Here is a 222,247-nt window from a genome sequence, read left to right on the forward strand (position 1 = left end):
GCGCGGCTGCGACGCTAGGGCGCTGACGGCGCGGCCGCGGCGCTAGTCCGTCGCGGCGCGCTGCTGCATCCCGTGGACGGTGAACAGCCGCAGCGCGGTCGCCAACCCCACCTCGGGCGGGCGGGCGTGGTCGATCTGGCCGATGAGGACGGCGCGGGTGACGCCGCGCGCGGCCGCCTCGACGGCCAGCGCCTTCCAGAACGGGTCCTCGAGCGAGACCGAGGTGCGGTGCCCGTCGATCGTCACCGACCGCTTGATCGGCGGCGTCATCGGCGGCAGCTCAATCATCGCCGTCCGTCCGGTGCCCCTCCAGCGCCCGCATGGCGCGGGCGGCCTCGGCCTCGCGCGCCGCGCGCAAGGCGGGGGCCTCGCCGTGACGAGCGGCACTGGCATCGCCGTCAGACCGCTTGCGGTCGCGGTCCTTCTGCTTGCGAATGGTGCGCAGGTTGATGATCTTGCTCATGGTGTCCTCTGGCGGCGCCCCATTCTGGCGCGGAGGCAGCAGGGCCGCAAGCATGGGCATCCCCACCATCAGGACCGAGCGCCTGCTCCTGCGCCCGATGCGGGCCGGGCACTGGCCGGACTGCGCCGCGCTGATGGCCTTGGCGGGGGTCGTGCGCGACGCCGGGGCACGCCGACCCGACCCCGAGGATCCGGTGTTCCGCCACCCCCTGTAGAGTCGGCCGGGACATGGTGCCCCGGCCAAGCTCCAGTCAGCCTTTCGGGCTGATCATGTCCTCGGGGCGCACGACGCGGTCGAAGGTCTCGCCGTCGACGAAGCCCAGGTTGATCGCCTCCTCGCGCAGGGTGGTGCCGTTCTTGTGCGCGGTCTTGGCGACCTTCGTGGCGTTGTCATAGCCGATGGTCGGCGCCAGCGCCGTCACCAGCATCAGCGATTCCTTCATCAGCTTCTCGATCCGCTCCACGTTCGCCTTGGTGCCGACGACCATGTTGTCGGTGAAGCTCGAGGCCGCATCCCCAAGAAGCTGCATCGATTGCAGCACGTTGTAGGACATCATCGGGTTATAGACGTTCAGCTCGAAATGGCCCTGGCTGCCGGCGAAGCCCACGGCGGCGTCGTTGCCCATGACATGGGCGCAGACCATCGTCAGCGCCTCGGCCTGGGTCGGGTTCACCTTGCCCGGCATGATCGAGGAGCCCGGCTCGTTTTCCGGCAGGATAAGCTCGCCCAGACCCGAGCGCGGGCCCGAGCCCAGCAGCCGCATGTCGTTGGCGATCTTGAAGAGCGAACCGGCCACCGTCTTCAGCGCGCCCGAGAACATGACCATCGCGTCATGGGCCGCCAGCGCCTCGAACTTGTTCGGCGCGGTGACGAAGGGCAGGCCCGTGATCTTTGCGATCTCGGCCGCGATGGCCGTGTCCCAGCCCTTCTTGGTGTTCAGCCCGGTGCCGACGGCGGTGCCGCCCTGAGCCAATTCGTAGATGTCGGGCAGGCAGGACTTCACCCGCTCGATCCCCTTGCGGACCTGGTGGGCATAGCCGCCGAACTCCTGCCCCAAGGTCAGGGGCGTGGCGTCCTGCGTATGGGTGCGGCCGATCTTGATGATGTCCTTGAACTCGTCCGACTTCGCCTCCAGCGCGGCGGCCAGCTTTTCCAGCCCCGGCAGCAGCGTGTCGCGCGCCAGCATGCCGATGGCGACATGCATGGCGGTCGGGAAGGTGTCGTTCGAGGACTGCCCCATGTTGCAGTGGTCATTGGGGTGGACGGGCTTCTTGGACCCCATCTCGCCGCCCATGATCTCGATCGCGCGGTTCGAAATCACCTCGTTCGCGTTCATGTTCGACTGCGTGCCCGAGCCGGTCTGCCAGACGACCAGCGGGAAGTTGTCGTCGAAGCGTCCCTCGAAGACCTCGGTCGCGGCCTGTTCCATCGCATCGGCCAGATCGCCCGGCAGATCGCCCGAGGCGCGGTTGATCCGCGCTGCGGCCAGCTTGATCGCGCCGAGGGCGCGGATGATCGGGACCGGCTGACGCTCCCACCCGATCGGGAAGTTCATGATCGAGCGCTGCGTCTGCGCGCCCCAGTATTTCGAGGCGTCAACCTCGAGCGGGCCGAAGCTGTCGGTTTCGGTGCGGGTCTTGGTCATCGGATCGCTCCCTCACGGTTTCGCGCGTGGTGTAGCCGCTGCGCGCCGTGGGTGCAATTGGTATGCGGTGGTATGCCGTCAGGCGTCCATCGCCGCGATGGCGGCGCGCAGGGCCGGCGCCTCGCTGTCCGGCAGGGGCAGGATGGGCCGCTGCGGCTGCGCCTCGGTCAGGCCCATGAGGTTCGCGCAGGCATGGGCGACGCGCAGGCTGCCATGCCGCTGGAAGAGCTGCCACAGCGGGCGGAACCGTTCCTCGGTGCTGGCGGTGCCGGCGGCGTCGCCTGCCTGCGCCGCGCAGGAGAGGGTCAGCGTGCTGTCGGGCCAAAGCCCCGCCGCGACGCTGAACCAGGCATCGGCATGGTCCAGAAGCGCGCGCGAGCAGCCCCAATCGCCGCTGTAGCCGATCACGAAACCCTCGGGCAGGGTCGGGCGCAGGGCCGCGATTTCCTCGGCGATGGTGCCCGAGGCGGGCAGGGGCATCTTCACCGCCTCGACCTGCGGCAGCGCCGCGATCCGGGCCAGCAGCTGGCGCGAGAAGGTGAAGCGCGTGGTCGAGGGGTTGTTGTAGATGCAGAGGGGCAGGGCGGTCGCCTCGGCCACGGCCGCGTAATGGGCGAAGGCCTCGTCCTCGGTCAGCGGGGTGTAGGAGACGGGCGCCAGCAGCAGGCCGGCAGCGCCGGCCCCGGCCGCATGCCGGGCGAGGGCGATGGCGTCGCCGGTCCTGAGCGCGCCGATGCCGACGACGACGGGAACGCGACCGCCCACGATCTCGAGCGCGGTCTCCAGCACCTGCTGGCGCTGCGGGATCGAGAGCTAGGCATAGCTGCCGGTGCTGCCCAGCAGCCCGATCGAATCCACCTCGGCGCGGGTCAGGCGGCGCAGGATGCGCGCGAGGTCGGCGGCGAAGACGTCGCCGTCCGGCGTGCAGGGGGTGATCGGGAAGGCGGACAGCCCGCGCATCACCGACATCGGCTATTTCCGCCAACGGTCCAGGCGTACGACCTCGCCGCCGCCCGAGGGGGGCGAATCGTCGCCGTCATCCTTGGCGTCCAGCTCGAACTCGGCGTCCTCGTCCTCGTCCTCGTCGTCCTGGTCGTGCTCCTGCGTCTCGAAGCGCAGGCCGAACTCGACCGACGGGTCCACGAAGGTGCGCAGCGAATCGAAGGGGATGCGCAGCGGTTCGGGCGAGTTGCCGAAGTTCAGCGTGATGCCGAAGCCCTCGGCATCGATGGTCAGGTTGTCGAACCAGTTCTGGATGACGATGGTCATCTCTTCGGGGTAGCGCTCGCGCAGCCAGTCCGCCATCTCGACGCCCTCGTCGCGGGTGTCGAAGGTGATGAAGAAGTGGTGCTCGCCCGGCAGACCCTCATCGGCGATCTTGGTCAGCACCTCGGCGATCAGCCCCTGCATCGCGCGATGCATCATGCCGCCGTAATCGATCCCGCCTCGCGCCATCTTCAGATCCTTCCTGACTTGGGCGCCAAGCATAGGGATATGGCACCGGATGAAAAGGGGGTCTGGCGGCCGGAAGCGTCGGAAAGGGAAGGGGGAAGGTGCAGGATTCTGTTGCCAGGCTCCTGCGGGCCCCGCCTTACGCTGCTAGGCGCAAGGGCTTAGGTTTCGATCTTGCGGACTGCTTACGCAGCCAGCGCGACCGGAGCACGGTTGTCGTTGGCAACTGTACAATTTGCACCGATATCGGTGGTAGCTCACCGAGACAAAGCATAACCCCTTTAGACGTTCGTCGATCCTGTTTCGGCCCCATTGTCCCCCAACGAGGGTGATCTGGTGGAGCCGCCGGGTACCGCCCCCGGGTCCGATCCGCTTATTACGAGCGCGTTTATGTCCATAGTCCGAGTTGCCCCGAACAGGTCCAACATAGGGCCGGGCGGGCTTGCCTGCAAGACCGGAACCCCGCGCGACGGGATGGGGTTGAGGCCGCGCCACAACCACACACAGGAGACGCAGATGCGCCTGACCCTTCCCCTCGCCGCCGCCTTGATGATGCCCCTGCCGCTGATGGCGCAGGACCGCCCGCCGGCGGACGGCACGCCCCTGTCGCAGATGCTGGCGGTGCTGGAACAGGAAGCGAATTTCGGCCATTTCGAGGACATCGATTGGGACGATGACGGCTACTACGAGGTCGAATACTACACGTCCGACGGCGACGAGGTGAAGGTCCGCCTCGACCCCGTCACCGGCGCGGCGCGCTGACGCCGACGCAGCATGGGCAGTGGCGCCGCGCGCGCCACTGCGCTACCTCCGGCGGCAAGGGAGGACGACCATGCAATCACTGTTCCATCTTGCCATCCACGTGACCGATCTCGACGAGGCCCGCGCCTTCTACGGCGGCGTCCTCGGCTGCACCGAGGGCCGCTCGGCCCCGACTTGGGTCGATTTCGACTTCTTCGGTAACCAGCTCTCGCTGCATCTGGGCCAGCCCTTCGCGACCGACCGGACGGGCACGGTGGGCGCGCACAAGGTGATGATGCCCCATTTCGGCGCCGTCCTGCCGCTGGACGACTGGAAGACGCTGGCCGAGCGGTTGCAGCACCACGGCATCGCCTTCGACATCCCGCCCGTCATCCGCTTCGAGGGCGAGCCGGGCGAGCAGCGCACCATGTTCTTCGCCGATCCCTCGGGCAACCCGATCGAGATCAAGGGCTTTGCCGATTGGAACGGGGTCTTCGCCGCATGAGCCGCTACGTGATCGACCCGCCCGCATGCCCCGTAGCGCCCGTCGCCGGCGGCGGCCTCTTTCCGGTGCGCCGCATCTTCTGCGTCGGCCGCAACTATGCCGACCACGCCCGCGAGATGGGGCACGAGCCGGAACTGCCCTTCTTCTTCGCCAAGCCCGCCGACGCGCTGCTGACCGGCGGGGCCGATCTTCCCTATCCGCCGGCCACCGACGACCTGCATTTCGAGGGCGAGCTGGTCGTGGCGCTGAAGGGCGGCGGCTGTGACATCCCGGCAGAGGAGGCGGCCAACGTGGTCTGGGGCCACGCCGCGGGCATCGACTTCACCCGCCGCGACATGCAGGCCGAGGCCAAGAGGCTGGGCCGGCCGTGGGACATGGCCAAGGGCTTCGATCACTCGGCCGCCATCGGGCCGCTGTCGCCCGCCGACGCGCCGCTGACCGAAGGCGCGATCCGTCTGCTTCTGGATGGCGAGGTCCGGCAGGACGGCGACCTCAGCCAGATGATCCTGCCGGTGCCGCAGATCATCGCCTATCTCTCGACGCTGGTCGCCCTGGCGCCGGGCGACCTGATCTACACCGGCACGCCGGCCGGCGTCGCGGCCTGCGCGCGCGGGCAGGAGCTGCGGGTCGAGATCGCCGGCCTCGAGCCGCTGGTGACGCGCGTCACCTGAGGCCGGTCACGCCGGCCGGCGCTCGTCGATGCGGATCAGGGTCTGCAGGCCGGTGGCGACATGGCTGCGGCCGGCCGGGGTCACGCCCCACACGTCCAGCTGGCAGACCGTCAGCGTGCGGCCGGGCTTGAGCACCCGCCCCTCGGCCTCCAGCCAGTCGCCGCGGGCGGGGTTCAGGAGGTTCAGCTTGAACTCGGTCGTCAGCACGCCCGCGCCCTCGGGGAAAAGCGTGAAGGCCGCGTAACCGCCCGCCGAATCGGCGATGGCCGTGCTGGCGCCCGCGTGGAAGTAGCCGTGCTGCTGCGTCAGTTCGGGCCGGAACGGAAGGCGCAGGACGACGCGGCCCGGCCCTGCCTCGGCGATCTCGGCACCGAGGTGGCGCATGAGGCCCTGCGCCGCGAAACTGGCCTTCAGGCGCGCCAGCGCGTCCGGCGACAATTCGGTCGATGTCATGCGTCCCTCCGTCCCTGCAGGCAGCATCGCGCGCATGGGGCGGCGGCGAAAGCGAAAAGGGCGGGACCTTCCGGCCCCGCCCCAACTCGCCCGGATGTCGCGGCGCTTAGGCCCGGCGCGTCAGCCGGCGTGCGCCCTCGATCAGCATCAGGGCGACGACAAGCTTGACCAGGTCGCCCAGGATGAAGGGCGTGAAGCCTGCCGCCAGCACCTTCTCGGAGGGCACGAAGTTGCTCAGCCACAGAAGGCCGGGCACGTAGATCGCGGCAAGGCCGGCCAGCATCGCGGCGCCGCGCCCGATGGTGCCGCGGCCCTGCGCCAGCGCGCCGGTCAGGCCCATCGCCAGCAGCATCCCCAGCAGGAAGCCGGCGGTCGGCCCGGCCAGATAGGCCGGCCCGGCGGCGGCGCCGGCGAAGACCGGCAGGCCCGCGGCGCCCGCCGCAAGGTAGGTGCCCATCGCAGCCAGCCCGAGGCGCGGGCCCAGCACGACGGCAAGGCCCATCACCGCCATCGTCTGCAGCGTCATCGGCACCGGCCAGAACGGCACCTGGATCTTGGCGCTGATGGCGATCAGCGCCGTGGCGGCCAACGTGAGGCCGACCTTGCCGGCAAGGCTGTTCTGGACGGCATGTCCCTTGGCAAGCTGCATGGTGGTTCCTTCCCTCGATTGTCGCGAATCGCAGCGGCCCGGAAGCCGCAAATCCGCGTCATGATGCGCGAGGGACCGGGCGCGAGGCAAGGGCGCAGCGACGGCGGCGCGACATCCCCAAGTTGCACCCTGCCGGCACGAAGAAAAGGCGCGCGCGGATGCGACGCTAGGTCGCAACGCAGGCCTTCCGCAGGGTGGGAAGGGCGCCGCGCCGGCAAGCCGCACTTCTTTATTGGGCCGAGCGCGCGGGCATGCCGAAGCGGGCCGCCAGACGGCTGCGGATCGTGCAAATTACGGGCGGGGCTTCCGAATTCACCGGTCGGCATCTGTTTTCCCCCGGGGAAGGATGCTAATAGCCCCCGCCAACGACATGCGGCATGGGGGTACGGGACATGGCAGAGGATTATCCCAAGGTCGATCGGGTGATGGGGGGCGTGGCCGGCTTGATCTCGATCGCGGTCCCTGCCGTCCTGTTCCTCTACTTCATCATGCTGGCGCCGCAGATCGCGATGGACGCGCAGGTCTGGGCGGCCGAATGGGTGCCCTCGCTCGGCATCTCGCTTTCGGTGCTGATGGACGGGCTGTCGCTGACCTTCGCGCTGCTGATCACCGGGATCGGCACGGCCGTCACGCTGTATTCGGCGCAGTATCTGGGCGATCACCCGGATTATCCGCGCTTCGTCAGCTACCTGCTGATGTTCATGGTGGGGATGCTGGGCCTGGTGCTGGCGGGCAACCTCATCACGCTCTTCGTCTTCTGGGAGGTGACGACGATCGCCTCGTACCTGCTGATCGGCTTCAACGCCGACAGCGCCAAGTCGCGCCGCTCGGCCCTGCAGGCGCTGCTGGTCACCGGCACGGGCGGGCTGGTCATGCTGGCCGGGATGATCATCCTCGGCAGCGTCGTCGGCAGCTTCGAGATCGCGGAGATTCTGGGCAGCGGCGACATGATCCGCGCCCATCCCTGGTACATGGCCATCCTGCTGCTGTTCCTGGCCGGCGCCTTCACCAAGTCGGCGCAGTTCCCGCTGCATTTCTGGCTGCCGAACGCGATGGCCGCGCCGACGCCGGTCTCGGCCTACCTGCACAGCGCGACGATGGTGAAGGGCGGCATCTACCTGATGGCGCGGATGAACCCGGCGCTTGGCGGGACCTCGGCCTGGTTCTGGATCCTGGTGCTGTTCGGCGGCTTCACCGCGGTCTTCGCCTCGGTGCTGGCGCTGCGGCAGACCGACATCAAGCAGGTGCTGGCCTACACGACGCTGATGGCGCTCGGCACGCTGACGATGTTCATCGGCGCGGGCACCGATTACGCGATCATCGCGGCGATGCTGTTCCTGGTGGTGCACTCGCTTTATAAGGCGGCGCTGTTCCTGGTCATCGGGATCGTCGATCACGGCACCGGCACGCGCGAGGCGCCGGTCCTGCGCGGCCTGCGCCACGCGATGCCGCTGACGGCGCTGGCCGCTGCGCTGGCCGCGATCAGCATGGCGGGCATCCCGCCGATGATCGGCTTCATCGGGAAAGAGTTCATGTACAAGGCGGGCCTCGGCCTGCCGGGGCTGGGTGCGGCCTGGGTTACGGTGATGATCTTTGCAGCCTCGGTCCTGATGTTCGTCGTCGCCGGCATTGTCGCGCTGCGTCCCTTCATGGGCGAGCTGGCGAAGACCCCCAAGCCCGCGCATGAGGGGCCGTGGCCGATGCTGGCCGGGCCGCTGGTCCTGGGCGCGCTGTCGCTGCTGTTCGGGATCCTGCCCTCGACCGTCGGCTTCTACTTCGTCGCCCCGGCCACGCGCGCCGTGCTGGGCATGGATGCCGAGGTGCATCTCTATCTCTGGGGCGGCTTCAACGCGGCGCTCCTGCTGTCCGTGCTGACCTTCCTGGCCGGCTGGCTGATCTATCGCCGTCACGAGGCGATCCGCGCCCGCCTGGCCGTCGCCGAGGCGAAGGCGCCGAACTTCGACCGGGGCTGGGACAACGTCCTCGACGGGCTGAAGGCGCTGGCGGCCTGGCAGACGCGCCTGATCCAGACCGGCAGCCTGCAACGCTACATGGCGGTGATGTTTGCGACCTTCGCGCTGCTGGTCGGCGCGACCCTCATCCTGCGCGGCGGCATGGGCAGCGGCATCAACTACGACGCCGAGGGCGTGCATCCGATCCAGTGGACCGTTCTGGCGCTGATCGCGATGGGGGCGGGTCTCTCGACCTGGACCTCCAGCCGGATGACGGCGATCACCGCGCTCGGCGTGGTGGGCATCGGGGTGGCGCTGCTCTTCATCATCTTCAGCGCGCCCGACGTCGCCATCACCCAGCTTCTGGTCGAGGTGCTGGTGGTCGTCCTGGTCGCGCTGGTCATGCTGCGCCTGCCGCATCTGCCCTCGCGCGCGAAGTCTGGCTTCCGCGCCGGTCATGCCGCCATCGCGGCGGCGGTGGGCCTTGTCACCACGGCGGTGATGATCGCGGTTCTGCAGACACCCTTCGACCGGCGCCTGACGGACTTCTTCGAGATCGCCTCGTATCCCGACGCGCATGGCCGCAACATCGTCAACGTCATCCTGGTGGACTTCCGGGCGACCGACACCTTCGGCGAGATCGTCGTCGTCGTCATCGCCGCCATCGCGGCCTATGCGCTGCTGCGCGGCGCGCCCGGCGCCAGCCCGACACCGGCCGGCGAGCCCGGCGCACGAGGCGAGGAGGAAAAGGCATGAACTCGCTGATCCTGACCACCGCGACCCGGCTGCTGGTCGCCCTGCTGCTGGTCTTCTCGATCTACGCCCTGCTGCGCGGCCACAACCTGCCGGGCGGCGGCTTCATCGGCGGGCTGATCGGCGCGACCGGGTTCATCCTCTACATCGTTGCGACCTCGGCCGCCGAGGCGCGGGCCGCACTGCGCGTCGATCCCGCGAGCGTGGCGATGGTCGGCGTCGGCGTCGCCGCGCTGGCGGGCCTGATGTCCGCCTTCGTCGGCCAGCCCTTCATGACCGGCCAGTGGCTGTTCCTGTTCGCCGAGCCCGGCGAGAAGGGGCTGCCCCTGTCCTCGGTGCTGGTCTTCGACATCGGCGTCTACCTGGCCGTCTTCGGCGGCATCCTGACGCTGGTCTTTGCTCTGGAAGAGGAGATCTGAGCGTGGAACTGCTGCTCGCTCTGACCATCGGCATCCTGGTGGCCTGCGCGGTCTACCTGATGCTGGACCGCAACGTGATCCGGTTCCTCTTCGGGCTGATCCTGCTGTCGAACGCCGCCAACCTGCTGATCTTCCTGTCCGGCCGCCTGACCGCGGGCGCCCCGCCGCTGATCGACGAGGGGCTCTACGCCCCGACCGGCGTCGTCGCCAACGCCCTGCCGCAGGCGCTGGTGCTGACGGCGATCGTGATCGGCTTCGGCCTTCTGGCCTTCACGCTGGCGCTGGTCTACCGCACCTATCGCAGCCTCGGCACCGTCAACAGCGACGAGATGCGCGTGGCCGAGCCCGTCGCGCAGGAGGCGCGCCGATGAGCTGGCTGCTGGTCAATCCGATCCTGATACCGCTGCTGACCGCAGTCCTGGCCTACATGTTCCGCTTCAACCCGGCCGGGCGCTGGATCTCGGTCGCCGGGACCGTCGCGCTGCTGCTGGCCAGCGTCCTGATGATGGCCGAGGTGCTGGAGCACGGCGTCATCGCCGCGCAGATGTCGAACTGGCAGGCGCCCTTCGGCATCACGCTGGTCGCCGACTATCTCGGCGCGGTCATGGTCGTGATCACCGCGATCACCGGCCTCGCCACCGTCATCTACAGCCTGGCCGAGATCCCCGAGCGGCTGGAGCGGCTTGGCTTCCACGCCCTGCTCCAGGTGCTGATGGCCGCCGTCTGCGGCGCCTTCCTGACCGGGGACCTCTTCAACCTCTACGTCTGGTTCGAGGTCATGCTGATCTCCAGCTTCGGCCTTCTGGTGCTGGGCGGCAGCAAGGAGCAGCTGGACGGCGGCATCAAGTACGTGACGCTGAACCTCGTCTCGACCATCATGTTCCTCTCGGGGATCGGCCTTCTCTACGGGGTCACCGGCACGCTCAACATGGCCGACCTGCACCTGGCCGTGCGCGAGGTCGAGAACCAGGGCCTGCTGACCACGATTGCGGTGATGTTCCTCGTCGCCTTCGGGGTGAAGGCCGCGCTCTTCCCGCTGTTCTTCTGGCTGCCGGCCTCGTACCACACGCCGCCGGTCGCGGTGTCGGCCATCTTCGCGGGCCTGCTGACCAAGGTCGGGGTCTATGCGATGATCCGCACCTTCACGCTGATCTTCGATCACGACGTCGGCTACACGCACCAGATCATGCTCTGGCTCGCGGTGCTGACGATGGTGACGGGCGTTCTGGGAGCGGCGGCAATGAACGACTTCCGGCGCATCCTGTCCTTCCACATCATCAGCCAGATCGGCTACATGATCCTGGGCCTAGCGCTGTTCACGCCGCTCGGCCTCGTGGGCGCGGTCTTCTACCTCGTGCACCACATCATCGTGAAGGCGAACCTGTTCTTCGTGGCGGGCGTCGCCAAGCGAATCGCGGGCTCGACCGACCTCGCGCGGATCGGCGGGCTCTACGCCCACGCGCCGCTGCTGGCCTTCCTGTTCCTGATCCCGGCCTTCTCGCTGGCGGGCTTCCCGCCGCTGTCGGGCTTCTGGGCGAAATACGTGCTGGTGAAGGCGGCGCTGGACTTGCAGATGTGGTTCGTCGCGGGCGTCTCGTTGGCGGTCGGCCTGCTGACCATCTACTCGATGACCAAGATCTGGGGCGCGGCCTTCTGGCCCGCGCATCCCGAGGGCAAAAGACCCCGCCTCGGCGACGTGCCCGTGGGCGAGCGGCTGGCCCTGATGCTGCCGATCATCGGGCTGGCGCTCTTGACGTGCATCATCGGCCTCTTCCCCGAGCCCTTCGTGCAGTTCGCCGAGACCTCGGCCGCGCAGCTCCTGGATTCCACCGACTACGTGACCACCGTTCTGGGGGTGCAGCCATGAACCTCTTTGGCATCAACATGCTGCTGGCCTTCGCCTGGGTGGCGCTGACCGGCGATCTGTCCATTCTCGGCCTGCTGACCGGGGCGCTGATCGGACTTGCCGCCATGTGGCTGGTCCGGCCGCTGTTTCCCACCACCGGCACCTATTTCCTGCGGCTGTGGTACGCGATCCGGCTCGTGGTGATGTTCGTCTACGAGCTGGTTGTCAGCTCGTTCGCGGTCGTCCGGGACGTCATCACGCCCGGCCAAAGCTCGAAACCGGCGCTGATCGAGGTGCCGCTGAACGTGACGACGGACGCGCAGATAACGCTTCTGGCGAACTTCATCTCGCTGACGCCGGGCACGCTGACGCTGGACGTGTCCGAGGACCGCAGCAAGCTTTATATCCATGCCATGTTCGGCGACGATCCCGACGCGATCCGGGCGCAGATCCGCGACCGGTTCGAGGTCTGGGTGCGCGAGGCGACGGAGTAGGGCGATGACATTTCTCGGATACGCAATCCTCTTCGGCTTCGCGATGGTCATCCTGGGCGTGGCGCTGGCCTCGATCCGGCTGATCAAGGGGCCGACGCTGGCCGACCGGATCGTCGCGCTGGACATGATGACGGTGCAGCTGGTGGCCTTCGGCGGGCTCTCGGCCCTTCAGGCCGGCAGCGCGGCCTTCCTTGACGTCGCCGTGGTGCTGGCCCTCGTGGGCTTCCTGGCGACCGTCTGCCTGGCGCGCTACCTCGAGCGCCGCAACAGCATCAACCGTGAGGAGCAGGAGTGATGGTCGAGATCATCGTCGCCATTCTCGTCATCGCGGGCGGGTTCTTCTGCTTCGCCGCAGGCCTCGGGGTCCTGCGCCTGCCGGACCTGCTGATCCGCATGCACGCCTCGACCAAGGCCGGCACGCTCGGCTCGGGGCTGATCCTGACCGCCGTCGCCATCGCCTTTGCCGAGGGCACGGTCATCGCGCGCGCCGTCGCCGCGATCATCTTCCTGCTGCTGACCGCCCCCGTCGCGGCGCATCTGATCGGCCGCGCCGCCTTCCGCACCGGCGTGCCGATGAGCCCGCGCACCGACTGCGAGCCGGGCGTGGCCGAGGCCCTGCGCGGCCGCCCGGCCGAGCAAGCGCCCAAGTGACAGGGCGCCTGACAGGCCATCGGGCCGGCGCCGAGCCGGCCCTTTTCAATTTCGTGATCGGGGCGTAAATGTTCCCGAATGGCGGACGAACCGCCACATGCGAAAGAGCCGAATGAGCCAGGACCTGCCCACCATCACCCGCACCGAGGAGCTGGCGCTCTTCTGCGAGGCCGCAAAATCCGCCCCCTACGTCACCGTCGACACCGAGTTCCTGCGCGAGCGGACCTACTGGTCGAAGCTGTGCCTGATCCAGCTGGCCATTCCCGCCGCGGCCGATCCCGAAGGCGACGACGAGGCACCGCCCGTCGCCGATGCCGTGCTGGTCGATCCGCTGGCCGAGGGGCTGTCGCTGGAGCCGCTCTACGATCTCTTCCGCAACGAGAATGTGGTCAAGGTCTTCCACGCGGCGCGGCAGGATCTCGAGATCTTCTTCCACGACGCGCAGATCTTTCCCACGCCGCTCTTCGACACGCAGGTCGCGGCGATGGTCTGCGGCTTCGGCGAGCAGGTCGGCTACGAGACGCTGGTCCGCAAGATCGCCCGCGCCAACCTGGACAAGTCCTCGCGCTTCACCGACTGGTCGCGCCGCCCGCTGTCGGATGCGCAAAAGGCCTATGCGCTGGCCGACGTCACCCATCTGCGCGTCATCTACGAGTTTCTCGCCGCCGAGCTGACAAAGACCGGGCGCGACGCCTGGCTGGCCGAGGAGCTGGCCGTCCTGACCGATCCCGAGACCTACATCACGCGCCCCGACGAGGCCTGGCTGAAGGTCCGCACCCGCACCAACTCGCCGCGCTTCCTCGCCATCCTGCGCGAGCTGGCGCGCTTCCGCGAGGCTTATGCGCAGGAGCGGGACATCCCCCGCAGCCGCGTCTTCAAGGACGACGCGATGGTCGAACTGGCCTCGACCAAGCCGCTGACAGAGGCCGATCTCGGCCGCTCGCGCCTTCTGCTGCGCGAGGCGCGCAAGGGCGAGATCGCGAACGGCATCCTGGCGGCGGTCAAGGCGGGCATCGAGGCGAAGGACCTGCCCCAACCCAAGGGCGAAGAGCCCGGGCGGCCCGGCAACCCGGCCCTGTCTGACCTGCTGCGTGTGCTCTTGAAGGCCAAGGCGGATGCGGCGGGAGTGGCGCCGAAGCTGATCGCCTCGGCCGCCGATCTCGACGCCATCGCCACGGGCGAGCGGAACCTGCCGGCGTTGCAGGGCTGGCGCGCCGAGGTCTTCGGCCGCGACGCCTTGCGCCTGACTGCGGGCGAGATCGCGCTGTCCGCGCAGGGCGGCTCGGTCCGGGTCGTGCCGGCGCGCTGAGGCGCCGGCGCCTCAGTTCTTGCGGGGATCGGCGGGACCGGGCGTGACGACGCGGAACATGGCGCGCCGCTCCTCGGGCGTCGTCGCAGGGCTGGCCGCGGGCCGGGCCGGGGCCGGGCTGCGCTCGAAACTGGGCGCGTGTTCGGCGAAGCCGATGGTCGAGGGCGAGGGCGGCAGGATGGTGCCGCCGTCGATGATCGGGAAGACGGCATCGCGCACCAGGTCGAAGCGGCGCGGGGCCGCGCCGATCTCGCCATCGGCGATCAGGCAGCCGAGGGCGCGGGTCACGTCGCCGAAATCCGAACGCAGGGGCAGAAGCAGCATCCGCGCGCCCATCTCGGGCCGCGCATAGCCGGACTTGCCGTGCAGCATCACCTCGGCGATCTGCGGCGCCTTGAAGACCGTCTCGAGCACGTCGGAAAAGCGCCCGCGCGAGCCGGCGTTCAGGAAGGCGCAGATCGGCATGCCCCGCACCTCCATCCCCATCAGGTCGATAAGGTGGCGCCCGGCGAGCCGCATCCGCGCCGCCCCCGGTGCGATGCGCTCCAGGATGAAGGCGAAGTCCAGCATCCGCGCGATGGCCCGCGGATCGACATCCGAGCGCGCGGGCACGGCGCGACCCTTGCGAATCCCGTTCCAGTAGCCGCGCATGTCGCGGATGATCGTGTCGGCCGACGCGGTGCCATGATCCAGAAGCCGCACGACTTCGCCCCGGGACACGCCTGCGGCGCCGGGCGATTGCGTGGAATCGTCCTCTACATCGGACATACCAGTCTCCGTCACTCGTTCCTCTTGCAGGCTTCTGCCCCACCTCAACACAACGCAAGATTACCCGCATCCGCGGCGCCAGCCGAGTCATTTGATGAACGAATGGTTAATCGTGATCAGGGACGCCCGGCCTTGACCGGATGCCGGGCAGCGGGCATCCCCGCAGCAGAAATCCTGCCGAAGGGAGCGCCGCATGATGAACCGCACCGGCCTGATGGTCATCCTCTCCTCGCCCTCGGGCGCGGGAAAGTCCACGCTGGCCCGGCGGCTGATGGAGTGGGACGACAGCCTGCGCTTCTCGGTCTCGGCCACCACGCGCGCCCCGCGCCCCGGTGAGGTGGACGGGGTCGACTACCACTTCACCTCGCCCGAGGAATTCGCGGCCATGGTCGAGGCGGGCCAGATGCTGGAACATGCCGAGGTCTTCGGCAACTTCTACGGCAGCCCGCGCGCGCCCGTCGAGGCCGCGATGGGCGAGGGGCGCGACACGCTCTTCGACGTGGACTGGCAGGGCGGCCAGCAGATTCGCGCCTCGGCGCTAGGCGGGCATGTCGTGTCCATCTTCGTGCTGCCCCCCTCGCTGCCCGAGCTGGAGCGGCGGCTGCGCGGGCGCGGGCAGGACAGCGACGTGGTCATCGCCGGCCGGATGCTGAAGAGCCGGTCCGAGATCAGCCACTGGGCGGAATACGATTACGTGCTGGTCAACGACGATCTGGACGAGACCGAGGCGAAGCTGCGGGCGATCCTGACGGCCGAGCGGCTGCGGCGCGACCGCCAGGCGGGGCTTGGTGCCTTCGTCAAGCGCCTGATGGCCGAGGAGACGGCGCCGTGATCTGGACCCTCGACGGGCGGGCGCCCCGCATCGCGCCGGATGCCTGGATCGCGCCAGACGCGCAGGTCATCGGCGATGTCGCGCTGGAGGCCGAGGCCTCGGTCTGGTTCGGCGCGGTGCTGCGCGGCGACACCGAGGAGATCCGCATCGGCCGGGGCAGCAACGTGCAGGACCTCTGTTGCCTGCACACCGACCCGGGCCACCCGCTGCTGATCGGGGCGGACTGCACCATCGGCCACCGCGCGATCCTCCACGGCTGCCGCATCGGCGACGGGGCGCTGGTCGGGATGGGCGCGACGATCCTCAACGGCGCGGTGATCGGCGCCGGCGCCCTGATCGGCGCGGGCGCGCTGATCCCCGAGGGCAAGGAGATCCCTGCCGGCGCGCTGGTGATGGGCGCGCCCGGCCGCGTGGTGCGGATGCTGGGCGAGGACGGGCTGGCAGGCCTGCGGGCCTCGGCCGCACGCTACCGCGCCAATGCCGCGCGCTTCCGAGCCGGGCTGGCCCCTGGCGCGCCCCTGGGCGCCACCCCATGAGCCGCGAGGCGCAGCGCCGGGTCGGCGGGTTCCTCGAGGCCGTGCCGATCCCGATGCTGGCGGTGGACGCGCAGGCCCGCACCATCGGCGCGAACGCGGCGGCCGTTGCGGTCTTCGGCGCGAACCTTCTCGACCGGCCCTTCGTCACGGTGCTGCGCCATCCGGGCGTGGTGCAGGCGGTGGACTGGGTGATCGCGCCGGAGCTTCATGCCGCGCCCGCCTCGGACCCCGACCTTCCGCCGCCGGCCGAAGGCGGCGTCGCCCTGCGCGCCCAGTTCTCGGCCGACGGGCGGCGCATCCTGGCCGAGGTCGCCGTCTCGCCCCTGCCGGCGCTGATCGGGCGCGGCGCCTTGGTCGCGATCCTCGACCGCTCGGTGACCGAAGAGGCCGAGCAGATGCGCCGGGACTTCGTGGCGAATGTCAGCCACGAGCTGAAGACGCCCCTGACCGCGCTTCTGGGCTTCATCGAGACCCTGCGCGGCCCCGCGCGCGAGGATGCCAACGCCCGCGGTCGCTTTCTAGACATCATGGAGCGCGAGGCGATGCGGATGAACCGGCTCATCAGCGAGCTGCTGTCGCTGAGCCGCGTGCAGGCCGAGGAGCGGCGGCGCCCTTCCGAGCCGGTGGACCTGGCGGCGCTGCTGCGCAGCGTCCTGGCGACGATGGCCCCGGCCGCCGCCGCTGCGGGTGTCGCGGTGACCGCCGAGGGGCTGGAGCGGCCCGTGGTCCTGCCCGGCGACGCCGACCAGCTGACGCAGGTGTTCCAGAACCTCGTGGAGAACGCGCTGAAATACGGCCGCTCTGGCGGGGTGCTGCGCGTCGCCATGACCGAGATCGCGCATGAGCCGCAGCTGCGCGGACCGGCCTGGGCCGTCGCGGTCGAGGATCGCGGCGACGGCATTGACGAGATCCACCTGCCGCGCCTGACCGAGCGCTTCTACCGCGTCGACGCCCACCGCTCGCGCGAGGAGGGGGGCACGGGTCTCGGCCTCGCCATCGTCAAGCACATCATCAGCCGCCACCGCGGCCGCCTGCGGATCGAGAGCCGCCGCGGCGAGGGCACGCGCTTCACCGTGGTGCTGCCGCAGGGGCTGGACCGGGGCTGACAGCGCGGGCCCCGAAAGCGGGCGCTGCCTCTCGCCCTTGCGGGCCGGCTGTCCTATAACCGCGGCAGATCCGATGGAGAAAGATCCGATGTCGCAGGAAACGCAGGTCGATCCCGCCAAGCTTGCCGCCGCGCGGGCGGCGGTGGCGCTGGTCGAGACGGGGATGAAGCTGGGCCTGGGCACCGGCTCGACCGCCAGCATCATGGTGCGCGAGCTGGCCGCCCGCGTCCGCGCCGAGGGGCTGGCGCTGCGCTGCGCGGCGACCTCGCAGGCGACGGCCGACCTGGCCGCCTCGCTCGGGCTGCGGGTCGAGAGCCTGGACGAGATCGGCTGGCTGGACCTGACCATCGACGGGGCCGACGAGGTGGATGCCGACCTGCACCTGATCAAGGGCGGCGGCGGTGCCCATCTGCGCGAGAAGATCGTGGCGGCGGCCTCGAACCGGATGGTGGTGATCGCCGATCCCGGCAAGATGGTCGAGCAGCTGGGCGCCTTTCCCCTTCCGGTCGAGGTCCTGGCCTTCGGCTTCGAGACGACGCGGGTGCTGATCCGCCGCGCGCTGGAGGCGCTGGAGCTGGGCGAATGCGACGTCCTACAGCGGCTGCGCGGCAGCGAGCCCTGGATCACGGACGAGGGGAACCTGATCCTCGACCTGCATCTGGGCTGCATCCCCGATCCGGTCCTGCTGGCGCGCGCGCTGGCGGCGATCCCGGGCGTGGTCGAGCACGGGCTGTTCCTCGGCATGTGCAGCCTGGCCATCATCGGGCGCGAGGACGGCACCGTGGTCGAGCTGTCGCGCGACGCGGACATCGACGCCGACCTCCTGGCGGGCGAGGGAGAATAAGCGGTGAGCTTCGACTACGACCTCTTCGTCATCGGCGGCGGCTCGGGCGGGGTGCGCGCGGCGCGCATCGCAGCCAGCGAGCACGGCGCCCGCGTCGGGCTGGCCGAGGAGAGCCGCATGGGCGGCACCTGCGTCATCCGGGGCTGCGTGCCCAAGAAGCTGATGGTCTTCGCCGCGCAGGCCGGGCTGATGGAGGCCGAGATGCGCGGCTACGGCTGGTGCGACGCCACCGCCGGCCGCTTCGACTGGCAGGTCTTCCGCGAGAAGCTGGACGCCGAGCTGCGCCGGTTGGAGCTGATCTACCGTGCCGCGCTGCAGAAGGCCGGCGTCACCATCCACGACCAGCGCGCCCGCCTGGTCGGCCATCACGAGGTCGAGCTGGCCGACGGCACCCGCCTCTCGGCCCGCCACATCCTGATCGCGGCCGGCGGCCGCCCGGCCAAGATCGGCGTTCCGGGCGAAGAGCTGGCGATGGTCTCGGACGATCTGTTCCTGATGGACGCGCTGCCCAAGAAGATGCTGCTGGTCGGCGGCGGCTTCATCGCCTGCGAGTTCTCGACCATCATGGCCGGCCTCGGGGTCGAGACGGTGCAGGTCTATCGCGGCGACGCCGTGCTGCGGGGCTTCGACCGCGAGGCGCGGGACATGGCGACGCTGCAGCTGAGCCAGGTCGGCGTGGACCTGCGCCTCGGCCCGACGCCGACCCTGCTGGAGCGGGCGGGCGAGGGCGTCCGCGTCAGCTTCGACGACGGCAGCGCCGAGGCCTTCGACAGCGTCCTCTTCGCGACGGGCCGCACGCCCTACACGGCGGGCCTCGGCCTCGAGACGACCGAGGTGCGGCTGAAGCCGAACGGCGCGATCGAGGTGGACGAATGGTCGCAAACCTCGGTCCCCTCGATCTTCGCCGTGGGCGACGTGACCGACCGGGTGAACCTGACGCCGGTGGCGATCCGCGAAGGCCACGCCTTCGCGGACACCGTCTTCGGCGCCCGGCCGCGGACCGTCGATCATTCGCTCGTCGCGGCGGCGGTCTACCTGCGCCCGCACGAGCTGGGCACTGTCGGCCTGACCGAAGAGCAGGCGAAGGCGCGCGGGCCGGTCGATGTCTATTCGACCGTCTTCCGCCCCATGCGCTCGATGTTCGCGGGCAGCGACGCGCGGGTGATGATGAAGCTGCTGGTCGATCCGGCCACCGACAAGGTGCTGGGCTGCCACATCTTCGGGCCCGAGGCCGGCGAGATGATCCAGCTGGCCGCCATTCCCATCGGCATGGGGGCGACCAAGGCGCAGTTCGACGCCACCATCGCCGTGCATCCCACGGCGGCGGAGGAGCTGGTGACGATGCGCCATCCCTCGCGCCGGCATGAGGGGCTTGGGGGCTGACGTTCGCGTGTGCGCGGCCCTCTGACGCATGTTGAGGGCGGACCCAAGGTCGCGCATGGGTTGACATTTTGGCCCTGCGCCCCAGTTTCGAAAGCAATGAACCGACAACGAAAGTAGGACGACGGATGGCAAATCAGGGCCCCTGGGGTGGTGGCGGCGGAGGCAATGGCGGCGGCCGGGATGACGACGATCAGGGCAAGCGGCCCGGCCCGCGCCCCTGGGGGAACCAGCAGCCGCCGAACGGCCCGCGCCGGCCGGGGCAGGGCGGCGAGCAGATGCCCGAGATCGAGGAGCTGATGAAGAAGGGCCAGGAGCGGCTGCGCGTCCTCATGGGCGGGCGCGGCGGCGGCGGCGGCACCGGCGGCGGGCGTCCGACCGGCGGCCCCGGCTTCGGCCTGAACCGCTCGACCCTCGCGGTCGCGGGCCTCGCGGCCGTCGCCCTCTGGGCCTTTGCCAGCTTCTACCGCGTCCAGACCAACGAGCAGTCGGTCGAGTTCCTCTTCGGCCGCGCCGTCGCCGTCGGCACCGAGGGCCTGAACTTCGCGCCCTGGCCCATCGTCCGCGCCGAGGTCGTGCCGGTCACCAACGAGCGCGTCACCGAGATCGGCACCGGCCGGGCCGGCCCGATGGACAGCGGCCTCATGCTGACGCGGGACCAGAACATCGTGGACATGGAGTACCAGGTCGTCTGGAACATCCGCGACCCGCAGATGTATCTCTTCAACCTGGCCGATCCGGCCGACACCATCCGCGCCGTCTCCGAATCCGCGATGCGCGACATCATCGCGCGCAGCGAGCTGGCGCCGATCCTCAACCGCGACCGGGGCGCCGTCGCCACCGACCTGCGCGAGGCGGTGCAGCGGACGCTGGACGAATACCAGTCGGGCATCAACGTCGTCCGGGTCAACCTCGACCGTGCCGACCCGCCGAGCGAGGTCATCGACGCCTTCCGCGAGGTCCAGGCCGCGCAGCAGGAGCGCGACCGGCTTGAGAACGAGGCCGACGCCTATGCGAACCGCGTCCTGGCGCAGGGTCGCGGTAACGCCGCGCAGATCCTGGAACAGGCCGAGGGTTATCGGGCTGAGGCGGTCAACAACGCCCAGGGTGAGGCCGCGCGCTTCAACTCGATCTACGAGGAATACGTGAAGGCCCCCGACGTGACCCGCCGCCGGATGTATCTTGAAACGATGGAGCAGGTGCTCGGCGACGTGCAGAAGATCATTCTTGGCGAGGGGCTGAACGAGGGCTCGGGCGTCGTGCCCTACCTGCCGCTCGACCAGCTGCGCGGCGGCGCCGGGCAGAACCGGGCACCGGGAACGCAGCCGGGCGCCACGGGCACCGGCATCGGCACGGGGGCCGGCCTTCCGGGCGGCACCACGCAGGGCGGTGCGCCGACGCAGACGACCAACCCGCTGACCGGCGCTCAGCTTGGCAACACGACCGCGGGAGGGACGAACTGATGGCCGCACGCAGAAGATTTCCGCTGACCACCCTGGCCGTCCCGGCCCTCGTCGTGGCCGCCGTCGTGGCTGCCTCCTCGCTCTACATCGTCGACGAGCGCGAGAAGGCGCTGGTCCTGCGGATCGGCCGCGTGGTCGATGTGCAGGAGACGCCGGGCCTCAACTTCAAGGTGCCGTTCCTTGACGCGGTGGTGAAGTACGACGCGCGCATCCTCGGCCTGCCGACCAGCCCGCTGGAGGTCACGCCGCTCGATGACCGCCGGCTTGTGGTCGACGCCTTCGCCCGCTGGCGCATCACCGATCCGGTCCGCTTCCGGCAGGCCGTCGGCACCGGCGGCATCCAGGCCGCGATGTCGCGGCTGGAGCCGATCGTCAGCGCCTCGATTCGGGAAGTGCTGGGCTCGGTCCCCTCGACGGCGGTGCTGTCGGACGACCGGACCGCGCTGATGAACCAGATCCGCAACGAGGCGCGCAACAACTCGGCCGGTCTCGGCGTCGAGATCATCGACGTGCGCCTGACCCGCACCGACCTGCCCGAGCAGAACCTCAACGCGACCTATGCCCGGATGCGGGCCGAGCGTGAGCGGGAAGCGGCGGACGAGATCGCCCGCGGCGGCGAGGCGGCGCAGCGCGTGCGCGCGGCCGCAGACCGGACCGTGGTCGAGCTGACCTCGGAAGCGCGCCGGCGCTCGGAGATCATCCGAGGCGAGGCCGACGCGCAGCGGAACGCGATCTACGCCGACGCCTTCGGCCGCGACCCCGAGTTCTTCGCCTTCACCCGTTCGATGACGGCCTACGAGCGGTCGATGATCGGCACGGGCGCCTCGATGGTGCTCTCGCCCGAGGGCGAGTTCTTCACCTACATGCTCAGCGACGGGGCGGCGAATGCCAACCCGCCCTCCGAGCCGGTGCCGCCCGGCACCTCGGCGCAGGACATGGGCGCCTATGACAGCGACGCCGACAATGGCGAGCAGCTGGTCGAGCCGGTCGTGACCGACCGCGACGGCAACCCCCTGGGAGAAACGGCGGGCGTGCGCCTGACGCCGGTCCCCGAGAGCCTCGCGACGCCGCCGCAGGAGCCTGCCGAGATCATGGTGCCGGATGCCGGTGCCGCAGGGCAGGCAGGCGGAACCACCGCGGCCCCGGCCGAGCCGGCGCCCGCAGACGGAGCCGCGGCGCCCGCAGACGGAGCCGCGGCGCCCGCAGACGGGACGGCGGCGCCAGCGGTCGATCCGCAGGCGCAACCTGCGCCCGCCGCGCCTGCTGCGGACGCGCCCGCGCCGGCCGCTCCTGCTCCGGACGCCGTGCAAGGGACTGCGCCGGCCGCGCCGGCACCGGTCAACTGACGAAGCTGGGGCGGGCGGGGCAGGTCCCCGCCCGTCCTGCAACAAAAGTCACGATCAGTTCACAAGGCGCGAGCGTGGTTTTGTTGCAACGGTTTCCTACATGGTCTTGAACGTCAATGTCAGCGTAAGCCGAGCGCTTGCTGTCGCGAACCAGAGGACATGCCGCATGAACCCGCTTTCCCCTCGTCACCTTATCACCGCTTCCGCCCTTGCCATCGCGATCGGCCTTGGGTCCGCCGGTGCCCAGGAGGTCGTCGAGCCGGCGCCCGAGGACGTCTCGCCGCAGATCGCGCAACAGGCGCAAGATGCCGCCAAGGCCAATGAGCCGCTCGGCGCCGACGCGGCCGCCGCGGCCGAGTCGCAGGTCATGCCCGGCAGCTTCGCCGATCTGGCCGAGCAGGTCTCGCCCGCCGTCGTGAACATCACCACCACCTCAGTCGTCTCGCAGCCGACCGGCGGGCCGGGGGCAGGGCCGCGCTTCCCCGAAGGCAGCCCCTTCTCGGACCTGTTCCGCGATTTCGGCTTCCCCGGCATGCCCGGCGGCCCGGAAGGCGCCCCGCCGCAGCAGCGCCGCGCACCGCAGCGCTCGAACGCGCTCGGCTCGGGCTTCGTGATCTCGGCGGACGGCTTCATCGTGACGAACAACCACGTCATCGAGGGCGCGGACCAGATCGAGATCGAGTTCTACTCGGGCCAGCGCCTGCCGGCCGAGGTCGTGGGCACCGATCCGTCGACCGACATCGCGGTCCTCAAGGTCGAGAGCGACGAGCCGATCCCCTTCGTGCAGTTCGGCGACAGCGACGAGGCGCGGGTGGGCGATTGGGTCCTAGCGCTCGGCAACCCGCTCGGCCAGGGCTTCTCGGCCTCCAGCGGCATCGTCTCGGCGCGCAACCGCGAGCTGTCCGGCTCGTATGACGACTATCTCCAAACCGACGCGGCGATCAACCGCGGCAACTCGGGCGGCCCGCTCTTTAACCTGCGCGGCGAGGTCATCGGCGTGAACACCGCGATCCTGTCGCCCAATGGCGGCTCGATCGGGATCGGCTTCTCGATGGCCTCGAACGTCGTTAGCCAGGTGGTGCAGCAGCTTCAGGAATTCGGCGAGACGCGCCGCGGCTGGCTGGGCGTGCGCATTCAGGACGTGACCCCCGAGATGGCCGAGGCGCTTGGCCTTGCCGCGGCCGAGGGTGCGATGGTCACGGACGTGCCGGAAGGCCCGGCCCGTGACGGCGGCCTGCGCGCCGGCGACATCATCACCCGCTTCGACGACACCGCGGTCACCGACACGCGCGGCCTCGTGCGCCGCGTGGCCGAGGCTCCGGCCGGCGAGACGGTCGAGGTGCTGGTGGTGCGCGAAGGCCAGGAGGAGGTGCTGCAGGTGACGCTCGGCCGTCGCGAGCAGGCCGAAGGCATGGCCGGGGCACCAACCGCGCCGACCGACCAGACCGAAACCGAGCTTCTGGGCATGTCGGTGACGCAGCTGACGCCGGAGACCGCGGCCGAGCTGGACCTGCCCGCCGATGCGCGCGGCCTCGTGGTCACCAATGTCGATCCCGAGGGGCCGGCGGCCGAGAAGGGCATCGCCGCGGGCGATGTCATCACCGAGGCCAGCCAGCAGCCGGTGACCAGCGTCGCCGACCTTCAGGCCCGCATCGACGAGGCCCGCGAGGCCGGACGCCGCTCGGTCCTGATGCTGATCCGCCGCGCCGGCGAGCCGCGCTTCGTCGCCCTGTCGCTGGCCGAGGACTGAGCCACGCCCTCAGGGGACGCGGCATGCGGGGCAGCCTTCGGGCTGCCCCTTTTCATTCGGCCGCCAAGCGCATACCTCCGGCCCGAACAAGTCAGCGAGCGAGCATCATGGCGAAGATCACCTATATCGAGCACAACGGCACCCGGCACGAGGTCGAGGTCCGCCCCGGCATGACCGTGATGGAGGGCGCGCGCGACAACGGCATTCCCGGCATCGACGCGGATTGCGGCGGCGCCTGCGCCTGCTCGACCTGCCATGTCTATGTGGACCCGGCCTGGGCGGACAAGCTGCCCGCACGCGATCCGATGGAAGAGGACATGCTGGACTTCGCCTACCAGCCCGACCCCGAACGCTCGCGCCTGACCTGCCAGATCAAGGTGACCGACGCGCTGGACGGGCTGGTCGTCCAGATGCCCGAAAAGCAGATCTGAGGCTCAGACGAACATCAGGGCGATGGCGATCGTCGCCACCGCCATTCCCGCGCCGAGATAGCGCGGGTTCTGCCAGGCCTTGAGGCTGGACAGCTCGCTCGTCTCGTCCGTCCAGGTCTGGCGGGTGAAGGTGGTGTCCTCGTCCAGCTCGGGCGCCTCGCCGCGCAAGGTGATGCCGACATAGATCGCCAGCGACAGAAGCAGCATGAGGCCGGTGCCGTAGAGGAACTGCAGGTCGATCAGCTCGGCGAACTCGAAGGCGGCGAAGCTGGCAAGTCCCACCGGAATGCCGATCGCCAGCGTCCAGAAGGCCGCGTGCCGCGGCGGTCGCGCCCAGAAGAGCCCGCCGAGGAAGACGACCACCACGGGCATGGTGACGTAGCCGAGGAAGGACTGGAAATACTCCACGATCCCGCCGAAGCTGCCGATGACCGGCGCCCAGATCGCCGCGATCACCATGAACACCCCGACGAGGATGCGGCTGACCAGCAGCATCCGCTTGTCGTCCCAGTCCTTCTTCCTCGGCTTGATGAAGTCGTTGACCGCGATCGAGGCCGAACCGTTCAGCACCGAGTCGATCGTGGACATCAGCGCCGCCACCAGCGCCGCCAGCGCGAGGCCCCGCAGGCCGATGGGCAGCAGCTCGAAGACGAGGGCGGGCCAGATGTGATCCTGCTCTTCCAGGTCGGGGAACAGCTCGCGTCCCATCAGGCCGGGCAGGATCAGGATGAAGAGGAACGGCACCTGAAGCGAGGCCGCCAGCAACGCGCCCCACCGGCCGTGATCGACGCTTTTCGCAGCCAGCACCTTCTGCACGACGACATGGTTGGTGGTCCAGTAGTAGAAGCTGAGCCAGATGACCCCGGTGAAGATGCCGGGCCAGGGCAGGAAGTCGTCATCGGCGGGCTTGGCGATGGTGAAGCCGCCCTCGGGCGCGGCGGCGCGCACGGCCTCCCACGAGCTGCCGAGCTGCATGAAGACCATGACGAAGACGATGGTTCCGACGACCAGCAGCAGGACGCCTTGGATCGTGTCGGTGATCATCACGGCCTTCAGCCCGCCGAAGATCACGTAGCCCCCGCCGAGCGCCGCGATGATGGCGATCAGCGTCCAGAGGGGCATGTCGGGGAACAGCAGCTGCATCGTCAGCGCGCCGGCAAACAGGGCGCCGGCGCTGTCGATGAAGATCGCCGTGAAGATCGAGAAGGCGGCGAAGACCTTCCGCGCACGGCGGTCGTAGCGCTGCTCGAGGAACTCGGGCATCGTGTTGACCTTGCTGCGCAGGTAGAAGGGCAGGATGAACAACGCGAAGAAGATCAGGACGAGCGTGCCCATCCATTCGTAGTTCCAGACCGCGATCCCGTCGCCGTAGCCCGCGCCCGCAAGGCCGACGAAGGACGTGCCCGACAGGTTCGCCGACATCAGCGAGATCCCGATCACCGGCCAGATCGCGCCGCGCCCGCCGAGGAAGTAGCCCTCACTGTCCTCCTGCTTGCGGGAAAGCCACAGGCCGATGGCGAGGACCGTGACGACGTAGATCGCCGCGATGGACAGATCTATGGCAGAGACCTCGAAATCGGGCATGGCGCGTCCTTTCCTTTCGGGGTGCCGCGGCGCACGGGGTTGTGAGCGGAACATCACCTTCGCCAAGTGGTTCCCTTGGCTCGGGAAACTGACGCTGAAGGGGGCATCGATGCCACAATGGACCGGAACGACGCTGCTGTTCCTGGCGGCGATGGGGCTGGCATGGGCGCTGTGCTACCTGCTGTTCCTGCTGGCCCTGCGGGCGCTGCGCCGCGCGGACGAGTTCTGGCGCAGCCTCGTGGCGCGCACGCGCGGGCCGATCCAGCTGGGGCTGATGGTCGTGGCGGGTGGGATCGCCACTAACATCGCGCCGCTGCCGCCCTCGGGCGCGGCGACGATCCGGCACCTGCTGCTGATCGCCTTCATCGCCTGCGTCACATGGGTCGCGCGGACGGCGCTGGACATCTGGATGACGCTGCACCTGCGCCGCTTCCGCATCGACGTCGAGGACAACCTGCTGGCGCGCAAGCATGTCACCCAGACCCGCATCCTGCAGCGGGTCTTCGGCATCCTGATCCTCGCCATCGGGATCAGCGCGGCGCTGATGACGATCGAGGGCGTGCGTCAATACGGCGTCAGCCTGCTCGCCTCGGCCGGCGCGGCGGGGATCGTGGTCGGCCTGGCGCTTCAGCCGGTGCTGCGCAACCTCTTGGCGGGCGTCCAGCTGGCGCTGACCCAGCCCATCCGCATCGACGACGCGGTGATCGTCGAGGGCGAATGGGGCAATGTGGAGGAGATCACCGCCACCTATGTCGTCGTCCGCATCTGGGACAAGCGCCGGCTGGTCGTGCCGCTGAACTACTTCATGGAGCAGACCTTCCAAAACTGGACGCGCAACGATGCGGCCCTGATCGGGGTCGTCATGCTCTACGTGGATTTCGAAGCCTCGATCCCGGACCTGCGTGCCGAGGCCGAGCGGATTGTCCGCGCCTCGAAGCTGTGGAACGGCGACGTCTTCGCGCTGCAGGTCACCGACTTCTCGGAGCGCACGGCCGAGGTCCGCATCCTTGCCAGCGCCTCGAATGCCGGCCGGGCGTTCGATCTGCGCTGCGAGATCCGCGAGAAGATGCTGGCCTATTTGCAGCGCAGCCAGCCCGAGGCGATGCCGCGCACCCGCGCCAGCATCGCTGGGGCCGGCGAGGCGCAAGGCGCGCGGGCCGAGGAGCAGGCTGTGCTGATGACGCGCAACTGAGGCGGTCGGTCGACGGGCGGCGCTGGACCTTGCGTCCCGCGATGGCCGGGGGGCCAGCCCCCCGGCCCCCCCCCGGGATATTTCTGCACAGAAGATGAGGCGGGGCGGGCGCCGTGCGCGGTCTCGGCGGGGTTCTCGCCGGTGCCGCTGGCGGGCCCGACGCCGGGCCGCGGGCGTTCAGACCGAGAGAGGCTCGGCCTTGGCCAGCTGGTCGAACCGCATGAGCGAGGCGACCAGCGCGTCCATCTGCGCCAGCGGGATCATGTTTGGCCCGTCCGAAGGCGCGCTGTCGGGCGCCTCGTGCGTCTCGATGAAGAGGCCCGCGACGCCCAAGGCCGCCGCCGCGCGTGCCATGACGGGCGCGAATTCCCGCTGACCGCCCGAGCTGCCGCCCTGGCCGCCGGGCTGCTGGACCGAATGGGTCGCGTCCATGATCACCGGATAGCCCGTCCGCGCCATGATCGGCAGCGAACGCATGTCGGCGACCAGCGTGTTGTAGCCGAAGCTCGCCCCCCGCTCGGTCAGCAGGATGTTGCGGTTGCCGGTCGAGGCGACCTTCTCGGCCACGTTGCCCATGTCCCAGGGCGCCAGGAACTGGCCCTTCTTGATGTTCACCACCGCGCCCGTGCGGCCCGCGGCCAGCAGGAGGTCGGTCTGGCGGCAGAGGAAGGCGGGGATCTGGATCACGTCCACGACCTCGGCCGCGCGCGCGGCCTGCTCGGCGTCGTGGATGTCGGTCAGGACCGGGCAGCCGATGCGGTCCCTGACGGCGGCGAGGATCTCGAGCCCCTCGTCGATGCCGATGCCGCGCTTGCCCGAGAGCGAGGTGCGGTTCGCCTTGTCGTAGCTGGCCTTGAAGACATAGCCGGCCCCGGCGCGGGCGCAGACATCGGCCATGTGGGCCGCGATCATCAGCGCGTGGTCCAGCGATTCCAGCTGGCAGGGCCCCGCGATCAGCACCAGCGGCAGGTCGTTGCCGCAGGTCAGCGGGCCGATCGGGACGTGGTGGGCTTGCGTCATGTGGAAACCTGCTCTCGGAGAATGGACGCCGTCAGCGACAGCATCAGATAGATACCCGAAAAGAGGAGGAGTGCCACCAGGGTGTTCTGGAAGGCCTTGGGATAGGTCGCCTCGTCCGGGGGGACGGGCGCGACGGATTGGGACAGGTAGCGGACCTGCTTGTTGGCCTCGATCCGCGCGATCTCCATCTGCTCCGCCGCCGCAGCCAGCAGCTGCTGGCGGACCATCAGCTCGGCCTCGGCAACGCGCAGCTCGCCGGTGATGGCGGTCAGCGAGGTGCGGCCCTCGATGTTCTCGGTCAGGAGCAGCCGCGTCTCGGCGATCATCTGGCGCAGGCGGGCGATGTCGCCGCGCACGGCATTCACGCGGCTCTCGACCGGGGCGGGGTTGGCCAGAAGCTGCCCCAGCTCGAGCTGCTTCTGGGTCAGCTGGCCCTCGAGATTCGAGACCTGGCCCATCACGACGCCGCTTTCCGCCGCCGGATCCAGGACGCCCAGCTGCTCTTGCAGGCGCTGCACGCGCTGCTGGGCGGCGAGCATCTTGGCCTCGGCATCCTCGTAGTTCTCGTTCGCGCCGGCCATCTGGTCGGTCCGCAGGCGCGCGGTCAGTTGATCGACCTGCTCCTCGGCATAGGAAATCAGCGCCATCGAGAACTGCTGGCTGAGAAGGGGATCGGGGGCGATCACCTCCATGTTCAGCACGCCCTCGGTCGGATCGTAGCCGATCTTCACCGAGTTGGCGTAGATGCGATAGGCGGCCTCGTTGGTGGCGTCCGGCGGCAGGCGGCGGATCGGGTCGATAGAGGGGTCCTGGAAGGCCCGCTTGAAGCCGAGATCGTCGTCCAGCCGCAGCATCGCGTCGCGCGAGGTCAGGTAGCTCTGCACGGCGACAGCGTCCGGGTTCAGCGCCAGCGCCGAGGAGGCCATCATCCCGCCCGGATGCCCGGCCAGCCCGTCCGCGCTTTGGATCTTGAACTGCGAGACGGTGGCATAAAGGGGGCTGGCGACGTTGGTGTAGTACCAGGAGACCGCGGCGGTCGGGATCAGCACGAAGACGATCAGCCGCAGCATCAGCATCAGCATCCGCCGCCGACGGCGCCGGGCCAGGTCGCGCTGGATCTGGTAGATCTGGGTCGCGCGCCGCTCCTCGGTCAGGTCCTCGCGCGAGGGCAGGGGCATGGCGGTCGATGCGGGCAGGGGCGCGGGCACCTTCGCGGGCAGGGGCTTCGGCACCGGGACCAGCGTCTTGCGCGTGTCGTTGGCGGGCTTCGGCGGCGGAGGTGCGGGCGGCGTCGTCCGCTCTGCCAGGATCTTGCCGAGGCTGCTGCGGTGCGAGGGGTCGATCCCCCGCTCGCGCAGGCGCAGCACGGCCTCCTCGTCGGACTGCACCTCGATCTGGTGCAGCATGGCGACGCGGCGGGCGATCCGAAGCTGGCGCTGCGACAGGTTCTCGGCCCGGATGCCGTCGAGCCTGGCCTCGAGCCCCGGCTCGGCCGCCGCCGGCTTCTGCGGCATGATCGCCGCGAAACCGTCATCCTCCTCCTCGGGCGTCGCCGTCAGCCGGCGCAGCGCCTCGTCGGCTTCTGCGCGCGGGGCGGGGGCGTCGTCGGGGGCGGCCTTGCGCGCGACCTCGACTCTGATCGCGCCGCCGAGGCCGGGGCTGTGGAAGGGCCGTGCCGTGCCCTCGGGATTGACGGACTCGGCGGGCGAGGCGTGGAAGCGGCGCGCCCTAGGCGGTGTAGTCATAATATTGCCTCGCCTCGTCCAGGGACTCGAACATGTAGAGCCGGCCGTCCCGCAGGATCGCGGCCGTGTTGCAGAACTTCTCGATGGTCGAGGCCTGGTGGGACACGATCACGACCGTCGACGTCTTGAGCCGTTCATACAGCACCTGGCCCGCCTTGCGGTTGAAATCCGCATCGGTGGTATGCGGCATTCCCTCGTCGATCAGGTAGATGTCGAAATCCAGCGCCAAAAGCAACGCAAAGTTGAATCGCTGCCGCATCCCGGCCGAGTAGGTGCCCACGGGCATGTCGAAATATTCGTCGATGTCGGTCAGCCAGCGCGCATAGGCCGAGACATAGTCCGGGTCGAGCCCGTAGATGCGGGCGATGTAGCGCGCGTTCTCGTTCGCGTTCAGCTTGCCGATCACGCCGCCCATGAAGCCGAGCGGGAACGAGATGCGGCACTCTCGCCGGATGCGGCCCTCGTCCGGCTTCTCGAGGCCGCACATCATGTTGATCAGCGTCGTCTTTCCGGTGCCGTTCGGCGCGAGGATGCCGAGCGACTGGCCCAGTTCCACCCGGAACGAGGCGCGGTCGAGGATGATCTTGTGTTGCTTGCCGGTCCAGAAGGACTTCGACACGTTCTCGAATTCTAACATGGCGACGACACCGCAGGGCCAGATTCACGACGCATGGCACGCCGCAGCCTCGGTCGCACAACCGGAACATACGGTGCCATGACCATCGCTGTCCAGCATGCCAGCCCGATCCTTCGAGGTTGTGAAGGCGCTGCCCTTCTTTTTCGTGGCATTCGACCTAAATCCAGCGCGATGACCGCCCTTTCCCTCGCACAACCTTGCCCGCCCGGCCCGGACCTGGTCGAGGACATCCGCACGTGCAGGTTGTGCACGGACCGCTTCGCCGCAACGGCGACGCGGCATGCGCCGCGGCCGGTGGCCTGGTTCCGGCCCGGCGCGCGCATCCTGATCGTCGGACAGGCGCCGGGCGCGCGGGTCCATGCCAGCGGCCGGCCCTTCACCGACCGCTCGGGCGACCGGCTGCGCGACTGGATGGGCCTGTCCGAGGCAGACTTCTACGATCTGGACCGCATTGCCATCGTGCCGATGGCCTTCTGCTTTCCCGGCTATGACGCGAAGGGCGCGGACCTGCCGCCGCCCCCGCTCTGCGCCGCAACCTGGCGGGCGCGGGTGATGGGGCAGCTGCGGCCGCGCCTGACGCTGCTGGTGGGCGGCCACGCGATGCGGTGGCACCTGACGGCGCGCAACGTTACCGAGACAGTCGCCGACTGGCGCGCGCATGCGCCAGCGGTCTTCCCGCTGCCCCATCCCAGCTGGCGCAACACCGGCTGGCTGCGCCGTCATCCGTGGTTCGAGGCCGAGCTTCTGCCGGCCCTGCGCGCCGCCGTCGCGGCCGAGATGTCGCCGCCCAATTCGCCCTAGTGCGGCAGGGCGGGTTGCATTTCGCGCAAGCTGCTGAAAAATGTGCTACAGTTCACGACAAGCGCGGAACCCTCGCCCAAGGCCGAAGGTTCCGCCGCCGTGGATGTTCAACCATCGCAGCGCGCACCTGCTGCGTGCCGGTGGATGCGACGCGCGTCCGTTCGCGCCGAAAACCAGGGAGAAGCCGCATGAGCCATCTGAAACCCATTCTTCTGGGCACCGCCCTTTCCGCCCTCGCCCTTCCGGCGCTGGCGCAGGAAGAACAGTTCATCACCATCGGCACCGGCGGCCAGACGGGCGTCTACTACGTCGTCGGCCAGTCGATCTGCCGGCTCGTGAACCGCGAGACCTCGACGACCGGCCTGCGCTGCACCGCGCCCTCGACGGGCGGCTCGATCGACAACATCAACCAGATCCGCTCGGGCGGGATGACCATGGGCATCGCCCAGTCCGACTGGCAGTTCCACGCCTATAACGGCAGCTCGGACTACGAGGGCGACGCCTTCGAGGACCTGCGCGCCGTCTTCGCCGTCCACCCCGAGCCCTTCACCGTCGTCGCCCGCGCCGACAGCGGCGTGACGAACTTCGAAGACCTGACCGGCAAGCGCGTGAACGTCGGCAACCCCGGCTCGGGCTCGCGCGGGACCTTCGAGATCGTGCTGGACGCGATGGGCATGTCGATGTCCGACTTCGCGCTGGCCTCGGAACTGCGCCCGGCCGAGCAATCGGCCGCGCTCGGCGACAACCAGGTGGACGCGATCAGCTACACCGTCGGCCATCCCAACGGCTCGATCCAAGAGGCGACATCGACCGTGGACGCGCGTCTGGTGACGGTGGCGGGCGAGGCCATCGACCGGCTGGTCGAGGAGAACCCCTATTACGCGAAGGTCACGATCCCCGGCGGCATGTATGCCGGCAATGACGAGGACACCGAGACCTTCGGCGTGAAGGCGACCTTCGTGACTTCGGCCGGCGTTCCCGAAGAGACGGTCTACCAGGTCGTCAAGACGGTCTTCGACAATTTCGACCGCTTCAAGACGCTGCACCCGGCCTTCGAGAACCTCCAGCCCGAGGAGATGATCGCCGAGGGCAACAGCGCCCCGCTGCATCCGGGCGCCGAGCGCTACTATCGCGAACAGGGCTGGATCCAGTGATCCGGCACCGGGGGCGGCCATTGGCCGCCCCCATTGCGTGAGAACACGGGCATGAAGACCTAACAGCGCAGGGACGGCGTGATGAGCGACAAGAACAGGGACGAGGAGCGGCGCCAGCAGCAGGCGAGCGCCGTCGAGATGGGCGCAGCCGGCCGCGGCGCCCTGAGCCAGGAAGAGCTGGACGAGCTGGTCTCATCCTCGGACACCGGCGCGCGCACGCCGCCGGGGCTTGTCGGCAAGCTGATCCTGACCGTCGCCCTTTGCTGGTCGCTGTTCCAGCTGTGGATCGCCTCGCCGCTGCCCTTCATGCTGAACTTCGGCATCATCAGCGCCACCGACGCCCGTTCGGTCCACCTGGCCTTCGCGATGTTCCTCGCCTTCATGGCCTACCCGGCCGAGCGCTCGCCCATCCAGCTTGGCCTCGGGCTTTTGGTCCCCGTGGTGCTGTCCGGCCTCTTCATCTACGGCGCGCCGGCCAACTTCCCCATCTGGTGGATCGTCGTCACGGGCGCCGCCGTCATCGCCGCCATCCTACTGGGCAGCCCCAAGTCATGGGTGCCGCCCTGGGAATGGGCGCTGGCCCTCGTCGGTGCGGGCGCGGCGCTTTACGTCTTCATCTACAGCGACCAGCTGGGCCGCCGCGTCGGCGCGCCGATCCAGACCGACGTGCTGGCCGCCGTCATCGGGATCATGCTGCTGCTGGAAGCCGCGCGCCGCAGCCTTGGGCCTGCGCTGATGATCGTGGCGACGGTGTTCCTGCTCTATACCTTCCTTGGGCCGCACATGCCCTCGATCATCTCGCACCGGGGCAACTCGCTGGCCGAGGTGGCAAACCACCAATGGGTCACGACCGAGGGCGTCTTCGGCATCGCGCTGGGCGTCTCGACCAGCTTCGTCTTCCTGTTCGTGCTGTTCGGCGCGCTCCTCGACAAGGCGGGGGCGGGCAACTACTTCATCCAGGTCGCCTTTTCGCTGATGGGCCACCTGCGGGGCGGGCCGGCCAAGGCGGCCGTCGTCAGCAGCGGCATGACGGGCCTCATCTCGGGCTCATCCATCGCCAACGTGGTCACCACCGGCACCTTCACCATCCCGCTGATGAAGCGCGTGGGCTTCTCGGCCGAAAAGGCCGGCGCGGTCGAGGTTGCATCCTCGGTCAACGGCCAGATCATGCCGCCCGTGATGGGCGCCGCGGCCTTCCTGATGGTCGAATATGTCGGCATCCCTTATTTCGACGTGGTTCGCCACGCCTTCCTGCCGGCGACTATCAGCTACATCGCGCTGGTCTATATCGTGCATCTCGAGGCGCTGAAAGCCGGCATGAAGGGCCTGCCGCGCGCCTACGAGCCGCCGCCGATCCTGCGCCGCCTGTTGACCGCCGCCTTCATCATCGCCGGCATCTGCGCCCTGTCGCTGGTCGTCTACTACACGATGGGCTGGATCCGTCCGGCCTTCGGCGACAGCGCGCCCTATGTCGTCTTCGCGCTGCTGACGGGCGCCTATGTCTTCCTGATGTGGATCGCCTCGCGCGAGGCGCCGCTGCTGATGGACGATCCCAACGCGCCGGTGACAACGCTGCCGCTGCCGGGGCCGACCGTCCGCTCGGGGCTGCACTACATTCTGCCGGTCGTGGTTCTGGTCTGGGCGCTGATGGTGGACCGCCTCTCGCCGGGCCTCTCGGCCTTCTGGGCGACGGCCTACATGATCTTCATCCTCTTGACGCAGCGCCCGCTGATGGCCCTGCTGCGGCGCGAGGGCGGTGCGCTGCCCGCGATCCGAACGGGGATCAACGACCTGGTGGACGGCCTGATCTCGGGCGCGCGCAACATGATCGGCATCGGCATCGCGACGGCGACGGCCGGCATCATCGTCGGCGTGGTCAGCCAGACCGGCGTCGGCGCCGCGCTGGCTGACGTGGTCGAGCTGCTCTCGGGCGGCAACCTGATGCTGATCCTGCTGCTGACCGCGGTCCTGTCGCTGATCCTGGGAATGGGCCTGCCGACCACGGCGAACTACATCGTCGTCTCGGCGCTGCTCGCCCCGGTGATCGTGACGCTTGGTCAGCAGAATGGGCTGATCGTGCCGCTGATCGCCGTGCACCTCTTCGTCTTCTACTTCGGCATCATGGCGGATGTGACCCCTCCAGTCGGCCTCGCCTCCTTCGCGGCGGCGGCCGTGTCGGGCGGCGATCCGATCCGCACCGGGGTCGTGGCGTTCTTCTACAGCCTCAGGACCGCCGCGCTGCCCTTCCTTTTCATCTTTAACACGGACCTGCTGCTGATCGACGTGGGCTGGGCGATGGGCATCTTCGTTTTCGTGACGGCGACGATCGCCATGCTGCTGTTCGCCGCCGCCACGCAGGGCTGGTTCCTCGTGCGCAGCCGCATCTGGGAATCCGCGCTTCTGCTGCTGATCGCCTTCACGATCTTCCGCCCCGGCTTCTTCTGGGGCTACATCTACCCGCCCTTCGAGGAGCGGCCCGGCTCGGAGATCGTCGAGGCGCTGGAGAACAGCGAGCCCGGCGACGGGCTGCGCCTGCGGATCGCGGGCCTCAACGACATCGGCAGCCCGATCGAGTTCGTCGCCCTGCTGCCGGTGCCGCAAGGCGAGACCGGAGAGGAGCGGCTGGAGGCCGCGGGGATCGAACTGCTCCAGGACGGCGAGCGCACCGTGATCGACAACGTCGCCTTCGGCAGCCCGGCGCAGACGGCCGGCCTCGATTGGGATCAGGAGGTCCTGTCGGTGCAGGCGCCCACCCTGACGCCCTCGCGCTACTGGGCCTATGTCCCGGCCTTCCTGCTGCTGGGCCTTCTGGTCTGGGGCCAGATGCGCCGCCTGCCGACTGATGCCCGCCGTTCGGAGACGCGCCATGCATGACAGCATCCTTCTGCCCATCGACCTCCAGCACCCCGAGACATGGGAGCGCGCGCTGCCTGCCGCCGTGAAGCTGGCCGGCGACGCGGGGACGATCCACCTGCTGGGGATCGTCCACGACTTCGGCAGCTCGATGGTGGCGACCTTCCTGCCCAAGGGCTACGAGACGAAGATCCTGCAGGCGATGAAGGAGGATCTGGACCGCTTCGCCGCGCAGCATCTGCCCGAACAGGACCGGGTGCAGATCCATGTCGGCCACGGTCATGTCGCCGAGACGATCATCAAGAACGCCAAGCGCTTCGCCGCCGACCTGATCGTGATGGCGAGCCCGCAGCCGGACGAGCTGCGCTCGATCCTCGTCAGCCGCGACGTGAACGCGGTGGTGCGCCATTCCCCGGTCTCGGTGCTGGTGGTGCGCTGAGACGATGCTGACCGACATCCAGATCGCCCGGGCGGCGCAGAAACGCCCGATCAACGAGATTGCCGAGCTGCTGGGCCTGACCCCGCAGCAGGTCCTGCCCTATGGCCACGACAAGGCGAAGATCACGCATGAGGCCGTCGCGGGCCTCGCAGGCCGCCCCGAGGGGCGGCTGGTGCTGGTCACCGCGATCAACCCGACCCCGGCGGGCGAGGGCAAGACGACCACGACCGTGGGCCTTGGCGACGCGCTGAACCGGATCGGCAAGCGCGCGACCGTCTGCATCCGCGAGGCGAGCCTCGGCCCCAACTTCGGCATGAAGGGCGGGGCGGCCGGGGGCGGGCGCGCCCAGATCGTGCCGATGGAGGAGATGAACCTTCACTTCACCGGCGATTTCCACGCGATCACCTCGGCGCACAACCTGCTGGCGGCGATGATCGATAACCACGTCTACTGGGGCAACGCGCTGAACATCGACACCCGCCGGATCAGCTGGCGGCGGGTCATGGACATGAACGACCGGGCGCTGCGCGACGTGGTGCTGGGCCTCGGCGGTCCCTCGAACGGCTTCACCCGCCAAAGCGGCTTTGACATCACCGTGGCCTCCGAGGTCATGGCGATCCTCTGCCTCGCGCGCGATCTGGACGACCTGCAGGAGCGGCTCGGCCGGATCGTGGTCGCGCAGGATTTCGAGCGCAACCCGATCACCGCGCGCGATCTTCAGGCGGATGGCGCGATGACGGTCCTCTTGAAGGACGCGCTGCAGCCGAACCTCGTCCAGACGCTGGAGAACAACCCGGCCCTGGTCCATGGCGGCCCCTTCGCCAACATCGCCCATGGCTGCAACAGCGTGATCGCCACGCGCGCCGCGCTGCGCCTGTCGGACTATGTCGTGACCGAGGCGGGATTCGGCGCGGATCTCGGCGCCGAGAAGTTCCTCAACATCAAGTGCCGGCTGGCGGGGCTGGCGCCCTCGGCGGTGGTGCTGGTCGCGACGGTGCGGGCGCTGAAGATGAACGGCGGGATCGCCAAGTCCGAGCTTGCCGCCGAGAACGTGCGCGCCGTCACGCAGGGCTGCGCCAATATGGGCCGGCATATCGAGAACATCCGCAGCTTCGGCCTGCCGGTCGTGGTCGCCGTCAACCATTTCGCCGGCGATACCGAGGCCGAGATCGCGGCGCTTCAGGACTATTGCGCGGCGCATGGGGTCAAGGCGATCCTCGCGCGGCACTGGGCGGAGGGCGGGGCCGGGGCCGAGGACCTGGCCCGTGCCGTGGTCGCCATGGCCGAGGGCGGGACTGCCGATTTCCGCACCCTCTATCCCGACGAGATGCCGCTCTGGCAGAAGATCGAGACGATCGCGACGCGCATCTACCGCGCCGGACGGGTCGAGGCCGCGGCCGGCATCCGCGAGCAGCTTGCCGCGTGGGAGGCCGCGGGCCACGGCCGCATGCCGGTCTGCATCGCCAAGACTCAATACAGCTTCTCGACCGACCCCGAGGCGCGCGGCGCGCCCGAGGGGCATGTGATCCCGGTGCGCGAGGTGCGTCTGAACGCCGGGGCGGGCTTCGTCGTCGCGATCTGCGGGCAGATCATGACCATGCCGGGCCTGCCGCGCCACCCGGCGGCCGAGGTGATCGGCCTGGACGAGGCGGGCAACATCGAGGGGCTGTTCTAGGCCGCCGCTCGCATCGGCGCCTCGCCCTCGATCACCGCGGCCAGGAGGATCAGCCGCTCGAGCGCGGCGAGCGCCGCGGGAAGCGGAACGCTGTCATCGGTCGCCCGCGCATAGGCGGCGCCCGCCAGGCGCAAGGCCATCTGCGTGCAGCGCGCGCCCGGCGCAGGCGCGGTGTGGCCGAAGACGGCCCGGCAGCCCGTCAGGAACGCGGCCGTCCTGCCGTCCGCCGCGTCCTGCGCCCAGTTCCAGGCGAGGACGGCCGGCAGGGGCTGAAGCGTCACCGGTCTTCCCGCCAGCCAGTCCAGACGGGGCGCCACGCCCCGCGGCACGTCCCGCAGGTGACGGCGCAGGCGCAGGGCGGTCATCGCATCGCGAAAGGCGATCTCGGACAGGCGCGCGAGCTGGCGCCGCCCCAAGGCAAGACGCGGCGGCGCAAGCCGGGCGAACCAGTCGGCACCGCTCGCCCGGCCCAGCACTGCCGCCGCGCGCAGGCGCGTCCAGCCCTCTGGCGGAGCGGCGAGGACGCGGCGCGCCACGGCCGCGGCGGCTAGCGACAGGCAGTCGTGCAGCGGCCGCGCCGAATGCGGCGCCGGGCTTGGTGCGCGCCAGCGGCGCAGGACGGCCAGGTGCAGCGCCGCAAGCACCGCCATCGTGGGGCCGATGCCCTCGGCCAGGCTCTGCTCTGCCGGCCCGTCCCCACGGCGGGTAAACGAGCCATCGGGCGCTTGGCGCGCGCAGAGCGCGGCCGCGTGATCACGCAGCCGGACGAAGTCGCCCAGGGCGCCAAGGCCGAGCGCGCAGAGCGCCATCGTCTCGGTGCAGCCGAGATCGGTTGCCATGCCGGCCTCGGCCTCCAGTCGCTGGTGCAGGCGGATGCCGCCGCGCCGGCGCGCGGTCGCGCTGCGCCCCAGCCAGAGCGCGGCCACCAGCCGCGCCCGGCCCGCGATGTCCGGCAGGGTCACGCGGACGGGAAGGGGCGCCGCCAGCGCGGCCTCGGCCTCGGCCACCGGGCCCGTGCCCGGCGCGGCCGCGAGGCGCAGGTGCAGCGGAACGGCGTGATCGGCTGCCAGCGCCGCGGCGGCGAGGTGGTGCAGCGGATCGCTCGGGGCGAGGCTGTCGCCATGGGCCACGATCCCCTGTTCGCAGGCGGTCCCCCGGCCCGCCAGCACCGCTAGACTGGCCGCCCGCAGCACCGCCGCGTCGAGGTTGCGGCGCAGCAGCAGTTCGGCCGGGGCGGGGCGGCCGGCAAGGCCCGACAGGATGCGCGCCACGCCAAGCGCCTCGGCCAGGGCCGGCAGCACGGGATGGTCCGGCGTCAGCGGAGCCGGCAGCTCCTCGAGCCGCAGGCGCAGCCACTCGGTCGCCCGCGCCGACTGCAGTCGCATCACCTGATCGAAGCCGTCGCTCATCCCGCCTCTCCTTCGTGCCGCAGGCTGCCCCGTCCGAGCGCGGCGGCAAAGCGCGATCTGCAACGGATTTGACGCAGCCGCCGCGGTGCGGCCAGCGATTGCCTTGCCCGCCCCGCCGCGCTAAAGCCGCCGCCATGAGCAACCGCCCCGACCTGCCGCCCGAAATCGCCCGCCGCCGGACCTTCGCGATCATCTCGCATCCCGATGCCGGCAAGACCACGCTGACCGAGAAATTCCTGCTGTATGGCGGCGCCATCCAGATGGCCGGCCAGGTCCGCGCCAAGGGCGAGGCGCGGCGCACGCGGTCCGACTTCATGAAGATGGAGCAGGAGCGCGGCATCTCGGTCTCCGCCTCGGCAATGTCGTTCGATTTTGACGGATACCGCTTCAACCTGGTGGACACGCCGGGCCATAGCGACTTTTCCGAGGACACCTATCGCACGCTGACGGCGGTGGACGCGGCGATCATGGTCATCGACGGCGCGAAGGGCGTCGAATCGCAGACCCGCAAGCTGTTCGAGGTCTGCCGCCTGCGCGACCTGCCGATCCTGACCTTCTGCAACAAGATGGACCGCGAAAGCCGCGACACGTTCGAGATCATCGACGAGATTCAGGAGAACCTGGCCATCGACGTGGCTCCGGCCTCGTGGCCCATCGGGGTCGGGCGCGAGTTCATCGGCTGCTACGACATGCTGCACGACCGGCTGGAGCTGATGGACCGCGCGGACCGCAACAAGGTCGCCGAGTCGATCAAGATCGCCGGGCTGGACGATCCGAAGCTGGCGCAGCACGTTCCGGCGGACCTGCTGGCGAAACTGCGCGAAGAGGTCGAGATGGCGCGCGAGCTGCTGCCCGCCTTCGACCGCCGGTCCTTCCTGGAAGGGCACATGACGCCCATCTGGTTCGGCAGCGCGATCAACAGCTTCGGCGTGCAGGAGCTGATGAAGGGCATCGCCGCCTACGGCCCGCCGCCCCAGCCCCAGAACAGCGCCGACCGCGAGATCGCGCCGGAAGAGACGCCGGTGACGGGCTTCGTCTTCAAGGTGCAGGCCAATATGGACCCCAAGCACCGCGACCGGGTGGCTTTCGTGCGCCTCGCCTCGGGGCATTTCGAGCGCGGGATGAAGATGGTTCATGTGCGCTCGAAGAAGCCGATGGCGGTCAGCAACCCGGTCCTCTTCCTCGCCGCAGACCGCGAGCTGGCCGAGGAGGCCTGGGCCGGCGACATCATCGGCATCCCGAACCACGGCCAGCTGCGGATCGGCGACGCGCTGACCGAGGGCGAGGCGCTGCGCTTCACGGGCATCCCCTCATTTGCGCCCGAACTGCTGCAATCGGTGCGGGCGACGGACCCGATGAAGGCCAAGCACCTGGAAAAGGCGCTGATGCAGTTTGCGGAAGAGGGCGCGGCCAAGGTCTTCAAGCCGGCCATCGGCTCGGGCTTCATCGTCGGCGTCGTCGGCGCGCTGCAATTCGAGGTGCTGGCCAGCCGGATCGAGCTGGAATACGGCATCCCCGTCCGCTTCGAAGCGAGCCAGTTCACCAGCGCGCGGTGGGTCAGCGGCGCGAGGGACAAGGTGGAGGCCTTCGCCAATGCCAACAAGCAGCACCTGGCGCATGACCATGACGGCGATCTGGTCTTCCTGACGCGCCTGCAATGGGACATCGACCGCATCGGCCGCGATCACCCGGACGTCCGGCTGACCGCGACCAAGGAGATGATGGTCTAGCGCGCCATGCCTAGGGCTTCGGCGGCTGCGGGGCGAAGTCGAGGCCGGGCAGCTCGCGCCCCACCTCGTCGACGGCGTGGCACCAGACCTTGAACTCGACCAGCTCGTGCGGCCCGAAGCTGCTGAGCATCGGCACGTCCGCCGCGTCATGGCCGCGGGCGATGACGACCCGGCCGAGGCGGCGGTCGTTGTTTCTGGGATCGAAGGTCCACCAGCGGCCGGACAGCCAGACCTCGATCCAGGCGGCGAAGTCCATCGGCGCGTCCACCGGCGGCACGCCGATGTCGCCGACATAGCCGTTCACGTAGCGTGCCGGGATGTTGAGCCCGCGCAGATAGGCCAGCGCCAGATGGGCGAAGTCGCGGCAAACGGCGGTGCCGCCGCGGCTGCAATGCTCGGCCGTGCGGAAGGCCGAAGCGGTGCCGTAGTCGAAGCGCAGCACCTCGTGGCCGTGATCCAGGATCGCCTGGACGCGCCGCCAGCCCGGGGGCAGATGGCCGAACAGCTCCCATGCGCGGGTCGAGAGAACGTCGCTCTCGACGTAGCGCGACGGGGCGAGGAAGGTCAGCACCTCGTCGGGCAGCTCCTCGACCGGGACCTCCCGCGCGTCGGCATCGGCGGGGTCCCAGCCCTGCCGGTCCTCCAGCGTCACGTCAGCGGTGATGGACAGCTCGCCTGCCGGCGCGGTGATGCGCCGGCAGATGTTGCCGTTCCGGTCGCGATAGTCGTGGACCGGAACCGGGGGGTCGGTCTGGAACATCTCGGGTGCGACGAAGTCGGCATGGCGGGCAGCCTCGGGCGCGGTCATCACGATGAGCGGCGCGGGCTGCGGCAAAGACAGATGGAACTTGTGACCGACCCTGACGCGCATCACGCCACCGAGGCGTCCATGCTGATCTCGGCATTCAGCAGCTTGCTGATCGGGCAGCCGTCCTTGGCCTTCTGCGCCAGCTCCATGAGCTGCGCCTCGTCGGCATCGGCCGAGATCTTGGTGGTCAGATGCGCCTTCTTGACCGCGAAGCCCTCGCCCTCCTTGTCCATCGAGATGTCCGAGCGCGTCTCGATCTTCACGTTCTGGACGCCGGCCTGTTCCAGCATCATGGCAAGCGCCATCGAGAAGCACGAGGCATGGGCCGCGCCCACGAGTTCCTCGGGATTGGTGCCGGGCGTGTCCTCGAAGCGGGTGTTGAAGCCATAGGGCAGGCCGTTTAATGCGCCCGATTTGGACGACACTTCGCCCTTGCCGCCCTTGAGGCCGCCCGTCCAGACAGCCGATCCGCTGCGGGTGATCATCCTTGGTCCTCCTGTGGGTGATGTCCGCAGGGCAAACGCGGTTTCGCCGGGTTCGGTTCAGAAGGACGCAGGCGTCAGGCGGCGAAAAGGCGCTGATGCTCGGCGATGGCGTAGCGGTCGGTCATTCCTGCCACGTAATCCAGCACCAGCCGCGCCCGCGCGGTCTGGTCCGGCAGGGCCAGCGCCGCGTCGCGCCACTGGTCCGGCATCCGCTCGGGGCTGGCGAGGTACAGCGGGAAGAGATCGTTCAGCATCCGCGTGACGTTCTCGCGCTCGACCACCACGGCGGGGGCGCGGTACATGCGCGTGAAGAGGAAGGACTTGATCGCCTTGATGTTCTGGTAGAGCGGCTTCGAGAAGCGGATGATCGGCCCCTCCATCCCCCGGATCTCGTCCACCGAGCGGGGCTGGAGGCTCGTCAGCCGGTTCTGCGCAACGGCGATCACGTCCTCGACCATGACGCCGAAGACGCGGCGCAGCGCCTCGTAGCGGCGGCGGGTCGCGTCGAGGCCGGGATAGAGGCGGTCCACCTCGGCGAAGGCGGGGCCGATGACAGGCAGCTCGGCCAGCTCCGCCTCGGTGAAGAGGCCCGCGCGCAACCCGTCATGCAGGTCGTGGTGGTTGTAGGCGACATCGTCGGCGACGGCCGCCACCTGCGCCTCGGCCGAGGCGTTGGTGTGCAGCTCCAGGTCCCATTGCGCGTTCACTGCGGCCAAGGCGTAGGGCAGCGGTGCCAGGACCGGACCGTTATGCTTGGCGATCCCCTCCAGCGCCTCCCAAGTCAGGTTCAGCCCGTCGAAATCGGCATAGTGCCGCTCCAGCCGGGTCACGATCCGCAGCGCCTGCGCGTTGTGGTCGAACCCGCCATGGGGCGCCATCAGCGCGGCCAGCGCGTCCTCGCCCGTATGGCCGAAGGGCGGGTGGCCGAGGTCATGGGCCAGCGCCACCGTCTCGGCCAGGTCGGTGTTGAGGCCAAGCGCGCCGGCGATGGTGCGGGCGACCTGCGCGACCTCGATCGTGTGGGTCAGGCGGGTGCGGAAATAGTCGCCGCGATAGGCCTCGCCGTCATGTTCCACGAAGACCTGCGTCTTGTGCTTCAGCCGGCGGAAGGCGCTGGAATGGATGATCCGGTCCCGGTCGCGCTGCCAGGGCGAGCGGAAGGTGGACAGGCTCTCGGGGTGAAGGCGGCCGCGGCTGTCCGACGGCTGGCAGGCATAGGGCGCGAGAGCGGTCACGATCAGCGGTTTCCTTGCGAGAGATGCGGCGCAACCCTATATTCGGCATGGCCCAACGGAAACCGGAACGCCCCATGAACCTGCCGCCCAAAGTCACCGAACGCGCCTTCGCCCGCCTGGCGCAGATCAATGCCGGCAAGGACCCCGCGGCCCTGCGCGTCGCAGTTGCCGGCGGCGGCTGCTCGGGCTTCCAATACGACATCCGGCTGGAGCCGGGCGCCGAGCCCGACGATCTGGTCCTGGAGGGCGCGGGCCAGCGCGTCTTGGTCGATCCGGTCTCGCTGCCCTATCTCGCCGGCGCGGTCATCGACTTCTCGGAAGAGCTGATCGGCGCCCGCTTCGTGATCGAGAACCCCAACGCCTCCAGCAGCTGCGGCTGCGGGACGTCCTTCTCGATGTGATCAACGGCGCGCGGTGAAGAAGCCCAGCAGCAACGCGCGCGCCGCCTCGGCCTGAAGGCCGGGATAGACCTCGGGGCGGTGGTGGCATTGCGGGTGCTGGAAGACCCGCGCGCCGTGCAGCACGCCGCCCATCCGCGCATCCTCGGCCCCGAAATAGAGCCGGTTGATCCGCGCGGCCGAAATGGCGGCGGCGCACATGGGGCACGGCTCCAGCGTCACCCACAGGTCATGGCCGGGCAGCCGCTCGGACCCCGCAGCGGCGCAGGCGGCGCGGATGGCCAGGATTTCCGCATGGGCCGTTGGATCGGACAGCTCGCGCGTGCGGTTGCCGGCGCTGGCCACCACGCGGCCCGCCGGATCGATGACGACGGCGCCCACGGGCACCTCGCCGCGCGCGGCGGCGGCCTTGGCCTCAGCCAGGGCGAGGGGCATGTGGCTGGTGAAGGCGCTCATGGCCGCTTGTGGCAAAGCCCGCGCGGCCGGGCAAGCGGTTTGGCCTTTCCCCACGGCCCCGCAGCGCGTATCAATATCCCTTGCCACCGCAGCGATGCGCAGGAGTTCATTGCATGACCGACGAAACTACCCCCCCGAAACACACCACCGACCGCATCGCCAAGGTGATGGCCCGCATCGGCGTCGCCAGCCGCCGCGACGCCGAGCGCATGATCCTTGAGGGCCGCGTCAGCGTGAACGGCGCCAAGATCGCCAGCCCGGCGCTGGACGTCTCGCCCACCGACAAGATCGCCGTGGATGGCAAGGTTCTAGAAGGCCCGCAGGAAACGCGGCTCTGGCTCTACTACAAGCCGCTCGGGCTGATCACCTCCGAGGCGGACGAGAAGGGCCGGCAGACGGTCTTCGACGCCCTGCCGCGCGATCTGCCGCGGGTGATGACGGTCGGCCGGCTGGACCTCAATTCCGAGGGGCTCTTGCTGCTGACCAATGACGGCGAACTGAAGCGGCGGCTCGAGCTGCCGGCGACCGGCTGGCTGCGCCGCTACCGCGTGCGCGTCAACGGCACGCCGAACGACCTGACCTTCGATCCCCTGCGCCGCGGCGTCACCATCGAGGGCGAGGATTTTGCGCCGATGGAGATCAAGCTCGACAGCCAGCAGGGCGCCAATGCCTGGCTGACCGTGGGCATCCGCGAGGGCAAGAACCGCGAGATCCGCCGCGCGATGGCCCATATCGGGCTGCAGGTGAACCGGCTGATCCGCGTCGGCTATGGCCCCTTCAAGCTGGGCACGATGGAGAAGAACGAGGTCACCGAGGTCAAGCGGCGCGTCCTGCGCGACCAGCTGGGCGGCCTTCTTACCGGCGATGTCGAGGACAAGCCCCGCGAGATGCGCCCCCGCGGCGCCGAGGGGGGCAAGGGTCCGCGCGCCGAGCGCGGCGGCGAGCGTCCGGCGCGCGCACCCGGACGGCGCGGCGACGGCGAGGGGACCGATCGGCCGCGCTTCGGCGCCAAGCCGCGCCCCGCGCGCGAGGATTTCGCCTCGCGCGGCGAAGGCGAGCGTCCGGCGCGGTCCTTCGGCAAGCGCGGCGACGCCGAGAGTGGCGGCCGTCCAAAGTTCGGCGACAAGCCGCGCCCCGCGCGGGACAATTTCGCACCGCGGACCGAGGGAGATCGCCCGGCGCGCCCCTTCGGCAAGCGCGGTGAGGCCGAGGGCGGCGACCGGCCGCGATTCGCCGGCAAGCCGCGCCCGGTGCGCGAGGATTACGCCGGCGGCGGCGGCGAGACCGCGCGGCCGCGCGGCAAGGGTGCAGGTGGCGCCGAGCGTGGACCTCGGACCGGGGCCGAGGGCGAGGGCGCGCGCTGGAAGAAGCCGCAGGGCGGAGCGCGCGGGGATCGGGCCGAGGGTGGCGGCTTTGCCGGAAAGCCGGGCGGGCCGCGCAAGCCCTTCGGCGCCGGAGCGCCGCGCGGTGCCGGCACCAGCGACGGGGCGGCGGAACCGAAGCCGTTCCGGCGCACGGACGGGAAGCCCGGCGGCTTTGGCGGCAAGCCGGGCGGCGCGGGCCGCGGCCCGGGTGGCAAGCCCGGCGGCTCCGGCAAGCCGAGTGGCTTCGCCAAGCCGCGAGACGGGCAGGGTGGCGCTGGTGGCCGGCCCGGTGGCAAGGGCCCTGCGCGCGGCGGCGCGCCGGGAGGCAGCCGCGGACCGGGCGGCGGCGCGGGATCGAAGCCCGGCCGGAAATGACGAAGGGCGCCCCGCGGGGCGCCCTTTTCATGTCACTTGGTCAGGATCAGCTTGCCCGCCCGGGTGATCCGCAACTGATAGACCTGCTCGTCCAGCACGATCAGCGCCTGGTTGCCGCCGCCGGTCAGCTCGGTGGCGTCATGTTGCGGAAGCCGCGCCAGGATCGAGGTTCCGGGACGGGCGAAATCGGCGGGGCGGGTGGCTGTCATGATCGGCCTCTCGGGCAGGAGTTGCGCTTCTTCCGCAAACCTGACCGATTCTATCGGGCAAGTCAAAACGTTTTTGTCAGCCTTGCGCGCGGCCGATCTTGGCCCTCATTCCGCCGACAGGCAGGCGGCGATCGTGTCGCCCATCGCCCGCAGCATGGCCTCGTACTGGTCCGCGCCGGCGCCCTGCATGCTGCCCTGCGGATCGATCGCCTCGCCAAGCCGGACGTCGCTGCCCTCGATCACCGTGGCGACGAGCGCCTCGTCATGGGCATATTCGGGGAAGGCGCAGATGGCGCCGCTGCTGACGATCTCGGTCCGGATCTGCTCGATCCGCGCGGCCGAGGGCGTCGAGGCGTCGCCGAGCGCGACCGGGATCGCGGGGGCCAGCCCGAAGCGGTTGGTGAAATAGCCATAGGCGTCGTGGAAGACGACGAAGCGGTCCTCGGCATGGGGCGCAAGCTGGGCGCGCAGCTCCTCCTCCGCTGCGGAGATGCGGGACGCGGCGGCCTCGGCGTTGGCGCGGTAGGTCTCGGCGTTCTCGGGGTCCTCCGCGGCCAGCGCCTCGGCGATCGCGGCAAGCCAGAGCTGCGCGTTCTGCGGGTCGAGCCAGGCATGGGGATCGGTGCCGCTGTGGCTGTGGTCATGCGCACCATCGGCCTGGGCGTGGTCATGGTCGTGGTCATGGTCATGATCATGGTCGTGATCATGGTCGTGATCATGGTCGTGGGAATGCGCGTGATCGTGGTCGTGGTCATGACCATGACCGTGATCGTCCCCATGCGCATGGCCGTCCTCGGCATAGTCCTGCAGATGCGTGCCCGCCACCTCCAGCAGCGCCAGCTGCGAGGCGCTGGCGTTCAGGTTGCCGGCGGCGCGGGCGAGCCAGGGGGTCAGGCTCGGACCCACCCAGACCAGAAGCCCGGCCGACTGCAGGGCCTGCGCGTCCGAGGGCCGCATCTGGTAGTGATGCACGCTCGCCCCGTCGGGAAGCAGCACCCGCACCTCGCCCAGATCGCCCAGCACCTGCTGGACCAGCGAGCCCGTCGCGGGCATGTCGGCGACGACCGATCCCGGTGCGGCAAAGGCCGGCGTTGCCAGGATCGCAAGAACAGCGGCGGAAATGCAGGGGCGCATGGGGTAACTCCTTCAGCCAGGTTGCCTCGCGGGGTTCTCCATGTTACAGAATAACAAGTCAACCCGACTGTAATAAGATAACGCGCCGCCCGCGGATCGAGCCATCGTGCCCAGACCAGAGATCGACATCGCCGGGGTCTTCGCCCCGCACGACCACAAGACCTGCGCCAGCCGCGCCCTGGACGAGGCCGAGGCGCGGCTTCTGGCCGAGGGCGCGCGCCTGACGCCGGTGCGCCGCCGCACGCTGGAGATCCTGCTGGAGAGCCACCGCGCGCTTGGCGCCTATGACGTGCTGGACCGGCTCGCGGCCGAGGGCTTCGGCCGCCAGCCGCCCGTGGCCTACCGCGCGCTGGAGTTCCTGGTCCAGCACGGGCTGGCGCACCGGCTGCAGCGGCTGAACGCCTTTACCGCCTGCCTGCATCCGGGCAGCGACCACAACCCCGCCTTCCTCATCTGCCGCTCCTGCGACAAGATCGCCGAGGCGAATGCCGGCGAGGTACGCGAGGCGCTGGCCGATGTCGCCGGCCATGGCGGCTTCCGGGTCGAGCGGGCGACGATCGAGGCGCTCGGCCTCTGCAACGCCTGCGCCGAGGCGGAGGCATGAGCGCCTTTGCCACGGCCAGCCAGCCGCTGATCGGGGCCGAGGGCCTGACCGTCAACCGCCCCGGCACCTCCGAGCCGGTGCTGCGCGACGTCGACTTCCGCATCGATCCGGGCGAGATCGTGACCGTCGTCGGCCCGAACGGGTCGGGCAAGTCCTCGCTGATCCGGGCGCTGCTGGGCCACATGGCGCTGGCGGGCGGCAAGGTCGCGCGGCGCCCGTCGCTGCGGATCGGCTATGTCCCGCAGCGGGTGCAGATCGACACGGCGATCCCGATGACCGTCCGGCGCTTCCTGTCGCTGCCGCGCCGGGTGCCGGATGCCGCCGCCGCCGCCGCGCTGCAGCGCACCGGCGTGCCGGGGCTGGAGCGGCGGCAGCTGAGCCAGCTGTCGGGGGGCCAGTTCCAGCGCGTGCTGCTGGCCCGCGCGCTGCTTTGCGAGCCGCATCTGCTGGTGCTGGACGAGCCGACGCAGGGCCTCGACCAGCCCGGCATCGTGGCCTTCTACCGCCTGCTGGAGGAGGTGCGCCGCGAGACGGGCGCGGCCGTGCTGATGGTCAGCCACGACCTGCTGGTGGTGATGCGCTCGTCCGACCGTGTGATCTGCCTGAACGGCCATGTCTGCTGCCAGGGCAGCCCCGAGGATGTCAGCGCGGCGCCCGAATATCGCGCGCTCTTCGGGACCGAGGGGCAGGACATGCTGGCGCTCTACCGGCACCGGCATGACCATGACCACGACCAGACCGGGGCGTGCCTACCGGGGCATGGTCACGATCATGGCCGCGACCACCACAACCACACGCCGCTGCGCGTGCAGGGCTGACGGAACCCCTCATGCTGGACGATTTCTTCACCCGCGCCCTGCTGGCCGGGCTTGGCCTTTCGCTGGTGGTGGGCCCGCTCGGCAGCTTCGTCGTCTGGCGGCGCATGGCCTATTTTGGTGATTCCACCGCCCATGCCGCGATCCTGGGGGTGGCGCTGGCGCTGGCCTTCGACGTCTCGATCTATGCCGGCACCCTGGCGGTGGCGGTGGTCATGGCCTGCACGGTCTCGGCCCTGGTCTCGCGCGGGCAGGCGATGGACACGATGCTGGGCGTGCTGTCGCACTCGGCGCTGGCCTTCGGCGTCGTGGCCATCAGCTTCGTGCCGGGGGCGCGGTCCGATCTCAGCGGCTATCTCTTCGGCGACATCCTCGCCGTCGGGCGCGGCGACCTGCTGCTGATCTGGACGGGGGCCCTTCTGGTGCTGGGGCTCTTGTGCCTGCGCTGGCAGCGGCTGGTCGCCTCGAGCCTGAACGAAGAGCTGGCGATGGCCGCCGGGATCGACCCGCGCGTCGAGCGGATGATCCTGGCGCTGGCGCTGGCGGTAGTCGTCGCCCTGGCAATCCGGGTGGTCGGCTCGCTTCTGATCTCGGCCATGCTGATCGTGCCGGCGGCGGCGGCGCGCGGGCTGACGCGCTCGCCCGAATGGATGGCGGCGCTGGCGGCGGCCATCGCGGCGCTTTCGGTCACCGGCGGTCTCTATGCCAGCCTGCATGTGGACACGCCCGCCGGCCCGTCCATCGTCAGCGCGGCGGCGGTGGCTTTCGTGCTGTCGCAGGCCCTGCGCCGCGGCTGAGCCGTCAGCGGAACAGCAGCACCGGCAGGCGCGCGCCGATCAGCATCTGCGTCGTGGTCGAGCCGATGATCAGGTTGCGGATGCGGCTGTGCCCATAGGCGCCCATGACCACCAGATCGTGGGCGGCGGCCTCGATCCGGGCCAGAAGCGCCTCCTCGGGCTCGCCGTCGAGGGCGATCTCCTCAGCGCGAAGGCCGGCGGCGCGCAGGCGCAGGATCGCCTCTTCCACGGCGGCCTGCAGGCCGGCCGAGCGATCGCCCACCGTCGCAAGCTCGATGGTGCAGCGGGACAGAAGCGGGATCTCGGCCAACTGGTCGGCGGCGCGGCGGGAGGAGACGCCGCCGTCGAAGGCTAGCAGCACCCGGCGGATCGGCCGGAAGGCGCGGGACGCGACAAGCACGGGGCAGGCACTGGCACGGGCCACGCGTTCGAGGTTCGAGCCGAGATGGCCGCGCGCGAAATCCGCCGCCTCGCCGCGCTTGCCGATGACGATCATGGCCGAGCGCGCCTCGGGCGCCGTCACCGTCTCGACCAGATCGCCCTGCACGAGCCGGGTCGAGACCTCGCCCGCGCCGTAGGAGGCCGTCTGCGCGCGGGCGTCCTCCAGCATCACGGTGGCATGGCCCGTCGCGACGCGCAGCCGCTCGCTGTCAAGCGCGTCGAGCTGTTCCAGCAGGGCGTCCCTCGGCGCGAGGCGGCGGCCGAAGCCGGACTTCCGCAGCGCCTCGCGGCGGCCGAGGACATGGATCAGCTCGACCGGCCAGCCGCAGAGCTGCGCCGCCCAGGCCGCATGTTCGCAGACCGACTGCGCGTAGATCGAATCGTCGATCAGGGCGATGATCCTGTCCGGCATGACCCCCTCCGCAGCTTCCAAGGGGAAGTCTAGCAGAGGATGCCGGCTTGTCATGTCCGACGCGCGCCATCGGGGCGAAAAGTCGCGTCGGATCGGTCAGTTGCGGGTGCGCAGGAGGCCCATGATCTCTTTCGTGCGCTCGAGGATCGGCAGGGCGATGGCGGCCGCGCGGTCGGCGCCGTCGGCCAGCGTCCGGTCGATCTGGGCGGGATCGGCCATGTAGTCCGACATCCGCGCGGTGATGGGGCTGAGGGCGGACACCGCCACCTCGGCCAGCGCGGGCTTGAAGGCGCCGAAGCCCTGACCTTCGAAGCGGGCCAGAACCTCGTCCGGCGTCTCGTCGGCCAGCGCGGCGTAGATGTTCACGAGATTCTTCGCCTCGGGCCGGTCCTTGAGCCCCTCCATGCTGCCCGGCAGCGGGTCGGCATCGGTGCGCGCCTTGCGGATCTTTGTGGCAATGGTGTCGGCATCGTCCGTCAGGTTGATGCGGCTGGCATCCGAAGGGTCGGACTTCGACATCTTCCTGGAGCCGTCGCGTAGGGACATGACGCGGGTCGCGACGCCCTCGATCAGCGGCTCGGTGATCGGAAAATGCGTGACGCCGTAGTCGTGGTTGAACTTGGCGGCGATGTCGCGCGTCAGCTCCAGATGCTGCTTCTGGTCCTCACCCACCGGCACGGCGGTGGCCTGATAGGTCAGGATGTCGGCGGCCATCAGCGCGGGATAAGCCAGAAGCCCGAGGCTGGCGTTCTCGCTGTTCTTGCCCGCCTTGTCCTTGAACTGCGTCATCCGGTACATCCAGCCGACGCGCGCCACGGTGTTGAACAGCCACGCCATTTCGGCATGGGCGCTGACCTGGCTCTGGTTGAAGAGGATCGACTGCGCCGGGTCCACGCCCGCCGCCATGAAGGCCGCCGCCGCCTCGCGGATGCGGGCGCGCAGCTGCTCGGGCTCCTGCCAGACGGTGATCGCGTGCAGATCCACGATGCAGTAGATCGTCTCGGCCTCGCCGCCTTGCAGGGCCGCGAAGCGCTTCAACGCGCCCAGGTAGTTGCCAAGCGTCAGCCCGCCCGAAGGCTGGATGCCCGAGAAGATGCGGGGGCGGAACTGGGCGTTGATCGGGTCGGACATGAGCGGCCTGCCTTGGAATTTGCTGGCCCGTGGCTTAGCGGTTGGCGGGACGTGAAGCAACCGGCAAGGATTTCCGATGCGCCCCGGCCTGACCCAATCGCCCATCAACCCGCTGCCGCCGGTCATCTGGCTGCTGGCCCTGCCGATCATCGCGGTGGAGGCCGTTCTGGCGCTCGGCTCGGCCGGCTTCATCGGCGGCGCGCAAGGCGTGGGGCTGCGCCTCGACGCGATCCGCTTCGCCGCCTTCCCGCCCGAACTGGCGCAGCGCGTCTGGCAGGTGGGCGTGGTGGACTTCGGGCAGCTCTACCGCGCCTTCTCCTTCCCCTTCGTCCATGTCTCGCTGACCCATGCGCTGTTCGTCGTCGTCTTCACCTTGGCCCTCGGCAACATGGTCGCGCAGAACTTCCGCCCCGCCGCCGTGCTGGCGCTGTTCTTCGGCTCGGCCATCGGCGGGGCGCTGGTCTATGCGGCGGTGATCGGCCCGCTCGGCATCCGCCCGACGCTGCTGATCGGGGGCTACCCGGCGGTCTACGGCCTTGTCGGGGCCTTCACCTTCCTGCTCTGGACGCGGCTTGCGGCGAAGAACGCCAACCGGATGCGGGCCTTCCTGCTGATCGGGATGCTCTTGTTGTTCCAGCTGGTCTTCGGCCTGCTCTACGGCCCGCAGGGCCACGGCTGGATCGCCGAAGTCGCGGGCTTCGCGGTGGGCTTCGGGCTGTCGTTCCTGCTGGTCGATGGCGGCATGGCCCGCGCGCTGCGGCAGATCCGGGCGCGCTAGCCGCGCCGGACCGCCGCCTTCAGCTCGGACAGGCGGTAGCCGGCGATGGCCCAGGCCAGCGCGAAGTAGATCGCCGCGCCGCCGAAGACCAGGATCGCCAGGGACGGGATGCGCCGGACATCCACCAGCATCATCCGCATCCCCCAAAGCGCCAGTGCCATCAGCACGCAGCAGATGAGCAGCCGGGGGAGGGCGCGCTTCAGCCGCGCGTCGAACTGCACCGCGGCGCCCATGCGGCGCGTGCCCCACCAGAGTTGGCCCGCCATGACCCAGGCCGCCAGCGAGGTCGCCAGCGCCGCCGCCAGGAACCCGATCACCGGCATCAGGCTGACCGCCACGACCGCGTTCACGATCATCGAGTTGACGGCGAAGCGGAAGGGGGTGCGCGTGTCCTCGCGCGCGAAGTAGAGCGGTTGCAGGATCTTCTGCAGCACGAAGGCCGGCAGGCCGAGCGCGTAGACGATCAGCGCTGCCGCGGTCTGCTGCGTGTCGAACTCGGTGAAGGCGCCGCGCTGGAAGAGGGCGCTGACCATCGGCTCGGCGATGACCGCGATGGCGAAGGCGGCGGGCAGGGTCAGGAACAGGCCGAACTCGGTCGCGCGGTTGTAGGCGGCCTGGCCGCCCACGGTGTCCCCGGCCTCGAGCCGCCGCGACAGCTCGGGCAGCAGGACCACGGCGACCGCCGCGCCGACGATGCCGAGCGGCAGCTGGTAGAGCCGGTCCGAGTAGTTGAGCCACGAGATCGCGCCCTCGAACTGGCTGGCGACCTGCCGGCCGACGAGGAGGTTGATCTGCACGACCCCGCCCGCGAGGATCGCGGGGGTCGCGACGCGGACGAGGCGGCGCATCTCGGGCGTGAGGCGCGGCAGGCGCGGGGTGAAGGTCCAGCCGTTCCGGTGCGCGTCCCACCAGACAAGCGCGAGCTGCGCGATCCCGGTCAGCGGGGTCGCCCAGGCCAGCGTCATGCCGATGTCCCAGCCCTGAAGCCGCGCGATGACCATCGCCACGAGGAACAGCAGGTTCAGCAGCACCGGCGCCGCCGCCGCCGCGGTGAAGCGGCCGTTGGCATTCAAGACGCCCGAGATCATCGCGGCCAGCGAAATCATCAGGATATAGGGGAACATGATCCGGCCATAGGTCACGGCCAGATCGAACCGCTCGTCGCCGGTGAAGCCCGCCGCCATCAGGAAGACGAGCCCCGGCATGGCGACCAGCGCGACGCCGGTCAGCAGCAGCACGCAGAAGAAGAGCCCGTTGAAGGCGTCCCGCGCGAAGCGTTGCGCGTCGTCGCGATCGCCCAGCTTCTTGGAGAACATCGGCACGAAGGCGGTGTTGAAGGCGCCCTCGGCGAAGAAGCGGCGGAACATGTTGGGCAGGGCCAGCGCCACGAAGAAGGCGTCGGTGACGGCGCCGCTGCCCAGCCAGCGCGCCATCAGGATGTCGCGGCCGAAGCCCGTCACGCGCGACAGCAGCGTCCAGCTTCCCACCGCGAGGAAGCCGCGCACCAGTCCGGATTTCATGTCCCTATGCCTCTGCCCGTTTGGCCCCGTCGGCAATCGCCGCGCGCAGCTTCTTTTCCAGCGACTCGCGTTTCGAGGCGCTGTGCAATTTCAGGCCGAACATATCCTTGACGTAGAAACTGTCCACCACCTGAGCCCCGAAGGTGGCAATGACCGCGCTGACGATCTGGATGTGGTTGGCCGCCAGCGTCCGCGTCAGGTCATAGAGCAGGCCGGGGCGGTCGCGCGTGTCCACCTCTATGATGGTGTAGATGTCGCTGCCCTCGTTGTCGAAGGTGATATGCGTCGGGAAGCGGAACTCGCTGTTGCGCTTCTTGGGCTTGTCGCGGCTGGCGAAGGCCTCGCGCGCGACGATTTCGCCGGCGAGGGTGCGCAGGATGGTCTGGCGCAGGCGCGGCAGGCGGTCCTCGGCGAAGGGGTGACCCTCGGCGTCCTGCACCCAGAAGACGGCGGTCGCGAAGCCGTCGCGGGTCGTGTAGGTGCGCGCGTCCACGACGTTTGCGCCGGTCAGCGACAGCGCGCCGGCGAGGCGCGAGAAGATGCCGGGATGGTCGGCCAGCACGAAGGCGGCGCGGGTGGCGTCGCGATCGTGGTCGGCGCGCAGCTCGATGCGGATCTCGTCCGGGCCGATGCCGCGCAGCATCTCGGCGAAGCTTGCCTGCGTGTGGGTCGGAAGGCCCGGCCAGTAAGCGTCGTAGTGGCGGCCCAGCTCGGCCCGAATCTCGCGCATGTCCCAGCCCTTGGCGATCAGCATGTGCCGGAGGCTGCGCTTGGCCTCGGCCTGCCGGCGGTCTCGGTTCAGCTCTTCGAGGCCGTTTTCCAAGGCCGCCGCCGTCTCGCTGTGCAGCTTGCGCAGCAGCATGGCCTTCCAGTTGTTCCACGTCCCCGGCCCGACGCCGCGGATGTCGCAGACGGTCAGGACCAGCAGCATGTCCAGCCGCCGCCGGGTCTTCACCGCCTTGGCGAAGTCGCGCAGCGTGCGCGGGTCGCTGATGTCGCGCTTCTGCGCCACGTCCGACATCAGCAGGTGATTGCGGACGAGCCACTCGATCGTCTCGATCTCGTCCCGCTCCAGCCCGAAGCGGGTGGCGATGCGGCGGGCGATGTGCGCGCCGAGAATCGCGTGGTCCTCGGGCCGGCCCTTGCCGATGTCGTGCAGCAGCGTCGCCAGATAAAGGACGCGCCGGTTCAGCCCCGCCACCTGCATGATTTCGGATGACAGGGGCAGGTCCTCGGGATGCTCGCCCCGCTCGATCTCGGCCAAGGCGGCGACGCATTGGATCGAGTGCTCGTCCACCGTGTAGTGATGATAGTGGTTGAACTGCATCATCGCCACGACCGGCTCGAATTCCGGGATGAAGGCGGCGAGAACGCCCAGCTCGTTCATCCGGCGCAGGGCGCGCTCGGGGTTTCCGTGCTTCAGCAGCAGGTCCATGAAGATGCGGATCGCCTCGGGGTCGGTCTGCACATGCTCGTCAACCAGGTCCAGGTTGGCGGCGACCACGCGCATCGCGTCGGGATGGATCAGGATGCTCGCCCGCAGCGCCTCCTCGAAGAGGCGCAGGATGTTCAGCGGATCGGCGAGGAAGCTCTTCTCGTCCTCGATGGAGAGGCGCCCCTGCTTGTCCACGAAGCCCGGCCGCATCTTCTTGCGGCGCCGGAACAGGCGCCCGATCAGCGGGGCGCTGCGGACATGGCGGGCCTCCAGCTCGGTCAGGAAGATGCGCGTCAGCTCGCCAACGCGGGTCGCGTGGCGGAAGTAGTGCTGCATGAAGTATTCGACGCCGCGCCGGGCGGGACCGTCGGCAAAGCCCATGCGGCGCGCGACCTCGACCTGCATGTCGAAGGACAGCACATCGACGGGCCGGCCCGCGATCAGGTGCAGGTGGCAGCGCACGGCCCAGAGGAAATCCTCGGCCTGCCAGAAGGCCTGATGCTCGTCGCGGGTGAAGACGCCAAGGTCCACCAGCTCGACCGCCCGGTCCACGCGGTGGATGTATTTCGCAATCCAATAGAGGGTCTGGAGGTCGCGCAGGCCGCCCTTGCCCTCCTTCACGTTCGGCTCGAGCACGTAGCGCTGGCCGCCCTGGCGCGCGTGGCGGGCAGCGCGCTCCTCGAGCTTGGCCTCGATGAATTCGGGGACCGTCCTCTCGAACAGCTCGGACCAGAGGCGGTGGCGCAGTTCCTCGGCCAGGGGCGCATGGCCGGTCACCAGCCGGTGTTCGACCAGCGAGGTGCGGATCACCATGTCGCTTGCGCCGAGGCGCAGGCAGTCGTCCACGCTGCGGATCGAGTGGCCGATCTTCAGCTTCAGGTCCCACATCATGTAGAGCATCGATTCGACGACGCTCTCGGCCCAGGCCGTGATCTTCCAGGGCGTCAGGAACAGCAGGTCGACATCCGACGAGGGCGCCATCTCGGCCCGCCCGTAACCCCCGACCGCCAGCACCGCCAGCCGCTCGGATTCCGACGGTGAGCGCTGCGGGTGCAGGCGCGTCGTGGCGACGTGATGGACGGCGGTCACCAGCCCGTCGGTCAGGCTGGCGATGGCGCGGACCGTCTCGCGCGCGGCGCGGGGGTGGCTGGAAAAGCCCGCCTCGATGTCGGACATGGCGCGGGCGCGCTGCTCGGCCAGCAGCTCGACGGTCAGCTGGCGGATGCGCCGGGCGTCGGTCTCGCCCGCCAGGTGCTGGTCCAGCAGCGGCAGGAAAGTCGCGGGCTCGAAGATGTCTGCGGCGCCGGGCAGGGCCGGCGCGCTCTGGATCTGGGTCATGGGCTTGCCGGGTGCCGGAGGTTGGATCAGGAGCCGAGGCCGCGGCTGCTGCGCGGCGCGGGATCGAGGATCACCAGCTGCCCGCCGCGGATCGTCGCGACCGACAGGCCGCGCTGGATCGTCCCGTCGCGCTGCAGGCGGAAGACGCCGCCGACGCCGGCAAAGCCCGCGCGCTGCGTCAGGCCCGTGGTGGTCAGCGCGTTCGCCCGGCCCGTCCGCGCGAGCGAGGCAACGGCCGCGACGCCGTCATAGGCGAGGAAGGCCAGCGGATGCGGCGCCTCGCCATGGGCCTGGGCATAGCGCGTCTCGAACTGGCGCAGCAGGGTCTGGTCGGGGATGGCGAACCAGCCCTCGGCCAGCTGGGCCATGCGCAGGCGCTCGGCCGGCTGGTCCCACCGCGTCAGGCCCATGAACTGCGTGACCTGAGAGGTGACGCCGGCGGCCGCCAGGCGCTCGGTCAGGTAGGGCAGGACGGCCTGGTTGTTGCCGGTCATGAAGACCGCGTCCACCTGACCCGAGCGGGCGGCGGCGGCGATGCGGGGCGTCGCCGCATCGACGCCGCTGATCGAGACGGGGTGATTCGTCCGCCCCGCCAGCCGCGCGCCCTGCCGGGCGATGGCCCGCTCGATGGCGCGGCCGCCCAACTGGCCGGCGACGTCATCCTCGGCCACGACATAGACGTTGCGCTTGCCCTGCGCGAGGCCGTAGCCGACCAGCCGGTCCGCGACATTCTCGAAGCTGTTGCCCAGGATGAAGACGTTGCCGCCCGCGACCTGCGTGTTGTTGGACAGCGACAGCACGTTCACGTTGCGCGGCAGCATGGCCGCGCCGACGGCGTTGGCGGCATCCGCGAAGAGCGGCCCGACGATGATCTGCGCCCCGGCATCCACGGCGGCATTGGCCTGCGCCACGGCCTGCGCGGTTGAGCCGGCGGTGTCGTAGAGCCGGAGGTCGATGCTGGCCCCCTGCGCATCGCCTGCCGCCATCCGCGCGGCGTTCTTGAGGCTGCGCGAGAGCCATTCCAGATCCGCCGACCCACTGCCCGCCGGCGCCAGCAGCGCCACCCGCACCGGCTGGCCGGGCTGGATCAGCTGGCCGATCTCGGGGCCGCCGGTCTCTTCGGCGCCGCCGACGGGATCGCAGGCGGCAAGCAGGAAGGCGGAAAGCACCGCGCCCGCGCGCAACAGAAGACGTCTCGGACCAGTGAAGGGCCGGGTTGTGGCGGATGCGAACATGTGAAACTTCCCTGCAAGAGGCATTGTCGGACGGCAGCAGTGCCTGCAGCCTAGGGTCTGGCCCCTGCCTTGGCAATCTGGGCCGTGGCCACCCACCCGGCGCCCGCCACAGGAGGCAGCATGAGCGAACAGGCCCCCCGCATTCCCGAGCCCGCTCGCCGGCTTTCGGCGCATGTCGAGGCGGCGCGGCTCGATCCCGGCCTCTACCTCGTCGCGACCCCGATCGGCGCGGCGCGCGACATCACCCTGCGGGCGCTTGACGTGCTGAACAGCGCCGACATGCTGGCGGCCGAGGACACGCGCGTGCTGCGCCACCTCATGGACATCCACGGCATCCCGCTGCGCGGCCGCCGCATCATCGCCTATCACGACCACAACGGCGACCGCGCCCGCCCCGCGCTTCTGTCAGCCCTGGCCGGCGGCGCCAGCGTCGCCTACTGCTCGGATGCCGGCACCCCGCTGGTGGCCGATCCCGGATACCGCCTGGCGCTGGACGCGGCAGGGGCGGGGGCGCGGGTCCATGTGCTCCCGGGACCTTCGGCCGCGCTGGCGGCGCTGAGCCTGTCCGGCCTGCCGAGCGACCGCTTCCTGTTCCTCGGCTTTCCTCCGGCGACCTCCGCGGCGCGCCAGACATGGCTGCGGCAATGGCTGGCGGTGGATGCGACGCTGATCCTGTTCGAAAGCCCCCGGCGCGTTAACCGAACATTGGGGGACTTGTGCGAGATTGCCGGGGAACGGGTTACGGTCGTGGCGAGGGAGCTGACGAAGAAGTTCGAGGAGGTGATCCGCGGCAAGGCGGCGGATCTCGCGGCCGATCCCGCGCTCGAGACGCTGAAGGGCGAGGTCGTCATGGTGATCGACCGACCCGGGACCGTCGTGCACGACGATGCGCGGGTCGAGGAGGTTCTGCGGCGCCATCTCGCCGAGCTGTCGGTGAAGGACGCGGCACGCGAGGCCGCGAAGGAGCTGGGTCTGGCGCGGCGCGATCTCTATCAGCGCGCGCTCGAGATGGCCCGCAAGGATTAGCGCCGCAGGCGCGAGGGAGGGACGAGGATGGGGCTTCACGTCAGGGACATCACGGCCGGCGCAGCCGTTTCCGTTGCGCGCCGGCAGCGCGGCCGGCTCGCCTACGCATCCGGAACGATGGCCGAGGACGCCGTCCTGCGCCACTACCTGCGCCACGGCGCTGAGCTTCTGGCCAGCCGGTGGCGGGGCGGCGGCGCCGAGATCGATCTGATCCTGCGTCAGGGCGAGGACATCGTCTTCGTCGAGGTGAAGAAGGCGGCCACGCATGCCGTGGCGGCCGAGCGGCTCGGCCGGGCGCAGATGGACCGGATCTGCCTTGCTGCCGGGTGCTTCTGCGACAAGGCCGGCATCTCGCCCCTGACGCCGATGCGCTTCGACGCGGCGCTGGTCGACGGGCTGGGCCGGGTCGAGATCATCCCGAACGCCTTCGACGCCTTCTGATCCGGTCCCTTGCATCCCGCCGGTCTCCGCGCGACAAGATCACGCTGAAACTCGGAGATCCGGCATGAGCCTTTTCGTCGCCTTGCAGATGGACCCGATCGAGCATGTCTCGGTCACCGCCGACAGCACGTTCCGCATCGGCCTCGAGGCCGAGCGGCGGGGGCACCGGCTGTTCCAGTACACCGTCGACCAGCTGCGCTACGACGAGGGGCGGGTGATCGCGCGGGGCCGGCCGGTCACGCTGCGGCCGGTGGCGGGCGATCACGTCACCTTCGGGGACTGGGCGGAGATCGAGCTGACCGAGTTCGACGTCGTCTGGCTGCGCCAGGACCCGCCGTTCGACATGGGCTATGTCACCTCGACCCATCTGCTCGACCGCGTCCGCGACCAGGTCATGGTGGTCAACGATCCGTTCTGGGTGCGCAACTGCCCCGAGAAGCTGATGGTCCTTGACTTCCCTGACCTGACGCCGCCCACGATGATCGCCCGCGATCCGGCCGCCCTGCGCGCCTTCCGCGCCCGGCACGGCGAGATCATCGTGAAGCCGCTCTACGGCAATGGCGGCGCGGGCGTCTTTCACATCAAGCCGGGCGATCCCAACCTCGCCTCGCTGCTCGAGACCTTCGCCGGCATCAACCGCGAGCCGATGATCGCGCAGAAATACCTGCCGGCAGTCGTCCAGGGGGACAAGCGGATCATCCTGGTCGATGGCGAGCCGGTCGGCGCCATCAACCGCGTTCCGCAGGAAGGCGAGGCCCGTTCCAACATGCATGTCGGCGGGCGCGCGGAAAAGATCGGCATCACCGAGCGCGAACGCGAGATCTGCGCGCGGCTTGCCCCGGTGCTGCGCGACAAGGGCCTGATCTTCACGGGCATCGACGTCATCGACGGCTGGCTCACCGAGATCAACGTGACCTCGCCCACCGGCATCCAGGAGCTGGAGCGTTTCGACGGCACCAACGCTGCCGAGGCGATCTGGGTCGCCATCGAGCGCCGGATCGCGGCGGGCCGGTGAGCCTTCAGGTCTTTGACGGGATCATCAGCGACCGCGGCTCGCGCTATGCCGTCTCGGGCGGACCTGCCGCCAGCCGGGCCGCCGCGGACGCGCTGCTGGCGCAGCTGACCGCGCGCGGCCGCTTTCGCAAGGCGACGCATCACAGCTGGGCCGCCATCTTCGCCGCCGGTCCTGTGCGCGAGGACGATGGCGAGGCCGGCGCCGGGCAGCTGATCCTGCAGATGCTGGAACGGGCCGAGCTGCGGGACCATGTCGTCATCGTGACCCGATGGTATGGCGGCAAGGAGCTAGGCGGCGACCGCTTTCGCCATGTCGCCGCCGCGGTGCGCCATTATCTGGCGGAGACGCAGCCGAAGACCGGCTGACCCCGCCACCTTCAGCAAGCCGATGTGCGGGCCGTCAGGGGCGGAACATGATCTTGCCGCTGCGGCCGGGGCTGAGGCTGGCCCGGACCGCCTCGGCCGCCTGGTCCAGCCCGAAGGTGCCGCCCGAGGTCAGGGACAGGCGCCCGTCCATGACGAGGCCGATCAGCTCGGCGAACATGCGCTGCCGGTCCGCCTCGGGCGTGGCGGGCATCACCTTCGCGCCCCAGAAGCCCTTCACCGTCAGCTGCTTGAAGATGATCGGGCCGGTCGGCAGCTGCAGCGGCTCGCCGGTCATCGAGCCGAAGGTGACCAGCAGCCCGTCCTCGCTCAAGAGCTCGACCAGCCCCCCGGCGACCTCGCCGCCGACCGAGTCGACCGCGGCGCGGGCACCCTCGGGTCCGACGATCTCGCGGGCGCGCTTCAGCCAGTCCGGATCGTCCGTGCCGAGCGTGTCGAGATTGCCGGCCGCCGCCAGCTCTTCGGCGGCCTCGGCGCGGCGCACGAGGTTCAGGACCTTGATCCCCCGCGCCTCTGCCAGCACGCTCAGGATCTTGCCGACGGCGCCGTTGGCGGCGGTCTGGATGACGCGGTCGCCCTCCTTGACGCCCAGAAACTCGAGCAGGGTGATCGCGCTGAAGGGCATGGCGATCAGCTGCGCGGCGGCCTCGTCCGGCATCCCCTCGGGCACCGGAATGGCGGCGGCGGCGGGGGCCAGCGCGAACTCGGCCCAGGAGCCCTTCAGCCCTGCGACCGCGACGCGGCGGCCGACCATGGCCGGGTCGACATCGGGTCCGACGGCCTCGACCGTTCCGACCGCCTCGCTGCCGCCGGTAGCGGGCAGGTCCGGGCGCACGCCGTAGCTGCCGCGGATCGTCCACAAATCGTGGTTGTGGATCGGCGACAGGGTGACGCGCAGCAGGATCTGGCCGCGGGCGGGATGGAGGTCGGGGATCTCTGCGAGGGAGAGGACCTCGGCGGGATCGCCGAAGGTCTCGTGGCGGACGGCGCGCATGGCGGCTCCTTTGTCATTCGTCATTTCCGTCCTCGCGATCTGGGGGCTGCCGCGGCCGGATGCCAGTGCCGCCGCCGCTGACGCAGGGTCAGCCTCGGGTCTTCAGCTCGCGCTCCAGCGCCCGCAACTCGGCCGCCGTCAGCGCCGCCAGCGCCTCTGGCTCGGAGGCGCCGCGGGCGCGCAGGCGGGACCAGAGGCGCAGGCAGGAGGCCGGCGACCACGGCAGCGCGGCAGCCGCGAGCCAGGCGCGCAGCGGGCGAGGCAGGGCGTCGAAAGCCGCCATGGGATCGGCGCACCGGCTGCGGCGGCGGAGCGCGACATGGCCCAGGTTGCCACCTGCCTGGTCCGCCCGGACCCGGCGTGCCATGCCCGCGCGCATCAGGCGGCCTCGGCGGCGCGGCGCCAGAGGGGGAACGGGTCGGGCAGGGCGGTCCAGCCGGCCGGGTTCTCGCCCCATTCCTCGCCCAGGAGGCATGCGTCCAGGCGTGCCCGGATATGATCCTCGTCCATGCCTGCGCCGATGAAGACCAGCTCCTGCCGGCGGTCGCCATAGGGCTCGGCCCAGTGCTGCTGCAGGTAGCGCCGCCCCTCGGGATGGGTCGGCCAGCGATCCTCGGGCACCGAGGCCCACCATTGCCCGAGCGGGCGCACGCTGGAGAGCGCGCCGGCCAGCGAGAATTCAGCCACCCAATCGGGCCGCGTCGCCAGCCAGAAATGGCCCTTGGCGCGGATGACGCCGGGCAGGGCGCCGTTCAGCACCTCGTGGACCTTGCGCGGCTCGAAGGGGCGGCGGGCGCGGTAGACGAAGGAGGTGACGCCGTATTCCTCGGTCTCGGGGATGTGCTCGGCGAAGCCGTAAAGCTCCTTCGCCCACATCGGGTGCTGGTGCGCGCGCTCGAAGTCGAAGAGGCCGGTGTCCAGGATCTGCGCGGCAGGCACGCAGCCGTGGTCGGTCTGGAGGATGCGCGCATCGGCGTTCAGCGCCCGGATCACCTTGAGCGCCGCATCGACCGCCGAGCGGCCCGCGTCGCTGCATTTGTTCAGCACGATGACGTCGGCGAACTCGATCTGGTCGGTCAGCAGATCGACCAGCGTCCGGTTATCCTCATCGCCCATGACCTCGCCCCGGTCGGCGAGGAAGTCGTGGCTGGAGAAGTCGCGCAGCAGGTTGACCGCGTCCACCACCGTCACCATCGTGTCCAGCCGCGCCACGTCCGACAGGCTGGCGCCGGTCTCGTCCGCGAACTCGAAAGTGGTGGCGACGGGCAGCGGCTCGGAGATGCCCGTCGATTCGATCAGAAGCTGGTCGAAACGGCCGGCCTCGGCCAGGCGGCGCACCTCGACCAGCAGGTCCTCGCGCAGCGTGCAGCAGATGCAGCCGTTCGACATCTCGACCAGCGTTTCCTCGGCCCTCGCCATGCCGCCCTCGGCGCGCAGAAGGTCCGCGTCGATGTTCACCTCGGACATGTCGTTGACGATCACAGCGACGCGCCGCCCCTCGCGGTTGTTCAGCACGTTGTTCAGCAGCGTCGTCTTTCCGGCGCCCAGAAAGCCCGACAGCACGGTGACGGGAAGGCGGTTGTCTTTGCTCATGGCGTGTCCCCTCTGGAAGTAGCGATAGCGTTATAGTATCACATATCTATAATCAAGACGGACCATTGACGGGCCTGCGGGGATGGGCCATGCCCGGCGCCATGCTGCGCATCGATGACATCACCTATTCCATCCAAGGCCGGCCGCTGTTTTCAGGGGCCAGCGCCACGATTCCCTCTGGCCACAAGGTCGGCCTCGTCGGGCCGAACGGGGCCGGCAAGACGACGCTGTTCCGGCTGATCCGGGGCGAGCTGTCGCTGGACGGCGGCGCGATCGAGCTGCCCTCGCGGGCGCGGATCGGCGGCGTTGCCCAGGAATCCGCGGCGACGGGCCGCTCGGTGCTGGACACGGTGCTGGACGCCGATGCCGAGCGCAGCGCGCTGATGACCGAGGCGGAAACGGCGACCGACCCGCACCGCATCGCCGAAATCCACGGCCGGCTGGCCGACATCGACGCCTGGTCGGCCGAGGCGCGGGCCTCGACCATCCTCGGCGGGCTCGGCTTCTCGACCGAGGATCAGGGGCGGCCGACCAGCGACTTCTCGGGCGGCTGGCGGATGCGCGTGGCGCTGGCCGGGGTGCTCTTCGCCCAGCCCGACCTTCTGCTGCTGGACGAGCCGACGAACTATCTGGACCTCGAGGGCGCGCTGTGGCTGGAGGGCTATCTGGCCCGCTACCCGCACACCGTCATCATCATCAGCCACGACCGCGACCTGCTGAACCGCGCGGTGGGGCATATCCTTCATCTCGAAGCCAAGCAGCTGACGCTCTATACCGGCGGCTATGACGCCTTCACCAAGGCGCGGGCCGAGAAGCGGGCGATCCAGGCGGCCGAGGCGCGCAAGCAGGCCGACCGGCGGGCGCATCTTCAGGCCTTCGTGGACCGCTTCAAGGCCAAGGCCAGCAAGGCCCGGCAGGCGCAGTCCCGCGTGAAGATGCTGGCCAAGATGGAGCCGATCACCGCGCCCGAGGAGGCCAAGTTCCACCGCTTCACCTTCCCCGCCCCCGAGGAGCTGTCGCCCCCCATCGTGGCGATGGAAGGCACGGCGGTCGGCTATGACGGGCGCGCGGTGCTGCGCAAGCTGTCGCTCAGGATCGACCAGGACGACCGGATCGCGCTTCTGGGCCGGAACGGGCAGGGCAAGTCCACCCTCTCGAAGCTGCTGGCCGAGCGGCTGGTCGCGATGGAGGGTCATGTCACCCGCTCGTCCAAGCTGCGCGTCGGCTACTTCGCCCAGCACCAGGTGGACGAGCTGCACCTGGACGAGACGCCCTTGGACCATGTCCGCCGCCTGCGCCCCGACGAGGGGCCGGCGCGGCTGCGCGCCCGGCTGGCGGGCTTCGGCCTGATGGAGGCGCAGGCCGAGACGAAGGTCAAGGCGCTGTCGGGCGGGCAGAAGGCGCGGCTGTCGCTGCTGATCGCGACCATCGACGCGCCGCATCTGCTGGTTCTGGACGAGCCGACCAACCACCTCGACATCGAAAGCCGCGAGGCGTTGTCGCTGGCGCTGAACGACTATCCAGGCGCGGTGGTGCTGGTCAGCCACGACATGCACCTGCTGGGCCTCGTCGCGGATCGGCTGTGGCTGGTCAAGGACGGCGACGTGGCGCCGTTCGAGGGGGATCTGGACGATTACCGCCGCTTCCTCCTGACCGGCGAGACGCAGGCGAGGCCCGCGCGCGAGCCTGCCCAGCCCGACGCCCAGAAGCCTGCGCCGACCCCGCGCCGCTTGCCGCGGGACGAGGTCCTGTCGCTGCGCGCCGAGGTGCGCAAGGCCGAGGACCGCGTGCAGAAGCTGACCGAGATGCTGGAGAAGCTGGACGCCAAGCTGGCCGATCCGGGCATCTACCAGAACCCGGCGGAGTCGGGGAAATGGAACCGCAAGCATGCCGAGGCGCGGCAGGCGATGAAGCGCGCCGAGGCGCTGTGGCTCGAGGCGCTGGAGAATCTGGAGATGGCCGGGCAGCCCTAGCTGTTGCGGAAATGTGCCGCAGCGCGGCGTAATGCGCCGTTGCGGTTGCCGCTGCGGCAGCTTCAACCTATCTCTTGGGACAACCAACCGGGAATGACGATGAACAAAGCTCTGGCGCTGGCCGCGACGGCTCTTCTGGCTGCCACTCCGCTGCACGCGCAGGGGATGCTGGATCTGTCGCTGGATATTGGCGGCGGGGTCGAGCTGGGGCCGAGATATCCCGGCTCGGACGAGGGGCGCACCAGTCCTTGGGTCATCTTGCGCAACGGTGCCGACGCGGACGGGCAGGGCTTCACGATCAGCCCCTCCTTCGGCTTCAAGGGCGGGCGCGACAGCGGCGACGACGACGCGCTGGCCGGCCTTGACGAGATCGACCGCACGGTCGAGCTGGGCCTGCGCCTCGGCTACGGCATCGGCCCGGTCGGCGCCTATGCAACGCTCCGCCGCGGCTTCGGCGGGCACGAGGGGATCACCGGGGCCGTTGGGGCGAAGTACCGCACCGAGCTGTCGCCTGAACTGACGCTGTGGTCAGGCGTGCAGGCCGTCTATGGCAACGGCGCCTTCAACGACACCTATTTCGGCGTCACCGAGGCCGAGAGCGCCGCGAGCGGCCTGCCCGAAACCAGCGTCGGCAGCGGCTTCAACGAGGCGGCGCTGACCTTCGAGGCGCGCTATGCCGTCAGCGACGCGACATCGCTGCTGGGCGAGGTCCGCTATGCCCGCCTGATCGGCGACGCGGCCGACTCGCCCGTCGTGCAAGAGGAATACCAGCCCTCGCTGCGGCTCGGGCTGGTGCGCCGCTTCTCCTTCGGCTTCTAGCTGTAGGCGATGGCCAGCAGGGCCGTGCCCAGCACCATCCGGTAGACCACATAGGGCGTGAAGCTGACGCTGCGCAAAAGCCGCATCATCAGCGCCAGCGCCGCGATCGCCGCCACAAAGGACAGCGCGGCCGCCACAGCGCCGTCCAGCAGCATCTGCCGGTTCGCCTCGCCCGTGACCTCGCCCGCCATCAGTGCGGCCGAGGCGGTGATGGTCGGGATCGACATCAGCATCGAGATCCGCGCCGCATCCTTGCGCCCGTAGCCGAGGCTGCGCGCCCCCGTGATCGCCGCACCCGAGCGCGAGGTGCCCGGGATCAGCGCCGCCGCCTGCCAGAAGCCCATGATCACGGCGTCCCTGAGGCTCCAGCCGGCGGTGGTCTTCTCGGACGCGCCTTGCCGGTCGGCCCAGTAGAGCAGGATGCCGAAGCCGATCATCGTCCAGCCGATCACCGCGACCGAGCGCAGCGCCTCGACCATGCCGGTGAACTTCAGGACCGCCCCCGCGATGACCACCGGGATCGTCGCGACGAGAAGGCCAAGCGCCAGGCGCGCGCCCGGCGTGTCCACCCGCCCGCGCGCCAGCCGCGGCAGGCCCGCCAGCCCCTCGGCCACGTCGCGCCAGAAGAAGAGCACCACCGCCGCGAGCGAGCCGACATGCACCGCCACGTCGAGGACCAGCCCCTGATCCTCGAGGCCGGAGAGCTGCGGCAGAAGGATCAGGTGGCCCGAGGAGGAGACCGGCAGAAATTCGGTGACGCCCTGGATCATCGCGATCAGGGTCAGGTGCAGCATGGTCATGACGTCCCTCGTTCAGGCTTTGCCCGCAGCCTTACGGCAAATGCCCATACATTTGAACCGGCGCGGGGCCGAAAGCCTTCAACTCTCCGCTGGTCTCGCCGGCACGGCGCGTCGCTTGGTCCTCTGGGTCAGGGTCATGACCGCGACGTAGAAGACCGGGACCAGGAAGATGCCGATGGCGGCGGCCGAGGCCATCCCGCCCAAGACCCCGATCCCGATCGAGTTCTGCGCCCCCGCGCCCGCGCCCGAGGCGATGGCCAGAGGCAGAACGCCCATTATGAAGGCGAAGGTCGTCATCAGGATCGGCCGCAGGCGCTGGCGCGACGCGATCAGCGCCGAGTCGATCAGCGACTTGCCAAGCGCGCGCTGCGCCTCGGCGAACTCGACGATCAGGATGGCGTTTCGGGACGCCAGCCCGATGGTCGTCAGCAGGCCGACCTTGAAGTAGACGTCGTTCGACTGGCCGAACCACAGGGCTGCGGCCAAAGCGCCGAGGATGCCGACCGGCACCGTCATCATTACCGCGAGGGGCAGTGACCAGCTTTCGTAAAGCGCGGCCAGCGCCAGGAAGACGACCAGCGCGGACATGGCAAACAGCAGCGGCGCCTGGTTGCCCGACAGCCGTTCCTGATAGGAAAGGCCCGTCCAGGCGGTGCCGTAGCCGCCGCCGAGATCCGCGACCATCTCCTCCATCGCCGCCATCGCGTCGCCCGAGGACAGGCCCTGCGCCGCCGCGCCCGACAGCGACAGCGCGCGGGTGCCGCCATAGCGGGCCAGCGCCTTCGGCTCCTGCTCCCAGACCTGGTCCGAGAAGGCGCCGAAGCTGACCATCTCGCCGTTGCTGTTGCGGGCATACCAGCGGTTGATGTCCTCGGGCTGGCTGCGGCTGGCGGCCTCGCCTTGCACGATCACCGGGCGCAGGTCGTTGCCAAGGGCGAAGTCGTTCACCTCGCGGCCCGCGAAGATCACCGAAAGCATCGCGTTCACCTCGGGCACGGAGAGGCCAAATGCCGCCGCCTTCTGCTGGTCGATCTGCAGCTTGAGGCTGGTCTGCGTGGCCGACTCGTTGCCGCGGATGCCGGTGACGCGGCCGTCGGCCTGCGCCGTCGCGACCAGCCGGTTGGCGGCCTCGGCCAGCGCGTCCTGCCCGGCGCCCGTCTGGTCGATCAGGTACATCTCGAAGCCCGACGAGGTGCCCATTCCCTGGATCGCCGGCGGTTGCAGCACGAAGATCTGCCCCGAGCGGTTGGTCATGAAGAAATGCCCGTTCGCCCGCTGGACGAGCGAGGCGATGTCGAACCCCTCGCGCGCCTCGTAATCGCGCAGCTTCACGAAGACCATCGCGTTGTTCTGGCCCGACCCGCCGAAGCTGAAGCCGAGCGCGGCGAAGACGGATTCCACCGTGTCGCTTTCCTCGTTCAGAAGGTAGCTCTCGACCTTCTCGACCAGCGCCTGCGTCTGCTGCGTGGTGGACCCGTCCGGCCCCTGGATGATCACCAGGGCGACGCCCTGATCCTCGTCCGGCAGGAACGAGCCGGGCAGGCGGTCGAACATCGCGAAGACGCCGTAGCCGATGGCGACGAGGATCAGCAGCATCCGCAGCGGGCGTTTGACCATGCGCCCGACGATCCCGACATAACCGTTGGTCGCCCGGTCGAGGTTGCGGTTGAACCAGCGGGCCGGGGCGAATTTCGCCTCGCCATGCGTGCGGGCCTTCAGAAGGCTGGCGCACATGGCCGGGGTCAGGATCACGGCGACGCCGAGCGACAGGACCATCGCGGTGATGATGGTGATCGAGAACTGGCGGTAGATCACGCCCGTCGCCCCCGACATGAAGGCCATCGGCAGGAACACCGCCGACAGGACCAGCACGATGCCGACCAGCGCGCTGGTGATCTCGTCCATGCTCTTTTCGGTCGCCTCGACGGGGCCGAGGCCCTCTTCCTCCATCACCCGCTCGACGTTTTCCACGACCACGATAGCGTCATCGACCAGAAGGCCGATGGCGAGGACCAGCGCGAACATCGTCAGCGTGTTGATCGAATAGCCCGCGACCGACAGGACCGCGAAAGTGCCCAGCAGCACGACCGGGATCGCGACGACGGGGATGATCGTCGCCCGCCAGCTTTGCAGGAAGACGAGGATGACCAGGAAGACCAGAACCACCGCCTCGGCGAGCGTGTGGTAGACTTGGTTGATCGACTCCTCGACGAAGGGGGCGGTGTCGTAGGGATAGACGATCTCGACACCCTCGGGCAGGGCGCCCGCGAGGGCTCCGATCGTCTCGCGCACCGCCGCCGCCGTGTCGACGGCATTGGCGCCGGTGGCGAGGTTCACCGCGAAGCCCGCCGCAGGGTTGCCGTTGTGGCGCGAGGCGCCGCCATAGCTTTCCTGCCCAATTTCGATCTCGGCCACGTCGCCCAGAAAGACCGTGGCGCCGTCGGGATCGACGCGCAAGAGGATGCGCTCGAACTCCTCGACGGTCGAGAATTGCGACTGCGCGCTGACGGACACCGTCAGGCGCTGCCCCTCGGCCGTCGGCTGCGCGCCGAGGCTGCCGACGGTGACGTTGGTGTTCTGCTGGGCGACGGCACTGGTGATGTCTGCGGGGGTGACGCTGTACTGGACCATCTTCATCGGGTCCAGCCAGATGCGCATCGCGTAGCCCGCCCCGAAGGTCTGGATCGAGCCGACGCCGGGCGTGCGCTTCACCGGGTCCTCGATCAGCTGCGAGATCAGGTCCCCCAGCTCGACCGTGGAGTAGCGCCCGTCGGGCGAGGTCAGCGCGCCGACCAGAAGGATCGAGCTGGTCGAGCGGGCGACCTGCACCCCCTGCTGCTGCACCACGTCCGGCAATTGCGAGGTGACCAGCTGCAGCTTGTTCTGCACCTGCACCTGCGCGATGTCCGCGTCCACGCTGTCGTCGAAGGTCAGCGAGACCGAGGCCGAGCCTGGCGTCGAGTTCGACGTCATGTAGATCAGACCGTCGATCCCGGTCATCGCGTCCTCGATGACCGAGGTCACCGACGAGGCCACGATCTCGGAGGAGGCGCCGTTATAGGCGGCGCTCACGCGGACCGTGGTGGGCGAGATCTGCGGATACTGCTCGATGGCGAGGCTGGAGAGGCCGAGCGCCCCGACCAGCATCGTGATGAGCGCGATCACCCAAGCAAAGACCGGGCGGTGGATGAAGAAACGGGCCATGCGCCTACTCCGCCGGGGCTTGCGCGGTGGCGGCGGGCGCCTCGGCCGGGGCGGCGGCGGGCGTCTCGGCGGGCGGCAGCTCGCGCACGACGCCGTTCTCGTCGAAGGTCACGGGAACGGTGACGACATCCATCCCTTCGGCCAGGCCGGCAAGCCCGTCCACCACCAGCGTGTCGCCCTCGGCAATGCCATCGGTCACGATCCACTGGTTCTGGTAGCTGCCATCCTCGGTCAGCTGGCGCTGGCTGGCCTTGCCGTCCGCCACGACCCAGGCCGTCAGGTTGCCGATCTTGTCGCGGCTGGTCGCGGACTGCGAGACGAGGAAGGCCGAGGACCGCCCCATCTCGACCTGCCCGCGCAGGAACATGCCCGGCAGGATCAGCCCCTCGGGATTGTCGAAGCGGAATCGGCTGTCGATGGAGCCGGTCGAGGTCGAGACGGTGACGCCCGGCGCGACCAGCTCGCCCGCAGCCTCGTAGACCTGCCCGTTTTCAAGCGTCAGCGTCGCGCGCAGCTCGTCGTTCAGCTGCAGGCGGCCGGCGCTGATGTCGTCCAGCACGGACAGGAAGCGGGACGAGGGTTCGTACATGTCCACCTCGATCGGGTCGAGCTGCGTCACGCGGGCCAGCTCGGTCGCCTGGCCCGCGGTGACCAGGTCGCCGACCGAGACCTCGGCGATGCTGGCGATGCCCGCGATCGGGCTTGTGATGGTCGTCCAGCCCAGCTCGGCCTCGGACAGGCGGCGCGCGGCGTCCGCGGCCTCGACACTGGCCTGCGCCTGCTCGAAGCTGGCGCGGGCCGTCTCGACCTGCGCCTGCGTCGAGCCCGATCCCAGCAGCTGCTCGGTCCGGCGGAAGGCCGCCTCGGCCTGGGTCAGCTGCGCGCGGGCCGAGGCCAGCTGCGCCTCGGCGCTGGCGAGGTTCGCCTCGTAGGTGGTGGCCTCGATGCGGAACATCGGCTCGCCCGCCGCGATGGCACGGCCCGGCTGATAGAGGATCTCGGTCACGATGCCGCCGACGCGGGGCCGGATCGCCGCCGCCGCCGCGGCGACCGCGCGGCCGGGCAGGGTGATGATGCGCGGCACATCCTGCCGCGCGACCTGGACCACGCCCACCTGCTTCGGCGGCATGCCCTGCGGCTGCGCCGCGGCCGGCAGGCTGCCCATCAGCAGCACGGCCACTGCCGCGCCCGTCCATGTCCAACCGTCGCGCATCGCCATCCATCTCCGCTGAGTCGCCGCAGCCAGCGGCATCCGCAGCAGCCATTGCACACTGTTGCAGTCTGTGCAATGTTTGCGGGACTTGAAGCAAGGATTTTCATGAGCAGCGATCTTCGCGAGCGGCGGCGCCGCCAGACGGCGGACGACATCCAGCGGGCCGCCCTTCGGCTGGCACTGCGCTGCGGCTTCGAGGCGCTGACGACCGAGGCCATCGCCGCCGAGGCCGGGGTCAGCCCCCGGACCTTCTTCAACTATTACGCCAACAAGCAGGCCGCCCTCCTCGGCCGCCCACCCCGGATGGATGCGGACGAGGCGTGCTGGATCGTCCATTCCGACGCGCCGTTGCTGGACGACCTGGTCGCGCTGCTGACCGGGCTGGTCGAGGACGGCGCGCGCCTGGATCGCCCGAAGATCCGCATGGTGCGGCAGGTGCTGGACGCCTCGCCCGAACTGGAGCCGCTGTTTCACGACATGCTCGAGGGCAACACGCGGGTTCTGGCGGGGCTGTTGCAGCAGCGGCTCGGCATGGACGCGCCGGCCGAGGCCGAGCTGATCGCGGGCCTTGCCACCGGCGCGCTGTCCCATGCGGTCAGGGACTGGGCCTCGGCCGACGACCTGCCGGCGGCCGAGATCAAGGTACTGCTGCGGCGGCGGCTTCAGGCCGTGTGCCGCCTGCTCTGCGCCTGAACCGCGAGGGCGCCTTCAGGCTCAGAAGCAGAAGCGGGTGATGCGCCGGTCGGGCAGCTGCTCGACCGACAGCTCGGCGTCGAGCTGCGCCGCCGCCCCCTCGAGCAGCGTCGAGCCGAAGCCGGGATCGGACTCGCTGATCTGCTGCGGGCTGGTGTAATCCTCGATCCAGCGCAGCTCGACATGGTCCTCCGTCAGCTCCCACTCGACCCTCAGCCGGCCGGGCAGGGCACCGAGGACGCCATACTTGAAGGCGTTGGTCGCCAGCTCGTGGAAGATCAGCGACAGCGGCACGACCTTGGCGGCGCGGACCGAAACCTCCGGCCCCTCGATCGACACCTTCGCGCCGCGATAGGGCTCGAGCGTGGTGCCGACCAGCTGATCCAGCCGCGTCTCGGACATCGCGCCGCGCCGCGTCGTCAGGCTGTGCGACTGCGCCAGCGCGTTGATGCGGCCCGAGACCTCCTCGGCCAGGGTCTCGGGGGACTCGGCATGGCGCGACGCCATCCGCAGCATCGCCGAGATCTGCGTGAAGAGGTTCTTCACCCGGTGGTCCATCTCGGAGATCACCGCCTCGCGCAGCCGCGCCGCGCTTTCCACGGCGGTCACGTCCAGAAGCACGCCCAGCACCTGCGTCGCGTCGCCGCTGCCGACGCTCTCGCCCGCCGCCGCCAGCCGGATGTCGGACCGCCCCTCGCCCGAGGGCGAGATGATCCGCCGCATCGAGCCGCCCTCGGCGCAATGGGTGAGGTCGGCGATCAGCGCCTCGCGGTCCGCAGGGGCGATCAGCGCGGCGAAGGCAGGCAGGGGAAGCGCAGCGGTCTCGCCGATGCCCAAGAGGTCCGAGCTGTCGTCGATCGTCAGCTTGCCCGCCGCGGCGTCATACTGCCAGACCGCGATCCGGGCCAGCTTGCGCACCGATTTCAGCCGCTCGTCCTGGCGCTGGACCGCCTCGCGCAGGTCGCGCAGCGCGGTCACGTCCTCGAAGACCAGCATCGCGCCCTCGGTGTAGCCGTCCTTGCTGCGATAGGGCTTGGCATCGACGCGCCAGACGCGGCCGCCGCTCGGCTCGACCAGCTCGGTGCCCTGCGCCTCGCCGGTGGCGACGACCTCCTGCGCCATCTGCTCCAGCAGGTTCGAGGCGAAGACGTTCGACACGTCGGCCAGCGGCCTGCCCTGGTCCGAGCGGCGCAGCGGGAAGATCTGCGCCGAGGCGGCGGTGAAGTTGCGCACGCGGATGTCGCGGTCCACGACGAGGAGCGGGATCTTGGTGGCCGAGAAGAAGTTCTGCAGATCCGAATTCGCCGCCGTCAGGTCGTCCACTTTGGACTTCAGTTCGTCGTTGACGGTGCTCAGCTCCTCGTTCGTGGACTGAAGCTCCTCGTTCATCGACATCATTTCTTCGTTCGAGCTTTTCAGCTCCTCGTTCGCGGTCTCCAGCGCCTCGACGGTGCCGCGCAGCTCGGCCTGCGTCAGGCGCAGCTCCTCCTCCAGCCGCTCGGTCCGGGTCTCGCTGGTCCTGAGATCCTCGAAGCCGCCGAACTCGTCGAGGTCGCGGATCATCGAGCCGTTGTCCTGGAACACCATCAGCAGCGAACGGTCGGGCAGCGGCTCGACGAACAGCGTCACCGGCTGGCTGCCCATCTCGGAGCGGGCCTGCAGATCGCGCATCACCACGGGACGGTTCGAGGCCGTCACCTCGCTGAGGGCCGAGACGACCGCGTCGCGCAGGCCGGGATGCATGATCGAGGAGATGAGCTGGGGCTTGCGGGCCGCGGGATCGACCGACAGGTAGCGGCCGAGCCGTCCCGCCGTCCACAGCACCTCGCCCGCGGCCGAAACCTGCAGCGTGGCGGGGGCGTAGCGGTCCATGAGCCGCTTGCGGGCGGTCGCGGCGGCATCCCGCCCTTCGCTCGAGGATGGCTGCCGGCCCGCGCCTGCGCCCGTCTCGCCTTCCGGGGCGCGCCGGGCCAGCGGCAGGTCCAGCGGCAGCCGCGCGGGCGAGGCGTCGCGGCGGAAGAGGCGCGCCGAGCGGTCCAGCTCCTCGAACCGTCCGGCCTCGCGGCGCACGCCCTCGGACGGGCCGAGGAACAGGTAGCCCTCGGGCCGCAGGGCGTAGTGGAACAGCGGCAGGATGCGCGACTGCAGGTCCTCGTCCAGGTAGATCAGCAGGTTGCGGCACGAGATCAGGTCCACCTTGTTGAAGGGCGGATCGCGTACCAGGCTGTGCATCGAGAAGCGGACTCGGTCGCGCAACTGCGAGACGACCTGCATCTGCGCGCCCCGGTGGATCGTGTAGTCGCGGCGCAGCGGCTCGGGGATGTCGGCCAACGCGCTGGAGGGGTAGGTACCGCCGCGCGCGATCTCGATCATCTTGCGGTCGATGTCCGAGGCCAGCACGACGAAGCGCGGCCGCTTGCCCGCCGCGCGCATCTCGGCATCCACGAGCATCGCGATGCTGTAGGCCTCCTCGCCCGAAGAGCAGCCGGGCACCCAGACCCGGATGTCCTCTTCCCCGGCGGCGGCGACCAGCGGGCGGATCGCCTTGACGCGCAGCGTCTCGAACATCTCGGCGTCGCGGAAGAAGCGGGTGACGTTGATCAGGAACTCGTTGAGCAGCGCGTCGCATTCCGCGTCGTTGCCCATCAGGTGGGCAAGGTAGTCGCGCGTGCTGGCGATGTTCAGCACCTGCAGGCGCCGGCGGATGCGGCGGATCAGGGTGGACATCTTGTAGCCGCAGAAGTCGTGGCCCGTGCGCTCGAGAAGGTGCTGGCAGATGCGCCTTGCGTCGGCCGTCACCACCTCCTCGGCCAGCTCGGTGTCGCTGGATTCGAAGAACTGCAGGATCGTCGGCACGATCCGGTCGGGCGGCAGCACGAAATCGACAAGACCCGTCGCCTCGGCCGACAGCGGCATGCCGTCATAGCGCGCGGTGCTCGGCTCCTGGACCACGCAGATGCCGCCATGCTCCTTGATCGCGCGCAGGCCGAGCGTGCCGTCCGCGCCGGTCCCCGACAGGATTACGCAGGCCGCCGCCGGCCCGCAATCCTCGGCCAGGCTCTCGAAGAAGTCGTCGATCGGCCGGCGCAGCCCGCGCGGCTGGTCGAAGGACGTCATCCGCAACCGGCCGTTCGAGATCAGCATCCGCGCGCCGGGCGGGATCGTGTAGACATGGCCGCGCTGAAGCTCCAGCCCGTCCCAGGCCTGCTGCACGCTCAGCTCGGTGCGGCGGTCCAGAAGCTCGGCGAGGACGCTCTCATGCGTCGGGTCGAGGTGCTGGATCACCACATAGGCCGCAGGATCGTCCCGCCGGGCCGAGCGCAGCAGCTCGTGCAGCGCCTCCAGCCCCCCGGCCGATGCACCGATCGCGACGACCGCGAAGGCGGGCCGTGCATCCAGCTGCGCCGTGGGCGCTACCGAGGCATCATTCATCGCGCACCGTCAGCCGTGCCAGGGTGCTGATCGAGCGCGCGATCAGGGCAGCCGAATCGTTCAGCGTCATGCCGAACTGCCCCGCGGTCTGGCGCAGGTCGCTGAGCGCGCCCACCAGCAGCTTGTCGTTCTGCGCGATCGCCTGCGCCTCCTCGGCGGCGGTCGCGTCGAATTGCGAGGCGATGACATAGCGCAGTCCGCCGTCGCCGTCGCGCAGCTTCGACATGAAGACGAGATTGGTGAAGGTCGTCCCGTTCCGGCGCTGGTTCAGCACCGGGAAGCGCCCGTCCTCCTGCGCCTCGTCCCTGAGGAAGTCGGACATCGCGGCCACCTGCGCCCGCGGCGTGTCGGGCGTCTGCAGGAAGCGGCAGTTGCGCCCCTCGACATCGGACGCCTCGTATCCCGTCAGCTTCAAGAAGCCCTTGTTGACCATGACCAGCGGCATGTCGCCATGGCCATCGGCCACGCAGAGCGCGATGTTCGAGCGCTGGATCTGCGCCAACAGCCGGTCGGAAAGCGTTTGCTCTGCGTGCATGAAAGTCCCTGGTGGCCGGTCCCTGAATGCTGATCCGCCCTTATGTGCGATGCTAAACCTATTGCACGATATGTAACAAGCCTCGGCATGAAAACGTGATCGGCTGCGGCGCTGCGTCGCGGTTGCGCGCAGGCCTGTTCGTGACGGTCACGTAACGGCTTCACGACGGTTGATCCGCAGGCGCCGGCAGCATAGGCAGCGCCTGCGCAACGCGAAAAGGACGCCTCATGGCCCAGAAGGACCTGGAACTCCGCCATCTCGACACGCTGGACCGCGATCTCGGCCGCTTCTCGACGCTGGAGCTGACGACGGCGCTGGTCGGGCGGCCTCTGGTGGCGCCGGGCGTCGCGCTGGTCTTCCTGCTGGCCGCGGGGCTGACGGCCGCGCTGATCTTCGGGCAGGCGAACAATGCGATGATCGTGATCGCCGCCGCCATCTTCGGCGCCTACATGGCGCTGAACATCGGCGCCAACGACGTCGCCAACAACATGGGCCCGGCCGTGGGGGCGAACGCGCTGACCATGGGCGGCGCCATCGCCATCGCCGCCATCTGCGAGACGGCGGGCGCGCTGATTGCCGGCGGCGACGTGGTCGGCACCATCTCGCGCGGGATCGTCGCGCCCGAGGCGATCGGCGCGCCCTCGGTCTTCATTTGGGCGATGATGGCGGCGCTGCTGTCCTCGGCGCTGTGGGTGAACCTTGCGACCTGGATCGGCGCGCCCGTCTCGACCACCCATTCCGTCGTGGGCGGGGTGATGGGGGCGGGAATCGCGGCGGCGGGCTTCTCGGCCGTCAGCTGGCCGACGATGGGCGCCATCGCGGCCAGCTGGGTCGTCTCGCCGCTTCTGGGCGGGATCGTCGCGGCGGGCTTTCTGTGGTTCATCAAGGCGCGCATCATCTATCGCGACGACAAGATCGCCGCCGCACGGGTCTGGGTGCCGGTGCTGGTCGGAATCATGGCCGGCAGCTTCTCGGCCTATCTGGCGCTGAAGGGCCTCAGCCGGGTCGTCTCGCTGAACATGGGACAGGCGCTGATGATCGGGGCAGGGGTCGGGCTGGCGGTCTGGCTGGTGATGATCCCGGTCATCGCCCGCCAGTCGCGCGGGCTCGAGAACCGCAACAAGTCGCTCAAGGTCCTTTTCGGCATCCCTCTGGTCGTCTCGGCCGCGCTGCTCAGCTTCGCCCATGGCGCCAATGACGTGGCGAACGCGGTCGGGCCGCTGGCCGCCATCGTGCAGGCCTCGCAGACGGGCAGCACGACGGGCGCCATCTCGATCCCGCTCTGGGTCATGCTGATCGGGGCCTTCGGGCTGTCCTTCGGCCTGTTCCTCTTCGGGCCGAAGCTGATCCGCATGGTCGGCAGCCAGATCACCAAGCTGAACCCGATGCGTGCCTTCTGCGTGGCGCTGTCGGCGGCGCTGACCGTGATCCTGGCCAGCTGGCTGGGCCTGCCGGTCAGCTCGACCCATATCGCGGTGGGCGCGATCTTCGGCGTGGGCTTCTTCCGCGAATGGGACGCCGAGCGCCGCCTGCGCCTTTCGGGCGAGGCCGTCCCCGAGCGCCCGCGCCTCGGCGAGGGCGAGCGGCGGCGCCGCAAGCTGGTGCGCCGGTCGCATGTGATGACCATCGCGGCGGCCTGGGTGATCACGGTGCCGGCGGCCGCGCTTCTGTCGGCCGGGGTCTTCCTGGTGATGGTACGCCTGGGGGGTTAGGCGCCGCAGGCCGTCAGCCAGGCGCGGATCGCGGCCAGCGCCTCGGGCTCGTCGAGCCAGGGGATATGGCCGCGCCCGGGCACCTCGGCGCGGATCAGGTCGGGCCGGCGGCGCTGCATCTCGTCCGCCGTCTCGGCCGTCATCAGGTCCGAGTTCGCGCCCCGGATCAGCGCGACCGGAAGCCCTGCCGTCGCCTCCCAGAGCGGCCAGAGATTCGGCGCCTCGCCTTGGAAGGCCGCGAGGAACGCCTCGCGCAGCGACGGGTCATAGGTGATGCGCAGCCCCTCGGGCGTCTCGGTGAAGTGCCGTTGCACGTCCTGGAGCCAGCGCCCCTCGGGCACGTCCGAGAAGGCCGTCATCAGCGCCGGCATCCGCGCGGCCAGTTCGGCATGGCTCTGCGCGGCGGGGTTGCGGCCGACATAGTCGAAGATCGCCTCCAGCCCCTTGCGCGCGATCTCGGGGCCGACGTCGTTGAGGCAGAGGCCGAGCAGCCGGTCCTTGGCCGTCGCCGCCAGGAACAGCCCGTTCAGCCCGCCGCGCGAGGTGCCAAGCACCGCCGCCCGGTCGATTCCCAGGTGATCCAGCAGTTCCACTGCGTCGCGGCTCTCGCGCGGGACGGTATAGGTGGCGGCGCCCGTCCAGTCCGAGGCGCCGCGGCCGCGATAATCTATGCGGATCATCCGCACGCCCGCCAGATGCGGCGCGAGGTAGTCGAAGTCCGACATGGAGCGGGTCAGCCCCGCGAGGCAGAGGACGGGAAGCCCCGTCCCCTCGTCCGAGAAGGCGATCCGCGCGCCGTCGCTTGCCGTGAACATGCCGCCACTCCTGCCTTGCATCGCCGATGGTCGAGACGCGCCGACGCGCCGCCGGATCAGTCGCGGTAGCGGGACATCACCAGCGTCGCGTTGGTGCCGCCGAAGCCGAAGCTATTCGACAGGACCGAGTCGAGCCCGGCATCGTCCACGCGGCTGGTCGCGATCTCGCCCGGCGCGATCTCGGGGTCCAGCGTGCCGACATTGGCCGAGGCGGCGATGAAGTCGCCCTGCAGCATCAGCAGGCTGTAGATCGCCTCGTGCACGCCGGTCGCACCGAGGCTGTGGCCCGTCAGAGACTTGGTCGAGCTGATCGGCGGCGTCGCGCCTTCGCCCCAGATGCGGCGGATGGCCTTGACCTCGCCGATGTCGCCCACCGGGGTCGAGGTGCCATGCGCGTTGATATAGCTGATCTTGCGCCCCTCGGGCAGGGTCTCGAGCGCGACGCGCATCGCCCGCTCGCCGCCCTCGCCGGACGGGGCGACCATGTCGTAGCCGTCCGAGGTCGCGCCGTAGCCCGTCACCTCGGCATAGATCCTCGCGCCGCGGGCCTTGGCATGCTCCAGCTCCTCCAGCACGACGACGCCGCCGCCGCCGGCGATCACGAAGCCGTCGCGGGTCGCGTCATAGGGGCGGGACGCCGCCTCGGGCGTGTCGTTGTATTTCGAGGACATCGCGCCCATCGCGTCGAAGAGGCAGCTGAGGGTCCAGTCCAGCTCCTCGCCGCCGCCGGCGAAGACGATGTCCTGCTTGCCCATCTGGATCTGCTCGACGCCGCTTCCGATGCAATGGGCCGAGGTCGCGCAGGCCGAGGTGATCGAGTAGTTCACGCCCTTGATCTTGAAGGGGGTCGCGAGGCAGGCCGAGTTGGTCGAGGACATGCAGCGCGTGACCATGAACGGGCCCATGCGCTTGGGGCTGCCCTTCTCGATGACGATCTGGTGCGCCTCGAAGAAGTTGCTGGTAGACGGCCCGCCCGAGCCCATGATGAGGCCCGTGCGCGGGTTCGAGACGTCGTTCTCCTCGAGGCCCGAGTCCTTGATCGCCTGCTCCATCGCGATGAAGTTGTAGGCGGCGCCGGGGCCCATGAAGCGCAGGTTGCGCTTGTCGACATGGTCCTCGAGCTTGATCTGCGGCATGCCGTGAATCTGGCTGCGGAAGCCGTGCTCGGCATATTCCGGCGCGAAGACGATGCCCGAGCGGCCCGCGCGCAGGCTTTCGGTCACTTCATCGGCGTTGTTGCCAATGGGGGACACGATGCCCAGCCCGGTGATGACGACGCGACGCATGGCGGTCTCCTGTGAAGTTCTGGGTCAGTTGGCCGACAGGGCCACCTTCATGTCCTTGACCTGGTAGATCAGCTCGCCGTCCGCCTCGACCCGGCCGTCGGCGACGCCCATGGTCAGCCGGCGGGTCTGCACGGCCTTGGTGAAATCGACGGTGTAGCGCAGCATCTTGCGGTCGGGCCGGACCATGCCGGTCAGCTTGACCTCGCCCACGCCGAGCGCGTAGCCGCGCCCCTCCCAGCCCCGCCAGCCGAGGTTGAAGCCGGTCAGCTGCCACAGCCCGTCGAGGCCGAGGCAGCCGGGCATGATCGGGTTGCCGGGGAAATGACAGGCGAAGAACCACAGGTCGGGGGTAATGTCGAACTCGGCGACGACATGGCCCTTGCCGTGCGCGCCCCGGTCTTCCGAGATGTCGGTGATGCGGTCCATCATCAGCATCGGCGGCTCGGGCAGCTGGGCGTTGCCGGGTCCGAACAGCTCTCCGCGCGCGCAGGCGAGCAGGTCGTCGCGGTCGAAGCTGGTCTGGGTCATCGCCATGCGCGCGGGCCTTCCTGTCGTTCAAGGCGGCCTCTGCCGCAAGTTGCCGATCCGTCTAGCATCTGCGGTCGCGCGGGTGCAAGAGCGTGCGCCGCCGCGGCTACATCCACTGGCCCGGCTCCATCAGCCCCAGGTCCATCAGCTGCTGGCTGTCCCACCGGAACGGGTGCGAGTTGCGCCAGGTCATGTCCCGCACGTAGTCGCGCGAGCCGGGGTTGGTGACCAGCGCCTTGGCGACGCGGAACGAGGCGATGGAGGCCGTCAGGTTGTGGTGCCACGGGCAGGAATAGGTGTTGAACTCCGGCTCGTTGAAGGTGTGGTCGGCGCGCAGCTTCAGGCCGTCCCGCGCCCGGAACAGCGCGATGCGGTCGATCCGGCGACGGCTCTCGGGCAGAAGCTCCTCGTAGCGCCAGCGCAGGCCGCCGTGGAAGTCGAGCTGCCGCTCCAGCGGCTGTCCGCCGGCGCCGGCGCGGGCCAGCGCGTAATAGCCGGTGCGGTCGAAGAGCGGCGCGTCAAGGTCGACCCCGTCCGGCCGCGCGGCCAGATCGCCGGCATAGAGATCGACGACATAGGTCAGCATCGCCTCGCGGCGTTCCTCGGTGTGGAAGGCCAGAAGCTCGCCGACGCTGCGCGTCTCGCTGAACGGGTAAAAGAGGAACTCGGCGTTGAAGCAGTAATAGAGCCAGGTCCCGGCGGGCACGGCGGCGATGACGGCGTTCACCGCGTCCACATGCGCGTCGATCCTGCGGGTCGGGAAGATCAGGTTGGTGACGCGCCGCGCCATCTCGTCCGGCAGCGGGACCGGGCGGTCCGAGAGGACGAGGACGTGCCGAAAGCCGCGGGCGAGGTGATGCTGCACTGTCTCGGTCACCGCCGCGTCATCCTCGATCAGGATGACCGCCAGCGGACCCTTCGCGATCTGGTCGGGCTTGCGGGCGAGAAAGGGGATCAGGTCGGCGACCGGGACTGCCATCAGTTCATCACCGCCTTCACCTGCTCCAGCGCGGCGCGCAGCAGCTGCGGGTTGTCGCCCGCCGTCTCGATCAGGCGGCGCAGCGTCGCCTTCTGCGGTGCGGGCAGGGCGGAGTCGTCGATGATCCGCTCGACCTCGGCGCGGTCGAAGCCCTCGGGGGTCAGCAGCGCCTCGATGCGGGCGGCCGTCGCGGCGGCGCCGGCGGTCTCGGCGGTGGCGGCCGCGGCGTCGCGGGCGGCGCTGGCGGCCTCTCCGGCGGCTTCGGGCGCGGCGGCGACGGCGCTGCCGGCTGCGGCGGCGGCGCGGTCGGCGGCGGCGATGGCGGCCTCGGCGGCGGCCTCGGCCTGCCGCGCGGCCTCGCTGGCGAGCGCGACACCGGAATCGCCCGAGGCGCGCACGGCCTCGGCCGCGGCATCGGCGGCGATGGCGGCGGCATCGGCGGCCGCGTCCGCCGCGGCATCGGCGGCGGCCTGCGCCTCGGCCTCGTCGAGGGCGGGATCGACGGCGGCGGGCGCGGCGGCATCCGCGGCCTCGGCGGTGGTGGCGGCCGTCTCCTCGGCCAGCTGCGCGGCCTCGCCGGTGGGGGTGGGCGGAACCGTCGCGACGGCGACCGGCTCGGCGGCGCGGCCATGCTGCTGCTGCCAGTACCAGCCGCCCGCGGCCGAGAGGGCCAGAATCACCGGAATCCACCAAAGCTTGCGCATCTTCTTTCCTCGATCACCCGGACTGCCGCTTGGCGCCATCTATGGCACAGGCCCCAGAGGCTTGAAAGCCGCCGCGACCGCGCAGGCGCCCCGCCACGTGCCCGGCAGCGCCGTTTCAAGCAGCTTCCGCATCAAATCCGGTTGAATCAGCGGCGACTTGGCCTTATTTTCCGTCTATTCCGCTTGGCTACACAAGGAGCACCGCCATAGCCCGCCGTCCGCATAACGCACCGCCCACCCGCGACACCGGCCCCCGCACCAACGAACGCATCCGCGTGGCCGAAATCCGCCTCATCGGCGCCGATGGCGAGAACGTGGGCGTGGTCCCCCCTTCCGTGGGCCTTCAGATGGCGCAGGAAGCCGGGTTGGACCTGGTCGAGATTTCGCCGAACGCAGCCCCTCCGGTCTGCAAGGTCATGGACCTCGGCAAGTTCAAGTACGAGCAGCAGAAGCGCGAGGCCGAGGCCCGCAAGAAGCAGAAGATCATCGAGGTCAAGGAGATCAAGTTCCGTCCGGGGACCGATACCCATGACTACGACGTCAAGATGCGCTCGGTGATGAAGTTCCTCGAGGGCGGCGACAAGGTCAAGGTCACGCTGCGCTTCCGCGGCCGCGAGATGGCTCACCAGGACCTGGGACTGGAATTGCTGAACCGCGTCCGCGACGACGTGGGCGAGGCCGGCAAGGTCGAATCGATGCCCAAGCTGGAAGGCCGGCAGATGGTGATGATGATCGCCCCGCGCTGATCGCGCCGGAGCGTTCGGGACGACAGGCCGCGCTGGCTCCGCCGCGCGGCCTTTGCATGAGAGGGAGGCCGTGATGGATGCGCCCGAGATCAAGGTGATGCGGCTCGAGGGCGCGGACGCGGCCGTCCCGCTGCCGGCCTATGCGACGTCGCTGGCCGCCGGCGCGGACCTGCGGGCGAACCTGCCGCCGGACGCCCGCGCCGCGGGCGTCACGCTGGCGCCGGGGGCGCGGGCGCTGGTGCCGACGGGTCTTGCCATGGCCATCCCCGCAGGCTGGGAGGTGCAGATCCGCGCCCGCTCGGGCTTGGCGATGAAGCAGGGGATCGGCCTCGTGAACGCCCCCGGCACCATCGACGCGGACTACCGCGGCCCGGTCGGCGTGATCCTGGTGAACTGGGGCGAGGCGCCCGTCACCATCGCTCATGGCGAGCGCATCGCGCAGATGGTTGTCGCCCCCGCGCCGCAGGCCCGCTTCACGCAGGTCGGCGCGCTGGAGGCGACCGCGCGCGGGCAGGGCGGATTCGGCTCGACGGGGCGCGGCTGATGCTGGGCCTGTGGCTTCTGGTCCTGCTGGCGGTCTTCCTGCGGATCGTCCGGGCGCCGGGCAAGATTGCCTGGCGGCTTCTGGGCGGGCTCTGGGCGATCTTCCTGCTGGCCCATCTTCTGGCCCCGGCGCAGGCGGGCCAGCTGATCGGCGGCACGGCGGGCGGCTGGCTGGTGCTGGGCGGCCTCGCGGCGATGGTCTGGGCCTACCGCATCGGCCTCCGCCGCCTGCGCCAGAGCGCCGCCCCTGCGCCGACGCCGCCCGCACCCGCCTCCGACAGCTTCAGCGATGCGGAACTCGACCGCTACGCCCGCCACATCGTGCTGCACGAGATCGGCGGGCCGGGCCAGATGGCCCTGCGCCGGGCGAGGGTGCTGGTCATCGGCGCGGGCGGCCTCGGCGCGCCGGTCTGCCTCTATCTGGCGGCGGCCGGGGTAGGGCGGATCACGCTGGCCGATGACGACACGGTCAGCCTGTCCAACCTGCAGCGGCAGGTGATCTTCCGCGACGACCTGCGGGGCGAGCCGAAGGCCTATGCCGCGGCCGAGGCGATGCTGCGCCTCAACCCCCAGATCGACGTCACCCCGCTGCTGCGCCGGATCACCGCGGACGATGCCGCGCTGATTGGACAGCACGACCTGGTCATCGACGGCACCGACAGCTTCGCCGGCCGCGCGGCGATCAACCGCGCCTGCGTGGCGGCCGGTGTGCCTCTGCTGTCCGGCGCCATCGGCCGGTGGGAGGGGCAGCTGACGCTCTACGATCCGGCCCGCGGCGCGCCCTGCATGGCCTGCATCTTCCCCGAGGCGCCCGAGCGGGATGCCCCCTGCGCCGAGGCCGGCGTCGTCGGCGCGCTGCCGGGGGTCGTGGGCAGCCTGATGGCGCTGGAGGCGATCAAGCACCTGACCGGCGCGGGCGAGAGCCTGCGCGGGCGCATGGTCCTCTTCGACGGTCTGTCGCTGGAGATGCGGTCCTTCACCGCCGGCCGGGCGCCGGGATGTCCGGTCTGCGGGGGGCTGGCAGAGGGCGCCGCGCACGCATAGGCTGACCTGCAAAGGAGCCATGCCGATGAACCAAGAGCTGACCCGCTGGACCGGCCCCGAGGGGCTGCCCCGCTTCGACCGCATCGCGGACACCGACTTCGCCCCCGCCTTCGAGCAGGAGCTGGCCGCCGCCCTCGCCGCCGTCGAGGCCATCGCCGCCAATCCCGCCCCTGCGAGCTTCGAGAACACGGTCGCGGCGATGGAGCTGGTCGACGAGGGCCTGAACCGCCTGCTGGCGGTCTTCTACACCCTCGCGGCGGTGGATTCGAACGAGGCGCGGCAGGCGCTGCAGCGCGACTTCGCCCCGAAGCTGGCCGATTACGGCAGCCGCACCGGCATGGACCCGCGCCTGCACGCCCGCGTCAGCGCCATCGCGGCCGAAGCGGATGCGCTGCCGCCCGAGGATGCGCGGCTGACTCGGCTGATGCTGCGCGACCTGACGCGGGCCGGGGCGGGCCTCGGCGAGGCCGCGCGGGCGCGGCTGGCCGAGATCCGCAGCCGCATGGCGGTCCTGACGACGCAGTTTACCCAGAACGTGCTCGCGGACGAGCGGGATTTCGTCATGCCGGTCGCGGACGATCAGCTGGCCGGCCTGCCGGACTGGCTGCGCGCCGCGATGCGCGCGGCGGCGGCCGAACGGGACATGGCGGGCCAGGTCGTGACGCTGAACCGCTCGCTGATCGTGCCGTTCCTGGAACATGCCAGCGAGCGGGCGCTGCGCGAGACGGCCTTCCGCGCCTTCACCGCCCGCGGCTCGGGTGCGGGCGCGGGGGGCGAGGCGACGAACAACCTGCCGCTGGTGGCCGAGATCCTGTCCCTGCGGCACGAGCGGGCGGCGCTGCTCGGCTATGCCGACTTCGCCGCCTGGAAGCTGGAGACGCAGATGGCCGGCAGCGCCGAGCGGGTGGAGGACCTGCTGACCGCGGTCTGGCGCCCGGCCCGCGCCCGCGCCGCCGAGGACGAGGCGAAGCTGACCCAGATGCTGCACGCGGACGGCGTCAACGGCGCGCTGGAGGCGTGGGACTGGCGCTACTATGCCGCGCGGCTCAAGCGCGAGACGCATGATCTGGACGAGGCGGCGGTCAAGCCCTACCTGACGCTGGAGGCGATGCTGGGCGCGGTCTTCGACGTTGCCCATCGCCTGTTCCGGCTGGACTTCGCGCCGCTTCAGGCGCCGCTCTGGGCGCCGGACGTGCGAGCCTGGCGGGTGACGCGGGACGGGCGGCTGATGGCGATCTTCGTCGGCGACTTCTTCGCGCGGCCGGGCAAGCGCTCGGGCGCCTGGTGCTCGGCCCTGCAGATGCAGCACAAGATGGGCGATGGCCAGCGGCCCATCGTGGTGAATGTCTGCAACTTCACCCCGCCCGAGGCTCCCGGCGCGCCGGCCTTCCTGTCCTGGGACGACGCGCGCACGCTGTTCCACGAGTTCGGCCATGCCAGCCACCACATCCTCTCCGAGGTGACCTGGCCCTCGATCTCGGGCACCTCGGTGGCGCAGGACTTCGTCGAGCTGCCGAGCCAGCTCTACGAGCACTGGCTGGAGCAGCCCGCCGTGCTGGACGCCCATGCCCGCCACCACGCGACGGGCGAGGTCCTTCCGGCCAGCTTGCGCGACCGGCTTCTGGCGGCGGGCAAGGCGGATGCCGGCTTCTCGACGGTCGAGTATCTGGAGAGCGCGCTGGTGGACCTGGACTTCCACCGCGGCGCGCCGCCCGCCGATCCGCTGGCGCGGCAGGGCGAGGTGCTGGCCGGTCTGGGCGCGCCGGAGGCGATCCCGATGCGCCATGCGACGCCGCATTTCGCCCATGTCTTCGCCGGCGACAGCTATGCGGCGGGCTATTACAGCTACATGTGGTCCGAGGTGATGGACGCCGACGCCTTCGCCGCCTTCGAGGAGGCGGGCGACATCTTCGACCCGAACGTGGCGCGGCGGCTGGAGGAGACGATCCTCTCGCGCGGCGGCACCGCGCCGGCTGAGGAGCTGTGGATGGCCTTTCGCGGGCGGATGCCGGGGGTCGAGCCGCTGCTCAGGGGGCGGGGACTGGCCTGAGGGCGCAGCGGGGGGCGCTGCCCCCCGTCCCGTGCCGGGACTCCCCCCGGGATACTTGTGGCACAGAAGATGAGGCGGTTCAGTCGCGGGTCTCGCCCGGATCGACGCCCCAGATGGTCGCTTTCGGCACCCACCCGCGCTGGCCGCCGCCCGAGACGCGGCACCAGTCCGGGTTGCACTCGCCAAGGCGCAGGATGGCGCCGGCCTCGGCGCGGGCGACGACTTCGGCATTCTCGGTGGGACGGGTCCTCAGCTCGAGCATGTCCTGGGTGACGAGGGCGGTGCGCACGCCCGAGAGGAGCGCGTAGTGAACCCATCCGCCGGCGCCGTCCCGATCCTCGACCCGGCGCCAGTGGCCGAACTCGGCGGTGACGCGCAGGGGCATGCCGGCATGGCGGAAGACCCAATCGATGCGGTGCGAAAGGCTGGGGCCGCGGCGGGCGTTGCCCTCGTTGCCCTTCAGGCTGACATAGCGCGGCAGCGGCAGGTTGGTGACCGCGCCCCGCTGCGTGCCGGGACCCGCGGACTGCGCCAGCACGAGGGGCACCAAGGCTTCGGGCAGCTGCGACGGGGCGACGGGCGCGGCATCGGCGGCGGGGGCCGCGAGGAGGAGCGCGAGGCCCAGCATCATCGCCCGCGCACCGGCCCGAGTACCGGCCCGAGTACCGGCCAGCCGCCGTCGGTTCATCGTCTCGCCCTGCTGCGTCATCTGCCGTCCGATCCTGCATCTCCGGCGTGTAGGCCGGTCCCTCCCGGGGTCTTGTGCCTGCCCCGTGCCCGAGGCACTTTGCCAAATGCCGCCGGGCATGGGAAGGGTGCGCCCGACACGGTTGCGCGAACGCGAGGTGAGAATGCCGAACAGCCCGACACTGTTTCCCGCCGGCCACAGGCCGCGCGTCGCGCTGACCCGGCGGCTGCCCGAGGAGGTCGAGCGGCGCATGGCGGAGCTGTTCGACCTGGCGCCGCGCGGCGAGGACACGCGGCTAAAGCCCGGCGAGATGGTCGCGCTGATGCAGGCGAGCGACGTGCTGGTGCCGACGGTGACCGACCGGATCGACGCGGCGATGATGGCGGATGCCGGCGACCGGCTGCGACTGATCGCCAATTACGGCGCCGGGATCGATCACATCGACGTCGAGGCAGCGCGCGCCCGCGGCATTGCCGTCACCAACACGCCGGGCGTGATGACCGAGGACACGGCGGACATGGCGCTGGCCCTGATCTTGGCCGTCGCCCGCCGCATCCCCGAGGGCCTGGCCGAGATGCAGGCCGGCAACTGGAACGGCTGGTCGCCCACCGCGCTTCTGGGCCGCCGCATCGGCGGGCGGCAGCTGGGCATCCTGGGGATGGGCCGCATCGGGCAGGCCGTGGCGCGGCGCGCGCGGGCCTTCGGGATGAGCGTGCATTACCACAACCGCCGGCGCCTGCGCCCCGAGATCGAGGAGGAGCTGGGCGCGACCTGGTGGGACAGCCTCGACCGGATGCTGGGCCATGTCGACATCGTCAGCGTGAACGCGCCGCACACGCCCTCGACCTATCACCTCCTGAACGCGCGGCGGCTGAAGCTGATGAAGCCGACCTCGGTTGTGGTCAACACCTCGCGCGGGGAGGTGATCGACGAGAATGCGCTGACGCGGATGCTGCGCGCGGGCGAGATCGCCGGCGCCGGCCTCGATGTCTTCGAGCGTGGGCACGAGATCAACCCGCGCCTGCGCGCCCTGCCGAACGTGGTGCTGCTGCCGCATATGGGCAGTGCGACCGTCGAGGGGCGGCTGGAGATGGGGGAGAAGGCGATCATCAACATCCGCACCTGGGCCGACGGGCATCGGCCGCCCGACCTCGTCCTGCCGTCGATGCTGTGATGGCGCCTGTCTCGACGCGCGCCGCGATCTCGGCGCTGTTCTTCGTCAACGGGCTCTTGGTCGGAAGCTGGGCGCCCAAGATCCCGGCACTGATGGCGCGGCACGGCTTCACCGAGGCCACGGCCGGCGTGCTGGTGCTGCTGCTGGGGCTGGGCTCGCTCTGCGTGATGCCGCTTTTCGGGGCGATGGTGGCGCGGGCGGGCTCGGCGCGGGCGGTGCGGCTGGCCGCCTGGCTGCTGGCCTCGGGCCTTGTCTGGATCACGCTCGCGCCCGAGCTGCTGAGCCTGGGGCTGGCGGTGCTGGCCTTCGGCGGGCTGGTCGGCGGGATGGACGTCGCCATGAACGCCAACGCGGTCGCGGTCGAGCGCTCGCTGGGCCGGGCGATCATGTCCTCGTGCCACGGGTTCTGGAGCCTTGGCGCCTTCGCGGGCGCGGGCGCCGGCGGCATCGCGATACAGGGGTTCGGCGAGCTTCCTCATGCGCTTGCGGTCACTGTCCTCTTTGCCGCGGTGCTGCTGGCGGTGGCGCCGCGGCTGCTGGCCGACGGGCCGGCGCCGGGGGCGGCGCGGGTGCCGCTGCGGCTGCCACGCACGCCGTTGCCCTATCTGATCGGGCTGATGGCGCTGGCCTCGATGATCCCGGAGGGCGCGATCCTCGACTGGGCGGCGGTCTATCTGGAGCGCGAGATGGGCGCCTCGCTGGCGCTGGCGGGCTGGGGCTTTGCGGCCTGCGCGGGGGCGATGGCGGTGATGCGGTTCCTCGGCGACCGGCTGCGGCGGCGCTTCGGGGCGGTGCGGACGCTGCGCGTCAGCACGCTTCTGGCGATGGCGGGGCTGGTCGTCGCGGGGCTGGCCGAGGGGCCGGTGCCCGCGATCGCCGGCTTCGCGCTGGCTGGCCTCGGGATCGCGAACATGGTGCCGATCGCCTTCTCGGCGGCCGGGAACGTGCCGGGGCTGGCGGCGGGGATGGGGCTCTCGGTCGTGACGATGATGGGTTATTCGGGCATCCTTCTGGCGCCGGGCGGGATCGGCTGGCTGGCCGAGCGGATGAGCCTCGGGACGATCTACATCGCGCTTGGGCTTCTGCTGCTGGTGCCGCTGCTCTTGTCGCGGCTGGCGCGCACGGCGGACTTCGAGGCGCCCTGACACCCGCGCAACGCCGGCGCACGTTGCGCGGGCGGTGACGCGCAACGGCGGCGGGGCCGGGTGCCGCGGCGCGGCCAGCATTTGCTGGAGAAGCGGGCGCACGGGGCGTGCACCCCATGTGCACCGGACGTGCACCGGATGTGCACCGCTTGCGGGCGTTGCGCGACGGCCCTGACGGGTTGCAGAGACAGCGCGGGGCGCCGCGATGGCAGGCGGTAATCGGCAGCGGCTCAGCGGTAGACGTGGTCCTCGGCCGGGAAGCTGCGGTCGCGCACGGCCGCGGCATAGGCGGCGATGGCGGCATCCGCATCCGCCGCGAGGTCGCCGAACTTGCGCACGAAGCGCGGGACCCGCCCGGTCAGGCCCAGCATGTCGTCAAGAACGAGGATCTGCCCGTCGCAGCGCGCCGAGGCGCCGATGCCGATGGTCGGGATCGTCACGCTGTCGGTGATGCGGTCGGCCAGCGCCTGCGTCACCCCCTCGACCACCAGCGCGAAGGCGCCGGCCTCGGCCACGGCCTGCGCATCGGCCAAATGGGCCGGCCAGGTGCTTTCGTCGCGGCCCTGCGTCTTGAAGCCGCCCATCACGTTCGTCGCCTGCGGCGTCAGCCCGATATGGGCCATCACCGGGATGCCGCGCGAGGTGAGGAAGGCGATGGTCTCGGCCATCTGCGCGCCGCCTTCCAGCTTGACGGCGGCGCAGCCCGTTTCGGCCATGACCCGGGCGGCGTTGCGGAAGGCCTGCGCGGGGCTTTCCTCGTAGCTGCCGAAGGGCATGTCGATGACCACCAGCGCGCGGGACGAGCCGCGCATGACCGCCTGCCCGTGCAGGATCATCATCTCCAGCGTCACCCCGAGGGTCGAGGGCATGCCGTGCACCACCATCCCGAGGCTGTCGCCCACCAGGATCAGGTCGGCATGGGCATCGACCAGCGCGGCCATCGGCGCGGTGTAGGCGGTCAGGGCGACGATCGGCTCGGCGGCCGGCTTGACGGCGGACTGGGCAGCGGACTGGGCAGCGGGCTGGGCGCCCTTGCGCGCGGCGATCTGGGGGACGGTGATGCGCCGGATCGGGGCCTGGGCGGACATGGGTTACTCCTCGGTCTGGGGCGGGGTGGCGGTGCGCTGGTCGATCAGCAGCACCTCGCCGAAGCGAACGGCCAGCAGGATGACCACCGGCCCGCAGATGGCGGCGATGCGCGACAGGTCGGCCGCGTCGCGGATGTCGATGCTGCGGACATGGGCGCGCGGCTCGGCCCGCAGCATGGCGCGGATCCCGGCGCGGACCTGCGCGAGCGGCGCGCCGGCCGCGATGCGCGCCTCGGCCGCGTCGAGCGCGCGGGCCAGGACCGGGGCGGCGGCGCGGTCCTCGGGCGTCAGGCGCTGGTTGCGCGAGGACATGGCGAGGCCGTCGGCCTCGCGCACCGTCGGGACGGGCAGGATCGTCACGGGGATGTCGAGATCGGCGACCATGCGGCGGATCAGGGTCAGCTGCTGGAAGTCCTTCTCGCCGAAGGCGGCCGCATCGGGCTGAACGATGTTGAAGAGCTTGGTGACGACGGTGGCGACGCCGCGGAAATGGCCGGGGCGCAGGCGGCCCATCAGCATCCGGCCGAGGCCCGCGACCTCGACATGGGTCTGCGCGCCGGGGCGGTAGATGTCGGTGACCTGCGGCAGGAAGACGGCGTCGCAGCCGGCGGCACGGAGCTTGGCGAGGTCCCCCGCCTCGTCGCGGGGATAGCGGGCGAGATCCTCGTTCGGGCCGAACTGCGTCGGGTTCACGAAGATCGAGGTGACGACGCGCCCGCCGCCCTCTGCGTCCAACCAGTCGCGGGCGCGGGCGATCAGCGTCAGGTGGCCGTCATGCAGCGCGCCCATCGTGGGGACCAGCGCGATCCGCTGCCCGGCGGCGCGAAAGGCGCGCGTGCCATCACGCATCTCTTGCGTGCTGCGGCAGATCTGCATGGCTCCCCCCGGTCCTCGAACGTGGCGCAACCTAGCGGCGGGGGCGGGGCGGGGCAAGCGCGGCCGTGGCGGGCTGCCGCAGGGTCGGAAACGCAAAAGGCCGGACCCGAAGGTCCGGCCTTTTGTGTCTGGAGCGGGCGATGAGATTCGAACTCACGACCCTAACCTTGGCAAGGTTATGCTCTACCCCTGAGCTACGCCCGCATCCGTTCCCGTCAGCGGCTGGCCGCCTTCGGTGAGCGGTGATTTACGGAAGGCCGCGGGGGGGTGCAAGGGCAAAATCGCGCATCGCCCGAAATTTTTGCGGCTTGATCGTAGCGCCGGGCCGGGCACAACCTGCGGCCATCACGAGGGGGGCGCGGATGCGGTCGAGCGAGGAGGCGAGCGGGTTCGTTCGCGCAGGACTGGCGGCAGGCGAGGCGCCCGAGGCGCTGGAGGCGGCGCTGGTCGCGGCGGGCTGGAGCGGGCGCGAGGCGGCGGCGGCGCTGGCGCGCTGGCAGGCGCGGCCGGGGCTGCAGCCGGTGCCGCGGCCCGAGGCGCGGCTGCCCGCGCGCGAGGCGCTGGTGCAGGGCCTCGGCTTCGTCGCGCTGGCGGTGATCGCCTGGCACGCGGTCGGGATCGGCTTCCTCCTGGCCGAGCGGCTGGTGCCGCTGCCGGGCGAGGGGCCGGCCTGGCGCGGCGCGGCGCGCTGGCCGGTGGCGATGCTGGTCGCCTTCCTGCCGATCATGGTCGCGGTGCGGCTGCGCAAGGGCGAGGGCGCCACGACGCCGCGCCGGTGGGCGGCGGCGGCGTCGGGGCTGGTGGCGGCGCTGGTGCTGGTCGGCAGCCTCGCCTCGGCGGTCCATGCGGGGCTGTCGGGCGATCTGACGGCGCGGTTCGGGTTGAAGCTGGCGGCGGTCGTCGGCATGGCCGCGCTGGTCTACGCCGCCTACCGGGCCGAGCTGGCGGGCCCGGCGGCGGGCCGGCGGGCGATGCTGGGTATCGCGGCGGTCGCGCTGGCGGCCATCGGCGCGGGGCTGTGGCTCAGCGGCGGCCCGGCGCGGGGCCAGGCCGAGCGGCGCGACGAGGTGCGGGCCGCCGATCTGGCCGCGCTGGCCGCGCAGGCGCAATGCCTTGCCGCCGAGGGCCGGAACGTGCCGCCGCTCGGCCCCTCGGAGGCATGTCCGGGACAGCCGCGCCTGGCCGATCCCGCGACCGGTGCCCCCTATCTGCTGGAGCCGGTCGCGGGCGGGCGGCTGCGGCTCTGCGCGCCGCGCGAGACCGAGGCGCCTTGGGCGGACGATCCGGGCCGGCCGGGCTGCATCCTGACCGATCTGCGCCCGCCGCAGGATCGTCCCGCGCCGCCCGGCCCCTCGCTGGTGCCGCCGTCGGGCGGGATCCTGTCCGACTAGGCGCTAGCCGCGGCCGAGGCGGCCGAGATGCGTGTCCGCAAAGGCGGTCGGGTGCTTCAGCCCGTAGCCGAGCGCGCGGTCGCCGCCGACATGGGCCAGCCACAGCGCCCCCGCCGCGATCAGCGCCGGGCTGCCGGCCAGAAGCCCCAACAGCGCCAGCACCAGGCCGCCGGCATAGAGATGGACCGCGTTGTAGAGCTGCGCGCCGATGCGCGGGCCGGCCAGGTAGCCCACGGCCGCGAGGTCCGGCGCGAGCAGCGCCAGCGGCCAGAGCCAGAGCGGCCAGCCCGGCTGCATCACCCCGGCCAGCGCCAGGGCGACGACGGCGATGAGGCCGCCCTCGATCCGCTGCCAGGTGATGACGCTCATGCCGGGCGCGTCACTCGGCGGCGCGGATGCGGGCGGGCTTCAGCATCGGCGCGAGGTAGCGGCCGGTATGGCTCTCGGCCACCTCGGCCACGGTTTCGGGCGTGCCGGTTGCGACCACACGGCCGCCGCCGTCGCCGCCCTCGGGGCCGATGTCGATGATCCAGTCGGCGGTCTTGATGACGTCGAGATTGTGCTCGATCACCACCACCGAATTGCCCTGGTCGACCAGCTGGTGCAGCACTTCCAGCAGCTTGCGCACATCCTCGAAATGCAGGCCCGTCGTCGGCTCGTCGAGGATGTAGAGCGTGCGGCCGGTCGAGCGGCGCGACAGCTCCTTGGACAGCTTCACCCGCTGCGCCTCGCCGCCCGAGAGGGTCGTCGCCTGCTGGCCGACCTTGATGTAGCCAAGGCCCACCTGCATCAGCGCGTCCATCTTCTCGCGGATGGACGGGACGGCGGCGAAGAACTCCTGCGCGTCCTCCACGGTCATGTCCAGCACGTCGGCGATGGACTTGCCCTTGAACTGCACCTCCAGCGTCTCGCGGTTGTAGCGCTTGCCCTTGCAGGTCTCGCATTCGACATAGACGTCGGGCAGGAAGTGCATCTCGATCTTGATCACGCCGTCGCCTTGGCAGGCCTCGCAGCGGCCGCCCTTGACGTTGAAGCTGAAGCGGCCGGGCTTGTAGCCGCGCGCCTTGGATTCCGGCAGGCCGGCGAACCAGTCGCGGATCGGGGTGAAGGCGCCGGTATAGGTCGCGGGGTTCGAGCGCGGCGTGCGGCCGATGGGGCGCTGGTCGATGTCGATGACCTTGTCCAGATGCTCGAGCCCGCGGATCGTCTCGCAGGGCGCCGGGGTCTGGCGGGCGCCGTTGAGGCGCAGCGAGGCGGTCTTGAACAGCGTCTCGATGGTCAGCGTCGACTTGCCGCCGCCCGAGACGCCCGAGACGCAGACGAACTTGCCGAGCGGGAAGTCGGCGGTGACCTCCTTAAGGTTGTTCCCCGTCGCCTTGACCACGGTCACCTTCTTGCCGTTGCCCTTGCGTCGCTCGGCCGGGATGGGGATGTCGCGCTTGCCCGAGAGATACTGGCCGGTCAGGCTGGCGGGGTCCGCCGCGATCTGGTCCGGGGTGCCGTGGCTGACCACGGTCCCGCCATGCACGCCCGCGCCCGGGCCCATGTCGAAGACATAGTCGGCATGGCGGATCGCGTCCTCGTCATGCTCGACCACGAGGACCGAATTGCCCTGGTCGCGCAGGTTCATCAGCGTGGTCAGCAGGCGGTCGTTGTCGCGCTGGTGCAGGCCGATGGACGGCTCGTCCAGAACGTAGAGAACGCCCGTGAGGCCGCTGCCGATCTGGCTGGCCAGGCGGATGCGCTGGCTCTCGCCGCCCGACAGCGTGCCGGCGGCGCGGGACAGGGTGAGGTAGTCGAGGCCCACGTTCACGAGGAAGCCGAGCCGCTCGCGGATCTCCTTGAGGATGGCGGCGGCGATCTCGTTCTTCTGCTTCGAGAGCTGCGCGGGCGCGGCCTCGACCCAGGCCAGCGCCTCCTTGATCGAGAACTGCACGACCTCGCCGACATGGGTGCCGGCGATCTTCACGGCCAGCGCCTCGGGCTTGAGGCGGTAGCCGTGGCAGGCGCCGCAGGGGCGGTTGTTCTGGTAGCGCTCGAACTCTTCCCGGACCCACTGGCTGTCGGATTCGCGCAGGCGCCGCTCCATGTTGGGGATGACGCCCTCGAAGCTGCGGCTGATCTCGTAGACGCGGCCGGCATCGTCGAAGCGGAAGCGGATCTCCTCGGCGCCCGAGCCGTTCAGGAACATCTGCCGCGCCGAGTCCGGCAGGTCCTTCCACGGGGTCTTCTTGTCGAAGCCGTAATGCTTGGCCAGCGCGTTGATCGTCTGCGTCAGATAGGCCGATTTCGACCGCGCCCAGGGAGCGATGGCGCCCTTGTCCACCGAAAGGGCGGCGTCGGGGACGATCAGCCGCTCGTCGAAGAACAGCTCGACCCCGAGGCCGTCGCAGACCGGGCAGGCGCCGAAGGGCGCGTTGAAGCTGAACAGGCGCGGCTCGATCTCGGGGATGGTGAAGCCGCTGACGGGGCAGGCGAACTTTTCCGAGAAGGTCATGCGCTCGGGCTCGGCACCCTCCTCGGTCGGGGCGGTCTCGAGGATGGCGATGCCGTCGGCAAGGTTCAGCGCGGTGCGCAGCGAGTCGGCCAGGCGCGTTTCCAGCCCCTCGCGCACCACGATGCGGTCCACGACCACGTCGATGTTGTGGCGGAACTTCTTGTCGAGAGTGGGCGGCTCGTCCAGCTCGTAGAAGGCGCCGTTGACCTTGACGCGCTGGAAGCCCTGCTTGCGCAGCTCGAGAAATTCCTTGCGGTACTCGCCCTTGCGGTCGCGCACGATCGGGGCCAGCAGGAAGGCGCGCGTGCCCTCGGGCAGGGCCATCGTGCGGTCCACCATGTCCTGCACCTGCTGCGCCTCGATCGGAAGGCCGGTGGCGGGCGAGTAGGGCGTGCCGGCGCGCGCGAACAGCAGGCGCAGGTAGTCGTAGATCTCGGTCACGGTGCCGACGGTCGAGCGGGGGTTCTTCGAGGTGGTCTTCTGCTCGATGCTGATCGCGGGCGACAGGCCGCTGATGTGGTCGACATCCGGCTTGCCCATCATGTCGAGGAACTGGCGCGCATAGGCCGACAGGCTCTCGACGTAGCGGCGCTGGCCCTCGGCATAGATCGTGTCGAAGGCGAGCGAGGATTTCCCCGATCCCGACAGGCCGGTGATGACCACCAGCTTGTCGCGCGGGATGTCCATGTCCACGCCCTTCAGATTGTGCTCGCGCGCGCCGCGCACCTCGATGAACTTCTGTTCCATTCGGGCATGTCCCTCTGACCAGTCGCATCAGATAGGGACGCGCGGCGGAAAAGCAAGTTCATTTCGAGAACGGAGCAGGAACAGGCCCCGCATCGTCTTTTGGTCGCAAATGCGGCTGGAAGCTTGCGCCGCATCGCAGCGAAGCTAGGATGCCGCGCAACTGGAGAAGGGGCCTTGGGATGTTTCGGAAGATTCTTGTCGCGAACCGGGGCGAGATCGCCATTCGCGTGATGCGGGCGGCGAACGAGCTGGGCAAGAAGACGGTCGCCGTCTATGCCGAGGAAGACAAGCTGGGCCTGCACCGCTTCAAGGCCGACGAGGCCTACCGGATCGGCGAGGGTCTGGGCCCCGTCGCGGCCTATCTGTCCATCCCCGAGATCATCCGCGTCGCCAAGCAATCCGGCGCGGACGCGATCCATCCGGGGTACGGGCTTCTGTCCGAGAATCCCGATTTCGTCGATGCCTGCTTCGAGGCTGGGATCACCTTCATCGGCCCGCGCGCCGACACGATGCGCGCGCTCGGCGACAAGGCCAGCGCGCGGCGCGTCGCCATCAAGGCGGGGGTGCCGGTCATCCCCGCGACCGAGGTGCTGGGCGACGACTTCGACGCCATCAAGCGCGAGGCCGGCGAGATCGGCTATCCGCTGATGCTGAAGGCCAGCTGGGGCGGCGGCGGGCGCGGGATGCGGCCCATCAACTCCGAGGCCGAGCTGGTCGAGAAGGTCCGCGAGGGCCGGCGCGAGGCCGAGGCCGCCTTCGGCAACGGCGAGGGCTATCTGGAGAAGATGATCCTGCGCGCCCGCCATGTCGAGGTGCAGCTGCTGGGCGACACGCATGGCGGGCTCTATCACCTCTATGAGCGGGACTGCACCGTGCAGCGCCGCAACCAGAAGGTCGTCGAGCGCGCGCCCGCGCCCTATCTGACCGAGGCGCAGCGGGCCGAGGTCTGCGCGCTGGCGCTGAAGATCGGGCAGGCGGTCGGCTACCAGAACGCCGGCACGGTCGAGTTCCTGATGGATATGGACAGCCAGCAGTTCTACTTCATCGAGGTGAACCCGCGCGTGCAGGTCGAGCATACCGTGACCGAAGAGGTCACCGGCATCGACATCGTGCAGTCCCAGATCAAGATCGCCGAGGGCGCGACCCTGGCCGAGGCCACCGGCCATGCGCGGCAGGAGGACATCACCCTGTCCGGCCACGCGCTGCAGTGCCGCGTGACGACCGAGGACCCGCAGAACAACTTCATCCCGGACTATGGCCGCATCACCGCCTATCGCAGCGCGACGGGCATGGGCATCCGGCTGGACGGCGGGACGGCCTATGCCGGCGGGGTCATCACCCGCTATTACGACTCGCTGCTGGTCAAGGTCACGGCCTGGGCGCAGACGCCCGATCAGGCGATCAAGCGGATGGACCGGGCTCTGCGCGAGTTCCGGGTGCGGGGCGTCTCGACGAACATCGACTTCGTCATCAACCTGCTGAAGCACCCGGTCTTCCTCAACGACACCTACACGACGAAGTTCATCGACACGACCGAGGACCTCTTCGACTTCAAGAAGCGGCAGGACCGGGCGACGAAGATCCTCACCTACCTTGCCGATATCAGCGTGAACGGTCACCCCGAGACGGCCGGCCGCGCGATGCCGCCCGCCCAAGCCCGCGCGCCCGTGCCGCCGAAGCCGGTGGCCGCCCCCGCTCCGGGGACGCGGCAGATGCTGGAGGCGCAGGGCGCGCAGGCCGTCGCCGACTGGCTGGCGGCGCAGAAACAGCTGCTGATCACCGACACGACCATGCGCGACGGGCACCAGTCGCTGCTGGCGACGCGGATGCGGTCCATCGACATGATCCGGGTCGCGCCCTCCTATGCCGCGAACCTGCCGCAGCTTTTCAGCGTCGAGTGCTGGGGCGGGGCGACCTTCGACGTGGCATACCGCTTCCTGCAGGAATGCCCGTGGCAGCGGCTGCGCGACATCCGCGCGAAGATGCCGAACCTGATGACGCAGATGCTGCTGCGCGCCTCGAACGGGGTGGGCTACACCAACTATCCCGACAACGTGGTGCAGTTCTTCGTCGCTCAGGCGGCGAAGTCCGGGGTGGACGTCTTCCGCGTCTTCGACAGCCTCAACTGGACCGAGAACATGCGCGTCGCGATGGACGCCGTGATCGAGAGCGGCAAGATCTGCGAGGGGACCGTCTGCTATACCGGCAACATGCTGGACGCGGACCGCTCCAAATACGACCTCAAGTACTACGTCCGCACTGCGCAGGAGCTGAAGGCGGCCGGGGCGCATATCCTGGGCCTCAAGGACATGGCGGGGCTGCTGAAGCCGGCCGCCGCGCGCATCCTCATCAAGGCGCTGAAGGAGGAGGTCGGGCTGCCCGTCCATTTCCACACCCACGACACCAGCGGCATGGGCGGGGCGACGATTCTTGCCGCCGCCGAGGTGGGAGTGGACGTGGTCGATTGCGCGATGGACGCGCTGTCGGGCAATACCAGCCAGCCGACGATGGGCTCGGTGGTCGAGGCGCTGGCGGGGACCGAGCGGGACACCGGGCTCGACATCGCCGCGATCCGGTCGATCAGCAACTACTGGGAGCGCGTGCGCGAGAACTACGCCGCCTTCGAGAGCGGGCTGCAATCGCCCGCCTCGGAGGTCTATCTGCACGAGATGCCGGGCGGGCAGTTCACCAACCTCAAGTCTCAGGCGCGCAGCATGGGGCTGGAGGATCGCTGGCACGAGGTCGCGCAGGCCTATGCCGACGTGAACCGGATGTTGGGAGACATCGTGAAGGTGACGCCATCCTCCAAGGTGGTGGGCGACATGGCGCTGATGATGGTGGCGCAGAACCTGACGCCCGAGGACGTGCTGGACCCCGCCAAGGACGTGAGCTTCCCGGATTCGGTCATCGACATGATGAAGGGCAATCTCGGCCAGCCTCCCGGCGGCTGGCCGGAGGGAATCCAGCGCAAGGTGCTCAAGGGCGAGGCGCCGATCACCGACCGGCCCGGCGCGCATCTGCCCCCCGTGGATCTTGAGGCCGAGCGGGCCAAGCTGTCCGAGCTGCTGGACGCCCAGATCGACGACGAGGACCTTAACGGCTACCTGATGTATCCCAAGGTCTTCACCGACTACATGGCCCGGCACGAGGTCTACGGCCCCGTGCGCACCCTGCCGACGCGGACCTTCTTCTACGGCATGGAGCCGGGCGAGGAGATCAGCGTCGAGATCGATCCCGGCAAGACGCTGGAGGTGCGCCTGCTGACCCTGGGCGAGACGGACGAGAAGGGCGAGGTCAAGGTCTTCTTCGAGCTGAACGGCCAGCCGCGCCAGGTCCGCGTGCCGAACCGCAAGGTAGGCGGGGGCGTGGCCGCGCGGCCCAAGGCGGATGCGGGCAATGCCGGCCATGTCGGCGCGCCGATGCCGGGCGTCGTCGCCTCGGTCACGGTCAGCGCCGGGCAGAAGGTCGCGCAGGGGGACCTGCTGCTGACCATCGAGGCGATGAAGATGGAGACCGGGCTGCATGCCGACCGCGACGGGACCGTGACGGCGGTGCATGTGACGCCGGGCGCGCAGATCGACGCGAAGGACCTGCTGGTGGAGCTGGGCTGACTTGCGTCCCGCGACGGCGGGGGGCGCTGCCCCCCGCACCCCCCGGCAGGGGGCGCGGCCCCCTGCACCCGCGGGATATTTGCCGCACAGGAGAGGGAGGGCGCGGCCTCAGGGGCGGCGGAGGGCGGGCAGGCCCACGCCGGCCGCGTCGAAGCCTCCGTCGGCGGCGAGGATCTGGCCGGTGATGTAGGAGGCGCGGTCCGAGAGGAGGAAGGTGATGGCCTCGGCAATCTCGGCCTCGGTGCCGTAGCGGTTCAGCGGGATGGCGTCGTGATAGGCGGCGCGGATGGCGGGGCTGTGGACGGCCAGCGCAAGCTTGGTGTCCACCGGGCCGGGGGCGACGCAGTTGGCGCGGATGCCGTGCTCGCCCAGCTCCACCGCCTGCTGGCGGGTCAGGTGGATCACGGCCGCCTTGGACGTGCCGTAGGCGACGCGCAGGGTCGAGGCGCGCAGGCCCGAGATCGAGGCGATGTTCACGATGGCACCGCCCGCCTTCTTCAGATGCGGGATCACCGCCTGCGAGGTCAGGAAGACGCCGTCGAGATTGGTCGCCATGATCCGGCGCCAGGTGGCGTGGTCGGTCTGGTCCAGCGGGCGGAAGTCGGCGATGCCGGCGTTGTTCACCAGCCCGTCGATGCGGCCGGACCAGGCGGCGACGCGGGCGGTCATGGCGGCAATCTGGCCCTCGTCCGAGATGTCGCAGGGGAGGGGGAGGACGTCCTCCATCGTGGCGGCGGCGGCCAGTTCGTCGGCGTCGAGGTCGATCATGGCGACGCGCCAGCCCTCGCGCAGCAGGAGCTTCGTGGTGGCGAGGCCGATGCCGCGGGCGGCGCCGGTGACGATGGCGGTCTTGAGGCTCATGGAGGGGGTCCTTTCGCTCAGCGCAGCCACTGGACCAGCAGCAGCGAGATGGAGGGGAAGGCGGCGATCACGGCCAGGCCGGCAAGCGTCGCCACCAGGAACGGCAGGGCGCCGCGGGCCACGCGCTCGATGGAGATGCGCGAGACGTTGGCCGCGACATAGAGGTTGATCCCCACGGGCGGCGTGATGAGGCCGATGGCGAGGTTCACCATCACGAGGACGCCGAACCAGACCGGGTCCCAGCCAAGCGTCCGCATGACCGGCAGCACGATGGGCAGGGTGATGAACATCACCGTGATCGCGTCCATGAACATGCCCGCGATCAGCAGGATCAGCATGATGACCGCCAGGATCACCCAAGGGTTCTCGCTGATGCCCAGAAGGCCGCTGGAATAGGTGCCGACGAGGTCCTCGACCGTGATGACCCATCCGAAGAGCGCGGCATAGGCGACGACCAGCATGACCGTGGCCGAGGAGGCGGCGGCCTCGGCCAGCGTCTCGTAGAGGCTGCGCAGGGTCAGGGAGCGGTAGATGAGGCCGCCGACGAGGAGAGCGTAGACGGTGGCGACGAGGGCGGCCTCGGTCGGGGTGAAGATGCCCGAATAGATGCCGCCGAGGATGACGGCGGGGGTCATCAGGCCCCAGAAGCTGTCCCGGAAGCTGCGGGCGAGGCGGGTGCCGTAGGGCTGGCCGGCATAGGGCTCGGGGCTGAGCGCGGTCAGGGCGCGGCGGGGGGCTTTCGGGGCGATGAAGGGCAGGACGGCGATCATCGTCAGGCCCATGAAGAGGCCCGGCAGGATCGCGGCGATGAAGAGCTGCGAGATCGAGACCTCGGCGATGACGCCGTAGAGGACGAGGCCGATGGAGGGCGGGATGACGATGGAGAGCGCGGCCCCCGCGCAGACGAGGCCGGCGGCATGGGCGCGGCTGTAGCCGTCCTCCTCCATCCCCTTGATGATCATCGGGCCGATGGCGGCGACCGAGGCCGGGCCCGAGCCGCTGACCGCGCCCCAGAAGAGGCAGACGACCGTGCCGACGACGCCCATTCCGCCGGGCAGACCGCCGACGAGGACGCGGAAGAAGCGGATCATGCGCTCGGCGATGCCGGTGCTGCCCATGAGCGCGCCGGCGAGGATGAAGAAGGGGATCGCCAGCAGCGAGTAGCGCGCGACGCCGGCCGTGATGAGATCGCCCGCGAGGTCCAGCCCGAAGCCGATCCGCCACATCGCGTAGAGCGCCGAGAGGCCGAGCGCGAAGGCGACCGGCACCCGCAGCGCCAGCAGCAGAAAGAACAGCAGCACCATCTGCGTGCCGGGGCCGAGCGCGGGGAGGAGGTCAGTCATGGGCGGCGGCCGCGCGGTATTCGGTGACGGCGTGCTGCACGAAGCGCAGGGCGATCAGGAGAAAGGCGACGGGCACGGCGGCTTGGTAATACCAGGCGGGGATGCCGAGGGCGTAGGACCTGAGGCCGTTGGCGTAGAGCGTCGCGAGCGCAGCCCAGGCGAGCCAGGCCGAGGCGAGGAGCAGCAGGACCGACAGCGCTGCCGAGAGGACGACAAGCGGCAGGCGCAGGCTGCGGGGCAGAAGATCGACCACCGCGGTGACGGCGAGATGCTGGCCCTGCCGGGCGGCGATGGCGGCGCCGAAGACGGTCAGCAGCAGGAAGCCGTTGGTCAGCAGCTCCTCGCTGGAGGCGAAGGAATAGCTGGTCCCGTAGCGCACGACGACATTGGCGAAGCCCAGCAGCGTCATGCCGAGAAAGAGGATGGCGCAGACCAGCTTTTCAGCCTCGCGCATGAGGAAGGCGAGCATGGCGGCCTCTCACCGAAGTCACGGGGACGGGTGTCGCCGGGGGAGAGGGGCGCTGCCCCCCATCGCGCGCTGCGCGATCCCCCCGGGATATTTGGGCACAGAAGATGCGGCGGGCGTCAGTTCGCCGAGGCGATGGCGTCGCGGAAGGACTGGACGAGGTCGGGGCCGACGCGTTCTGCCCATTGGTCGAAGGCGGGCTGGGTGGCCTCGCGAAAGGCGGCGAGTTCCTCCTCGGTGGGTTCGTAGACCTCCATGCCGCGCTCGCGCAGGAAGTCGAGGCCGGTCGCGGTGCCCTCGCGGGTGATCTGGCGCTGGTAGTCCATCGCCTCGGCCGCGGTTTCCTGCAGCATCGCCTGGGTTTCCGCGTCGTAGCTGTCCCATTTCGCCTTGGAGATACCGAGGAAGACCGGATCATATGAATAGTGCCAGGTGGTCAGGTAGCGCTGCACCTCGAAGACCTGCTGCGGGATGATCACGGCGCCAATCGGGTTTTCCTGTCCGTCCACCACGCCCTGCTGGAGGGCGGTCAGCGTCTCGGTCCATTGCATCTGCTGGGGGTTCGCGCCGAGCGCGTTCATCACGTCGATATACATCGGGCCGGCGACGCGCATGTTGAGGCCGGCCATGTCGGCGGGCGAGGTGATCGGGCGGACGTTGTTCGTCACCTCGCGGAAGCCGTTCTCGCCCCAGGCCAGGACCTTGATGCCCTTTTCCTCGAGGATCTCGGCGAGGCGCTCGGCCGGGCCGCCCTCGGCGGTGGTGGCGTCGACCTGGTCGTAATTGGCGTAAAGGTAGGGCAGCGAGAAGACGGCCATCTCGGGCACGAGGGGCGTCACGTTGATCGCCGAGGTCACCACCAGGTCCAGCGCGCCGCGCCCGACCATGTCGGCCTGGCGCATCTGGTCGCCGCCCGCGAGCTGGGCGTTGGGGAAGACGCGGACCTCCATCTCGCCGCCCGAGCGTTCGGCCAGCAGCTCGCCAAAGCGCTCGGCGCCCTTGTGCCAGGTCGTGCCGTCGCCGGTGTTGTGCGACAGGCGCAGCGTCTCTGCCGCGGCCGCCCCCAGGCCGAGCGTGGTGGCCAGCGCCGTGGCCAGCGCGAAGCGGCCGAGTTTCATGAAGCTCATCCGGTGTCCTCCCCCTGTGTCTGCCGCCCCTCCGCAGCATTGGTTCACATGATGGTTTCATCCAGGCCGGGTTTGCAAGAATAATCTTGCACTCCGTCGCGCATTCTCGTCATCCTTGGTGCAGGAGGAGCGAGAGCGATGCGAGCCGAGCGGGATGAGGTTCATCATGCGGACCCGGAGGGGCCGAGCGGCACGCAGAGCGTGGACCGGGCGATGGCGCTGCTGGACCTGATCGGGCGGCGCAGCGTCGAGGGGGTGTCGCTGTCGGGGCTGGTCGCGGGGAGCGGGCTGAACAAGGCGACCGTGCGGCGGCTGGTGCTGGCGCTGATCCGGGCGGGCATGGTCGCGCAGGACGAGGCGAGCCGCCTTTATCATCTGGGCGATCAGGCGCAGGTTCTGGGCGCGATGGCGGCGCAGCGGCCAGGGCTGGCGCGGCTGGCCGGGGAAAGCGTGATGCGGCTGGCGCAGGAGGTCGGGGACGCCGCGCTGCTGTCCGTGCGGCGCGGCGCGTCCTCGCTGTGCCTCTTGCGCGAGGACGGGGCCTATCCGATCCGCACCCATGCGCTGGTGCCGGGGCAGATGCATCCGCTTGGCGTCGGCGCAGGCTCGCTGGCGCTGCTGGCGGCCCTGCCCGAGGGCGAGCGGGAGGAAGTCATGGCCGCCAACGCCGCCCATCTGGCGCGGGCCTTTCCCCATTACGCGCCGCGGCTGCCGGCGCTGGTGGCCGAGACGGCGGCGCAGGGCTTCGCGCTGAACCCGGGGCTGATCTTCGAGGGCTCCTGGGGGATGGGGGTGGCGCTGCGCCACCCGGGCGGGCGGCTGGCGGGGGCCCTGTCCATCGCCGCCGTCGACAGCCGGATGCGCGAGGCGCGCCGGCCCGAGTTGCTGGAGCGCCTGCGGGCCGAGGCGGCGCGGATTGAACGCAAGCTGGCGCAGGTCGCGCCGCGTCAGGGAGGATGAGATGGCAGATCCTATGATCGTGGGCTGGGGGCATACCGTCTTCGGCAAGTCCGAGCTGGAGGATACCGAGGCGCTGATGGCCGCCGCCGTTGGCCCGGCGCTGGATCATGCCGGCATCGGCGCGGAGGATGTTGACGGGATCTTCGTCGGCGTCTTCAACAACGGCTTTTCCCGGCAGGACTTCCAGGCGGCGCTGGTCGCGATGGGGGACGAGGCCTTCGCCCATACGCCCGCCACGCGCTACGAGAATGCCTGCGCCACCGGTTCTGCGGCGCTGTTCGGGGCGATGGACTTCATCGCCTCCGGGCGGGGGCGGATCGCGCTGGTGGTCGGGGCCGAGAAGATGACGGGGGTGCCCACGGCCGAGGTCGGGGACATCCTGCTGGGCGCCAGCTACCGCCGCGAGGAGGCCGAGGTCGAGGCGGGCTTTGCCGGCCTCTTCGGGCAGATCGCGGCCGGCTACTTCCAGCGCCACGGGGACCAGTCCGAGGCGCTGGCGATGATCGCCGCGAAGAACCACGCGAACGGGATGGCGAACCCCTATGCCCATATGCGCAAGGACCTCGGCACCGCCTTTTGCAACACGGTCAGCGAGAAGAACCCGCGCGTGGCGGGCCCGCTCAGGCGCTCGGACTGTTCGCTGATCTCGGACGGGGCGGCGGCGCTGGTGCTGGCGGATGCCGAAACGGCGATGGGGATGCGCCGCGCCATCGCCTTCCGGTCCCGCGCGCAGGCCAGCGACATCATGGCCCTGTCGCGCCGCGACGTGCTGGAGTTCCGCGGCGCGCGCCTTGCCTGGGGCCAGGCGCTCGAGGCGGCGGGCGTCACGCTGGACGATCTGTCGCTGGTGGAAAGCCACGACTGCTTCACCATCGCCGAGATGCTGGAATACGAGGCGATGGGCCTCGCCGCGCCGGGGCAGGGCCATCGCGTCATCCGGGACGGGGTGACGGCGCGGGGCGGGCGGCTGCCGGTGAACCTGTCGGGGGGCCTCAAGTCCAAGGGCCATCCCATTGGTGCGACAGGCGTTTCCATGCACGTCATTGCCGCGATGCAATTGGCCGGCGAGGCCGGCGAGATGCAGCTGCCGGGCGCCACGATGGCCGGGGTCTTCAACATGGGCGGGGCGGCGGTCGCGAACTACGTCTCGATCCTGGAGCGGGCGCGATGACCCCTGTCTCGACGCGGGTGATGAACCTCTGCCATTTCCTGACGCAGAACGCCCGGCGCTTTCCGGACCGCCCCGGCTTCATCAAGGGCGAGGCGCGGACGCCTTGGGCCGAGATGCAGGCCCGCGCCGGGGCCTTCGCGCAGGCGCTGGTCCAGGACTACGGCCTGCAAAAGGGTGACCGGCTGCTGGTGCAGTCCGCCAACTGCCTTGAGATGTTCGAGGCGATGTTCGCCTGCTGGCGCGTCGGCGCGGTCTGGGTACCGGCGAACTTCCGTGGCGCGCCGGACGATCTGGCCTTTCTGGCGGCCTCGTCGGGCGCGAAGCTGCTGCTCTGCGGCGCCGAGTTCGCGGATCACGCCGCCGCCTGCAAAGGCTCGGTCGAGGCGGTCATCTCCATCGGCACCAGCAGCTTCGGGACCGACTACGACACGCTGGTCGCCCGCCACGCAGGCGCCCTGCCGCCCGAGGCGGAGGTGCAGCGCGACGATCCCTGCTGGTTCTTCTTCACCTCGGGGACGACCGGGCGGCCCAAGGCGGCGGTGCTGACCCATGGCCAGATGGCCTTCGTCGTCACCAACCACCTGTGCGACCTGATGCCCGGCACCACCGAGGACGGCGCCTCGCTGGTCGTCGCGCCGCTGTCGCACGGGGCCGGCATCCACCAGCTGGCGCAGGTCGCGCGCGGCGTGCCGACGATCCTGCCGGCGGGCGAGCGCTTCGATCCGGCCGAGATCTGGGCGCTGGTCCAGGAGCACCGCGTCACCAACATGTTCACCGTCCCGACCATCGTGAAGCTGCTGGTCGAGCACGAGGCGGTGGACCGCTTCGACCACTCCTCCCTGCGCCACGTCATCTATGCCGGCGCGCCCATGTACCGGGCCGACCAGGTGCGGGCGCTGGAAAAGCTGGGCCCGGTTCTGGTCCAGTATTTCGGCCTCGGCGAGGTGACGGGCAACATCACCGTCCTGCCTCCCGCGCTGCACTCGGCCGATGACGCGGCCATGCGCATCGGCACCTGCGGCTTCGCGCGGACGGGCATGCAGGTGCAGGTGCAGGACGCCGAAGGGCGCGAGCTGCCCCCGGGCGAGACCGGCGAGATCGCGGTGATTGGCCCCGCCGTCTTCGCCGGCTATCACCAGAACCCCGAGGCGAACGCCAAGTCCTTCCAAAACGGCTGGTTCCTGACCGGCGATCTGGGGCATCTGGACGCCGAGGGGTTCCTCTACCTGACCGGCCGGGCCTCGGACATGTACATCTCCGGCGGCTCGAACATCTACCCGCGCGAGATCGAGGAGAAGCTGCTGACCCATCCTGACCTTGCCGAGGTGCTGGTCCTCGGCGCGCCGGACCCGGTCTGGGGCGAGACGGGGCTTGCCGTCTGCGTGCCGCGGCCGGGCGCCCGGCCGGAGCCGCAGGCGGTGCTGGACTGGCTGGAGGGCAGGATCGCCCGCTACAAGCTGCCCCGGCGGATGGTCCTGTGGGAGGCGCTGCCGAAATCAGCCTATGGCAAGATCACCCGCAAGATGGTGCGCGAGGAGCTGATCGCTCGGGGCGAATGGCCGGCGGCATGAGCCTGCCGCACCTCACCCATCCCGGCCCGGTCACCGGCCCGCGCCTCGAGGCGCTGCCGGCCCGGGCGCATCCGCTGACGCTGCGCCTGCGCGCCGGCCGGCCGATCTTCACGGCTGCGACCGAGGCGCTGGCAGCGGCCGGCTTCACGGCCGGCTACCTGCGGCTGGACGGCGCGGTGCTGTCGCCGGTGGTCCATGTCATCCCGGCCCCGGCGCCGGGCGACGGCCGCGTGGCGTGGTTCAGCGCCCCCCGCCACCTTGCGCGGGCGCGCGTCGGGGCGGGCGGTCTGCATGTCGGCACCGATAACGGCAGGCCCTTCTGCCACTGCCACGGGGTCTGGTCCGGGGTCGACGCGCCGCCGGTGATGGGTCACCTTCTCGGCGACGAGAGCCTTCTGGCCGAGGATGTGGTCGTGGTGGGATGGGGCCTCTCGGGCGCCGCCTTCCGGCGCGAGCACGACCCCGAGACGCGCTTTCCCATCTTCGCGCCCGTGCCCGCGCCGCTGATCGCGGGCGGACGTCCGGCCTGGCTCTGCCGCCTGCGTCCGAACGAGGATCTCGCGCGGGCGATCCACAGCCTGAACCTGCCGCAGGCGCGGATCGAGGGGATCGGCAGCCTGATCGGCGCGCGCTTCCTGATCGAACCCCCGGTCCCGGGCGAGGCGGCCGAATTCCTGATCGAGGCCGGAGTGGTCGGCCCGGACGGCCTGCGCCTGCAGATCGCGGCCACGGGCCTGGATGGCCGCCTTCGGCGGGGGCTGCTGGCGCCGGGTCGCAACCCCGTCTGCGTCACCGCCGAACTGCTGCTGCTCCCCGGCGGCTGACACACGGCACGCGTGCAGCGAAGGTCTGCGGCGCAAGCCGAAACTGCAGCCGGCACGGCCGTCCGAAGCCCGCGTGTGCAGATTTGCCACAGTCGCGCGGCGGCCTTCGGGGCGGCGGAACGAAGCGACCCGAAGGGTGTTTGCCAATATGCAACAGTGCGCTCAACCCCTCGGCGGATTTGATTTAATGCTGCTTTTCAACCCGCCGGGATTGTGTAACTGTCGCATCGATGTTGCCGGAGACGGCAGCCTTCAATGAAACGGAGCATGATCATGACCAAATTTGCTACTTTCGCTGCCGCTCTCTCCCTGTCGGCTACCTCGGCTCTGGCTGGTGGCTTCGTTGCCCCCGTCGTCGAAGTCGAGCCCGTCGTTGTGGAGCAGCGCGCTGCCACCACCAACGCTGGCCTGGTTGTCCCGGCCCTGCTGCTGCTGGCCGTCATCGCCGCCGTCGCTTCGGACGACGACGACAGCTGATTTCGAACCGACCGGAGCGATCCGGTCTGTTCAAAGGGGGTCGGCCCGACGGGTCGGCCCCCTTTTCGTCGTGGCATCAGGTCGTGCTGTAATCCCGCGCCTCCTGCCTCTCCTGTGCCGAAATATCCTCGGGGGCCCGGGGGGCGAAGCGCCCCCGGCGGCCGCGCCGCGCAGGACGGCACCTGCCGATACGCTGCCAACACAAAGGGCCGGCGCAGCGCACCGGCCCTCCAGCTGAACGGCCACGCGCCTCAGGGGCGCAGCGTGGCGATCGTCACATAGCCGATACCCGGCCCGACCCATTGCCGCGAGACCGGGATCTGGCCGCCCTGCACCGCGTAGGTGTTCTGGAACGAGGTGCCGTGCCCCTCGCAGCTTTCCTGCACCAGCCCCTGCGCGGCCGGGGCGACGGTGCAGGCGAAGCGCAGCGGCCGCTCGAGCCCGTCGCCGCCCAGATAGCGCATCACCCGCGTGCCCGTTCCGGACGCGCCCGCGCGGATCAGCCCCTCGGTGCCGGGCTCGGCCACGGCGAGGTCCTGGCCGAGGATGCCGCGCGTGCCGACGATCATGCCGCCGCGCAGGATGACCGCCTCCTCGGCGGGGTTCATGTAGGTCCGCATCGCGCCGTTCTGGCCCGTCATCGCCATGATCTGCGTCTGCTTCAACTCCTCGAAGCCGACCTGGATCAGCGGGCCCGGATTGACCTGCAGCGCCTCGGCCGCGCGCTCGGCGTCGGAGCGGGGCGCGGCGGGCGCCGCGGCAGGCTCGGCGCCGGGCAGGCGGCTCGTGACGACCTGCTGGACGGCCTGGCCGACGACGCCCGGGCCCTGGTTGCCGCAGGCCGCCAGCAGGGCCAGCGCCGCGAGGGCGAGCATCCGGTTCGATCCACGCAGCATGTTCATCGCCAGAAGGCCCCCCAGCCCTGTTGCAGTTTGACTGAATGGCTGTCGCGGACCTTGTCGTAGAGCCGGTCCTGGACCTCCAGCCGCGCCCCGCCGTCGCGCGAGAGCGAGCGGATCGTGCTGCCCGCACGCTCGCGCGTGGGCGTGCCCGCCGCCCAGCTGACCGGGATCGACAGCGAGATCCCCTTGTCGAAGCTGCCCTCGCCGAAATCCTCGGCCGAGATGTCGGTCTTGGTCGCATAGGCGCCGACGCGCCAGCCGTTCTCGAACTCGCGCGTCAGGCGGACGGTGGCGCCGACATCGCCGGCGAGATACTGGCCGACATCCAGCTGCGCCGTGAAGCCCTGGCGCAGCTCGTAATAGGCCGAGACATGGCCCGTGGTAACCTCGTAGTCGCGGAAGTCGAAGAGGCCGTCGAAGTCGCGCTTGCGCACGCGGTTCACCTCGACCCCGAAGGCGAGTTGCGAGTTGACGGGCTTCCACAGCACCTCGGCCGAGACCCCGCCATAGGCGCGCTCCAGCAGGCCGACGGTGACGCGGCTGTAGATGTCCTGCGACGGCTTCGCGAACCAGGCCAGCGTCAGCTCGGGGATGACGGGGCTGGTCGCGCCGCGATACATCCGCGTGTCCGAGCGCACGCGCGGAATGCCGCGATAGCTCTCGAAGTCCGGGTTCGACAGGTATTCCTCGGGCGTGAAGTGCTCGCCGCGGCCACAGCGCCCGATCTCCTCGCAGATGTCGTCCTCGCGCGGGATGCCCGGGCCGCGCTGGCTCATGTTGCCGAAGGCGCGCTGGCGGATCGCGCCCGAGGCGACGAGGCCCGGCAGCAGCTCGTAGCTGGCCCGCGCCTCGGCGCCGACCTCGTAGCGCAGCGGCTCGGCCGGATCAAAGATGCCGAGATCGAAATACGGCCCCACGCGCCAGCGGAAGCGCGGGAAGACCCCCTCGGTCGGCACGAGGCCGGCAGGGCGCGGCACCGCGTCCGACAGGTCGATGGCTTGCGCGATCTGGCCGACCTCGGTGTTCTCCAGCCGCTCGACATCGCTGCGCCGCACGGTCAGCGAGGAGGTCGGCAGCCCGTCGGCCGAGGAGGTGATGACCAGCGTCTCGACCGTGGCCGGCAGGGCGCGCGTCATCAGCCGGGCCGTGCGGCCGATGGCCTGGGACTGCTGCAGGTAGCGGGTGTTGCGGATGCGGACCTCGGCGCGGGTCGCGGTCAGGGCCATCGACTCGAGGATCTGCCCTTCCTTGGCCAGCGCGTCGCCGAGCGCCTTCTGGATCGCCGGCTGCGCGGTCGGGTCCTGCGCCCATTCGGCCGACCACGCCTCGCGGTCCGCGGCGGGGTTCGGGCGGGGGCGGACGGGCGCGGGCGCCTTCTCGAGGCCCGAGGGGAAGGCCGCCGCGCGCGGGTTCAGCGCCACGGTGAACTGCGCGGAAAGGGTCTCGCCGCCGATGCTGTATAGGCCCAGCTCGTAGTTGCGGCCGACGCGGTAGCTGGCGCCGAAGTTCAGGCGGTTCGGCTCGAAGTCGATGTCGCGGGTGGTGCCGCCGCTGTAGCGCGTCTCGTAGCGGTCGTTCGAATATTCGGCGATCAGGCTCAGCTGGTCGTTCACCTGCCACGAGACCGAGGCGAAGGGCCGCGCGCCGCCGCTGAACCATTCGCTGGCGCTGACCGTCCCGCCCAGATCGCGCGAGTCGATGACGCGCGGCCGGCCGGCAAGCACGCCCCAGCCCAGGCCGACGCTGGCGCGGATGGCGGGGGTGATGTCGCGGGTGGCGACGATGTATTCGCCCGAATAGACCCCGGTCCCCAGGAAGTCCTGCAGGCCGATGGCGATCGCCGGGCGCCAGCCCTCCTGGTCCACGACGCTGAAGCGCAGGTCGAACGAGCGGTCGCGGATGTAGCCGAGATTGTTGTGATCGTTGATCCCGTCCACGCGCGCATAGCGCAGAACCGTCGTCAGGCGCGGCGTGACCTGGAAGGTCAGGTTGTTGCGCTGGTCGTGCTGGTTCTTGGTGACGGTGCCGGCCAGCGTGCCCTCGGGCAGGACCTCGGCCGTCGGCGTCTCGATCCCGCCGGCAAGGCCGAAAGCCGACATGTTGCGCCCGAGCGTCGGCTCGGCCATTGCGGTGCCGCCGCAGGTCAAGGCGAGGATGGCGAGCGGCAGCGTCGTGACCATCAACTGGCGGGTCAGGGGCGAGCGGCGCATGGTCGTCATCCTTTCGGTCGGGCGGTCGAGCGGCTTTCGGGCGGAAGGGTCGCGGGACAGGGCAGGCGGGTCTTCTTCGCTTCGCAGGGAATTGCGCGCGGGGCGAGACACGGTTTCGTGACCGCCCCGGCCGCAGGTCAGCCGCTGGTGGCGGGGGCGTTCGCGGCCGCGTCGGCGCTTGGCGTCGCCACGGCGCCAGGCTCGGCGCAGCCCGCGCGGGTCTCGCCGCCGATGGTCAGGCGGGCGGTGAAGGGCTGGCGGGCGCCGGCGGCGTCGCGGCAGGCGACGGGGCGCAGGTTCACCACGAAGGGCCGGCCGTTCAGCACGCCGATATACTCGACGCCGCCGGTGAAGGGGATGCGGTTCACGGCGATGCTGCGTCCCGCCTCGGCCTCGGAGGCGCGGTAGACGGCGCTGTTGCCCGCGATCTGCACGTTCCAGAAGGGCTCGGCGCCGCGGGCGATGAAGGCGGCGGTCTGCGAGGTGACGGGCTCGATCGTCGCCACGGCGCGCGGCTCGGCGGTGCCGGTCTCGATCGGCTGGACCAGGGGCGAGACGACGGGGCCGCGCGGCTCGGCCGGGGCGGCGACCTCGCCGGTGGCGTCCTCCTCGGCCGCGCCGCCAACGCCCAGGTTGCGGCGCAGGTCCATCATCGCCTCGCTCTCGCAGGCGGCGACGGGCAGGGTGAGAAGCGCGACGAGGGCAAGACGCGTGAGCATGGGCTTTGGCCTTCTGGTTCTGGATCACTGTCCCGGCCAGCGTTAGCAATCCCGGTCCGCTGCGGCAAGCGGGCGGCGCAAGATTGGGCAGAACCGCGCCGTCGCGGTCGCGGTGCCGCAGGCGCGGCCGTTTGCCTTGTGCGCCGGTTTGGACTAGGGGCTTGCGGCTTGCGGACCTCCGCGGCCGCCAGGCCCGCGCGGCGAGGTGCGCCCTGCCCAAACGCGCGGCGATGTGCTTAATTGCAAGGCAACAACCTGCCGCCCGCGAAATGGGCAGCGCGCGGCTGCACTGCTGTCCTTGCGGGCGGGCAGGGGCAAGGCGAAGGAGACGATATGCAGCTTCCAGATCCGATCATCCTTGGCGACACGCATCTGGGCCCGCCGGTGTTCCTTGCACCCATGGCGGGTATCACCGACCTGGCCTTCCGCCGTGTGGTTGCGGGCTTCGGCGCGGGGCTTCTGGTCAGCGAGATGGTCGCCTCGACCGAGATGGTGACGCCCCGACCGTCGACCCGGGCGGCGGTGCGGGCCAAGGCGCTGACCGAGGGCGGGCTGCCGGTCAGCGTGCAGATCGCCGGCCGCGAGGCCGGGGCGATGGCCGAGACGGCGCGCATCGTCGAGGGCATGGGCGCGCGGATCATCGACATCAACATGGGCTGCCCGGCCAAGAAGGTGACCGGCGGGCTGTCGGGCGCGGCGCTGATGCGCGATCTGGACCATGCGCTGTCGCTGGTGGACGCGGTCGTCGGCGCGGTGGACGTGCCCGTCACGCTGAAGATGCGGCTTGGCTGGGACGCGGATTGCCTGAACGCCGCCGAGCTGTCGGCGCGGGCGCGGGATGCCGGGGTGCAGATGCTGACCGTGCATGGCCGCACGCGCGCGCAGTTCTACAAGGGCCGGGCGGACTGGAGTGCCATCCGCAGGGTGGCGAACCTGCCCCACCGCCCGCCGCTGGTCGCCAATGGCGACATCGCGGACGCGGCCAGCGCGGCCGAGGCGCTGCGGCTCTCGGGCGCGGAGGCGGTGATGGTCGGGCGGGGCGCGCAGGGGCGGCCTTGGCTTCTGGCCGAGATCGCCCACCGGCTGTGGGGCACGCCCGCGCCCGTGATCCCGCGGGGCGCGGCGCTGGCCGACCTGGTGGCCGCGCATTACGAGGGCATCCTCGGCCTCTACGGGCGCGAGCTGGGCCTGCGCGTGGCGCGCAAGCATCTCGGCTGGTACGCCGAGGCGAACGGCGCGCCACTGCGGACCGAGATGCTGCGCGCCGACAGCCCGGCCGAGACGCTGCGCCTCGTCCGGCTGGCCTTCGCCGAGGCGGAGGGGGTCGCCGCATGAACGCACCGCGCCCGCGCGATTTCGTCGAGGCGGCGCCGGGGCCGGGCTGGGACGTGCTGCCCCTGCCGGCGCTGATCCTGGACGCGCGGGGGCGGGTGGCGGCGATGAACGAGGCCGCCGAGATCTGGCTGAACATCTCGCGCAACTCGATCCTCGGCCGCGCGCTCGAGGACGAGGACCTGGGCGCGCGGCTGCGCATCTCGCCGCCCGTGGCGCCGCTGGCGCTGCGCGTCGCGGCGATGCAGGAGGCGCTCTATCATCCCGGCATCACCTTCGAGATCGGCGATCGGGCGGGCGGGCACCAGACCCGCCGCGCGGCGCTGCATCTGGGGCCGGGCGGGCAGACCGGGGGCGCCGTCACGCTGCTGATCGTCCCGCAGGAGATGGACGGGCTGCACCAGTCCCGCTCGGTCCGCAGCGCCGCCCGCAGCGCCATCGGCATGTCCGAGATGCTGGCCCACGAGATCAAGAACCCGCTGGCCGGCATCCGCGGGGCGGCGCAGCTGATGGCGATGAACGCGACGCCCGAGGATCGCGAGATGGCCGAGATGATCGTCAGCGAATCCCGCCGCATCGTCGCCCTGCTCGAGCAGGTCGAGCGCTTCGGCGACACCTCGGCCCCCAACCTCGAGCCGATCAACATCCACGACGTGCTGGAGCAGGTGCGCCGCTCGGCGACGGTGGGCTTTGCCCGCGACGTGGCGATCGTGACCGATTACGACCCCTCGCTGCCGATGGCGCTGGCCGATGCCGACCAGCTGATGCAGGTCTGCCTGAACCTCGTGAAGAACGCGGCCGAGGCGCTGGCGGGCAAGGCGGGCGGCACCATCCGCCTGCGCAGCTTCTACGACCACACGCTGCGGCTGCCGCCGGACGCCGCCGATCCGGTCGGCCGCCCGCTGCCCCTGCAGATCGAAGTCGAGGACAACGGGCCGGGCTTTCCCCCCGCCATCGCCGACCAGGTCTTCGAGCCCTTCGTGTCGGGGCGCGAGAACGGCACCGGCCTCGGCCTGGCGCTGGTCAGCAAGATCATCACCGACCACGGCGCGCTGATCCGGGTGGACAGCCGCCCCGGCCGCACCGTCTTCCGCATTTCCCTGCCCAAGGCATAAGGACCGACCCCATGGACGGAACCGTTCTGATCGCTGACGACGACCGCACCATCCGCACGGTGCTGACGCAGGCGCTGACCCGCGCCGGCTGCCGGGTCCATGCGACCGGCTCGCTCGCCCAGCTCTCGAAATGGGTCGAGGAGGGGCGGGGCGATCTGGTCATCACCGACGTGATGATGCCCGACGGCAACGGCATCGACCGGATCCCCGCCATCCGCGACATGCGCCCGGACCTGCCGGTGATCGTGATCTCGGCGCAGAACACCATCGTCACCGCCATCCGCGCGACCGAGGCCGAGGCCTTCGAGTATCTGCCCAAGCCCTTCGATCTGCCCGACCTGATGAGCAAGGCGAACCTCGCCCTCTCGCGCCGGCCCCGCAAGTCGGACCCGGTCCCCGAGCCGCTGCCCGCCCCGCGCGAGGCGGCAGACCCGGCCATGCCGCTGATCGGGCACGCGCCCTCGATGCAGGCGCTCTTCCGAATGGTGGCGCGGGTGCTGAACGCCGACCTGCCGGTGCTGATCGCGGGCGAGGCGGGGGTCGGCAAGACCACCATCGCGCGCAGCTTCCACGAGCTGTCGGACCGGCGCGGAAACGGCCTCGCCTTCGTCACCTCGGCCGATGCGGGGGACGAGGCGGTGGCGCGCGCGGGCGAGAAGGCGCGGGGCGGCACGCTGGTGATCGAGAACCCGGCGGGCTTCGATGCCGCCGCGCAGGCCCGGCTGATCGGCCTGATCGAGGCGCTGGAAAGCGGCCCCGACCGCGCCTCGGCGCCCCGGATCGTCGCGACGACCGGGCCGGACCCGCAGGCCGATGTCGCCTCGGGGCGGCTGCGCTCGGACCTCTACTACCGGCTGGCGGGGGTCACGGTCAGCGTGCCGCCGCTCAGGGCGCGGGTGGACGACATCCTGCCGCTGGCCGCGCACCTTCTGGCCCGCGCCGCCGCGCAGGGCCTGCCCGAGCGGGGCCTGTCGGACGAGGCCAGCGCCGCGCTGCGCGTGCATCCCTTCCCCGGCAACGTGCGCGAGCTGGAGAACATGATGCGCCGCCTCGCCCTGACCGCCAGCGGCCCGCAGATCAGCGGCACCGAGATGCGCGAGGCGCTGAACCAGCAGGCCGGGATGCGGATGCCCGCGCCCGCCAGCCTCGGCGCCAGCATGACCGGCGCGCCGCAGAACGGGCTGGACCAGGCGCCCGCCATCCCGATGCCCGCCGCCAACGCCCGCCTGTCGGACAGCGTTGAGGCCCATCTGCAACGCTATTTCGACCTGCATGGCGACGCGCTGCCGCCCCCGGGCCTCTACGACCGCATCCTGCGCGAGATCGAGCGTCCGCTGCTGCAGGTCGCGCTGGACGCCACCGGCGGCAACCAGCTGCGTTGTGCCGATCTTCTGGGGATCAACCGCAACACGCTGCGCAAGAAACTGACCGAGCTGAATATCGAGGTGACACGGCGCCGCAAACTGATGTAAAACCGCCACAGGTCGCAGCGCAAAGGCCACGTCGGGCTGGGCGCGCTGCTTTCGGAAAGCCGCGACAGACGGCGAGTGGGGGATATGTCAGGGGCCGCATACCGGGCAGGGCGGGGTCTGAGCTGGGATCGGCTGGCGCGACTGCGCCTGCCGCGCCAGTGGCGATCGATGCTGAACTGGGCGATGCTGCTGGCCGGCATCGCGCTGGCGCTGGCCACGATGGCGCTGCTGGGACCGCTCGGGCGCGGGATGGGCGGCGAGCTGCTGCGCCTCGTCCTGCTGCTGGACCTGATCTACCTGGCGCTGCTGATCGGCTTCGTGGTGGCGCGCATGGCGCGGCTGATCCAGGCGCGCCGGCAGAATGCCCCGGCCTCGCGCCTGCACGGCCGGCTGGTCGCGATCTTTGCCGGGCTGGCGCTGGTGCCGACGGTGCTGGTCGCGCTGTTCGCGGGCGTTCTTGTCAATATCGGGCTCGAGGGCTGGTTCTCGGACCGGGTGCAGCAGGTGGTGACCACCTCGCAGGCCGCCGCCGAAGCCTATCAGGAAGAGCACCGGCGCGACCTGACCGAGGATGCCCGCGCGCTGGCGGGCGTTCTGATCCAGGCCGGCCGCGCCAACCCGCTGATCGAGGACGCCGAAATGCGCCAGCTTCTGGTGCAGGGGCAGGGCCTCATCCAGCGCGGATTGCGCGAGGCCTATATCATCAACGGCGCCGGCGAGATCCGGGCGCGCGGAGACCGCAGCTATCTCTTCTGGTACGAGGCCCCGGCCAGCGCGCAGCTGGACGAGGCCCAGGGCGAGGGGCTGGCGCTGATCGAGGACTGGGCCAATGACGAGTTCCGCGCCCTCGTCGCGCTGCCGCCTTTGGCCGACCGCTATCTCTACGTCACGCGCGACGTGGACGGCAGCCTTCTGGGACTGCTGGACGACACCCGCGCGACGGTCGGCGACTACCGCCGGCTGGAGGAGATGCGCGCGCGCGTCCTGTTCGAGTTCTCGCTGGTCTATCTGGGCTTCGCGCTTCTGCTGATCAGCGCGGCGATCTGGCTGGGCATGTGGTTCGCCTCGCGCCTGTCGCGGCCCATCGGGCTGCTGGCGCAGGCGACCGAGCAGGTGGGGCGCGGCAATCTGGACGTGCAGGTGCCCGAGCCGCGCACCGGCGACGAGATCCAGACCCTCGGCGCCGCCTTCAACCGCATGACGCGCCAGCTGAAGACGCAGCGGGCCGAGCTGGTGGAAAGCTACCGCATCAGCGACGAGCAGCGGCGGCTCTTCGACAACGTGCTGTCCTCGGTGACGTCGGGGGTGATCGGCCTCGATGCCGCCCTAGAGATCGACTTCGTCAACCGCTCGGCCAGCCGGCTGCTGGGGCTGGACCCCAAGCGCGACATCGACGCGCTGCTGTCCGAGCTGGTGCCGGAATTCGCGCCCCTCTTCGAGCGGCTCTCCTCGTCCGTCGCCGAGACGGTGCAGGACGAGGTGCGGCTGATGCGGCAGGGCCGGGTCGAGAGCCTGCTGGTCCGCATGGCCGTCCGCCGCGCCGCCGACGGCGCGCTGGAGGGCTACGTGGTTGCCTTCGACGACGTGACCGAGCTGGTCAGCGCGCAGCGCATGGCGGCCTGGGGCGACGTGGCCCGCCGCGTGGCCCACGAGATCAAGAACCCGCTGACCCCGATCCAGCTGTCGGCCGAGCGGCTGCGCCGCAAGTTCGGCCCCCTGGCCCCCGAGGCGGACCGGGCGGCGCTGGACCAGTATGTCGACGTGATCATCCGCCAGACCGGCGATTTGCGCCGCATCGTGGACGAGTTCAGCCGCTTCGCCCGCATGCCAGAGCCGGACCGCGCCGAGACCGACCTTGCCGCGCTTCTGCGCGAGGTGGTGCTGCTGCAGCAGGACGCACTGCGCGGCGCGCTGGAGGCGCGCATCCCCGCGCAGCCGGTGATCGTCGATTGCGATGCGGGCATGATGCGGCAGGCGCTGACAAACCTTCTGAAGAACGCTGGCGAAGCGGTTGAGGAAGCTGCCGAAACTGCGTCCGAAGGCTGGGCGGCGCGCGTGACCGTCACCCTCGAGGCCGAGCCCGAGGCCGTCTGCATCCGCATCATCGACAACGGCCCCGGCCTGCCCGCCGACCGCTCGCGCCTCTTCGAGCCCTATGTCACGCTGAAGAGCACGGGCACCGGCCTCGGCCTGCCCATCGTCAAGAAGATCGTCGAGGAGCATGGCGGCAGCCTGTCCCTCACGGATGCGCCCGAAGACCCCGACGACAAGGGGACCGGCGCCATGGCCGAGATCCGGCTTCCGCGCGAACGCCATCCGGTGCGCGCGCCAATAACCAAGAGCAGAAAAGAAAAAGACGAGGCGACACCATGAGCGACATTCTGATCGTCGACGACGAACGGGACATCCGCGAATTGATCGCGGACATCCTGAAGGACGAGGGCTTCGAGACCCGCACCGCCGCCAATTCGGACGAGGCGGTGGCAAGCCTGAACGAGCGCGAGCCGGCACTGATGATCCTGGACATCTGGCTCAAGGACAGCCGGATGGACGGGATCGACATCCTCAAGCAGGTCAAGCGCAACAACCCGGCCGTGCCCGTCATCATCATCTCGGGCCACGGCAACATCGAGATCGCCGTGGCGGCCATCAAGCAGGGCGCCTACGACTTCATCGAGAAGCCCTTCAACATCGACCAGCTGATGGTGGTCATCAACCGCGCGATGGAGACCTCGCGCCTGCGCCGCGAGAACTCCAGCCTGCGCCGGGGGGGCGAGCGGGCGGGCGAGATCCTCGGCCAGTCGGCGGCGCTGCGCCGGCTGCGGGACTCGCTGGACAAGGTCGCCAAGTCCAACGGCCGGGTGATGCTGACCGGCGAACCGGGCACCGGCAAGGAGCTGGCGGCGCGCTACATCCACGCCCACAGCCCCCGCGCGCAGGCGCCCTTCGTCACCGTTCCCTGCGCCACCATCGAGCCCGAGCGGATGGAGGAGGTCCTCTTCGGCCGCGAGAGCACCGAGCGGGGGATCGAGCCGGGCCTTCTGGAGCAGGCGCATGGCGGGGTCATCTACTTCGACGAGGTGGGTGACATGCCCCTCGGCACGCAGCCCAAGATCCTGCGCGTGCTGACCGAGCAGCAGTTCATCCGCGCCGGCGGCACCGACCGCGTGCGGGTGGACCTGCGCGTCCTCTCCTCGACCAATCGCGACCTAATGGCCGAGATCGCCGCCGGCCGCTTCCGGCAGGAGCTGTTCGACCGGCTGAACGTGGTGCCCATCGCGGTGCCCTCGCTGGCCGACCGGCGCGACGACATCGCCCTGCTGGCCCGCCACTTCATCGAGCAGTTCCACAGCGCGCAGGGCCTCACCCCGCGCGAGCTGCCCGAGGAGACGGTCGCCGCGCTGCAATCCATGCGCTGGCCGGGCAACATCCGCCAGCTGCGGAACGTGATCGAGCGGGTGCTGATCCTGGCCGAGAGTCACGGCCCCATCCAGCCCGCCGAGCTGGAGCCACAGGGCGCCACGCCCGACCACAGCGACGCGCTGAGCCTTGGCCCGCAGATCACCGCAATGGCGCTGCGCGAGGCGCGCGAGATGTTCGAGCGGGAATACCTCGTCGCCCAGATCAACCGCTTCGGCGGCAACATCAGCCGCACGGCGCAGTTCGTCGGGATGGAGCGCAGCGCCCTGCACCGGAAGCTGAAATCGCTCGGCGTCGTGGGCGGGATGCGCAGCGACGACGAGATGGTGCTGGGCAAGTAGGCAGCCGGCCGCCCGGCGCTTGCGTGCGGCCCGGCCCCGGCATAGGCAGGGGACCGGGCGGCGCACGGGCGCCATCATGCCAAGAGGGCAGGGATGAAGATCATCATTTGCGGCGCCGGACAGGTCGGCTGGCAGATCGCCCGCCATCTGGCAGGCGAGCGCAACGACGTCACCGTCATCGACAACAACCCCGAGCTGATCCGCCGCGCCACCGATGCGCTGGACGTGCAGGGCGTCACCGGCTTTGCCAGCCATCCCGACGTTCTCGACCGGGCCGGGGCGCGCGACGCCGATCTCATCATCGCGGCGACCCATTCGGACGAGGTGAACATGGTCACCTGCCAGGTGGCCCATTCGGTCTTCCAGATCCCGCGCAAGATCGCGCGCCTGCGCTCGGGCGCCTATCTGGACGCGATCTATTCCGATCTCTACCGGACCGAGCATCTGCCCATCGACGTCGTCATCAGCCCCGAGCGCGAGGTGGCGAAGGCCGCCCTGCAGCGCCTGTCCGCGCCCTCGACCTTCGATGTCGAGACCTTCCTGCGCGACAGGATCCACCTTCTGGGCATCGTGCTCGAGCCGGACTGCCCGGCGCTGAACACGCCCCTGCGGCAGCTGACCGAGCTGTTCTCGAGCCTGCGCGCCATCGTCGTCGGGGTGCGGCGCGAGGGGCGGCTGTTCGCGCCCGAGCCGGGCGACCAGCTTTTCGCGGGCGATCAGGTCTACATCTTCAGCCATGTGGACGACGTGCCGCGCACGCTCGACATCTTCGGCAAGCCGCCGCAGAAGCAGGAGCGGCTGGCGATCATCGGGGCGGGAAACGTGGGCCTCGCCGTCGCGCAGGCGCTGGAAAGCCGCACCGAGCGCATCCGCGCCAAGCTGATCGAGCGCAACCGCGCCCGCGCCGAATTTGCGGCCGACCATCTTGAGCGCACCATCGTGCTGAACGGCGACGGCCTGTCGGCCGAGCTGCTCGAGGAGGCGGGCGTGCCGCACGCCGATGCGGTGCTGGCGGTGACGGATGACGACAAGACGAACATCCTCGCCTCGGTCCGGGCCAAGCAGGCGGGGGCGAAGATGGCCATCGCCCTGATCAACGACCCGACCCTGGTGCCGCTGATGGAGGCGCTGGACATCGACGCCTACATCAACCCGCGCGCCACCACCGTCTCGACCATCCTGCGCCACATCCGCCACGGGCGGGTGCGCGACATCTATTCCATCGGCGACGCCGAGGCCGAGGTGATGGAGGCGCAGGTCCTGTCCACCAGCCCCATGTCCGGCCGCGTGATCCGCGACATCGAGTTTCCCGAAGGCGCCCTGATCGGCGCGGTGCAGAAGGGCGACCGGGTGATGATGCCGAATGCCGACACCCGCATCGAGGAGGGCGACATCGTGCTGATCTTCGCCCTGACCGATGATGTCCCCGAGGTCGAGCGCCTGCTTCAGGTCTCGATCGACTTCTTCTGAGGCGGGGGCGATGCTGCGTTACCTGCGCTGCCTTCCCCTGCTGGTGATGCTGTCGGGCCTGTCGGCGCTGATGATGCTGATCCCGGCGGCCCATGCCTCGATCACGGGCCACGCCGCCATCGCGCGCAACTTCTTCTACGCGGCGCTGCTGATCCTGATCTTCTGCGGCCTGATCGGCCTTGCGACGCAGGCCAATCCGCGCGGACGTTCGGCCCGCGACATGCTGCTGAACATGCTGGCGGTCTTCGGCGCGCTGCCGCTGCTGCTGGCGCTGCCCTTCGCCGAGAGCCTGCCCGACACCGGCTGGTTCAACGCCTGGTGGGAGATGGTCTCGTCGCTGACCACGACCGGCGCCTCGCTCTATTCCGCGGACCTTCTGCCGCAACCGCTGCATCTCTGGCGGGCGCTGGTCGGCTGGATGGGCGGCTTCTTCATCCTCGTGGCGGCGGTGGCGATCCTGGCCCCGCTGCGGGTCGGCGGCTTCGAGATCATGATCAGCCCCTACAGCCGGCAGGAATACATGGAGCGGCTGCCAAGCTCGGCCGATCCGCGGCGCCTTCAGCCGCATCTGTCGGACCCGGCCTTCGACACGCGGGTCAACGACCCGGTGCAGCGCCTCGCGCGCGGCGCGCTGGCGGTGCTGCCGCCCTATCTGGCGCTGACGCTGGCGCTTTGGGTGGCGCTGCTGCTGGCGGGCGATCCCTCGTTCCTGGCGCTCTGCCGGGCGATGGGGACGCTGGCGACTTCGGGCATCTCGCCGGTCCTCGGCACGCCCGGCGACATCAGCGGCTTCGGCGGCGAGGCGCTGGTCTTCCTGTTCCTGATCCCGGCCCTGTCGCGGCGCTTCTGGCCCGGCGGCGGCGAGCTGCGTGCGACCGAGAGCCTGCGCGCCGATCCCGAGCTGCGGATGGCCGGCGCGCTGGTCCTGCTGGTGACGGCGGTGCTTTTCGGGCGCCATTTCCTCGGCGCCATCGAGGTCGCCAGCATCGGCCCTGACCAGCCCCTGCAGATCCGCGACCTCGGCAACGCGCTGGCTGCCTTCTGGGGCGTGCTGTTCAACGCGCTGAGCTACCTGACGACGACGGGCTGGAACTCGGCCGACTGGCAGGGGGCGCGGGCCTGGTCGGGGCTGACAGCGCCGGGCCTGATCCTCGCCGGCCTCGCCATGATGGGCGGCGGGGTCGCCACCACGGCGGGCGGCGTCAAGCTGCTGCGCGTCTACGCCCTCGCGCGCCACGGCGAGCGCGAGCTGGAGCGGATCGTCCATCCCAGCTCGGTCTCGGGCGGGGGGCGCATCGCCCGGCGCCTGCGGCGCGAGGGGGCCTACCTCGCCTTCATCTTCTTCATGCTCTTCGCGATGTCGATCGCGGCCGTGGTGACGCTGGTCTCGATCGAGGCGGTGGAGTTCGAGACGGCCACGATCCTCTCGATCGCGGCGCTGACGAACACCGGCCCCCTGGCCGGGGCCATCCCTCTGACCCCCGCCTTCGAGGGCACGGCCGGCGTGGCCTCGGCCCCCTGGGAGGGCTGGTCGGGGCTGCCGAACTTCACCAAGGGCGTGCTGGCCGGCGCGATGATCGTCGGCCGGATCGAGACGCTGGCGATCCTGGCCCTCTTCTCGCCCGAGTTCTGGCGCCGCTGAGGCGTGTTCAGGGCGCTGAAACCGTTGCAAACATGCCGCAGTCGCTGCCGGCGGCGCGCTTGCGTGCCTTGGAACAACCTCTTAGAAGTTGAGTTGACGGGGACAGTGAAGAACGGACAAGAACAATGGCTGGCGACAAGCAGAACCTGCAGGACGCGTTCCTGAACCATGTCCGCAAGGCGAAGGTTCCGGTGACGATCTTTCTGATCAACGGGGTCAAGCTGCAAGGCGTCATCACCTGGTTCGACAATTTCTGCGTCCTTCTGCGCCGCGACGGGCAGTCGCAGCTGGTCTACAAGCACGCGATCAGCACGATCATGCCCGGCCAACCCATCAATCTTTACGAAGGCGAGGACTGATTGGCCGAGCTGACGGATACCGAAGCCAAGCCCACCCGCGCCTACGTCATCCATCCTGACCTCGGCCGCGCCCGCACGCAGCGGCGCGAGCCCGAACATGCGCTGGCCGAGGCGGTCGCGCTGGCCCTGGCGCTGCCGGGGATCGAGATGGTCGGCTCGGAGGTGACGAACCTGCGCGAGCCGAACCCGGGCAAGCTCTTCGGCAAGGGCAAGCTGGCCGAGATCAAGCAGCGGCTCGAGGCCGAGGAGGTCGAGCTGGTGCTGGTCGACGGCCCTGTGACGCCGGTCCAGCAGCGCAACCTGGAAAAGGAATGGGGCGTCAAGCTTCTGGACCGAACCGGGCTGATCCTCGAGATCTTCGCCGACCGCGCCCGCACGCGCGAGGGCGTGCTGCAGGTCGAGCTGGCGGCGCTGTCCTACCAGCGCACGCGGCTGGTCCGCGCCTGGACCCACCTCGAGCGGCAGCGGGGCGGGCTCGGCTTCGTCGGCGGCCCCGGCGAGACGCAGATCGAGGCCGACCGCCGCGCCATCGACGAGCAGATGACCCGCCTGCGCCGCCAGCTGGAGCGGGTCGTGAAGACCCGCACGCTGCACCGCGCCGCGCGGGCCAAGGTGCCCTATCCGATCGTCGCGCTGGTCGGCTACACCAACGCCGGCAAGTCGACCCTCTTCAACCGCATGACCGGGGCCGAGGTCTTCGCCAAGGACATGCTGTTCGCCACGCTGGACCCGACGATGCGCGCGATCCGCCTGCCGGATGCGGGCGGCGGCGGGGCGGGGCGCAAGATCATCCTGTCGGACACGGTGGGCTTCATCTCGGACCTGCCGACCGAGCTGGTCGCGGCCTTCCGCGCCACGCTGGAAGAGGTGCTGGAGGCCGACCTGATCCTGCATGTGCGCGACATCAGCCATCCCGAGACCGAGGAGCAGGCGGCGGATGTCGCCGAGATCCTCGACAGCTTGGGGGTGGACGAGGACGTGGCGGCCATCGAGGTCTGGAACAAGATCGACGCGCTCGGCCCCGACACCCGCGCCGCGCTGCGCCGCACGGATGCGCGCACCGAAGGCGTGCAGGCGGTCAGCGCGCTGTCGGGCGAGGGGCTCGAGGACCTGATCGCCGCCATCGACCGGACCCTGGGCGAGGCGCTGGACGAGGAGCGCGTCGCCGAGGAGCTGATGCTGGACTTCGCCGACGGACGTGCGCGCGCCTGGCTGCACGAGGCGGGCGTCGTCGAGGCCGAGGAGGCCGGCGAGGACGGGCTGCACCTGCGCCTGCGCTGGACGGCCCGGCAGAAGGGCGCGTTCGAGGCCTTCACCGGCGCCGAGCGTGCGGAGGAGGACGAAGATCCGGACGACCGGCGTCCTAGTGGGTGGCACCCGGCGGACTGATCGCGTCCCGCGATAGGGCGGGGGGCCAGCCCCCCGCAGCCCCCCGCCGGGAGGGGCCGCGTCCCTCTCGGGCTCTCCCCGATCTTACTTCGGCATCTCATGCGACCAGGGCGGGTTGGCGCCGGGACGCGAGACGGTGATCGCCGCCGCCTGCGCGCCAAGCGTCAGCGCCGCTTGGAGGTAACCGGGCGTCAGGGCCGCAAGGCCCTCGTGTGACAGGATCCCCTGCGCCTGAAGGCTGGCAAGGACGCCCGCGTTGAACGTGTCGCCTGCGCCGATGGTGTCGGCGACCTCGGTGCGGACGGCTGGGGCGGTGACCTTCGCGCCGGACCAGTAGCCAGTGGCGCCGGCCGCGCCGCCCGTCAGCAGGACCAGCTTCGCGCCTTGGGCAAGGATCCGGCGCGCGGCCTCGGCGGGAGCCGTGTCCGGGTAGAGCCAGTCCAGATCGTCGCCGGACAGCTTCACGATGGCCGCCTGCGGGATCAGGCGCTCCAGCCGGGCGCGATAGGCTTCGGCATCGGCGATGAAGAAGGGGCGGATGTTCGGGTCCAGCATCACCGGCAGGCGGGCGTGGTGGTCGCGGATGAAGCCCTCGACCGTCGCGCCGCAGGGATCGGGAACCAGGCTGATGCCGCCGGCGAAGATCGCCTGCACCTCGGCGGGCAGGGCCGGGATGTCGGAAGGCGCGAAACGGCGTCCGGCCGAGCCCTCGTCGTAGAAGAAGTAGCGCGCGTCCCCGTTCTCTAGCGTCACCATCGCCAGCGTCGTCAGGCGGTCGGTGCGGGGGCAGAGGGCGGCGTCCACGCCGGCCTCGGCCAGGGGGCGCAGGAGCTGCTCGCCGAAGGGATCGCGGCTGACCGGCCAGAGATAGCCCACGCGTGCGCCGAGCCGGCCGAGGGCGATGGCGGTGTTGTAGACCGCCCCGCCGGGCAGGGGGCGGAAGGCGCCGTCCTGCGGCACCATGTCGATCAGCGATTCGCCCGTGCAGAGGATCATCCCGGCTTCCTTCCCTTCGGCCTGTTTGCCGGCAGGATTAGCGCAAAGCCGTTAGCGCGACCAGAGCCTCAGGCAGGGGCGGCCAGAAGCTCGGCGGCGATGCGGCGGACGATGGGCAGGGCCTCGGCCTCGGACATGCCGGGGCGCAGGCGCCGGTCGTAGAGGATGCGCAGCAGCAGCTCGTCATGGCGCGTGAGCAGCGCGAATTCCTCGTCGTCGTTGAAGATCGACGGCCGTGCGGCCGGGCTGTCATTGGCAAGGCCCATCCCCTGCGCCAGCTCCTCGTGGATGCAGGAGTTCCGCAAGAGGCGCGGCAGCTCGGCGCGGATCACGGCCACGGCGCGGGCATAGACGGGGTTGGCGCCTTCGGAATAGGCGAAGACGGTGCAGGCGATGGCCGGGGGCAGGTCGGTTAGCACCGCCAGATCGCTGGCCGGGATGCCGGGGACCAGCTGGGCGAGGCGCGGGGCCATCGCGCGCCGCTCGTCCTCGGTCACCACCATGATGACGAAGTTGCCCCCGTCGCCGGTCAGCGTCACCGGGTGGCCGCTGGCCGAGGCGAGGCGGCCGGCGAAATCGGCGACCTCGGCCCGCACGGCCCGCTGCGCGGCCACATCGGCAGAGGCGCCGAATTCCAGCTGCATCCGCACGGGGCGGTCCCACCGGCGCAGCGGCGCGGGCTGGGCGTCGGCGACCAGCGCGCCGTTGTCGCGGCGGTATTCGTCTCGCAGGGCGATCTGCACGAAGTTCTGGGCCAGCGTCTCGGGATCGATCGGCGCGTCCAGCGGCACGCGGTCGGTGCGCAGACGGCCCTGCGCCAGAAGGCGCGCCTCCATCCGGGCGTAGTAGTCGCGCTGCGTCCGGCTGGCGGGGCTGGCCGCGGCCGAGGCCTGGACGGCGGCGGCATTGGCGGCGCGGTTGCGCTCGGCCCGCTCGGCGCGGATGCGCGCCTGCTCGGCGGACTCGCCGATGGCAGCTTCGGGCCGGGGCTGGGGCCGCGGCGCCTCGGACGTGGGCGCGGTCGGCCCCGCCTCGCAGGCCGCGAGCAGAAGGCCCGCCAGCGCAAGGGCGGCCATGGGCCGCCCGGCGGTCCGGCCGTCGCGCCTGCGGATCATGGCGTGCCGCCCGGGCCGGTCACCTGCCGGCGGGCGCTGGCCGCGGCGAGCGCATCGCGCAGATCGCTCTCCATCCGCTGCAGCTCGGCCTCGGCGGCGGCGCGGCGGGCGCGGCCTTCGTCCGCGATGCGCAGGCTGTCCTCAATCGTGGCGATCAGCTGGGCATTGGCCGACTTCACGGCCTGGATGTCGAAGACGCCCCGCTCGGTCTCAGTGCGAATCTGGGCATTGGCCTGGCGCAGGTTGTCGGCGTTGCGGGTCAGCAGCTCGTTCGTCAGATCGCCCGCCTCGCGCACGGCCCGCGCGGCCTCGGCGCTGCGCTGGATGGTCACGGCCTGCGCCAGCTGTGTCTCCCACAGGGGGACGGTGTTCACGAGGGTCGAGTTGATCTTGGTGACCAGCGACTTGTCGTTCTCCTGCACCAGCCGGATCGACGGCAGGCTCTGCATCGTGACCTGCCGCGTCAGCTTCAGGTCATGGACCCGCCGCTCCAGATCGTCGCGCAGCGTCCTGAGGTCGCGCAACTCCTGCGCCTCGATCACCTGGTCCGCGGCCGAGGACAGCGCGGCCTCGCGCGCCGGCAGCACCTCACCGTCCAGCTCGCGCAGCTTCTCGGTGCCGGCGGCGATGTAGAGCGCCAGCTCGTCATAGAAGGCCAGCGTACGGTCGTAGAGGATGTCCAGCGCCTTGATGTCCTTGAGCAGCTTCTGCTCATGGCTCTCCAGCTCGACCGTGATGCGGTCGATCTGGGTCTGCACCTGCTCGTAGTTCGCGACGAACTTGGCGAAGGGCGCCGAGCGGCCCAGCAGCTTCTCCCACCAGCTGCGCTGGCGCCGCATGTCCAGCTCGGAGGTCGAGAAGCCGCGGATGGTCGTCACGACCTGCCGCAGGCTGTCGCCGGCCGGGCCGACATCCTTGGCCTTCACATCGGCCAGCATCTGCTGGCTGATCTGCTGAAGGTCGGCCTGCGCGCGGGTGCCGAAGCGCAGTATAGAGTTCGAATCCTTGAGGTCGATCTCGGCCATGCGGCGGCGGATCTCGGCGGCCTGGGCGGGGTCGTCGGCCTTCAGCTCGGGCTCGATCTGTTCGGGCGTGCTCGGGATCGCAGAGGTCACGGCCTCGATCTCCTCGCGCAGAGCCTCGGCGCGCCGGCGGGTGTCGTCACTCATGTTGTCCCTCTGTCGCAGCTTCCGGCGGCGCCGGCAGAATAGAAAAAGCCTGTGCCGCATCAACGGGAAAAGGGGGCGAAAGTTTCGCCCCCTTGCAGACATGTCACAGGTCTCGGCCGATCCGCAACAGGTCAGGCGGCGCGCTTGCCGTCCCCGTAGCGGTCGTAGAAGCGCGCACCGCTGGCTGCCAACTCGCGCAGCAGCTTCGGCGCCTCGAAGCGCGCGCCGTGGCGGGCGGTCAGGTCCTCGCAGATCGCAACCGCGCGTTCGGCGCCCAGCATGTCGAGCCAACCAAAGGGGCCGCCGGTCCAAGGCGCGAAACCCCAGCCCAGGATGGCGCCCACGTCGCCCTCGCGGATGTCCTCCAAGACGCCTGCCTCGAAGGCCCGCACGGCCTCCAGCGCCTGCACGAACATCAGCCGGTGCTGGATCTCGGTCAGCTCGGGCTGGTCCTCGGCGCGCGGATATTGCGCCTTGAGCCCGTCCCAGAAGCCCTGCCGCTTGCCGTCCTCGCCATAGGCGTAGAAGCCCGCCTTGGCCTTGCGGCCCATGCGGCCCTGATCGGCCATCCAGAACAGAACCTCGTCCACCGCGCCGTCAGGATAGGCCTCGCCCATCGCCGCTTTGGTGGCCTTGGCGATCTTCACCCCGAGGTCGATCGAGGTCTCGTCCACCAGCTGCAACGGCCCGAGGGGCATGCCCATCATCTTGGCCGCGTTCTCGATCAGCGTCGGGTTGACGCCTTCCGCGACCAGACGGATGCCCTCGTTGATGTAGGGGATGATGCAGCGGTTGGCGTAGAAGAACCGCTCGTCGTTCACCACGATGGGGGTCTTGCGGATCTGGCGCACGAAATCCAGCGCCTTGGCGACGGCGATGTCGCCCGTCTCGCGGCCCTTGATGATCTCGACCAGCAGCATCTTGTCCACAGGGCTGAAGAAGTGGATGCCGATGAACTGCTGCGGCCGGGCGCTGGCCTTCGCCAGCTCGCTAATCGGCAGGGTCGAGGTATTGGTCGCGAAGATCGCGTCCTGCGGGATCACCGCCTCGGCCTTTTTCGTGACCTCGGCCTTGACGGAAGGGTCCTCGAAGACCGCTTCCACGATCAGGTCGCAGCCTTCCAGGGCGGCGTAGTCGGTGGTGGGGGTGATGCGGCCCAGCACCTCGGCCTTCTTCTCGGGGGTGGACTTCTTGCGGCTGATCGCCTTGTCCAGCAGCCCCTCGGAATAGGCCTTGCCCCGGTCGGCGCTGTCCTGCGCGGCGTCGATCAGCACGACCTCGATCCCGGCCATGGCGCTGACATAGGCGATGCCCGCACCCATCATCCCGGCGCCGAGGATGCCGACCTTCTTCACCGACTGATCGGGCGCCTCGGGACGGTTCGCGCCCTTCTCCAGCGCCTCTTTGTTGATGAAGAGGCTGCGGATCATCGCACCCGAGGAGGGGTTCATCAGGACATTGGTGAACCAGCGCGCCTCGATCTTCAGCGCCTGGTCGAAGGGCACCTGCGCGCCCTCATAGACCGCCGACAGCAGCGCCTTGGCGGCCGGATAGACGCCGAGCGTCTTGCCATGCACCATCGCACTGGCACCGACGAAGGTCATGAAGCCCGCCGGATGGAACGGCTCGCCACCGGGCATCTTGTAGCCCTTGGCGTCCCAAGGCTTGACCAGGTCGGCCTCCTTCGCCTCCAGCACCCAGGCCTTGGCGGCGGCCAGCGGGTCTTCCACCACCTCGTCGACGATGCCGGCGGCCTTGGCCTTCTTCGGCTCGTTCAGCTTGCCCTCCAGCAGGAAGGGCGCGGCGACCATCGCGCCCAGCTTGCGGACGAGACGCGTCGTGCCACCGGCGCCGGGGAAGATGCCGACCATGATCTCGGGCAGGCCGATCTTGGCCTTGGGATTGTCGGCGGCAAAGATGCGGTGCGTCGCCAGCGGCAGCTCCAGCCCGATGCCGAGCGCGGTGCCGGGCAGGGCGGCCGCGATGGGCTTGCCGCCCTTCTTGGTCTTGGGGTCCATCCCGGCCAGCTCGATCTTGCGCAGGAGCTGGTGCAGCGTCATCACGCCGTCGAAGACCGCCTGCGCGCCGCCGCGATCCTTCATCCCGGCGATGACGTTGAGGTCCATTCCGGCGGCGAAGTCCTTCTTGCCGCTGGTGATGACGATGCCCTTTACGGCCTCGTCGGCCAGCGCCTGGTCGATCAGATCGTTCAGCTCTTGCGCGCCGTCCATCGACAGCACGTTCATCGACTTGCCGGGCACGTCCCAGGTGATGACGGCAACCCCGTCGTCACCGCGGCTCATGGTGAAATCGGTCATGTCGCTCTCCTCCCTTACACGCGCTCAATGATGGTGGCGGCGCCCATGCCGGACGCGATGCAGAGCGTCGCGAGGCCCATCGTCTTGTCCTGCCGCTCCAGCTCGTCGAGCAGCGTGCCGATGATGATCGCGCCGGTCGCACCGAGCGGATGGCCCATGGCGATGGCGCCGCCATTGACGTTGACCTTGCCGGGATCGACCTGGAAGGCCTGCATGAAGCGCAGCACGACCGAGGCGAAGGCCTCGTTCACCTCGAAGAGGTCGATGTCCCCGATGGACATGCCCGCCTCGCGCAGGATCTTCTCGGTCACGGGGACCGGGCCGGTCAGCATGATGGTGGGATCGGTGCCGATTTTCGCCGTGGCACGGATGCGGGCGCGGGGCTTCAGGCCATGGGCGAGGCCGAACTCCTCGTTGCCGATCAGCACGGCGGCGGCGCCGTCCACGATGCCCGACGAGTTGCCGGCATGGTGGATATGGCCGATGTGATCCAGGTGGGGGTATTTCAGCATCGCCACCTTGTCGAAGCCGGGCATCATCTCGCCCATCTCCTTGAAGGCGGGCTTGAGCTTCGCCAGATCCTCGGCCGTGGTGCCGGGCCGCATGTATTCGTCGCGATCGAGGATGGTCAGCCCGTTCTGGTCCAGCACCGGCACGATCGATTTTGCGAAGCGGCCTTCCTGCCAAGCCTGCGCCGCGCGCTTCTGGCTTTCCAGCGCGAGGGCATCGGCCTCCTTGCGGGAAAAGCCGTATTCGGTCGCGATGATGTCGGCGCTGATGCCCTGCGGGACAAAATAGGACTTCATCGCGAGGCCCGGATCGACGGCGATGGCGGCGCCGTCGCTGCCCATGGGCACGCGGCTCATCATCTCGACGCCGCCGGCGATGTAGCCTGCGCCCGCCCCCGCCTTGACCTGGTTGGCGGCGAGGTTCACCGCCTCCATCCCGCTGGCGCAGAAACGGTTGATCGAGAGGCCCGGGATCGATTGGTCGAGATCCGAGGCCAGCACGGCCGAGCGGGCAAGGCAGCCGCCCTGCTCCTTGACTTGGGTGACATTGCCCCAGATCACGTCCTCGACGCCCGGCCCTTCCAGGTTGTTGCGCGCCTTGACCGCGTTCAGCAGCCGGGCGGAGAGGGCGAGCGAGGTCACCTCGTGCAGGCTGCCGTCCGTGCGGCCCTTGCCCCGCGGCGTGCGGGCGGCGTCGTAGATGAATGCGTCGGTCATGGTTCCTCCTGTGTCGCGCCGCGGCGCTTGGGGCGGTGACCGGGGGGCTTCGCGCCCCCCGGACCCCCCGCGGGATATTTTTATGAAGAAGAAGGGGATTAACCCTTCTTCAACCATTCGCTTTTATGGTCGGGGATGCGGTACAGGCTGGGAAGCCGATGACCGCTGAAGGAGAAGTTCCCGGCTCGGCCGCACTGATGCCGATGGCCCGTGGCCGGGCCGGGAATGCCCTTCTTCTTCACTTAAATATCCCCGCCGGAGGCTCCGGCGCCTGCCACAGGCAAAGGCACAGGGCAGGCGCGCCCTGGTCAGAACGCTTCCGCTTCCAGCGCCATCACCGGCTCGGCGCCCGAGCGGATGCGCGCGAGATGCGTCGCCGTCATCGGCAGCTGCCGCGTCATGTAGTAGCGCGCCGTCGCCAGCTTGGTCTTCAGAAAGGCCGCGTCGCCCGTTCCGGCGGCCTGAGCCGCCTGCGCCGCGACGGCCATCCGGGCCCACATGTAGCCCAGCGTCACATGCCCGAAGAGGTGCATGAAGTCGTAGGAGCCGGCCAGCGCGTCGTTCGGCGACTTCATCCCGCGCTCCATGAAGAACATGGCGGCGGCCTGCAGGTCCTTGGAGGCGGCTTTCAGCGGCTCGATGTAGTCGGCCGCGACGGCCTCGTTCGCGGACTGCTCCTTGCAGAAGGACTTGATCATCTCGAAGAAGGCCATGACATGCTTGCCGCCGTCCTGGGCCAGCTTGCGCCCGACGAGGTCGAGGGCCTGCACGCCGTTCGCGCCTTCGTAGATCATCGTGATCCGGGCGTCGCGGACGAACTGGCTCATGCCCCATTCCTCGACATAGCCGTGCCCGCCGAGGACCTGCTGCGCGAGGACCGTCGTGTCGAAGCCCTTGTCCGTGAGGAAGCCCTTGATGACCGGCGTCAGCAGCGAGACCAGCCCTTCGGCGTCCGCGTCGTCCGCGAGGTGGCTGCGGTCGATGAGATGCGCGCCCCAGAGGGCGAGCGCCCGCGCACCCTCGAGGAAGGAGCGCTGGTCCATCAGGCTGCGCCGGATGTCGGGATGGACGATCAGCGGATCGGCCGCGCCGTTCGGGTTGGACACGCCGGTGACCGACCGGCCCTGCAGGCGGTCGCGGGCATAGGCGGCGGCGTTCTGGTAGGCCGGCACCGCGCAGGCATAGCCCTGCAGGCCCACGCCGAGCCGCGCCTCGTTCATCATTGTGAACATCGCGCGCATGCCCTTGTGCAGATCGCCGAGCAGCCAGCCCTTCGCGCCGTCGTAGTTCATCACGCAGGTCGCGTTGCCGTGGATGCCCATCTTGTGCTCGAGCGCGCCGACGGAAACGCCGTTGCGGGCGCCGAGCGAGCCGTCCTCGTTCACCAGGAACTTCGGCACGATGAAGAGGCTGATGCCCTTGGTGCCCTCGCCCCCGCCCGGGGCCTTGGCCAGCACGAGGTGGATGACGTTCTCGGCCATGTCGTGATCGCCGGCCGAGATGAAGATCTTCTGGCCCGTGATCAGGTAGCTGCCGTCCTCCTGCGGCTCTGCCTTGGTGCGCAGCAGGCCGAGGTCGGTGCCGCAATGCGGCTCGGTCAGGTTCATCGTGCCGGTCCAGTCGCAGCTGACCATCTTCGGCAGATAGGTGCGCTTCTGCGCGTCCGTGCCATGGGCGTGGATCGCCGAATAGGCGCCGTGCGTCAGGCCCTGGTACATGTTGAAGGCCATGTTCGCCGACACGAACAGCTCGCCCGTCGCGACGCCGATCACGTAGGGCATGCCTTGCCCGCCATATTCGGGGTCGCAGTCGAGCGCGGTCCAGCCGCCCTCCTTCACCTGTGCGAAGGCGGCGCCGAAGCCGTCCGGCGTGCGGACGACGCCGTTTTCCAGCCGGCAGCCCTGGCTGTCGCCGACGCGGTTCAGCGGGGCCAGGACCTCGGCGGCCAGCTTGCCGGCGGCCTCCAGCACGGCCTCGGTGAAGTCGCGGTCGAGATCCTCGTGGCCGGGCAGACCGGTTGCGGGCAGGTTCAAGACGTCGTGCAGCACGAATTGCAAGTCGCGGATCGGGGGCTCATAGATCGGCATGGCTTATCCTGTCGGCTGTTCAAGGGTGGCGTCATCGGGCACGGCGGCCAGGCGGGTCTCGGCGTCGGTCAGCTGGGACTTCAGTTCGACGATGGCCTCGCGCAGCTCCGCATATTGCCGCTCCATGTCGTCCAGCCGGTCGCGCGCGATGGCGATGGTGGCGGCGATCTGGGCGCGGTTGCCGCTGCCCGGCTCGTAGAGCTCCAGCAGCTGGCGGATCTGCTCGAGGCTGAAGCCAAACCGCTTGCCGCGCAGGATCAGGATCAGCCTCGCCCGGTCGCGCCGGTCGTAGAGGCGATGCTGACCGCGGCGTTCGGGGAATATCAGCTCGCGCGCCTCGTAGAAGCGAAGCGTGCGCGGGGTGACGTCGAACGCCTCGCACATCTGGCGGATGGTCATCAGCTCGTCGGACATTGGTCTGCCTCTCTCCTCCTCGATCCCGGCGGTCCGTCCTTGCCCCTGAATATAGGCCAAGTTGACGTGAACGTAAGCAAGACGCGGCGTCACGCCGGGGCCGCCGTCGCGTCAGGGCGCGGGTTCAGGACATGGACTTTAGCTCGGCCAGAGTGGTGTCGCGCAGCTGCGCCAGGTCCGAGCGCGCCGCCTGCAGATCGGCGATTTGCTGGTCGAGCACCGCAAGCTGGCGCCCCGCCATGTCGATCCAGACCTGGTACTGCTCGCGCGAGCCCTGCTTGTCGTAGATCTGCAGCCATTGCCGGATCTCCTCGAGCGAGAAACCGAAGCGGCGGCCGCGCAGGATCAGCGTCATTCGCGCGATCTCGCGCGGGCCGTAGAAGCGGGAGCGGCCTTCCTTGCGGGGCGTCAGCAGCTCAATATACTCGTAGTAGCGCAGGGTGCGCGGCGTCACGTCGAAGCGCGCGCACATGTCCTTGAAGCTGATCTGCTGGCTATCCGGCATTCACCGTCCTCTCCGTGCTCTCCTGACGTCAAGGTAAGGGTAACCGCCGCTTTTCTCAACCGAATGTCGCGGCGGGGGCGTCGGGGGTTGAGACTGGCGCGCCGGCGGCGCTAAGTGTGGACCAGCCACAGCTGCGGAGACGGGCATGACCGAGACAGGCGAGGGCGCCGCCGAAGCACCGAGCGCGGCCGACCAGGCGCGCATCGCGCAGCAGTTCATCGAGGCCATTCCCCATGCGCGCGCCTTGGGGATGCGGATCGACGAGATCGGCGCGGGGCGGGCCGTCATCTCGATGCCTTGGGCGCCGCATCTGGTGGGCGATCCGCGCAGCGGGGTGATTCATGGCGGCGTCGTCTCGGCGCTGATGGACACCTGCTGCGGCGCTGCCGTCCTGGCCCATCCGACGCAGCCGCGATCCACCGCGACGATCGATCTTCGGATCGACTACATGCGCTCGGCCACGCCGGGCCAGCGGATCACGGCACGGGCCGAGTGCTACCACATGACCCGCTCGGTCGCCTTCTTGCGCGCCGTCGCGCTGGACGAGGATGGCGAGAACCCCGTTGCCGCCGCCACCGGCGCCTTCACCGCGGAGCGCTGAGATGGCCGACCGCAACGAGCCCTTGCACCAGATCAAGTCACGCCGGGACTCGGCGCTGAACGCCCTCGTCTCGGGCGTGCCCTACATGACCTGGCTCGGCATTCGCTTCGACCGCCGCGGGGACGAGCTGACCGCGATCCTGCCCTTCGACGAGAAGCTGATCGGCAACCCGCTGCTGCCCGCGATCCATGGCGGCGTCACCGCCGCCTTCCTCGAGGTGACGGCGATCATCGAGCTGGCCTGGACCGCCATGTGGGAGGACCTGGAATCGGGCCGCATCGCGCCCGACGCCGCCGTGGAGGGCAGCCTGCCGCGGCTGCCCAAGACAATCGACTTCACCGTGGACTACCTGCGCTCGGGCCTGCCGCGGGACGCCTACGCGCGGGCGCGGGTCGTCCGCTCGGGGCGGCGCTATGCCAGCGTGCATGTCGAGGCATGGCAGGACAACCGCGCGCGGCTGATCGCGCAGGCCACCGGGCATTTCCTGATGCCGCAGCCGTGACGGCCCTGACCCATCGCAGGGTCCTGAACATCGCGATCCCCATCGTCCTGTCGAACCTGACGGTCCCGATCCTGGGACTGGTCGATACCGGGGTGGTCGGCCAGCTGGGCCAGCCCGAGGCCATCGGTGCCGTCGGCATCGGCGCGGTCATCCTGACCTCGGTCTACTGGGTCTTCGGCTTCCTGCGGATGGGCACGTCCGGCCTTGTCGCGCAGGCGCATGGCGCCGGCGATCCGGCCGAGGTCGGCGGCCACCTGATCCGCGCGCTGGGCATCGCGGCGCTGGCGGGCCTTGCGTTGATCGTGCTTCAGGTGCCGGTCATCCGGGCCGCCTTCCAGCTCGCCCCCGCCTCGGAGGGGGTGGAGACGCTGGCGCGCGACTATCTGGCGATTCGCATTTGGGGGGCGCCGGCGACGATCGGCCTCTATGCGCTGACCGGCTGGCTGATCGCGGTCGAGCGGACGCGGGCGGTGCTGGGCCTGCAACTGCTGCAGAACGGCCTGAACGTGGCGCTGGACCTGTGGTTCGTCCTCGGCCTCGGGCTGGGGGTTGCCGGCGTGGCCTGGGCAACGCTGGCCGCCGAGCTGGCGGGTCTGGCGCTTGGGCTGTGGCTGGCGCGGCACCTGCTGGCGCGGGGGCTGCGGGCGGCCGGGCTGATGGCCTCGGACAAGCTGGCGCGGCTCTGGCGGGTGAACAGCGACATCATGATCCGCTCGGTCCTGCTGCAGGGCTGCATGACCAGCTTCCTCTTCCTGGCGGCGGGGCAGGGGGACGTGCCGCTGGCCGCCAACCAGGTGCTGCTGCAGTTCCTGGCGCTGACCGCCTTCGCGCTGGACGGCTTCGCCTTCGCCGCCGAGAGCCTCGTCGGCCAGGCGGTCGGCGGCCGGCAGCCGCAGGCGCTGCGGCGGGCCGCGCGGCTGACCTCGGGCTGGGGCCTCGGCGGCGCGCTGCTGCTCGGCGCGGCCTTCCTGCTGGCCGGCGGGCCGGTCATCGACCTGCTGACGACGTCGCCGGAGGTGCGGGCCGAGGCGAGGCTCTACCTGCCCTGGCTCGCCATCGCGCCGCTGATCTCGGTCGCCGCCTGGATGCTGGACGGCATCTTCATCGGCGCCACCCTCACCCGCGAGATGCGCAACGCGATGATCCAGTCCGTCGCGATCTTCGTCCTGGCCGTCCTGATCCTGCCGCCCGTGATGGGCAATCACGGCCTCTGGTCGGCGCTGATGCTGCTGAACACGGCGCGGGCAGTGACGCTGTGGCGGCTCTGGCCGCGCGTCGAGGCGGCGGCCAGATGACGGCAAGGGATTAATTGCAGAACGTCAAGCACTCTGGCCTTCGGCCGCTCGGCGCTGCAGGAGGTCGCGATAGAGATTGGCGTGCATCTTGCCGATTTCACTCCACGAACTCCCGACGCCTGCATCGCCGGCAGGCTTTCGGCCGACGCCATCTGCAAGTTGCTTGGCGAGTGCTGCTTGATCGCCTGCGGGAAAGAGCGCGCCGACGTCATCTGAAATCTCATCGCTGAATGCCCCAAGGTCTGAGGCGATGATCCACTTCTTGTATCCCTTGACTGTATAATAAACACCGCTTGCATCGATCTTCTTGTAGGGAAAGATAAAGCTGTCCGCTTCTTCGAAAAGCTCCGCCATTTCCTGATGGCTCAGCCGCTTCGTCCGCCATTCCAGAGTATCTGCGACGCCCAGGTGTTCTGCTCTCGCTCGCAATGCATCCGTATCCATGAAAGGCTCGCCGGCAACAATCACACGGAATCGAGCGCGTTGAATTGGATCCATGGTCGCGAGCGCATCTACTAGCGTATCCAGTCCTTTATAATCTTGGAGACGGCCGAACAGCACATAGGTCCATCTGGAACTCTTATGCGGAAATGATCTGACGTTCGTTTGTGCTGGCAAAGGCAACGGTCCGTGCGGAATGACAGTAATATCCTTGCTGGGCACTCCATCCGCAACAAGCGCATCTTTTGCCCGTCTCGTATGCACGATGAGGTGATCAACCGCATTCAGCGCCGTCTTGTAGCCGTATCTTTGCGCTCTCGACGTGGGATTCCCGTTGAAGGGGGTCGAGTCGTGCACCGTCAGGACAATCGGCATCCGCGACCGGATCTTCTTGATTGCCAACAGATCCACCACAGAGAGAACGAGCCATTGAAAGTGGAGCACGTTAAACATTTCACGTCGGCAAAGACGGATCAGACGTTGTGTCGAGGCAACGTGTGACAGGCCCTTCCTTATCTTGACCGGAAAACCGGCCTGCTTCGCAGACTGCTCGATACCCGGATAGTAGATCGGATAAACCACATCGGTCGGGATCTCGTTCAACAATTCTGCCTTGTTGCTTCGAGTTGCCCAGGCAGCCGATATTCCTGATTCCTGCAGGCCGCCTGTGAGAGCTGCATCATAGGGACCTGTAAAAACGGCAGGATCAACTAGGAGTACGCGTGGCTTATCTGCTGGACTTTTATCACCTGTCATATTCCGCCGCCTTCAATTCTGTCGGCAACATCTGAACTCTCCAATACTAACTGAATGCACTTCGGGCGACGGTTGTGAACAGGTTAATCATACATCAAGCCGGCGAAGGCCACATCAGCAAACCTGCTCATTGAAGTTTTCTTGATGCTGGTAATGGTTGTGAATATTGGCAAAAACCACGTCCACTACATCCCCGAGTTGAAGTTGTCGTCTTTGACGGTTTACATCAGATTAGTCGCGCAGGCCGTGGCTAATCCCGTTAAGACCGCGCTTGTCATCAACGCGTGGTCTGCCGTCAAACGCTGCTCCGCTTCTGCGCCGTTGGATTAGGCGCGGGCAGACTAATCAAGCTCGTTGATGGTGAAGGGGTTGCCGACCAGCCGCGTCATGTTGTGCTCCAGGCCACGTCCGGAGTGGGCGCCCGGCCAGTCGAACTGGCAGCCGACAACCGCGAAGCGCGCTGCTTCGCTTGTTGCGTCGTTAACGGTGTTTGTCGTTCCATCGAGATCGTCGAGACACCTCGTCCAGCGCGTCTTTCCGATGCTGGGCCGCTCGTCGAGGATCGCCGGAGGAAGGCGAAAGCCGACATGTCCCTCGCGAAGGAAGCGACCTTCGCGGAATGCTAGTCTCCGAGTGCGCGCTACCCTAAACCGTATCGAGATACAGCTCCACCGTCTCCTCGTCGGACAGCTCGGCCATGTAGTGCAGCTCCTGCCGCTTGGTCATCAGGTAGTTGTCGACCAGGTGCTCGGGGAAGATGCGGCGGATCTGGGGGCAGGCGTCGAAGGCCTCGATGGCGGCGCCCCAGTCTCCGGGGAGCTGCGCGAGGTTCTGGTCGTAGGCGTTGCCCTTGAAGGCGGGGGGCGGCTCGAGCCCGTCCTGGATGCCGTCGAGGGCGGCGCCGAGGATCGCGGCGATGGTGAGGTAGGGGTTCACGTCGCCGCCGGCCACGCGATGCTCGATCCGGCGCGAGCGGGGCGGGCCGGAGGGGATGCGGATCGCCGCCGTGCGGTTCTCGTAGGCCCAACCGATGCCGGTCGGCGCGTGGGCGTTGGGCACGAGGCGGTCGTAGCTGTTCTCGTGCGGCGCGAAGAGGAGCGTCGAGCCGGGCATGGCGCGCAGGCAGCCGGCGACGGCTTGGCGCAGGGCGGGGGTGCCCAACTCGCCGCCATCGTCGAAGATGTTGCGCCCGTCCTCGGTCAGGATCGAGAAATGCATGTGCATGCCGTTGCCCGAGAAGGCCTCGTAGGGCTTGGCCATGAAGCTGGCGGCGAAGCCGTAGGAACGGGCGATGCCCTTGACCAGCATCTTGAAGAGCCAGGTGTCGTCGGCCGCCTTCAGGGGATCGGCCTGGTGCATCAGGTTGATCTCGAACTGGCCCGGCCCGGCCTCGGAAATGGCGGTGTCGGCGGGGATGTCCATCCCCTCGCAGGCGTCATAGAGGGTTGTGAAGAACTGGTCGAAGGCGTCGAGCGCGCGCAGGCTGAGGACCTCGCCCCCGGTGCGCCGCTTGCCCGAGCGGGGCGAGGGCGGCACGCGCAGGGTGCGGCCGCTGTCGTCGATCAGGAAGAACTCCAGCTCGGTCGCGACGACCGGGGTCAGTCCGGCCTGCTTGTAGCGGTCGGCGACGCGGGCCAGCGCCTGGCGGGGATCGCCCTCATATGGCCGGCCGTCCGGGTGGAACATCCACAGGGGTAGCAGCGCGGTCGGGGCGGCGTCGAGCCAAGGCATGGGCAGGAAGCCCCGCTCGGTCGGCAGAAGAAGTCCGTCGGGATCGCCGCTCTCGAAGACCAGCGGGCTGTCCTCGACATCCTCGCCCCAGATGTCGAGGTTCAGCACGGAATAAGGGAACTTGGTCCCTTCCTCCAGCAGCTTGCCGGCATAGCGCGCCGGGATCCGCTTGCCGCGCGCGACGCCGTTCAGGTCGGCGGCGGCGACGCGGATCGTCTTGACCTCGGGGTGCTCCTTGAGCCAGTTCATCGTCTCATCTCAGCAAGAGGGGCCTGTAGCGGATGCGCTTGGCCGCGCCCGGCAGGTGCCGGTTCAGCCGCCGGTTCACCCTGCCAAAAGCCCAGATCAAAGCCAAGGTGGCGGCGATAAAATAAGCTGCGGCAATGGGGTAGGCGACGAACGGGTTGAAGGTCCGGTCCGCGAAGAAGCGCGCGTAGTAGAGCGCGTCGCCCTGCTGCTGGAAGGCCGGGAAGCCCGAGAAGAAGACCAGCGTGGTGGCGTGGAAGAGGAAGATCGCCTCGTTCGTGTAGGACGGCCAGGCGAGGCGCAGCATCGAGGGCCAGATCACGCGGCGGAAGCGTGTCCAGCCGGTCATGCCGTAGGCGTCGGCGGCCTCCACGTCGCCGCGGGGCACCGCCATCAGCGCACCGTGGAAGATGTTGGCGGAATAGGCGGCGGTGTTCAGGATCAGGACGATCAGCGCCCCCGCCCAGGCCCGGGTCAGCCAGCTGGTCTGGACGGTGATGCCGAGGATGTCGATCCCGGCGCGGGGCAAGAGGACCAGCGCCTCGTAGGCGATGAAGAACTGGATGAAGAGCGGCGAGCCGCGGAACAGGAAGATGAACCAGTCGGCAGGCTGGCGCAGCCACGGGTTCCCGCTGGCCTTGGCAAGTGCCACCGCGGTCGCGATGAAGAAGCCGATGCTCAGCGCAAGGACGGCAAAGTAGAGGTTCCAGATCAGGCCCGAGCCGATCAGCGTGAACTGCTGGCAGAGGTCGTAGCCCTCGCGCGGCAGGATGCGCTCGCCATAGCCGATGGCGCGCAGGCCGTAGTCCTGGATTGTCTGCAGGCAGCTCATGCCGGAACCGCCTTGCGCTGCGCCTCGCCGCCGAGGGTCGCCTGCCCGCGCGACAGGCGTGCGGTGACGCGGCCGAGCACGCGTTCCGAGATCGCGGTCATCAGAAGGTAGAAGACCAAGAGCGCCAGGAAGTAGTAGAGCCGCCAGTCGGGATGGGGATAGGCGAAGGCGCTGGTCTTCGAGCCGCCCAACTCGCGCGCCCAGTAGACGATGTCCTCGACCCCCAGGATGAACAGCAGCGGCGTCGCCTTGATGAGGATCATCCACAGGTTCGACAGGCCCGGCAATGCGTAGACCCACATCTGCGGGACAAGGACGCGGCGCGTGACCTGGCGGGGGTTCATGCCATAGGCCTCGGCGGTTTCAAGCTGAGCGCGGGGCACGGCCTGCATCGCGCCGTAGAGGACGTTGGCTGCGAAGGCGCCGAAGACGACCGAGAAGGCGATGATGGCGAGGAACAGGCCATAGGCGTTGTGCACCCAGTCCGCCGCCGAGTTCAGCGGCAGCTTGGCCGCGGCGCAGACGACGAAGTCGTTGCCCTGCCGCACCGGCTGGCTGCTGTCGCAGAGGACCTGGTGGCGGACCCATTCGAAGGCCTGGTCCAGCGCGATCGGCACGAAGAGGAAGAACAGGATGTCCGGGATGCCCCGCACCATCGAGGTGTAGGTCTTGCCCAGCCAGCGCAGCGGCGCGAAGCCCGACCGCGAGGCCATCGCCCCGCCATAGCCCAGCAGCAGCGCCAGCGGCGCGGTGATCGCCAGAAGCAGCAGCACCGTCCCGAAGCTGGCATAGAACAGCATGTGGGTGCCGGTCGTGAGATAGCACGACAGCCAGACGAGCCCCTCGAGCTGGGACGGATCGGAGCAGTAGGAGAACATGCGCTTGCCCTGAAGGCCACCGCCGCAGGTGCGGCGGCGGCAGTGGGATCATATCACTCGAAGGTCAGCGCGTCCTCGCCGAACCACTTGACGATCAGCTCGTTCAGGCTGCCGTCCTCCTTCATCGCGGTGATGGCCGTGTCGAACTGCTCGCGCAGCTCGGTGTCGGACTGGCGCAGGCCCATGCCGATGCCCTCGCCCAGGGGGACGGTGTCGAAGCCTTCGACCCAGACCAGCTCGCCGCCCGATTCCTCGACGATGGGGGCGAGGAAGTCCTTGTCGGCGAAGACCGCGTCAGCCTCGCCGTTGCGGACGGCGGCGACGGTCTGGTCGGGGTTCGGGAATTCCAGCAGCGTGGCGCCGGTCTCGGCAACATGGCCCGCCTGGATGGTGTTCGTCTGCGCGGCGACGATGCCGCCTTCCACGTCCACATCCGCCGACAGCGCCGCATAGGCCGAGGGCATGGCGGGCGTATAGGGCTGGGTGAACTGGATGACCTGCTGGCGCTCCTCGTTGATGTTCATGCCGGCCATGATCGTGTCGTAATTGCCCGACACGAGGTTCGGGATGATCGAATCCCAATCGTTGCGGACCCAGGTGCAGGTCAGGCCGGCGCGCTCGCACAGGGCATTTCCCAGCTCGATCTCGAAGCCGGTGACCTGGCCCGAGGCGTCGTCGATGAAGTTGTACGGAGGGTAGGCGCCCTCGGTGCCCATGCGGATGGTCTGCTGGGCCGAGGCCAGACCAGCGGTCACGGCAAGGGCGGCGGCGGCAAGCGTCAGCGTCTTCATGCGTCTCTCCTGTTGGTTTTCTTAATCGGCCATCGTCGCGCTGAGGAAGCCGCGCAGGCGATCCGTCTGCGGCGCTCCGAACAGCTGCGATGGCGGGCCTTCTTCGCAGATCACGCCCTGGTGCAGGAACACGACGTGATCGCTGACATCGGCGGCCAGCCGCATGTCATGGGTGACGAGGATCATGGTCCGGTGCTCGCCGGCCAGGTCCTTGATGACCTTGACGACCTCCTGCTGCAGCTCGGGATCGAGCGCGCTGGTCGGTTCGTCGAAAAGAAGCGCCTTCGGCTCCATGCAGAGCGCGCGGGCGATGGCGGCGCGCTGCTGCTGGCCGCCCGACAGCTGTGCGGGCCAGGCGTCCGCCTTGTCGCCGATGCCGACCTTGGCCAGCAGGGCACGGGCGCGGTCCTCGACGGCGGCGCGGTCGTGCTTGAGGACCGTGACCGGCGCCTCCATCACGTTCTGCAGCACCGTCATGTGGGACCACAGGTTGAACTGCTGGAACACCATCGACAGGTTCGTGCGCATCCGCGTCACCTGCGCCCGGTCGGCCGGCACCCGCGCGGCGCCCGTGCCCTTCCAGCGCACCGGCTCGCCCTCGAAGAGGATCTCGCCGCCCTGGCTGTTCTCCAGCAGGTTGCAGCAGCGCAGCAGCGTGGACTTGCCCGAGCCGGACGAGCCGATCAGGCTGATCACGTGGCCGCGCGGCGCGGTCATGGAAACGCCCTTCAGCACCTCCAGCGGGCCGTAGGCCTTGTGGAGGTCGCGGATCTCGATGACCGGGGCAGAGGGCGTGGTGGCGGCAGCGTTCATCATCATCGCGACATTGGGCGATAAGTCTGCCGGATTTGCAACGGGGTGGACGGGGCAACCTGCCGATAAGCGCAGGTTGCCGCTACGTCAGATCAGGGATCAGGCAATCTCGATCGAGTATTTCTCGATCACGGTATTGGCCAGCAGCCCCTCGCACATGCGGGCGACCTCGGCACGCGCCGCCTCGGCGTCGGTGGAGTCCAGGTCCAGCTCGACCAGCTTGCCCTGCCGGACGCCGGTGACGCCGGAATGGCCGAGACCCCCGAGGGCGCTGCGGATCGCCTCGCCCTGCGGGTCCAGAACGCCGTCCTTCAGCATGATGGTGACGCGTGCTTTCATGGCGGCTTCCTTAGTTGATCGCGGTCGGTTTGAGGCTGGTTGTGTTGGCCGGCATCAGGCCGAGCCGGCGCGCGACCTCGGTATAGGCGTCGGTCAGGCTGCCCAGATCGCGGCGGAACACGTCCTTGTCCAGCTTCTGGCCGGTCTTCACGTCCCAGAGGCGGCAGCTGTCGGGGCTGATCTCGTCGGCGACGATCAGGCGCATGAAGTCGTTGTCCCAGACCCGGCCGATCTCGATCTTGAAGTCGATCAGCTTGATCCCGGCGCCGTAGAAGACGCCCGACAGGAAGTCGTTCACGCGCAGTGCCAGCGACACGATGTCGTCCAGGTCCTGCTGCGTCGCCCAACCGAAGGCGATGATGTATTCCTCGGAGACCATCGGATCGCCCAGCTCGTCGTTCTTGAAGCTGTATTCGACGATGGGACGGGGCAGGGCGGACCCTTCCTCCAGCCCGAGGCGCTTGGAGAGCGAGCCGGCGGCGAAGTTGCGCACGATCACCTCCAGCGGGATGATCTCGACCTGGCGGATCAGCTGCTCGCGCATGTTGATCCGGCGGATGAAGTGGTTGGGAACGCCAATGTTCGTCAGGCCGTTCATGAAGAACTCGGACAGGCGGTTGTTCAGGACGCCCTTGCCCTCGATCGTGGCCCGCTTCTGCGCGTTGAAGGCGGTGGCGTCGTCCTTGAAGTACTGGATCAGCGTGCCCGGCTCGGTGCCTTCGTAAAGGATCTTCGCCTTGCCTTCGTAAACCTTCTTGCGCCGCGGTGCCATGGGCTACCCCACCTTTCGCATGTCCCCAAAGTGGCGCTTTATCCCGGATCACCCTCCGGGGGCAAGTCGAGGCTTGCGAGGCCTGCCCGCGCGGTGGCATACCCGAAGCCAACGGATTGACAGGAGGGGACGATGTCCACGTTCGACGACCGCGAGCGCGCCTACGAGGCGAAGTTCGCCCATGACGCCGATCTGCGCTTCAAGGCCGAGGCGCGCCGCAACCGCCTGCTGGGCGAATGGGCGGCCGAAAAGCTGGGCAAGACCGGCGACGAGGCCCGCGCCTACGCGATGAGCGTCGTGACCTCGGATTTCGAGGAGCCGGGCGAGGAGGACGTCTTCCGCAAGGTCGAGGCGGACCTGGCCGGCCATGCCGACGCCGCCGAGATCCGGGCGCAGATGTCGCGCCTGATGGACGAAGCGCGCCGGCAGGTGGCCGACGAGAGCTGAGCGCCGCCTCAGCCGGCCGATCCGGGGGCGCCGCGGCGCCCCTTTTTCGTGCCATGTTGCCAATCCACGCCCGCCGCCGCAGGATGCCGCCATGAAAATCGCAAGCTTCAACATCAACGGCGTCAAGGCGCGGATCGAGGCGCTGAGCGCCTGGCTAACCTCGACCGACACGGACATCGTGGTGCTGCAGGAAATCAAGTCCGTGGACGAGACCTTCCCGCGCGAGCATTTCGAGGACATGGGCTGGCGGGTCGAGACGCATGGCCAGAAGGGCTTCAACGGCGTCGCGATCCTGTCGCGCCTGCCGCTGGAGGACATCACGTGCGGCCTGCCGGGCGACGAGACGGACGAGCAGGCCCGCTATATCGAGGCGACGGTGGTCGGCAGCTTCGCGGTGCGCGTCGCGGGCCTCTACCTGCCGAACGGCAACCCGGCGCCGGGTCCGAAATACGACTACAAGCTAGCCTGGATGGAGCGCCTGCGGGCGCGCGCGGCCGAGCTGCTGGCGGCCGAGATGCCGGTCGTCATGCTGGGCGACTACAACATCATCCCCGAGCCGCGCGACGCGGCCAGGCCCGAGGCCTGGACCGAAGACGCGCTGTTCCTGCCGCAGAGCCGCGCGGCCTTCCGCGCCATCGTGAACCAAGGCTGGACCGACGCCATCCGCATCCGCGACCCTCACGCGACGCGGGGGCCCTTTACCTTCTGGGACTACCAGGCGAACTCGTGGCAGCGCGACAACGGCATCCGCATCGATCATCTGCTGCTGTCCCCGCAGGCGGCCGACCTGATGGTGGATGCCGGCGTCGATCGCGACACGCGGGCGGGCGAGAAGCCGAGCGATCACGTCCCGGTCTGGGTGCGGCTGGCGGCCTGAGTCAGCGCGTCACCGTGGTCGATTGCGTCCCGCGCAGAGCCGGGGGCGCTGCGCCCCCCGGACCCCCCGCCGCGCCGCGCTAGATGACGAGGACGCCCGAATGCTTGGCCTTGTGCTCGGGTTCGACATGGATGGTGATCTGCGCCTCGGGCAGGCGGGTCTTCAGCGAGGCCTCGATCCGGTCGCAGATGTCATGGGCGTCGGCCACGGTCGTCTCGCCGGGCACGACGAGGTGGAAGTCGATGAAGGTCACGCGGCCCGCATGGCGCGTCCGCAGGTCATGCGCCTCGAGCGCGCCGTCGCCGCTGCCCGAGATGATCTCGCGGATGTCCCTGAGCGTCGCGGTCGGCACGGCCTCGTCCATCAGGCCCGAGAGCGAGGCGGTCATCACCTTCCAGCCGGACCAGAGGATGTTGACGCCGACCAGCATGGCGAGGATCGGATCGAGGAACAGCCAGCCGGTCGCCGTCGCCAGCCCGACGCCGATCAGCACCCCGGCCGACGAGATCACATCCGTCGCCAGATGCTTGCCATCCGCCACCAGCGCCGGCGAGCGCAGGCGCCGGCCCTGGCGCAGCAGCACGAGGCACCAGAAGGCGTTGACCGCGCCCGCCGCCGCGTTGATCGCCAGGCCGAGGCCGGCCTGCTCGATGGCGCGGGGTGACTGGAAGGCCCGCCATGCCTCGTTCAGGATGAGGAGAGCGGCGACGATGATCAGGACGCCCTCGAGGACGGCGCTGAAGAACTCGGCCTTGTGATGGCCGTAGGGATGGCCTTGGTCGGCCGGACGCTGCGCGATGCGGATGGCGACGAGGGCGGCGATCGCGGTGGCGACGTTGACCGTGCTCTCCAGCGCGTCCGACAGCAGCGCGACCGAGCCGGTCAGCCACCAGGCGAGCGACTTCAGACCGAGGACGAGCAGCCCGATCACGATGCTGCCGATGGCGATTTTCACGGTCTGATGCATGGGGCGCAGAGATTGGGGGATGCCTGCACGTCCTGTGGCAGATGCGCCCCGGCTGCACAACCCGCGGCGTCACCCGCGCGGCCGCATTGCGGCGCGGGGGCGCCGGCGCATGGACCCGCTCGCAGGTCCATGCGCCGGGACGGGCTACTCGCCCTCGCGCTCGTCGTCGCCGAAGCTGGCGTCGTCCGAATACTCGTCCTCGCCCTCGTTCACGAACTTGCCGCTGAGCTTGATCGAGTGGTTGTCGTGCAGCGGGTCCATCACGACGTCGGACGGTATCTCGCCCATCAGCCACTCGCGCAGCTCCTCGCGGACCTCGTCCAGGTCCGAGCCGGTCGTCTCGGCGATATAGGCGATGAAGGCGCGCTGGTCGCCGTCGATCTCGTCCAGATCAGCCTCGTCGGCCGCGGGCCACTTGTCGAGGATCGCCTCGTAGAAAGCCGGCCAGTTCTCTTGCACGTGGTGCCACTTCATCAATATCCTCCTGCCGGCAGGCTGCCCTGGAACCAGCGCGCCAGCCCGGTCACGTCTTCACCCACACCAGCGACGGTGTTGCACCCGGCCAAGATGCCGCATGCCAGCACTGTAACCCAAAACATCCGCATCAGTTCGCCTCCTGCCACCAGGTCTCGGGCAAAAAGCCCGGCCAGTCCCCGTAGATCGGGGTTTCCTCGGGAAATTTCAGATCCGCCGCATGTGCGAGGCGCGAGACCGGCGAGAAGCTGACCGGGATCACGTAGCGCCCGGCGGTCAGGATGCGGTCCAGCGCCTGCACGGCGGCGGTGAAGTCCTCGGCCTCTTCGGAGGCCAGCATGGTGTCGATCATCGCCTCGGCGGCCGGGCTGGCCATGCCCATCCAGTTGCGCGTGCCCGGCTCGGTCACGCCGTTCGCGCCCCAGTAGAGCCGCTGCTCGTTGCCCGGCGACAGCGAAAGGCCGCGCTCGTACCAGGTCATGTCGAACTGGTAGTTGTTCGTGCGCTCGATGAACTGCGCGCTGTCCAGCAGCGTGACGCGGGGGGTGACGCCGAGCGGGCGCAGCGCTTCGATGAAGATGTTGACGATCTGCTGCGTCTCGGACGAGGTCCGCATGGCGGTGCCCGACTGGTTCAGCAGGATCTCGAAGGCGAAGGGCTGGCCATCGGCGTTCCGCATCTGCCCGTCCTGCACCCACCAGCCGGCCTCGTCCATCAGCGCCAGCGCCCGGCGGACGGCGCCGCGGTCCATCGCCCGCTCGGTCCCCTCGGGCAGGACGTAACCCTCGAGCGTGCCCGGCGGCAGGTCGGCCGCGAAGGGCTCGAGCAGTTCGCGCACGCGGCCCGTCGCCGCACCCTCGCCCATGCCGAGCGTCGAGTTCGAGAAGTACGAGGCGATGCGCGGGTCCGCCCCGCCGTTCAGGGTCTGGTTGATGAAGCGGAAGTTGAACATCTCGATCATCGCCTGCCGGACGCGCCAGTCGGCGAAGATCGGGTTGCGGGTGTTCATCAAAAGGCCCATGATCCCCGAGGGGCGCTCGTTCGGGATCTCGGTCTTCACGATCTCGCCGCGGGCGGCGGCCGGGAAGTCGAACTCGGTTGCCCATCGCTGCGCGGACAGCTCGCGCCACAGCGTGACCTCGCCGGCCTTGAACGCCTCGAACATGGCGTTGGCATCGCCGAAATAGTCGTAGCGGATCGTGTCGAAGTTGTAGAGCCCCTGCGTCACCGGCAGGTCCTTGCCCCAGTAGTCCGGGTTGCGGCGGAAGGTGACCGAGCGGCCCGCATCCACGCGGTCGATGACATAGGCACCCGAGCCGATCGGCGCCTCGAGGCTCGACTCGGCAAAGTCCTTCCCCTCCCACTGCGCCTTCTTCAGGATCGGACGCAGGCCCATTAGCAGGGGCAGCTCGCGGTCGATCTCGGAGAAGGTAAAGCGGATGCTGCGCTCGCCCGTCTGCTCCATGCTGGCGACGCGCGACCAGGCGCCGTGATAGCGCGGATGGCCCTCGGTCCCGAGCGTCTCGTAGGACCACATCACGTCCTCGACCGTCACCGGGCTGCCGTCCGAGAAGCGCGCCTCGGGGCGCAGCGTGAACTCGACCCACGCGCGGTCCGGGGCGGTCTCGACCGTCTCGGCCAGAAGCCCGTAAAGCGTGAAGGGCTCGTCGATCGAGCGGATCATCAACGACTCGGCCACATGCACACCCACGCCCCAGGCCGCGTTGCCCTTGAGCACCCAGGGCTTGAGCGAGTCGAACCCGCCTGGCTCGGCCAGCCGAATCGAGCCGCCCTCGGGCGCGTCAGGGTCGGCATAGGGCAGATGCGCGAAACCCGGCTCAAGCGCAGGTTCTCCATACATAGCAATGCCATGGGCGGGTGCGGCGAGGCTTGCCAGAGGCATTGCTGCAACACCGAAAGCCAGTGCCGCGATCACGGCCGCGCGACGCGGGATCGCGCAATTGTTAAGGTTTTCGAAGATTCGCATCACCCGCTGCCCCGGCTTGTTATCGTTGTCGGCGATATCAACAGCCTCGCTCATCGCGCGTCAACCAAGCCGGGAAGAACTGTGTTGGACTCGGGCGAACAGTCGCGTATAAATGGCTCACTGCTCGATAGGTTTCTTGCCTGTATGAAACCTGCCTCATAACTGCGCCCGCCTTGTGCGGGCGCTTTTTTTTTCCCATGCTGCGCCTGCACAACCCCGGTCCAAACCGGCGGGTTCACATCTTCGCAAGCAGGAGGGGCAGGCGATGTTCCAGAGGTTTCTGGCAGGCAAGACGGCGGTCATCACGGGCTCGAACTCGGGCATCGGCCTCGGCGTGGCCGAACGGCTGGCCGCCGCGGGCGCGGACGTGGTGCTGAACAGCTTCACCGACCGGGACGAGGATCACGCGCTTGCCGAGAAGCTGGCCGCCGCGCACGGCGTCACCGCGCGCTACATCATGGCCGACATGTCCAAGGGAGACGCCTGCCGCGCGCTGGTCGAGCAGGCCGGCCGCTGCGACATCCTGGTGAACAACGCCGGCATCCAGCACGTCGCGGCCATCCCGGACTTCCCGGCCGAGAAGTGGGACGCGATCATCGCCATCAACCTCTCCTCGGCCTTCCACACCACTGCAGCGGCGCTGCCGATGATGCGGGACGCGGGCTGGGGGCGGGTCATCAACATCGCCTCGGCCCACGGGCTGACTGCCAGCCCCTACAAGTCGGCCTATGTCGCGGCCAAGCACGGCATCGTCGGCCTGACCAAGGTGACCGGGCTCGAGACGGCGCGCGAGCCGATCACCGCCAACGCCATCTGTCCCGGCTACGTGCTGACCCCGCTGGTCGAGGCGCAGATCCCGGACACGATGGCGAAATACGGCATGGGCCGCGACGAGGTGATCGAGAAGGTCCTGCTCGAGCGCCAGCCGTCGAAGGAATTCGCCACGACCGGGCAGCTTGGCGACACGGCCGTCTTCCTGTGCAGCGACGCCGCGGCGCAGATCACCGGCACCACGATCAGCGTCGACGGGGGCTGGACCGCGCTTTGAGCAGGCCCGCCCGGAACAATGCGCGGCGTGATGTGTTCGATCTGCATATCAATCAAGGAGATGAGCGATGAAAGGTCTGGTTGCGTGGTTCCTTGGGGTGCCGTTTTTCGTGATTATCCTTCTGTACCTCTTCGGGATCTTCTGAGACCCGCCGAGGCATGAGCTACAGAAAACGCCCCGCCGGACTGGCGGGGCGTTCTGCATTTCGGGGCGTCGGGCCGTTCAGGCCAGCGCGTTCTCGATGTCCTTGGTTTCGGAATTGGTCATCGTCTTGGCCAGTTCCTTGCGCAGGCGCAGCTGCAGCTCCTTGTGGTAGTGCTTGCGCATCACGCCTAGGGTCGAGGGATCGGCGATGATCGCGACATCCTCCAGCCGGTTCTTCAGGACCAGCGCGTTAAGGTGTCGCGCCAGCTGCACGGCGAAGGCCGCCTCTTCCTCGTCGCGGGGGCTGATCTCGTCCAGCACGGGCGTCGTGGCAGGATCGGACAGCGTCTCGGGCGTGATCTTCCGGGCATCGGCCAGGGTGATGCCGTGGCGGGCCGAGTTTCGGAACAGCGTGGCGCCGTGGCCGTCGGCCACGACGATCAATGCGTTCTGGGGCAGCATATGCTTCTCCTTTTGTCTGCTCGCCCCCGGACAACGTGCGGTGGCGCCCCTAGTTGCAGCCCTCGCAGAAGCGGCGGATGCGCGCGACCGCCTCGGTCAGCCGCGCGTCGCTGGTGGCGTAGGAGACGCGGAAATGCGGGCTGAGGCCGAAGGCCGCGCCGAAGACCACCGCGACGCCCTCCTCGTCCAGCAGGGCGTTGGCGAAAGCCTCGTCGCTGTCGATGCGCGTGCCGCCGACCGAGGTCGTGCCGATCAGCGCCGCGATCGAGGGGTAGACGTAGAAGGCGCCCTGCGGCACCGGGCAGTCGATGCCGGGGCAGGCGTTGAGGCCCGTCACGACCAGGTCGCGCCGGCGCTGGAAGACCGCCCGGCTGTCGCGGATGTAGTCCTGCGGCCCGGTCAGCGCGGCCTCGGCCGCCTGCTGGCTGATCGAGCAGGGGTTCGAGGTGGACTGCGACTGCAAGGTCGCCATCGCCCGGATCAGCGCCTTCGGCCCCGCGCCGTAGCCGATGCGCCAGCCCGTCATCGCGTAGGACTTGCTGACGCCGTTCATCGTCAGCACGCGATCCTTCAGCCGCGGCTCGACCTCGGCCGGCGTGACGAAGCGGAAACCGTCAAAGACCAGATGCTCGTAGATGTCGTCCGAGAGGACCCAGACCTGCGGATGGCGCAGCAGCACGTCGGTCAGTGCCCGCATCTGCGCCTCGTCATAGCCCGCGCCCGTGGGGTTCGACGGCGAGTTCAGGATCAGCCACTTGGTGCGGGGCGTGATGGCCGCCTCCAGCGCCTCGGGCGTCAGGCGGAAGCCCTGCGCCGCGGGACAGGGGACGGTGACCGGCACCCCGCCCGCCAGCACCACCATGTCGGGATAGCTGACCCAGTAAGGCGCGGGGATGATGACCTCGTCGCCTTCGTCCAGCGTCGCCATCAGCGCGTTGTAGAGGATCTGCTTGCCGCCCGAGCCGACCGTCACGTCGGACGGATCATAATCGAGTCCGTTCTCGCGCGCGAACTTCGCGGCCACCGCGCGCTTGAGGCTGGCCGTCCCGTCCACGGCCGTGTAGCGGGTCTGGCCTGCGTCGATCGCCGCCTTGCCCGCCTCGCGGATATGGGGGGGCGTGTCGAAGTCGGGCTCGCCGGCCGACAGGGCGATGATGTCGCGGCCCTCTGCCGCCAGTTCGGCCGCGCGGGTCGTCATCGCGATGGTGGGCGAGGGTTTGACGCGGGCGAGCCGCGCTGAGAGAAACGCCATGTCGGTCCTCGGTTTGCTCTTGGGGCCCGCTTGGCTTACGCTCGCGCCGTGCCGGCGACAAGCGAGGGATCGGATGAGCGACGAGATCTATGCGGAACATGTGGCCACCCTCGGAGACCGGCTGACGGCGGCGCGCGAGGCGGCAGGGCTGTCGGTCGACGCGCTGGCGTCCGAGCTGGGCGTGCGCCCCGAGACGCTGGAAGGCTGGGAGGCCGACCAGGCCGAGCCGACCGCGCCGCTCCTGTCGCAGATCGCCGCCCGGCTCGCGGTTGACGCGGACTGGCTGATGATGGGCACGGGAACGGGGCCGCAGCAACAGGCGCCGGCCGCGGGCCAGAGCGAATTGCACGAGCTGCGCCGCCTTCTGGCCGAGGCGTCGCGCCAGCTCGGCCGGCTGGAGGAGGCCCTGAAACATGGCTGACGAGATGCACGAGACCTATGAGACGCGGCTGAAGCGGCTGCACATGCGCAGCTGGCGCCGCGGCATGAAGGAGATGGACCTGATCCTCGGCCATTTCGCCGATGACCGGCTGGCCGCCCTCGGGCCCGACCAGCTGGCCGCCTACGAGCGGCTTCTGTCCGAGAACGATCAGGACCTCTATCTCTGGGTGACGCGCCGAATCGGCGCGGGCGGCGGCGACACCGGCCCCGCGGCGCTTGCGCCGATCCTGGACGAGATCGCGGGCCATGCCGCCCTGCGCTTCGGGACTGCGTAAAATTTTCGGCGTATCCGCTGGAAAACGGCTTGCCGATTAACGGGCAATTGTCTCTTTCCTGTCATGTTCCTTCCCATGAAGAACAGGACAGGACAGCGAGACACGATGCTTGCCCATGTACCCCATGAGGGAAAGCCCGGCCCGGCCCTGCCGGCCGAGGACGTGCTTCCCGACACTTCCGAAGCCTATCTCGAGTCGCTCCAGCTGCTGGAGCGGATGCACCGCCTGATGCTCGACCTCGTCAAGGACGAGTTCGAACGCCTGCGCCAGAGCGACCTGACGCCGGTCCAGGCGATGATCCTCTACAACCTGGGCGAGGCCGAGGTCAGCGCGGGCGAGCTGCGCTCGCGCGGGATGTATCAGGGCTCGAATGTCAGCTACAACCTCAAGAAGCTGGTGACGATGGGCTACGTCCATCACGAGCGCTGCGATCTCGACCGCCGGTCGGTCCGCGTGCGGCTGACTCATGAGGGCCAGCGCATCCGCCACCTGGTGCGAGAGCTGTTCCTGCGCCATGCGCAGGGGCTGGCGATGTCGGGCGTCCTGGACGATCCGCCCCTCGACCTGGTGAACATGCAGACCCGCCGGATCGAACGCTTCTGGTCCGAGCAGATCCGCTACATCTACTGACGGCAGCCAAGGCGGCGGGCGCGTCCCGCCGCCTTTGGCGCAGGGCCTACCAGTGCCCTGTGTTCTCCATGCTCGCCCAGGGCTCCTGCGGGGGCAGGGCGTCGCCTTCCTGCAGCAGCTCGATCGAGACGTTGTCCGGGCTGCGGACAAAGGCCATGTGCCCGTCCCGCGGCGGGCGGTTGATGGTGATGCCCGCGTCCATCAGCGTCTGGCAGAGCTTGTAGATGTCGGCGGTCCGATAGGCGAGATGGCCGAAATGGCGGCTGTCCGAGGGCAGCCCCTCGTCCCCGTCCCAGTTGTAGGTCAGCTCGACCGGACATTCCGGCTGGCCCGGCGGCGCCATGAAGACCAGCGTGAAGCGCCCCTTCTCGTTGTCGATCCGGCGCGTTTCCTCCAGGCCTAGAAGCCGGAAGAAGCCCGTCGTCGCCTCCAGATCCTTCACGCGCACCATCGTGTGCAGATAGCGGATGTTCATCGCGTCCTCCTTGCTGTGCCCTCGGCCGGCAACTCGCCCCGAGCCCGGCGCCAGTGTTGTCACGCCTCTGAAGGGGGTGCAACAAGGCCGGAGGTAGCGAGCGCGGTCAGCGCCAAGAGGACATGGAGCCTGTCGCCGCGCGCTGCCCGATGGCTGCTGCTCGCGCTTGCGCTGCTGCTACCGCGTCGGATGACCAGCCCGGAATGGGTACGGCGCTAAGTGCAACGTCCATGCAGACTTCTGAGGATGGCAGGCTAGTGTCTCTGGTCCTCAATGGTGGCTCTTTCGGCTTTCCGGAGACTGCCTAGAGAAAAGCGGCGTTGCGTCTGGTGTGGTCAGCCGTCCGAGAAGACAGAGGAGCTGGTCCCAGGATGCGAAATGATCGGAGGCGCTCTTAACTTCCTTATAGAGTGAACGGCTCGCCGTTCCGGGTTAACGGTAGACACAATCCGACTGTTTCTGTCAGCGCTCAACTCTGTGGTCGCTGAGGCCGACCTGCGCATGCTTCACCGCGTCACGGGCTGCGGATGAGGTTCAACCGATAAGCTCATGACGGTGAAGGACGTCTGCAGCCCTGCGGCTTCGGAAGCTCATCGCGGTCACCAGCACTCATGCCTGAGGCAGAGCGACGGGCGAGGGGACCGGCGCTCAAGCCGGACCCTATCTTCACTTACGAAGGACAGACGACTCAGCCCTCGTCCGACGGCATGCGCAGCGTGATCTCGCCGTTGTCGTGCAGGCGGCGGATGGCGGCGACGACCTCCACCATCGCCTCCTCGACATCCTTCGCGCGGGGCTTGGCCATGGCGGCCAGTTCCTCGCGCAGGCCGTCCGCCATGCGCTGCGAGAGGTTCGACAGCAGGTACTGCGCGGCCTCGGCATCGGCCTCGGCGGTGGCGCTGAGGGCGCGGATCAGGATCGGCTGCTCGATCTCGCGCAGGATGCGCGGCACGTCGCGCGGCTCCACCCGCGTCGGGATATGGGCGAAGATGAAGATGGCGCGGCGAACGCCCTCGGCGAAGTCCTGGTCGTGCTCGTCCAGCGCGCCCAGAACCTCGTCGCGCAGGTCGGCCGAGGCGAAGTTCAGGATCGCCCCCACACGATCGGCCGCCGGGGCGGGCAAGGCGGGGCGCGGCAGCGCCTCGGCCGCCTGCAGCAGCACCATGCCGATGCGGCGCAGGGCAGCGTGGTTGATCCCGGCCGTCATCGACATTGCCTGCGCCACGGCGCGTGCGCGCTCGCGCGGCAGGCCGACGAAGGCCGCCGAGGCAAGGTCCACCGGAAGCTTCGACAGCATCACCGCCACCAGCTCGGGCGGCTCGCCGCGCGCCAGCGTCACCAGCTGTTCCTGCGGCAGGGCGGCGATGCGGGTCCAGGCGTCGGCCTTGCCCTCGACCGCGGCCGCCTGGCGCAGCCGGTCGCTGCTGTCGGCCGAGATCTTGCCGCCGAGCATCGCCAGCGTGCCGTCGAGATCGCCCGGAAAGGTCAGGCCGACCGCCTCGAGATCCTCGCAGAATTCCTCGATCACGGCGTCGCGGGTGTGGCGGTCGATCAGCTCCATCCCGGCCATCTCCTCGGCCAGGAGGGTCTGGGCGTCGGCGGGAAGCCGGTCGAGGCTGACGCCGTCATCCTCTTCCAGCAGAAGGCGCACGATGATCGCCGCCTTCTGCCGCTGGCTGAGTTCCGCCGTGCCCATGTCGCCCCCGTGATCGTCCGTCAGGGGCAATCTGGCACAAGCGGACTAACGAAGGGTTATCAGGCCCGGTCTTTTCCGCCTCAATCGCCGAAGACGCGGGCGAAGATCGTGTCGACATGCTTGGTGTGATAGCCGAGGTCGAACTTTTCCTCGATCTCGGCGGGGCTGAGGGCGGCGGTCACCTCGGGATCGGCCAGCAGCTCTTCCCGAAAATCAGCGCCCTTCTCCCAGACCTTCATCGCGTTGCGCTGGACCAGGCGATAGGCGTCCTCGCGGCTGACGCCGGCCTGAGTCAGCGCCAGCAGGACGCGCTGCGACATCACGAGGCCGCGGAACTTGTTCATGTTCGCCAGCATGTTGTCCGGGTAGATCACCAGCTTCTCGATCACGCCGGCCAGCCGGTTCAGCGCGAAGTCCAGCGTGATGGTCGCGTCCGGCGCGATGCCGCGCTCGACCGAGGAATGGCTGATGTCGCGCTCGTGCCAGAGGGCGACGTTCTCCATCGCCGGGATCACGGCCATGCGGACGAGGCGGGCGAGGCCCGTCAGGTTCTCGGTCAGGACCGGGTTGCGCTTGTGCGGCATGGCCGAGCTGCCCTTCTGGCCGGGGCTGAAGAACTCCTCGGCCTCCAGCACCTCGGTGCGCTGCATGTGGCGGATCTCGATGGCGATGTTCTCGATGGACGACGCGATGACGCCGAGCACCGCGAAGAACATCGCGTGGCGGTCGCGCGGGATGACCTGGGTGCTGATCGGCTCGGGGCGCAGGCCGAGCTTAGCGCAGACATGCTCTTCGACGGCCGGGTCGATGTTGGCGAAGGTGCCCACGGCGCCCGAGATCGCGCCGGTCGCGACTTCCTCGCGCGCGGCCTCGAGCCGGGCCTTGCCGCGGGCCATCTCGGCGTAGAAGCGGGCGAAGGTCAGGCCCATCGTCGTCGGCTCGGCGTGGATGCCGTGGCTCCGGCCGATGCGGACCGTGTCCTTGTGCTCATGCGCGCGGGTCTTCAGCGCGGCCAGCACCCGGTCCATGTCCGCGAGAAGGATGTCGGCGGCGCGGATCAGCTGGATGTTCAGCGTGGTGTCCAGCACGTCCGAGGAGGTCATGCCCTGATGCACGAACCGCGCCTGATCGGCGCCCACATGTTCGGCCAGATGGGTCAGGAAGGCGATGACGTCGTGCTTGGTGACGGCCTCGATCTCGTCGATGCGGGCAACGTCGAACTGCACGTCCTTGGCGCGCCAGACGGCCTCGGCATTCTCCCGCGGGATCACGCCCAGGTCGGCCTGCGCGTCGCAGGCATGGGCCTCGATCTCGTACCAGATGCGGAATTTCGTCTCGGGGGACCAGATGGCGACCATCTCGGGGCGGGAATAGCGGGGGATCATAGACGGGCCTCCTTTCGGTTGGCGCGGGCATAGCGGCAGGGCGACGCCGGGGCAAGTTTGCATCGGCCGTCGGCCTGGAGATGGAACATTCGCCAGCCGCACCGGGTTGAGGCACCAACCGCTTGTAAATGCCGGAGACGCCGATGACACGCCCGCATGATTCCCATCCCGAGATGACCGAAGCCGACCGCGACAGCGAGACCCGCTTCGGCATCCGCCCGGTCCCCGAGGGACATCGCACCGCCGCGCCCTATGCCCATCGCCCGATGCGCAGCTCGCGCATCCCGCCCTCGGGCGCGGTCTCTCCGGACGGCCGCCGCACCTGGCCCGCGCCGTCTGGCACCGCGAAGGTGATCGTGTGGGGCGGCGTCGCCCTGGGCTTGGCGGGAATCGCCGCCGGCACGGCAATGGCCGTCCAGGCGCTGTCGGGCGATGACCGGCAGAGCGATCGGCCGAAGCCCGACCGCAACTGGCGCAACGACGATCCCCGCGCTCTGGCCCCGCGCTATGCGGGGCTCGACGAGGACGAGCGCGAGGCGATGCGCCGCCGCGTGCGCGCGCAGGCCCGACGCGATGCGGAAGCGGGGGCGGCCGTCCGCGCCCGCGCCTCGCGCAGCCGCAAGAGCGGCGGCAACTTCGCGCAGGACCTGACCCGGACGGCGAACGAGCTGTCGACCGGCCTGAACAGCGTCGCGCAGTCGCTGGTCAGCGCCTTCGACGCCTTCCGCAGGGTCGCCTCGCAGGCGCAGGGCATCGTGGGCGAGTTCACCACCGCCGCCGACGAGTTCCGCGGCATGCTGGGGACCAAGCGCGGCACCGAGCCGCGGCAGGAGACGGCGCCCCATCCCTACCGTCCCATGGACGAGCCGCTCGACAGCAACCGGACCGCGCAGCGGTGAGCCGGGCGGGCGCCGGAGGCGGGCAGGGCGGCGCCGCGCCGCGCACCGTCCTCGGCGCCCTCTTCGATCCGCTCGACCCGCAGGCCCGGCAGCGCTTCGGCCTCGACTCCGAGGACGCCGAAGCCGCGGACAGACCGGCCTCGGGTGCAGGAAAGCCCGCCCTGCCGCCGGTGGACCCGGCCGATTCGCCGGTCCTTGCGGCGAAGGCGCCAAACGTGCGGCTGCGTGATTTCACGGCCAAGGATCTGCTGACCGTGGCCAAGGCGACGCTGACGCAGATCGGCGAGGATCGCGTGACCTCGGTCGCCGGGGGCGTGACCTTCTTCGGCCTCCTGTCGCTGTTTCCGGCCATCACCGCCTTCGTCTCGCTCTACGGGCTGCTGGCCGATCCCTACACGATCGAGAGCCATCTCGCGCTGCTGCGCGAGTTCCTGCCCGAGGGTGCGCTGGAGATCATCCGGTCCCAAGTCACGGCCATCGCCTCGGGTCCGGTCAGCGCGCTGTCGGTCGCGGGCCTCGCCTCGTTGCTGATCGCCTTCTGGTCGGCCAATGGCGGGATGAAGGCGCTGCTCTCGGCGCTGAACGTCGCCTTCTTCCAGCGCGAGACGCGCAGCTTCATCCAGCTGAACCTCGTCGCCATGATGTTCACGCTTGGCGGGCTGGTCCTCATCGCGCTGATGCTGGGGGTGATCGCGGTCATCCCGCTGATGCTGCGCTGGCTGCCGGTCGATCCGACCAGCGAGGCGGTGCTGGGCACGATCCGCTGGCCCATCATGTTCGCGGTGCTGGTCTTCGCGCTGGCGGCCATCTACCGGTGGGGCCCGGCGGCGCCGAAGTCGCGCTGGCGCTGGATCTCGCCGGGGGCGCTAATCGCGGGCGTCGCGCTGGTCGTCACCTCGATGCTCTTCTCGTGGTATGCGGCCAACTTCGCGGACTACAACGAGACCTACGGCTCGCTCGGCGCGGCGGTGGCGCTGATGACCTGGCTGTGGCTGACGGTCTGCGTCGTCCTGATCGGCGCCGAGATCAATTCCGAGCTTGAGCGGCACATGAAGCGTATGGCAGGATTGAGGAATTCCCCAACCGGATGAGGGCGCCGCCGCATGATCGCCTCGCCTTATGTCCCGCTTCTCGCCGCCATCGCACTCGAGGTTGTCGGCACCTCGCTGTTGCAGCGGTCCGAGCAGTTCAGCCGGATCGCGCCGACGATCGGCATGGCGCTCTGCTATCTCGCCAGCTTCTACCTGCTCTCGCTCAGCCTGCGCGCCCTGCCGCTCGGGATCGCCTACGCGATCTGGAGCGCGGTCGGCATCGTCCTTGTCGCAACCATCGGCCTCGTCTTCTTCGGCCAGCGGCTGGACATGCCGGCCGTCCTCGGGCTGGGGCTGATCGTGGCGGGGGTGGTGGTCGTCAACCTCTTCTCGAAGTCGGTCGGCCACTGAACCCCTAGCGCTCGGTCAGCTTCAGCTCGATCCGGCGGTTCAGCGCCCGGGCCTCGGGCGTCTCCTCGGCCGAGACGGGGCGTGTGTCGGCGAAACCCGTCGCCGCCAGCCGGTTGGAGGGGAAGCCAAGCTCGTCCGTCAGGTAGCGCACGACCGCCAGCGCCCGTCCCTGGCTCAGCTCCCAGTTGTCGCGGAAGCGGCCGGTGCCGGAAAGGGGCAGGTTGTCGGTGTGGCCGTCGACGCGGATGATCCAGTCCACCTCGGGCGGGATCTCGTCCGAGATGTCGGTCAGAAGCCGCACGACCCCCGCGATCTGCTGGCGCCCGGCCTCGGACAGGGCCGCCTCGCCGGGGGCGAAGAGCACCTCGGACTGGAAGACGAAGCGGTCGCCGACGACCTGCACCCCCTCGCGCCCCTCGAGGATCTGCGACAGGCGGCCGAAGAACTCGGAACGGTAGCGCGCAAGGTCCAGCGCCTCGGCCTCGGCGCGGCTGCGTGCCTCCTCCTCCAGCGCCAGGCGGCGCTGCGTCTCCTCGGCCGTCCGCAGCAGCGCGGCGTTCAGCTGCTGGCCCAGTTCGGCGACGCGCAGCTCGGCCTCGGCCTGCTCGTCGCCCGCGGCCTCCAGAAGCGCCTGGAGCGAGCCGAGCTGCGCCGTCAGCGAGCCGACCTGCTCGTTCAGCAGGGCGACGCGGCGCTGGCCGTCGGCCGACAGTTCCTCCTGCTCGGCCAGTTCCTGGCGCGCGACCTGCAGCAGCGCCGCCTGCCGCTCTGCCTCGGTCATCTGCTCGGTCAGCTCACCCTCCAGCTGCTGCCGGGCCGCCTGCGCGGCCGCCAGCAGGGTCAGCGTCTCCTCGGCCGCGCGGCGCTGTTCCTCGAGCGCCAGCGTCATCGCGGTCAGTTCGGCATCGGCCGTCTCCAGCCGCTGACGCAGCACCCGCGCGGCCTCGGCCTCGACCAGCCGCGCCGCCTCGGCCTCGTCCAGCTGCGCTTCGGCCGCCGCCACGGCCTCGGCACGCGAGGTGGCGTCAGCGCGCAGGTCCGCGACCAGCGCCTCCAGCGCCTCGCGCCGCGCCGCATCGAGGCGCGCGGCCTCGGCCTGCGCGTCGATCTCGGCCCGTGCGCTCGCCACCGCCAGCTCGGCCGCCGAGGCGCGCTGGCCCTCGGTCTCCAGCTGCGCGGCCAGTTCCTCGGCCCGCGCCTGGTCCTGCACGCGCGCGGCCAGCAGCGTCGCCACCTCGGCCTCGAAATCGGTCAGGCGGCTCTGCGCCTCGGCCAGTTCGGTGCCGCGCGCCTCGAGCTGCGTGTTCAGCCGGGTGATCTGCGCCGCCCGCGCCCGCGCCTCGGCCTCCAGATCGGCGGCCCGGGTGGCCTCGGCCTCCAGCGTCGCGGCCAGCTGGGTCTCGCGCTCCTCGGCCGAGCTGAGGGCCTGGCCGAGCGCGGCGACCTGCTGTCCCAGCTGCTGAAGCTGCTGCTCCTGCCGTGAGATGGTCAGGTTCTGCCCGGTGATCGTGTCGTCCTGGGTCGTGATCTCGTCGCGCAGCACCGATTGCACGACCATGAAGATGGTCAGCACGAACATCAGCACCATCAGCAGCGCGGTCATCGCATCGACGAAGCCCGGCCAGATCGTCGCCGAGAAGCGCTGCCCGCTCTGCGCGCGCTGGAGCCGCATCTCAGACGCCCCGGCGCGGGGCGTGCGGGCCCGGCGGCAGCTGCTCGTCGCGGAACGGGTCGCCGAAGCGGGCGGCCCGCACGGCGCGCGTCAGCACCAGAAGGTCCGAGCGCAGCTCGGTCAGCATCTCCTCGCGCCCCTCGTTCGCATCCGCCGCCATCCGGCGCAGCGCGGCCTCGATGCCCGAAAGGTCGGGCGGAGCGGGCGCCTCGTTCTCGCGCACCAGGGCGATCAGCCGCTCCTGCCCGTCGGCAAGGCGCGCCAGGGCGCCGGTCAGCGCCTCGGCCCGCCCCGATGTCGCCTGCTGCTCGGCCTCGGTCTTCAGCACCAGCGCCTCGATCGCCTGCGCCATGACGACCACCCGCTCGTCGGCCATCATCGCCGCATCGTCGCGCGCCGAGTCCCGCTCGGCGTGATATTCCTGAAGCCGGTCCATCTGCGCGGCCATCTGCTCCAGAAAGCCGCTCATCGCCGCGCCGTCGAGGCCCTCGCCCTCGGAGCCGCCCAGGCTGACGCGGGTGAAGCCCGACATCCACTCCTCCAGCTCGCGGTAGAAGCGGTTCTGGCCGTGGGTCACGAACAGCTCGAGAAGCCCGACCACCAGCGAGCCGGCGAGACCCAGAAGCGAGGACGAGAAGGCGACGGCCATGCCGCCCAGCTGCGCCTCGAGCCCGGTCATCAGCTCCTCGAAGACGTCGAGGCTGGACTGCCCTTCCTCGGGCGCGAGGGCGCGGATCGTCTCGACCACGGCGGGCACGGTCGTGGCGAGGCCGTAGAACGTCCCCAGAAGGCCGAGGAAGATCAGGAGGTTGGCAAGATAGCGCGTGATGTCGCGCAGCTCGTCGATGCGGGTCGCCACCGAGTCGAGAATCGAGCGCGCCGAGCCGGTCGAGATGACCCCGCCCGACGGCCCGCGCGCGCCCAGAAGCGCCGCCAGAGGGGCGAGCAGGCGCGGGGCGTTATCGTCCGGCATGACCGAGGCGCCGCGCTCGATTGCGGCGCGGCGGCGGGCGGCGAAGCGCTCAATCCAGCTGACCGAGCGGACGAGCTGGCCCACCTGCCAGAAGCAGGCCATCACGCCGATGGCGAAGACGGCCAGGATCAGACCGTTCAGCCAGTAGTTCGACATGAAGATCGGCAGGATGCGGCCATAGGTGAACCACGCCCCTACCAGGACAAGGCCCAGCACCGTCAGCATCATCAGGATCTGGCGCACCGGCTGCGAAAAGCGCGGGGCGGCGGCGCCCGTCAGGGCCTCGGACCGTTGCGCGGTGATGCGGCGGTTCGTCAGGGTCAGCCGCGAGGCGTTCCGGTCGCCCGGCCTCGGGCCGTTGTTGATGTCACTCACGCCACTACCTGCTTGCTCGCCACAATGTGACCGAAGTGTAGGGCCGGCCCGCGCGGTTGCCAAGCGCGGCGATCCCCTGGCCCCGCGCGATCAGTGGCGATTTTCCAACAACTTGCGCACCATCCCTGCCAGACGGTCCAGCTCGGCGTCGGGCAGGCCGATCTCGGCCAGATGGGCGGCGGTGTTGAAGAGGTAGTCGGCATTCGCGCCCCGTCCCCCGACCGCCGTCGCGATCATGCGCGCCTGCTCGTCCAGCGTCAGGCCGCCCGCATATTGCCAATGGTCGCGCCGCATCACGTAGGTCAGCGCCGGGACCTCGGGCCCGTCTTCCAGCGCCAGGGGCAGCACCGCCTCGCGATAGGCGTCGGTGACCAGCTCGCGCGCGCGCAGATAGGCCAGCACCTCGTCATGGTCCCGCCCCGCCACGCGCAGCGCAAGCCCCCAGCAGGCGGCCTCGGCCTCCTCGTCCAGCCCGAGGACCAGGCCCGGACGGGCGGCGGTGCCGCGGTGCTGGATCGAGCGCAGGCAGAAGGAGCGGGCATAGCCCGACAGGCGCGCGCGGCGCGTCTCGACCGGCGTGAAGCCCGGGTCCCACATCAGCGAGCCGTAGCCGAAGATCCACTCAACCCTGTTCATCGCCTTCGCTTTCCTTGTGGCGAAATCTAGGTCACGATGCGCGCGAACGAAAGTGCCCCCGGGCCGGGCAACGGCGGGGCAGGGATGGGACGGAAGTCATGTTGCGCCTGATGATGGGGGTCGCGCTGCTGCTGGCGCTGGTGGCGGGGCTGTGGCTGGGGGCCGAGACATGGGCCGCGCGGCGCGCCGCCGCCCTGATCGCGGAGGCGCAAGAGGTGGATGCGGCGGCCGTGACCCCGCTGCGGCGGCTCGACGCCTTCGGGCTGCGCGTTGAGGCGCCGGCCGTGACGGGCGCGGGGCTGGCGCTGGAGCTTCCCCATGCCGAGCTGTCGCTGGCGCCGACCGCGCCCCGGACGCTGCGGCTGACGCTGCCCGGCGAGGGCCGCCTCAGGACCGGGGCGGGCGACGTGGCGCTGGCCGCCACCGCGCCCGAGGCCAGCGCGACCGTGGCGCCCCTGCGCGACATGGCGATCGATGCGGCGCATCTGGCCCTTCGCGACCTGCGCCTCGACGGGCGCGCCGCCGCCGAGACGCTGCAGATCGACGCGCGCCTGCGCCGGCTCGGCCATGACGCGCCGCGCCCGGCCCGCGCCGCCTATGACCTCGCGCTGGAGGCCGCGGGCATCGCGCCCGAAGCGCTGGCGCTTGCGGGCCTCGATGCTGCCGCGCTGCCCGGTCCGCTCGCCGCGACGGGCTCGCTTCGCGTCTGGCTGGACGATGCGCCGCGCCTTCAGCAGGGCGCGCGGCGCCCGCAGCTGGCGGGGTTCGAGACCCAGGGGCTCGACCTTGCCACCGGCGATCTGCAGATCCGCATCGTCGGCCGGCTCGGGGCCGACGCCTCGGGCCTTGCCGAGGGGCGGCTCGCGGTCTTCACCCGCGACGGCGAGGCGATCATCCGGCAGCTTGTCGCGCTGGAGATCATCCCCGCGGCCGCCGCGCTTCTGGTCCGCGCCGGCCTGACGCAGCTTGGGAGCACCGACTTCCCCGAGGCCGCAGGCCCGCTCTCCGGCCCCGCCATTCCCGCGCCCGCCGAGGGCGAGCTGCGCCTGCCGCTCACCTTCGCGGGCGGGCAGGTGAGCCTCGGCGCGATCCCCCTCGGGCCTGCGCCGCGCCTCCTGCGCTGATCACTCGCCGGGCCGCGCCTCGGGGCTGCGGCCGAAATCGGGCGCTTCGGTGTCCTGCCCCGCCTCGATGATGCCGCGGCGGATGGCGCGGGTGCGGGTGAAATACTCGTGCAGCTGCGGGCCGTCGCCCATGCGGATGGCGCGCTGCAGGACGAACAGCTCCTCGGTGAAGCGGCCGAGGATGTCCAGCGTCGCCTCCTTGTTGTGCAGGAACACGTCGCGCCACATGGTCGGATCGCTGGCCGCGATGCGGGTGAAGTCGCGGAAACCGGCGGCGGAATACTGGATCACCTCCTCGCCCGACACCCGGCGCAGGTGATCGGCGACGCCGACCATCGTGTAGGCGATCAGGTGCGGCGCGTGGCTGGTGACGGCCAGGACCAGGTCGTGATGGCCCGGGTCCATCCGGTCGGTCTTGGCGCCCATCGCACCGACCAGCCGGTCGAGCCGCGCCAGCGCGGCCTCGTCCGTGTCCGGCAGCGGCGTCAGCAGCCACCAGCGGTTGCGGAACAGGCTGGCAAAGCCCGCGCGCGGGCCGGAATGCTCGGTTCCCGCCAGCGGGTGGCCGGGGATGAAGTGAACGCCCTGCGGCAGATGCGGCAGCACCGCCTCGATCACCGACTGCTTGACCGAGCCGACATCGGTCACCGTCGCCCCCGGCGCCAGATGCGGCGCGATCTCGGCCATGACATCGCCCATGGCGCCGACCGGCACGGCCAGCACGACCAGATCGGCGCCGGCCACGGCCTCGGCGGCGCTGTCGCAGATGCGGTCGCAGAGCCCGATCTCGCGCGCCACGGCCCGCGTCTCGGGGCTGCGCGCAAAGCCCGTGACCTCGCCCGCCAGCGCCTGCTCGCGCATGGCATGAGCCATCGAGCCGGCGATGAGGCCGAGCCCGATCAGCGCGACGCGCTGGTAGATCACGCTCATGCGCCCCTCCGCGCGTCCATGAACCGGCGAAGGCTCTCCAGCACCCGCGTCACGCCCGCCTCGTCGCCCACCGTGATCCGCAGCGCCTCGGGCAGGCCATAGCCCGTCACGCGGCGCACCAGGATGCCGTCCTCGCGCAGGGCCGCATCCGCCGCCCCGGCCATCTCCGCGCTCTCGAAGCGGGCCAGCACGAAATTGGCGAAGCTCTCGTCGCAGCCGAGGCCCATCTGCCGCAGCGAGTCGCGCATCCGCGCCCGCATCCGGGCGTTCAGCTCGGCGCAGGTTCGGGTGAAGGCGGTGTCGCGGATGGCTGCCTCGGCCGCCGCCATCTGCGCGTTCGAGAGGTTGAAGGGCTGGCGCACCCGGTTCAGCACGTCGATGATCTCGCGGCTCGCATAGCCCCACCCGATCCGCAGCCCGCCCAGCCCGTGGATCTTCGAGAAGGTCCGCGTCATCACGACGTTCGGATGCCGCCGCACGAGGCCCGCGCCGCCGTCGAAGCCCTCGACGAATTCTGCATAGGCGCCGTCATGGACCAGCAGCACATGGGCCGGCAGGCCAGCGGCGAGGCTCTCCAGCTCGTCCTCGGTCAGCATGGTGCCGGTGGGATTGGCGGGGTTGGCGATGAAGACGACGCGCGTGCGCTCGGTCACGGCAGCCTGGATCGCCTGCGGGTCCACCCGGCGCTCGGCCTCGGGCACGATGACCGGGCTCGCCCCCACCATCCGCGCGAGGATCGGGTACATCGAGAAGCCGTGCTCGGTCGAGATGATCTCGTCGCCCGGCCCCGCATAGGCCTGCACGATGAACTGCAGCACCTCGTCCGAGCCGACGCCGCAGATGATCCGCTCGGCCTCCAGCCCATGCACCTCGGCAATGGCCGCCCGCAGCCCCGCGTGATCCGTCCCCGGATAGCGGTGCAGCTCGGCGCTGGAGGCGCGGAACGCCTCGGCCGCGCGCGGACTGCAGCCGAGCGGGTTCTCGTTGGAGGACAGCTTCAGCACGTCCTCGCGCCCTGCCAGCTTGCTCTCGCCGCTGACATAGAGCGCGATGTCCATGATGCCGGGCTGCACGGTGATCTCGGTCATGGGCCTCTCCTTGCCTGCCGCCCGTTTAGTCGCCGCCTGCCGCCAAGAAAAGCGTCAAGACGGCGCGGATCTGCTTTGGTCGTCAAATATCCTCGGGGGGTCCGGGGGGCGAAGCGCCCCCGGCGTCGCGGGACGCAAAAGGGCCGCATCGACAGATGCGGCCCCCGAAGCGTGCGGCTGAGCGCAAAGATCAGTTCTTCGCGTAGAATTCGACGACCAGGTTCGGCTCCATCTGCACGGCATAGGGAATGTCGCCGAGCGAGGGGGTGCGCACGAAGGTCGCGGTCATCTTGTTGTGGTCGGCGTCCAGGTAGTCCGGAACGTCACGCTCGGTCAGCGAAACGGCTTCCAGCACGATCGCCAACTGGCGCGAGCGCTCGCGGATCGAGATGACGTCGCCTTCCTTGACCCGGTACGACGGGATGTTCACGCGCTGGCCGTTCACCTCGACATGGCCGTGGTTCACGAACTGGCGGGCGGCCCAGATGGTCGGCACGAACTTGGCGCGATAGACGACCGCGTCGAGGCGACGCTCCAGCAGGCCGACCAGCATCTCGCCGGTGTCGCCGCGCAGGCGCTCGGCCTCGGCATAGATGCGGCGGAACTGCTTCTCGGTCAGATCGCCATAGTAGCCCTTGAGCTTCTGCTTGGCGCGCAACTGCGTGCCGAAGTCCGACAGCTTGTTCTTGCGGCGCTGGCCGTGCTGGCCCGGGCCGTATTCGCGGCGGTTGACCGGCGACTTGGCGCGGCCCCAGATGTTCTCGCCCATGCGGCGGTCAAGCTTGTACTTGGCAGACGTGCGTTTCGTCACGGCTGATCTCCTTCTTGCGTTTCAGAAGGGCGTTGTCCTTTAACCGTTCCCGTGAGGGCGCGGTCCGACAGGCTTCCCCTCGCGGGGTCCACCAACACCAATGAAGGTCGCGCTTATAGAGCCGGCAGCCCCCGAGTCAAGCGCATTCCTCGGCCAGCCGCAGCGGCGCCTTGCTCCGGTCCAGCGCGCCGTCCGGCTGGAAGTGATGGGCCAGCGGCAGGCCGGCCGCGCCCAGCAGGCGCGCCGTCCGCCCGAGGCTTCCCTGGATCACCCGCGGGCGGTCGATGCCCGCCGCCGGCATCGCGGCCAGCGCCCGCGCCGTCGCCTCGGTCAACCGCGTGCGCGTCCGCGCCGGCATCGCCCCGTCGATCACCGCCAGCGGCAGGTCGGCCAGCGCCGCCGAGGAGAGGACGGCGAAGGCCAGCGCCTCGGCGGCCTCGGCGATCCAGGCGCGCTCGATCTCGTCGGGGACGCTCCAGCCCGAATCGTCGGGCGGCAGCGCGTGGCCGATGCGCCGCTCCAGCGCGGCGATGGCCGCGTGGTCCAGAAGCTGCCTGCCTCCCGGCACCGGCATCGAGCCGAGCGCGCCGGCGTTTCGGGTCGGCCCGTGGCGCAGCGCGCCGTCCAGCACCAGGCCGCCGCCGGCGTAATGGGCGACATAGATGTGGATGAAGTCGCGCGGCAGGTCGGTGCGCCCGAAGATCAGCTCGGCCCCGCAGGCGGTGGTGGCGTCGTTCTCCAGATGCACGGGGAAGGGCAGCACGTCCGCCAGCCGGCCGGCAAGATCGAAGCCCTTCCAGTCCGCCATCTCGCGCCCCCAGTCCCACAGCCGGTAGGGTGTCGCGATCCCAAGCCCCATCACCCGTTCCCGCATCGCGGGCGGCAGGCCGTCCAGGATCGTCTGCGCGCCCTGCCGCGCGAAGTCGAAGATGCGGCCGGGGGCGGGGTAGGGGTGGATCTCCTGCCGGTGCAGGCGGATCTGGCCGGCGAAATCCACCAGCGCCAGCTCCGCGAGGCGCCGGCCGATCTTGAGACCCAAAAACAGCGCCCCGTCCGGCGACAGCGCCAAGGGCGTCGTCGGCTGGCCGACCTTGCCGCGCACCACCTCGCCCGCGTCCAGAAGGCCCGCGGCGATCAGGCGGCGCGTCTGGTTGGTGATCGCCTGCGCGGACAGGCCCGTGCGCAGCGCCAGGACGGCGCGGGGCATTGGGCCGTGGCGGCGGATCAGCGACAGGATGAGCCGCTCGTTCTGGCTGCATCCCTGGCGGGGAATACCGCGTCCGCCACGGCTGTCTTGTGGCTTGGCTGGCATGGCGTCCTCCTCTGGCCGGCATTAATCAACATGATTGAGTTATTGACAAGCGGAATGTGAAAATGGTTTTGTCTTCGGCAAGGCGGGACGAGGACCCGCCGTTCAGGAGGAGAGATCACGTGAAGATCACAACCGTTTTCCGCGCATCCGCCGCGGTGTCCGCCCTTGCCCTCTCGATCGGCGCCGCGCAGGCGCAAGAGCCGGTCCGGGCCTGCTTGATCACCAAGACCGACATCAACCCGTTCTTCGTGAAGATGAAGGAAGGTGCGACCGCCAAGGCGGCCGAGCTGGGCGTCGAGCTGCTGACCTTTGCCGGCCGCATCGACGGCGATCACGAGACGCAGCAGCAGGCCGTCGAAAGCTGCATCGCCGCCGGGGTGAAGGGCATCCTGGTCACCGCCTCGGACACCAAGGCCATCGTCGATCCGCTGAGCCAAGCGCGTGACGCGGGCATTCTGGTCATCGCGCTCGACACGCCGCTGGACCCGATCGACGCGGCCGACGCGACCTTCGCCACCGACAACCGCGAGGCTGGGCGCCTGATCGGGGCCTGGGCCGCCGGCACGATGGGCGATGCCGCGGCCGAGGCCCGCATCGCGCTGCTGAACCTGTCCGCCAGCAACCCCTCGGTCGACGTCCTGAGGAACCAAGGCTTCCTCGAGGGCTTCGGCATCGATGTTGGCAATCCCGACGTGATGGGCGACGAGACCGACCCGCGCATCGTCGGCGGCGAGGTCACCTCGGGCAACGAGGAAGGCGGCCGCGAGGCGATGGAGGCGCTGCTGCAGCGCGATCCGTCCATCAACCTCGTCTACACCATCAACGAGCCCGCCGCGGCCGGCGCCTACGAGGCGCTGCGGTCCTTCGGGCGCGAGAATGACGTGACCATCGTCTCGGTCGATGGCGGCTGCCCGGGCGTCCAGAACGTCCAGGAAGGCGTGATCGGCGCGACCTCGCAGCAATACCCGCTGCTGATGGCCTCGCAGGGGATCGAGGCCATCGCGGCCTTCGCCGCCGACGGGACCATGCCCGAGACGACCGAGGGCCTCGACTTCACCGATACCGGCGTCGCGCTGGTGACGGGCGAGGCCGTCGAGGGCGTCGAGTCGATCAGCGTCGAGGAAGGCCTCGAGCGCTGCTGGGGCTGATCCTCACCTAGAACGGGAAGGGCGCGTGGCGCCCTTCCACCAGTCCCCCGACGGAGAAGCCGATGTCCGACACCCCCGATCCCGTGGTCCCCCGATCCGGCGAGACCGTCGCCAGTTTCGAGCATTCTGGCCGCAGCCCATTGCAAAAGCTTCAGCATTTCCTGCACCAGTTTCCGACGATGGTGCCGGTCATCGTGCTGATCCTGTCGGTGATCGCCTTCGGGCTGATCTCGCCCAACTTCTTCTCGGCCTTCAACCTGTCGCTGATCCTGCAGCAGGTCGCCGTGGTCGGCACGCTGGCGGCGGCGCAGTCGCTGGTCATCCTGACCGCCGGCATCGACCTGTCGGTCGGCGCGGTCATGGTGCTGATCTCGGTCGTCATGGGCAACCTGGCGGTGAACTACGGCGTCCCGGTGCCGATCGCCATTTTCATCGGCCTCGGCTGCGGGGCGGCCACGGGCGCGCTGAACGGGCTTCTGGTCACGCGGCTGAAGCTGCCGCCCTTCATCACGACGCTCGGGACGTGGAATATCTTCCTGGCGTTGAATTATTACCTCTCGGCGCGCGAGACGATCCGCAGCCAGACGCTGGACGCCGAGGCGCCGCTGCTGAAGTTCTTCGGCACCCGCTTCGAGATCGGCGGCGCCGTCCTTACCTACGGCGTCGTGCTGATGCTGGTCGTCTTCGCCGTGCTCTACTACGCGCTCTACAAGACGGCCTGGGGGCGGCGGGTCTATGCGGTGGGCGACGATCCCGAGGCTGCGGCACTGGCCGGGATCCAGACCAAGCGGGTGCTGATGTCCGTCTACGTCGTCGCTGGCATCATCTGCGGCCTGGCGGCCTGGTCCTCGATCGGGCGCGTCGGCTCGGTCAGCCCGACCTCGTTCTTCGAATCGAACCTTGAATCGATCACGGCCGTGGTGATCGGGGGGATCTCGCTCTTCGGCGGGCGCGGCTCGATCCTCGGGCCGCTGATCGGGGCGCTGATCGTGGGCGTCTTCAACTCGGGCCTCCGCCTCGCCGGGGTGGACGTGCTCTGGCAACTCTTCGCGACGGGCTGGCTCATCATCCTGGCCGTGGCCATCGACCAGTGGATCCGAAAGGTGTCGTCATGAACCAGCCACTTCTGACCGCGCGGGGCCTCGTCAAGCGCTACGGCCGCGTGACCGCGATGGACGGCGCCGATTTCGAGCTGTACCCGGGCGAGATCCTGGCGGTGATCGGCGACAACGGGGCCGGCAAGTCCACCCTGATCAAGGCGCTGTCCGGCGCGGTCCGGCCCGACGAGGGCGAGATCCTGCTGGACGGCAAGCCGGTCAGCTTCGGCAGCCCGCTGGAGGCGCGGCAGGCGGGGATCGAGACGGTCTACCAGACGCTGGCCCTGTCGCCGGCCCTCTCGATCGCGGACAACATGTTCATGGGGCGCGAGCTGCGCCGCCCCGGGATCATGGGCAAGTGGTTCGGCATGCTGGACACGGCGGCGATGCATGACTTCTCGCGCCAGAAGCTGTCCGAGTTGGGGCTGATGACGATCCAGAACATCAACCAGCCGGTCGAGACCCTCTCGGGCGGCCAGCGGCAGGGCGTCGCGGTGGCGCGGGCGGCGGCCTTCGGCAGCCGGGTCATCATCCTGGACGAGCCGACGGCGGCGCTTGGCGTGAAGGAAAGCCGGCGGGTGCTGGACCTGATCCAGGACGTCCGCTCGCGCGGGATCCCGATCGTGCTGATCAGCCACAACATGCCGCATGTCTTCGAGATCGCGGACCGCATCCACATCCACCGGCTCGGCCGGCGGCTCTGCGTGATCAATCCGCGCGAGCACTCGATGTCGGACGCGGTGGCCTACATGACGGGCGCCAGCCTGCCCGCGGGCGTCGCGGCCTGAGGCGTCCCGCGGTGGCCGGGGGGCCGGCCCCCCGGACCCCCCGCGGCCGCGCCTAGTCGCGCAGCTTCCGCATCAGGACCCAGGCCAGGGCCGAGCAGATCAGCGTCGCCGTCACCGCCGGGATGGCGGTGCCGTTGTAAAGCAGCCCGATGGGCGCCGCGATCACCACCGCGGCAAGCGTCGAGATGGCCGCGATGACGGACGCCGCCATGCCGGCGATATGGCCCATCCGCTCCAGCGCCAGCGCGTTGAGGTTGCCGAAGGTCACGCCGGCCATGAAGAAGACGCTGGTCGCCCAGAAGAAGAAGACCGGGAAGCGCAGCGCCTCGGGCAGCACGCCCGTCAGCATCAGGACCAGCGTCACCGCCGAAACGACCGTCTGCATGATGTAGGCCCATTTGGCGATGCGGCGCATGCCGAAGCGGATCACGAAGGTCGCGTTCAGCACCGTGCCGCTGCCGGACAGAAGCGCCATCAGCGCGAACCACAGGTGGAAGTTCTCGCCCTTGCCGTAGGTCTCGCCGAAGAGCTGCTGGGCCGAGGACAGAAGGCCGAACATCTGTCCGAAGCCGAGCGTCAGGATCACCGTCGCCAGCATCACCTGCCGGTCCGACAGCACCTCGCGGGCCGAGGCGGCAAGACTGCCGATGCGCAGCGGGCGGCGCGCCTCGGGGGCGAGGGTCTCGTCCTGGCGCAGGTTCAGCCAGGTCGCGGCGATCAGGGCAAAGGCGATGAAGGCCCAGAAGACGCCGTGCCAGCCCGCGAACGAGATGATGCCGGCGCCGAGCGTCGGAGCGATCGCCGGGATCATGATGAAGATCATCATCACGAAGCTGGTGATCCGCGCCATCTCGCGCCCCTCGTAGAGGTCGCGCACCAGCGCCACGCCCACGATGCGCGGCGCTGCGGCACCCAGGCCCTGCACGAAGCGCGCCACCAGCAGCAGCTCGAGCGAGTCGGCCTGGATCGCCGCGACGGCGCCGATCAGGTAGATCACGAAGCCGATGTTGATCGCGCGCTTGCGGCCGATCGCATCCGAGATGGGTCCCGCGAACAGCGTGCCCAGCCCCATCCCGGCCATAAAGGCCGTCAGGATCAGCTGGGCGCGGTTGACGTTCTCGGGCGTCAGTTCGACGGCGATGTCCGGCAGGGCCGGCAGCATCGCGTCGATCGAGAAGGCGATGGTGGCGAAGAGGAAGGCCAGCATCGCGATGAATTCGGGAAGCGGCAGGCGGCGCGGCTGCGCCGGGGCGGCATAGGCAATGTCGGACATGAGGGGATCACCGATCGGTTCAGACCGGAGACATAGGCTCAAATTGCAGACTGTGCAAGTCCGTCAGCCGCGGGAGGCCGAAATCTCGTCGATGACCTGCTGCCAGAGGCTCGCCGGTTGCGCGCCGGTCACGGCATGGGCGTCCGCCACGATGAAGGTCGGGACCGAGGTGATGCCCCGCTCGCGCGCGTGTTGCTCGCGCGTCAGGACCTCGGCGCGGTCCGCGTCGCTGGCGAGCAGCCGCAGGATCATGGCCTCGTCCATCCCGGCGCCGGCGCCGATGCGGGCGAGGGTCTCGGGCTGGCCGATGTCCTGCGCCTCTTGCCAATGCGCGCGCATCAGCCCGGACATGACCCGGCTCTGCACCCCCTCGAGCCCGGCCCAGTGCATCAGGCGGTGGGCGTTCAGCGTGTTCGGCTCGCGCGGCGAGGGGTTCATCACCAAGCCCAGTTCGGCGGCGCGCCTGGCGACGGCGCGCGAGGCGTCTTCGGCCCGCGCGCCGAGGGCCGCGCGCAGATGCTCGATCCGGTCGGCGCCGTAGGCCGGCAGCTGCGGGTTCAGGCGAAAGGGGTGCCAGGCGATCAGGAAGCCATGGTCTGGCCGGCTCTCGAGCGCGCGGTCCAGCTCGAGCTTGCCGATGAGGCACCAAGGGCAGACGGGATCGGCGAAGATGTCGAGGCGGGTCATGGCAGCTCCTTCCGGCGGCAGGCAGGGGGCTTCATGCCAAAGAAAAACGGCCCGTGCAAACGGGCCGTCAGCGCGCGCCTTGAGGCGTCAGATCAGAGCAGCTTCAGGTCGCTGGCCGAGGCGCGGCCGTCGCGGCCCGACTGCAGCTCGTAGGCGATCTTCTGGTTGTCCTGCAGGCCGGTCAGTCCGGCACGCTCGACCGCCGAGATGTGCACGAAGATGTCCTTGCCGCCGTCGTCAGGCGCGATGAAGCCGTAACCCTTGGTCGAATTGAACCACTTTACCGTACCGGTCGCCATAACCGTTCTCTCCTTCAAGTCATCCGGGCGCAGGATTGCGCCTGGCCGTGCAGCCCGCTTTCGGTCTTCCGGCTGCCCGTCGAAGGGAGGCGGTAGAAAGTCTTCGCTCACGCAGATGAGAGGATGACCGAATCGCTAAAAAAGGCAAGCGGGAACTCATGCAGGCTTGCGCCCGCATGTAACGGCCAAATGACATCGGCAAATTTCAGCGCAGGTCCGGCGGAGTCGCCTCTAACGCCAGCATCTGCACGGCCTCGGCGAGGCTGTGGGTGCGGCTGCCCTGCTGGTCGAGACGGCGGATCGAGACGGTGCGCTCCTCGACTTCCTTCATGCCGATGGCAAGGATCGCGGGCACCTTTCCGACGGAATGCTCGCGGACCTTGTAGTTGATCTTCTCGTTGCGCGTGTCCGCCTCGGCCCGGATGCCGGCAGCACGCAGCATCTCGACGACCTCGTGCACATAGCCGTCCGCGTCCGAGACGATGGAGGCGACGACCACCTGCCGCGGGGCCAGCCAGAAGGGCAGCTTGCCGGCGCTGTTCTCGATCAGGATGCCGATGAACCGCTCGAAACTACCCAGCACCGCGCGGTGCAGCATGATCGGGCGGTGCTTGTGGCCGTCCTGTCCGACATATTCCGCGTCCAGCCGCTCGGGCAGGTTCGGGTCCACCTGCAACGTGCCGCATTGCCAGTCGCGGCCAATGGCGTCGGTCAGCACGAATTCCAGCTTCGGCCCGTAGAAGGCGCCCTCACCGGGGAAGATGGTGAAGTCATGGCCCGCCGCCTTGCAGGCGTTCCCAAGCGCCGCCTCGGTCCGGTCCCAGCTTTCCTCGGACCCGATGCGCTTCTCGGGGCGCGTCGACAGCTTGATGCGCCACCTCTCGAAGCCCAGATCGGCATAGACCGAGGACAGCAGGTCGATGAACTTCTTCGTCTCGGCCTCGATCTGCGCCTCGGTGCAGAAGATATGCGCGTCGTCCTGCGTGAAGCCGCGCACGCGCATGATGCCGTGCAGCGCGCCCGAGGGCTCGTAGCGGTTGCAGGACCCGAACTCGGCCATGCGCAGGGGCAGATCACGATAGGACTTGAGGCCGTGGTTGAAGACCTGCACGTGGCAGGGGCAGTTCATCGGCTTCAGCGCGTTGATGGTCTTGGTCTTGGCGTGCTCCTCGTCCACTTCGACGATGAACATGTTCTCCTGGTAGTTTTCCCAGTGGCCCGACTCTTCCCACAGCTTGCGGCTGACGACCTGCGGGGTGTTCACCTCGACATAGCCGTCCGCGCGCTGGCGGCGGCGCATGTAGTCCTGCAGCGCGACATAGATGTTCCAGCCGTTGGGGTGCCAGAAGATCTGGCCGGGCGCCTCTTCCTGCATGTGGAACAGGTCCATCTCGCGGCCCAGCTTGCGGTGGTCGCGCTTGGCGGCCTCTTCCAGCATGGTCATGTGCGCCTTCAACTCGTCGCGCGAGCGGAAGGCGACGCCGTAGATGCGCTGCAGCATCGGCCGCGTGGCGTCGCCGAGCCAGTAGGCGCCGGCGATGTGGGTCAGCTTGAAGGCGTCGGCGGGCAGTTGCCCCGTCGATTGCAGATGCGGGCCGCGGCAGAGGTCCTGCCAATCCCCGTGCCAGTACATCCGCAGATCCTCCCCCTCGGGGATGCGGTCGATCAGCTCCAGCTTGAAGGGCTCGCCTGCGGCCTCGTAATGGGCGATGGCGCGGGCGCGGTCCCAGACCTCGGTGCGGACGGGCTCGCGGGCGTTGATGATCTCCTTCATCTTCGCCTCGATGGCGCCCAGATCCTCGGGAGTGAAGGGCTCGGCGCGGTCGAAGTCGTAGAACCAGCCGTAGTCGCGCACCGGGCCGATGGTGACCTTCACGTCCGGCCAGATCTCCTGCACGGCGCGGGCCATGACATGGGCGAAGTCGTGGCGGATCAGCTCGAGCGCAGGGGCCTCGTCCTTCAGCGTGTGGATGGCGATGGCGCCGCTGGCCTCGATGGGCCAGGCGAGGTCGATGTGCCGGCCGTCGAGGCTGGCCGAGATGGCGCGCTTGGCGAGGCTGGGCGCGATGCTCTGCGCGACCTCGGCGGCGGTGATGCCGGCGGGATAGTCGCGCGCGTTGCCATCGGGGAAGGTCAGGGAAATCTGGGACATGCGTCCTCCTCGTCGGTTCGGCGCCCACGGAACGCCCGGCTGCGGGTATGTCGCACCCCATTGGACGCCGGGGCCGGAACTGTCAAGATCGGGGCCGGACGCAGCAAGGGGCAATCGGATGAGCGAGTTTCTGGACACCGCCGCAGGTCGGCGCATCGCCTATCAGCGGACGCAGGGGCAGGGGCCGGGGGTCGTCTTTCTCGGCGGGTTCAAGTCGGACATGACCGGCACCAAGGCGCTGCACCTTCAGGACTGGGCGCAGCGGCGCGGCCGCGCCTTCCTGCGCTTCGACTATTCCGGCCACGGCGCCAGCAGCGGGCATTTCGAGGAGGGCAGCATCGGGGACTGGGCCGAGGATGCGCGCGCGGTGATCGAGGCGCTGACCGACGGGCCGCAGGTGCTGGTCGGCTCCAGCATGGGCGGCTGGATCGCGCTTCTGGTGGCGCGGGCGCTGCCGCATCGGCTGGCGGGGCTGGTGACCATCGCCGCCGCGCCCGACTTCACCGAGCGCGGCTTCTGGGCGGGCTTCGACGCGCAGCAGCGCGAGGTGCTGATGCGGGCAGGCCGGCTGGAATTGCCGAGCGAGTATGCCGACCAGCCCTATGTCATCACCCGGCAGCTGATCGAGGATGGCCGGCGAAACCTGGTCATGGACCAGCCCTTGCGGCTGGATTGCCCGGTCCGGCTGCTGCAGGGCACGGCGGATGCCGACGTGCCGATGTCATGGGCGCTGGACCTGCTGGAGCACCTGGACGCGGCCGACCTGCGCCTGACGCTGGTCAAGGGCGCGGATCACCGCTTCTCGACCCCCGACTGCCTCAGGATGATCGAGGAGGCGGTCGAGGATCTCGGCTGATGCCGATGCCGGTCAGACCGGCATCTTGCTGCTGTCCATCGGGTCCGAGACGCCGCAATCGGCCGCCGCGCCGCCGCGCCTGCGGCGGTTCTTGGGCTTCACGGCGTCGGGCAGGGCGGCATGCTCGTCGATGAAGTCCAGCACCAGCGGGCGGATGTTCAGCCGCCAGGACTTGCCGGCGAAGATGCCGTAATGGCCCGCCCCGGGTTCGAGATGCTGCTTCTTGCGGTCCTGCGGCAGCCCGGTGCACAGGTCCAGCGCGGCCACGCATTGCCCCGGCGCCGAGATGTCGTCATTCGCCCCCTCGACCGTCATCACCGCCACGTCGGTGATCTTGCCGATGTCGACCGGCCGGCCGTTCACGCTGAAGCGGTTCTGCGCGATCTCGAGCCGCTTGAAGATGCGGTCCACGGTCGACAGGTAGAACTCGGCCGTCATGTCCATCACGGCGAGATATTCGTCGTAGAACTTGTTGTGCTTGTCGCCCTCGGAGGCGGTGCCGCGGGCCTCGGCGAAGATCTGGTTCAGGAAGGCGCGGGTATGCGTCTCGCCGTTCATCGCGATGAAGGACGACAACTGCGCGAGGCCCGGATAGACCATCCGGCCGGCGCCGCGGTATTTGAAGCCCACCGACTGGATGACCAGATGCTCCAGCTCGCCCATCGTCACGCGGTTGCCGAAATCCGTGACCTCGGTCGCGGCGGCATCGGGATCGACCGGGCCGCCGATCAGGACCAGCGTGCGCGGCTGCGCGGCGGGATCCTCCTCGGCCAGCATCGCCGTCGCGGCCAGGGCCAGCGGCGCGGGCTGGCAGACGGCGACGACGTTGGTGTCCGGGCCGAGATGGCGGATGAAATCGACGAGATACTGGGTGTAGTCCTCGACGTCGAACTTGCCCTCCGACACCGGGATGTCGCGGGCGTTGTGCCAGTCGGTGACGTAGACCTCGCAATCGGGCAGCAGCGAGGTCACGGTCGAGCGCATGAGCGTCGCGTAATGGCCCGACATCGGCGCGACCAGCAGCACCTTCCTCAGGCGCGGCTCGCGCCGGGCGACGCGGAAATGCACCAGGTCGCCGAAGGCGCGGCGGATCACCGGCTCGACATAGACGATGTGGTCCTGCCCGTCCTCGCCCGGGATCGCGGGGATCTGCCAGCCCGGCTTGATCACCATGCGGGCGAAGCTGCGTTCGGTCACGCGGCCCCAAGCCCCCATGAGCTTCAGCGCCGGATGCGGCACCATCGCGAAGATGGGATAGGAGGCAATGGCCCGGGCGGTGGCGCCCAGCCATTCGTTCGTGTTGCGGATCGTCTCCATCGCGTCATACGAGACGATCCCGCGGAATCCGTTCTTCGACATGCAAATCCACCGTTCGCTGCTGCCGGCTCAGCGAGAAAAGGCTGCGCCGGGGGAATGACCCGGGTTTACCCCGTTCGTGGCCTGCGCGTATCATCACGTCACATCTAGGGGGGATGAAGCACGATGGCAAGGAAATCGACGCCCACCGGAGCGACTGGCGGCAGCAACGTGGCCAAAAAATCCGTCAAATCGGCAGGACCTGCCGGCGCGAAGGGCAAGGCGAAGCCGGCCGACGCCGCAGCGGGTGCCGAGACGTCCACGGCCCCCGAGGCGCAGGCCGCGATGCCGGGCACCGCGCCCGCGGCGCGCTCCCGCCGCCGTGCCGGCAAGGCGGCAGGCCCGTCGGCCGCCGCATCCGCGCAGGCGGCTGACAGTCCGCCCACCGAGAACTCGCCCGCTGGCAACCCTTCCGCTGGCAGCCCTCCCGCCGACACCCCGCCTGCGGACAATCCGCCTGTCGGCGATCCCGCCGACACGCCGCCCGCCGAGACCCCGCCGCTGGAGGCTCCGCCCGTCGAGGCGCCGCCTTCGGACGCGCCTGGCGACATGCCCCCGGCCGAGGAGCCGCCGGCCGAGATCGAGGACGTGCCCGTCTCGCCGGCCGCCGCGCCCGGCAGCTCTGCCGCCCCGGCCGCGGCGGACGTCGCCGCAGCCGCCGAGCACGACGCCGAGGATGGGATGGCCGCCGCCCGCAGCCTGCTGGCGCAGATGGCCCGCTCCAGCCACGCGCCGACGGCCCGCAAGCTGGCCGAGAACATCGAGCGGATCGAGCAGCTGGGCCACCGCCTGATGGCGGCCTTTTCGGAACGCGGGATGCCGAACCCGGGCGTGCAGGGGCCGGGACCGGACCTGATGCGCGCCGCCGCGCAGGGCTTCGTGAAGACGCTGACCGACCAGCCCGCGCGCATGATCGAGCAGCAGGTGAACTACTGGGGCGAGACGCTGAAGAACTACGCCAAGGCGCAGGCCGCGCTGGCGAAGGGGCAGCTGACCGCGCCCGAGGATGACAGCCCGGCGGACCGGCGCTTCGCCAACCCGCTCTGGCAGACGCATCCCTATTTCAACCTGGTCAAGAAGCAGTACCTGACCAATGCGAACGCCCTGCGCGAGGCCGCGGCCGCGCTGGAGCTGCCCGACGAGATCGCCCGCCGGCGCATCACCTGGCTGACGAACCAGATCGTCGACATGCTGGCGCCGACGAACTTCCTGGCGACCAATCCCGACGCGCTGGAGAAGGCCGTCGCGACCGAGGGGGAAAGCCTCGTGCGCGGGCTCGAGAACCTCGTGCGCGACGTCGAGCAGAACCAGGGCGAGATGATCGTCTCGCTGGCCGACCGCAACGCCTTTGTCGTGGGCGAGAACGTCGGCACCGCGCCCGGCTCGGTCGTCCACCGCACGCCGCTGTTCGAGCTGATCCAGTACGCGCCGACGACCGAGCAGGTCCATGCCGTCCCGCTGCTGATCTTCCCGCCCTGGATCAACAAGTTCTACATCCTCGACCTCAAGCCCGAGAACAGCCTGATCCGCTGGCTGGTCTCGCAGGGGCACACGCTGTTCGTGGTCAGCTGGAAGAACCCCGGCGTCGAGATGGCCGAAACCGGGATGGAGGATTACGTCTCGGCCTATCTCGACGCGATGGACAAGGTGCGCGAGCTGACGGCGCAGAAGAAGCTGAACGTCGTCGGCTACTGCATCGCCGGCACGACGCTGTCGCTGACGCTGGCGCTGCTGAAGAAGCGCGGCGACGACCGGGTGAACTCGGCCACGCTGTTCACCGCGCTGACCGACTTCTCGGACCAGGGCGAGTTCACCACCTTCCTGCAGGACGACTTCGTCAACGGCATCGCCGAGGAGATCGAGCGGCACGGGCTGATGCGCGCGCGGCTGATGTCGCGCACGATGAGCTTCCTGAGGGCGAACGACCTGGTCTGGGGACCGGCGATCCGCAGCTACATGCTGGGCGAGACGCCGCCGGCCTTCGACCTGCTGTTCTGGAACGGCGACAGCACGAACCTGCCGGGCAAGATGGCGATGCAGTACCTGCGCGGGCTCTGCCAGCGGAACGGCTTTGCCACCGACGGCTTCGAGCTGATGGGCCAGACGCTGACGCTCGGCGACGTGGACGTGCCGGTCTGCGCCATCGCCTGCGAATCCGACCACATCGCGCCGTGGAAGGATTGCTGGCGCGGCGTGGCGCGGATGGGCACGAAGGACAAGACCTTCATCCTGTCCGAATCGGGCCACATCGCCGGGATCGTGAACCCGCCCAGCAAGAAGAAGTACGGCCATTACATCGGCAGCACCGACTTCGGGGGCGATCATGCCGCGTGGCGCGAATCGGCGACGCTGACGCCGGGCAGCTGGTGGCCGCACTGGGCGGAGTGGCTGGCGGCACGGTCGGGCGACATCGTCGAGGCGCGCCATCCGCAGGACGAGATCGAGCCCTCGCCCGGCAGCTACGTCCACGAACGCGCGATCTGAGCGCGTTCGATCCTGCCTTGTCAGGGGCTTGCGGACACATGCGCGAAAACCCGCGAATTTACGCTGCGTCGCAGAAAAATCTTGAAATGCTGCGGTGCAGCATTCATATTGGGGTCACTGAACGAATGCGGTGACCATGACGGGCGAGGGCCCTCGACGCGCGCCGCCTGAAAGGAGAACTGGAATGGCTAAGACCCCTGATTTCGCGAAAACGATGCAGGACATGATGTCGAACTTCCCGGTCGACACCAGCTCGATGCAGGAAGCGATGAAGTCGCAGAGCCTCCTGGGCGAGCGCCTGGCCCGCGTGGCCCTGTCCGCCGCCGAGCGTTCGACCGAGATCTCGGCACGTTGGGCCAAGGACTCGATCGCCCGCATGGGCGAGTTGGCCGCGGTCCGCGAGGAGCCTTCGGAATACGCCAAGGCCTACAGCGACTTCGCGTCGGCCGCCGCTGAGATGGCTGCCGAGCACATGGCCGCCTATGCCGAGGTCGCCAAGAAGGTCCAGATGGACACCGTCGACCTGATGCTGACCGCCGGCAAGGACATCGCCGCCGACGCTCAGAAAGTCGCCGAGAACACCACGCGCGACGTGCAAGCCGCCGTGAAGAAGGCTCCGTCGGTCGCCCCGAACGCGGCCGCCGCGAAGTAAGCGCTTTCTAAGCGTAGCGAGTGGCAAGTTTGCAGCAGGGCGGGGGCAACCCCGCCCTGTCATGCATTCTACGGTCCTGCATTTCCGCCGCGGTTCAGCCGCCGCCGATCCCGGTCGGGATCTTGCCGCTGCCGCCGCATTCGGCGCATTCGCGTCCGTCGACCCGCCCGCTGCCGTTGCAGGCGCGGCAGACGTTCTCGCCGGCGCCCGGTGCGTCGGCCGGGACTTCGTCAGGGTTCTTGTCTTGGCTCATGGGGCACCTCGCTTCTCGTGCCCCGGTGAACCCTGAAACATGCCCGATGTTCCTGCGCCCGGCGCAGGGGCGGCCAGACAGGGCCGGGCTGGCCGAAGCCGCTGCCGCGCGGGCCGCCGCCGGCGCTACGGGATCAGGACCGTGGCCCCTGTCGTCCTGCGCGCCTCGAGCGCGGCATGGGCCTGCGCCGCCTCGGCCAGCGGGAAGCTCTGGCGCGGCTCCGAGCGGATCTCGCCGCGCGCGACTGCGGCGAAGAGGTCGGCGGCGCGGGCGCGCAGCTCGGCCGGGTCGGCGATGTAGTGAAACAGGACCGGCCGCGTGGCCTTGGCCGACTTCGCCGCAAGATCGGCGAAGGTGAAGCCGGTGATCGGGCCAGAGGCCTGGCCGAAGCAGACATAGCTGCCCCGCCGCGCCAGCGCCGCCATCGAGCCGCGCCAGGTCGCCTCGCCCACGCCGTCATAGACGGCGTCGACGCCGCGACCCTCCGTCAGACGCGCAACCTCGGCCGCGAAGTCCTGCGCGTCGTAGTCGATGACATGGGCATAGCCATGCGCGGCGGCCAGCGCGCATTTCGCCGCGCCGCCGGCCGTGCCGATCGCGGTGACGCCCCTCGCCGCCAGCCACTGGCCCAGCAGAAGACCCACCCCGCCGGCCGCCGCGTGGACGAGCACGGTCTGACCGGGCTGCACCGCATGGCTGTCATGGATCAGGTAATGCGCCGTCAGCCCCTTCAGCATCAAGGTGGCGGCAACCTTGTCGCTGACGCCCTCGGGGATCGGCACGACCCGGTCCGCGGCGATGACGCGCGCCGAGGCATAAGCGCCCAAGGGCTGGGTGTAGGCCACGCGGTCGCCGGGCCTGAGGTCGGAGACGCCCTCGCCGACCGCCTCGATGGTGCCGGCGCCCTCGGAGCCGACGATCAGATCCCGCTCGACCGGCCAGGGATAGGTGCCGCTGCGGTGATAGACGTCGATGAAGTTCAGCCCCACGGCCGTCTGGCGCAGGAGGATCTCGCCCGGGCCGGGCCGGGGCGTGTCGATCCGGGTGCGGCGGAACTGGTCGGGTCCGCCGGGGGCGGCGGCGGTGATGGCATAGTCGGACATCGAGGGCCTCACAGCGCGGAAAGAAGGTGGCCGCCATCGGCCACGAGGACAGAGCCGGTCATGAAGCTGCCCGCATCCGAGGCGAGCAGCAAGAGCGGACCGGACAGCTCGGCCGCCCGGCCGAGCCGGCGCTGCGGGATGCGGCGCACCTGGGCCTGTCCGGCCTCGGTGGCGAAGAAGTCGCGGTTGAGGTCGGTCTCCACATAGCCCGGCGCCAGCGCGTTCACGCGGATGCCGTGGCGCGCCCATTCCAGCGCGTGCTGGCGCGTCAGCTGGATCAGCGCCGCCTTCGAGGTCGCATAGGCCGACACCCCCGCGCCCTGTCGCAGCCCGAGGATCGAGGCCACGTTGACGATCGCCCCCGGCCGCCCCGCCGCGACGAGCCGTCCGGCGACCGCGACGGACATGCGCCGCGCGCCGTCGAGGTTCACCCCCATGACCTGCGCCCAATTCTCGTCGCTCTGCCGGAGGGCCGCGCCCGGCGCGGCGATGCCGCTGTTGTTCACCAGCAGGTCCACCGGAGCGCCGGCCAGCGCCTCGGCCTGCGCGACGGCGTCGCTCACGCTGTGGGGGTCGGTCACGTCGAGCGCGACCACCGCGGCGCCGGGCAGATCCGCCGCCAGCGCCTCCATGGCGGCGACGCGGCGGGCGGCCATGACGACCCTTGCCCCCGCCGCGGACAGGCTGCGCGCGAACTCGGCCCCAAGCGCGCCCGAGGCGCCGGTCACCAGCGCCACGCGGCCGTCCAGCCGGAAGGCTGTCGGAAGGTCAGTCACGGCATTCTCCTTCGGTCAGCGCGCGGTCGTCCGGGGCCAGCGCGGCAGGGTCGGTCACCCAGGCCCGGCGGCGGGCATCCGCCACTAGCGCCGCAAACAGCGCGGCATCGTCGTCATGCGCTCCGGCACGAAGCGCCGCGACATCCGGCTCGGGCGACGCGCCCGCCGGCAGGGACAGCGCCCGCCGGGCGGTCGCCAGCGCGTTGGCGGCCAGCAGCGCGTGGTAGCGCGCATCCGGTCCGCCGGGCGCGACGTCGCGGCGCAGCGAGGTCTCGGCCTCGGCGATCAGGTCGAGGGCGGGGTTCATGCGGCCTCCGGTCGGGTCATCTGCAGAAGCTGGTATTCCAGCGTGTCGGCGATGCGCCCGGTCAGCGCCAGGTGCAGCGAGCGTTCGGCCCCGCTGGCATGGCGGTCGCCCTGCTGCAGCGCGATCACCGCCCACCGGGCATGGGCCAGCACCTCCCACCAGGCGACGCGCGCCGGGTCGGGGACCGTGCCGCCGGCCCCGGCGTAGCCGGCCAGCACGTCCTGGCGCGAGGCGATGCCGCCCCCGTCCAAGTCCGGGCGCGAGAAGCGCCAGCAGCGGGCGCAGAACCAGCCGAGATCGCTGGCCGGGTCCGACCAGCCGGCGAATTCCCAGTCCAGCACCGCCGTCAGCCCTTGGCCATCGACCAGGAAATTCCCGCTGCGGAAGTCCTGATGGGTCAGCGTCACGGGTCCCGGCGGGGGTGCGTGGCGCTCGGCCCATCGCAGCGCCCATTCGAGGCCGGGGCGCGGGGCGGGCCGGGCGTCCAGCCAGGCGCGCAGCAGCGCCACCGCCTCGAGGGCCGGATCGGCGGGGCGGGGGCCGAGGATGGCGGCCAGCCCGGCATCGGGCCGAACGGCATGGATCAGCGCCATCTGGCGGCCCAGCTCGCAGCCCAGCTCGGCGCGGTCGCCGCCGAGGGTCAGGTCGCGCACCACCTTGGGGCCGTAGCCCGTCCCCGAGACCCAGGCCATGGCTGCGAAGGGTGCCCCGAGGATCGCGGGGTCGTCGCAGAAGCCCAAGGGTTCGGGCACGCGCACCCCGGCGCGATGGGCGGCCGCGATCAGCGCGTATTCCTCGGCGCGCGAGCGGCTGGCGGCGATCGTGGCCGGCGCGTCGCGGCGGATCACCAGGCGCCGCGTCTGCTCGCCGGCCTGGGCGGTGACGGCCCAGTTTTCCTGGATCGCGCCGCCCGACAGCTTCTCGGCGGCGACAACCCGCGCGCCGGGCATGTCCAGCGCATCGGAAAGCCAGGCATTCAGCGCGGGGTTGTCCGTCAGGCTCATGCCCCCCAGGTCCAGAACTCGTCGCCCTCGCGCGCATAGGCGTCGGCCAGCACCATCCGGTGCACCTCGGAGGCGCCGTCGACCAGCCGCGCCTGCCGCGCATAGCGGTAGATCCATTCCAGCACCGTGTCGCGCGAATAGCCGCGCGCGCCGTTCAGCTGGATCGCGACGTCGGCCGCCTGGTGCAGCGTGTCCGCGACATGCAGCTTGGCCATCGACACCTCCTTGCGCGCATGGCTGCCCCTATCCAGCGCCCAGGCCGCGTTCATCGTCAGGAGCCGCCCGATCTGGATGTTCAGCGCGACGCCGCCCAGCATCAGCCGCACGGATTCGCGCTCGGCCAGGCGGATGCCGAAGCCCTCGCGCTGATCGACATAGGACTGCGCTTCGGACATCGCGCGCTTGGCGAGGCCCAGCCAGCGCATGCAATGGGTCAGCCGCGCGGTGCCGAGGCGGATCTGCGTGACCTTCAGCCCGTCGCCGACACCCATCAGCCGGTTCTCGTCCGGGATCTCGAGCCCGTCGAACTCCAACTCGCAATGGCCGCCATGTTCCTCGGGACCCATGATCGCGATGCGGCGCAGGATCTTCCAGCCAGGCTGGTCGCGGTGGAAGAGGAACGCCGTCAGGTGGCGCCGCTTCTCGGCCGGGTTCGGGTCGGTGCGGGCGATCAGGATGAAATGCGCCGCCCCCTCGGCCCCGGTGATGAACCACTTGCGGCCCGTGACGCGCCAGACATCGCCGTCCCGCACGGCGCTGGTGCCGATCATCCCGGGGTCCGAGCCGCCGCCCGGCGCGGGTTCGGTCATGACGAAGCTGGACCGCACCTCGCCCGCCACCAGCGGCGCCAGCCAGCGCGCCTGCTGCGCGGGCGTGGCGACGCGGGCCAGGACGTCCATGTTCCCGTCGTCGGGCGCCGCGCAGTTGAAGACGGCCGGTCCGAAGATCGAGCGGTTCGCCTCTTCATACATCACCGCGCGGCCAGTGACGGGCAGGCCCATCCCGCCGAGCGCCTGCGGCACCTGCGGGCACCAGAGGCCGGCCGTGCGGGCCTTCTCGCGCAGGGCTCGCAGCGGCACGTCCGCGATGTTGTCGTGCTCGTCCCAGTTCGTCCGGTCGGCCTCGACCGGCAGGATCTCGGCCTCGACGAAATCACGCGTGCGGCGGCGGATCTCCTCGAGCTGCGGGTCGAGGGTGAAGTCGATGCTCATGCCAGTCCCCGTCTTGCGCGTTCGGCGTCGTCCCATGCGGTCAGGGGCTGATAGTCGGGCACGAAGCCCAGCCCCTTTCTCGCATCCGAGGACACGGCGTCCTGCGAGGTCACAACGTCCACCAGCGCCGGGGCATTGTCCATCGCCCGCCGGATCGCGCCGGCGAGGCCCTCGGGGTCGGTCACCCGTTCGGCGTGAAGGCCGAGCGCGCGGGCCATGCCGGCATAGTCCGAATGGGCGAGCGTGGTACCGACGACGCGGCCGCCATAGTTGAACTCCTGATCATAGCGCTCGATGTTCCAGGCGGCGTTGTTCGAGACGATGACCACGATCTTGGCGCCGTGGCGGGCGGCGGTGTCGATCTCCATCGCGTTGAGGCCATAGGCGCCGTCGCCGGTCACGCAGATCACCTGCCGGTCGGGGCAGGCCAGCGCGGCGGCATTGGCATAGGGCACGCCGACGCCCAGGCAGCCGAAGGCCCCCGCGTCCAGATAGGTGCGCGCCTCCAGCCCCACGCGGGCGAAGGACAGGAAGTCGCCGCCATCGGCCACCGCGATATAGTCGGCGGGCGCGACCTCGCGCAGCGCCTCGAAGATGGCGGCGGGGTGGACATGGCCGTCCGCGCCGGTCTTCGGCGCGGGCTTCGGGGCGCTGCGGGCGACGTGCTTGGCGCGCACGCCCTCGGCCCAGGGGCGGTCGATCCGGCTCTCCAGCCCCTGGCCCGCCGCGAGGATCGCCTCCAGCGCCAGATCGGCCGAGGCCAGCAGCTCGGGCGCGCCCCGGCGGTTGTCGTAAAGCTCGGCCGCGTTCTCCGAGATCCGCACGAAGCGCGCATGGGGGAAGACGGCGGGCGAGCCGTAGCCTAGCTGGTAGTCCAGCTTGCGGCCGATGGTGACGACCAGATCGACCTCGCCCATCACCGCGCCGCGCATTGCGCCCACGACCGAGGGATGATCGGCCGGCACCAGCCCGCGGCTTTCCTGCGTGTCGAGATAGAGCGCGCCGGTCGCGTCCAGAAGCCGGATCAGCGCCGCGCCGGCATCGACCGCGCCGCGCCCGGTGACGACCAACGGACGGCGCGCGCCCCAGATCGCGTGCGCGGCCTCCTCGGCCAAGGCGGGATCGGGCGGCAGGCGGCGGCGTGGGCGGGCCTGCATCCACTCGTCCAGCACCATGTGGTCCGGCACGTTGATGCGCAGCACGTCGGTCGGGATTTCCAGATAGGACGGTCCAGGCTCGCAGGCGTCGCCGAAGGCGCGGGCGATGGCCTCGTCCATCTCGCGCAGGACCTGGTCGGGCACGCGCGCCGTGCGCGAGAAGCGGGCGACGGGGCGCAGGATGTCGACATGCGGGATGTCCTGCAGCGGACCCATGTTCGCCTGCGGGCGCGAGGTGCAGCCGCCGATCACCAGCACCGGCATCCGCGCCAGCGAGGCGTTCGCCACTGCCGTCACCGTGTTCGTCACGCCCGGCCCCGCGGTCACCATCGCGACGCCGAGGCCGCCGGTCAACTCGGCATGGGCATGGGCCATGTGGACCGCCGCGACCTCGTGCCGGACATCGATGATGCGGATGCCGAGCCGGGCAGCGTGGTCCCAGATCGGCTGGATGTGGCCGCCCTGAAGCCCGAAGATCCGGTCCACGCCGCGGGCCTTCAGGCTGCGGGCGATCCAGGCCGCGACGGATTGGGGATCTGCGTTCAGATCCTGGCGGAGATCGGTCATCCTTGGTCCTTTCAGGCGACGGTCGGCTGCGAGAGCTGGGCCACCATCCGGTCGCGCAGCAGGCGGTGCTGGATCTTGCCCGTCGCCGTGCGGGGCATGTCCTGGTCGGGCAGGAAGCTGATCCCGCGCGGCATCTTGAAGCGCGCGATGCGCCCGTCGCACCACTGGATCAGCTCGGATTCCGAGGCCTCGGCGCGGTCGTGCAGCACGACGACGGCGTGGACACGCTCGCCCCATTTCGCGTCGGGCAGGCCGATCACGGCGACGTCGCGCACCTTGGGACAGCCGCCGAGGACGGCCTCGATCTCGGAGGGATAGATGTTCTCGCCGCCCGAGATGATCATGTTCTTCTTGCGGTCGATCAGGCGCAGGAAGCCCTGCTCGTCGCGCAGCGCCATGTCGCCGACGGTGCAGTATTCGCCGCGGAAGGCTTCGGCCGTCTTCTCGGGCAGGTTCCAGTAGCCGTCGAAGGTGTAGGGCGTGCACGAGAACAGCTCGCCCGGCTGGCCGTCGGGCACCTCGTTGCCGGCCTCGTCCAGCAGCCGCACCGGGGCCGAGCCGATGCATTCGCGTCCGACCGTGCCCAGGTGGCTGAACTGCTCGTCCGGGTGCAGCATCGTGACCCAGCCTGCCTCCGAGCTGCCGTAAAGCTCGAAGAGGCCGGAATTGGGGAACATCTCCATGATCGCGCGCTTGGTGTCGGCGCGGGCGGGCGCGGACGAGATCATCAGCTTCGCCATCCGCCCCAGATCGCGGCGCAGCCCGCTGTCCTTGGCCGCCGCCAGCATCATGATGTAATGCGTCGGCACCAGCGAGGTGAAGGTCGAGCCGTTCCCCTCCATCACCGACATCGCGTGGTCCGGATCGAAGCTGGGGCGCGAGTAGATGCTGCTGACCCCGCCCGCATAGCTGAAGGCGCAGAAGAAGTTCAGCGAGTTGGCATGGCACATCGGCATGACCAGCAGCGCGTCGTCGTTGCGGCCCACGGCCAGCTCGATCTCGGTGATCAGCCCGACCAGTGCCATGCCGCGATGGCTGCGGATCACACCCTTGGGCTTGCCGGTCGTCCCCGAGGTGTACATCAGCGCCCAAGGGTCCGTCTCGGCCACCGCGACATCCGGCGCGCTGTCGCGGGCGTTCGCGATCAGCGCCTCGTAATCCCGCCAGCCGAGGGGGGCAGGGGGGGTGCCGAAATGCACGAAACGCGTGGCGGGGATGTCCAGCACGTGCCGGATCTCCTCGATGGCCGGGATCAGCGCATCCTCGGCCAGGATCGCGGCGGCGCCCGCATCCTCGATGATGAAGCGCATCTCGACGGGCGAGAGGCGGAAGTTGATCGGCACGGCGATCAGCCCGGCCTTGGCTGTGGCGGCGTAAATCTCGGCCCATTCGACGCGGTTGTAGGCCAGCACCGCGACCCGGTCCCCCTTGGCGAGCCCCAAGCCCAGCAGCGCGTTCGCCAGGCGGCGGGCGCGACCGTTCCACTGGCCGAAGGTCAGGCTGCGGTCCAGATCGCGCGCGCCGAGCCGGTCGGGCATAAGCCGCGCATGAACGTCCAGCATCTGACCGAAGGTGAGCAGCCGTTTCATCCGCGCCTCCCTGCACAAGATGGAATTCTGAATCCGGTATACACTAGCACGAGTCGGCCCGGCTGCGTCAAGGGCGTTAACGCTGCCGCGCCCGGTCCAGCGCCCGGATGGCCAAAACCGTCGTGACAAGGCCGAAGCCCGCAGTGACGGCAAGGTTCGTCGCCAGCTGCAGCTGGTGGAAGTCCAGAAGGCACCAGCGCAGCAGGTCGAGGCTGTAGGTCATCGGGTTCAGCCGAACGAGCATGTCCAGCCAGCCCGGCAGCTCGACCACCCAGCCTCCGCCGATGGCGTTGATGCCGTGCATGCGCAGCTGGTCCCTGAGGGCCGGCGGGATGTCCAGAAAGCCGATGCCGCCCACGATCCCCTTCAGCGGAAAGATCGAGCCCGACAGGAAGTAGAGCGGCTGGATCACCCCGTTCGAGATGCTGCCGAAATTGTCGATGCTGCCCCGGCGCAGCGCGATCAGCACCCCCAGCCCGGTCAGCCCGACCCCCATCGCAAAGAGAACCGCCATCGCCCCCGCCAGCGCGAGCAGCGAGATCTGCACCCCCACGACCGGCGCGAAGGCGATGGGGATGAGGCCCTGCGCCACGGCGACGGTCGCGCCGCCCAGGATCTTGCCAAGCGTCACCGACAGGCTGGGCGCGGGCGAGATCAGGATCTGGCGCAGCAGCCCGTGCTGGCGGTCATAGACCAGCTGGAAGCCCGATTGCAGCGAGGCGAAGAGGACGTTCAGCAGCGCGACGCCCGGCAGGACATATTGCGCGTAGCTGTAGCCCTCGATCTCGCGCAGCGTCGCGCCGAGGCCGAAGCCGAGGATGATGAGCCACAGCACCGTCCGCGACAGGCCGCCGAAGATCTGCGACGGATCGCGCAGGTAGCGGGTCAACTCGCGCCGCCACAGCGCCTCGGTGACCGAAAGGGACAGCGCGCTCATGCGGACCTCCGGGGCAGGCGCAGCACGCGGGCGGGCGGGCCGGCGAAGGCGTCGCGCAGGGCGCGGCCGGTCAGGGTCAGGAAGACCTGCTCAAGATCGGCATGGGCATGGCCGCCATGCGCCAGCGCCAGCTCGGCCCGGGTGCCGATGGCCAGCAGGCGGCCCTTGTCGATGATGCCGATGCGGTCGCAGCGCTCGGCCTCGGCCATCGCGTGTGTGGTCATCAGGACCGCCATCCCCTCGGCCCGCAGCCCGTCGATGCGCGCCCAGAGATCCAGCCGCCCCTGCGGATCGAGCCCGAGCGTCGGCTCGTCCAGCACCAGGAGGCGCGGCCCGTGCATCAGCGCGCGCGCCAGTTCCAGCCGCCGCTTCATGCCGCCGGAAAAGCCCCGAAGCGGCCGGTCGGCCTGCTCGCGCAGCCCGGCCCAGTCCAGCGCCTTCTCGACCGCCGCCGCGCGGGCATGGCGGGGCAGCGCGTGCATCGCCGCGTGAAGGCGCAGCGTCTGGCGCGGGCTCAGCCGCTCGTCCAGCGCCGGCTCCTGGAAAAGGACGCCGAGGCTGGCCCGCACCTGCGCCGCCTGCGCGGCGATGTCGGCGCCGGCCACCGTCGCCCGTCCCCGGTCGGGCCGGAGGGCGGTCGTCAGCATCCCAAGCGTCGTGGATTTTCCCGCGCCATTGGGGCCGATCAGCGCCAGGCTCTCGCCCTCGGCCAGCGCGAAGCTGACATCGGCCACCGCCTCGGTCCCGCCGAAGCTGCGTCCCAGTCCGTGGCATTCCAGGATCATCTCAACCTCCCAGCATCGGCTGCGCCTCGGCCAGCGCCCCGGCCAGGGCGTTGCAGGCGTCGGGATGGGGCCCGTCATCGGCGATGGCGTCGAAGGCGGCCTGCGCCCGCGCCAGCGCCTCGGGCGCAAAGAGGGTCAGGGTGCCGGACAGCGCCTCGTCGTGCCAGAACGCGGCGATGGCCAGCGTCTCCTGCCCGCGCGCGGGATCGGCATCGGCGCAGCCCTCGGCCGCCCAGTCCGCCACCAGCCGGGCGGCGCGGGCCAGGTCGCTTCCGGGCCAGGCCGGCGCGCCCGTGCCGCGAAGAAGGGCCGCAGCCATCACCTGCGTCTCGAACTCGATCTCGCCGCCGGGCAGCATCTCGGCATAGGCGGGGGCGGTGGCCGGGATCGCCGCCTCGAGCCGTTCCAGCGATGCGGCGGCGCGGGCCCGCTCTGCCTCGGGCAGCTCGGGCAGCAGGGCGTCGGTCAGGACGCGCACGCGCCGAAGGCCATGATGGGCGAGGGACCAGTCATCCGCCGCGCCCTCGGCCCCGTCCTCGTAAGCTTCGGCGACTCCGCCCTCGGGCAGCAGCAGCGCGGCGATGACGCCCGCCTCGCGCTGCGCGGGATCGGCGGGGCTGGCCGCCCGCAGGATCGCGGCGGCCTCGGCGGCGGCGGCGGAGATGTCATTCGCGGCCGCCGCCGAGGCCGCGGCAGGGTCCAGCGCGGCCAGATGGGCGCGGAACAGCGGCAGCTCGGCCTCGAGATGCGCGTCCAGCTCGTCCGACCCCGCGGCGGCCGCGATCCACAGCCGCTCGGCCGCGGCGATTCGGGCGACGTCCCGCAGGAGATCCGCAGGCTCGGCGAGGGCCGCGGCCGGCAGCACGCAGGCCAGAAGGCTAGCCCTGAACATCGACCACCCCCATCTCGACCGAATGCGCCCCGCGCCCCGCCGGGATCTGGCCGGTGACGCAGAGGCAGTCCGCGTCGATCACGGTGATGCTGTCCGACATCCCGTTCGCGGTGAAGGTTCGGCTGCCGTCGGGGCTTGCGGTGATGCCCCAGGGGCGGCGGCCCATCTGCTCGGCGATCTCGGCAATGATCTCGCCGCTGGCAGTGTCGATCACGTAGACGGTGCTGGTCCCGCCCCCCGCCACGTAGAGCCGGTCGCCCGGGGGCGACAGCACCATCTCGACCGGGCGGCTGTCGAGGCCCAGATCGATCGTCTGCACCACCGCCCTGTCACCCGTGTCGATCACCGAGATCGTCCCGCCGATCTCGGCCGAGACATAGGCGCGGGCGCTGTCGGGCGAGAAGATCACGTCGCGGGGCCGGTTGCCGACCAGCAGGTGGGTCACCAGCTTCATCTCGCGGGCGTCGATGATGGTGACGCTGTGGCTTGTCTCGCCGGTGATATAGGCCCAGGCCCCGTCGGGGCTGGCGGCGACGCCCTCGGGCTCGACGCCGGTCGGGAAGCGTCCCAGCTCGGCGCCCGTCTCGGCGTCATAGGCGGCGGCCTGGGCGATGGCCTCCAGCGACGCCCAGATGACGCGCCCGTCCGGGCTGATCGCCAGCCGCTCGGGATTGCCGCCGGCGCGGATGCGGCGCAGCTCGGAGCCGGTGGCGACATCCACCGCGACGATGGAGTCCTCGGGGCGCTCGCTGGCCGGGTTGAAGTCGCTGACCGCGATATAGGCCGTGCGCCCGTCGGGGCTGATGGCGATGCCGCGCGGGCGCACCTCGCCCGGCCGTCCCGAAATGGGCAGGGTCGTCACCTCGCGTCCCTCGGCGTCGATCACCCCGACCGAAGCTCCGTACTCGTTCGACACGAAGAGGTTGTAGTCCTGCGCCGAGGCCGGCAGGGCCGTCGCCGCGGACAGAGCGGCCAGGCTGATCAACTGTCTCATCGGGTCTCCTCCTCCGTGTCGGTCAGCCGCAGCGCGGCATGTCGCGGGCCATGTCGCCGATCTGGTCGAGGCGCTGGACCGGGTCGGTTCCGGGCATGTAGATGGCAGGCAGCTCTCCGGTAAGCGCGGCGCGGGCCTCCAGGCGCTCAAGCTCTGAGCCGCCCTCGGCAGCGGCGGCGATCTGCACCAAGTAGAGCGACTGGCGCAGTTGCCGGTCCCACGGCCGGAAGCTGGCGCCGATCCCCTTGTGCAGGTCGAAGACCGTCGCAGGGTCCGACAGCCATGCCGCCAGATCGCGCCCCGAAAGGCTGGAGGTCCGCAGGTTCGCCTCGGTCGCGATCTTCACGGCCTGATAGCCGGCCCAAGCGGGCGCATCCATCGGCCGGCCCCACCGCGCCGCGAACCGGGCATTCAGCTCGCGCGCGCCGTAGGAATCCAGCGTCGGCTCCCACAGGGTCGCGCGGTAGGAGCGGCCGGCCTCGGGCGCGGCCTGCCGGCTGGCGCCGTAGAACCAGCGGGTCTGCGCGGCGGCCCAGGGAAAGCCGGTGACGGGCAGCGGCGTGCCGACCGATTCCGCGGCCGCAAGCAGGTCCAGCTGCGTCATCCAGTCGGTCAGCAATAGCACCATGTCGGCATCGGTCCGCGCCATCTCGCGCGCGGCGGCGCGCAGGTCCCGCGCGGCGGGATCGACGGCGACCGCGCCTGCCAGCCGCGCGCCCCAATGGGCGCCGCCGAGCCGCGAGTCCAGCCGCGCCATCAGCGCCTGTCCGTCCGCATCGTCCGAATGCACGACCATCCAGCGGCGGTGACCGGCGCGCACGAACCAGCCTGCCAGCGCGTCCAGATACATCGCGGCGCTGGCCTCGACATGGAAGGTCAGCGGGTCGCAGATGCGACGCAGCGCGTCTTGCGGGGCGGCGATGTTGAGAAACAGCGTGCCCGTCGCGGCGGCGGTTTCCGACAAGGCCAGCGCATCCTCGGCGGTGAATCCGCCGACCAGCACGCTGACGCGGTCATGGGCGATCAGGCGCGCGGCCGCGCGGCGGGCGGCCTCGGCCGTGGGGGCGTTTGCGACCAGAAGATCCACCCCGCCGCCGAAGAGGCCGGCGTTCTGCGCCGCATCCTCGGCGGAGAGGGTCAGCCCGTCCAGTGCGGCGCGGGCCGGGCGACCCAGATTGGCCGGCGCCAGCGGCAGGTCCGGCCCGCCAAGCGGCAGGACCGCTCCGACCCGAAGGCGCGGCGCCGTCTGCGCCAGCGCGGGGGCGGCCAGACCGGCCATCGCGGCCCCGAGGAGCAGGCGGCGCGACAGGCTCATCGCATCGCCTCGCGCAGGCGGGGCGGCGCCAGCGGCAGAAGCGGCATCTGCGCCTCGGCCAGCACCTCCTGCACCGCGTCCCAGCTTTGCGCCAGCGCATGATCGACCGCATCGCGCAGCGCGACGTCATCGGGCCGCGTGCCGATGGTGAAGGCGCCGACCATCGGGATGAAGGGCATGTCGATTTCGGGCGTCACGGGAGACAGCGCCAGCTCCGCATCCGCCGCCACGAGGGGGCCGGCGACCGGACCCCAAAGAATGGCCAGGTCGATCTCGCCCGCCTTCAGCGCGCGGACCGGGCCTTCGGCCATGGCGCCCTCCAGCCGGGCGGCGGGGAAGTGGCGCAGGTTCTCCAGATGGCCGCGCTTGGCGAGCGCGATGGTCGGCGGGGCGGGATGGGCCGGGTCGTCGGCAAGCCCGACCCGCAGATCGGCCAGCGCCGGATCGTCCAGCGAGGCGGGCATCGCCGCCCCCGACCGCGCCACGAAGACATAGCCGGTGCGGTAATAGGCGTGGCTGGTCAGGAAGCCCTTCTGCCCGTCCAGCACCCCCATCGCCAGGTCGCATTCCCCCGCCTGAAGCTGGCGGCGCAGGCTGCGGGCGCGGTGGTCGGGCAGCCAGACCGTCTGCAACTCGGCCCCGAGCGCCGCGGCGACCAGCGCCGCGATGCGGTTGTCGCTGCCGCTGCCGTCGCGCCGCGAGAAGGGCGCGGCGTCGGGATCGGCGCAGAAGGTCAGCGTCCAGGCGGCGGCGGGCTGCGCCGCCGCGACGGTTCCGGCCAGCGCGCCGCCGAAGGCCGCGGCCCTGAGGCACGAGGCGAGGGAGGGCGCCGGCCGGGTCATGGCGTCACGTCTGCGGCAGGGCGAAGACGTGGATCGTGCCGCCTTGCGGAACGTCCCCCTCGTCGCCGAAGGCCGCGTTGATGAAGCCCTGGAAGCGGTCGCCGTCAACGCCCCACCCGGTCGTGACCGAGATGTATTGCCGGCCATCCACCTCGTAGCTGACCGGGGGCGCGATGATGCCGCCGTCCAGCGTGACCGACCACAGCTCGTCCCCCGTCTCGGCGTCGAAGGCGCGGAACATGCTGTCTGTCGTGCCGCCCACGAAGACGAGGCCGCCAGCGGTCGACAGGACCGGCCCCCAGTTGGGCGATTTGAAGTTGACCTGCCATTTCTTCTCCATCGTCCGCACGTCCCAGGCCTGCAGCGCGCCGATATGGTCGCGCGCGGCCTCGGTCGGCGTCATCTCGAGCCCCGAGCCGAGATAGAGGACGCCCGGCTCGTATTCGACCTCGGCCGCCTCCATCGCGCCGCAATGGTTCTCGTTCACCGAGATGAAGACCGTGTGCGTCGCCGGGTCATAGGACTCGGCCGGCCAGTCGCGTCCGCCCCAGGCCGAGGGGCAGAACTCGACCCGCTCGCCCAGCTTGGCGACGGCTTCCTCGTTGTATTCGGGGCGGCCGGTGACGGGATCGAGGCTCTTGAAGACGTTCTGATAGACGTAGGGCTTGCCCTCGATGAACTTTAGCTCGCCGCCCTCGCGGTCCAGCTTGTAGATCCAGCCGTTGCGGGCGAATCGCACGGCCAGCTTCTCGGTCTCGCCATTCTCGCCCGGCAGGTCGATCAGCGTCGGCGGCACGACCTCGTCCCAGTCCCAGCTGTCGTTCCAGTGATACTGGAAGTGGGTCCTGATCTCGCCCGAGGCAGGATCGATGCCGATGGTCGAGGTCGTGTAGAGGTTGTCGCCCGGACGCAGCGCGCCGATCCACGGCGCGGCGTTGCCGACGCCCCAATAGGCCAGCTTCTCCTCGACATCGTAGTTGCCGGTGATCCAGATCGGGCCGCCGCCGGTCTTCCACGTCTCGCCGGGCCAGCTCTCGCTGCCGGGCTCGCCCGGTGCGGGGATGGTGTAGGTCTTCCACAGCGACTCGCCCGTCTCGGCGTCGAAGCCCTGCACGAAGCCGCGGATGCCGAACTCGCCGCCCGAGGTGCCGGCCATCACCACCCCGTCCGCCACCAGCGGGGCGAGGGTCGAATAGTAGCCGTTCTCCCAGTTCTCGAGGGTCTGGTCCCAGACCTGCTCGCCCGTCTTGGCGTCGAGCGCGATCAGATGCGCGTCCAGCGTGGTGACATAGAGCTTGTCGCCCCACAGCGCGACGCCGCGGTTGGTGGGGTGCACCGGGACCAGGCCCTGGGGCAGCTCGCGGTTGAAGCGCCAGTATTCCTCGCCCGTCACCGCATCCAGCGCGATCACCTGCCCGTCATAGACGGTCATGAACATCACGCCGTCATTGATGATGGTCGGTGCCTGATGCGCGCCGCGGGCGGGCAGGGCGCTGAACTCGGCCAGCGTGTTGTAGGGGCCGGTGGCGTGCGAGAAGACCTCGGTCAGCTGGCCGACATTCTCCTTGGTGATCTGGGTCAGCGGGCTGTGGCCCTGCCCGTCATAGGTGCGGCGCGTCTGCAGCCAGTTGGCGTCCTCGGGCTGGGCCAGCCGCTCGGGCGTCACTTCGCTGTAATCGGCGATCTCGGCCAGCGCGGGCTGGCCCAGCACCATCGCCGCGACCGAGGCGGATGCCAGCCATGCGGCAAGGCGTCCGTTCACGTATCCCTTCGACATTCCTTCCTCCCTGAAGTCCTGATGTTTGGGTGTTGTCGTCCGTCAGCGCATGTCCGCCACGTCCTGCGGCAGGACGGCGCCGTAGTCGTTGCCCCAGCTGCTGCGCACGAAGCTGGCGATCGCGGCGATGCGGCCGTCATCCAGATGCTCGGCAAAGCCGGTCATGTAGCCCGGGCCGGTCAGGATCGTGCCGGTCAGGTAATAGGCATCCTCCAGCTTGGCGTTCTCCTTCAGCGGGACGCCGGCCGTGCCCCTGCTGCCGTGGCATTGCCGACAATTCGCCCGGAAGAGCCCTTCGCCCGCCTCGAGGATCTCGGCCGGGACAGGATCGCCCGTGGCCAGTTCGGCGGGGAACATCGCCGCGACACCGACATCCGCAGCCGGGGGCTGGGGGGCCGGCGCGTCCTGCGACAGGGCCGTGCCTGCGCCGGACAGCACGGAGAAGGCGCCCGCCAGCAGCGGCAGCGCTTGGATGATTCGCACGGCTTCCTCCCATTCGAATTCTGCATTCAGAATGATGAATGCGGTTTGCCGTGTCAATCGCGCTGGTTCCCGGAATGCAAAAAGCCGCCCCTGCGGGCGGCCCTCTTCGGCGGCTAGACGCTGAGCCCTACAGTTGCCGGGCTTCCATCGCCGCCAGCAACGCGCCCTGCGCGCCGAGGACGTGATCGGCCACGGCCCGCGCTGCGGCATCGGCATCCCCGGAGAGCAGCACGTCCAGGATCTCGCGATGCTGGCGCCAGACCAGCTCGCCCCTCTCGGCATGCAGGACCACCGCGATCATCACGCGGCGCAGGTAGTTCCAATGCGCCTCGGCGGTGGATGCGATGAACGGGTTGCCCGAGCTGTCATAAAGAAACGAGTGGAACTTCACGTCATGCGCCACTGCCAGGACGGCGCTTCCCTGGTTGCGGGCGGCCTCGCCCTCCTTCAGGATCGGCTCGGCCCGGCGGCGCAGCTCCTCGGCGAAGTCAGGCGCACGGGACAGTCGCTCGCAGATCAGCCGCGCGGCCAGCTGGTCCAGCACGATGCGGATCTGGTAGTGATGGATCACCGCCCCCGCGTCCAGCGGCGCGACATAGAGGCCGCGCGCGCCCAGCTCGACCACCAGCCCGTCGTTCTTCAGAAGCAGCATCGCCTGCTGGACCGGCTGGCGCGAGACGCCGAGGGTCGAGGCCAGTTCTTCCTGGACCAGATGCGTGCCGGCGGCCAGTTCTCCGGTGCAGATGCTGTCGCGGATCATGTCATAGACCTGCTCGGTCCGGCTCTGGGCGGCGGCAATCGGGCGCATGGAAACCTCTCTTCGGCAAAACGGCCGGCCGCTGGTGCGGCCGACCTTGAGGATACGACATTCCGAACGCGGATGCGCCTGCAAATCAGGTCTGGATATAGGCGATGTGCGTCTCGGTATATTCCAGCAGCCCGTGCTTGCCGTCCGCCCCGCCGATCCCCGACTTGCCGCGGCCGGCATGGAAGCACTGCATCGCCTCGAAGTTCTCGCGGTTCACGTAGGTCTCGCCGAACTTCAGCTCGTGGCAGGCGCGCAGCGCGTCGTTCAGCTTGGTCGTGTAGATCGAGGAGGTGAGGCCATAGGTCGTGTCGTTCGCCCGCTCGATCGCCTCGTCGAGGCCCGACACTTCGATCAGCGGCAGGACGGGACCGAAGGTCTCGTTGCGGATGATCTGCATGTCCTGGCGGCAGTTGACCAGCACGGTCGGCTCGTAGTGATTGCCTTGGCCCAGGTCGGCCGCCTTGCCGCCCAACGCGACCTCGGCGCCTTCCGAGACGGCCGACTTCACCAGCGTGTCGATCTTGTCGAGGCCCGCGCGGTTGATGATCGGGCCCATGTCCAGCTCGTCCCCGGCCAGCGGATCGCCGTAGCGCACCGCCTTCATCGCCGCGACCAGCTTCTGGGTGAACTCGGCCGACACGCTGCGATCCACGTAGACCCGCTCGGCGGCGTTGCAGACCTGGCCGGTGTTCAGCGTGCGCGACTGCGTGATGGCGCGCGCCGCGAGGTCGAGATCGGCATCCGCCGTCACGATGGCCGGCGCCTTGCCGCCCAGTTCGAGGTTCATCTTGGTGATGTTCTTGGCCCCGTCCGCCATGATGCGCGAGCCGGTCTCGACGCTGCCGGTGAAGCTGACCATCCGCACGTCTTGATGGGTCACAAGCGCCTTGCCGGTCGTGGCGCCGCGGCCATAGACGATGTTGAAGACGCCCTCGGGCAGCTCGGTCTCGGTCACGAGGCGGGCGAAGAGCGCGGCGTTGTTCGGGGTCTCCTCGCTCGGCTTGATGACGATGGCGTTGCCGGTGATCAGGGCAGGGGCCATCTTCCGGGCGATCAGGAAGAAGGGGAAGTTCCAGGGCAGGATGCCCGCGACGACGCCGACCGGCTGGCGGAATAGGAAGATGCTCTCGCCCGCGCGGTCCGAGGGCAGGATCTCGCCCTCGATGCGCCGCGCCCATTCCGCCATGTAGTCGATGTAGTTGGCGGTGAAATGCGCCTCGACCGTCGCCAGCGGCAGGATCTTGCCCTGCTCCTCCGAGATGACGCGCGCGATCTCGTCGGCATTGGAGCGGATCTTGGCCGAGATCTGGCGCAGGAAGCCCGCGCGCTCGATCGGGGGCAGCTTCTCCCACGCGGTCTGCGCCTTCTTCGCCGTCGCGACCGCCTCGGCCACCCCGTCCGCGCCGGTATCCGGGATCTCGGAAATCTTGCTGTCCCGCGCCGGGTTCAGCACGTCGATGCGGTCGCCGCCTGCAACCGGCACGAAGCGCCCGCCGACAAAATTCTCGTGCAACGTCATATCTCGTTCCTCCCTGGTGATCGGGAGCCAGACCCGATTCGACAGGAACGTTAACACATGAATTGAGAATTCGGAATTCAGTATCCGCGGCCAAGGGAGTGCACGTGATGTTGGCGCTCGATCATCGAGATGATGAACCCAAAGGTTGTGGATGTCTGACAGCCCACCGTCTCGCAGGTGGCAAAGTCGGGCCTGCGTGATCGACATGAAGTGTCGGGTCTGGTGCCAACGCTACAAGTGCTGAGAAGGAAAAGTGGCAGCCCGTAGGGGAATCGAACCCCTCTTTCCAGGTTGAAAACCTGGCGTCCTAACCGATAGACGAACGGGCCACTCTGTCCGCTCTGCCGGTCTTGCCGGCGGCGTGAGGCGGTGTTTAGGCAAAGCGTTCGGAGCGTGCAAGCGGAAAAAACCGGCCGCTCGCGAAAAATCCGCAGCCCCTGTTCCAGGCCGCCGCGAAGGGGTGCGCCGGCTTGCGGCAGCGCTGCCCAGAGGGTAGACCCGCGGCCGTCAAGAAGCCGCCGCGAAGGGGATGAACCCATGTCGATCACCAAGGACGAGGCCCGCAAGGTCGCCCATCTGGCGCGGGTTGCGGTCGATGAGGCTGACCTCCCGGCGCTGGCCCGCGACCTGAGCGGCATCCTCGATTTCATGGAACAGCTGAACGAGGTCGATGTCGAGGGCGTCGAGCCGATGACCGGGGTCACGCCCATGCGCCTCAAGCGGCGCGAGGATGTCGTGACCACGGGCGGCATGCCCGAGAAGATCCTGTCCAACGCCCCCGACGCGCGCGAGGGCTTCTTTGCCGTGCCGAAGGTGGTGGAATGACCGAACTGAACACGCTGACCATCGCCGCCGCGCGCGAGGCGCTGGCCAAGGGCGAGGTGACCGCAGCCGAGCTGACCGAGGCCTGCCTTTCGGCCATCGACGCCTCGGGCGCGCTGAACGCCTTTGTGCACAACACGCCCGAGATGGCGCGCGAGATGGCGGTGGCCGCCGACGAGCGCATCCGCCAGGGCCGCGCCGCGCCGATGACGGGCATCCCGCTCGGCATCAAGGACGTCTTCTGCGTGCGCGGCGTGCCGAGCCAGGCCGCCAGCCGCATCCTGTCGGGCTTCAAGCCGGAATACGAATCGACCGTCACCCAGAACCTGTGGAACGCGGGCGCGGTGATGCTGGGCAAGCTGAACCAGGACGAGTTCGCGATGGGCTCGGCCAACGAGACCAGCTGCTACGGTCCCGCGGTGAACCCGTGGAAGGCGGCCAATGGCGCGCCCCTGACACCGGGCGGCAGCTCGGGCGGCTCGGCCGCGGCGGTGGCGGCGGACCTTTGCCTCGCGGCGACGGGAACCGATACCGGCGGCTCGATCCGCCAGCCGGCGGCCTTCACCGGAACGGTCGGGCTGAAGCCCACCTATGGCCGCGTGAGCCGGTGGGGCGTGATCGCCTATGCCTCCAGCCTCGACCAGGCCGGGCCGATGACCAAGACCGTGCGCGACGCGGCGATCATGCTGGGCGCGATGGCCTCAAGCGATCCGGCCGACAGCACCTGCGCCGACCTGCCCGTGCCCGATTTCGAGGCCGCGCTGACCGGCGACATCCGCGGCAAGCGCATCGGCATCCCGCGCGAATACCGCGTCGACGGCATGCCGGACGAGATCGACGCGCTCTGGCACAAGGGCGCCGAGATGCTGCGCGATGCCGGCGCCGAGATCGTCGACATCTCGCTGCCGCACACGAAATACGCGCTGCCGGCCTATTACGTCATCGCGCCTGCCGAGGCGTCCTCGAACCTCGCCCGCTATGACGGGGTGCGCTTCGGCCACCGCGCCAAGCTGGCCCAGGGCGACGGCATTACCGAGATGTACGAGAAGACCCGCGCCGAGGGCTTCGGCCCTGAGGTGCAGCGCCGCATCATGATCGGCGCCTATGTCCTCTCGGCCGGGTTCTACGACGCCTATTACAACCGCGCCCGCAAGGTCCGCGCGCTGATCAAGCGCGACTTCGACACCGCCTTCGCCGAAGGGATTGATTCGATCCTGGCGCCGGCGACGCCGTCCGCGGCCTTTCCGCTCGGCTCGACGGCGCAGGACGATCCCGTGGCGATGTATCTCAACGACGTCTTCACGGTGACGCTGAACCTCGCCGGCCTGCCGGGCATCGCGGTCCCCGTGGGCCAGGACAAGGCGGGCCTGCCGCTCGGCCTCCAGCTCATCGGCCGGCCCTTCGAGGAGGGCGATCTGCTGAACCAGGCGCATGCGCTGGAACGGGCGGCGGGCTTTGTGGCCAAGCCCGAACGCTGGTGGTAGGGTTCCCCCAGCAGCTCACGAACGGAGGCGCGATGCGCGGCTGGTTGGTCTTGACGGTGCTGGCGCTGGCCGGCTGCAACGAACAGGCGGGCTGGAACCCGAACTATCTGGCCACCTCCAGCCCCTACGGCCAGTATCGCGAGGCGCGCGAGGCAGGGCTGACGGGGCAGGGCGAGGCGCCGGGCATCATCCCGATCGCGCGGCCCTTCTACGCGCCGGTCCCGGTGAGCGAGAACGGCCGCACGGTGCTGGTGCCGCGCCCGGTGGCGGTGGTGGCGCGCCCCTGAGGCCATGCGCAGCCCGAACCACGGCGACCGGCGCGGGCAGCGGCCCGAGCTGATCGTCCTGCACTACACCGGCATGGCCGACGCCGTTTCGGCCCGGGCCCGGCTTTGCGATCCGACCGCCGAGGTTAGCGCGCACTGGCTGATCGACGAGCGGGGCGAGGTGATCCCGCTGGTCGATGAGACCCGCCGCGCCTGGCACGCGGGTGCCGGCAGCTGGCAAGGGCGCGACGACGTGAACTCGCGCAGCATCGGCATCGAGATCGCCAATCCCGGCGACCGCCCCTTCACCGCCGCGCAGATGCGCGCGCTCGAGACGCTCCTGACGCAGGTCATGGCCCGCTGGCGGCTCGACCCCGAGGCGGTCATCGCTCATTCCGACATGGCGCCGGGCCGCAAGATCGACCCTGGCCCCCGCTTCGATTGGGAATGGCTCGCCCGCCAAGGCCTCGCCAGCTTCTCGCGCCCCCGCCCGAACGATCCCGCCCCTCCGCTCGGCCCCAGCCTCGACGCCCTCGGCTATCCGCCCGCGGACCCCGCCACCCGCCTGGCCGCCTTCCGCCTCCGCCACCGCCCTTGGGCGACGGGCCCCGAGAGCCGCGCGGATCGCCAGACCGCCGCCCGTCTTCTTCTTCACGAAAATATCCCGGGGGACGCCCCGCAGGGGCGGGGGGCAGCGCCCCCATTCGACGGTTGACGCAGGCGCGCCCGCCGGCCATATCACCCCTCGCGCGGAGGGCCGGATGGCCGCGGCGGGGCGACCCGTCGAGGAAAGTCCGGACTCCATGAGGCAACGGTGCCGGGTAACGCCCGGCGGGGGCGACCCCAGGGAAAGCGCCACAGAGAACAGACCGCCTGCCTTCGGGCCGGCAAGGGTGAAACGGTGGGGTAAGAGCCCACCGGGGGGCTGGCAACAGCGCCCGCATGGCAAGCCCCACCGGGAGCAATGCCGAATAGGGATCGCGCGCGGGTTCGCCCGCAGGGCCGCCTTGCCCCAGCAGATCCGGGTAGGCAGCTAGATCCGGCGGGCAACCGCCGGGCCAGAGGAATGGCCATCCATCCGCGACAGCGGGGGACAGAATCCGGCTTACAGGCCCTCCGCGCAACGCACGCCTCTTCCCCGATTCCCGGTTGACTTCGCCGCACGCGCGGCTAAAAGGCGCCTTCAACAAGATTTCACGGGGTTTGCGGCGCGCGATTGCCCCGAAGCAGGAGCGATTACCATGGCGAAGCCGACCACCATCAAGATCCGGCTGAACTCCTCGGCCGGCACCGGGCACTTCTACGTCACCAAGAAGAACGCCCGCACCATGACCGAGAAGATGACCGTCCGCAAATACGACCCGGTCGTCCGTCAGCACGTCGAATACAAGGAAGGCAAGATCAAGTGATCTTGCGTCCCTTCGGGTGAGACAGGCCGCCTCCGCAAGGATGGCGGCTTTTCCTTTTCGGCAAGGGCCCGCGCGTCGGCGCGCCTCTGCCGCAGCGACTCGCTTGCCCGCAGCGGCCTGCGGTCCTAGCGTGGCGGCATGGAAATCATCGTCAACGGGACGTCCCACCGCCTGAGCGCGGACCCGGACATGCCGCTGCTCTGGGCGCTGCGCGACATCCTGGGTCTCACCGGCACGAAATACGGCTGCGGCGCGGCGGCCTGCGGCGCCTGCACGGTCCATCAAGGTGGCCGAGCGGTGCTGTCCTGCCAGCTTCTGCTGGGCGACGTCGCCGGAGAGATCACCACGATCGAGGGGCTCGGCACGCCCGAGGCGCCCCATCCCGTCCAGGCCGCCTGGATCGAGCAGCAGGTCGCGCAATGCGGCTATTGCCAGTCCGGGCAGATCATGGCGGCGGCCGCGCTGCTGGCGGGCAATCCCGCGCCCTCGGACGACGAGATCGACGCCGCGATGGAAGTGAACCTCTGCCGCTGCGCCACCTATCCGCGCATCCGCGCCGCGATCCGCAGCGCCGCGCTGCGCCTCGGCGGCAGCTGATGGCGGGGGGGCTCCGCCGGGCCGGGCGCATCGCGCGCCGGGGCTTCCTGATCGGCTCGGCTGCCGTCGTCGGCGGCGTCGCCTTCGGTGCCTGGCGCTACACCCGCCCTCTGCCGGACCCGTTCCTCGGCCTGCTGGAGGAGGACGCCGTCGCCCTCACGCCCTATGTCGTCATCGACCGCGGCGGCATCACGCTGATCGCGCCGCGCGCGGACAAGGGGCAGGGCAGCCGGTGGGTGCAGGCCGCGCTGATCGCCGAGGAGCTGGACATCGACCCCGCCACCGCGCGGATCGAGCCCGGCCCGGTCAGCCCGGCCTATTACAACCGCGCGCTCCTCTCCGAGAACCTGCCCTTCGTGCCGACCGACCGCAGCTGGCTGGCCGAGACCGCGCGCGCCGCCAGCGACATCCCCGCCCGGCTGCTGGGCCTGCAACTGACCGGCGGCAGCTCGACCGTTCCCGACGGCTTCCAGAAGCTGCGCGAGGCCGGCGCCGTGGCGCGCGAGACGCTGAAGGAGGCCGCCGCCCGGCGCGAGGGGCTGGAGCGCGCCGATCTGGCCACCGAGGACGGCGCGGTGATCCTGCCGGACGGGCGCCGCATCGCCTATGCCGATCTGGCGCAGGATGCCGCCCGGATCCCGCCCGTGACCCAGGTCGTCCTGCGCGACCCGGCGCAGTGGCGTATCCTCGGCACGCGGCGCCGGCGCGGCGACATCGTCGCCAAGTCCACCGGCACGCAGGTCTACGGCATCGACCTGCGGCTGCCGGACATGCTCTACGCCACGACGCGCTCGGCCCCGCTCGGCGGCGAGGTGCGGGTGCTGGACGCCTCGGCCGCCGAGGCGGTGCCCGGGGTCCGGCAGGTCCTGCCCATCGGCGGGGGCGTCGCGGTTGTCGCGGACAGCACCTGGGCCGCCTTCCGCGGCGCCGAGGCGCTGCGCGTCGAGATGCTGCCGCCGGACCGTCCCGGCGAGCAGGCCGAGATCTGGGAGAGCCTCGCCGCCACGCTTGAGGCGGGCCGGATCGACAGCCGCAACCGCGACGACGGCGACGTCGGTGCCGCGCTGGACGGGCCTGGCGCGATCGCAGCCGAGTACCGCGTCCCCTTCCTCGCCCATGCCCCGCTGGAGCCGCTGAACGCGACGGTGCGCGTCACCGCCGAGGCCTGCGAGATCTGGGCCGGCACGCAGGTTCCCGACTTCCTCGTCGCCCGCGCCGCCGCGCTGACGGGCCTGCCGCCCGAGGCCGTGCGGCTTCACAACCAGATGATCGGCGGCAGCTTCGGCCGGCGGCTCGAGATCGACTTCATCCTGCAGGCTGTCGAGATCGCCCGCGCCGTGCCCGGCCGCCCCGTCAAGCTGACCCTCTCGCGCGAGGAGGACTTCGCCCAGAGCCGCCCGCGCCCGGCCCAGATCGCCCGCGCGCGCGGCCTCGTCGGACCCGGCGGGATCGAGGCGCTGGACCTCGCCATCGCCTCGCCCTCGGTCATGGCCTCGTGGTTCGGCCGCGTCTGGCGCAGCCCGCCCGGCGCCGACATCAGCATCGTCGCCGGAGCCTGGGACCAGCCCTTTGCCATCCCCGCCTTCCGCGTCAGCGGCCTGCGCGCGCCCGAGACGGTGCCGGTCAGCAGCTGGCGCTCGGTCGGGGCCTCGTCGAACGGCTTCTTCCTCGGCAGCTTCATGGACGAGCTGTTCGCGGCCGGCGGGATCGACCCGTTCGAGGGGCTTTTGCAGCTCTGCACCCACGAACAGTCCCGCGCCGTCATCGAGGAGGCGCGCAGGCTGTCCGGCTGGACGGGCCGCAACCCGCGCGCCGGACGCGGGCAGGGCGTGGCCTTCTGCCTCAGCTTCGGCGTGCCCTGCGCGCAGGTGGTCGAGATCGAGGAAACCGAACGGGGCCTTCGCCTCGTCCGCGCCGTCGCCGTCGCCGACATCGGCCCGGTGCTGGACCCGGTGAACGCCGAGGCGCAGCTGTGGGGCGGGATGCTCTTCGGGCTGGGCCATGCGATGAACTGCCAGCTGACCTACGCGGCCCACCGCCCCGAGCAGCAGAACTTCTTCGACCACGACGCGATGCGCCTGCCGCAATGCCCCGAGGTCGAGGTCCGCCTGCTGGAGAACGGCCCGATCCGCGGCATCGGCGAGCCGGGCGTGCCGCCCGCGGCGGCCGCCTTGGGCAACGCGATCTTCGCCGCCACGGGCCAGCGGCTTCGCACGCTGCCCTTCGCGGGCCAGATCCGCTTTGCCTGAATGAGGGGACGCGTCGGGCTTCTGCTGGCGGCTGGCGCCTCGCGCCGCTTCGGGGCCGAGGACAAGCTGCTGGCGCCGCTACGCGGACGTGCCCTGGTCGAACATGCGGCGGCGGCGATGCGCGCGGTCCCGCTCGACCTGCGAATCGCGGTCGTCGCCAGCGCGGCGGTGGCCGTGCGGCTGGAGGGGTTCCGCATCGTCGCCGTGCCGCCGGGCGGTCAGGCTGAGAGCCTTCGCGCAGGGGTGAGGGCGGCCGGACAGGCGGAGCGCCTGCTGGTCGCGCTCGGCGACATGCCGGACGTGACGCCGGAGCATCTGGCGCGCGTTCTTGCCGCCGCGACGGATGCGTCGCCCTCGGCCAGCCATGACGGCGACGCGGTGCTGCCGCCGGCCTGCTTTCCCCGCCTGCTGCTGCCCGCGCTGGCCGCTCTGGAAGGCGACCGGGGGGCGGGCAGCCTGCTGCGCGGCCTCAAGCCCGCCCAGCTTGTCGCCGCGCCCGCGCTTCTGCGCGACATCGACCGGCCGGACGACCTGGGCGGCTGATCGCGGTTGCGCCCCCGCCCGGCTTGGTCATTCTGGCACCATGGATGACGCCGTGCCCGAACTGACGCCCGAGGTGCTGCCGGCCGGCCTCGACGGTCTGCTGGTGCGCTTCCACCTCTCGCCGCATCCCGCGGCGATCGCGGCGGCGCAGGTCATGGCCGCGCGGCTTCAGGCGGACCCGCCCCCCGGAACGGCCGAGATCTGCCCGGCCCTCGTCTCGGTCCACTTGCGGATCGACCCCACCGCCGACCGCGCGGGCCTTTCCGTCCGTCTTCTGGCCGAGGCGCGCCGCGTTGCAATGGAGCGGCCCCCGCTGCCGGGTCCCGTGCGGCGCTGGACCATCCCCGCGGCCTTCGGCGGGGCGGATGGCCCCGATCTGGGGCGGATCGCGGCGGCCATGGGCCGGAGCGAGGATGCCGCGCTCGCCGAGCTGCTGGAGGCTGACCTGCGCGTCCTGGCCATCGGCTTCGCGCCGGGCCAGCCCTATCTCGGCCTGCTGCCGCCGGGCTGGAACCTGCCGCGCCTGCCGCAGATCACGCCCGAGGTGCCGGCGGGGGCCATCGTCGTCGCGCTGCGCCAGATCGTCGTCTTCGGCGCGCCCTCGCCGACGGGCTGGCAGCAGCTGGGCCGCACCTCCTTTCGCAGCTTCCTGCCCGCGCGCGAGCCGCCGATGGTCCTGCGCGCGGGGGATGCGCTGCGCTTCGTGCGCGTGGCGCCGGACGCGCTGCCCGCAGCGGAGGATGGCGGTGGCCTTGGCGGCGCGCTGCTGGAGCGGCTGGCATGAGCGGGAAGCTGATCATCCACGCCGCGCAGGGCGTGCTGACGGTGCAGGATCTCGGGCGGCCCGGCCATCTGGCGCAGGGCCTCGGCCGCGGGGGCGCGATGGACCGCCTCGCGCTGATCGAGGCCGCCGCCCTCCTGGGCCAGCCCGCGCCCTTGGCCGCGATCGAGATGGCCGGCGCGGGCGGCACGTTCGAGGTCAGCGCCCCCACGCGCATCGCCCTGACCGGCGCGCCGATGCGGGCCCAGCTGGACGGCCGCCCGCTTCTCTGGGCGGCCGTCCACCTCTTCCGGCCGGGCCAGCGCCTGCGGATCGGTCCCGCCGAGGCCGGCGTCTACGGCTACCTGACCCCGGCCGGCGGCATCGCGTCGGAGGCATGGCTCGGCAGCCGCGCGGCGCATCTGACGATCGGCATCAGCGCGCCCCTGGCCGCGGGCGACGCTGTGCCGCTGCACGCCGATCCCTCACCGCAAGACCCGGCGCTGCGGCTGGACGTGGCCCCGCGCTTCGCGGGCGGCGAGCTGCGGCTGATCGACGGGCCGCAGACCCCGCTCTTTTCGGACGAGACGCTCGCCGCCTTTGCTCAGGCCCGCTTCACCCGCGCCGTGCAGGGCAACCGGCAGGGCATCCGGCTGGACGCGGCTGCGCGCTTTCCGGCTGAGGCGCTGCGGCAGCTCACGGCGGGCCTTGCCTCGGACATCATCGGCCCGGGGGACGTGCAGATGACCGGTGAGGGCGTCCCCTACGTCCTTGGGGCCGAGTGCCAGACCATCGGCGGCTATCCCCGCATCGGCGCGGTCCTGCCGGATGATCTGCCCCGCGCAATGCAGGCGCCGCCGGGCGCGGGCCTCGGCTTCCGGCGCATCACCCTTGACGAGGCGCTGGCCTGCCACGTCCCCGAGGCGCAGCTGCTGGCCGAGGCGCGCCGCCGCTGCCGGCCCCTGCTGCGCGATCCGCGCGAGGTGGGCGACCTGGCCTCTCACAACCTGATCGGCGGGGTGATCCGGGGCGACGAGCACGAGATGGAGGAGAGGGCGCGATGAGGATCGACCTGAATGCCGACATGGGCGAGGGCTTCGGCCCCTGGACCATGGGCGACGACGCGGCGCTGCTGGAGGTGGTGACCTCGGCCAACATCGCCTGCGGCGGCCATGCCGGCGATCCGGTGGTGATGGGGCGGGTGATGCGCGCGGCGGCGGCGCAGGGCGTGGGCATCGGGGCGCATCCGGGCTTTGCCGACCTTCAGGGCTTCGGGCGGCGGCGGATGCACCTTTCGGCCGAGGAGCTGGGCGGCCTCGTCGCCTATCAGTTGGGCGCGGCGCAGGGCATCGCGCGGGCGGCGGGGCTCGAGGTCCGGCATCTCAAGCTGCACGGCGCGCTGTCGAACATGGCGAGCGAAGAGCCGGCCATCGCCCGCGCCTGCTTTCAGGCCGCGCTGAAGGTCGCCCCGGGCATCAGGCTGGTGGTGCTGGCCGCGACCCCGATGCAGGCAGTGGCCGAGGAGCTGGACGCCGCATGGGCCGGCGAGATCTTCGCCGACCGGGCCTATCAGGACGACGCGACGCTGGTGGACCGCAGCCAGCCGGGCGCGGTGCTGCACGACGCCGAGGTGGTCGGCCCGCGCATCCAGGCGATGCTGCGGGCGGGGGCGATCATCACCGCCTCGGGCCGGCAGATCCCGGCGCGGATCGACACAGTCTGCCTGCATGGCGACAGCCCGGACGCGGTGGCGCTGGCGCGGCGGCTGCGCACGCATCTGGCCGGCGCCGGCATCCAGATCCGCCGCTTCGACTAGCCGCGCCCGTCTTGTGCGGCGCGCCCTGCCGTGCCAGACCCGGTGCCGAAAGGACCTTCCATGACCGACGACGCTGCCTTCGAGCTTCCCGTGATCCGCCTGCGCCCCAAGTCGAAGCCGCAGGCGATCCGCCACGGCTTCCCTTGGGTCTTTGCGGACGAGGCGGTGCTGGACCGGCGCACGCGGAACATCGTCCCCGGCGGCTTCGCGCGGCTGGAGGACCCCGAGCGCAAGCCCCTGGGGCTGGTGACGGTCAACCCGAACTCGAAGATCGTGGCGCGGGTGATGGACGGCGATCCCGAGGCGCGCATCGACGGGGCCTGGATCGCCGCGCGCCTGTCGCGCGCCCTTCAGATGCGCGAGCGGCTCTATGAGGCGCCGTTCTACCGGCTGGTCCATGCCGAGGCGGACGGATTGCCGGGCCTTGTCATCGACCGCTTCGGCGATGCGGCGGTGATGCAGCCGAACGCAGCCTGGGCCGACGCCATGGCCGAGGAGATCGCCGACGCGCTGGTGCAGGTGACGGGCGTTTCCACCGTGATCCTGAACGGGCAGGGACGCGCGCGGGGGCTGGAGGGCCTTGGCGAGCGGATGGAGGTCATCCGCGGCAGCGCGCCCGAGGCGCCGGTGCAGGTCGCCATGAACGGCGCGACCTACCTGGCGGACCTGATGGGCGGGCAGAAGACCGGGCTCTTCTTCGACCAGCGCCCGAACCATGCCTTCGCACGCGCGCTGGTGCCGCAGGGCGGGACGGTGCTGGACGTCTTCTCCCATGTCGGCGGCTTCGGGCTGGCGGGGCTTGCAGGCGGGGCCGGCCGGGCGACCTGCGTCGATGGCAGTGCCGCCGCGCTGGAACTGGCGCAGGGCGGGGCCGCCGCGATGGGCGCGGGCGACCGGCTGGAGGTGATCCAGTCCGACGCCTTCAAGGCACTGGAAGCGATGGCCGAGGAAGGCCGCCGTTTCGACGTGGTGATCTGCGATCCGCCCGCCTTCGCGCCGGCCAAGCCCGCGCTCGAGGCGGGCTTGCGCGCCTATGAGCGGGTGGCGAAGCTGGCCGCGCCGCTGGTCGCGCCGGGCGGTTATCTGGGGCTCTGCAGCTGCTCGCACGCGGCCGACCTGACCGCCTTCCGCAATGTCAGCGCGCGCGGGATCGGGCGCGGCGGGCGGCGGGCGCAGCTGATCCACACCGGCCAGGCCGGGCCCGACCATCCCATGCTGCCGCATCTGGCCGAGACGGGCTATCTCAAGGCGCTGTTCTTCCGGCTGGACTGATGCGCGCGGTTCTCGACGCCAATGTCCTCTACCCGACCATCCTGCGCGAGATCCTGTCCGATCTGGCCGGGCGCGGTCTGTTCCAGCCGCTCTGGTCGGCGCGCATCCTCGGCGAGTGGCGCCACGCCGCCGCCCGGCTCGGCCCGGAGGGGGACGCGGTGGCGGGCGCCGAGATCGCGCTGCTGCGGGCCCGCTTCCCGAAGGCCGAGATGGCGGATGACGGGACCGCCGCCATCGACCTCGACTTCCCCGATCCCGCAGACCGCCATGTCGTCGAGGCGGCGCTGGCGGGCGGCGCGCCGCTGATCGTCACCGCGAACCTGCGCGATTTCCCGCAGCGGATCATGGCGGGCCTCGGCCTGCGGGCGATCCATCCCGACGCCTTCCTCCTCGACCTTCTGGCAGCCGATCCGGCGGCCGTGCGCGGGGCGACCGATGCGGCGCTTGCCAAGGCGCAGGCGCTCGGCGGCGATCTGACGCTGCCGGCCATGCTGAAGAAACTGCGGCTTCCCCGCCTCTTGCGCGCCCTGCGCACGTGACGTGAAAAGGTTGATGCCGATTGCCGTTAACGCTAACAACGGGTAGAGCGGAACCCGGCCTGAAGGAGGACATCATGGTCTCGCGTGTCATTCCGGTAGACGACTTCGATCTGGTGGTTTTCGGCGCCACGGGCGATCTGGCCCGTCGCAAGATCCTGCCCGGCCTCTACCGCCGCTTCACAGCCGGGCAGATCCCGGCCAGCGCCCGCATCATCGGCGCGGCCCGGACCGAGCAGGACGACGACGCCTTCCGCAGCGACGCCCGCGCGGCCATCTGCGAATTCGGCGGCGCACCCCGGGACGAGGCGAGGATCGACGACTTCCTGAACCTGCTGGGCTATGTCGCCATCGACGCCAAGGGCGAGGGCGGCTGGTCCGAGCTGAAGTCGCGGATGCGGCCCGGCACCGTCCATGCCTTCTACTTCTCGGTCGCCCCCGCGCTCTTCGGCGACATCGCCGAGCGGCTGGCGACCAACGGCATCGCGGATGCCGAAAGCCGGGTGGTGGTGGAAAAGCCCTTCGGCCGCGACCTTGCCAGCGCCCGGGCGCTGAACGAGACGCTGGCGCGCCATTTCACCGAGGCGCAGATCTACCGGATCGACCACTACCTGGGGAAGGAGACCGTCCAGAACCTGATGGCGGTGCGCTTCGCGAACATCCTCTTCGAGCCGCTGTGGAACTCGCAATACGTCGACCACGTCCAGATCACCGTCGCCGAAACGGTGGGCGTGGCCGGGCGCGGCAGCTATTACGACAAGTCCGGCGCAATCCGGGATATGGTCCAGAACCACATGATGCAGCTCCTCTGCCTCATCGCGATGGAGCCGCCGTACCATTTCGACCCGGACGCGGTCAGGGACGAGAAGCTCAAGGTCATCCGCGCCCTGCAGGCGGTGCCGCCGGCGGACATCGTGCGCGGCCAGTACCGGGGCGCCGACGCCGATTACCTGACCGACGCCGAGGACCCCAACTCGCGCACCGAGAGCTATGTCGCGATGAAGGTCTGCATCTCGAACTGGCGCTGGCAAGGCACGCCCTTCTACCTGCGGACAGGCAAGAAGCTGCGCGCCCGCACCTCCGAGATCGCGATCACCTTCAAGGAGCCGCCGCATTCCATCTTCGACGACAGCGGCAGCCCGCGCGCCAACCAGCTTGTCATTCGCCTGCAACCCAACGAGGGCATGAACCTCAAGGTGATGATCAAGGAGCCGGGGCCGGGAGGGATGCGGCTGGTGCAGGTGCCGCTGGACATGTCCTTCGCCGACGCGCTCGGCTCGGACGGCGCGGACATGCCCGACGCCTACGAGCGGCTGATCATGGACGTGATCCGCGGCAACCAGACCCTCTTCATGCGCGGGGACGAGGTCGAGGCGGCCTGGGCCTGGACCGACCCGATCATCAAGGCCTGGGAGGACGGCAAGCACCGGCCCGAGCCCTATGACCCCGGATCCTCGGGACCCGAGGAAGCGTTGCGCCTGATGCATCGCGACAACCGGCGATGGAGGGAGATCCGCTCATGACGATGGAATTCTGCGAATACCCCGACCGCGAGATGCTGGCCCTGTCGCTGGCCGACCGCATGGCCTCGCAATTGGCGCAGCACCTGCGCGCGAACGATCACGCAACGCTCTGCGTGCCCGGCGGCACCTCGCCCATGCCGGTCTTCGAGACGCTGTCGGGCGCCGACCTGGACTGGGGCCGCGTGACGGTGATGCTGGGCGACGAGCGGTGGGTGGACGGAGAGCACAAGCGCTCGAACAGCCGGCTCTTGCGGCGGCACCTTCTCAAGGACAAGGCGGCGGCGGCGGAGTATATCGACCTCTACACCGGCGATCCCCAGCCCGAGGACGCGGCCGAGGCGCTGGCGGCCCGCATTGCCCCGCACCTGCCGCTGACCGTCCTGCTGCTCGGGATGGGCAACGACATGCACACGGCAAGCCTCTTTCCAGGCGGCGACCGTCTGGCCGAGGCGCTGGCGACGGACGCCCCCCCGGTCATGGCGATCCGCGCCGAGGGCGCCGAGGAGCCGCGCATCACCCTGACGCGCCCGGTCCTGGCCAATGCCATCAACATCCATGTCCTGATCACCGGTCCCGAGAAGCGCGAGGCGCTGGAGCGGGCCGCGAGGCTGGACCCCCTGGAGGCGCCGATCCGCGCCTTCCTCGACGCCGCGACCGTCCACTGGGCCGAATGAGGTTTGCCTGAATGACCGAGATCTGGAACCGCCTGAAGGACCACCGCAAGACCCAAGGCGAGGCGCGCATCGAGGCGCTGTTCGCCGATCCCTCGCGGGCCGAGGCCTTCTCGGCCGAGGCGGACGGGCTGGTCTTCGACTATTCCAAGACGATGATCGACGCGGGCGCGCGCGATCTGCTGCTGGATCTGGCGCGCGGCGCGGATGTCGAGGCGCGGCGCGAGGCGATGTTCACCGGCGCCAAGATCAACGAGACCGAGGGCCGCGCGGTCCTGCACACGGCGCTGCGGAACCTCGCCGGCAGCGTGATGGTCGACGGGGCCGAGGTGATGGACGAGGTGCGCGCCACCCATGCCCGCATGACGGACTTCGCGCGGGCGGTGCGGGATGGCAGCTTCGCCGGGCAGGGCGGTGCGATCACCGATGTGGTGAACATCGGCATCGGCGGCTCGGACCTTGGGCCCGCGATGGCGGCGCTGGCGCTGGCGCCCTATCATGACGGCCCGCGCACGCATTTCGTCAGCAACGTCGACGGGGCGGATATCGCCGACACGCTGAAGGAGCTGGATCCGGCGACGACGCTGGTGATCGTGGCCTCCAAGACCTTCACCACCATCGAGACGATGACCAACGCCAGGACGGCGCGGGACTGGATGGGGAAGGCGGTCGCCGATCCCGGCGCGCAGTTCGTGGCGCTGTCCTCGGCGGCGGGCAAGGCGGCCGAGTTCGGCATCGACGAGAGCCGCGTCTTTGGCTTCGAGGATTGGGTTGGCGGGCGCTATTCCATGTGGGGTCCGATCGGGCTGTCGCTGATGCTGGCCGTCGCGCCGGAGCGGTTCGACGAGTTCCTCGCCGGCGGCGCGGCGATGGACGCGCATTTCCGGGGCGCGCCGCTGGAGGCGAACCTGCCGGTGCTGCTGGCGCTGGTCGGGATCTGGCACCACCAGGTCTGCGGCTATCCGACCCGCGCGGTGCTGCCCTATGACAACCGCCTGATGCGCCTGCCGGCCTATCTGCAGCAGCTGGAGATGGAGAGCAACGGCAAGCGCGTGGCGATGGACGGCAGCGACCTGGCGGTGGTCTCGGGGCCGGTGGTCTGGGGCGAGCCGGGCACGAATGGCCAGCACGCCTTCTACCAGCTGATCCATCAGGGCACGGTCCCCGTGCCCTGCGAGTTCATCCTGGCCGCGAAGGGCCACGAGCCCGATCTGGCCCATCACCACATCCTGCTGGCGGCCAACTGCCTCGCGCAGTCCGAGGCGCTGATGCGCGGGCGTTCGCTGGACGAGGCGCGGGCGCTGATGGCGGCGAAGGGGCTGACGGGCGCCGAGCTGGACCGGCAGGCGCGGCACCGGGTGTTCCCGGGCAACCGCCCCTCGACCACGCTGCTGCTGGAGCAGCTGACGCCCTTCGCGCTTGGGCAGATCGTGGCGCTCTACGAGCACCGGGTCTTCGTCGAGGGGGTGATCCTGGGGATCAACAGTTTCGATCAATGGGGGGTCGAGCTGGGCAAGGAGCTGGCGCTGAAGGTCGAGCCGCTGCTGAAGGGCGAGGCGGCGGAGGGGCATGACCCCTCGACCGAGCGGCTGGCCGGGATGATCCGGTCCTTGCGCGCCTGAGCGGCGCGCGGGGCAGGGGGGCGCTGCCCCCCGTCCCTGCGGGACTCCCCCCCGGGATATTTCCGGACCGAAGCAGGGGCGGCTTTTCCTTGGAGCGGCGGCGCTGTAGGGTCGCGGGCCAAAGTGAAAGGTCGGATCATGGCGTTCTTCTCCAAACTGCGCGAGCGGCTGACGCGGTCTTCCTCGAAGATCGGGGAGGGGCTGGACGGGATCGTCGCCGAGGCTCCGGCCGCGGCGCCGGCCGCAGTCGAGGCGCCTGCGGCGACCGGGCTGGTCGGGCGGCTCTTCGGGCGGGCCCCGAGCGCGGTGGAGGAGCCGCGGCGGGCGCTGGACGACGAGATGCTGGAGGAGCTGGAGGACATGCTGGTCCAGGCCGACCTGGGCGTCGACACGGCGCTGCGGGTCACGGCCAACATCGCCGAGGGGCGGATGGGCCGGCGCGTCTCTGCGACCGAGCTGAAGGAGCTGCTGGCGGCCGAGATCGCGCGGATCATGGCGCCGGTCGCGCGGCCCCTGCCGCTTTATCCCAGAAAGCCGCAGGTGGTGCTGGTCGTCGGCGTCAACGGCGCCGGCAAGACCACCACCATCGGCAAGCTGGCGAGCCAGTTCCGCGCGGCGGGCAAGAGCGTCGTGATCGCCGCGGGCGACACCTTCCGGGCGGCCGCGGTCGAGCAGCTGCAGGTCTGGGGGCAGCGGGCCGGGGTGCCGGTGATGGTGGCGCCGCAGGGCTCGGACCCTGCGAGCCTTGCCTATGACGCGATGGTGCGGGCCGAGGCCGACGGGGCCGATCTTCTGATGATCGACACCGCCGGGCGGCTGCAGAACCGGCAGGACCTGATGGAGGAGCTGGCCAAGATCGTCCGGGTCATCCGCAAGAAGGACCCCGAGGCGCCGCACAACACGCTGCTGGTGCTGGATGCGACGACCGGCCAGAACGCGCTGAACCAGGTCGAGACCTTCCGCAAGCTGGCCGATGTCTCGGGCCTGGTGATGACCAAGCTCGACGGGACCGCGCGGGGCGGGGTGTTGGTGGCGCTGGCCGACCGCTTCGGCCTGCCGATCCATGCCATCGGCGTCGGCGAGCAGATCGACGATCTGGACGCCTTCGACGCCGGGGACTTCGCGCGCGCCCTCGTCGGGCTGGAGGACGCGCGCGCCTAGGCCTCTGCCGCGTCCAGCGCGCCGGTGCGGGACGGCGGCTGCGGGTCGCCCTCGACCAGGTGGCGGCGCGGGTTCTTCAGGTGCCGCTCGACCAGCGCGCGGACGGCCCGTCCGGGCGGCAGCGGGCGTGCGGGCGCGATCTCCTCGGGCACCACCAGCGCACGGACCTCGGCGCGCGCGGCGGCGTCGAAGGCGCGCAGGGCCATCGGGCCGGGCAGCAGGCTCTCGGTCCAGGCGCCTTCCGCGACGAGCACGTGATGCGCCGCAAGCAGCAGGTGCCAGTAGGCGACGCCGTCGCTGTCGCGGATGACCGCGATGCCGGGTAGCCCCGCCAGCAGCCGCGCGGGCACCAGCACTTCAGGCGCGTCGAACATCCGCTGCACGATGGGCGAGCGCAGCAGCACGCGGTGCTGGGGCGAGACGGTCAGGTCGCGCACAGGCTGTCCGGGGCCGAGGGCGCCCGCGGCGATGCGGATCGGGCGCTGGTTCGGCGCGAGGTCGAGATCGGCACGCGCGAGCCGGCGATGACCCACCCAGAGCAGCGGCTGCAGGCCGCCGTCGCGGGTCACGACCGAGTCGCCGGGCCGCAGGCTTTCCACTGGTCGCGGCCCCGACGCCGTCAGGATGAGCGTGCCAGACGCGAAGCAGACCGAGCCGCCGGGGGGCGGGTCGGGCGTTGGGTCCGGCGTCGGGTCCGGGTCCGGCGGCGGTGGCGGAGGTGGCGGGTCCGGCACCGGATCGGGCGTCGGGTCCGGCGGCGGCGGCGGTGGAGGGGGCGGAGGCGGCGGTTCCGGCACCGGGTCGGGCGGCGGTGGCGGTGGTGGTGGTGGCGGCGGCGGCGGAGGCGGAGGCGGGGCCTCGATCATGGTCAGGAAGGGATACGCCTCCGACACGTTGATGGTTTGCATCCAGCGGACGGTCAGTGTCGGGTTGAACGTCCCCATCGTGCCCTGCGCGTTGGGGATCGGCAGGATGATGACCGAGAAGCGGTCTCCCATGATCGGGCCGGCCGAGACGTTGTCCGGTACGAGTTGGCGCGGGAACATGGCGAAGAAGTCGTTGCCATTGCTGTCCCGCAGAAGCGCGCCGCGGGCGAAGCCGAGCTGCGTGCCCTCGGTGAGCACGCTGGCGGAACTTCCGAAGCCGATCGGCGTGTCGGCGGCGACCGTCTGCTGTGTCTCGATCGGAACAGCCAACCCGCTGTCGAAGCGGTTGTCGTCGTCGCGCAGCAGCAGCGTGCTGAGCTGGGGGTCGGTCAACGTGATGTTGCGCGGCGACGGCGCGGACCAAGGCACCTCCGTGTTGTTGGACGCGCTCGGTATCCTCGTGCTCAGCGTCAGGATCGTGAACTGCCACAGCATTCTGCTGCCCCTCATACGTGGCGGCCGCGTGCGGCACCCTGCAGCCGACGCGTTCCTTGACGAGGGGTTAATGCAAACAGGTTAACGCTAGGTTAACGAAGAAGAACTTGCCGCTCCGGAGGCCGTCGCGGTGCCGCGTTCGCGATAGGGGGTGCTGCCATACTGGGCGCGGTAGCACTTGGAGAAATGCGACGGGCTGGAGAAGCCCGAGGCGAGCGCGACCTCGATGATCGACATCTCGGTCTGCATCAGCAGGTTGCGCGCCCGCGCGAGCCGCGTCTCCATGTAGTAGCGCTTGGGGCTGCGGTTGAGATAGCGGCGGAACAGCCGCTCGAGCTGCCGGGTGGACATGCCGGCATCCTGGGCCAGCTGCGCGGGGCTGATCGGGTCCTCGAGATTGGCCTCCATCCGGGCGATGACGGCGGCCAGCCTCGGATGGCGCACGCCGATCCGCATCGGGATCGACAGGCGCTGGCTGTCTTGGTCGGTGCGGATCGCGGTGTGCAGCATCTGGTCGGCGACGTCGGCCGCCAGCGCGTCGCCATGCGACTCGGCGATCAGGTGCAGCATCAGGTCGATCGAGCTGGTCCCCCCCGCCGCCGTCAGCCGGTTGCCGTCATGCACGAAGACCGAGCGGTAGAGGTCCACTTCGGGGAAAGCCTCGGCGAAGCCGTCGTGGTTCTCCCAGTGGATCGTGGACTTGCGCCCCTCGAGCAGCCCCGCCTCGGCCAGGATCCAGGCGCCCGTGCAGACCGCGCCCATGCTGCCCCCGCCGCGGGCCTGCCGGCGCAGCCAGGACAGCACCGGCCGCGTCGCCTCACGCGCGATCTCGGTGCCGCCGCAGACGATCACCACCTCGTCCCGGCCGGCCACCGCATCGCCGTCGAGGCCCCCGTCCACCAGCACCCGGCTGCCGTTCGAGCAGGTCGCCATGTCGCCGCGCGGACCCACCAGCCGCCATTCGTAGAGCGGCTTGCCCGCGGCGCGGTTCGCCAGCCGCAAGGGCTCGATCGCGGCCGTGAAGGGCAGCATCGTGAAGCGGTCCAGCAGAAGGAAGGTGAAGCGGCGGGGCTTGTCAGATGGCATGAGGCTGTCCGGGTGCGTGTTCCGCCTTCGACCCAAACAGGGAAACGGCGTCTGCGGCAAGAGGGGGCGCGCCCGCGCGCTGCAAAGCCTTCCCTCAGCGGCGCGGCACCGCTATAGCTCTGCCACTGCATTTTCAGGAGAGACACATGACGCAGGATATCCGCACCCCCGCCGCCACCCAAAGCTGGGACAAGGCCGGCTGGCGCGCCTATCCGCGCGTCCAGATGCCGGACTATACCGATCCCGCCGCACTGGCCGCGGTCGAGGACCAGCTGCGCCGCTACCCGCCCTTGGTCTTCGCCGGCGAGGCGCGCCGCCTCAAGGCGCAGCTGGCCGATGCCGCCGCCGGCCGCGCCTTCCTGCTGCAGGGCGGCGACTGCGCGGAAAGCTTCAGCGAGTTCAGTGCCGACAACATCCGCGACACGTTCAAGGTGCTGCTGCAGATGGCGGTCGTGCTGACCTGGGGCGCGCAGATGCCAGTGGTCAAGGTCGGCCGGATGGCGGGCCAGTTCGCCAAGCCCCGCAGCGCCCCGACCGAGATGCTGGAGGGGGTCGAGCTGCCCTCGTACCGCGGCGACATCATCAACGGCTTCGACTTCACCCCCGAGGCGCGCATCCCCGATCCGCAGCGGATGCTGGCCGCCTACACGCAGGCGGCGGCCTCGCTGAACCTGCTGCGCGCCTTCTCGACCGGCGGGTTCGCCGACATGCACCGCGTCCAGAGCTGGATCGCCGATTTCGTCGGCGGCCCGGAGGCGGCGAAGTATCGCGACATCGCCGGCCGGATCAGCGACGCGATGGCCTTCATGCAGGCGGCCGGCGTCAACTCGGACACGGCGCACCAGCTGTCCAAAGTCGATTTCTACACCAGCCATGAGGCGCTGCTGCTGGAATACGAAGAGGCGCTGGCCCGTGTGGACAGCACCACCGGCCTGCCCATCGCCGGCTCGGGCCACATGATCTGGATCGGCGACCGCACCCGCCAGCCGGACGGCGCGCATGTCGAGTTCTGCCGCGGGGTCCAGAACCCCATCGGCCTCAAATGCGGCCCGACCACCACGGCCGAGGATCTCAAGGTCCTGATGGCCAAGCTGAACCCCGAGAACGAGGCCGGCCGGCTGACCCTGATCGCGCGCTTCGGGGCGGGCAAGGTCGGCGATCACCTGCCGCGCCTGATCCAGACGGTCCGGGCCGAGGGCGCGAACGTGCTGTGGACCTGCGACCCGATGCACGGCAACGTCATCAAGTCCTCGACCGGCTACAAGACGCGGGCCTTCGATTCGATCCTGCGCGAGGTGCGCGAGTTCTTCGGCATCCACAAGGCCGAGGGCACCATTCCCGGCGGCGTGCATTTCGAGATGACCGGCAAGGACGTGACCGAATGCACCGGCGGGGTCCGCGCCGTCACGGACGAGGACCTGTCGGACCGCTACCACACCGCCTGCGACCCGCGCCTGAACGCCAGCCAGTCGCTGGAGCTGGCCTTCCTCGTGGCCGAGGAGCTGCGCGACCGACGCGAGGCGGCCGGGCGCGAACTGGCCGCCAAGGCGGGCTGAGCCGAACGGCGGCGCCGCTCAGGCGCCGCCATCCTCGGCGGTCAGTCCGTTGTGGACATGCACCGCCGCGCGGGCCGCGATGCCGATGGCGAAGCTGATCTGGTCGAGCCCCGCCATGATGTCCCCGGCCACGTAGACCCGCGGGTCGGATGTCGCGCCATCCGTGTGCCCCGGCACCAGCCCGTCCTCCTGCAACGTCACCCCCAGCTCGCGCGCCGGCTTGCAGCGCGGCTCGCTGCCGAGCGCGACGTAGAGCGTGTCGAGATGCAGGTCCGTGCCGTCCTCGAAGGTCAGCCGCACCCCCTCGCCGCTGAAGTCCATCTCGCGGATGGGCGAGGCGACGGGCGCGATGTCGGCACCCTCCGCCTCGGCGGCCAGGGACGCCGGCAGCCCCTCCTGCGCCACCAGCCAGCGATGCTTCGAGAAGGCGCCGATGAAGCGCGCCTCGGCCAAGGCATGGGCGTCGCCGCCGAGAATGCCGATGCGCTTGCCTCGCTGCTCGTGCCCGTCGCAGATCGGGCAGTAGCGCAGCTGCCCCCGCGCCACCGCCTCGTCATGCAGTGCGTCGTCCATCTTCGGCCGGTGGTTGATGACGCCGGTCGCCAGCAGGATCCGCCGCGGCCGCAGGAGCTGCCCGTCGAGCCGCGCGGTCAGCCCGTCCGGCCCGGCCCGCATGTCCTCGACAAGCCCCTGGCGCAGCTCGGTCCCGCAGGCCGAGGCCTGCTCGCGCATCCGCTCCAGCAGCTCGGCGCCGGGGATGCCGAGGGGGAAGCCCGGCAGGTTGCGGACCACCGGGATGATCAGGGCGCGGCTCTCGCCCGCATCCGCCAGGATCACCCGGCGCCCGAAGCGGTTGAGGTAGATGGCAGCGGTCAGGCCGGCGGGGCCGCCGCCGACGATCAGGCAATCTGGGTCTGTCATGAGATCCTCGCTCTCGCTTCGCAGCGCGAACAGGGGGCCGAGGCCATTGTTCCCGCTATTTCCAGCGGCGATGGACCCAGAACCACTGGTCCATGTGGCGCCGCACCAGCATTTCCAGATCGTCGTTCAGCGCCTGCATCATCTCGGCCGGCGTGCCGCGCGGGATGGGCGCGCCGACATGGACGCGGAAGCTCAGCCCGTCCGGCTGGCGGATGCCGGCGATGGGCACCACCAGCGCGTCGTAACGCAGCGCCAACTCGGCCGGAGTCAGCACGGTCTTCGTCGGCAGGTCGAAGAAGCGCAGCTCGGCCCCCTCGCGGTCGAACTGGTCGAAGCCGAGCGCCAGCCAGCCGCCGCCGCGCAGGAAGCGCAGCATCGCCGTCAGCCCGGCCCGTCCGCGGGGGAAGAGCGGCTCGGCGATGGCGCTCATGGCGGGGACGTAGTGGCGGTTGAAAGCCTCGTTGTTCATGGGCCGGTAGAGCGCGCCCACCGGCCAGCCCCGCCCCGACAGCGCCGCCCGCATGGCGTCGTAATTGCCGAAATGCGCGCAGGCGAGGATGACCGGGCGATTGGCCTCAAAGGCTTCCTCCAGCGCGGGAAGGCCCGGGCCCTCCAGCGGGTCGGCGGCGTGGATGCGGGCGGTAAAGGCCTCGCCGGCATAGATCTCGGCCAGCGAGCGGCCGGCATTGTCGGGAACGGCGCGGACCAGCGCCTCGATCTCGGCCTCCGGCAGGTCGGGGCGCGCCAGAGCGAGGTTGTCGCGGATGCGCCCGCGCCATCTCGCCAGCGGCGCGAGGACGCGGGAAAAGAGCCAGCCGATCGCCGGGATGCGCCGCTCGTAGGGCAGGGCGCGCGCGAGCGCCATGATGGCGAGGAAGGCGCCGTTCGCGACCCTGTCCGTGAGGCTTGGCCGCTCCTCTGCCATCAGGCCCCCTTCGCCCGCTCGCGCGACCAGACATAAAGGCCCGCCGCCACGATGATGCCCGCCCCGACGACGGTGGCAAGGTCCGGCAGCTGCCCGAAGAACAGCCAGCCCCAGAGTCCGGCCCAGATGAGACCGGTATAGCCGAACGGCGCCAGCGCCCCGGCCTCGGCCGTCGAGAAGGCGCGGACCAGCAGGTACTGGCTGACCGTCCCGAACAGCGCCAGCAGCGCGAAGGCCGGCAGATCGGCGGCGGCGACGGGCTGCCAGACGAAGGGCAGGATCAGGTTGGTCAGCGCCGTGCCGATCACCGCGGACCACAGCAC

The 222,247-nt window shown here is 70.0% G+C and carries 210 protein-coding genes, 2 tRNA genes, 2 other RNA genes and 1 pseudogene (2 of these 215 running past the window's edge); 103 read left to right on the plus strand and 112 right to left on the minus strand.

Annotation, left to right across the window (positions count from 1 at the left end):
* On the plus strand, positions 1-18 hold the end of the coding sequence (locus BLP73_RS01130) for an NAD(P)-dependent oxidoreductase (RefSeq protein ID WP_090739680.1). 849 nt of this gene lie to the left of the window's left edge; only the last 18 of its 867 coding nucleotides appear in the window; its start codon lies off the left edge, out of view; its stop codon occupies positions 16-18.
* A 24-nt stretch (positions 19-42) separates the two neighbouring features.
* Here the strand turns inward: BLP73_RS01130 and BLP73_RS01135 are convergent, their stop codons facing one another.
* Complete coding sequence (locus BLP73_RS01135) at positions 43-288, minus strand: ribbon-helix-helix domain-containing protein (RefSeq protein ID WP_090739681.1); 246 nt, start codon at positions 286-288, stop codon at positions 43-45.
* Complete coding sequence (locus BLP73_RS01140; protein WP_090740033.1) at positions 281-463, minus strand: DUF4169 family protein; 183 nt, start codon at positions 461-463, stop codon at positions 281-283. The genes BLP73_RS01135 and BLP73_RS01140 overlap by 8 nt, the downstream gene beginning before the upstream one ends.
* A gap of 52 nt (positions 464-515) precedes the next feature.
* On the opposite strand from BLP73_RS01140, the gene BLP73_RS19285 reads away from it, so the two are divergent.
* Positions 516-677: a GNAT family N-acetyltransferase gene (locus BLP73_RS19285; RefSeq protein WP_175453192.1), complete on the plus strand. Its 162-nt coding sequence runs from the start codon at positions 516-518 to the stop codon at positions 675-677.
* Between the two features lie 36 nt (positions 678-713).
* Here the strand turns inward: BLP73_RS19285 and fumC are convergent, their stop codons facing one another.
* The 5 genes from fumC to ssrA form a co-directional block, all read right to left on the minus strand.
* Complete coding sequence (gene fumC / locus BLP73_RS01145; RefSeq protein WP_090739682.1) at positions 714-2,108, minus strand: class II fumarate hydratase; 1,395 nt, start codon at positions 2,106-2,108, stop codon at positions 714-716.
* A 78-nt stretch (positions 2,109-2,186) separates the two neighbouring features.
* Positions 2,187-2,915 carry a dihydrodipicolinate synthase family protein gene (locus tag BLP73_RS01150; RefSeq protein ID WP_281179905.1) on the minus strand — a complete coding sequence of 243 codons (729 nt, stop codon included), beginning with the start codon at positions 2,913-2,915 and terminating at the stop codon, positions 2,187-2,189.
* A gap of 6 nt (positions 2,916-2,921) precedes the next feature.
* Positions 2,922-3,077: a hypothetical protein gene (locus BLP73_RS19670; protein WP_245686489.1), complete on the minus strand. Its 156-nt coding sequence runs from the start codon at positions 3,075-3,077 to the stop codon at positions 2,922-2,924.
* Positions 3,078-3,080: 3 nt separating this feature from the next.
* Positions 3,081-3,563 (minus strand): SspB family protein, encoded by a 483-nt coding sequence (locus BLP73_RS01155; RefSeq protein WP_090739683.1) that lies wholly within the window; start codon positions 3,561-3,563, stop codon positions 3,081-3,083.
* Between the two features lie 97 nt (positions 3,564-3,660).
* Positions 3,661-4,016, minus strand: a transfer-messenger RNA (tmRNA) gene (ssrA, locus tag BLP73_RS01160).
* A 60-nt stretch (positions 4,017-4,076) separates the two neighbouring features.
* Here ssrA and BLP73_RS01165 point away from each other — a divergent pair.
* The 3 genes from BLP73_RS01165 (at position 4,077) to BLP73_RS01175 (ending at position 5,477) form a co-directional block, all read left to right on the plus strand.
* The gene (locus BLP73_RS01165; RefSeq protein ID WP_217630622.1) at positions 4,077-4,322 is read left to right on the plus strand and encodes a PepSY domain-containing protein; all 246 of its coding nucleotides are present in this window, start codon (positions 4,077-4,079) and stop codon (positions 4,320-4,322) included.
* Positions 4,323-4,392: 70 nt separating this feature from the next.
* Positions 4,393-4,806, plus strand: a complete 414-nt coding sequence (locus BLP73_RS01170; RefSeq protein ID WP_090739684.1) for a VOC family protein — start codon at positions 4,393-4,395, stop codon at positions 4,804-4,806.
* Positions 4,803-5,477 (plus strand): fumarylacetoacetate hydrolase family protein, encoded by a 675-nt coding sequence (locus tag BLP73_RS01175; RefSeq protein WP_090739685.1) that lies wholly within the window; start codon positions 4,803-4,805, stop codon positions 5,475-5,477. Before BLP73_RS01170 ends, BLP73_RS01175 begins: the two co-directional genes overlap by 4 nt.
* Positions 5,478-5,483: 6 nt before the next feature.
* On the opposite strand, the gene BLP73_RS01180 is transcribed toward BLP73_RS01175, so the two are convergent.
* Together BLP73_RS01180 and BLP73_RS01185 are read right to left on the minus strand one after the other, a co-directional pair.
* Positions 5,484-5,930, minus strand: a complete 447-nt coding sequence (locus BLP73_RS01180) for a PaaI family thioesterase (protein ID WP_245686490.1) — start codon at positions 5,928-5,930, stop codon at positions 5,484-5,486.
* Between the two features lie 106 nt (positions 5,931-6,036).
* Positions 6,037-6,579, minus strand: a complete 543-nt coding sequence (locus BLP73_RS01185) for a biotin transporter BioY (RefSeq protein ID WP_090739686.1) — start codon at positions 6,577-6,579, stop codon at positions 6,037-6,039.
* A 392-nt stretch (positions 6,580-6,971) separates the two neighbouring features.
* On the opposite strand from BLP73_RS01185, the gene BLP73_RS01190 reads away from it, so the two are divergent.
* From BLP73_RS01190 to rnd, 8 genes are all read left to right on the plus strand, one after another.
* A complete protein-coding gene (locus tag BLP73_RS01190) occupies positions 6,972-9,287 on the plus strand; it encodes a putative monovalent cation/H+ antiporter subunit A (RefSeq protein ID WP_090739687.1) in 2,316 nt (771 codons plus the stop codon).
* Complete coding sequence (locus tag BLP73_RS01195) at positions 9,284-9,703, plus strand: Na+/H+ antiporter subunit B (protein WP_090739688.1); 420 nt, start codon at positions 9,284-9,286, stop codon at positions 9,701-9,703. The genes BLP73_RS01190 and BLP73_RS01195 overlap by 4 nt, the downstream gene beginning before the upstream one ends.
* 2 nt (positions 9,704-9,705) lie before the next feature.
* Positions 9,706-10,074: a Na+/H+ antiporter subunit C gene (locus tag BLP73_RS01200; protein WP_090739689.1), complete on the plus strand. Its 369-nt coding sequence runs from the start codon at positions 9,706-9,708 to the stop codon at positions 10,072-10,074.
* Complete coding sequence (locus tag BLP73_RS01205; protein ID WP_090739690.1) at positions 10,071-11,570, plus strand: Na+/H+ antiporter subunit D; 1,500 nt, start codon at positions 10,071-10,073, stop codon at positions 11,568-11,570. Before BLP73_RS01200 ends, BLP73_RS01205 begins: the two co-directional genes overlap by 4 nt.
* Entirely contained in the window at positions 11,567-12,043 is a 477-nt protein-coding gene (locus BLP73_RS01210) for a Na+/H+ antiporter subunit E (protein WP_090739691.1), read from the plus strand. The genes BLP73_RS01205 and BLP73_RS01210 overlap by 4 nt, the downstream gene beginning before the upstream one ends.
* A gap of 4 nt (positions 12,044-12,047) precedes the next feature.
* Positions 12,048-12,338 (plus strand): MrpF/PhaF family protein, encoded by a 291-nt coding sequence (locus BLP73_RS01215; protein WP_090739692.1) that lies wholly within the window; start codon positions 12,048-12,050, stop codon positions 12,336-12,338.
* Complete coding sequence (gene mnhG / locus BLP73_RS01220) at positions 12,338-12,694, plus strand: monovalent cation/H(+) antiporter subunit G (protein WP_217630623.1); 357 nt, start codon at positions 12,338-12,340, stop codon at positions 12,692-12,694. The genes BLP73_RS01215 and mnhG overlap by 1 nt, the downstream gene beginning before the upstream one ends.
* Positions 12,695-12,818: 124 nt before the next feature.
* Positions 12,819-14,003, plus strand: coding sequence for a ribonuclease D (rnd, locus tag BLP73_RS01225; protein ID WP_090740038.1), 1,185 nt, complete (start codon positions 12,819-12,821; stop codon positions 14,001-14,003).
* 12 nt (positions 14,004-14,015) lie between these two features.
* On the opposite strand, the gene BLP73_RS01230 is transcribed toward rnd, so the two are convergent.
* Positions 14,016-14,771 carry a PAS domain-containing protein gene (locus BLP73_RS01230; protein WP_090739694.1) on the minus strand — a complete coding sequence of 252 codons (756 nt, stop codon included), beginning with the start codon at positions 14,769-14,771 and terminating at the stop codon, positions 14,016-14,018.
* A 196-nt stretch (positions 14,772-14,967) separates the two neighbouring features.
* Here BLP73_RS01230 and gmk point away from each other — a divergent pair, with 196 nt between their 5' ends.
* The 9 genes and pseudogenes from gmk to BLP73_RS01275 all read left to right on the plus strand — a co-directional run bounded on the left by gmk (position 14,968) and on the right by BLP73_RS01275 (position 24,459).
* Positions 14,968-15,603 carry a guanylate kinase gene (gmk, locus tag BLP73_RS01235; RefSeq protein WP_090740040.1) on the plus strand — a complete coding sequence of 212 codons (636 nt, stop codon included), beginning with the start codon at positions 14,968-14,970 and terminating at the stop codon, positions 15,601-15,603.
* Positions 15,600-16,139, plus strand: coding sequence for a gamma carbonic anhydrase family protein (locus BLP73_RS01240; protein ID WP_090739695.1), 540 nt, complete (start codon positions 15,600-15,602; stop codon positions 16,137-16,139). The genes gmk and BLP73_RS01240 overlap by 4 nt, the downstream gene beginning before the upstream one ends.
* Positions 16,136-17,245 (plus strand): sensor histidine kinase, encoded by a 1,110-nt coding sequence (locus tag BLP73_RS01245; RefSeq protein WP_090739696.1) that lies wholly within the window; start codon positions 16,136-16,138, stop codon positions 17,243-17,245. The genes BLP73_RS01240 and BLP73_RS01245 overlap by 4 nt, the downstream gene beginning before the upstream one ends.
* Before the next feature lie 73 nt (positions 17,246-17,318).
* A complete protein-coding gene (gene rpiA / locus BLP73_RS01250) occupies positions 17,319-18,089 on the plus strand; it encodes a ribose-5-phosphate isomerase RpiA (protein WP_245686491.1) in 771 nt (256 codons plus the stop codon).
* A gap of 3 nt (positions 18,090-18,092) precedes the next feature.
* Positions 18,093-19,472: a glutathione-disulfide reductase gene (gene gorA / locus BLP73_RS01255; RefSeq protein ID WP_090739698.1), complete on the plus strand. Its 1,380-nt coding sequence runs from the start codon at positions 18,093-18,095 to the stop codon at positions 19,470-19,472.
* A 125-nt stretch (positions 19,473-19,597) separates the two neighbouring features.
* Positions 19,598-20,932 carry an FtsH protease activity modulator HflK gene (hflK, locus tag BLP73_RS01260; protein WP_090739699.1) on the plus strand — a complete coding sequence of 445 codons (1,335 nt, stop codon included), beginning with the start codon at positions 19,598-19,600 and terminating at the stop codon, positions 20,930-20,932.
* Positions 20,932-21,906 (plus strand): annotated as a pseudogene (gene hflC / locus BLP73_RS01265) (protease modulator HflC); the annotation flags it as partial. The gene hflK and the pseudogene hflC, both read left to right, overlap by 1 nt.
* 538 nt (positions 21,907-22,444) lie before the next feature.
* On the plus strand, positions 22,445-24,028 hold the full coding sequence (locus tag BLP73_RS01270) for a Do family serine endopeptidase (protein WP_090739700.1): 1,584 nt from the start codon (positions 22,445-22,447) through the stop codon (positions 24,026-24,028).
* Positions 24,029-24,135: 107 nt separating this feature from the next.
* Positions 24,136-24,459, plus strand: coding sequence for a 2Fe-2S iron-sulfur cluster-binding protein (locus BLP73_RS01275; RefSeq protein WP_090739701.1), 324 nt, complete (start codon positions 24,136-24,138; stop codon positions 24,457-24,459).
* A gap of 3 nt (positions 24,460-24,462) precedes the next feature.
* Here the strand turns inward: BLP73_RS01275 and BLP73_RS01280 are convergent, their stop codons facing one another.
* Positions 24,463-26,043, minus strand: a complete 1,581-nt coding sequence (locus BLP73_RS01280; protein WP_090739702.1) for a sodium:solute symporter family transporter — start codon at positions 26,041-26,043, stop codon at positions 24,463-24,465.
* Positions 26,044-26,152: 109 nt separating this feature from the next.
* Here BLP73_RS01280 and BLP73_RS01285 point away from each other — a divergent pair, with 109 nt between their 5' ends.
* Positions 26,153-27,235, plus strand: coding sequence for a mechanosensitive ion channel family protein (locus BLP73_RS01285; protein WP_090739703.1), 1,083 nt, complete (start codon positions 26,153-26,155; stop codon positions 27,233-27,235).
* Between the two features lie 177 nt (positions 27,236-27,412).
* Here the strand turns inward: BLP73_RS01285 and kdsA are convergent, their stop codons facing one another.
* From kdsA to BLP73_RS01300, 3 genes are read right to left on the minus strand one after another with little or no spacing between them, the layout of a single operon-like run.
* Positions 27,413-28,255, minus strand: coding sequence for a 3-deoxy-8-phosphooctulonate synthase (gene kdsA, locus BLP73_RS01290; protein WP_090739704.1), 843 nt, complete (start codon positions 28,253-28,255; stop codon positions 27,413-27,415).
* The gene (locus BLP73_RS01295; protein ID WP_090739705.1) at positions 28,252-30,000 is read right to left on the minus strand and encodes a KpsE/RkpR family capsule polysaccharide export protein; all 1,749 of its coding nucleotides are present in this window, start codon (positions 29,998-30,000) and stop codon (positions 28,252-28,254) included. The genes kdsA and BLP73_RS01295 overlap by 4 nt, the downstream gene beginning before the upstream one ends.
* On the minus strand, positions 29,984-30,637 hold the full coding sequence (locus BLP73_RS01300) for an ABC transporter ATP-binding protein (RefSeq protein ID WP_090739706.1): 654 nt from the start codon (positions 30,635-30,637) through the stop codon (positions 29,984-29,986). Before BLP73_RS01300 ends, BLP73_RS01295 begins: the two co-directional genes overlap by 17 nt.
* Before the next feature lie 171 nt (positions 30,638-30,808).
* Here BLP73_RS01300 and BLP73_RS01305 point away from each other — a divergent pair, with 171 nt between their 5' ends.
* The 5 genes from BLP73_RS01305 (at position 30,809) to BLP73_RS01325 (ending at position 37,559) form a co-directional block, all read left to right on the plus strand.
* Positions 30,809-31,438: a uracil-DNA glycosylase family protein gene (locus BLP73_RS01305; RefSeq protein WP_090739707.1), complete on the plus strand. Its 630-nt coding sequence runs from the start codon at positions 30,809-30,811 to the stop codon at positions 31,436-31,438.
* A 188-nt stretch (positions 31,439-31,626) separates the two neighbouring features.
* Complete coding sequence (locus tag BLP73_RS01310; protein WP_090739708.1) at positions 31,627-32,592, plus strand: TAXI family TRAP transporter solute-binding subunit; 966 nt, start codon at positions 31,627-31,629, stop codon at positions 32,590-32,592.
* Positions 32,593-32,673: 81 nt separating this feature from the next.
* Positions 32,674-35,466, plus strand: coding sequence for a TRAP transporter permease (locus tag BLP73_RS01315; protein WP_090739709.1), 2,793 nt, complete (start codon positions 32,674-32,676; stop codon positions 35,464-35,466).
* Positions 35,459-35,884, plus strand: coding sequence for a universal stress protein (locus BLP73_RS01320; RefSeq protein WP_175453194.1), 426 nt, complete (start codon positions 35,459-35,461; stop codon positions 35,882-35,884). Before BLP73_RS01315 ends, BLP73_RS01320 begins: the two co-directional genes overlap by 8 nt.
* Before the next feature lie 4 nt (positions 35,885-35,888).
* Positions 35,889-37,559: a formate--tetrahydrofolate ligase gene (locus tag BLP73_RS01325; RefSeq protein ID WP_090739710.1), complete on the plus strand. Its 1,671-nt coding sequence runs from the start codon at positions 35,889-35,891 to the stop codon at positions 37,557-37,559.
* On the opposite strand, the gene BLP73_RS01330 is transcribed toward BLP73_RS01325, so the two are convergent.
* The gene (locus BLP73_RS01330) at positions 37,556-38,968 is read right to left on the minus strand and encodes a hypothetical protein (protein WP_090739711.1); all 1,413 of its coding nucleotides are present in this window, start codon (positions 38,966-38,968) and stop codon (positions 37,556-37,558) included. The genes BLP73_RS01325 and BLP73_RS01330 overlap by 4 nt on opposite strands.
* A 134-nt stretch (positions 38,969-39,102) precedes the next feature.
* Between BLP73_RS01330 and BLP73_RS01335 the strand changes: the two genes are divergently transcribed.
* Positions 39,103-40,698 carry a peptide chain release factor 3 gene (locus BLP73_RS01335; RefSeq protein WP_090739712.1) on the plus strand — a complete coding sequence of 532 codons (1,596 nt, stop codon included), beginning with the start codon at positions 39,103-39,105 and terminating at the stop codon, positions 40,696-40,698.
* Positions 40,699-40,708: 10 nt separating this feature from the next.
* Here the strand turns inward: BLP73_RS01335 and BLP73_RS01340 are convergent, their stop codons facing one another.
* From BLP73_RS01340 to BLP73_RS01350, 3 genes are all read right to left on the minus strand, one after another.
* Entirely contained in the window at positions 40,709-41,533 is an 825-nt protein-coding gene (locus tag BLP73_RS01340) for a transglutaminase-like domain-containing protein (protein ID WP_245686492.1), read from the minus strand.
* A gap of 35 nt (positions 41,534-41,568) precedes the next feature.
* Positions 41,569-41,991 (minus strand): OsmC family protein, encoded by a 423-nt coding sequence (locus BLP73_RS01345; protein ID WP_175453195.1) that lies wholly within the window; start codon positions 41,989-41,991, stop codon positions 41,569-41,571.
* Between the two features lie 74 nt (positions 41,992-42,065).
* Positions 42,066-43,226: a deoxyguanosinetriphosphate triphosphohydrolase gene (locus tag BLP73_RS01350; protein ID WP_090739714.1), complete on the minus strand. Its 1,161-nt coding sequence runs from the start codon at positions 43,224-43,226 to the stop codon at positions 42,066-42,068.
* A 74-nt stretch (positions 43,227-43,300) separates the two neighbouring features.
* Here BLP73_RS01350 and BLP73_RS01355 point away from each other — a divergent pair, with 74 nt between their 5' ends.
* Complete coding sequence (locus tag BLP73_RS01355) at positions 43,301-43,627, plus strand: HesB/IscA family protein (RefSeq protein WP_090739715.1); 327 nt, start codon at positions 43,301-43,303, stop codon at positions 43,625-43,627.
* Here BLP73_RS01355 and BLP73_RS01360 read toward each other — a convergent pair whose 3' ends face one another.
* Positions 43,628-44,080: a nucleoside deaminase gene (locus BLP73_RS01360; protein ID WP_090739716.1), complete on the minus strand. Its 453-nt coding sequence runs from the start codon at positions 44,078-44,080 to the stop codon at positions 43,628-43,630.
* A gap of 113 nt (positions 44,081-44,193) precedes the next feature.
* Here BLP73_RS01360 and BLP73_RS19870 point away from each other — a divergent pair, with 113 nt between their 5' ends.
* Positions 44,194-45,819 (plus strand): pseudouridine synthase, encoded by a 1,626-nt coding sequence (locus tag BLP73_RS19870; RefSeq protein ID WP_090739717.1) that lies wholly within the window; start codon positions 44,194-44,196, stop codon positions 45,817-45,819.
* Positions 45,820-45,851: 32 nt separating this feature from the next.
* On the opposite strand, the gene hemP is transcribed toward BLP73_RS19870, so the two are convergent.
* Together hemP and BLP73_RS01375 are read right to left on the minus strand one after the other, a co-directional pair.
* On the minus strand, positions 45,852-46,028 hold the full coding sequence (hemP, locus tag BLP73_RS01370; RefSeq protein ID WP_090739718.1) for a hemin uptake protein HemP: 177 nt from the start codon (positions 46,026-46,028) through the stop codon (positions 45,852-45,854).
* A 105-nt stretch (positions 46,029-46,133) separates the two neighbouring features.
* On the minus strand, positions 46,134-47,162 hold the full coding sequence (locus BLP73_RS01375) for a zinc ABC transporter substrate-binding protein (RefSeq protein ID WP_090739719.1): 1,029 nt from the start codon (positions 47,160-47,162) through the stop codon (positions 46,134-46,136).
* A gap of 106 nt (positions 47,163-47,268) precedes the next feature.
* Here BLP73_RS01375 and BLP73_RS01380 point away from each other — a divergent pair, with 106 nt between their 5' ends.
* The 3 genes from BLP73_RS01380 to BLP73_RS01390 are packed head-to-tail and all read left to right on the plus strand — an operon-like array spanning position 47,269 to position 49,378.
* Positions 47,269-47,766, plus strand: coding sequence for a Fur family transcriptional regulator (locus BLP73_RS01380; RefSeq protein ID WP_245686493.1), 498 nt, complete (start codon positions 47,269-47,271; stop codon positions 47,764-47,766).
* A complete protein-coding gene (locus BLP73_RS01385) occupies positions 47,763-48,584 on the plus strand; it encodes an ATP-binding cassette domain-containing protein (protein WP_090739720.1) in 822 nt (273 codons plus the stop codon). Before BLP73_RS01380 ends, BLP73_RS01385 begins: the two co-directional genes overlap by 4 nt.
* Positions 48,585-48,595: 11 nt before the next feature.
* On the plus strand, positions 48,596-49,378 hold the full coding sequence (locus tag BLP73_RS01390) for a metal ABC transporter permease (protein WP_090739721.1): 783 nt from the start codon (positions 48,596-48,598) through the stop codon (positions 49,376-49,378).
* Between the two features lie 4 nt (positions 49,379-49,382).
* Here BLP73_RS01390 and BLP73_RS01395 read toward each other — a convergent pair whose 3' ends face one another.
* Positions 49,383-50,231, minus strand: a complete 849-nt coding sequence (locus BLP73_RS01395) for a universal stress protein (RefSeq protein ID WP_090739722.1) — start codon at positions 50,229-50,231, stop codon at positions 49,383-49,385.
* A 96-nt stretch (positions 50,232-50,327) separates the two neighbouring features.
* Positions 50,328-51,362, minus strand: a complete 1,035-nt coding sequence (gene trpS, locus BLP73_RS01400) for a tryptophan--tRNA ligase (protein ID WP_090739723.1) — start codon at positions 51,360-51,362, stop codon at positions 50,328-50,330.
* Between the two features lie 76 nt (positions 51,363-51,438).
* On the opposite strand from trpS, the gene BLP73_RS01405 reads away from it, so the two are divergent.
* A complete protein-coding gene (locus BLP73_RS01405; protein WP_090739724.1) occupies positions 51,439-52,140 on the plus strand; it encodes a rhomboid family intramembrane serine protease in 702 nt (233 codons plus the stop codon).
* Here the strand turns inward: BLP73_RS01405 and murJ are convergent.
* Genes murJ through BLP73_RS01420 form a run of 3 tightly spaced genes read right to left on the minus strand, consistent with a single transcriptional unit; the run spans position 52,137 to position 57,668 of the window.
* Entirely contained in the window at positions 52,137-53,660 is a 1,524-nt protein-coding gene (gene murJ, locus BLP73_RS01410) for a murein biosynthesis integral membrane protein MurJ (protein ID WP_090739725.1), read from the minus strand. The two genes, BLP73_RS01405 and murJ, sit on opposite strands and share 4 nt — an antisense overlap.
* A 4-nt stretch (positions 53,661-53,664) precedes the next feature.
* On the minus strand, positions 53,665-56,433 hold the full coding sequence (locus BLP73_RS01415; protein ID WP_090739726.1) for a [protein-PII] uridylyltransferase: 2,769 nt from the start codon (positions 56,431-56,433) through the stop codon (positions 53,665-53,667).
* 26 nt (positions 56,434-56,459) lie between these two features.
* Complete coding sequence (locus BLP73_RS01420) at positions 56,460-57,668, minus strand: penicillin-binding protein activator (RefSeq protein WP_090739727.1); 1,209 nt, start codon at positions 57,666-57,668, stop codon at positions 56,460-56,462.
* A 120-nt stretch (positions 57,669-57,788) separates the two neighbouring features.
* Here BLP73_RS01420 and rsmI point away from each other — a divergent pair, with 120 nt between their 5' ends.
* From rsmI to BLP73_RS01440, 4 genes are all read left to right on the plus strand, one after another.
* A complete protein-coding gene (gene rsmI / locus BLP73_RS01425; RefSeq protein ID WP_090739728.1) occupies positions 57,789-58,694 on the plus strand; it encodes a 16S rRNA (cytidine(1402)-2'-O)-methyltransferase in 906 nt (301 codons plus the stop codon).
* Positions 58,695-58,811: 117 nt separating this feature from the next.
* The gene (locus BLP73_RS01430) at positions 58,812-59,135 is read left to right on the plus strand and encodes a YraN family protein (protein ID WP_245686494.1); all 324 of its coding nucleotides are present in this window, start codon (positions 58,812-58,814) and stop codon (positions 59,133-59,135) included.
* A 64-nt stretch (positions 59,136-59,199) separates the two neighbouring features.
* Entirely contained in the window at positions 59,200-60,150 is a 951-nt protein-coding gene (gshB, locus tag BLP73_RS01435) for a glutathione synthase (RefSeq protein ID WP_090739730.1), read from the plus strand.
* Positions 60,147-60,515, plus strand: coding sequence for a YigZ family protein (locus tag BLP73_RS01440; protein ID WP_090739731.1), 369 nt, complete (start codon positions 60,147-60,149; stop codon positions 60,513-60,515). The genes gshB and BLP73_RS01440 overlap by 4 nt, the downstream gene beginning before the upstream one ends.
* Positions 60,516-60,549: 34 nt before the next feature.
* On the opposite strand, the gene BLP73_RS01445 is transcribed toward BLP73_RS01440, so the two are convergent.
* From BLP73_RS01445 to BLP73_RS01455, 3 genes are all read right to left on the minus strand, one after another.
* Entirely contained in the window at positions 60,550-61,527 is a 978-nt protein-coding gene (locus BLP73_RS01445; RefSeq protein WP_090739732.1) for a zinc-binding dehydrogenase, read from the minus strand.
* A gap of 88 nt (positions 61,528-61,615) precedes the next feature.
* Positions 61,616-61,894 (minus strand): DUF6525 family protein, encoded by a 279-nt coding sequence (locus BLP73_RS01450; protein ID WP_090740045.1) that lies wholly within the window; start codon positions 61,892-61,894, stop codon positions 61,616-61,618.
* An 11-nt stretch (positions 61,895-61,905) separates the two neighbouring features.
* On the minus strand, positions 61,906-63,120 hold the full coding sequence (locus BLP73_RS01455; RefSeq protein ID WP_090739733.1) for a GTP-binding protein: 1,215 nt from the start codon (positions 63,118-63,120) through the stop codon (positions 61,906-61,908).
* 101 nt (positions 63,121-63,221) lie between these two features.
* On the opposite strand from BLP73_RS01455, the gene BLP73_RS01460 reads away from it, so the two are divergent.
* Both BLP73_RS01460 and BLP73_RS01465 read left to right on the plus strand, forming a co-directional pair.
* Positions 63,222-65,093 (plus strand): ABC-F family ATP-binding cassette domain-containing protein, encoded by a 1,872-nt coding sequence (locus BLP73_RS01460; protein ID WP_090740047.1) that lies wholly within the window; start codon positions 63,222-63,224, stop codon positions 65,091-65,093.
* A gap of 93 nt (positions 65,094-65,186) precedes the next feature.
* The gene (locus tag BLP73_RS01465; RefSeq protein WP_090739734.1) at positions 65,187-65,912 is read left to right on the plus strand and encodes a MipA/OmpV family protein; all 726 of its coding nucleotides are present in this window, start codon (positions 65,187-65,189) and stop codon (positions 65,910-65,912) included.
* Here the strand turns inward: BLP73_RS01465 and BLP73_RS01470 are convergent.
* From BLP73_RS01470 to BLP73_RS01480, 3 genes are all read right to left on the minus strand, one after another.
* Entirely contained in the window at positions 65,909-66,712 is an 804-nt protein-coding gene (locus tag BLP73_RS01470) for an undecaprenyl-diphosphate phosphatase (protein WP_090739735.1), read from the minus strand. The genes BLP73_RS01465 and BLP73_RS01470 overlap by 4 nt on opposite strands.
* 78 nt (positions 66,713-66,790) lie before the next feature.
* Entirely contained in the window at positions 66,791-69,916 is a 3,126-nt protein-coding gene (locus BLP73_RS01475) for an efflux RND transporter permease subunit (protein WP_090739736.1), read from the minus strand.
* Positions 69,917-69,920: 4 nt separating this feature from the next.
* On the minus strand, positions 69,921-71,135 hold the full coding sequence (locus tag BLP73_RS01480; RefSeq protein WP_245686495.1) for an efflux RND transporter periplasmic adaptor subunit: 1,215 nt from the start codon (positions 71,133-71,135) through the stop codon (positions 69,921-69,923).
* A gap of 99 nt (positions 71,136-71,234) precedes the next feature.
* Between BLP73_RS01480 and BLP73_RS01485 the strand changes: the two genes are divergently transcribed.
* Positions 71,235-71,822, plus strand: coding sequence for a TetR/AcrR family transcriptional regulator (locus BLP73_RS01485; RefSeq protein ID WP_090739737.1), 588 nt, complete (start codon positions 71,235-71,237; stop codon positions 71,820-71,822).
* 21 nt (positions 71,823-71,843) lie between these two features.
* On the opposite strand, the gene BLP73_RS01490 is transcribed toward BLP73_RS01485, so the two are convergent.
* Together BLP73_RS01490 and BLP73_RS01495 are read right to left on the minus strand one after the other, a co-directional pair.
* Positions 71,844-75,254 (minus strand): chemotaxis protein CheB, encoded by a 3,411-nt coding sequence (locus BLP73_RS01490; RefSeq protein ID WP_090739738.1) that lies wholly within the window; start codon positions 75,252-75,254, stop codon positions 71,844-71,846.
* Positions 75,247-75,789 (minus strand): PAS domain-containing protein, encoded by a 543-nt coding sequence (locus tag BLP73_RS01495; protein ID WP_090739739.1) that lies wholly within the window; start codon positions 75,787-75,789, stop codon positions 75,247-75,249. The genes BLP73_RS01490 and BLP73_RS01495 overlap by 8 nt, the downstream gene beginning before the upstream one ends.
* 227 nt (positions 75,790-76,016) lie before the next feature.
* Here BLP73_RS01495 and BLP73_RS01500 point away from each other — a divergent pair, with 227 nt between their 5' ends.
* A complete protein-coding gene (locus BLP73_RS01500) occupies positions 76,017-77,501 on the plus strand; it encodes an inorganic phosphate transporter (RefSeq protein ID WP_090739740.1) in 1,485 nt (494 codons plus the stop codon).
* Here BLP73_RS01500 and BLP73_RS01505 read toward each other — a convergent pair.
* The 5 genes from BLP73_RS01505 to BLP73_RS01525 all read right to left on the minus strand — a co-directional run bounded on the left by BLP73_RS01505 (position 77,498) and on the right by BLP73_RS01525 (position 81,813).
* Entirely contained in the window at positions 77,498-78,316 is an 819-nt protein-coding gene (locus tag BLP73_RS01505; RefSeq protein ID WP_090739741.1) for an alpha/beta fold hydrolase, read from the minus strand. The two genes, BLP73_RS01500 and BLP73_RS01505, sit on opposite strands and share 4 nt — an antisense overlap.
* A gap of 56 nt (positions 78,317-78,372) precedes the next feature.
* Entirely contained in the window at positions 78,373-79,602 is a 1,230-nt protein-coding gene (gene fabB / locus BLP73_RS01510; RefSeq protein ID WP_090739742.1) for a beta-ketoacyl-ACP synthase I, read from the minus strand.
* 24 nt (positions 79,603-79,626) lie between these two features.
* The gene (gene fabA / locus BLP73_RS01515; RefSeq protein ID WP_090739743.1) at positions 79,627-80,136 is read right to left on the minus strand and encodes a bifunctional 3-hydroxydecanoyl-ACP dehydratase/trans-2-decenoyl-ACP isomerase; all 510 of its coding nucleotides are present in this window, start codon (positions 80,134-80,136) and stop codon (positions 79,627-79,629) included.
* 100 nt (positions 80,137-80,236) lie between these two features.
* Entirely contained in the window at positions 80,237-81,109 is an 873-nt protein-coding gene (locus tag BLP73_RS01520; protein WP_090739744.1) for a glycosyltransferase family 2 protein, read from the minus strand.
* On the minus strand, positions 81,109-81,813 hold the full coding sequence (locus BLP73_RS01525) for a hypothetical protein (RefSeq protein WP_139165870.1): 705 nt from the start codon (positions 81,811-81,813) through the stop codon (positions 81,109-81,111). The genes BLP73_RS01520 and BLP73_RS01525 overlap by 1 nt, the downstream gene beginning before the upstream one ends.
* A gap of 275 nt (positions 81,814-82,088) precedes the next feature.
* On the opposite strand from BLP73_RS01525, the gene infC reads away from it, so the two are divergent.
* From infC to BLP73_RS01545, 4 genes are all read left to right on the plus strand, one after another.
* Complete coding sequence (gene infC / locus BLP73_RS01530; protein ID WP_245686496.1) at positions 82,089-82,559, plus strand: translation initiation factor IF-3; 471 nt, start codon at positions 82,089-82,091, stop codon at positions 82,557-82,559.
* Positions 82,560-82,632: 73 nt separating this feature from the next.
* Positions 82,633-83,103, plus strand: coding sequence for a dUTP diphosphatase (gene dut / locus BLP73_RS01535; RefSeq protein WP_175453197.1), 471 nt, complete (start codon positions 82,633-82,635; stop codon positions 83,101-83,103).
* Positions 83,103-84,146 carry a HesA/MoeB/ThiF family protein gene (locus BLP73_RS01540; RefSeq protein WP_090739746.1) on the plus strand — a complete coding sequence of 348 codons (1,044 nt, stop codon included), beginning with the start codon at positions 83,103-83,105 and terminating at the stop codon, positions 84,144-84,146. Before dut ends, BLP73_RS01540 begins: the two co-directional genes overlap by 1 nt.
* 25 nt (positions 84,147-84,171) lie before the next feature.
* Complete coding sequence (locus BLP73_RS01545; protein WP_090739747.1) at positions 84,172-86,196, plus strand: M3 family metallopeptidase; 2,025 nt, start codon at positions 84,172-84,174, stop codon at positions 86,194-86,196.
* A 79-nt stretch (positions 86,197-86,275) separates the two neighbouring features.
* Here BLP73_RS01545 and BLP73_RS01550 read toward each other — a convergent pair whose 3' ends face one another.
* On the minus strand, positions 86,276-86,905 hold the full coding sequence (locus tag BLP73_RS01550; RefSeq protein ID WP_245686497.1) for an SH3 domain-containing protein: 630 nt from the start codon (positions 86,903-86,905) through the stop codon (positions 86,276-86,278).
* A gap of 142 nt (positions 86,906-87,047) precedes the next feature.
* Here BLP73_RS01550 and BLP73_RS01555 point away from each other — a divergent pair, with 142 nt between their 5' ends.
* Both BLP73_RS01555 and BLP73_RS01560 read left to right on the plus strand, forming a co-directional pair.
* A complete protein-coding gene (locus tag BLP73_RS01555; protein ID WP_090739748.1) occupies positions 87,048-88,058 on the plus strand; it encodes a 2-hydroxyacid dehydrogenase in 1,011 nt (336 codons plus the stop codon).
* Positions 88,058-89,203 carry an MFS transporter gene (locus BLP73_RS01560; protein ID WP_090739749.1) on the plus strand — a complete coding sequence of 382 codons (1,146 nt, stop codon included), beginning with the start codon at positions 88,058-88,060 and terminating at the stop codon, positions 89,201-89,203. Before BLP73_RS01555 ends, BLP73_RS01560 begins: the two co-directional genes overlap by 1 nt.
* 230 nt (positions 89,204-89,433) lie before the next feature.
* Here BLP73_RS01560 and panB read toward each other — a convergent pair whose 3' ends face one another.
* The 3 genes from panB to BLP73_RS01575 all read right to left on the minus strand — a co-directional run bounded on the left by panB (position 89,434) and on the right by BLP73_RS01575 (position 91,371).
* A complete protein-coding gene (gene panB, locus BLP73_RS01565) occupies positions 89,434-90,291 on the minus strand; it encodes a 3-methyl-2-oxobutanoate hydroxymethyltransferase (RefSeq protein WP_090739750.1) in 858 nt (285 codons plus the stop codon).
* Positions 90,292-90,294: 3 nt separating this feature from the next.
* Positions 90,295-91,167 carry a pantoate--beta-alanine ligase gene (panC, locus tag BLP73_RS01570; protein ID WP_090739751.1) on the minus strand — a complete coding sequence of 291 codons (873 nt, stop codon included), beginning with the start codon at positions 91,165-91,167 and terminating at the stop codon, positions 90,295-90,297.
* Positions 91,168-91,296: 129 nt separating this feature from the next.
* Positions 91,297-91,371: transfer RNA gene (locus tag BLP73_RS01575), tRNA-Gly, on the minus strand.
* Positions 91,372-91,529: 158 nt separating this feature from the next.
* Here BLP73_RS01575 and BLP73_RS01580 point away from each other — a divergent pair.
* The gene (locus BLP73_RS01580; protein WP_090739752.1) at positions 91,530-92,558 is read left to right on the plus strand and encodes a DUF5671 domain-containing protein; all 1,029 of its coding nucleotides are present in this window, start codon (positions 91,530-91,532) and stop codon (positions 92,556-92,558) included.
* Between the two features lie 3 nt (positions 92,559-92,561).
* Here the strand turns inward: BLP73_RS01580 and BLP73_RS01585 are convergent, their stop codons facing one another.
* Together BLP73_RS01585 and uvrA are read right to left on the minus strand one after the other, a co-directional pair.
* Complete coding sequence (locus BLP73_RS01585) at positions 92,562-92,927, minus strand: DUF4260 family protein (RefSeq protein ID WP_090739753.1); 366 nt, start codon at positions 92,925-92,927, stop codon at positions 92,562-92,564.
* A 10-nt stretch (positions 92,928-92,937) separates the two neighbouring features.
* Positions 92,938-95,802: an excinuclease ABC subunit UvrA gene (uvrA, locus tag BLP73_RS01590; protein WP_090739754.1), complete on the minus strand. Its 2,865-nt coding sequence runs from the start codon at positions 95,800-95,802 to the stop codon at positions 92,938-92,940.
* 179 nt (positions 95,803-95,981) lie between these two features.
* Here uvrA and pyc point away from each other — a divergent pair, with 179 nt between their 5' ends.
* Positions 95,982-99,413 (plus strand): pyruvate carboxylase, encoded by a 3,432-nt coding sequence (pyc, locus tag BLP73_RS01595; protein WP_175453199.1) that lies wholly within the window; start codon positions 95,982-95,984, stop codon positions 99,411-99,413.
* Between the two features lie 108 nt (positions 99,414-99,521).
* On the opposite strand, the gene BLP73_RS01600 is transcribed toward pyc, so the two are convergent.
* The 4 genes from BLP73_RS01600 to BLP73_RS01615 all read right to left on the minus strand — a co-directional run bounded on the left by BLP73_RS01600 (position 99,522) and on the right by BLP73_RS01615 (position 103,210).
* Entirely contained in the window at positions 99,522-100,274 is a 753-nt protein-coding gene (locus tag BLP73_RS01600) for an SDR family NAD(P)-dependent oxidoreductase (RefSeq protein ID WP_090739756.1), read from the minus strand.
* Between the two features lie 17 nt (positions 100,275-100,291).
* Positions 100,292-101,617, minus strand: a complete 1,326-nt coding sequence (locus BLP73_RS01605; RefSeq protein WP_090739757.1) for a TRAP transporter large permease — start codon at positions 101,615-101,617, stop codon at positions 100,292-100,294.
* A complete protein-coding gene (locus BLP73_RS01610) occupies positions 101,610-102,086 on the minus strand; it encodes a TRAP transporter small permease (protein WP_090739758.1) in 477 nt (158 codons plus the stop codon). Before BLP73_RS01610 ends, BLP73_RS01605 begins: the two co-directional genes overlap by 8 nt.
* A gap of 116 nt (positions 102,087-102,202) precedes the next feature.
* Complete coding sequence (locus BLP73_RS01615) at positions 102,203-103,210, minus strand: DctP family TRAP transporter solute-binding subunit (RefSeq protein ID WP_090739759.1); 1,008 nt, start codon at positions 103,208-103,210, stop codon at positions 102,203-102,205.
* 138 nt (positions 103,211-103,348) lie between these two features.
* On the opposite strand from BLP73_RS01615, the gene BLP73_RS01620 reads away from it, so the two are divergent.
* The 5 genes from BLP73_RS01620 (at position 103,349) to BLP73_RS01640 (ending at position 108,213) form a co-directional block, all read left to right on the plus strand.
* Complete coding sequence (locus BLP73_RS01620) at positions 103,349-104,170, plus strand: IclR family transcriptional regulator (protein WP_090739760.1); 822 nt, start codon at positions 103,349-103,351, stop codon at positions 104,168-104,170.
* A 1-nt stretch (position 104,171) separates the two neighbouring features.
* Positions 104,172-105,341 (plus strand): acetyl-CoA acetyltransferase, encoded by a 1,170-nt coding sequence (locus BLP73_RS01625; protein ID WP_090739761.1) that lies wholly within the window; start codon positions 104,172-104,174, stop codon positions 105,339-105,341.
* Positions 105,338-106,912: an acyl-CoA synthetase gene (locus BLP73_RS01630; protein WP_090739762.1), complete on the plus strand. Its 1,575-nt coding sequence runs from the start codon at positions 105,338-105,340 to the stop codon at positions 106,910-106,912. Before BLP73_RS01625 ends, BLP73_RS01630 begins: the two co-directional genes overlap by 4 nt.
* Complete coding sequence (locus tag BLP73_RS01635) at positions 106,909-107,736, plus strand: PPC domain-containing DNA-binding protein (RefSeq protein ID WP_139165871.1); 828 nt, start codon at positions 106,909-106,911, stop codon at positions 107,734-107,736. Before BLP73_RS01630 ends, BLP73_RS01635 begins: the two co-directional genes overlap by 4 nt.
* A 273-nt stretch (positions 107,737-108,009) precedes the next feature.
* Positions 108,010-108,213 (plus strand): hypothetical protein, encoded by a 204-nt coding sequence (locus BLP73_RS01640; protein ID WP_425415678.1) that lies wholly within the window; start codon positions 108,010-108,012, stop codon positions 108,211-108,213.
* 251 nt (positions 108,214-108,464) lie between these two features.
* On the opposite strand, the gene BLP73_RS01645 is transcribed toward BLP73_RS01640, so the two are convergent.
* The 3 genes from BLP73_RS01645 to BLP73_RS01655 form a co-directional block, all read right to left on the minus strand.
* Positions 108,465-109,115, minus strand: coding sequence for a YjbF family lipoprotein (locus BLP73_RS01645; RefSeq protein ID WP_245686499.1), 651 nt, complete (start codon positions 109,113-109,115; stop codon positions 108,465-108,467).
* Positions 109,112-111,325: a YjbH domain-containing protein gene (locus BLP73_RS01650; RefSeq protein ID WP_090739765.1), complete on the minus strand. Its 2,214-nt coding sequence runs from the start codon at positions 111,323-111,325 to the stop codon at positions 109,112-109,114. The genes BLP73_RS01645 and BLP73_RS01650 overlap by 4 nt, the downstream gene beginning before the upstream one ends.
* A 137-nt stretch (positions 111,326-111,462) precedes the next feature.
* On the minus strand, positions 111,463-112,044 hold the full coding sequence (locus BLP73_RS01655; RefSeq protein ID WP_090739766.1) for a hypothetical protein: 582 nt from the start codon (positions 112,042-112,044) through the stop codon (positions 111,463-111,465).
* A gap of 333 nt (positions 112,045-112,377) precedes the next feature.
* On the opposite strand from BLP73_RS01655, the gene dusB reads away from it, so the two are divergent.
* From dusB to hflX, 9 genes are all read left to right on the plus strand, one after another.
* Positions 112,378-113,379 (plus strand): tRNA dihydrouridine synthase DusB, encoded by a 1,002-nt coding sequence (dusB, locus tag BLP73_RS01660; protein WP_090739767.1) that lies wholly within the window; start codon positions 112,378-112,380, stop codon positions 113,377-113,379.
* Positions 113,376-114,491 (plus strand): two-component system sensor histidine kinase NtrB, encoded by a 1,116-nt coding sequence (locus BLP73_RS01665; protein WP_090739768.1) that lies wholly within the window; start codon positions 113,376-113,378, stop codon positions 114,489-114,491. The genes dusB and BLP73_RS01665 overlap by 4 nt, the downstream gene beginning before the upstream one ends.
* Before the next feature lie 11 nt (positions 114,492-114,502).
* Entirely contained in the window at positions 114,503-115,963 is a 1,461-nt protein-coding gene (locus BLP73_RS01670) for a response regulator (RefSeq protein WP_090739769.1), read from the plus strand.
* A gap of 84 nt (positions 115,964-116,047) precedes the next feature.
* Positions 116,048-118,336: a sensor histidine kinase NtrY-like gene (locus BLP73_RS01675; RefSeq protein ID WP_090739770.1), complete on the plus strand. Its 2,289-nt coding sequence runs from the start codon at positions 116,048-116,050 to the stop codon at positions 118,334-118,336.
* Positions 118,333-119,724, plus strand: a complete 1,392-nt coding sequence (gene ntrX / locus BLP73_RS01680) for a nitrogen assimilation response regulator NtrX (protein ID WP_090739771.1) — start codon at positions 118,333-118,335, stop codon at positions 119,722-119,724. Before BLP73_RS01675 ends, ntrX begins: the two co-directional genes overlap by 4 nt.
* Before the next feature lie 93 nt (positions 119,725-119,817).
* Positions 119,818-121,194 (plus strand): Trk system potassium transporter TrkA, encoded by a 1,377-nt coding sequence (gene trkA / locus BLP73_RS01685; RefSeq protein WP_090739772.1) that lies wholly within the window; start codon positions 119,818-119,820, stop codon positions 121,192-121,194.
* A 10-nt stretch (positions 121,195-121,204) separates the two neighbouring features.
* Positions 121,205-122,836 (plus strand): potassium transporter TrkG, encoded by a 1,632-nt coding sequence (locus BLP73_RS01690; RefSeq protein ID WP_090739773.1) that lies wholly within the window; start codon positions 121,205-121,207, stop codon positions 122,834-122,836.
* A 125-nt stretch (positions 122,837-122,961) separates the two neighbouring features.
* Positions 122,962-123,195 (plus strand): RNA chaperone Hfq, encoded by a 234-nt coding sequence (gene hfq / locus BLP73_RS01695; RefSeq protein WP_090739774.1) that lies wholly within the window; start codon positions 122,962-122,964, stop codon positions 123,193-123,195.
* A complete protein-coding gene (gene hflX / locus BLP73_RS01700) occupies positions 123,196-124,584 on the plus strand; it encodes a GTPase HflX (RefSeq protein WP_090739775.1) in 1,389 nt (462 codons plus the stop codon).
* A gap of 84 nt (positions 124,585-124,668) precedes the next feature.
* Here the strand turns inward: hflX and BLP73_RS01705 are convergent, their stop codons facing one another.
* The 8 genes from BLP73_RS01705 to BLP73_RS01740 all read right to left on the minus strand — a co-directional run bounded on the left by BLP73_RS01705 (position 124,669) and on the right by BLP73_RS01740 (position 134,414).
* The gene (locus BLP73_RS01705; RefSeq protein WP_090739776.1) at positions 124,669-125,580 is read right to left on the minus strand and encodes a carbohydrate kinase family protein; all 912 of its coding nucleotides are present in this window, start codon (positions 125,578-125,580) and stop codon (positions 124,669-124,671) included.
* 68 nt (positions 125,581-125,648) lie between these two features.
* Positions 125,649-126,695 (minus strand): DUF2927 domain-containing protein, encoded by a 1,047-nt coding sequence (locus tag BLP73_RS01710; RefSeq protein WP_245686500.1) that lies wholly within the window; start codon positions 126,693-126,695, stop codon positions 125,649-125,651.
* Positions 126,692-127,864 (minus strand): toxic anion resistance protein, encoded by a 1,173-nt coding sequence (locus BLP73_RS01715; RefSeq protein ID WP_090739777.1) that lies wholly within the window; start codon positions 127,862-127,864, stop codon positions 126,692-126,694. The genes BLP73_RS01710 and BLP73_RS01715 overlap by 4 nt, the downstream gene beginning before the upstream one ends.
* 131 nt (positions 127,865-127,995) lie before the next feature.
* On the minus strand, positions 127,996-130,182 hold the full coding sequence (locus BLP73_RS01720; RefSeq protein WP_090739778.1) for a 3-hydroxyacyl-CoA dehydrogenase NAD-binding domain-containing protein: 2,187 nt from the start codon (positions 130,180-130,182) through the stop codon (positions 127,996-127,998).
* 14 nt (positions 130,183-130,196) lie between these two features.
* The gene (locus tag BLP73_RS01725; RefSeq protein WP_090739779.1) at positions 130,197-131,408 is read right to left on the minus strand and encodes an acetyl-CoA C-acetyltransferase; all 1,212 of its coding nucleotides are present in this window, start codon (positions 131,406-131,408) and stop codon (positions 130,197-130,199) included.
* Between the two features lie 308 nt (positions 131,409-131,716).
* Positions 131,717-133,495, minus strand: coding sequence for an acyl-CoA dehydrogenase C-terminal domain-containing protein (locus BLP73_RS01730; protein WP_090739780.1), 1,779 nt, complete (start codon positions 133,493-133,495; stop codon positions 131,717-131,719).
* A gap of 3 nt (positions 133,496-133,498) precedes the next feature.
* The gene (locus BLP73_RS01735; RefSeq protein ID WP_090739781.1) at positions 133,499-133,909 is read right to left on the minus strand and encodes a MerR family transcriptional regulator; all 411 of its coding nucleotides are present in this window, start codon (positions 133,907-133,909) and stop codon (positions 133,499-133,501) included.
* Positions 133,910-134,033: 124 nt separating this feature from the next.
* Positions 134,034-134,414 (minus strand): MerR family transcriptional regulator, encoded by a 381-nt coding sequence (locus tag BLP73_RS01740; protein WP_090739782.1) that lies wholly within the window; start codon positions 134,412-134,414, stop codon positions 134,034-134,036.
* 145 nt (positions 134,415-134,559) lie between these two features.
* Between BLP73_RS01740 and BLP73_RS01745 the strand changes: the two genes are divergently transcribed.
* The 3 genes from BLP73_RS01745 to BLP73_RS01755 are packed head-to-tail and all read left to right on the plus strand — an operon-like array spanning position 134,560 to position 136,812.
* Positions 134,560-135,015 carry a PaaI family thioesterase gene (locus BLP73_RS01745; RefSeq protein WP_090739783.1) on the plus strand — a complete coding sequence of 152 codons (456 nt, stop codon included), beginning with the start codon at positions 134,560-134,562 and terminating at the stop codon, positions 135,013-135,015.
* Between the two features lies 1 nt (position 135,016).
* The gene (locus tag BLP73_RS01750) at positions 135,017-135,517 is read left to right on the plus strand and encodes a PaaI family thioesterase (protein WP_090739784.1); all 501 of its coding nucleotides are present in this window, start codon (positions 135,017-135,019) and stop codon (positions 135,515-135,517) included.
* A complete protein-coding gene (locus BLP73_RS01755) occupies positions 135,451-136,812 on the plus strand; it encodes an MATE family efflux transporter (RefSeq protein ID WP_090739785.1) in 1,362 nt (453 codons plus the stop codon). Before BLP73_RS01750 ends, BLP73_RS01755 begins: the two co-directional genes overlap by 67 nt.
* A 24-nt stretch (positions 136,813-136,836) precedes the next feature.
* Here the strand turns inward: BLP73_RS01755 and BLP73_RS01760 are convergent, their stop codons facing one another.
* The 8 genes from BLP73_RS01760 to purC form a co-directional block, all read right to left on the minus strand.
* Positions 136,837-138,009, minus strand: a complete 1,173-nt coding sequence (locus tag BLP73_RS01760) for a glycosyltransferase (protein ID WP_090739786.1) — start codon at positions 138,007-138,009, stop codon at positions 136,837-136,839.
* A 645-nt stretch (positions 138,010-138,654) separates the two neighbouring features.
* Positions 138,655-139,989, minus strand: a complete 1,335-nt coding sequence (locus tag BLP73_RS01765) for a glutamine synthetase family protein (protein WP_090739787.1) — start codon at positions 139,987-139,989, stop codon at positions 138,655-138,657.
* Positions 139,990-139,993: 4 nt separating this feature from the next.
* On the minus strand, positions 139,994-140,818 hold the full coding sequence (locus tag BLP73_RS01770; RefSeq protein ID WP_090739788.1) for an ABC transporter permease: 825 nt from the start codon (positions 140,816-140,818) through the stop codon (positions 139,994-139,996).
* The gene (locus BLP73_RS01775) at positions 140,815-141,696 is read right to left on the minus strand and encodes an ABC transporter permease (protein WP_090739789.1); all 882 of its coding nucleotides are present in this window, start codon (positions 141,694-141,696) and stop codon (positions 140,815-140,817) included. The genes BLP73_RS01770 and BLP73_RS01775 overlap by 4 nt, the downstream gene beginning before the upstream one ends.
* A gap of 53 nt (positions 141,697-141,749) precedes the next feature.
* Positions 141,750-142,487, minus strand: coding sequence for a transporter substrate-binding domain-containing protein (locus BLP73_RS01780; RefSeq protein ID WP_090739790.1), 738 nt, complete (start codon positions 142,485-142,487; stop codon positions 141,750-141,752).
* Between the two features lie 21 nt (positions 142,488-142,508).
* Positions 142,509-143,306, minus strand: a complete 798-nt coding sequence (locus BLP73_RS01785; RefSeq protein WP_090739791.1) for an ABC transporter ATP-binding protein — start codon at positions 143,304-143,306, stop codon at positions 142,509-142,511.
* Between the two features lie 93 nt (positions 143,307-143,399).
* Positions 143,400-143,639, minus strand: a complete 240-nt coding sequence (purS, locus tag BLP73_RS01790; RefSeq protein WP_090739792.1) for a phosphoribosylformylglycinamidine synthase subunit PurS — start codon at positions 143,637-143,639, stop codon at positions 143,400-143,402.
* 10 nt (positions 143,640-143,649) lie between these two features.
* Positions 143,650-144,411 carry a phosphoribosylaminoimidazolesuccinocarboxamide synthase gene (gene purC, locus BLP73_RS01795; protein WP_090739793.1) on the minus strand — a complete coding sequence of 254 codons (762 nt, stop codon included), beginning with the start codon at positions 144,409-144,411 and terminating at the stop codon, positions 143,650-143,652.
* 132 nt (positions 144,412-144,543) lie between these two features.
* On the opposite strand from purC, the gene BLP73_RS01800 reads away from it, so the two are divergent.
* Positions 144,544-144,858, plus strand: a complete 315-nt coding sequence (locus BLP73_RS01800; protein WP_090739794.1) for a DUF1476 domain-containing protein — start codon at positions 144,544-144,546, stop codon at positions 144,856-144,858.
* A 91-nt stretch (positions 144,859-144,949) separates the two neighbouring features.
* Positions 144,950-145,735, plus strand: a complete 786-nt coding sequence (gene xth, locus BLP73_RS01805; RefSeq protein ID WP_090739795.1) for an exodeoxyribonuclease III — start codon at positions 144,950-144,952, stop codon at positions 145,733-145,735.
* Between the two features lie 79 nt (positions 145,736-145,814).
* Here xth and BLP73_RS01810 read toward each other — a convergent pair whose 3' ends face one another.
* The 3 genes from BLP73_RS01810 to BLP73_RS01820 all read right to left on the minus strand — a co-directional run bounded on the left by BLP73_RS01810 (position 145,815) and on the right by BLP73_RS01820 (position 149,163).
* A complete protein-coding gene (locus BLP73_RS01810) occupies positions 145,815-146,702 on the minus strand; it encodes a cation diffusion facilitator family transporter (protein ID WP_090739796.1) in 888 nt (295 codons plus the stop codon).
* A gap of 144 nt (positions 146,703-146,846) precedes the next feature.
* Entirely contained in the window at positions 146,847-147,176 is a 330-nt protein-coding gene (locus BLP73_RS01815; RefSeq protein ID WP_090739797.1) for a hypothetical protein, read from the minus strand.
* 130 nt (positions 147,177-147,306) lie between these two features.
* Positions 147,307-149,163 (minus strand): extracellular solute-binding protein, encoded by a 1,857-nt coding sequence (locus BLP73_RS01820; protein ID WP_090740056.1) that lies wholly within the window; start codon positions 149,161-149,163, stop codon positions 147,307-147,309.
* Positions 149,164-149,428: 265 nt separating this feature from the next.
* On the opposite strand from BLP73_RS01820, the gene BLP73_RS01825 reads away from it, so the two are divergent.
* Positions 149,429-150,211 (plus strand): 3-hydroxybutyrate dehydrogenase, encoded by a 783-nt coding sequence (locus BLP73_RS01825; protein ID WP_090739798.1) that lies wholly within the window; start codon positions 149,429-149,431, stop codon positions 150,209-150,211.
* Between the two features lie 222 nt (positions 150,212-150,433).
* On the opposite strand, the gene BLP73_RS01830 is transcribed toward BLP73_RS01825, so the two are convergent.
* On the minus strand, positions 150,434-150,817 hold the full coding sequence (locus tag BLP73_RS01830; RefSeq protein ID WP_090739799.1) for a baeRF12 domain-containing protein: 384 nt from the start codon (positions 150,815-150,817) through the stop codon (positions 150,434-150,436).
* Between the two features lie 49 nt (positions 150,818-150,866).
* Positions 150,867-152,069 carry a pyridoxal phosphate-dependent aminotransferase gene (locus BLP73_RS01835; RefSeq protein WP_090739800.1) on the minus strand — a complete coding sequence of 401 codons (1,203 nt, stop codon included), beginning with the start codon at positions 152,067-152,069 and terminating at the stop codon, positions 150,867-150,869.
* Positions 152,070-152,142: 73 nt separating this feature from the next.
* On the opposite strand from BLP73_RS01835, the gene BLP73_RS01840 reads away from it, so the two are divergent.
* The 3 genes from BLP73_RS01840 (at position 152,143) to BLP73_RS01850 (ending at position 153,415) form a co-directional block, all read left to right on the plus strand.
* Positions 152,143-152,490 (plus strand): helix-turn-helix domain-containing protein, encoded by a 348-nt coding sequence (locus BLP73_RS01840; protein ID WP_175453200.1) that lies wholly within the window; start codon positions 152,143-152,145, stop codon positions 152,488-152,490.
* On the plus strand, positions 152,483-152,785 hold the full coding sequence (locus tag BLP73_RS01845) for an FAD assembly factor SdhE (RefSeq protein WP_245686502.1): 303 nt from the start codon (positions 152,483-152,485) through the stop codon (positions 152,783-152,785). The genes BLP73_RS01840 and BLP73_RS01845 overlap by 8 nt, the downstream gene beginning before the upstream one ends.
* A gap of 216 nt (positions 152,786-153,001) precedes the next feature.
* Positions 153,002-153,415 (plus strand): MarR family winged helix-turn-helix transcriptional regulator, encoded by a 414-nt coding sequence (locus tag BLP73_RS01850; RefSeq protein WP_245686522.1) that lies wholly within the window; start codon positions 153,002-153,004, stop codon positions 153,413-153,415.
* A gap of 46 nt (positions 153,416-153,461) precedes the next feature.
* Here BLP73_RS01850 and BLP73_RS01855 read toward each other — a convergent pair whose 3' ends face one another.
* The 3 genes from BLP73_RS01855 to purB all read right to left on the minus strand — a co-directional run bounded on the left by BLP73_RS01855 (position 153,462) and on the right by purB (position 156,971).
* On the minus strand, positions 153,462-153,890 hold the full coding sequence (locus BLP73_RS01855; RefSeq protein ID WP_090739802.1) for a VOC family protein: 429 nt from the start codon (positions 153,888-153,890) through the stop codon (positions 153,462-153,464).
* Positions 153,891-154,578: 688 nt separating this feature from the next.
* On the minus strand, positions 154,579-155,586 hold the full coding sequence (locus BLP73_RS01860; protein WP_090739803.1) for a FliG C-terminal domain-containing protein: 1,008 nt from the start codon (positions 155,584-155,586) through the stop codon (positions 154,579-154,581).
* Between the two features lie 80 nt (positions 155,587-155,666).
* Positions 155,667-156,971, minus strand: a complete 1,305-nt coding sequence (purB, locus tag BLP73_RS01865) for an adenylosuccinate lyase (RefSeq protein ID WP_090739804.1) — start codon at positions 156,969-156,971, stop codon at positions 155,667-155,669.
* Positions 156,972-157,114: 143 nt separating this feature from the next.
* On the opposite strand from purB, the gene BLP73_RS19290 reads away from it, so the two are divergent.
* From BLP73_RS19290 to BLP73_RS01875, 3 genes are read left to right on the plus strand one after another with little or no spacing between them, the layout of a single operon-like run.
* Complete coding sequence (locus BLP73_RS19290) at positions 157,115-157,870, plus strand: hypothetical protein (RefSeq protein WP_175453201.1); 756 nt, start codon at positions 157,115-157,117, stop codon at positions 157,868-157,870.
* A complete protein-coding gene (locus tag BLP73_RS01870) occupies positions 157,867-158,961 on the plus strand; it encodes a YihY/virulence factor BrkB family protein (protein WP_175453202.1) in 1,095 nt (364 codons plus the stop codon). Before BLP73_RS19290 ends, BLP73_RS01870 begins: the two co-directional genes overlap by 4 nt.
* A gap of 12 nt (positions 158,962-158,973) precedes the next feature.
* Positions 158,974-159,312 (plus strand): SMR family transporter, encoded by a 339-nt coding sequence (locus BLP73_RS01875; RefSeq protein WP_090739806.1) that lies wholly within the window; start codon positions 158,974-158,976, stop codon positions 159,310-159,312.
* 4 nt (positions 159,313-159,316) lie between these two features.
* On the opposite strand, the gene BLP73_RS01880 is transcribed toward BLP73_RS01875, so the two are convergent.
* From BLP73_RS01880 to BLP73_RS01890, 3 genes are all read right to left on the minus strand, one after another.
* Complete coding sequence (locus BLP73_RS01880) at positions 159,317-160,984, minus strand: peptidoglycan -binding protein (protein WP_090739807.1); 1,668 nt, start codon at positions 160,982-160,984, stop codon at positions 159,317-159,319.
* 1 nt (position 160,985) lies between these two features.
* Entirely contained in the window at positions 160,986-162,185 is a 1,200-nt protein-coding gene (locus BLP73_RS01885) for a hypothetical protein (protein WP_090740061.1), read from the minus strand.
* A gap of 237 nt (positions 162,186-162,422) precedes the next feature.
* Positions 162,423-162,968, minus strand: a complete 546-nt coding sequence (locus tag BLP73_RS01890; protein WP_090739808.1) for a gamma-glutamylcyclotransferase — start codon at positions 162,966-162,968, stop codon at positions 162,423-162,425.
* 98 nt (positions 162,969-163,066) lie between these two features.
* Between BLP73_RS01890 and BLP73_RS01895 the strand changes: the two genes are divergently transcribed.
* Complete coding sequence (locus BLP73_RS01895) at positions 163,067-164,092, plus strand: DUF2125 domain-containing protein (protein WP_090739809.1); 1,026 nt, start codon at positions 163,067-163,069, stop codon at positions 164,090-164,092.
* On the opposite strand, the gene BLP73_RS01900 is transcribed toward BLP73_RS01895, so the two are convergent.
* The 4 genes from BLP73_RS01900 to BLP73_RS01915 form a co-directional block, all read right to left on the minus strand.
* Positions 164,093-165,022: a prephenate/arogenate dehydrogenase family protein gene (locus BLP73_RS01900; RefSeq protein ID WP_090739810.1), complete on the minus strand. Its 930-nt coding sequence runs from the start codon at positions 165,020-165,022 to the stop codon at positions 164,093-164,095. It abuts the gene before it with no gap.
* The gene (gene hisC, locus BLP73_RS01905; protein WP_090739811.1) at positions 165,019-166,110 is read right to left on the minus strand and encodes a histidinol-phosphate transaminase; all 1,092 of its coding nucleotides are present in this window, start codon (positions 166,108-166,110) and stop codon (positions 165,019-165,021) included. Before hisC ends, BLP73_RS01900 begins: the two co-directional genes overlap by 4 nt.
* A 190-nt stretch (positions 166,111-166,300) precedes the next feature.
* Positions 166,301-166,921 carry a 30S ribosomal protein S4 gene (rpsD, locus tag BLP73_RS01910; RefSeq protein ID WP_090739812.1) on the minus strand — a complete coding sequence of 207 codons (621 nt, stop codon included), beginning with the start codon at positions 166,919-166,921 and terminating at the stop codon, positions 166,301-166,303.
* Positions 166,922-167,057: 136 nt separating this feature from the next.
* The gene (locus BLP73_RS01915) at positions 167,058-168,233 is read right to left on the minus strand and encodes an ROK family transcriptional regulator (protein WP_090739813.1); all 1,176 of its coding nucleotides are present in this window, start codon (positions 168,231-168,233) and stop codon (positions 167,058-167,060) included.
* 125 nt (positions 168,234-168,358) lie between these two features.
* Here BLP73_RS01915 and BLP73_RS01920 point away from each other — a divergent pair, with 125 nt between their 5' ends.
* The 3 genes from BLP73_RS01920 to BLP73_RS01930 all read left to right on the plus strand — a co-directional run bounded on the left by BLP73_RS01920 (position 168,359) and on the right by BLP73_RS01930 (position 171,266).
* The gene (locus BLP73_RS01920) at positions 168,359-169,381 is read left to right on the plus strand and encodes a sugar ABC transporter substrate-binding protein (protein WP_425415681.1); all 1,023 of its coding nucleotides are present in this window, start codon (positions 168,359-168,361) and stop codon (positions 169,379-169,381) included.
* A gap of 62 nt (positions 169,382-169,443) precedes the next feature.
* The gene (locus tag BLP73_RS01925; protein ID WP_090739815.1) at positions 169,444-170,496 is read left to right on the plus strand and encodes an ABC transporter permease; all 1,053 of its coding nucleotides are present in this window, start codon (positions 169,444-169,446) and stop codon (positions 170,494-170,496) included.
* Entirely contained in the window at positions 170,493-171,266 is a 774-nt protein-coding gene (locus BLP73_RS01930) for an ATP-binding cassette domain-containing protein (RefSeq protein ID WP_090739816.1), read from the plus strand. Before BLP73_RS01925 ends, BLP73_RS01930 begins: the two co-directional genes overlap by 4 nt.
* 52 nt (positions 171,267-171,318) lie before the next feature.
* Here the strand turns inward: BLP73_RS01930 and BLP73_RS01935 are convergent, their stop codons facing one another.
* The 4 genes from BLP73_RS01935 to thrS form a co-directional block, all read right to left on the minus strand.
* Entirely contained in the window at positions 171,319-172,539 is a 1,221-nt protein-coding gene (locus tag BLP73_RS01935) for a multidrug effflux MFS transporter (RefSeq protein WP_245686504.1), read from the minus strand.
* A 63-nt stretch (positions 172,540-172,602) separates the two neighbouring features.
* Entirely contained in the window at positions 172,603-173,226 is a 624-nt protein-coding gene (locus BLP73_RS01940) for a DsbA family oxidoreductase (protein ID WP_090739817.1), read from the minus strand.
* A 92-nt stretch (positions 173,227-173,318) separates the two neighbouring features.
* Positions 173,319-173,525, minus strand: a complete 207-nt coding sequence (locus BLP73_RS01945; protein ID WP_090739818.1) for a cold-shock protein — start codon at positions 173,523-173,525, stop codon at positions 173,319-173,321.
* Positions 173,526-173,730: 205 nt separating this feature from the next.
* Positions 173,731-175,677: a threonine--tRNA ligase gene (gene thrS, locus BLP73_RS01950; protein WP_090739819.1), complete on the minus strand. Its 1,947-nt coding sequence runs from the start codon at positions 175,675-175,677 to the stop codon at positions 173,731-173,733.
* 118 nt (positions 175,678-175,795) lie between these two features.
* Here thrS and BLP73_RS01955 point away from each other — a divergent pair, with 118 nt between their 5' ends.
* A complete protein-coding gene (locus BLP73_RS01955) occupies positions 175,796-176,533 on the plus strand; it encodes an alpha/beta hydrolase (protein ID WP_090739820.1) in 738 nt (245 codons plus the stop codon).
* Between the two features lie 12 nt (positions 176,534-176,545).
* Here BLP73_RS01955 and phaZ read toward each other — a convergent pair whose 3' ends face one another.
* Positions 176,546-177,892, minus strand: a complete 1,347-nt coding sequence (phaZ, locus tag BLP73_RS01960; RefSeq protein ID WP_090739821.1) for a polyhydroxyalkanoate depolymerase — start codon at positions 177,890-177,892, stop codon at positions 176,546-176,548.
* 708 nt (positions 177,893-178,600) lie between these two features.
* Here phaZ and phaC point away from each other — a divergent pair.
* Together phaC and BLP73_RS01970 are read left to right on the plus strand one after the other, a co-directional pair.
* Positions 178,601-180,373: a class I poly(R)-hydroxyalkanoic acid synthase gene (gene phaC, locus BLP73_RS01965; RefSeq protein ID WP_245686523.1), complete on the plus strand. Its 1,773-nt coding sequence runs from the start codon at positions 178,601-178,603 to the stop codon at positions 180,371-180,373.
* 184 nt (positions 180,374-180,557) lie between these two features.
* Entirely contained in the window at positions 180,558-181,025 is a 468-nt protein-coding gene (locus BLP73_RS01970; protein ID WP_090739823.1) for a Phasin, read from the plus strand.
* A gap of 94 nt (positions 181,026-181,119) precedes the next feature.
* Here BLP73_RS01970 and BLP73_RS19295 read toward each other — a convergent pair whose 3' ends face one another.
* The 19 genes from BLP73_RS19295 to BLP73_RS02060 all read right to left on the minus strand — a co-directional run bounded on the left by BLP73_RS19295 (position 181,120) and on the right by BLP73_RS02060 (position 199,673).
* Positions 181,120-181,278 carry a hypothetical protein gene (locus tag BLP73_RS19295; RefSeq protein ID WP_175453203.1) on the minus strand — a complete coding sequence of 53 codons (159 nt, stop codon included), beginning with the start codon at positions 181,276-181,278 and terminating at the stop codon, positions 181,120-181,122.
* Between the two features lie 125 nt (positions 181,279-181,403).
* Positions 181,404-182,381 carry a quinone oxidoreductase family protein gene (locus tag BLP73_RS01975; RefSeq protein WP_090739824.1) on the minus strand — a complete coding sequence of 326 codons (978 nt, stop codon included), beginning with the start codon at positions 182,379-182,381 and terminating at the stop codon, positions 181,404-181,406.
* A gap of 8 nt (positions 182,382-182,389) precedes the next feature.
* Positions 182,390-183,157, minus strand: coding sequence for an SDR family NAD(P)-dependent oxidoreductase (locus BLP73_RS01980; RefSeq protein WP_090739825.1), 768 nt, complete (start codon positions 183,155-183,157; stop codon positions 182,390-182,392).
* On the minus strand, positions 183,150-183,464 hold the full coding sequence (locus BLP73_RS01985) for a hypothetical protein (protein ID WP_090739826.1): 315 nt from the start codon (positions 183,462-183,464) through the stop codon (positions 183,150-183,152). The genes BLP73_RS01980 and BLP73_RS01985 overlap by 8 nt, the downstream gene beginning before the upstream one ends.
* The gene (locus BLP73_RS01990) at positions 183,461-184,468 is read right to left on the minus strand and encodes a phosphotransferase family protein (protein WP_217630624.1); all 1,008 of its coding nucleotides are present in this window, start codon (positions 184,466-184,468) and stop codon (positions 183,461-183,463) included. The genes BLP73_RS01985 and BLP73_RS01990 overlap by 4 nt, the downstream gene beginning before the upstream one ends.
* Complete coding sequence (locus BLP73_RS01995; RefSeq protein WP_245686505.1) at positions 184,465-185,679, minus strand: acyl-CoA dehydrogenase family protein; 1,215 nt, start codon at positions 185,677-185,679, stop codon at positions 184,465-184,467. The genes BLP73_RS01990 and BLP73_RS01995 overlap by 4 nt, the downstream gene beginning before the upstream one ends.
* Positions 185,676-187,403, minus strand: a complete 1,728-nt coding sequence (locus BLP73_RS02000) for a thiamine pyrophosphate-binding protein (protein ID WP_175453204.1) — start codon at positions 187,401-187,403, stop codon at positions 185,676-185,678. The genes BLP73_RS01995 and BLP73_RS02000 overlap by 4 nt, the downstream gene beginning before the upstream one ends.
* Positions 187,404-187,414: 11 nt before the next feature.
* A complete protein-coding gene (locus BLP73_RS02005; protein WP_090739827.1) occupies positions 187,415-188,992 on the minus strand; it encodes a class I adenylate-forming enzyme family protein in 1,578 nt (525 codons plus the stop codon).
* A gap of 76 nt (positions 188,993-189,068) precedes the next feature.
* Entirely contained in the window at positions 189,069-189,929 is an 861-nt protein-coding gene (locus BLP73_RS02010; protein WP_090739828.1) for an ABC transporter permease, read from the minus strand.
* The gene (locus BLP73_RS02015) at positions 189,926-190,714 is read right to left on the minus strand and encodes an ABC transporter ATP-binding protein (RefSeq protein WP_090739829.1); all 789 of its coding nucleotides are present in this window, start codon (positions 190,712-190,714) and stop codon (positions 189,926-189,928) included. The genes BLP73_RS02010 and BLP73_RS02015 overlap by 4 nt, the downstream gene beginning before the upstream one ends.
* Before the next feature lies 1 nt (position 190,715).
* Entirely contained in the window at positions 190,716-191,606 is an 891-nt protein-coding gene (locus BLP73_RS02020) for a hypothetical protein (RefSeq protein WP_090739830.1), read from the minus strand.
* A complete protein-coding gene (locus BLP73_RS02025; protein WP_090739831.1) occupies positions 191,593-192,600 on the minus strand; it encodes a beta-propeller fold lactonase family protein in 1,008 nt (335 codons plus the stop codon). The genes BLP73_RS02020 and BLP73_RS02025 overlap by 14 nt, the downstream gene beginning before the upstream one ends.
* Before the next feature lie 22 nt (positions 192,601-192,622).
* The gene (locus tag BLP73_RS02030) at positions 192,623-193,915 is read right to left on the minus strand and encodes an ABC transporter substrate-binding protein (RefSeq protein ID WP_090739832.1); all 1,293 of its coding nucleotides are present in this window, start codon (positions 193,913-193,915) and stop codon (positions 192,623-192,625) included.
* On the minus strand, positions 193,912-194,757 hold the full coding sequence (locus tag BLP73_RS02035; protein ID WP_090739833.1) for a transporter substrate-binding domain-containing protein: 846 nt from the start codon (positions 194,755-194,757) through the stop codon (positions 193,912-193,914). The genes BLP73_RS02030 and BLP73_RS02035 overlap by 4 nt, the downstream gene beginning before the upstream one ends.
* 4 nt (positions 194,758-194,761) lie before the next feature.
* Positions 194,762-196,534 (minus strand): PQQ-dependent dehydrogenase, methanol/ethanol family, encoded by a 1,773-nt coding sequence (locus BLP73_RS02040; protein WP_217630625.1) that lies wholly within the window; start codon positions 196,532-196,534, stop codon positions 194,762-194,764.
* Positions 196,535-196,576: 42 nt separating this feature from the next.
* Complete coding sequence (locus BLP73_RS19300) at positions 196,577-197,017, minus strand: c-type cytochrome (RefSeq protein WP_175453205.1); 441 nt, start codon at positions 197,015-197,017, stop codon at positions 196,577-196,579.
* Positions 197,018-197,144: 127 nt separating this feature from the next.
* On the minus strand, positions 197,145-197,825 hold the full coding sequence (locus BLP73_RS02050) for a GntR family transcriptional regulator (protein ID WP_175453206.1): 681 nt from the start codon (positions 197,823-197,825) through the stop codon (positions 197,145-197,147).
* A gap of 85 nt (positions 197,826-197,910) precedes the next feature.
* Positions 197,911-199,344 carry an aldehyde dehydrogenase gene (aldA, locus tag BLP73_RS02055; RefSeq protein WP_090739836.1) on the minus strand — a complete coding sequence of 478 codons (1,434 nt, stop codon included), beginning with the start codon at positions 199,342-199,344 and terminating at the stop codon, positions 197,911-197,913.
* 254 nt (positions 199,345-199,598) lie between these two features.
* Positions 199,599-199,673, minus strand: a tRNA-Glu gene (locus BLP73_RS02060).
* A 208-nt stretch (positions 199,674-199,881) separates the two neighbouring features.
* On the opposite strand from BLP73_RS02060, the gene gatC reads away from it, so the two are divergent.
* From gatC to ftsY, 18 genes are all read left to right on the plus strand, one after another.
* Positions 199,882-200,169 carry an Asp-tRNA(Asn)/Glu-tRNA(Gln) amidotransferase subunit GatC gene (gene gatC, locus BLP73_RS02065; RefSeq protein ID WP_090739837.1) on the plus strand — a complete coding sequence of 96 codons (288 nt, stop codon included), beginning with the start codon at positions 199,882-199,884 and terminating at the stop codon, positions 200,167-200,169.
* Complete coding sequence (gatA, locus tag BLP73_RS02070) at positions 200,166-201,650, plus strand: Asp-tRNA(Asn)/Glu-tRNA(Gln) amidotransferase subunit GatA (protein WP_090739838.1); 1,485 nt, start codon at positions 200,166-200,168, stop codon at positions 201,648-201,650. Before gatC ends, gatA begins: the two co-directional genes overlap by 4 nt.
* A gap of 32 nt (positions 201,651-201,682) precedes the next feature.
* The gene (locus BLP73_RS02075; protein WP_090739839.1) at positions 201,683-201,937 is read left to right on the plus strand and encodes a hypothetical protein; all 255 of its coding nucleotides are present in this window, start codon (positions 201,683-201,685) and stop codon (positions 201,935-201,937) included.
* A 4-nt stretch (positions 201,938-201,941) separates the two neighbouring features.
* Positions 201,942-202,631: an N-acetylmuramoyl-L-alanine amidase gene (locus BLP73_RS02080; protein ID WP_090739840.1), complete on the plus strand. Its 690-nt coding sequence runs from the start codon at positions 201,942-201,944 to the stop codon at positions 202,629-202,631.
* A gap of 34 nt (positions 202,632-202,665) precedes the next feature.
* Positions 202,666-203,040: RNase P RNA component class A (gene rnpB, locus BLP73_RS02085), an RNA gene on the plus strand.
* A 117-nt stretch (positions 203,041-203,157) separates the two neighbouring features.
* Positions 203,158-203,325: a 50S ribosomal protein L33 gene (rpmG, locus tag BLP73_RS02090; RefSeq protein ID WP_089344652.1), complete on the plus strand. Its 168-nt coding sequence runs from the start codon at positions 203,158-203,160 to the stop codon at positions 203,323-203,325.
* A 138-nt stretch (positions 203,326-203,463) separates the two neighbouring features.
* Positions 203,464-203,922 (plus strand): (2Fe-2S)-binding protein, encoded by a 459-nt coding sequence (locus tag BLP73_RS02095; RefSeq protein WP_090739841.1) that lies wholly within the window; start codon positions 203,464-203,466, stop codon positions 203,920-203,922.
* A complete protein-coding gene (locus BLP73_RS02100; protein ID WP_090739842.1) occupies positions 203,922-206,171 on the plus strand; it encodes a xanthine dehydrogenase family protein molybdopterin-binding subunit in 2,250 nt (749 codons plus the stop codon). Before BLP73_RS02095 ends, BLP73_RS02100 begins: the two co-directional genes overlap by 1 nt.
* Positions 206,172-206,714, plus strand: coding sequence for a nucleotidyltransferase family protein (locus BLP73_RS02105; protein WP_090739843.1), 543 nt, complete (start codon positions 206,172-206,174; stop codon positions 206,712-206,714).
* 40 nt (positions 206,715-206,754) lie between these two features.
* Positions 206,755-207,498, plus strand: a complete 744-nt coding sequence (locus BLP73_RS02110) for a 5-oxoprolinase subunit B family protein (RefSeq protein ID WP_175453207.1) — start codon at positions 206,755-206,757, stop codon at positions 207,496-207,498.
* The gene (locus tag BLP73_RS02115; protein ID WP_090739845.1) at positions 207,495-208,538 is read left to right on the plus strand and encodes a 5-oxoprolinase subunit C family protein; all 1,044 of its coding nucleotides are present in this window, start codon (positions 207,495-207,497) and stop codon (positions 208,536-208,538) included. The genes BLP73_RS02110 and BLP73_RS02115 overlap by 4 nt, the downstream gene beginning before the upstream one ends.
* Complete coding sequence (locus tag BLP73_RS02120) at positions 208,535-209,290, plus strand: LamB/YcsF family protein (protein ID WP_090739846.1); 756 nt, start codon at positions 208,535-208,537, stop codon at positions 209,288-209,290. The genes BLP73_RS02115 and BLP73_RS02120 overlap by 4 nt, the downstream gene beginning before the upstream one ends.
* A gap of 60 nt (positions 209,291-209,350) precedes the next feature.
* Complete coding sequence (locus BLP73_RS02125) at positions 209,351-210,562, plus strand: RSP_2647 family RNA methyltransferase (RefSeq protein ID WP_090739847.1); 1,212 nt, start codon at positions 209,351-209,353, stop codon at positions 210,560-210,562.
* Positions 210,562-211,101 carry an RSP_2648 family PIN domain-containing protein gene (locus tag BLP73_RS02130; RefSeq protein WP_090739848.1) on the plus strand — a complete coding sequence of 180 codons (540 nt, stop codon included), beginning with the start codon at positions 210,562-210,564 and terminating at the stop codon, positions 211,099-211,101. Before BLP73_RS02125 ends, BLP73_RS02130 begins: the two co-directional genes overlap by 1 nt.
* A 74-nt stretch (positions 211,102-211,175) precedes the next feature.
* Positions 211,176-212,621: a glucose-6-phosphate dehydrogenase gene (gene zwf, locus BLP73_RS02135; protein WP_090739849.1), complete on the plus strand. Its 1,446-nt coding sequence runs from the start codon at positions 211,176-211,178 to the stop codon at positions 212,619-212,621.
* Positions 212,622-212,623: 2 nt separating this feature from the next.
* Positions 212,624-213,295: a 6-phosphogluconolactonase gene (pgl, locus tag BLP73_RS02140; protein ID WP_090739850.1), complete on the plus strand. Its 672-nt coding sequence runs from the start codon at positions 212,624-212,626 to the stop codon at positions 213,293-213,295.
* 11 nt (positions 213,296-213,306) lie between these two features.
* Positions 213,307-214,914, plus strand: a complete 1,608-nt coding sequence (gene pgi, locus BLP73_RS02145; RefSeq protein WP_090739851.1) for a glucose-6-phosphate isomerase — start codon at positions 213,307-213,309, stop codon at positions 214,912-214,914.
* 138 nt (positions 214,915-215,052) lie between these two features.
* Complete coding sequence (ftsY, locus tag BLP73_RS02150; protein WP_090739852.1) at positions 215,053-216,075, plus strand: signal recognition particle-docking protein FtsY; 1,023 nt, start codon at positions 215,053-215,055, stop codon at positions 216,073-216,075.
* Here ftsY and BLP73_RS18915 read toward each other — a convergent pair.
* The gene (locus tag BLP73_RS18915) at positions 216,072-217,436 is read right to left on the minus strand and encodes a Hint domain-containing protein (RefSeq protein ID WP_139165872.1); all 1,365 of its coding nucleotides are present in this window, start codon (positions 217,434-217,436) and stop codon (positions 216,072-216,074) included. The genes ftsY and BLP73_RS18915 overlap by 4 nt on opposite strands.
* Before the next feature lie 87 nt (positions 217,437-217,523).
* A complete protein-coding gene (locus BLP73_RS02165; protein ID WP_090739854.1) occupies positions 217,524-218,522 on the minus strand; it encodes a GlxA family transcriptional regulator in 999 nt (332 codons plus the stop codon).
* Between the two features lie 146 nt (positions 218,523-218,668).
* Between BLP73_RS02165 and BLP73_RS02170 the strand changes: the two genes are divergently transcribed.
* Positions 218,669-220,078 carry a class II 3-deoxy-7-phosphoheptulonate synthase gene (locus tag BLP73_RS02170; protein ID WP_090739855.1) on the plus strand — a complete coding sequence of 470 codons (1,410 nt, stop codon included), beginning with the start codon at positions 218,669-218,671 and terminating at the stop codon, positions 220,076-220,078.
* Between the two features lie 18 nt (positions 220,079-220,096).
* Here BLP73_RS02170 and BLP73_RS02175 read toward each other — a convergent pair whose 3' ends face one another.
* The 3 genes in view from BLP73_RS02175 to BLP73_RS02185 are tightly spaced (at most 55 nt apart) and all read right to left on the minus strand, a layout consistent with a single transcriptional unit that may run on beyond the window.
* Positions 220,097-220,999, minus strand: a complete 903-nt coding sequence (locus BLP73_RS02175) for an NAD(P)/FAD-dependent oxidoreductase (protein ID WP_090739856.1) — start codon at positions 220,997-220,999, stop codon at positions 220,097-220,099.
* A gap of 55 nt (positions 221,000-221,054) precedes the next feature.
* Positions 221,055-221,924 (minus strand): lysophospholipid acyltransferase family protein, encoded by an 870-nt coding sequence (locus BLP73_RS02180; protein WP_090739857.1) that lies wholly within the window; start codon positions 221,922-221,924, stop codon positions 221,055-221,057.
* Positions 221,924-222,247, minus strand: partial view of a DMT family transporter gene (locus BLP73_RS02185; RefSeq protein WP_245686506.1) — the 3' portion only. The gene runs 606 nt beyond the window's last position; only the last 324 of its 930 coding nucleotides appear in the window; its start codon lies beyond the right edge, outside the window — the gene reads right to left on this strand; the stop codon is at positions 221,924-221,926. Before BLP73_RS02185 ends, BLP73_RS02180 begins: the two co-directional genes overlap by 1 nt.

The organism is Paracoccus tibetensis (assembly GCF_900102505.1).
GTDB lineage: Bacteria > Pseudomonadota > Alphaproteobacteria > Rhodobacterales > Rhodobacteraceae > Paracoccus > Paracoccus tibetensis.

Excerpts from the sequence above, each read along its gene's own strand:
- BLP73_RS01135 (WP_090739681.1), bottom strand. The coding sequence starts at position 288 with ATGATTGAGCTGCCGCCGATGACGCCGCCGATCAAGCGGTCGGTGACG.
- BLP73_RS01140 (WP_090740033.1), bottom strand. The coding sequence starts at position 463 with ATGAGCAAGATCATCAACCTGCGCACCATTCGCAAGCAGAAGGACCGC.
- BLP73_RS19285 (WP_175453192.1), top strand. The coding sequence starts at position 516 with ATGGGCATCCCCACCATCAGGACCGAGCGCCTGCTCCTGCGCCCGATG.
- fumC (WP_090739682.1), bottom strand. The coding sequence starts at position 2,108 with ATGACCAAGACCCGCACCGAAACCGACAGCTTCGGCCCGCTCGAGGTT.
- BLP73_RS19670 (WP_245686489.1), bottom strand. The coding sequence starts at position 3,077 with ATGTCGGTGATGCGCGGGCTGTCCGCCTTCCCGATCACCCCCTGCACG.
- BLP73_RS01155 (WP_090739683.1), bottom strand. The coding sequence starts at position 3,563 with ATGGCGCGAGGCGGGATCGATTACGGCGGCATGATGCATCGCGCGATG.
- BLP73_RS01165 (WP_217630622.1), top strand. The coding sequence starts at position 4,077 with ATGCGCCTGACCCTTCCCCTCGCCGCCGCCTTGATGATGCCCCTGCCG.
- BLP73_RS01170 (WP_090739684.1), top strand. The coding sequence starts at position 4,393 with ATGCAATCACTGTTCCATCTTGCCATCCACGTGACCGATCTCGACGAG.
- BLP73_RS01175 (WP_090739685.1), top strand. The coding sequence starts at position 4,803 with ATGAGCCGCTACGTGATCGACCCGCCCGCATGCCCCGTAGCGCCCGTC.
- BLP73_RS01180 (WP_245686490.1), bottom strand. The coding sequence starts at position 5,930 with ATGACATCGACCGAATTGTCGCCGGACGCGCTGGCGCGCCTGAAGGCC.
- BLP73_RS01185 (WP_090739686.1), bottom strand. The coding sequence starts at position 6,579 with ATGCAGCTTGCCAAGGGACATGCCGTCCAGAACAGCCTTGCCGGCAAG.
- BLP73_RS01190 (WP_090739687.1), top strand. The coding sequence starts at position 6,972 with ATGGCAGAGGATTATCCCAAGGTCGATCGGGTGATGGGGGGCGTGGCC.
- BLP73_RS01195 (WP_090739688.1), top strand. The coding sequence starts at position 9,284 with ATGAACTCGCTGATCCTGACCACCGCGACCCGGCTGCTGGTCGCCCTG.
- BLP73_RS01205 (WP_090739690.1), top strand. The coding sequence starts at position 10,071 with ATGAGCTGGCTGCTGGTCAATCCGATCCTGATACCGCTGCTGACCGCA.
- BLP73_RS01210 (WP_090739691.1), top strand. The coding sequence starts at position 11,567 with ATGAACCTCTTTGGCATCAACATGCTGCTGGCCTTCGCCTGGGTGGCG.
- BLP73_RS01215 (WP_090739692.1), top strand. The coding sequence starts at position 12,048 with ATGACATTTCTCGGATACGCAATCCTCTTCGGCTTCGCGATGGTCATC.
- mnhG (WP_217630623.1), top strand. The coding sequence starts at position 12,338 with ATGGTCGAGATCATCGTCGCCATTCTCGTCATCGCGGGCGGGTTCTTC.
- BLP73_RS01230 (WP_090739694.1), bottom strand. The coding sequence starts at position 14,771 with ATGTCCGATGTAGAGGACGATTCCACGCAATCGCCCGGCGCCGCAGGC.
- gmk (WP_090740040.1), top strand. The coding sequence starts at position 14,968 with ATGAACCGCACCGGCCTGATGGTCATCCTCTCCTCGCCCTCGGGCGCG.
- BLP73_RS01245 (WP_090739696.1), top strand. The coding sequence starts at position 16,136 with ATGAGCCGCGAGGCGCAGCGCCGGGTCGGCGGGTTCCTCGAGGCCGTG.
- rpiA (WP_245686491.1), top strand. The coding sequence starts at position 17,319 with ATGGAGAAAGATCCGATGTCGCAGGAAACGCAGGTCGATCCCGCCAAG.
- hflK (WP_090739699.1), top strand. The coding sequence starts at position 19,598 with ATGGCAAATCAGGGCCCCTGGGGTGGTGGCGGCGGAGGCAATGGCGGC.
- BLP73_RS01270 (WP_090739700.1), top strand. The coding sequence starts at position 22,445 with ATGAACCCGCTTTCCCCTCGTCACCTTATCACCGCTTCCGCCCTTGCC.
- BLP73_RS01275 (WP_090739701.1), top strand. The coding sequence starts at position 24,136 with ATGGCGAAGATCACCTATATCGAGCACAACGGCACCCGGCACGAGGTC.
- BLP73_RS01280 (WP_090739702.1), bottom strand. The coding sequence starts at position 26,043 with ATGCCCGATTTCGAGGTCTCTGCCATAGATCTGTCCATCGCGGCGATC.
- BLP73_RS01285 (WP_090739703.1), top strand. The coding sequence starts at position 26,153 with ATGCCACAATGGACCGGAACGACGCTGCTGTTCCTGGCGGCGATGGGG.
- kdsA (WP_090739704.1), bottom strand. The coding sequence starts at position 28,255 with ATGACGCAAGCCCACCACGTCCCGATCGGCCCGCTGACCTGCGGCAAC.
- BLP73_RS01295 (WP_090739705.1), bottom strand. The coding sequence starts at position 30,000 with ATGACTACACCGCCTAGGGCGCGCCGCTTCCACGCCTCGCCCGCCGAG.
- BLP73_RS01300 (WP_090739706.1), bottom strand. The coding sequence starts at position 30,637 with ATGTTAGAATTCGAGAACGTGTCGAAGTCCTTCTGGACCGGCAAGCAA.
- BLP73_RS01305 (WP_090739707.1), top strand. The coding sequence starts at position 30,809 with ATGACCGCCCTTTCCCTCGCACAACCTTGCCCGCCCGGCCCGGACCTG.
- BLP73_RS01310 (WP_090739708.1), top strand. The coding sequence starts at position 31,627 with ATGAGCCATCTGAAACCCATTCTTCTGGGCACCGCCCTTTCCGCCCTC.
- BLP73_RS01315 (WP_090739709.1), top strand. The coding sequence starts at position 32,674 with ATGAGCGACAAGAACAGGGACGAGGAGCGGCGCCAGCAGCAGGCGAGC.
- BLP73_RS01320 (WP_175453194.1), top strand. The coding sequence starts at position 35,459 with ATGCATGACAGCATCCTTCTGCCCATCGACCTCCAGCACCCCGAGACA.
- BLP73_RS01325 (WP_090739710.1), top strand. The coding sequence starts at position 35,889 with ATGCTGACCGACATCCAGATCGCCCGGGCGGCGCAGAAACGCCCGATC.
- BLP73_RS01330 (WP_090739711.1), bottom strand. The coding sequence starts at position 38,968 with ATGAGCGACGGCTTCGATCAGGTGATGCGACTGCAGTCGGCGCGGGCG.
- BLP73_RS01335 (WP_090739712.1), top strand. The coding sequence starts at position 39,103 with ATGAGCAACCGCCCCGACCTGCCGCCCGAAATCGCCCGCCGCCGGACC.
- BLP73_RS01345 (WP_175453195.1), bottom strand. The coding sequence starts at position 41,991 with ATGATCACCCGCAGCGGATCGGCTGTCTGGACGGGCGGCCTCAAGGGC.
- BLP73_RS01355 (WP_090739715.1), top strand. The coding sequence starts at position 43,301 with ATGAACCTGCCGCCCAAAGTCACCGAACGCGCCTTCGCCCGCCTGGCG.
- BLP73_RS01360 (WP_090739716.1), bottom strand. The coding sequence starts at position 44,080 with ATGAGCGCCTTCACCAGCCACATGCCCCTCGCCCTGGCTGAGGCCAAG.
- BLP73_RS19870 (WP_090739717.1), top strand. The coding sequence starts at position 44,194 with ATGACCGACGAAACTACCCCCCCGAAACACACCACCGACCGCATCGCC.
- hemP (WP_090739718.1), bottom strand. The coding sequence starts at position 46,028 with ATGACAGCCACCCGCCCCGCCGATTTCGCCCGTCCCGGAACCTCGATC.
- BLP73_RS01375 (WP_090739719.1), bottom strand. The coding sequence starts at position 47,162 with ATGCGCCCCTGCATTTCCGCCGCTGTTCTTGCGATCCTGGCAACGCCG.
- BLP73_RS01385 (WP_090739720.1), top strand. The coding sequence starts at position 47,763 with ATGAGCGCCTTTGCCACGGCCAGCCAGCCGCTGATCGGGGCCGAGGGC.
- BLP73_RS01390 (WP_090739721.1), top strand. The coding sequence starts at position 48,596 with ATGCTGGACGATTTCTTCACCCGCGCCCTGCTGGCCGGGCTTGGCCTT.
- BLP73_RS01395 (WP_090739722.1), bottom strand. The coding sequence starts at position 50,231 with ATGCCGGACAGGATCATCGCCCTGATCGACGATTCGATCTACGCGCAG.
- trpS (WP_090739723.1), bottom strand. The coding sequence starts at position 51,362 with ATGTCCGACCCGATCAACGCCCAGTTCCGCCCCCGCATCTTCTCGGGC.
- BLP73_RS01405 (WP_090739724.1), top strand. The coding sequence starts at position 51,439 with ATGCGCCCCGGCCTGACCCAATCGCCCATCAACCCGCTGCCGCCGGTC.
- murJ (WP_090739725.1), bottom strand. The coding sequence starts at position 53,660 with ATGAAATCCGGACTGGTGCGCGGCTTCCTCGCGGTGGGAAGCTGGACG.
- BLP73_RS01415 (WP_090739726.1), bottom strand. The coding sequence starts at position 56,433 with ATGACCCAGATCCAGAGCGCGCCGGCCCTGCCCGGCGCCGCAGACATC.
- BLP73_RS01420 (WP_090739727.1), bottom strand. The coding sequence starts at position 57,668 with ATGTTCGCATCCGCCACAACCCGGCCCTTCACTGGTCCGAGACGTCTT.
- rsmI (WP_090739728.1), top strand. The coding sequence starts at position 57,789 with ATGAGCGAACAGGCCCCCCGCATTCCCGAGCCCGCTCGCCGGCTTTCG.
- BLP73_RS01430 (WP_245686494.1), top strand. The coding sequence starts at position 58,812 with ATGGCCGAGGACGCCGTCCTGCGCCACTACCTGCGCCACGGCGCTGAG.
- gshB (WP_090739730.1), top strand. The coding sequence starts at position 59,200 with ATGAGCCTTTTCGTCGCCTTGCAGATGGACCCGATCGAGCATGTCTCG.
- BLP73_RS01445 (WP_090739732.1), bottom strand. The coding sequence starts at position 61,527 with ATGCGCGCCGTCCGCCACGAGACCTTCGGCGATCCCGCCGAGGTCCTC.
- BLP73_RS01450 (WP_090740045.1), bottom strand. The coding sequence starts at position 61,894 with ATGGCACGCCGGGTCCGGGCGGACCAGGCAGGTGGCAACCTGGGCCAT.
- BLP73_RS01455 (WP_090739733.1), bottom strand. The coding sequence starts at position 63,120 with ATGAGCAAAGACAACCGCCTTCCCGTCACCGTGCTGTCGGGCTTTCTG.
- BLP73_RS01460 (WP_090740047.1), top strand. The coding sequence starts at position 63,222 with ATGCTGCGCATCGATGACATCACCTATTCCATCCAAGGCCGGCCGCTG.
- BLP73_RS01465 (WP_090739734.1), top strand. The coding sequence starts at position 65,187 with ATGACGATGAACAAAGCTCTGGCGCTGGCCGCGACGGCTCTTCTGGCT.
- BLP73_RS01470 (WP_090739735.1), bottom strand. The coding sequence starts at position 66,712 with ATGACCATGCTGCACCTGACCCTGATCGCGATGATCCAGGGCGTCACC.
- BLP73_RS01475 (WP_090739736.1), bottom strand. The coding sequence starts at position 69,916 with ATGGCCCGTTTCTTCATCCACCGCCCGGTCTTTGCTTGGGTGATCGCG.
- BLP73_RS01480 (WP_245686495.1), bottom strand. The coding sequence starts at position 71,135 with ATGGCGATGCGCGACGGTTGGACATGGACGGGCGCGGCAGTGGCCGTG.
- BLP73_RS01485 (WP_090739737.1), top strand. The coding sequence starts at position 71,235 with ATGAGCAGCGATCTTCGCGAGCGGCGGCGCCGCCAGACGGCGGACGAC.
- BLP73_RS01490 (WP_090739738.1), bottom strand. The coding sequence starts at position 75,254 with ATGAATGATGCCTCGGTAGCGCCCACGGCGCAGCTGGATGCACGGCCC.
- BLP73_RS01495 (WP_090739739.1), bottom strand. The coding sequence starts at position 75,789 with ATGCACGCAGAGCAAACGCTTTCCGACCGGCTGTTGGCGCAGATCCAG.
- BLP73_RS01500 (WP_090739740.1), top strand. The coding sequence starts at position 76,017 with ATGGCCCAGAAGGACCTGGAACTCCGCCATCTCGACACGCTGGACCGC.
- BLP73_RS01505 (WP_090739741.1), bottom strand. The coding sequence starts at position 78,316 with ATGTTCACGGCAAGCGACGGCGCGCGGATCGCCTTCTCGGACGAGGGG.
- fabB (WP_090739742.1), bottom strand. The coding sequence starts at position 79,602 with ATGCGTCGCGTCGTCATCACCGGGCTGGGCATCGTGTCCCCCATTGGC.
- fabA (WP_090739743.1), bottom strand. The coding sequence starts at position 80,136 with ATGGCGATGACCCAGACCAGCTTCGACCGCGACGACCTGCTCGCCTGC.
- BLP73_RS01520 (WP_090739744.1), bottom strand. The coding sequence starts at position 81,109 with ATGGCAGTCCCGGTCGCCGACCTGATCCCCTTTCTCGCCCGCAAGCCC.
- BLP73_RS01525 (WP_139165870.1), bottom strand. The coding sequence starts at position 81,813 with ATGCGCAAGCTTTGGTGGATTCCGGTGATTCTGGCCCTCTCGGCCGCG.
- dut (WP_175453197.1), top strand. The coding sequence starts at position 82,633 with ATGGATGCGCCCGAGATCAAGGTGATGCGGCTCGAGGGCGCGGACGCG.
- BLP73_RS01540 (WP_090739746.1), top strand. The coding sequence starts at position 83,103 with ATGCTGGGCCTGTGGCTTCTGGTCCTGCTGGCGGTCTTCCTGCGGATC.
- BLP73_RS01545 (WP_090739747.1), top strand. The coding sequence starts at position 84,172 with ATGAACCAAGAGCTGACCCGCTGGACCGGCCCCGAGGGGCTGCCCCGC.
- BLP73_RS01550 (WP_245686497.1), bottom strand. The coding sequence starts at position 86,905 with ATGACGCAGCAGGGCGAGACGATGAACCGACGGCGGCTGGCCGGTACT.
- BLP73_RS01555 (WP_090739748.1), top strand. The coding sequence starts at position 87,048 with ATGCCGAACAGCCCGACACTGTTTCCCGCCGGCCACAGGCCGCGCGTC.
- BLP73_RS01560 (WP_090739749.1), top strand. The coding sequence starts at position 88,058 with ATGGCGCCTGTCTCGACGCGCGCCGCGATCTCGGCGCTGTTCTTCGTC.
- panB (WP_090739750.1), bottom strand. The coding sequence starts at position 90,291 with ATGTCCGCCCAGGCCCCGATCCGGCGCATCACCGTCCCCCAGATCGCC.
- panC (WP_090739751.1), bottom strand. The coding sequence starts at position 91,167 with ATGCAGATCTGCCGCAGCACGCAAGAGATGCGTGATGGCACGCGCGCC.
- BLP73_RS01580 (WP_090739752.1), top strand. The coding sequence starts at position 91,530 with ATGCGGTCGAGCGAGGAGGCGAGCGGGTTCGTTCGCGCAGGACTGGCG.
- BLP73_RS01585 (WP_090739753.1), bottom strand. The coding sequence starts at position 92,927 with ATGAGCGTCATCACCTGGCAGCGGATCGAGGGCGGCCTCATCGCCGTC.
- uvrA (WP_090739754.1), bottom strand. The coding sequence starts at position 95,802 with ATGGAACAGAAGTTCATCGAGGTGCGCGGCGCGCGCGAGCACAATCTG.
- pyc (WP_175453199.1), top strand. The coding sequence starts at position 95,982 with ATGTTTCGGAAGATTCTTGTCGCGAACCGGGGCGAGATCGCCATTCGC.
- BLP73_RS01600 (WP_090739756.1), bottom strand. The coding sequence starts at position 100,274 with ATGAGCCTCAAGACCGCCATCGTCACCGGCGCCGCCCGCGGCATCGGC.
- BLP73_RS01605 (WP_090739757.1), bottom strand. The coding sequence starts at position 101,617 with ATGACTGACCTCCTCCCCGCGCTCGGCCCCGGCACGCAGATGGTGCTG.
- BLP73_RS01610 (WP_090739758.1), bottom strand. The coding sequence starts at position 102,086 with ATGCTCGCCTTCCTCATGCGCGAGGCTGAAAAGCTGGTCTGCGCCATC.
- BLP73_RS01615 (WP_090739759.1), bottom strand. The coding sequence starts at position 103,210 with ATGAGCTTCATGAAACTCGGCCGCTTCGCGCTGGCCACGGCGCTGGCC.
- BLP73_RS01620 (WP_090739760.1), top strand. The coding sequence starts at position 103,349 with ATGCGAGCCGAGCGGGATGAGGTTCATCATGCGGACCCGGAGGGGCCG.
- BLP73_RS01625 (WP_090739761.1), top strand. The coding sequence starts at position 104,172 with ATGGCAGATCCTATGATCGTGGGCTGGGGGCATACCGTCTTCGGCAAG.
- BLP73_RS01630 (WP_090739762.1), top strand. The coding sequence starts at position 105,338 with ATGACCCCTGTCTCGACGCGGGTGATGAACCTCTGCCATTTCCTGACG.
- BLP73_RS01635 (WP_139165871.1), top strand. The coding sequence starts at position 106,909 with ATGAGCCTGCCGCACCTCACCCATCCCGGCCCGGTCACCGGCCCGCGC.
- BLP73_RS01640 (WP_425415678.1), top strand. The coding sequence starts at position 108,010 with ATGACCAAATTTGCTACTTTCGCTGCCGCTCTCTCCCTGTCGGCTACC.
- BLP73_RS01645 (WP_245686499.1), bottom strand. The coding sequence starts at position 109,115 with ATGAACATGCTGCGTGGATCGAACCGGATGCTCGCCCTCGCGGCGCTG.
- BLP73_RS01650 (WP_090739765.1), bottom strand. The coding sequence starts at position 111,325 with ATGCGCCGCTCGCCCCTGACCCGCCAGTTGATGGTCACGACGCTGCCG.
- BLP73_RS01655 (WP_090739766.1), bottom strand. The coding sequence starts at position 112,044 with ATGCTCACGCGTCTTGCCCTCGTCGCGCTTCTCACCCTGCCCGTCGCC.
- dusB (WP_090739767.1), top strand. The coding sequence starts at position 112,378 with ATGCAGCTTCCAGATCCGATCATCCTTGGCGACACGCATCTGGGCCCG.
- BLP73_RS01665 (WP_090739768.1), top strand. The coding sequence starts at position 113,376 with ATGAACGCACCGCGCCCGCGCGATTTCGTCGAGGCGGCGCCGGGGCCG.
- BLP73_RS01670 (WP_090739769.1), top strand. The coding sequence starts at position 114,503 with ATGGACGGAACCGTTCTGATCGCTGACGACGACCGCACCATCCGCACG.
- BLP73_RS01675 (WP_090739770.1), top strand. The coding sequence starts at position 116,048 with ATGTCAGGGGCCGCATACCGGGCAGGGCGGGGTCTGAGCTGGGATCGG.
- ntrX (WP_090739771.1), top strand. The coding sequence starts at position 118,333 with ATGAGCGACATTCTGATCGTCGACGACGAACGGGACATCCGCGAATTG.
- trkA (WP_090739772.1), top strand. The coding sequence starts at position 119,818 with ATGAAGATCATCATTTGCGGCGCCGGACAGGTCGGCTGGCAGATCGCC.
- BLP73_RS01690 (WP_090739773.1), top strand. The coding sequence starts at position 121,205 with ATGCTGCGTTACCTGCGCTGCCTTCCCCTGCTGGTGATGCTGTCGGGC.
- hfq (WP_090739774.1), top strand. The coding sequence starts at position 122,962 with ATGGCTGGCGACAAGCAGAACCTGCAGGACGCGTTCCTGAACCATGTC.
- BLP73_RS01705 (WP_090739776.1), bottom strand. The coding sequence starts at position 125,580 with ATGATCCTCTGCACGGGCGAATCGCTGATCGACATGGTGCCGCAGGAC.
- BLP73_RS01710 (WP_245686500.1), bottom strand. The coding sequence starts at position 126,695 with ATGATCCGCAGGCGCGACGGCCGGACCGCCGGGCGGCCCATGGCCGCC.
- BLP73_RS01715 (WP_090739777.1), bottom strand. The coding sequence starts at position 127,864 with ATGAGTGACGACACCCGCCGGCGCGCCGAGGCTCTGCGCGAGGAGATC.
- BLP73_RS01720 (WP_090739778.1), bottom strand. The coding sequence starts at position 130,182 with ATGACCGATTTCACCATGAGCCGCGGTGACGACGGGGTTGCCGTCATC.
- BLP73_RS01725 (WP_090739779.1), bottom strand. The coding sequence starts at position 131,408 with ATGACCGACGCATTCATCTACGACGCCGCCCGCACGCCGCGGGGCAAG.
- BLP73_RS01730 (WP_090739780.1), bottom strand. The coding sequence starts at position 133,495 with ATGCCGATCTATGAGCCCCCGATCCGCGACTTGCAATTCGTGCTGCAC.
- BLP73_RS01735 (WP_090739781.1), bottom strand. The coding sequence starts at position 133,909 with ATGTCCGACGAGCTGATGACCATCCGCCAGATGTGCGAGGCGTTCGAC.
- BLP73_RS01740 (WP_090739782.1), bottom strand. The coding sequence starts at position 134,414 with ATGCCGGATAGCCAGCAGATCAGCTTCAAGGACATGTGCGCGCGCTTC.
- BLP73_RS01745 (WP_090739783.1), top strand. The coding sequence starts at position 134,560 with ATGACCGAGACAGGCGAGGGCGCCGCCGAAGCACCGAGCGCGGCCGAC.
- BLP73_RS01750 (WP_090739784.1), top strand. The coding sequence starts at position 135,017 with ATGGCCGACCGCAACGAGCCCTTGCACCAGATCAAGTCACGCCGGGAC.
- BLP73_RS01755 (WP_090739785.1), top strand. The coding sequence starts at position 135,451 with ATGGCAGGACAACCGCGCGCGGCTGATCGCGCAGGCCACCGGGCATTT.
- BLP73_RS01760 (WP_090739786.1), bottom strand. The coding sequence starts at position 138,009 with ATGACAGGTGATAAAAGTCCAGCAGATAAGCCACGCGTACTCCTAGTT.
- BLP73_RS01765 (WP_090739787.1), bottom strand. The coding sequence starts at position 139,989 with ATGAACTGGCTCAAGGAGCACCCCGAGGTCAAGACGATCCGCGTCGCC.
- BLP73_RS01770 (WP_090739788.1), bottom strand. The coding sequence starts at position 140,818 with ATGAGCTGCCTGCAGACAATCCAGGACTACGGCCTGCGCGCCATCGGC.
- BLP73_RS01775 (WP_090739789.1), bottom strand. The coding sequence starts at position 141,696 with ATGTTCTCCTACTGCTCCGATCCGTCCCAGCTCGAGGGGCTCGTCTGG.
- BLP73_RS01780 (WP_090739790.1), bottom strand. The coding sequence starts at position 142,487 with ATGAAGACGCTGACGCTTGCCGCCGCCGCCCTTGCCGTGACCGCTGGT.
- BLP73_RS01785 (WP_090739791.1), bottom strand. The coding sequence starts at position 143,306 with ATGATGATGAACGCTGCCGCCACCACGCCCTCTGCCCCGGTCATCGAG.
- purS (WP_090739792.1), bottom strand. The coding sequence starts at position 143,639 with ATGAAAGCACGCGTCACCATCATGCTGAAGGACGGCGTTCTGGACCCG.
- purC (WP_090739793.1), bottom strand. The coding sequence starts at position 144,411 with ATGGCACCGCGGCGCAAGAAGGTTTACGAAGGCAAGGCGAAGATCCTT.
- BLP73_RS01800 (WP_090739794.1), top strand. The coding sequence starts at position 144,544 with ATGTCCACGTTCGACGACCGCGAGCGCGCCTACGAGGCGAAGTTCGCC.
- xth (WP_090739795.1), top strand. The coding sequence starts at position 144,950 with ATGAAAATCGCAAGCTTCAACATCAACGGCGTCAAGGCGCGGATCGAG.
- BLP73_RS01810 (WP_090739796.1), bottom strand. The coding sequence starts at position 146,702 with ATGCATCAGACCGTGAAAATCGCCATCGGCAGCATCGTGATCGGGCTG.
- BLP73_RS01815 (WP_090739797.1), bottom strand. The coding sequence starts at position 147,176 with ATGAAGTGGCACCACGTGCAAGAGAACTGGCCGGCTTTCTACGAGGCG.
- BLP73_RS01820 (WP_090740056.1), bottom strand. The coding sequence starts at position 149,163 with ATGCGAATCTTCGAAAACCTTAACAATTGCGCGATCCCGCGTCGCGCG.
- BLP73_RS01825 (WP_090739798.1), top strand. The coding sequence starts at position 149,429 with ATGTTCCAGAGGTTTCTGGCAGGCAAGACGGCGGTCATCACGGGCTCG.
- BLP73_RS01830 (WP_090739799.1), bottom strand. The coding sequence starts at position 150,817 with ATGCTGCCCCAGAACGCATTGATCGTCGTGGCCGACGGCCACGGCGCC.
- BLP73_RS01835 (WP_090739800.1), bottom strand. The coding sequence starts at position 152,069 with ATGGCGTTTCTCTCAGCGCGGCTCGCCCGCGTCAAACCCTCGCCCACC.
- BLP73_RS01840 (WP_175453200.1), top strand. The coding sequence starts at position 152,143 with ATGAGCGACGAGATCTATGCGGAACATGTGGCCACCCTCGGAGACCGG.
- BLP73_RS01845 (WP_245686502.1), top strand. The coding sequence starts at position 152,483 with ATGGCTGACGAGATGCACGAGACCTATGAGACGCGGCTGAAGCGGCTG.
- BLP73_RS01850 (WP_245686522.1), top strand. The coding sequence starts at position 153,002 with ATGCACCGCCTGATGCTCGACCTCGTCAAGGACGAGTTCGAACGCCTG.
- BLP73_RS01855 (WP_090739802.1), bottom strand. The coding sequence starts at position 153,890 with ATGAACATCCGCTATCTGCACACGATGGTGCGCGTGAAGGATCTGGAG.
- BLP73_RS01860 (WP_090739803.1), bottom strand. The coding sequence starts at position 155,586 with ATGGGCACGGCGGAACTCAGCCAGCGGCAGAAGGCGGCGATCATCGTG.
- purB (WP_090739804.1), bottom strand. The coding sequence starts at position 156,971 with ATGATCCCCCGCTATTCCCGCCCCGAGATGGTCGCCATCTGGTCCCCC.
- BLP73_RS19290 (WP_175453201.1), top strand. The coding sequence starts at position 157,115 with ATGACACGCCCGCATGATTCCCATCCCGAGATGACCGAAGCCGACCGC.
- BLP73_RS01875 (WP_090739806.1), top strand. The coding sequence starts at position 158,974 with ATGATCGCCTCGCCTTATGTCCCGCTTCTCGCCGCCATCGCACTCGAG.
- BLP73_RS01880 (WP_090739807.1), bottom strand. The coding sequence starts at position 160,984 with ATGCGGCTCCAGCGCGCGCAGAGCGGGCAGCGCTTCTCGGCGACGATC.
- BLP73_RS01885 (WP_090740061.1), bottom strand. The coding sequence starts at position 162,185 with ATGATGCTGACGGTGCTGGGCCTTGTCCTGGTAGGGGCGTGGTTCACC.
- BLP73_RS01890 (WP_090739808.1), bottom strand. The coding sequence starts at position 162,968 with ATGAACAGGGTTGAGTGGATCTTCGGCTACGGCTCGCTGATGTGGGAC.
- BLP73_RS01895 (WP_090739809.1), top strand. The coding sequence starts at position 163,067 with ATGTTGCGCCTGATGATGGGGGTCGCGCTGCTGCTGGCGCTGGTGGCG.
- BLP73_RS01900 (WP_090739810.1), bottom strand. The coding sequence starts at position 165,022 with ATGAGCGTGATCTACCAGCGCGTCGCGCTGATCGGGCTCGGCCTCATC.
- hisC (WP_090739811.1), bottom strand. The coding sequence starts at position 166,110 with ATGACCGAGATCACCGTGCAGCCCGGCATCATGGACATCGCGCTCTAT.
- BLP73_RS01915 (WP_090739813.1), bottom strand. The coding sequence starts at position 168,233 with ATGCCAGCCAAGCCACAAGACAGCCGTGGCGGACGCGGTATTCCCCGC.
- BLP73_RS01925 (WP_090739815.1), top strand. The coding sequence starts at position 169,444 with ATGTCCGACACCCCCGATCCCGTGGTCCCCCGATCCGGCGAGACCGTC.
- BLP73_RS01930 (WP_090739816.1), top strand. The coding sequence starts at position 170,493 with ATGAACCAGCCACTTCTGACCGCGCGGGGCCTCGTCAAGCGCTACGGC.
- BLP73_RS01935 (WP_245686504.1), bottom strand. The coding sequence starts at position 172,539 with ATGTCCGACATTGCCTATGCCGCCCCGGCGCAGCCGCGCCGCCTGCCG.
- BLP73_RS01940 (WP_090739817.1), bottom strand. The coding sequence starts at position 173,226 with ATGACCCGCCTCGACATCTTCGCCGATCCCGTCTGCCCTTGGTGCCTC.
- BLP73_RS01945 (WP_090739818.1), bottom strand. The coding sequence starts at position 173,525 with ATGGCGACCGGTACGGTAAAGTGGTTCAATTCGACCAAGGGTTACGGC.
- thrS (WP_090739819.1), bottom strand. The coding sequence starts at position 175,677 with ATGTCCCAGATTTCCCTGACCTTCCCCGATGGCAACGCGCGCGACTAT.
- BLP73_RS01955 (WP_090739820.1), top strand. The coding sequence starts at position 175,796 with ATGAGCGAGTTTCTGGACACCGCCGCAGGTCGGCGCATCGCCTATCAG.
- phaZ (WP_090739821.1), bottom strand. The coding sequence starts at position 177,892 with ATGTCGAAGAACGGATTCCGCGGGATCGTCTCGTATGACGCGATGGAG.
- phaC (WP_245686523.1), top strand. The coding sequence starts at position 178,601 with ATGGCCCGCTCCAGCCACGCGCCGACGGCCCGCAAGCTGGCCGAGAAC.
- BLP73_RS01970 (WP_090739823.1), top strand. The coding sequence starts at position 180,558 with ATGGCTAAGACCCCTGATTTCGCGAAAACGATGCAGGACATGATGTCG.
- BLP73_RS19295 (WP_175453203.1), bottom strand. The coding sequence starts at position 181,278 with ATGAGCCAAGACAAGAACCCTGACGAAGTCCCGGCCGACGCACCGGGC.
- BLP73_RS01975 (WP_090739824.1), bottom strand. The coding sequence starts at position 182,381 with ATGTCCGACTATGCCATCACCGCCGCCGCCCCCGGCGGACCCGACCAG.
- BLP73_RS01985 (WP_090739826.1), bottom strand. The coding sequence starts at position 183,464 with ATGAACCCCGCCCTCGACCTGATCGCCGAGGCCGAGACCTCGCTGCGC.
- BLP73_RS01990 (WP_217630624.1), bottom strand. The coding sequence starts at position 184,468 with ATGAGCCTGACGGACAACCCCGCGCTGAATGCCTGGCTTTCCGATGCG.
- BLP73_RS01995 (WP_245686505.1), bottom strand. The coding sequence starts at position 185,679 with ATGAGCATCGACTTCACCCTCGACCCGCAGCTCGAGGAGATCCGCCGC.
- BLP73_RS02000 (WP_175453204.1), bottom strand. The coding sequence starts at position 187,403 with ATGACCGATCTCCGCCAGGATCTGAACGCAGATCCCCAATCCGTCGCG.
- BLP73_RS02005 (WP_090739827.1), bottom strand. The coding sequence starts at position 188,992 with ATGAAACGGCTGCTCACCTTCGGTCAGATGCTGGACGTTCATGCGCGG.
- BLP73_RS02010 (WP_090739828.1), bottom strand. The coding sequence starts at position 189,929 with ATGAGCGCGCTGTCCCTTTCGGTCACCGAGGCGCTGTGGCGGCGCGAG.
- BLP73_RS02015 (WP_090739829.1), bottom strand. The coding sequence starts at position 190,714 with ATGATCCTGGAATGCCACGGACTGGGACGCAGCTTCGGCGGGACCGAG.
- BLP73_RS02020 (WP_090739830.1), bottom strand. The coding sequence starts at position 191,606 with ATGTTCAGGGCTAGCCTTCTGGCCTGCGTGCTGCCGGCCGCGGCCCTC.
- BLP73_RS02025 (WP_090739831.1), bottom strand. The coding sequence starts at position 192,600 with ATGAGACAGTTGATCAGCCTGGCCGCTCTGTCCGCGGCGACGGCCCTG.
- BLP73_RS02030 (WP_090739832.1), bottom strand. The coding sequence starts at position 193,915 with ATGAGCCTGTCGCGCCGCCTGCTCCTCGGGGCCGCGATGGCCGGTCTG.
- BLP73_RS02035 (WP_090739833.1), bottom strand. The coding sequence starts at position 194,757 with ATGACCCGGCCGGCGCCCTCCCTCGCCTCGTGCCTCAGGGCCGCGGCC.
- BLP73_RS02040 (WP_217630625.1), bottom strand. The coding sequence starts at position 196,534 with ATGTCGAAGGGATACGTGAACGGACGCCTTGCCGCATGGCTGGCATCC.
- BLP73_RS02050 (WP_175453206.1), bottom strand. The coding sequence starts at position 197,825 with ATGCGCCCGATTGCCGCCGCCCAGAGCCGGACCGAGCAGGTCTATGAC.
- aldA (WP_090739836.1), bottom strand. The coding sequence starts at position 199,344 with ATGACGTTGCACGAGAATTTTGTCGGCGGGCGCTTCGTGCCGGTTGCA.
- gatC (WP_090739837.1), top strand. The coding sequence starts at position 199,882 with ATGTCGATCACCAAGGACGAGGCCCGCAAGGTCGCCCATCTGGCGCGG.
- gatA (WP_090739838.1), top strand. The coding sequence starts at position 200,166 with ATGACCGAACTGAACACGCTGACCATCGCCGCCGCGCGCGAGGCGCTG.
- BLP73_RS02075 (WP_090739839.1), top strand. The coding sequence starts at position 201,683 with ATGCGCGGCTGGTTGGTCTTGACGGTGCTGGCGCTGGCCGGCTGCAAC.
- BLP73_RS02080 (WP_090739840.1), top strand. The coding sequence starts at position 201,942 with ATGCGCAGCCCGAACCACGGCGACCGGCGCGGGCAGCGGCCCGAGCTG.
- rpmG (WP_089344652.1), top strand. The coding sequence starts at position 203,158 with ATGGCGAAGCCGACCACCATCAAGATCCGGCTGAACTCCTCGGCCGGC.
- BLP73_RS02095 (WP_090739841.1), top strand. The coding sequence starts at position 203,464 with ATGGAAATCATCGTCAACGGGACGTCCCACCGCCTGAGCGCGGACCCG.
- BLP73_RS02100 (WP_090739842.1), top strand. The coding sequence starts at position 203,922 with ATGGCGGGGGGGCTCCGCCGGGCCGGGCGCATCGCGCGCCGGGGCTTC.
- BLP73_RS02105 (WP_090739843.1), top strand. The coding sequence starts at position 206,172 with ATGAGGGGACGCGTCGGGCTTCTGCTGGCGGCTGGCGCCTCGCGCCGC.
- BLP73_RS02110 (WP_175453207.1), top strand. The coding sequence starts at position 206,755 with ATGGATGACGCCGTGCCCGAACTGACGCCCGAGGTGCTGCCGGCCGGC.
- BLP73_RS02115 (WP_090739845.1), top strand. The coding sequence starts at position 207,495 with ATGAGCGGGAAGCTGATCATCCACGCCGCGCAGGGCGTGCTGACGGTG.
- BLP73_RS02120 (WP_090739846.1), top strand. The coding sequence starts at position 208,535 with ATGAGGATCGACCTGAATGCCGACATGGGCGAGGGCTTCGGCCCCTGG.
- BLP73_RS02125 (WP_090739847.1), top strand. The coding sequence starts at position 209,351 with ATGACCGACGACGCTGCCTTCGAGCTTCCCGTGATCCGCCTGCGCCCC.
- BLP73_RS02130 (WP_090739848.1), top strand. The coding sequence starts at position 210,562 with ATGCGCGCGGTTCTCGACGCCAATGTCCTCTACCCGACCATCCTGCGC.
- zwf (WP_090739849.1), top strand. The coding sequence starts at position 211,176 with ATGGTCTCGCGTGTCATTCCGGTAGACGACTTCGATCTGGTGGTTTTC.
- pgl (WP_090739850.1), top strand. The coding sequence starts at position 212,624 with ATGGAATTCTGCGAATACCCCGACCGCGAGATGCTGGCCCTGTCGCTG.
- pgi (WP_090739851.1), top strand. The coding sequence starts at position 213,307 with ATGACCGAGATCTGGAACCGCCTGAAGGACCACCGCAAGACCCAAGGC.
- ftsY (WP_090739852.1), top strand. The coding sequence starts at position 215,053 with ATGGCGTTCTTCTCCAAACTGCGCGAGCGGCTGACGCGGTCTTCCTCG.
- BLP73_RS18915 (WP_139165872.1), bottom strand. The coding sequence starts at position 217,436 with ATGCTGTGGCAGTTCACGATCCTGACGCTGAGCACGAGGATACCGAGC.
- BLP73_RS02165 (WP_090739854.1), bottom strand. The coding sequence starts at position 218,522 with ATGCCATCTGACAAGCCCCGCCGCTTCACCTTCCTTCTGCTGGACCGC.
- BLP73_RS02170 (WP_090739855.1), top strand. The coding sequence starts at position 218,669 with ATGACGCAGGATATCCGCACCCCCGCCGCCACCCAAAGCTGGGACAAG.
- BLP73_RS02175 (WP_090739856.1), bottom strand. The coding sequence starts at position 220,999 with ATGACAGACCCAGATTGCCTGATCGTCGGCGGCGGCCCCGCCGGCCTG.
- BLP73_RS02180 (WP_090739857.1), bottom strand. The coding sequence starts at position 221,924 with ATGGCAGAGGAGCGGCCAAGCCTCACGGACAGGGTCGCGAACGGCGCC.